The organism is Bradyrhizobium diazoefficiens, assembly GCF_016616235.1.
In the GTDB taxonomy this organism is placed as follows: domain Bacteria; phylum Pseudomonadota; class Alphaproteobacteria; order Rhizobiales; family Xanthobacteraceae; genus Bradyrhizobium; species Bradyrhizobium diazoefficiens_H.
Genome location: NZ_CP067100.1, coordinates 6,315,767 through 6,546,452, shown reverse-complemented (window position 1 = coordinate 6,546,452; position 230,686 = coordinate 6,315,767). Strand labels below are relative to the sequence as shown.

Annotated in this window: 201 protein-coding genes, 2 tRNA genes and 11 pseudogenes (1 of these 214 only partly in view); 136 read left to right on the top strand and 78 right to left on the bottom strand. The window is 62.4% G+C overall.

Translation table 11 applies throughout. From position 1 onward, the window contains the following. Window positions 1-991 carry the 5' portion of a M16 family metallopeptidase gene (locus JJB99_RS31100; RefSeq protein ID WP_200496013.1) on the bottom strand. Its footprint begins 425 nt before the window's first position, so 991 of the gene's 1,416 nt are visible here — the first part of the coding sequence; it begins with the start codon at window positions 989-991; its stop codon lies off the left edge, out of view. A 1,120-nt stretch (window positions 992-2,111) separates the two neighbouring features. Here JJB99_RS31100 and JJB99_RS31095 point away from each other — a divergent pair. The 4 genes from JJB99_RS31095 (at window position 2,112) to JJB99_RS31080 (ending at window position 7,713) form a co-directional block, all read left to right on the top strand. Then, window positions 2,112-4,190 carry a prolyl oligopeptidase family serine peptidase gene (locus JJB99_RS31095; protein WP_200500371.1) on the top strand — a complete coding sequence of 693 codons (2,079 nt, stop codon included), beginning with the start codon at window positions 2,112-2,114 and terminating at the stop codon, window positions 4,188-4,190. 1,065 nt (window positions 4,191-5,255) lie between these two features. Beyond that, window positions 5,256-5,924: a GNAT family N-acetyltransferase gene (locus JJB99_RS31090; protein WP_246752201.1), complete on the top strand. Its 669-nt coding sequence runs from the start codon at window positions 5,256-5,258 to the stop codon at window positions 5,922-5,924. Window positions 5,925-6,686: 762 nt separating this feature from the next. Continuing rightward, the gene (locus JJB99_RS31085; RefSeq protein WP_200496012.1) at window positions 6,687-6,848 is read left to right on the top strand and encodes a hypothetical protein; all 162 of its coding nucleotides are present in this window, start codon (window positions 6,687-6,689) and stop codon (window positions 6,846-6,848) included. A 343-nt stretch (window positions 6,849-7,191) separates the two neighbouring features. After that, window positions 7,192-7,713, top strand: a complete 522-nt coding sequence (locus JJB99_RS31080) for a hypothetical protein (protein WP_200496011.1) — start codon at window positions 7,192-7,194, stop codon at window positions 7,711-7,713. 338 nt (window positions 7,714-8,051) lie between these two features. Here JJB99_RS31080 and JJB99_RS31075 read toward each other — a convergent pair whose 3' ends face one another. The 3 genes from JJB99_RS31075 to JJB99_RS31065 form a co-directional block, all read right to left on the bottom strand. After that, the gene (locus JJB99_RS31075) at window positions 8,052-8,960 is read right to left on the bottom strand and encodes a LysR family transcriptional regulator (RefSeq protein WP_200298497.1); all 909 of its coding nucleotides are present in this window, start codon (window positions 8,958-8,960) and stop codon (window positions 8,052-8,054) included. 467 nt (window positions 8,961-9,427) lie between these two features. Continuing rightward, window positions 9,428-10,615, bottom strand: coding sequence for a diaminopropionate ammonia-lyase (locus tag JJB99_RS31070; RefSeq protein WP_200496010.1), 1,188 nt, complete (start codon window positions 10,613-10,615; stop codon window positions 9,428-9,430). Between the two features lie 141 nt (window positions 10,616-10,756). Further along, window positions 10,757-11,134: an AMP-binding enzyme gene (locus JJB99_RS31065; protein WP_200496009.1), complete on the bottom strand. Its 378-nt coding sequence runs from the start codon at window positions 11,132-11,134 to the stop codon at window positions 10,757-10,759. A gap of 253 nt (window positions 11,135-11,387) precedes the next feature. Between JJB99_RS31065 and JJB99_RS31060 the strand changes: the two genes are divergently transcribed. The 12 genes and pseudogenes from JJB99_RS31060 (at window position 11,388) to JJB99_RS31025 (ending at window position 23,819) form a co-directional block, all read left to right on the top strand. Beyond that, window positions 11,388-12,059, top strand: coding sequence for a TetR/AcrR family transcriptional regulator (locus JJB99_RS31060; RefSeq protein WP_200496008.1), 672 nt, complete (start codon window positions 11,388-11,390; stop codon window positions 12,057-12,059). 368 nt (window positions 12,060-12,427) lie between these two features. Beyond that, window positions 12,428-12,601 (top strand): annotated as a pseudogene (locus tag JJB99_RS37000) (acyl-CoA dehydrogenase family protein); the annotation flags it as partial. 10 nt (window positions 12,602-12,611) lie between these two features. Beyond that, window positions 12,612-12,719, top strand: a pseudogene (locus JJB99_RS36995) (hypothetical protein); the annotation flags it as partial. Window positions 12,720-12,787: 68 nt separating this feature from the next. Then, a pseudogene (locus JJB99_RS36475) lies at window positions 12,788-12,931 on the top strand (acetyl-CoA C-acetyltransferase); the annotation flags it as partial. Window positions 12,932-13,034: 103 nt separating this feature from the next. Beyond that, window positions 13,035-14,246: an ABC transporter substrate-binding protein gene (locus tag JJB99_RS31050; protein WP_200496007.1), complete on the top strand. Its 1,212-nt coding sequence runs from the start codon at window positions 13,035-13,037 to the stop codon at window positions 14,244-14,246. Window positions 14,247-14,447: 201 nt separating this feature from the next. Further along, a pseudogene (locus tag JJB99_RS36470) lies at window positions 14,448-14,747 on the top strand (acyl-CoA dehydrogenase family protein); the annotation flags it as partial. Beyond that, window positions 14,633-15,046 (top strand): annotated as a pseudogene (locus JJB99_RS36815) (acyl-CoA dehydrogenase family protein); the annotation flags it as partial. The pseudogenes JJB99_RS36470 and JJB99_RS36815, both read left to right, overlap by 115 nt. Then, window positions 15,047-15,592, top strand: coding sequence for an acyl-CoA dehydrogenase family protein (locus JJB99_RS36460; protein WP_246775048.1), 546 nt, complete (start codon window positions 15,047-15,049; stop codon window positions 15,590-15,592). It begins immediately after the preceding pseudogene. Between the two features lie 72 nt (window positions 15,593-15,664). After that, window positions 15,665-16,642, top strand: coding sequence for an NADPH:quinone oxidoreductase family protein (locus tag JJB99_RS31040; RefSeq protein WP_200298503.1), 978 nt, complete (start codon window positions 15,665-15,667; stop codon window positions 16,640-16,642). A 34-nt stretch (window positions 16,643-16,676) separates the two neighbouring features. Beyond that, window positions 16,677-17,348 (top strand): nitroreductase, encoded by a 672-nt coding sequence (locus JJB99_RS31035; protein ID WP_200496006.1) that lies wholly within the window; start codon window positions 16,677-16,679, stop codon window positions 17,346-17,348. Between the two features lie 1,162 nt (window positions 17,349-18,510). Beyond that, window positions 18,511-20,337 carry a glutamine--fructose-6-phosphate transaminase (isomerizing) gene (glmS, locus tag JJB99_RS31030; protein ID WP_200500370.1) on the top strand — a complete coding sequence of 609 codons (1,827 nt, stop codon included), beginning with the start codon at window positions 18,511-18,513 and terminating at the stop codon, window positions 20,335-20,337. A 386-nt stretch (window positions 20,338-20,723) separates the two neighbouring features. Then, window positions 20,724-23,819 carry an efflux RND transporter permease subunit gene (locus JJB99_RS31025; protein ID WP_200496005.1) on the top strand — a complete coding sequence of 1,032 codons (3,096 nt, stop codon included), beginning with the start codon at window positions 20,724-20,726 and terminating at the stop codon, window positions 23,817-23,819. A gap of 179 nt (window positions 23,820-23,998) precedes the next feature. On the opposite strand, the gene speD is transcribed toward JJB99_RS31025, so the two are convergent. Continuing rightward, window positions 23,999-24,391, bottom strand: a complete 393-nt coding sequence (gene speD / locus JJB99_RS31020) for an adenosylmethionine decarboxylase (protein WP_200496004.1) — start codon at window positions 24,389-24,391, stop codon at window positions 23,999-24,001. 555 nt (window positions 24,392-24,946) lie between these two features. Here speD and JJB99_RS31015 point away from each other — a divergent pair. From JJB99_RS31015 to JJB99_RS31005, 3 genes are all read left to right on the top strand, one after another. After that, a complete protein-coding gene (locus JJB99_RS31015) occupies window positions 24,947-31,378 on the top strand; it encodes a non-ribosomal peptide synthetase (RefSeq protein ID WP_246775047.1) in 6,432 nt (2,143 codons plus the stop codon). A 13-nt stretch (window positions 31,379-31,391) separates the two neighbouring features. Further along, entirely contained in the window at window positions 31,392-32,789 is a 1,398-nt protein-coding gene (locus tag JJB99_RS31010) for an MATE family efflux transporter (RefSeq protein WP_246775046.1), read from the top strand. Window positions 32,790-33,659: 870 nt separating this feature from the next. Further along, on the top strand, window positions 33,660-33,842 hold the full coding sequence (locus JJB99_RS31005) for a hypothetical protein (protein ID WP_200496002.1): 183 nt from the start codon (window positions 33,660-33,662) through the stop codon (window positions 33,840-33,842). Window positions 33,843-34,757: 915 nt separating this feature from the next. On the opposite strand, the gene JJB99_RS31000 is transcribed toward JJB99_RS31005, so the two are convergent. Beyond that, window positions 34,758-36,440 carry an outer membrane beta-barrel protein gene (locus JJB99_RS31000; protein WP_200496001.1) on the bottom strand — a complete coding sequence of 561 codons (1,683 nt, stop codon included), beginning with the start codon at window positions 36,438-36,440 and terminating at the stop codon, window positions 34,758-34,760. Window positions 36,441-37,799: 1,359 nt separating this feature from the next. Between JJB99_RS31000 and JJB99_RS30995 the strand changes: the two genes are divergently transcribed. From JJB99_RS30995 to JJB99_RS30975, 5 genes are all read left to right on the top strand, one after another. Further along, entirely contained in the window at window positions 37,800-38,201 is a 402-nt protein-coding gene (locus JJB99_RS30995; RefSeq protein ID WP_200496000.1) for an SxtJ family membrane protein, read from the top strand. A 7-nt stretch (window positions 38,202-38,208) separates the two neighbouring features. Then, window positions 38,209-38,361, top strand: a complete 153-nt coding sequence (locus JJB99_RS30990; RefSeq protein ID WP_200298512.1) for a DUF5989 family protein — start codon at window positions 38,209-38,211, stop codon at window positions 38,359-38,361. A 3-nt stretch (window positions 38,362-38,364) separates the two neighbouring features. Continuing rightward, window positions 38,365-40,200, top strand: a complete 1,836-nt coding sequence (locus JJB99_RS30985) for a carbamoyltransferase family protein (RefSeq protein ID WP_200495999.1) — start codon at window positions 38,365-38,367, stop codon at window positions 40,198-40,200. Between the two features lie 95 nt (window positions 40,201-40,295). Then, complete coding sequence (locus tag JJB99_RS30980) at window positions 40,296-41,300, top strand: SGNH/GDSL hydrolase family protein (protein ID WP_200495998.1); 1,005 nt, start codon at window positions 40,296-40,298, stop codon at window positions 41,298-41,300. A 26-nt stretch (window positions 41,301-41,326) separates the two neighbouring features. Further along, window positions 41,327-42,508: an SGNH/GDSL hydrolase family protein gene (locus JJB99_RS30975; RefSeq protein ID WP_200495997.1), complete on the top strand. Its 1,182-nt coding sequence runs from the start codon at window positions 41,327-41,329 to the stop codon at window positions 42,506-42,508. Window positions 42,509-42,846: 338 nt separating this feature from the next. Here the strand turns inward: JJB99_RS30975 and JJB99_RS30970 are convergent, their stop codons facing one another. Continuing rightward, window positions 42,847-44,154 (bottom strand): type II toxin-antitoxin system HipA family toxin, encoded by a 1,308-nt coding sequence (locus JJB99_RS30970; protein ID WP_200495996.1) that lies wholly within the window; start codon window positions 44,152-44,154, stop codon window positions 42,847-42,849. Then, on the bottom strand, window positions 44,154-44,408 hold the full coding sequence (locus JJB99_RS30965; RefSeq protein ID WP_200495995.1) for a helix-turn-helix domain-containing protein: 255 nt from the start codon (window positions 44,406-44,408) through the stop codon (window positions 44,154-44,156). Before JJB99_RS30965 ends, JJB99_RS30970 begins: the two co-directional genes overlap by 1 nt. A gap of 256 nt (window positions 44,409-44,664) precedes the next feature. Between JJB99_RS30965 and JJB99_RS36720 the strand changes: the two genes are divergently transcribed. From JJB99_RS36720 to JJB99_RS30955, 3 genes are all read left to right on the top strand, one after another. Further along, a complete protein-coding gene (locus tag JJB99_RS36720) occupies window positions 44,665-44,790 on the top strand; it encodes a hypothetical protein (RefSeq protein ID WP_283815999.1) in 126 nt (41 codons plus the stop codon). Between the two features lie 394 nt (window positions 44,791-45,184). After that, window positions 45,185-45,493, top strand: a complete 309-nt coding sequence (locus JJB99_RS30960; protein ID WP_200495994.1) for a hypothetical protein — start codon at window positions 45,185-45,187, stop codon at window positions 45,491-45,493. A gap of 711 nt (window positions 45,494-46,204) precedes the next feature. Continuing rightward, window positions 46,205-47,488, top strand: a complete 1,284-nt coding sequence (locus JJB99_RS30955) for an NAD(P)/FAD-dependent oxidoreductase (protein WP_200495993.1) — start codon at window positions 46,205-46,207, stop codon at window positions 47,486-47,488. A gap of 384 nt (window positions 47,489-47,872) precedes the next feature. Here JJB99_RS30955 and groL read toward each other — a convergent pair whose 3' ends face one another. The 3 genes from groL to JJB99_RS30940 form a co-directional block, all read right to left on the bottom strand. Further along, window positions 47,873-49,522: a chaperonin GroEL gene (gene groL / locus JJB99_RS30950; protein WP_200298516.1), complete on the bottom strand. Its 1,650-nt coding sequence runs from the start codon at window positions 49,520-49,522 to the stop codon at window positions 47,873-47,875. Window positions 49,523-49,611: 89 nt separating this feature from the next. Further along, window positions 49,612-49,926 carry a co-chaperone GroES gene (locus tag JJB99_RS30945; protein ID WP_200495992.1) on the bottom strand — a complete coding sequence of 105 codons (315 nt, stop codon included), beginning with the start codon at window positions 49,924-49,926 and terminating at the stop codon, window positions 49,612-49,614. 776 nt (window positions 49,927-50,702) lie between these two features. Then, window positions 50,703-50,909, bottom strand: a complete 207-nt coding sequence (locus JJB99_RS30940) for a hypothetical protein (protein ID WP_200495991.1) — start codon at window positions 50,907-50,909, stop codon at window positions 50,703-50,705. 700 nt (window positions 50,910-51,609) lie between these two features. On the opposite strand from JJB99_RS30940, the gene JJB99_RS30935 reads away from it, so the two are divergent. From JJB99_RS30935 to JJB99_RS30925, 3 genes are all read left to right on the top strand, one after another. Next, a complete protein-coding gene (locus JJB99_RS30935; protein WP_200495990.1) occupies window positions 51,610-52,740 on the top strand; it encodes a glycoside hydrolase family 18 protein in 1,131 nt (376 codons plus the stop codon). A gap of 652 nt (window positions 52,741-53,392) precedes the next feature. Continuing rightward, the gene (locus JJB99_RS30930; RefSeq protein WP_200495989.1) at window positions 53,393-55,114 is read left to right on the top strand and encodes an outer membrane protein; all 1,722 of its coding nucleotides are present in this window, start codon (window positions 53,393-53,395) and stop codon (window positions 55,112-55,114) included. A 745-nt stretch (window positions 55,115-55,859) separates the two neighbouring features. Next, window positions 55,860-57,359: a S10 family peptidase gene (locus tag JJB99_RS30925; RefSeq protein ID WP_433995734.1), complete on the top strand. Its 1,500-nt coding sequence runs from the start codon at window positions 55,860-55,862 to the stop codon at window positions 57,357-57,359. Between the two features lie 63 nt (window positions 57,360-57,422). Here JJB99_RS30925 and JJB99_RS30920 read toward each other — a convergent pair. Continuing rightward, a pseudogene (locus tag JJB99_RS30920) lies at window positions 57,423-57,821 on the bottom strand (DDE-type integrase/transposase/recombinase); the annotation flags it as partial. 940 nt (window positions 57,822-58,761) lie between these two features. Between JJB99_RS30920 and JJB99_RS30915 the strand changes: the two are divergent. The 5 genes and pseudogenes from JJB99_RS30915 (at window position 58,762) to JJB99_RS30895 (ending at window position 62,944) form a co-directional block, all read left to right on the top strand. Then, the gene (locus tag JJB99_RS30915; protein ID WP_200495988.1) at window positions 58,762-59,835 is read left to right on the top strand and encodes an aromatic ring-hydroxylating dioxygenase subunit alpha; all 1,074 of its coding nucleotides are present in this window, start codon (window positions 58,762-58,764) and stop codon (window positions 59,833-59,835) included. Window positions 59,836-59,845: 10 nt separating this feature from the next. Beyond that, window positions 59,846-60,859, top strand: coding sequence for a PDR/VanB family oxidoreductase (locus JJB99_RS30910; RefSeq protein ID WP_200495987.1), 1,014 nt, complete (start codon window positions 59,846-59,848; stop codon window positions 60,857-60,859). 57 nt (window positions 60,860-60,916) lie between these two features. Next, window positions 60,917-61,323, top strand: a pseudogene (locus tag JJB99_RS30905) (ABC transporter substrate-binding protein); the annotation flags it as partial. A gap of 685 nt (window positions 61,324-62,008) precedes the next feature. Further along, a complete protein-coding gene (locus JJB99_RS30900; protein ID WP_200298522.1) occupies window positions 62,009-62,275 on the top strand; it encodes a hypothetical protein in 267 nt (88 codons plus the stop codon). Window positions 62,276-62,683: 408 nt separating this feature from the next. Next, window positions 62,684-62,944: a DUF3551 domain-containing protein gene (locus JJB99_RS30895; RefSeq protein ID WP_200298523.1), complete on the top strand. Its 261-nt coding sequence runs from the start codon at window positions 62,684-62,686 to the stop codon at window positions 62,942-62,944. Window positions 62,945-63,308: 364 nt separating this feature from the next. Here the strand turns inward: JJB99_RS30895 and JJB99_RS30890 are convergent, their stop codons facing one another. After that, window positions 63,309-63,530 carry a nucleotidyl transferase AbiEii/AbiGii toxin family protein gene (locus JJB99_RS30890; RefSeq protein ID WP_246775044.1) on the bottom strand — a complete coding sequence of 74 codons (222 nt, stop codon included), beginning with the start codon at window positions 63,528-63,530 and terminating at the stop codon, window positions 63,309-63,311. Window positions 63,531-64,267: 737 nt separating this feature from the next. Here JJB99_RS30890 and JJB99_RS30885 point away from each other — a divergent pair. The 4 genes and pseudogenes from JJB99_RS30885 to JJB99_RS30870 form a co-directional block, all read left to right on the top strand. After that, window positions 64,268-64,453, top strand: a complete 186-nt coding sequence (locus tag JJB99_RS30885) for a hypothetical protein (protein ID WP_200495986.1) — start codon at window positions 64,268-64,270, stop codon at window positions 64,451-64,453. A gap of 36 nt (window positions 64,454-64,489) precedes the next feature. Beyond that, entirely contained in the window at window positions 64,490-64,768 is a 279-nt protein-coding gene (locus tag JJB99_RS30880; RefSeq protein ID WP_200495985.1) for a hypothetical protein, read from the top strand. A gap of 280 nt (window positions 64,769-65,048) precedes the next feature. After that, a complete protein-coding gene (locus JJB99_RS30875; protein WP_246775043.1) occupies window positions 65,049-67,778 on the top strand; it encodes a Ulp1 family isopeptidase in 2,730 nt (909 codons plus the stop codon). 184 nt (window positions 67,779-67,962) lie between these two features. Then, a pseudogene (locus JJB99_RS30870) lies at window positions 67,963-68,331 on the top strand (transposase); the annotation flags it as partial. A gap of 298 nt (window positions 68,332-68,629) precedes the next feature. Here the strand turns inward: JJB99_RS30870 and JJB99_RS30865 are convergent. The 3 genes and pseudogenes from JJB99_RS30865 to JJB99_RS30855 all read right to left on the bottom strand — a co-directional run bounded on the left by JJB99_RS30865 (window position 68,630) and on the right by JJB99_RS30855 (window position 70,963). Next, window positions 68,630-68,974 (bottom strand): hypothetical protein, encoded by a 345-nt coding sequence (locus JJB99_RS30865; protein ID WP_200495984.1) that lies wholly within the window; start codon window positions 68,972-68,974, stop codon window positions 68,630-68,632. Then, window positions 68,974-69,960, bottom strand: a pseudogene (locus JJB99_RS30860) (transposase). The gene JJB99_RS30865 and the pseudogene JJB99_RS30860 overlap by 1 nt, the downstream one beginning before the upstream one ends. Before the next feature lie 313 nt (window positions 69,961-70,273). Next, a complete protein-coding gene (locus JJB99_RS30855) occupies window positions 70,274-70,963 on the bottom strand; it encodes an IclR family transcriptional regulator (protein WP_200298527.1) in 690 nt (229 codons plus the stop codon). 159 nt (window positions 70,964-71,122) lie between these two features. Here JJB99_RS30855 and JJB99_RS30850 point away from each other — a divergent pair, with 159 nt between their 5' ends. The 6 genes from JJB99_RS30850 to JJB99_RS30825 all read left to right on the top strand — a co-directional run bounded on the left by JJB99_RS30850 (window position 71,123) and on the right by JJB99_RS30825 (window position 76,807). After that, complete coding sequence (locus tag JJB99_RS30850; protein WP_200298528.1) at window positions 71,123-71,914, top strand: ABC transporter ATP-binding protein; 792 nt, start codon at window positions 71,123-71,125, stop codon at window positions 71,912-71,914. Continuing rightward, entirely contained in the window at window positions 71,898-72,671 is a 774-nt protein-coding gene (locus JJB99_RS30845; protein ID WP_200495983.1) for an ABC transporter permease, read from the top strand. The genes JJB99_RS30850 and JJB99_RS30845 overlap by 17 nt, the downstream gene beginning before the upstream one ends. Window positions 72,672-72,701: 30 nt before the next feature. Continuing rightward, window positions 72,702-73,724: an ABC transporter substrate-binding protein gene (locus tag JJB99_RS30840; RefSeq protein WP_200495982.1), complete on the top strand. Its 1,023-nt coding sequence runs from the start codon at window positions 72,702-72,704 to the stop codon at window positions 73,722-73,724. Between the two features lie 41 nt (window positions 73,725-73,765). Further along, complete coding sequence (locus tag JJB99_RS30835; RefSeq protein ID WP_200495981.1) at window positions 73,766-75,028, top strand: CaiB/BaiF CoA transferase family protein; 1,263 nt, start codon at window positions 73,766-73,768, stop codon at window positions 75,026-75,028. A 61-nt stretch (window positions 75,029-75,089) separates the two neighbouring features. Then, window positions 75,090-75,917: a citryl-CoA lyase gene (locus JJB99_RS30830; RefSeq protein WP_200500366.1), complete on the top strand. Its 828-nt coding sequence runs from the start codon at window positions 75,090-75,092 to the stop codon at window positions 75,915-75,917. Then, on the top strand, window positions 75,914-76,807 hold the full coding sequence (locus JJB99_RS30825; RefSeq protein ID WP_246775042.1) for an SMP-30/gluconolactonase/LRE family protein: 894 nt from the start codon (window positions 75,914-75,916) through the stop codon (window positions 76,805-76,807). Before JJB99_RS30830 ends, JJB99_RS30825 begins: the two co-directional genes overlap by 4 nt. A gap of 582 nt (window positions 76,808-77,389) precedes the next feature. Here the strand turns inward: JJB99_RS30825 and JJB99_RS30820 are convergent. From JJB99_RS30820 to JJB99_RS30800, 5 genes are all read right to left on the bottom strand, one after another. Next, window positions 77,390-78,115, bottom strand: a complete 726-nt coding sequence (locus JJB99_RS30820) for a type II toxin-antitoxin system VapC family toxin (protein ID WP_200495980.1) — start codon at window positions 78,113-78,115, stop codon at window positions 77,390-77,392. 3 nt (window positions 78,116-78,118) lie between these two features. Then, window positions 78,119-78,616, bottom strand: a complete 498-nt coding sequence (locus tag JJB99_RS30815; RefSeq protein WP_200495979.1) for a hypothetical protein — start codon at window positions 78,614-78,616, stop codon at window positions 78,119-78,121. Next, window positions 78,600-80,432: a DNA ligase D gene (ligD, locus tag JJB99_RS30810; RefSeq protein ID WP_200495978.1), complete on the bottom strand. Its 1,833-nt coding sequence runs from the start codon at window positions 80,430-80,432 to the stop codon at window positions 78,600-78,602. Before ligD ends, JJB99_RS30815 begins: the two co-directional genes overlap by 17 nt. A gap of 179 nt (window positions 80,433-80,611) precedes the next feature. Then, a complete protein-coding gene (locus JJB99_RS30805) occupies window positions 80,612-81,898 on the bottom strand; it encodes a DUF2235 domain-containing protein (RefSeq protein WP_246775041.1) in 1,287 nt (428 codons plus the stop codon). Between the two features lie 218 nt (window positions 81,899-82,116). Continuing rightward, the gene (locus JJB99_RS30800; protein ID WP_246775340.1) at window positions 82,117-83,010 is read right to left on the bottom strand and encodes a toll/interleukin-1 receptor domain-containing protein; all 894 of its coding nucleotides are present in this window, start codon (window positions 83,008-83,010) and stop codon (window positions 82,117-82,119) included. Between the two features lie 232 nt (window positions 83,011-83,242). On the opposite strand from JJB99_RS30800, the gene JJB99_RS30795 reads away from it, so the two are divergent. The 4 genes from JJB99_RS30795 to JJB99_RS30780 all read left to right on the top strand — a co-directional run bounded on the left by JJB99_RS30795 (window position 83,243) and on the right by JJB99_RS30780 (window position 84,843). Beyond that, entirely contained in the window at window positions 83,243-83,449 is a 207-nt protein-coding gene (locus JJB99_RS30795) for a hypothetical protein (RefSeq protein ID WP_200495976.1), read from the top strand. A 255-nt stretch (window positions 83,450-83,704) separates the two neighbouring features. Beyond that, window positions 83,705-83,989: a hypothetical protein gene (locus JJB99_RS30790; protein ID WP_200495975.1), complete on the top strand. Its 285-nt coding sequence runs from the start codon at window positions 83,705-83,707 to the stop codon at window positions 83,987-83,989. Window positions 83,990-84,093: 104 nt separating this feature from the next. Beyond that, the gene (locus JJB99_RS30785) at window positions 84,094-84,456 is read left to right on the top strand and encodes a PRC-barrel domain-containing protein (protein ID WP_200495974.1); all 363 of its coding nucleotides are present in this window, start codon (window positions 84,094-84,096) and stop codon (window positions 84,454-84,456) included. 9 nt (window positions 84,457-84,465) lie between these two features. Continuing rightward, entirely contained in the window at window positions 84,466-84,843 is a 378-nt protein-coding gene (locus JJB99_RS30780; RefSeq protein WP_200495973.1) for a response regulator, read from the top strand. Window positions 84,844-85,428: 585 nt separating this feature from the next. Here JJB99_RS30780 and JJB99_RS30775 read toward each other — a convergent pair. Then, entirely contained in the window at window positions 85,429-85,626 is a 198-nt protein-coding gene (locus tag JJB99_RS30775; protein ID WP_200495972.1) for a hypothetical protein, read from the bottom strand. 118 nt (window positions 85,627-85,744) lie between these two features. Between JJB99_RS30775 and JJB99_RS30770 the strand changes: the two genes are divergently transcribed. Together JJB99_RS30770 and JJB99_RS30765 are read left to right on the top strand one after the other, a co-directional pair. After that, the gene (locus JJB99_RS30770; RefSeq protein WP_200495971.1) at window positions 85,745-85,927 is read left to right on the top strand and encodes a hypothetical protein; all 183 of its coding nucleotides are present in this window, start codon (window positions 85,745-85,747) and stop codon (window positions 85,925-85,927) included. 110 nt (window positions 85,928-86,037) lie between these two features. After that, a complete protein-coding gene (locus JJB99_RS30765; protein WP_200495970.1) occupies window positions 86,038-86,202 on the top strand; it encodes a hypothetical protein in 165 nt (54 codons plus the stop codon). A 17-nt stretch (window positions 86,203-86,219) separates the two neighbouring features. Here JJB99_RS30765 and JJB99_RS30760 read toward each other — a convergent pair whose 3' ends face one another. Beyond that, on the bottom strand, window positions 86,220-86,465 hold the full coding sequence (locus JJB99_RS30760; RefSeq protein WP_200495969.1) for a hypothetical protein: 246 nt from the start codon (window positions 86,463-86,465) through the stop codon (window positions 86,220-86,222). A gap of 2 nt (window positions 86,466-86,467) precedes the next feature. After that, a complete protein-coding gene (locus tag JJB99_RS30755; protein ID WP_200495968.1) occupies window positions 86,468-86,686 on the bottom strand; it encodes a hypothetical protein in 219 nt (72 codons plus the stop codon). Window positions 86,687-86,854: 168 nt separating this feature from the next. Between JJB99_RS30755 and JJB99_RS30750 the strand changes: the two genes are divergently transcribed. The 4 genes from JJB99_RS30750 to JJB99_RS30735 all read left to right on the top strand — a co-directional run bounded on the left by JJB99_RS30750 (window position 86,855) and on the right by JJB99_RS30735 (window position 88,759). Then, on the top strand, window positions 86,855-87,799 hold the full coding sequence (locus tag JJB99_RS30750) for a Ku protein (RefSeq protein WP_200495967.1): 945 nt from the start codon (window positions 86,855-86,857) through the stop codon (window positions 87,797-87,799). A gap of 59 nt (window positions 87,800-87,858) precedes the next feature. Beyond that, window positions 87,859-88,050, top strand: coding sequence for a hypothetical protein (locus JJB99_RS30745; protein WP_200298544.1), 192 nt, complete (start codon window positions 87,859-87,861; stop codon window positions 88,048-88,050). A 253-nt stretch (window positions 88,051-88,303) separates the two neighbouring features. Continuing rightward, window positions 88,304-88,519, top strand: coding sequence for a hypothetical protein (locus JJB99_RS30740; protein WP_200495966.1), 216 nt, complete (start codon window positions 88,304-88,306; stop codon window positions 88,517-88,519). Window positions 88,520-88,591: 72 nt separating this feature from the next. Next, the gene (locus JJB99_RS30735; protein ID WP_200495965.1) at window positions 88,592-88,759 is read left to right on the top strand and encodes a hypothetical protein; all 168 of its coding nucleotides are present in this window, start codon (window positions 88,592-88,594) and stop codon (window positions 88,757-88,759) included. Here JJB99_RS30735 and JJB99_RS30730 read toward each other — a convergent pair. Then, complete coding sequence (locus tag JJB99_RS30730) at window positions 88,756-89,025, bottom strand: hypothetical protein (protein WP_200495964.1); 270 nt, start codon at window positions 89,023-89,025, stop codon at window positions 88,756-88,758. The two genes, JJB99_RS30735 and JJB99_RS30730, sit on opposite strands and share 4 nt — an antisense overlap. 433 nt (window positions 89,026-89,458) lie before the next feature. Between JJB99_RS30730 and JJB99_RS30725 the strand changes: the two genes are divergently transcribed. Then, window positions 89,459-91,114, top strand: a complete 1,656-nt coding sequence (locus tag JJB99_RS30725; RefSeq protein ID WP_200495963.1) for a recombinase family protein — start codon at window positions 89,459-89,461, stop codon at window positions 91,112-91,114. 771 nt (window positions 91,115-91,885) lie between these two features. On the opposite strand, the gene JJB99_RS30720 is transcribed toward JJB99_RS30725, so the two are convergent. The 3 genes from JJB99_RS30720 to JJB99_RS30715 all read right to left on the bottom strand — a co-directional run bounded on the left by JJB99_RS30720 (window position 91,886) and on the right by JJB99_RS30715 (window position 95,449). Beyond that, window positions 91,886-93,211 carry a DUF3422 family protein gene (locus tag JJB99_RS30720; protein ID WP_200298549.1) on the bottom strand — a complete coding sequence of 442 codons (1,326 nt, stop codon included), beginning with the start codon at window positions 93,209-93,211 and terminating at the stop codon, window positions 91,886-91,888. A gap of 1,190 nt (window positions 93,212-94,401) precedes the next feature. Beyond that, window positions 94,402-94,689, bottom strand: coding sequence for a hypothetical protein (locus JJB99_RS36000; RefSeq protein ID WP_200518313.1), 288 nt, complete (start codon window positions 94,687-94,689; stop codon window positions 94,402-94,404). A gap of 67 nt (window positions 94,690-94,756) precedes the next feature. Further along, the gene (locus JJB99_RS30715) at window positions 94,757-95,449 is read right to left on the bottom strand and encodes an SDR family NAD(P)-dependent oxidoreductase (RefSeq protein ID WP_200495962.1); all 693 of its coding nucleotides are present in this window, start codon (window positions 95,447-95,449) and stop codon (window positions 94,757-94,759) included. Between the two features lie 228 nt (window positions 95,450-95,677). Between JJB99_RS30715 and JJB99_RS30710 the strand changes: the two genes are divergently transcribed. From JJB99_RS30710 to JJB99_RS30670, 9 genes are all read left to right on the top strand, one after another. After that, window positions 95,678-96,481: an SDR family oxidoreductase gene (locus JJB99_RS30710; RefSeq protein WP_200495961.1), complete on the top strand. Its 804-nt coding sequence runs from the start codon at window positions 95,678-95,680 to the stop codon at window positions 96,479-96,481. Beyond that, complete coding sequence (locus JJB99_RS30705; RefSeq protein ID WP_200495960.1) at window positions 96,474-97,676, top strand: pyridoxal phosphate-dependent aminotransferase; 1,203 nt, start codon at window positions 96,474-96,476, stop codon at window positions 97,674-97,676. The genes JJB99_RS30710 and JJB99_RS30705 overlap by 8 nt, the downstream gene beginning before the upstream one ends. Window positions 97,677-97,897: 221 nt before the next feature. After that, window positions 97,898-98,830 carry an ABC transporter permease gene (locus JJB99_RS30700; protein WP_200298554.1) on the top strand — a complete coding sequence of 311 codons (933 nt, stop codon included), beginning with the start codon at window positions 97,898-97,900 and terminating at the stop codon, window positions 98,828-98,830. Next, complete coding sequence (locus JJB99_RS30695) at window positions 98,830-99,633, top strand: ABC transporter permease (RefSeq protein ID WP_200495959.1); 804 nt, start codon at window positions 98,830-98,832, stop codon at window positions 99,631-99,633. Before JJB99_RS30700 ends, JJB99_RS30695 begins: the two co-directional genes overlap by 1 nt. Window positions 99,634-99,660: 27 nt before the next feature. Further along, entirely contained in the window at window positions 99,661-100,725 is a 1,065-nt protein-coding gene (locus JJB99_RS30690) for an extracellular solute-binding protein (protein WP_200495958.1), read from the top strand. Between the two features lie 11 nt (window positions 100,726-100,736). Further along, entirely contained in the window at window positions 100,737-101,831 is a 1,095-nt protein-coding gene (locus JJB99_RS30685; RefSeq protein ID WP_200495957.1) for an ABC transporter ATP-binding protein, read from the top strand. Between the two features lie 137 nt (window positions 101,832-101,968). Next, a complete protein-coding gene (gene pxpB / locus JJB99_RS30680) occupies window positions 101,969-102,664 on the top strand; it encodes a 5-oxoprolinase subunit PxpB (protein WP_200495956.1) in 696 nt (231 codons plus the stop codon). After that, entirely contained in the window at window positions 102,661-103,638 is a 978-nt protein-coding gene (locus tag JJB99_RS30675) for a biotin-dependent carboxyltransferase family protein (protein ID WP_200495955.1), read from the top strand. Before pxpB (JJB99_RS30680) ends, JJB99_RS30675 begins: the two co-directional genes overlap by 4 nt. A gap of 35 nt (window positions 103,639-103,673) precedes the next feature. After that, window positions 103,674-104,441, top strand: coding sequence for a LamB/YcsF family protein (locus JJB99_RS30670; protein ID WP_200495954.1), 768 nt, complete (start codon window positions 103,674-103,676; stop codon window positions 104,439-104,441). On the opposite strand, the gene JJB99_RS30665 is transcribed toward JJB99_RS30670, so the two are convergent. From JJB99_RS30665 to JJB99_RS30640, 6 genes are read right to left on the bottom strand one after another with little or no spacing between them, the layout of a single operon-like run. Next, window positions 104,434-104,868, bottom strand: coding sequence for an acetyl-CoA carboxylase biotin carboxyl carrier protein (locus JJB99_RS30665; RefSeq protein WP_200495953.1), 435 nt, complete (start codon window positions 104,866-104,868; stop codon window positions 104,434-104,436). The two genes, JJB99_RS30670 and JJB99_RS30665, sit on opposite strands and share 8 nt — an antisense overlap. Further along, window positions 104,859-105,836 carry a biotin-dependent carboxyltransferase family protein gene (locus JJB99_RS30660; RefSeq protein WP_200495952.1) on the bottom strand — a complete coding sequence of 326 codons (978 nt, stop codon included), beginning with the start codon at window positions 105,834-105,836 and terminating at the stop codon, window positions 104,859-104,861. Before JJB99_RS30660 ends, JJB99_RS30665 begins: the two co-directional genes overlap by 10 nt. Further along, entirely contained in the window at window positions 105,833-106,495 is a 663-nt protein-coding gene (gene pxpB / locus JJB99_RS30655; protein WP_200495951.1) for a 5-oxoprolinase subunit PxpB, read from the bottom strand. The genes JJB99_RS30660 and pxpB (JJB99_RS30655) overlap by 4 nt, the downstream gene beginning before the upstream one ends. Beyond that, window positions 106,492-107,847, bottom strand: a complete 1,356-nt coding sequence (gene accC / locus JJB99_RS30650) for an acetyl-CoA carboxylase biotin carboxylase subunit (protein ID WP_200495950.1) — start codon at window positions 107,845-107,847, stop codon at window positions 106,492-106,494. The genes pxpB (JJB99_RS30655) and accC overlap by 4 nt, the downstream gene beginning before the upstream one ends. Continuing rightward, window positions 107,847-108,305, bottom strand: coding sequence for an acetyl-CoA carboxylase biotin carboxyl carrier protein (locus tag JJB99_RS36455; RefSeq protein ID WP_246775040.1), 459 nt, complete (start codon window positions 108,303-108,305; stop codon window positions 107,847-107,849). Before JJB99_RS36455 ends, accC begins: the two co-directional genes overlap by 1 nt. 46 nt (window positions 108,306-108,351) lie before the next feature. Beyond that, window positions 108,352-109,110, bottom strand: a complete 759-nt coding sequence (locus JJB99_RS30640) for an SDR family oxidoreductase (RefSeq protein WP_200495949.1) — start codon at window positions 109,108-109,110, stop codon at window positions 108,352-108,354. A gap of 186 nt (window positions 109,111-109,296) precedes the next feature. Here JJB99_RS30640 and JJB99_RS30635 point away from each other — a divergent pair, with 186 nt between their 5' ends. Continuing rightward, the gene (locus JJB99_RS30635; RefSeq protein WP_200495948.1) at window positions 109,297-110,283 is read left to right on the top strand and encodes a LysR substrate-binding domain-containing protein; all 987 of its coding nucleotides are present in this window, start codon (window positions 109,297-109,299) and stop codon (window positions 110,281-110,283) included. 96 nt (window positions 110,284-110,379) lie between these two features. Next, window positions 110,380-111,051 carry a 4-carboxy-4-hydroxy-2-oxoadipate aldolase/oxaloacetate decarboxylase gene (locus JJB99_RS30630; RefSeq protein ID WP_200495947.1) on the top strand — a complete coding sequence of 224 codons (672 nt, stop codon included), beginning with the start codon at window positions 110,380-110,382 and terminating at the stop codon, window positions 111,049-111,051. Between the two features lie 437 nt (window positions 111,052-111,488). Here the strand turns inward: JJB99_RS30630 and JJB99_RS30625 are convergent, their stop codons facing one another. Beyond that, window positions 111,489-112,643: a Fic family protein gene (locus JJB99_RS30625; protein ID WP_246775039.1), complete on the bottom strand. Its 1,155-nt coding sequence runs from the start codon at window positions 112,641-112,643 to the stop codon at window positions 111,489-111,491. A 274-nt stretch (window positions 112,644-112,917) separates the two neighbouring features. Between JJB99_RS30625 and JJB99_RS30620 the strand changes: the two genes are divergently transcribed. Beyond that, a complete protein-coding gene (locus tag JJB99_RS30620; RefSeq protein WP_200495945.1) occupies window positions 112,918-113,487 on the top strand; it encodes a hypothetical protein in 570 nt (189 codons plus the stop codon). On the opposite strand, the gene JJB99_RS30615 is transcribed toward JJB99_RS30620, so the two are convergent. Then, window positions 113,478-113,633: a hypothetical protein gene (locus JJB99_RS30615; RefSeq protein ID WP_200495944.1), complete on the bottom strand. Its 156-nt coding sequence runs from the start codon at window positions 113,631-113,633 to the stop codon at window positions 113,478-113,480. The genes JJB99_RS30620 and JJB99_RS30615 overlap by 10 nt on opposite strands. Window positions 113,634-113,887: 254 nt before the next feature. Here JJB99_RS30615 and JJB99_RS30610 point away from each other — a divergent pair, with 254 nt between their 5' ends. Beyond that, on the top strand, window positions 113,888-114,631 hold the full coding sequence (locus JJB99_RS30610; RefSeq protein ID WP_200495943.1) for a hypothetical protein: 744 nt from the start codon (window positions 113,888-113,890) through the stop codon (window positions 114,629-114,631). A gap of 1 nt (window position 114,632) precedes the next feature. Continuing rightward, window positions 114,633-114,863: a hypothetical protein gene (locus JJB99_RS30605; RefSeq protein ID WP_200495942.1), complete on the top strand. Its 231-nt coding sequence runs from the start codon at window positions 114,633-114,635 to the stop codon at window positions 114,861-114,863. 130 nt (window positions 114,864-114,993) lie between these two features. Here the strand turns inward: JJB99_RS30605 and JJB99_RS30600 are convergent. Next, window positions 114,994-115,213 (bottom strand): annotated as a pseudogene (locus tag JJB99_RS30600) (winged helix-turn-helix transcriptional regulator); the annotation flags it as partial. A gap of 430 nt (window positions 115,214-115,643) precedes the next feature. Between JJB99_RS30600 and JJB99_RS30595 the strand changes: the two are divergent. Further along, window positions 115,644-115,817 (top strand): hypothetical protein, encoded by a 174-nt coding sequence (locus JJB99_RS30595; RefSeq protein ID WP_200500462.1) that lies wholly within the window; start codon window positions 115,644-115,646, stop codon window positions 115,815-115,817. A gap of 114 nt (window positions 115,818-115,931) precedes the next feature. Next, window positions 115,932-116,747 carry a ferredoxin--NADP reductase gene (locus tag JJB99_RS30590; RefSeq protein ID WP_200495941.1) on the top strand — a complete coding sequence of 272 codons (816 nt, stop codon included), beginning with the start codon at window positions 115,932-115,934 and terminating at the stop codon, window positions 116,745-116,747. A 1,226-nt stretch (window positions 116,748-117,973) separates the two neighbouring features. Here the strand turns inward: JJB99_RS30590 and JJB99_RS30585 are convergent. The 3 genes from JJB99_RS30585 to JJB99_RS30575 form a co-directional block, all read right to left on the bottom strand. After that, a tRNA-Val gene (locus JJB99_RS30585) sits at window positions 117,974-118,048 on the bottom strand. 159 nt (window positions 118,049-118,207) lie between these two features. Continuing rightward, a complete protein-coding gene (locus JJB99_RS30580; protein WP_200495940.1) occupies window positions 118,208-119,503 on the bottom strand; it encodes a hypothetical protein in 1,296 nt (431 codons plus the stop codon). A gap of 118 nt (window positions 119,504-119,621) precedes the next feature. After that, on the bottom strand, window positions 119,622-120,230 hold the full coding sequence (locus tag JJB99_RS30575; protein WP_200495939.1) for a DUF1134 domain-containing protein: 609 nt from the start codon (window positions 120,228-120,230) through the stop codon (window positions 119,622-119,624). Between the two features lie 139 nt (window positions 120,231-120,369). On the opposite strand from JJB99_RS30575, the gene JJB99_RS30570 reads away from it, so the two are divergent. After that, entirely contained in the window at window positions 120,370-120,855 is a 486-nt protein-coding gene (locus JJB99_RS30570; RefSeq protein ID WP_200495938.1) for a YHS domain-containing (seleno)protein, read from the top strand. Here the strand turns inward: JJB99_RS30570 and JJB99_RS30565 are convergent. Further along, on the bottom strand, window positions 120,849-121,676 hold the full coding sequence (locus JJB99_RS30565; RefSeq protein ID WP_200495937.1) for a 3'(2'),5'-bisphosphate nucleotidase CysQ family protein: 828 nt from the start codon (window positions 121,674-121,676) through the stop codon (window positions 120,849-120,851). The genes JJB99_RS30570 and JJB99_RS30565 overlap by 7 nt on opposite strands. A 202-nt stretch (window positions 121,677-121,878) precedes the next feature. Between JJB99_RS30565 and chpT the strand changes: the two genes are divergently transcribed. From chpT to JJB99_RS30535, 6 genes are all read left to right on the top strand, one after another. Then, entirely contained in the window at window positions 121,879-122,532 is a 654-nt protein-coding gene (gene chpT / locus JJB99_RS30560; RefSeq protein ID WP_200495936.1) for a histidine phosphotransferase ChpT, read from the top strand. 196 nt (window positions 122,533-122,728) lie between these two features. Further along, window positions 122,729-125,521, top strand: a complete 2,793-nt coding sequence (locus JJB99_RS30555; protein WP_200495935.1) for a hybrid sensor histidine kinase/response regulator — start codon at window positions 122,729-122,731, stop codon at window positions 125,519-125,521. Between the two features lie 22 nt (window positions 125,522-125,543). Continuing rightward, window positions 125,544-126,014: a chemotaxis protein CheW gene (locus tag JJB99_RS30550; protein ID WP_200495934.1), complete on the top strand. Its 471-nt coding sequence runs from the start codon at window positions 125,544-125,546 to the stop codon at window positions 126,012-126,014. A 72-nt stretch (window positions 126,015-126,086) separates the two neighbouring features. After that, window positions 126,087-126,452 (top strand): response regulator, encoded by a 366-nt coding sequence (locus JJB99_RS30545; protein WP_007600538.1) that lies wholly within the window; start codon window positions 126,087-126,089, stop codon window positions 126,450-126,452. Between the two features lie 75 nt (window positions 126,453-126,527). Next, the gene (locus JJB99_RS30540; RefSeq protein ID WP_200495933.1) at window positions 126,528-127,727 is read left to right on the top strand and encodes a protein-glutamate methylesterase/protein-glutamine glutaminase; all 1,200 of its coding nucleotides are present in this window, start codon (window positions 126,528-126,530) and stop codon (window positions 127,725-127,727) included. Continuing rightward, window positions 127,724-128,596 carry a CheR family methyltransferase gene (locus JJB99_RS30535; RefSeq protein WP_200495932.1) on the top strand — a complete coding sequence of 291 codons (873 nt, stop codon included), beginning with the start codon at window positions 127,724-127,726 and terminating at the stop codon, window positions 128,594-128,596. The genes JJB99_RS30540 and JJB99_RS30535 overlap by 4 nt, the downstream gene beginning before the upstream one ends. A 44-nt stretch (window positions 128,597-128,640) precedes the next feature. Here the strand turns inward: JJB99_RS30535 and JJB99_RS30530 are convergent, their stop codons facing one another. The 4 genes from JJB99_RS30530 to ctrA form a co-directional block, all read right to left on the bottom strand. Beyond that, on the bottom strand, window positions 128,641-129,798 hold the full coding sequence (locus JJB99_RS30530; protein ID WP_200495931.1) for a glutathionylspermidine synthase family protein: 1,158 nt from the start codon (window positions 129,796-129,798) through the stop codon (window positions 128,641-128,643). A gap of 3 nt (window positions 129,799-129,801) precedes the next feature. Next, complete coding sequence (locus JJB99_RS36450; RefSeq protein WP_246775038.1) at window positions 129,802-130,182, bottom strand: hypothetical protein; 381 nt, start codon at window positions 130,180-130,182, stop codon at window positions 129,802-129,804. A gap of 14 nt (window positions 130,183-130,196) precedes the next feature. Further along, a complete protein-coding gene (locus tag JJB99_RS30520; RefSeq protein WP_200495929.1) occupies window positions 130,197-130,601 on the bottom strand; it encodes a DUF350 domain-containing protein in 405 nt (134 codons plus the stop codon). 157 nt (window positions 130,602-130,758) lie between these two features. Continuing rightward, window positions 130,759-131,460 (bottom strand): response regulator transcription factor CtrA, encoded by a 702-nt coding sequence (gene ctrA, locus JJB99_RS30515; RefSeq protein ID WP_008138878.1) that lies wholly within the window; start codon window positions 131,458-131,460, stop codon window positions 130,759-130,761. A 449-nt stretch (window positions 131,461-131,909) separates the two neighbouring features. Between ctrA and fliI the strand changes: the two genes are divergently transcribed. From fliI to JJB99_RS30490, 5 genes are all read left to right on the top strand, one after another. Beyond that, on the top strand, window positions 131,910-133,235 hold the full coding sequence (fliI, locus tag JJB99_RS30510; protein WP_200495928.1) for a flagellar protein export ATPase FliI: 1,326 nt from the start codon (window positions 131,910-131,912) through the stop codon (window positions 133,233-133,235). Between the two features lie 121 nt (window positions 133,236-133,356). Further along, window positions 133,357-133,776 (top strand): flagellar export protein FliJ, encoded by a 420-nt coding sequence (gene fliJ, locus JJB99_RS30505; protein WP_011084990.1) that lies wholly within the window; start codon window positions 133,357-133,359, stop codon window positions 133,774-133,776. A 212-nt stretch (window positions 133,777-133,988) separates the two neighbouring features. Next, a complete protein-coding gene (locus tag JJB99_RS30500; protein ID WP_200495927.1) occupies window positions 133,989-134,534 on the top strand; it encodes a sigma-70 family RNA polymerase sigma factor in 546 nt (181 codons plus the stop codon). 206 nt (window positions 134,535-134,740) lie between these two features. Next, window positions 134,741-135,784 (top strand): anti-sigma factor, encoded by a 1,044-nt coding sequence (locus tag JJB99_RS30495; protein WP_200495926.1) that lies wholly within the window; start codon window positions 134,741-134,743, stop codon window positions 135,782-135,784. A 167-nt stretch (window positions 135,785-135,951) separates the two neighbouring features. Next, the gene (locus JJB99_RS30490) at window positions 135,952-136,911 is read left to right on the top strand and encodes a helix-turn-helix transcriptional regulator (RefSeq protein ID WP_200495925.1); all 960 of its coding nucleotides are present in this window, start codon (window positions 135,952-135,954) and stop codon (window positions 136,909-136,911) included. A gap of 212 nt (window positions 136,912-137,123) precedes the next feature. Here JJB99_RS30490 and JJB99_RS30485 read toward each other — a convergent pair whose 3' ends face one another. From JJB99_RS30485 to JJB99_RS30450, 8 genes are all read right to left on the bottom strand, one after another. After that, window positions 137,124-137,324, bottom strand: a complete 201-nt coding sequence (locus tag JJB99_RS30485) for a hypothetical protein (RefSeq protein ID WP_200495924.1) — start codon at window positions 137,322-137,324, stop codon at window positions 137,124-137,126. A 294-nt stretch (window positions 137,325-137,618) separates the two neighbouring features. After that, the gene (gene flhA / locus JJB99_RS30480) at window positions 137,619-139,760 is read right to left on the bottom strand and encodes a flagellar biosynthesis protein FlhA (protein WP_200495923.1); all 2,142 of its coding nucleotides are present in this window, start codon (window positions 139,758-139,760) and stop codon (window positions 137,619-137,621) included. A 270-nt stretch (window positions 139,761-140,030) separates the two neighbouring features. Next, window positions 140,031-140,333, bottom strand: coding sequence for a copper-binding protein (locus tag JJB99_RS30475; RefSeq protein ID WP_200495922.1), 303 nt, complete (start codon window positions 140,331-140,333; stop codon window positions 140,031-140,033). 16 nt (window positions 140,334-140,349) lie between these two features. After that, the gene (locus JJB99_RS30470; RefSeq protein ID WP_200495921.1) at window positions 140,350-140,802 is read right to left on the bottom strand and encodes a cupredoxin domain-containing protein; all 453 of its coding nucleotides are present in this window, start codon (window positions 140,800-140,802) and stop codon (window positions 140,350-140,352) included. Between the two features lie 29 nt (window positions 140,803-140,831). Continuing rightward, complete coding sequence (locus tag JJB99_RS30465) at window positions 140,832-142,163, bottom strand: copper oxidase (protein WP_200495920.1); 1,332 nt, start codon at window positions 142,161-142,163, stop codon at window positions 140,832-140,834. Between the two features lie 13 nt (window positions 142,164-142,176). Further along, window positions 142,177-143,601 carry a TolC family protein gene (locus JJB99_RS30460; protein ID WP_200495919.1) on the bottom strand — a complete coding sequence of 475 codons (1,425 nt, stop codon included), beginning with the start codon at window positions 143,599-143,601 and terminating at the stop codon, window positions 142,177-142,179. A 9-nt stretch (window positions 143,602-143,610) separates the two neighbouring features. Further along, the gene (locus JJB99_RS30455; RefSeq protein ID WP_200495918.1) at window positions 143,611-143,895 is read right to left on the bottom strand and encodes a hypothetical protein; all 285 of its coding nucleotides are present in this window, start codon (window positions 143,893-143,895) and stop codon (window positions 143,611-143,613) included. A 73-nt stretch (window positions 143,896-143,968) separates the two neighbouring features. Continuing rightward, window positions 143,969-144,436 (bottom strand): hypothetical protein, encoded by a 468-nt coding sequence (locus JJB99_RS30450; protein ID WP_246775037.1) that lies wholly within the window; start codon window positions 144,434-144,436, stop codon window positions 143,969-143,971. Window positions 144,437-144,558: 122 nt separating this feature from the next. On the opposite strand from JJB99_RS30450, the gene JJB99_RS30445 reads away from it, so the two are divergent. Further along, complete coding sequence (locus tag JJB99_RS30445; RefSeq protein ID WP_200500362.1) at window positions 144,559-145,824, top strand: MFS transporter; 1,266 nt, start codon at window positions 144,559-144,561, stop codon at window positions 145,822-145,824. A gap of 25 nt (window positions 145,825-145,849) precedes the next feature. Here the strand turns inward: JJB99_RS30445 and JJB99_RS30440 are convergent, their stop codons facing one another. Continuing rightward, complete coding sequence (locus JJB99_RS30440) at window positions 145,850-146,488, bottom strand: TetR/AcrR family transcriptional regulator (RefSeq protein WP_200500361.1); 639 nt, start codon at window positions 146,486-146,488, stop codon at window positions 145,850-145,852. Window positions 146,489-146,738: 250 nt separating this feature from the next. On the opposite strand from JJB99_RS30440, the gene JJB99_RS30435 reads away from it, so the two are divergent. The 3 genes from JJB99_RS30435 to JJB99_RS30425 are packed head-to-tail and all read left to right on the top strand — an operon-like array spanning window position 146,739 to window position 150,542. After that, window positions 146,739-147,236, top strand: coding sequence for a (2Fe-2S)-binding protein (locus JJB99_RS30435; protein WP_200495916.1), 498 nt, complete (start codon window positions 146,739-146,741; stop codon window positions 147,234-147,236). After that, window positions 147,233-148,288: an FAD binding domain-containing protein gene (locus tag JJB99_RS30430; RefSeq protein ID WP_200495915.1), complete on the top strand. Its 1,056-nt coding sequence runs from the start codon at window positions 147,233-147,235 to the stop codon at window positions 148,286-148,288. Before JJB99_RS30435 ends, JJB99_RS30430 begins: the two co-directional genes overlap by 4 nt. Then, complete coding sequence (locus JJB99_RS30425) at window positions 148,281-150,542, top strand: xanthine dehydrogenase family protein molybdopterin-binding subunit (RefSeq protein WP_200495914.1); 2,262 nt, start codon at window positions 148,281-148,283, stop codon at window positions 150,540-150,542. The genes JJB99_RS30430 and JJB99_RS30425 overlap by 8 nt, the downstream gene beginning before the upstream one ends. Window positions 150,543-150,578: 36 nt before the next feature. Here JJB99_RS30425 and JJB99_RS30420 read toward each other — a convergent pair whose 3' ends face one another. Further along, window positions 150,579-151,127 carry a cupin domain-containing protein gene (locus JJB99_RS30420; RefSeq protein WP_200495913.1) on the bottom strand — a complete coding sequence of 183 codons (549 nt, stop codon included), beginning with the start codon at window positions 151,125-151,127 and terminating at the stop codon, window positions 150,579-150,581. A gap of 158 nt (window positions 151,128-151,285) precedes the next feature. Between JJB99_RS30420 and JJB99_RS30415 the strand changes: the two genes are divergently transcribed. Then, complete coding sequence (locus tag JJB99_RS30415) at window positions 151,286-152,614, top strand: aspartate aminotransferase family protein (protein WP_200495912.1); 1,329 nt, start codon at window positions 151,286-151,288, stop codon at window positions 152,612-152,614. 71 nt (window positions 152,615-152,685) lie between these two features. Continuing rightward, window positions 152,686-153,951, top strand: coding sequence for a D-amino acid dehydrogenase (locus JJB99_RS30410; RefSeq protein WP_200495911.1), 1,266 nt, complete (start codon window positions 152,686-152,688; stop codon window positions 153,949-153,951). Window positions 153,952-154,107: 156 nt separating this feature from the next. Here JJB99_RS30410 and JJB99_RS30405 read toward each other — a convergent pair whose 3' ends face one another. After that, window positions 154,108-154,764, bottom strand: a complete 657-nt coding sequence (locus JJB99_RS30405) for a helix-turn-helix domain-containing protein (protein WP_200495910.1) — start codon at window positions 154,762-154,764, stop codon at window positions 154,108-154,110. A 179-nt stretch (window positions 154,765-154,943) separates the two neighbouring features. Here JJB99_RS30405 and JJB99_RS30400 point away from each other — a divergent pair, with 179 nt between their 5' ends. From JJB99_RS30400 to JJB99_RS30385, 4 genes are read left to right on the top strand one after another with little or no spacing between them, the layout of a single operon-like run. After that, window positions 154,944-155,702 (top strand): ABC transporter substrate-binding protein, encoded by a 759-nt coding sequence (locus JJB99_RS30400; RefSeq protein WP_200495909.1) that lies wholly within the window; start codon window positions 154,944-154,946, stop codon window positions 155,700-155,702. Window positions 155,703-155,734: 32 nt separating this feature from the next. Next, window positions 155,735-156,388 (top strand): amino acid ABC transporter permease, encoded by a 654-nt coding sequence (locus JJB99_RS30395; protein WP_200495908.1) that lies wholly within the window; start codon window positions 155,735-155,737, stop codon window positions 156,386-156,388. Then, window positions 156,385-157,116, top strand: coding sequence for an amino acid ABC transporter ATP-binding protein (locus JJB99_RS30390; RefSeq protein ID WP_200495907.1), 732 nt, complete (start codon window positions 156,385-156,387; stop codon window positions 157,114-157,116). Before JJB99_RS30395 ends, JJB99_RS30390 begins: the two co-directional genes overlap by 4 nt. 13 nt (window positions 157,117-157,129) lie before the next feature. After that, window positions 157,130-158,413 carry an NAD(P)/FAD-dependent oxidoreductase gene (locus JJB99_RS30385; RefSeq protein ID WP_200495906.1) on the top strand — a complete coding sequence of 428 codons (1,284 nt, stop codon included), beginning with the start codon at window positions 157,130-157,132 and terminating at the stop codon, window positions 158,411-158,413. A gap of 203 nt (window positions 158,414-158,616) precedes the next feature. On the opposite strand, the gene JJB99_RS30380 is transcribed toward JJB99_RS30385, so the two are convergent. The 3 genes from JJB99_RS30380 to JJB99_RS30370 form a co-directional block, all read right to left on the bottom strand. Then, window positions 158,617-160,206 (bottom strand): gamma-glutamyltransferase family protein, encoded by a 1,590-nt coding sequence (locus JJB99_RS30380; protein ID WP_200495905.1) that lies wholly within the window; start codon window positions 160,204-160,206, stop codon window positions 158,617-158,619. Between the two features lie 323 nt (window positions 160,207-160,529). Beyond that, entirely contained in the window at window positions 160,530-160,700 is a 171-nt protein-coding gene (locus tag JJB99_RS30375) for a hypothetical protein (protein ID WP_200495904.1), read from the bottom strand. Between the two features lie 9 nt (window positions 160,701-160,709). Next, window positions 160,710-160,943 (bottom strand): DUF6894 family protein, encoded by a 234-nt coding sequence (locus JJB99_RS30370; protein WP_200495903.1) that lies wholly within the window; start codon window positions 160,941-160,943, stop codon window positions 160,710-160,712. 246 nt (window positions 160,944-161,189) lie between these two features. Here JJB99_RS30370 and JJB99_RS30365 point away from each other — a divergent pair, with 246 nt between their 5' ends. The 3 genes from JJB99_RS30365 (at window position 161,190) to JJB99_RS30355 (ending at window position 165,278) form a co-directional block, all read left to right on the top strand. Then, on the top strand, window positions 161,190-163,220 hold the full coding sequence (locus JJB99_RS30365; RefSeq protein ID WP_246775036.1) for a PQQ-dependent sugar dehydrogenase: 2,031 nt from the start codon (window positions 161,190-161,192) through the stop codon (window positions 163,218-163,220). Next, window positions 163,177-164,118: an SMP-30/gluconolactonase/LRE family protein gene (locus JJB99_RS30360; protein ID WP_200495901.1), complete on the top strand. Its 942-nt coding sequence runs from the start codon at window positions 163,177-163,179 to the stop codon at window positions 164,116-164,118. Before JJB99_RS30365 ends, JJB99_RS30360 begins: the two co-directional genes overlap by 44 nt. Window positions 164,119-164,252: 134 nt before the next feature. After that, window positions 164,253-165,278 carry a histone deacetylase family protein gene (locus tag JJB99_RS30355; protein WP_200495900.1) on the top strand — a complete coding sequence of 342 codons (1,026 nt, stop codon included), beginning with the start codon at window positions 164,253-164,255 and terminating at the stop codon, window positions 165,276-165,278. Window positions 165,279-165,476: 198 nt separating this feature from the next. On the opposite strand, the gene JJB99_RS30350 is transcribed toward JJB99_RS30355, so the two are convergent. From JJB99_RS30350 to JJB99_RS30335, 4 genes are all read right to left on the bottom strand, one after another. After that, a complete protein-coding gene (locus tag JJB99_RS30350; RefSeq protein ID WP_200495899.1) occupies window positions 165,477-166,457 on the bottom strand; it encodes an LLM class flavin-dependent oxidoreductase in 981 nt (326 codons plus the stop codon). After that, complete coding sequence (locus JJB99_RS30345; protein ID WP_200495898.1) at window positions 166,454-167,185, bottom strand: 4'-phosphopantetheinyl transferase family protein; 732 nt, start codon at window positions 167,183-167,185, stop codon at window positions 166,454-166,456. Before JJB99_RS30345 ends, JJB99_RS30350 begins: the two co-directional genes overlap by 4 nt. 232 nt (window positions 167,186-167,417) lie before the next feature. Further along, window positions 167,418-167,585 carry a hypothetical protein gene (locus JJB99_RS30340; RefSeq protein WP_200495897.1) on the bottom strand — a complete coding sequence of 56 codons (168 nt, stop codon included), beginning with the start codon at window positions 167,583-167,585 and terminating at the stop codon, window positions 167,418-167,420. Between the two features lie 143 nt (window positions 167,586-167,728). Further along, a complete protein-coding gene (locus tag JJB99_RS30335; protein ID WP_200495896.1) occupies window positions 167,729-174,172 on the bottom strand; it encodes a non-ribosomal peptide synthetase in 6,444 nt (2,147 codons plus the stop codon). A gap of 137 nt (window positions 174,173-174,309) precedes the next feature. Here JJB99_RS30335 and JJB99_RS30330 point away from each other — a divergent pair, with 137 nt between their 5' ends. The 3 genes from JJB99_RS30330 to JJB99_RS30320 all read left to right on the top strand — a co-directional run bounded on the left by JJB99_RS30330 (window position 174,310) and on the right by JJB99_RS30320 (window position 179,632). Beyond that, window positions 174,310-177,780, top strand: a complete 3,471-nt coding sequence (locus tag JJB99_RS30330; RefSeq protein ID WP_200495895.1) for an ATP-binding protein — start codon at window positions 174,310-174,312, stop codon at window positions 177,778-177,780. Continuing rightward, window positions 177,777-178,571 (top strand): protein-L-isoaspartate O-methyltransferase family protein, encoded by a 795-nt coding sequence (locus JJB99_RS30325; protein ID WP_200495894.1) that lies wholly within the window; start codon window positions 177,777-177,779, stop codon window positions 178,569-178,571. Before JJB99_RS30330 ends, JJB99_RS30325 begins: the two co-directional genes overlap by 4 nt. Before the next feature lie 95 nt (window positions 178,572-178,666). Continuing rightward, complete coding sequence (locus JJB99_RS30320) at window positions 178,667-179,632, top strand: DUF6492 family protein (protein ID WP_200495893.1); 966 nt, start codon at window positions 178,667-178,669, stop codon at window positions 179,630-179,632. On the opposite strand, the gene JJB99_RS30315 is transcribed toward JJB99_RS30320, so the two are convergent. Both JJB99_RS30315 and JJB99_RS30310 read right to left on the bottom strand, forming a co-directional pair. After that, window positions 179,629-180,696 carry an endo-1,4-beta-xylanase gene (locus JJB99_RS30315; protein ID WP_200495892.1) on the bottom strand — a complete coding sequence of 356 codons (1,068 nt, stop codon included), beginning with the start codon at window positions 180,694-180,696 and terminating at the stop codon, window positions 179,629-179,631. The genes JJB99_RS30320 and JJB99_RS30315 overlap by 4 nt on opposite strands. Next, window positions 180,693-181,781, bottom strand: a complete 1,089-nt coding sequence (locus JJB99_RS30310) for a glycosyltransferase (RefSeq protein ID WP_200495891.1) — start codon at window positions 181,779-181,781, stop codon at window positions 180,693-180,695. The genes JJB99_RS30315 and JJB99_RS30310 overlap by 4 nt, the downstream gene beginning before the upstream one ends. A gap of 262 nt (window positions 181,782-182,043) precedes the next feature. On the opposite strand from JJB99_RS30310, the gene JJB99_RS30305 reads away from it, so the two are divergent. Together JJB99_RS30305 and JJB99_RS30300 are read left to right on the top strand one after the other, a co-directional pair. Beyond that, entirely contained in the window at window positions 182,044-183,480 is a 1,437-nt protein-coding gene (locus tag JJB99_RS30305) for a lipopolysaccharide biosynthesis protein (protein ID WP_200495890.1), read from the top strand. Window positions 183,481-183,759: 279 nt separating this feature from the next. Then, window positions 183,760-185,340, top strand: a complete 1,581-nt coding sequence (locus JJB99_RS30300) for a L,D-transpeptidase (RefSeq protein ID WP_200495889.1) — start codon at window positions 183,760-183,762, stop codon at window positions 185,338-185,340. 33 nt (window positions 185,341-185,373) lie between these two features. On the opposite strand, the gene JJB99_RS30295 is transcribed toward JJB99_RS30300, so the two are convergent. Continuing rightward, complete coding sequence (locus JJB99_RS30295) at window positions 185,374-186,186, bottom strand: class I SAM-dependent methyltransferase (protein ID WP_200495888.1); 813 nt, start codon at window positions 186,184-186,186, stop codon at window positions 185,374-185,376. 394 nt (window positions 186,187-186,580) lie between these two features. On the opposite strand from JJB99_RS30295, the gene JJB99_RS30290 reads away from it, so the two are divergent. The 4 genes and pseudogenes from JJB99_RS30290 to JJB99_RS30275 form a co-directional block, all read left to right on the top strand. Further along, window positions 186,581-187,774 carry an adenylate/guanylate cyclase domain-containing protein gene (locus JJB99_RS30290; RefSeq protein ID WP_200495887.1) on the top strand — a complete coding sequence of 398 codons (1,194 nt, stop codon included), beginning with the start codon at window positions 186,581-186,583 and terminating at the stop codon, window positions 187,772-187,774. 135 nt (window positions 187,775-187,909) lie between these two features. Further along, window positions 187,910-188,707 carry an adenylate/guanylate cyclase domain-containing protein gene (locus tag JJB99_RS30285; protein WP_200495886.1) on the top strand — a complete coding sequence of 266 codons (798 nt, stop codon included), beginning with the start codon at window positions 187,910-187,912 and terminating at the stop codon, window positions 188,705-188,707. A gap of 142 nt (window positions 188,708-188,849) precedes the next feature. Further along, window positions 188,850-189,068: a DUF6894 family protein gene (locus tag JJB99_RS30280; protein ID WP_200495885.1), complete on the top strand. Its 219-nt coding sequence runs from the start codon at window positions 188,850-188,852 to the stop codon at window positions 189,066-189,068. Between the two features lie 13 nt (window positions 189,069-189,081). Beyond that, window positions 189,082-189,543, top strand: a pseudogene (locus JJB99_RS30275) (metallophosphoesterase family protein); the annotation flags it as partial. A gap of 69 nt (window positions 189,544-189,612) precedes the next feature. Here JJB99_RS30275 and JJB99_RS30270 read toward each other — a convergent pair. Together JJB99_RS30270 and JJB99_RS30265 are read right to left on the bottom strand one after the other, a co-directional pair. Next, window positions 189,613-190,458: an IclR family transcriptional regulator gene (locus tag JJB99_RS30270; RefSeq protein ID WP_200495884.1), complete on the bottom strand. Its 846-nt coding sequence runs from the start codon at window positions 190,456-190,458 to the stop codon at window positions 189,613-189,615. Further along, entirely contained in the window at window positions 190,455-190,853 is a 399-nt protein-coding gene (locus JJB99_RS30265; RefSeq protein ID WP_200495883.1) for an acyl-CoA thioesterase, read from the bottom strand. The genes JJB99_RS30270 and JJB99_RS30265 overlap by 4 nt, the downstream gene beginning before the upstream one ends. Before the next feature lie 166 nt (window positions 190,854-191,019). On the opposite strand from JJB99_RS30265, the gene JJB99_RS30260 reads away from it, so the two are divergent. From JJB99_RS30260 to JJB99_RS30235, 6 genes are all read left to right on the top strand, one after another. Further along, a complete protein-coding gene (locus JJB99_RS30260) occupies window positions 191,020-192,174 on the top strand; it encodes an FAD-dependent monooxygenase (RefSeq protein WP_200495882.1) in 1,155 nt (384 codons plus the stop codon). Window positions 192,175-192,190: 16 nt separating this feature from the next. Beyond that, window positions 192,191-193,840, top strand: a complete 1,650-nt coding sequence (locus tag JJB99_RS30255) for a benzoate-CoA ligase family protein (protein WP_200495881.1) — start codon at window positions 192,191-192,193, stop codon at window positions 193,838-193,840. Window positions 193,841-193,903: 63 nt separating this feature from the next. Then, window positions 193,904-195,256, top strand: coding sequence for an MFS transporter (locus tag JJB99_RS30250; RefSeq protein ID WP_200495880.1), 1,353 nt, complete (start codon window positions 193,904-193,906; stop codon window positions 195,254-195,256). Between the two features lie 14 nt (window positions 195,257-195,270). Continuing rightward, entirely contained in the window at window positions 195,271-196,347 is a 1,077-nt protein-coding gene (gene gtdA / locus JJB99_RS30245; protein WP_246775035.1) for a gentisate 1,2-dioxygenase, read from the top strand. After that, window positions 196,340-197,056, top strand: coding sequence for a fumarylacetoacetate hydrolase family protein (locus JJB99_RS30240; RefSeq protein WP_200495879.1), 717 nt, complete (start codon window positions 196,340-196,342; stop codon window positions 197,054-197,056). Before gtdA ends, JJB99_RS30240 begins: the two co-directional genes overlap by 8 nt. Before the next feature lie 558 nt (window positions 197,057-197,614). Continuing rightward, window positions 197,615-198,340 (top strand): enoyl-CoA hydratase-related protein, encoded by a 726-nt coding sequence (locus JJB99_RS30235; RefSeq protein ID WP_200495878.1) that lies wholly within the window; start codon window positions 197,615-197,617, stop codon window positions 198,338-198,340. Between the two features lie 750 nt (window positions 198,341-199,090). Here the strand turns inward: JJB99_RS30235 and JJB99_RS30230 are convergent. Beyond that, window positions 199,091-199,282, bottom strand: coding sequence for a hypothetical protein (locus tag JJB99_RS30230; RefSeq protein WP_200495877.1), 192 nt, complete (start codon window positions 199,280-199,282; stop codon window positions 199,091-199,093). A gap of 95 nt (window positions 199,283-199,377) precedes the next feature. On the opposite strand from JJB99_RS30230, the gene JJB99_RS30225 reads away from it, so the two are divergent. Together JJB99_RS30225 and JJB99_RS30220 are read left to right on the top strand one after the other, a co-directional pair. Beyond that, on the top strand, window positions 199,378-199,740 hold the full coding sequence (locus tag JJB99_RS30225; protein WP_200495876.1) for a PRC-barrel domain-containing protein: 363 nt from the start codon (window positions 199,378-199,380) through the stop codon (window positions 199,738-199,740). A gap of 130 nt (window positions 199,741-199,870) precedes the next feature. Beyond that, window positions 199,871-200,137, top strand: a complete 267-nt coding sequence (locus tag JJB99_RS30220; protein WP_349628988.1) for a response regulator — start codon at window positions 199,871-199,873, stop codon at window positions 200,135-200,137. Window positions 200,138-200,186: 49 nt separating this feature from the next. On the opposite strand, the gene JJB99_RS30215 is transcribed toward JJB99_RS30220, so the two are convergent. After that, the gene (locus tag JJB99_RS30215; protein WP_200495875.1) at window positions 200,187-200,387 is read right to left on the bottom strand and encodes a hypothetical protein; all 201 of its coding nucleotides are present in this window, start codon (window positions 200,385-200,387) and stop codon (window positions 200,187-200,189) included. A gap of 70 nt (window positions 200,388-200,457) precedes the next feature. On the opposite strand from JJB99_RS30215, the gene JJB99_RS30210 reads away from it, so the two are divergent. The 3 genes from JJB99_RS30210 to JJB99_RS30200 all read left to right on the top strand — a co-directional run bounded on the left by JJB99_RS30210 (window position 200,458) and on the right by JJB99_RS30200 (window position 202,743). After that, complete coding sequence (locus JJB99_RS30210; RefSeq protein ID WP_246775034.1) at window positions 200,458-200,679, top strand: hypothetical protein; 222 nt, start codon at window positions 200,458-200,460, stop codon at window positions 200,677-200,679. Between the two features lie 454 nt (window positions 200,680-201,133). Beyond that, on the top strand, window positions 201,134-201,553 hold the full coding sequence (locus tag JJB99_RS30205; RefSeq protein ID WP_200495874.1) for a CopG family transcriptional regulator: 420 nt from the start codon (window positions 201,134-201,136) through the stop codon (window positions 201,551-201,553). A gap of 5 nt (window positions 201,554-201,558) precedes the next feature. After that, window positions 201,559-202,743, top strand: coding sequence for an extracellular catalytic domain type 1 short-chain-length polyhydroxyalkanoate depolymerase (locus JJB99_RS30200; RefSeq protein WP_200495873.1), 1,185 nt, complete (start codon window positions 201,559-201,561; stop codon window positions 202,741-202,743). A gap of 126 nt (window positions 202,744-202,869) precedes the next feature. Here the strand turns inward: JJB99_RS30200 and JJB99_RS30195 are convergent, their stop codons facing one another. Continuing rightward, entirely contained in the window at window positions 202,870-203,265 is a 396-nt protein-coding gene (locus tag JJB99_RS30195; protein ID WP_200495872.1) for a PRC-barrel domain-containing protein, read from the bottom strand. A 105-nt stretch (window positions 203,266-203,370) separates the two neighbouring features. Here JJB99_RS30195 and JJB99_RS30190 point away from each other — a divergent pair, with 105 nt between their 5' ends. The 3 genes from JJB99_RS30190 to JJB99_RS30180 all read left to right on the top strand — a co-directional run bounded on the left by JJB99_RS30190 (window position 203,371) and on the right by JJB99_RS30180 (window position 204,787). Further along, window positions 203,371-203,589 (top strand): hypothetical protein, encoded by a 219-nt coding sequence (locus tag JJB99_RS30190; protein WP_246775033.1) that lies wholly within the window; start codon window positions 203,371-203,373, stop codon window positions 203,587-203,589. A 337-nt stretch (window positions 203,590-203,926) separates the two neighbouring features. Then, entirely contained in the window at window positions 203,927-204,271 is a 345-nt protein-coding gene (locus tag JJB99_RS30185; protein WP_200495871.1) for a DUF1236 domain-containing protein, read from the top strand. 93 nt (window positions 204,272-204,364) lie between these two features. Beyond that, the gene (locus JJB99_RS30180; RefSeq protein ID WP_200495870.1) at window positions 204,365-204,787 is read left to right on the top strand and encodes a hypothetical protein; all 423 of its coding nucleotides are present in this window, start codon (window positions 204,365-204,367) and stop codon (window positions 204,785-204,787) included. Between the two features lie 81 nt (window positions 204,788-204,868). On the opposite strand, the gene JJB99_RS30175 is transcribed toward JJB99_RS30180, so the two are convergent. The 3 genes from JJB99_RS30175 to JJB99_RS30165 all read right to left on the bottom strand — a co-directional run bounded on the left by JJB99_RS30175 (window position 204,869) and on the right by JJB99_RS30165 (window position 206,977). Beyond that, complete coding sequence (locus JJB99_RS30175; RefSeq protein WP_246775032.1) at window positions 204,869-205,297, bottom strand: hypothetical protein; 429 nt, start codon at window positions 205,295-205,297, stop codon at window positions 204,869-204,871. Between the two features lie 283 nt (window positions 205,298-205,580). Further along, window positions 205,581-205,656 (bottom strand) — tRNA-Ile (locus JJB99_RS30170). A 346-nt stretch (window positions 205,657-206,002) separates the two neighbouring features. Next, window positions 206,003-206,977 carry a Bug family tripartite tricarboxylate transporter substrate binding protein gene (locus tag JJB99_RS30165; RefSeq protein WP_200495869.1) on the bottom strand — a complete coding sequence of 325 codons (975 nt, stop codon included), beginning with the start codon at window positions 206,975-206,977 and terminating at the stop codon, window positions 206,003-206,005. Between the two features lie 105 nt (window positions 206,978-207,082). Between JJB99_RS30165 and JJB99_RS30160 the strand changes: the two genes are divergently transcribed. After that, a complete protein-coding gene (locus JJB99_RS30160) occupies window positions 207,083-208,045 on the top strand; it encodes a TAXI family TRAP transporter solute-binding subunit (RefSeq protein ID WP_200495868.1) in 963 nt (320 codons plus the stop codon). A 70-nt stretch (window positions 208,046-208,115) separates the two neighbouring features. On the opposite strand, the gene JJB99_RS30155 is transcribed toward JJB99_RS30160, so the two are convergent. Further along, entirely contained in the window at window positions 208,116-209,342 is a 1,227-nt protein-coding gene (locus JJB99_RS30155; protein WP_200495867.1) for an ABC transporter substrate-binding protein, read from the bottom strand. A gap of 257 nt (window positions 209,343-209,599) precedes the next feature. Here JJB99_RS30155 and JJB99_RS30150 point away from each other — a divergent pair, with 257 nt between their 5' ends. From JJB99_RS30150 to JJB99_RS30135, 4 genes are read left to right on the top strand one after another with little or no spacing between them, the layout of a single operon-like run. Continuing rightward, complete coding sequence (locus JJB99_RS30150; RefSeq protein WP_200495866.1) at window positions 209,600-210,433, top strand: substrate-binding domain-containing protein; 834 nt, start codon at window positions 209,600-209,602, stop codon at window positions 210,431-210,433. Between the two features lie 54 nt (window positions 210,434-210,487). Next, the gene (locus JJB99_RS30145; RefSeq protein WP_200495865.1) at window positions 210,488-211,594 is read left to right on the top strand and encodes a molybdopterin-binding protein; all 1,107 of its coding nucleotides are present in this window, start codon (window positions 210,488-210,490) and stop codon (window positions 211,592-211,594) included. Between the two features lie 13 nt (window positions 211,595-211,607). Beyond that, window positions 211,608-213,557, top strand: coding sequence for a molybdopterin biosynthesis protein (locus JJB99_RS30140; protein WP_246775031.1), 1,950 nt, complete (start codon window positions 211,608-211,610; stop codon window positions 213,555-213,557). Window positions 213,558-213,610: 53 nt separating this feature from the next. Further along, complete coding sequence (locus JJB99_RS30135; RefSeq protein ID WP_200495863.1) at window positions 213,611-214,741, top strand: FAD-dependent monooxygenase; 1,131 nt, start codon at window positions 213,611-213,613, stop codon at window positions 214,739-214,741. Window positions 214,742-214,756: 15 nt separating this feature from the next. Here JJB99_RS30135 and mobA read toward each other — a convergent pair whose 3' ends face one another. Then, window positions 214,757-215,422, bottom strand: a complete 666-nt coding sequence (mobA, locus tag JJB99_RS30130; RefSeq protein WP_200495862.1) for a molybdenum cofactor guanylyltransferase MobA — start codon at window positions 215,420-215,422, stop codon at window positions 214,757-214,759. Next, a complete protein-coding gene (gene fdhD, locus JJB99_RS30125; protein WP_200495861.1) occupies window positions 215,403-216,293 on the bottom strand; it encodes a formate dehydrogenase accessory sulfurtransferase FdhD in 891 nt (296 codons plus the stop codon). Before fdhD ends, mobA begins: the two co-directional genes overlap by 20 nt. A gap of 93 nt (window positions 216,294-216,386) precedes the next feature. On the opposite strand from fdhD, the gene mobB reads away from it, so the two are divergent. The 8 genes from mobB (at window position 216,387) to ybaK (ending at window position 226,169) form a co-directional block, all read left to right on the top strand. Next, on the top strand, window positions 216,387-216,914 hold the full coding sequence (gene mobB / locus JJB99_RS30120) for a molybdopterin-guanine dinucleotide biosynthesis protein B (protein ID WP_200495860.1): 528 nt from the start codon (window positions 216,387-216,389) through the stop codon (window positions 216,912-216,914). A 9-nt stretch (window positions 216,915-216,923) separates the two neighbouring features. Next, window positions 216,924-218,180, top strand: a complete 1,257-nt coding sequence (locus JJB99_RS30115; protein WP_200495859.1) for a molybdopterin molybdotransferase MoeA — start codon at window positions 216,924-216,926, stop codon at window positions 218,178-218,180. Window positions 218,181-218,224: 44 nt separating this feature from the next. Next, entirely contained in the window at window positions 218,225-218,488 is a 264-nt protein-coding gene (locus tag JJB99_RS30110) for a sulfurtransferase TusA family protein (protein ID WP_200495858.1), read from the top strand. A 317-nt stretch (window positions 218,489-218,805) separates the two neighbouring features. Further along, entirely contained in the window at window positions 218,806-220,461 is a 1,656-nt protein-coding gene (locus tag JJB99_RS30105) for an OFA family MFS transporter (RefSeq protein WP_200495857.1), read from the top strand. A gap of 92 nt (window positions 220,462-220,553) precedes the next feature. Beyond that, entirely contained in the window at window positions 220,554-220,838 is a 285-nt protein-coding gene (locus JJB99_RS30100; protein WP_200495856.1) for a hypothetical protein, read from the top strand. A 170-nt stretch (window positions 220,839-221,008) separates the two neighbouring features. After that, the gene (locus JJB99_RS30095) at window positions 221,009-222,718 is read left to right on the top strand and encodes an NADH-ubiquinone oxidoreductase-F iron-sulfur binding region domain-containing protein (protein WP_200495855.1); all 1,710 of its coding nucleotides are present in this window, start codon (window positions 221,009-221,011) and stop codon (window positions 222,716-222,718) included. Next, window positions 222,715-225,483, top strand: coding sequence for a formate dehydrogenase subunit alpha (gene fdhF, locus JJB99_RS30090; protein WP_200495854.1), 2,769 nt, complete (start codon window positions 222,715-222,717; stop codon window positions 225,481-225,483). The genes JJB99_RS30095 and fdhF overlap by 4 nt, the downstream gene beginning before the upstream one ends. Before the next feature lie 212 nt (window positions 225,484-225,695). Beyond that, window positions 225,696-226,169: a Cys-tRNA(Pro) deacylase gene (gene ybaK / locus JJB99_RS30085; RefSeq protein ID WP_200495853.1), complete on the top strand. Its 474-nt coding sequence runs from the start codon at window positions 225,696-225,698 to the stop codon at window positions 226,167-226,169. Window positions 226,170-226,179: 10 nt separating this feature from the next. Here the strand turns inward: ybaK and JJB99_RS30080 are convergent, their stop codons facing one another. Further along, entirely contained in the window at window positions 226,180-226,875 is a 696-nt protein-coding gene (locus JJB99_RS30080; protein ID WP_200495852.1) for a GntR family transcriptional regulator, read from the bottom strand. Window positions 226,876-227,034: 159 nt separating this feature from the next. Here JJB99_RS30080 and tcuA point away from each other — a divergent pair, with 159 nt between their 5' ends. From tcuA to tcuB, 3 genes are read left to right on the top strand one after another with little or no spacing between them, the layout of a single operon-like run. After that, the gene (gene tcuA / locus JJB99_RS30075) at window positions 227,035-228,426 is read left to right on the top strand and encodes an FAD-dependent tricarballylate dehydrogenase TcuA (RefSeq protein ID WP_200495851.1); all 1,392 of its coding nucleotides are present in this window, start codon (window positions 227,035-227,037) and stop codon (window positions 228,424-228,426) included. 27 nt (window positions 228,427-228,453) lie between these two features. Next, window positions 228,454-229,482 carry an esterase gene (locus JJB99_RS30070; RefSeq protein WP_200495850.1) on the top strand — a complete coding sequence of 343 codons (1,029 nt, stop codon included), beginning with the start codon at window positions 228,454-228,456 and terminating at the stop codon, window positions 229,480-229,482. A gap of 4 nt (window positions 229,483-229,486) precedes the next feature. Then, complete coding sequence (tcuB, locus tag JJB99_RS30065) at window positions 229,487-230,593, top strand: tricarballylate utilization 4Fe-4S protein TcuB (RefSeq protein ID WP_200495849.1); 1,107 nt, start codon at window positions 229,487-229,489, stop codon at window positions 230,591-230,593. Window positions 230,594-230,686: the final 93 nt, after the last annotated feature.

The window sequence follows — 230,686 nt, the reverse complement described above, 5'->3', positions numbered from 1 at the left end:
TGGCATTGGCGGAGACGGCGAGCGGCTTGTCGACCACAAGCGCGCGGTAGAGATAGGAATTGCTGCCGCTGCCCAAGAGCTGCGCGAGCACGTCTAGCGCCGCGCTCTCCCCGGGAGCGACCGTGCTCGCCGAGGGCACCAGGTAGAAGCGGCACAGGACGGGCTGCTCGACGCGCGGGTCGGACAGCGTGACCGTGCGCGGGGCTGCCGGTTCCGGCTCTTGCGGGCGGACGCGCTGGGCGGGGATCGCGGGCTGGGCCGGAATGGGACCGAAATTGCGTTCGACCAGCGAGCGGACTTCGGGGAGTTCGACGTCGCCGGCGATCACGACGATCGCATTGTTCGGCGAATAAAAGCGGCGATAGAAGGCGAGCGCGTCCTCGCGGCCGAGCTTCTCAATCTCCTGATGCCAGCCGATCACGGGCCGGCCATAGGGATGATTGAGATAGAGCGCCGTCATGATCTGTTCGACCAGGCGCTCGTTGGGACTGTTGGCGACGCGCATGTTGTACTCTTCGAGCACGACGTCGCGTTCGGCCAGCACATTTTCGTCCTTGAGGACGAGGCCGTTCATACGGTCGGCCTCGAACTCCATCACCGTCGGCAGTTGCTCACGCGGGACGCGCTGAAAGTAGCTGGTGTAATCAAGTGAGGTGAAAGCGTTTTCGTTGCCGCCGACGCGAAACACCGTCTTGGAAAATTCGCCGATCGGGTGCTTTTCCGTGCCCTTGAACATCAGATGCTCGAGAAAGTGGGCAAGCCCGGATTTGCCGGGCGTCTCGTCGGCCGAGCCGACCTTGTACCAGATCATCTCCGTGACCACGGGCGTGCGATGATCCGGGATCACCACGACCTGAAGCCCGTTGCTGAGCGTGAAGCTGGCGGGCGGCGCCGACGTGAGCGTCGTCTGGGCAAAGGCGCTGCCGCTAGAAAGAGTGCAACTCGTGAGCAGTGCAGCAAGAAGGCAAGCCGCCGACGGGTACGAGGACATTGAGATTCGTGTAAACATCCGAGCCCAAAGATCCCAGGAGAAAGCACGATAGAGCGCGCTGCATTTGGCTCCAATGTTGCCATTGACATAGTTCGTCAGTTGCTGGATCGGCATGGCTGTTCAAAAGCTCCATTCTAGTTCGTCAGGAAATGGGGGATGAGTGATGAACGAACTTCATCTCTCGCTCGCTCTGGACTCTCCGATAATCCAATCGAGAGTCTGTGCGCTTCCGCAGGACTATGTCGGCCCAACGCGATGCGAATCCCCCAAAGCATTAGCCGTGCCAAAGGGGAAACCCTCGCAAATACGAGTGCAGCTCGAATAAGCGATGTTGCGTCTCCGACATGTCGTATATCGGACAATGCCAATCTTCATTCGAAAATGGCTTGCCATTTGAGGAAGTCAGATGCACCCCGCTTGGCAAATTGAGTACGAGATTGCTGGTGCAGGTTCTGATGCACTCGATTGCTTCCGTTGCACACGGCACCCAGTCAGTGTCACGGTACTGGAGAGGATGCTCCTCACTGAATTGGTTTAGTAAACCACGCATCCTGGTAGATCCTGCAATAGGACCCCCGCGGTCATGATCCAGCCTTGCGTTCTTGGATGTGTCGCCCTCTGCACATCATGTCACGCGCTCAATTATGGTCTCGAGCAGGAGCGGGTTGGCAGCGCAACTCTTTGACAGACGTGAAGAAGCAATGACGCGCTGTTCGGCGTCAACTATTAACATTGGCCGTTGGCGGCGGCGCAGAAGCCGTGCGCGTCGCTTTTTATGCAACATCCATTTTGCAGCTATCAGCTTGGGTCGACCATCATTGCGGCATCTTGGCCGGAAATCCCTCCAATGCGTGCTTCGCCAAATGAAGGTTAGATAAAAACCCGAATAGAAGCGCCAACTAGTAATTGCGCTCGTCGCCGAGTTGATGGCGCGGAGCCAACCTCAATATCTCAATCTGCCGAGCAGCGTTCACTTCGAAGGAAGGACTTGAATCGCATGCCGCGTTAGGTTGTAGGCTCGGCGCGGCGATCAAACCGCGCATGTATCCAAGTCGATGGCGCATCGAAAAGTGCGCACCAATGCCAGTCCGAGGAGTGAACGGTGTCGAAAGCAAGATTGATGGCAAAATCGCAAGCTGGAAGGCCGACGCTCTCCGCTCCTGATGATGATCCCTATCTCTGGCTCGAAGAGATAGACGGCGGAGGCGCGCTAAATTTCGTCGAGCGGCAGAACGGCAGAACGTTGCGGGATTTCGGCGGAGCGGCCTTCGAGCGGGATCGCGATGCGCTGGCTTCGATCTATAATCGATCGGACAATATTCCCTATGTCGGCCGGCGTGGTGATCATCTCTACAATATCTGGAGGGACGCCAGCAACCTACGCGGCCTGTGGCGAGTGACCACACTGGACGAATTTCGCAAGCCGAATCCTTCCTGGGAAACCTTGCTCGACATCGACCAGCTCGCGGCAAAGGAGGGCGAGGACTGGCTTTTGAACTCAATGGCCTCGCTGCCAGGAGATCATCCACGAATCATTTTGGGCCTGTCGCGCGGCGGAAGCGATGCTGTCGTCTTGCGCGAATTCGACCTTAACACGAAAGAGTTTGTGGCCGACGGCTTCACGTTGCCGGAAGCCAAGAGTGGCGCCACCTGGGTCGATCCCGACACGCTGCTGTTGTCCAGCGCCCATGGCCGCGGCATGGCAACGACAGCGGGCTATTCGAGGACCGTGCGATTGTGGCGCCGTGGCGAGCCTGTGGAGCGCGCCGCCGTGATGTTCGAGACCACACCAGATCGCATGTGGGCCTGTTGCGAGGTCGATCGGACCGGACTATTGCCACGTGTCTGGTTCGTCGATCACCTGGATTTCTTCAACTCCGACGTCTGGCTCGGAACCGAAACCGGGGCGAGCGTGAAGCTCGACCTTCCCTCCGACATCTGGCTGCGAGTGTACCGGGACTGGCTTGTCGTCAAGCTGCGCTCAGCATGGAGCATTGCCGGCGTCACCCACCCGCCCGATACTGTGCTTGGGATGTCGTTGTCTGCCTTTCTGGCCGGCGATCGCAACTTCACGATCGTTTTCGCGCCGGGGCCGCGCCGGGCACTGCAGGGATTGTTCTGGGCCGACGACAAACTCGTTCTTTCCATTCTCGACGAGCTACGCCCAGTATTCGAGATTTGCACGCCTTCATCCGCCGGCTGGAGCCACGAGAATTTGCGCGGGCTGCCCGGCATCGGCGTGGTCGACGTGTGGCCCCTCGATCGTCATCCAACCGAAAGCAACGGCGACCTTCTCGCCACCGTGCAGGATCCGCTCACACCACCCTCGCTGATGTTGATCGAACGCAGCATCTCCAGCCCGATCGTACTGAAGCAGGCGCCAAAGACGTTTAGCGCCGATGGCCTCGTGGTCACGCAGCACGAGGCGATCTCGACCGATGGCGAGCGGATACCCTATGTACAGACCGGTCCAGCCGCGGAGACCGGCAACGCGCCGGTCCATATAAGCGGTTATGGCGGCTTTGGGCTCTCAGTGAGGCCGTACTACAATGCGGCCCTTGGCAAGCTTTGGCTGGAGCGTGGTGGCACCACGGTACAGGCAAACCTGCGCGGTGGGGGCGAGTTCGGCACACCTTGGCACGACGCCGGGCGGCTTGCCGGCAAGACACTATCGCACGATGACTTCGCGGCCGTAGCCGCGGATCTGGTGCGCCGCGGCGTGACTGAGCCGAGGCGGATAGCCGCCGAAAGCGGGTCGAACGGCGGCATCCTCATCAGCAACATGCTCACGCGCTATCCTGCGCGGTTCGGCGCATTGTTTTGCACGATTCCGCTGATCGACATGCGTCGGTACACAAAGCTGCTGGCAGGAGCGAGCTGGATCGCGGAATATGGTGATCCCGACAAACCTGAGGAGTGGGAATGGCTCAAGACTTACTCCGCTTATCATGCAGCCAAACCGGGCCAACGCTATCCGTCGATTCTGATTGCCACCACGCGGCGGGACGATCGGGTTCATCCGGGGCACGCCCGCAAGATGGTAGCGAAACTGCAGGTGATGGGCTACGAGGCCTATTTCTACGAAGCAGACGGGGGCGGGCACGGCTATGGCAGGGACAACAAAGAGCATGCCAGCTTTCAGGTGCTTGGTTTTCAGTTCCTGAAGAGCAAGATCGGATGGTTGGACGATCAGGCCTAAGCGAGCTTCACACTCAGGTATGGCGAGTGCTGATCGAGCGAGACTGAAATGTCAGGCGCAGACAAGAGAAGCAGTGCCGTGACTGCTCCAGGCTCTGGCGAGGTGAGAACGGCGTGCGCAGCTAGCCGAGAGCGACAGCCGATACGACCTCAGCAAGGACATGCTCACGCCGTCTACGCATCGAAGACTGGGCCGAAACGGCATTGCCGGAGCCAATCCGAAAAAACACGGCAATGCCCATAGAACGTCTTCGCGGGATTTTGGCGCAAGGCGTCGGGTCCTGCTTCGGCAGTCAGAAAAAGAGCGCGAAAGCGGAGCGTCCGCATCATCGCCACGGCTGCGCAGGCGTGTGTGCTTCCTGGTCGGCAAATTCGCCGCTGAATTTCCCAAGATCGTCTGGCGCAACGCCGCCGCGGCCCACACCGCGGCGCCGCCCTTGAGTGATGCGCGAAGAGTAAGTTCAACCAAGACAAGCATGACTTCGAGCGGAGAACCAGGATCAATGAGATGGCGCAAGATGCTGTCTCGACCAAAGCTCCCTTGGCACTTGCCAGGCGGTGATGCTTTCATGCGGCAACAAACGATCCGTTGGTCGTAAATATAAGAAAGCTGGTTTTCCAACCACGACAAAAAAGAGTGCGTCTTCGACTCGCGCCGTAGTTCATTCTCTGAGACACTATCGCCCAATGGCTCGTTCGTCGTGGTACACTGATGAGATCGAAGGATTCGACGACCTCGTCAACTCCGAGTCACACGGCACGATCCGACGTGCGCGTCGTTTTTTGGCCTAACTCACATCGGGTCCACATGCTGACCCCGCCGATCGCGGAATGCCCCATAAACGATTGTTTGGCGCCGCATTAAACAGCCGAGGGCCTGCTCGCATGGAGCAAAATGCGACCTGCGTCGATCGGTCGCCAGTCTGATCGAGCTCATTTAGCTCGTAGCAGTGAGGCCGGCGACATCGAAAGCTCGCGCAGGTCGCTGAGGAAGCGGGTTTCATTAAACGTTGAGCCGTCACCGTCAGCTAGGAGCCAAGCGGAGATCTGGCGACCTCTCGATGGTGTGAACGAACGCGTCATTGGACCTTCAAATTGTCAGCGTATCTACTTTTGGTTGTTGGCTGCGGCGGCTCCGTTCCTTGCCGCTGAACTGCGTGGTGGAGGATGTGACATGGTGACGACGTGTGAGGTTTCGGTCGACGATGCCGCAACGGTGACTCGGATGGTCAGTGCTCTGCTTGCCGAACTTGGGGCCGGTCACGTGGAGGCCGGAGTGGATACTCAACTGGTTGCGGAACTGCTTGCCATGAAGGAGCGCATCTCGGGGTTTCTTGCTTTTGCGGAGGAACACCCTGTCGGCCTCATCATGCTATCGGAAAGCGCCGCCCTCTTTGCCCGCGGAACCTACGGCATTATCACTGAGCTCTACGTGGTGCCGGATCAGCGATCATCCGGTGTTGCGATGGCGCTCATCGACGCGGCCGTTACCCTCGGGACAACAAAAGGCTGGGGCCAACTCGAGGTGGGAGCGCCAAGGCAGCCGATGTGGAACCGCAGTCCCAACTCAGCATTGTACTTGAAGCTCGGCTTCTCAGAGATTGGTCCGCGCCTCAAATTGCCGTTGCACGGCCCAGCTCAGGGTAGCCCTGCGGCTCCAACCCGGCTGGAGCCTCGGCGGCGCCGCGCACCGCGACGCGCTATCCCGGACTCAACCGTTGCAACATTTGCATAAATTGTATGTAGAACTTACGCGGATTGTGGCGACTATATCTCGCCGTCAGGCGCTTGATCTCTCACGGGGCAAGGCAGACATGCCCATATTGCTGCCTTGCGCGACCAGATCAGGTATAGGCCCTAGCTGAGCCCTTCTACGTTCTCAATTGAATCCTGCGAACGTGAAGGGCCTCAGCCGAGCCATCCTCATCACAGCCAGAACCCCGACGGCGACTTCTGTGTCTGACAACTCAATTTCGGATTTGGCCGGCCTGGACGATCAATCGGCATCGGATCGATTCCTGCGCTGGCGTATGCGTAGGACGTCCCCGTGGCGGCACGACGTGTCCTGATGCAGTACCCAGCTCGCGATGATGGCTCATGCACCGGTAGATTCAACAATGAGATTCGCGGGTCCGGCCCGTGATCAAAGAGCTCGTCGGCAAATGATTGCGGATAGTTTGCATTCTTGTCGATAGTTGTTCGATTTCCTCTAACCGATCAATCATGCTGCCGGGTGGCGTTCTTCCTCGGGCGTCCGGACCCTCAAACGAAATCGAGTTAAGCGGAGGCGGCACATCCCCAAGACCAGTCAGATGCCATCGGGCCTCGTCACATAAGCCCCCCATTACGGCGATGAAATTAGACCCGAGACAAAGCATGCAGCCTGCGCTTTTTTCACATTGCAGCTTTTGTGCGTGAGTCTGCGTTTTGCGCAAGAAAGCGTTGAACGAGCGAGCCGGCGACGAGGAGCGCTCGATTGCAGGCCCACGATCCCTTCATGCAGCTGACCATTCGGCCGCCAAAGCGCAAGCAGAAGCAGTATTTGACTGCGCGCAAAAATACCGGCATTTCCAACAACGGGCTGAACGCGACCGACCGTCCGCGCAAGCCAATTGGATACTCAGATATGCGAGAGCGAGGATTGAGCCCCTGGTCTTGAACCGCTCGAGGCTTGTTTGCGGCGACGACGGGGCGGCGAGGAGACGAGGCGCTCCCAATAGCGCTTGTCTGAAAGGAGATCACTTGAGCTCGACGAGCGCGAGCTTGCCAAGATGGCACTCCCTTGGGCACCGCTCATCCGCTGGGTCGCAGCTCCGGTCGTTCAGTTTCAACGAAGTATGGACTACGGGGCTCGCCGCGCCGGCTGTCAATGGGTCTCATGAGACCAAGCGATCGGACAAAGTTGCGCAAACGATGCGCTCTCGGTCCCCAGGATCTCTTGACCATCACCCTTTATCGCGTCACGAGAAAAACCAGCACGGATGAGAATGGCAGGCTGAGGGATGACGAATGTGATTGATGAACCGAGCAGCTTGGAACCACCGCCCGTCTTGCACAGGTCGTCAAGACGGTTTGCGTCGTTTTTCGCGCTCGCGGCCGTATCCATCGGCCTGTGTGCCGGAGCAGCCTATTTCTGGACCAATGCTGAAGAAATTTTCGAGAAGCCGTCGGTTGGTGAAGTCGCCCCAACGACAAGCCTGTCACCTGAAGATAGGGAGGCACTCTTGGAGATTCGGTCCGAGCAGCAGAAGGCTAGTGATCAAATTGGAGAGATCAATCGTAACATCGGCACGCAGCAAGACGACTTGAAACGGATGGCGGATCAGATCGAGGCGCTGACATCGAGAATTGAATCGTTGCAGAAACCGACCGTCCCATCCTCCGTTCTTCTGGCTCCTTCTCAGCCGCCAGCGCCACCCGTTTCGAGGCCGGGCAAGCGAGCGGTCCAACCCGCTAAACCAGAAGGGCCGGTCTCGGTCGGGGGCGCGCCACTGATCTCCGAACCGAGCACGAGCCAGCGTTGATGTCAGGCGATGCATTTCTGGTGGACGGGATCGCATTTCGGCGAAACAAAGACTGGCAGCGCGACGTCGGCCAACGAAATGGAGATCGAGGGCGGCGTCATTCGCGTCCATGTCTTCGGAGAAGAGGATATCCAGCCCTTCACTGACTTCTGTATGGACTAGGGATCGACTTCGTCCGCATGGACAAGGAAAATCCCGCGAGGCTCGAGCACTTCAGCCAGAATAGTCCAATCAGGCTACGCCCTGTGCGGATGCGTACTCTCAAATCCCGTGACGCGATATGTCGTTGATCGCCGCGTGCTGTGGTTAACCAGCCACGTGTTCGAGCTCAGGCGATCTTATGCTATGCGGGACGCCTCCTGTAGAAAAATGCTCCGCAGCCAAATGCTGGCCGGATCAGCGTTGTGAAGTGCAGGCCACTGGACGGCCTCGGTGAAGGCAAAAACCGGCAGCGGAGCTTGGATCTTTCGCAAGGGCATTGTGTTCTCGAAATGCTTGAACATCCTCGATGGCATTGTCGCTATACGATCAGTCCCCATTATCAACGGCGGAATCAAGCTGAAGCCCGGCACAGCAACCTCAATGCGAATCTTGAGATCGTGCTCGACCAAGAGCCATTCATCGAACGAAGGTCTGATCGTCCGCCCAAATTTGGCCGCAACCTGCCCAGTCGACAGGTATCTCTCTAATGTAAGCGGCTTATTTAGCTGCTTGTTCGTGCGGCAGCCGACGTACACGTAGCTTTCGTCAAACAGCGGCATTTTGGGATGCGTGCGCGACATGAACAATTCCGGACAAACTAAGAAGTCAATCTCACCGCGCCGGAGAAGCTGATCGGGGTCCTCTTCGGGTGGCAGCAAGTCGAAAGAGACGGCGGGAGCTTCCTGCGCGACGCGGTCCACGACCTTTCGAAGAAACACGGTCATCATGAAATCGGAAAGGATGATCCTGAAGCGGCGATTCGATTCGGCCGGCTTGAATCCGTCAGGAGAAATAATGGAGAGTTGGATGTGCGACAGAGCCTCGCGAACTGGGGCAGCAAGCGCTTCGGCTCGCGGCGTCGGAACAAGCTTGCGACCCATCATGGTAAAAAGCTCGTCGTGGAAATAGGTGCGCAACCGGGCCACGGCCGCGCTCATGGCCGGCTGACTCAGGTTGATTCGCCGCGCGGCCGCGGTGAGGTTCGGCTCCGTCATGAGAGCGTCGAACGCGACGAGAAGATTTAGATCAAGACCGTTGAAACGCATGGGGCGAAGTATCCATCGTGTCGATGTGCTCCATCCAAACAATCGATTTTACCTACTCTCGGGAGTTGCGGCAAATCTTGGATGGAGAGTTAGAGTCGAGACATAGCAGGATGATGACGAACTGCTGCACGCAAACCTTGGTATAGCTTTCCCAACCCTTCGTATATCAGCTACTTGCTTCCGTACAATCGAAGAGCCCTCCGACTTCGCTTTGGGTTTGCCGCGAAAGGCGAGCAGGCGACTGCAGTGTTCAACTGGATCGGCAAGCCGGCAAAGGAGTCGCGAACGATTCCAGAGTGCAGAAGGGTTTTTGAAATCCACATGCAATGGCCGGTGATCGCAAAGCATGTGAAGAACCGAAAGCGCTGTCGCACCGCGACCACTGGACGCAGGGCTGTCATGGGCGGCCACTGCAAACCCCATAAATGTCGGACAACTCGGCATATTATGTGCGATCCTCAGCCGGTTCAGCCGGTCAAGTCCTCGGGGCGAGCGCCCACGAGTTTCTCATAGAGCGCTGGATCAGTCGCACCCTCGGTATTGATCAGGAAGACACAGGCATTTGACTCGAGCCCGATCTCCGCACGCAACGCTGGATCGCCCGCCACCTTTGCCAATCCGGCGAGACCTACTGCGCCACTTTCGCCGGCGACGACGGCCGGGTCGCCGTCAACGGGATAAGCAAGCTGCTTCATCATCGTAACGGCCTCGGCATCATCGACGGTCATAAAGGCATCGGCAACGCGTGAGAGGATGCGCCAGGCAACAAGTGATGGCTCGTAGCATTCAAGCATCGCCATAACAGTTGGTCTGTCGTGCGGCACCTTCACGATCTGGCCGGCCTTGGCGCTCTCGAGAAGGCAGGCCGCTCGATCCGGCTCCACCACAGTGAAGAAGGGTCTGTCCTTTCCGAATACAAGCGAAAAATGAGCGGCAGTCGCCGCTGCGATGCCGCCAACACCGGCCTGGACAAACACGTGGGTTGGAGGCTTCGGCAGTGCTGCAAGGGCCTCACGAAGCAATGCCGTATAGCCTTGCATAACGAGGTGAGGAATCCGTTCGTAACCTGGCCAAGATGTGTCTGAGACCACAATCCAGCCCCGTTCGCTGGCGATTTTCGATGCCGACGCAACGGAATCATCGTAATTGCCCTGAACACGTTCGATACGGGCACCATACCGCGCGATCGCTCGGCAGCGCTCATCGCTGACTCCAGCATGAACAAAGATGACGCAGTTTGCGCCGACGAGTTGCGCGCCTTGTGCGACCGATCGGCCGTGATTGCCGTCAGTGGCACATGTCACGGTGATGCCCGCGGCGACCGTGGCGACCTCCGGCGAGCGCCACTCAGAAATGTCCACTGGACGGCCCCATCGTTGCGAAGCGAGCCCAAGGACGAGCTGTATGACAGCATAGGCCCCACCCAGTGCTTTGAAGCTACCGAGACCCAGTCGTTGTCCTTCGTCCTTGACGAAAATGGACCCGACATCCAGACGACGCGCAACGGCAGGAAGTGAAACCATCGGGGTAGGGGCCGCCCCCTGCCTGTGCTGGAGAAAGTGCTGCACTGTCAGGGCAGCCTCGACGCCGAGAGCATCGGCATCGGAGGAATCAAGCGGCAATCGATAGTCACTGAGGGTATTGCGGAGCAACATGGCGTTATGTTGTGTTGACCAAATTCAGCGGCATACATGCGATGGCGGGCGGCAGAGCAGAGCGGTTCATTCCATTTCAGGCGCTTGATGTCAGGCTGTCTTCTCCGACCAATACCGACTACGCAACTCCTGCTTCATGAGCTAGCCAGTCTTAAGAGCGATGCTGCAGGGCGCCTTGTAGCCTGCAATTCGATTCTTCATGAAAGCGATGAGTTCTTCCGCCAAGTTATCGCTGCCCTCCATGCCTGGCAGCGATTGCACTATGGCTTTGACCTGTTCGCCCATATGTGGATCGGGGATTCCTATGGCGGCTACATCCGCGATCGCAGGATGAAGCACGAGAACGTTTCGATCTCTTGAGGACGGATGTTGACCCCGCCTGAGATGATCATGAACGCCTTGCGATCGATCAAGAAAACATACCCGTCTGACGTGTCCGATATCGCCGACCGTCGTCCAATGCGTCATGATGAGGGCCGGGCGGGCCGGATTTATTAGCGCGTGGGTGCCCGAATACATCAACACGTCCTTGGATGTCGCCTTTCCAAGAGAGAGAGGCGAAATTAGGAATTTGAACGGAATTGCCGCGACCGAGCACCCGAGGGCGCCCACCCCTGCTCGGGGGCTACTGGCTGCATCGACAGGCCAGGCGAGCTCTGCAGCTCCCGGCCTTGAAATGATTGCGATTCGAGCCTAGCCTTAAAGTGACATCGACGTCATGTTACCGGGTTCCAAGCTGGTGGTCAAGCAGCCGCGGTGTTATGGGTGCCAAATGCTGGAGACCGATTCTGCGTTGGAGCCGTTAGCCCCTGCCACGGCGAAGGGCGCGGCAATGCGTCAGCGCCTGCTGAACGCCTCGGCACGCGTATTCGCGCGCAAAGGATACGAGGCCACCCGGGTCCAGGACATCGTCAAGCTCGCTCGAACGTCTTACGGCAACTTCTACCGGCACTTCCGAAACAAGGACGAGATTCTGCTGGCCGTATTGCGGCCATTGGTCGACGAGATTTACGTTGCGAGTAAGCGAAGGTCGGGCCGCTCGTTGAAGGCAACCGAAGCCGAGTTCGTTGAGAATACGATCGCGTATCTCAAGATCTATGCCCAGCATCGCAAGCTGTTGCGCGTCATGCGCGAGGCGGCGGCTCGCGGCGAGAAAGCGACGTTTCTGTCTTTGTATGTCACGGAACGTAGCCGCTTCGTAAGGCGCACCGCGACCTGGCTGACACGGCTTCAGAGCTTGGGCGAACTCAGCCGCGAACTCGATCCTGAAATGGCTGCTGAAGTGCTCGGCGCCACGATGGAGCAGGTTGCCTACATGAAATTTGATCTCGCCTCGGAAGATCCAAGCGATGCGGAGATCGAGCACATAGGGTCACACTGTGCAAAGGTCTGGTATCGTGGCGTGTTTGGTGCCGACAATGACGATCCCGCAGCTCCCAACTAGCATCCGTTCTGCCATCGATCGAACCTGTATGTCGTAGCCAAACAGGCGCGATGCCGCTTGTTGCTGAAGTCTGCCAGAGATCGCGAACAGCGTTCGAGCGGTGGCAATCATCCAAAAGGTCAGGTGGACAGGCTTGGCCCTGCGCTCCGCGGGTCGGCTTGACGATGCGCCCCTTCAGTAATATGACATCAATATCACTTTTTACGCCGGTGCAGAAGCGCGGAGATTCAGCAGGGGAGGAGCCGATCAATTCGGCAGAAACTAATAAAGCCAGATACTTCACTGTGTTTCCGTGTCGTGCTTAGCGCAGTCGCGCTCCCTGTCTTGAGGTCGCCTGGGCGAATAATCGATAGGCGCGCGCAGTGATCATGACTGAAACGCAAGCCGCCATTCGCGACGAGGTGCGCAAGTTCGCGCGGGAGCGCGTTGCGCCCTTCGCTCGCGATTACGAAGAAGCCAAGCCATACCCATCGCGGTTGTTTGAGGAACTCGCGAGCCGCGGACTTATGGGCATGACGGCGCCCGAAGCGGTCGGCGGAGCAGGCGCCGACTATGTTTCGTGCGCGCTCTCGCTTATTGAAATCGCCGCGGCTGACCGGTGCTCTGTCTACCATTTTGAGCATTCAAAACAGTCTGATCGTTTCAGCCCTGCTCAAGGACGGCACGCCAGCGCAGCAAGCTGGATTTCTGCCCTCCCTCATCTCTGGCCGAATGATTGGTGCATTCGCGGCGCGATTGCGCTCTGTCAGCCCCTCGGTGCCCCGGGTACGAAGCTCCTTTCAACCCTGGTCCATGCTCTGAGGGTTCGGGGCAAGCGATATGGGCTTCAGACGATGAGCGAGGGCGGCGGCATCGCGAACGTGACCATCATGAGGCTTTGGGGTGATCTTCCGGGCGTGCTGACGGGTCGCGATCCAGAGCCAGGAGTAGAACGTCAAAACAAAATAAAAGCGAAACCCAACGAGGAGAGATTATATGTTTGCAAGGATTATAGGGACGGCCGCTCTGGCGGCAGCGGCAATCACGCTCGCCTCGGGCGTCGCGCTCGCGCAGAAGAAGTACGACACCGGGGCCACCGATACGGAGATCAAAGTCGGCAATCTCATGCCCTACAGTGGCCCAGGATCCGCCTACGGCGTCATCGGCCAGGTGCAGGCCGCATACTTCAAGATGATCAACGATAAGGGTGGCATCAACGGCCGCAAGATCAACTTCATCAGCTATGACGATGCGTACTCGCCTCCCAAGGCTGTCGAGCAGACGCGCAAGCTGGTGGAGGGCGATGAAGTCCTGCTCATGTTCGATCCGCTGGGCACAGCGAACAACACAGCCATCCAGAAATACCTGAATTCCAAGAAGATCCCGCAGCTCTTCGTCGCGTCGGGCGCTACCAAATTCAATGACCCCAAGAACTTTCCCTGGACTACGGGTTGGCAGCCCTCCTACCAGAGCGAGGCGCATGCCTACGCGAAGTATATCTTGAAGGAAAAGCCGAACGCCAAAGTCGCCGTATTCTTCCAGAACGACGATCTCGGAAAGGATTACCTGAAGGGACTCAAGGACAGGCTCGGCGCGAAGATCGTCGCCGAGGAAAGCTACGAAACTGCGGAGCCGACGATCGACAGTCATATCGTCAAGCTCAAGGCGACGGGGGCCGATACCCTGGTCAACATCAGCTCTCCCAAGTTTGCCGCTCAGGCAATCAAGAAGATCGCTGGAGTCGACTGGAAGCCGCTGCATATTCTCAGCAACGTTTCGGCGTCAGTGGGCAGTGTGATCAAGCCTGCCGGCATCGAGAACGCGCAAGGCATCATTTCTGCCACTTACTTGAAGGATCCGGCGGATCCGCAGTGGGACAATGATCCTGGAATGAAGGAGTTTCAGGGCTTTTTGAGCAAATACTATCCGGAAGGCAACAAGCGCGACATTTTGCTGATTACCGGCTACGCGCTTGCAGAGACGCTGGCGCAAACGTTGAAGCAATGCGGTGACGATCTCACCCGCGAGAACGTCATGAAGCAGGCTGCGAACCTGAAAGATTGGCGCACCGAGGCGTTGCTGCCGGGCATCTACGTGAAGACCTCGCCGATCGACTTTGCTCCGATCACCCAACTTCAGCTGATGCGCTTTCGCGGCGAAAAGTGGGAGCTGTTCGGAGACGTGATCAACGCGGATACGGCGGACTAAATTGGTCGCAGAGAACCGCGACGCATGCCTTCGACCATCTGAGCTGTGACTGTGTGGTGGGCTGCAATCGGTAGTGTTCGGACAAGAAATGCGTCGGACGACCTATCAGCGGGTCATCCGATCGCACATCGCCCGAACTGTTCCGAATTCAAGCGGCCGCGAACGTAATTGTTACGCTCGTCGAAGCGATGAGTAAGGCGCATGATCAACTATCGACCCTCTTGGCTCGATTCTGAGCTCGAGATGTACCGGGACACGGTCTGTCGCTTCATCGACAAGGAAATGGCGCCGCTGGATGAACAGGCGCGCGAACGAGGCAATGTCGGGCACGAACTCTGGCTGAAGGCTGGAGCGCTTGGACTTCTCTGTTCGGACATCCCGAGCGAATATGGCGGCGGCGGAGGCGATTTTCGGCACGAAGCGATCTTTTACGATGCCATGGCGCGCCGCGGCTTGACGGGAATGAACCCCTCTGTCCACACGGTCGTAGCCCACTATCTGCTGAACCACGGGACCGAGGAGCAAAAGCGGGAATATCTGCCGCGCTTGGCGAGTGGGGAACTCGTCGGAGCCGTTGCGATGACCGAACCGGGGCCGGGTCGGATCTTCAATCGATTCGAACTCGCGCCGAAAAGCGTGCCGACGGCTACGTCATCAACGGTTCCAAGACCTTCATATCCAACGGCGTCCTTGCGGGTTTGGTGCTCGTCGTCGCGAAGACCTGTCCGGCCGAGCGAGCGAACGGAATGTCGATTGTCCTGGTCGAGACTGCCAAAGCTCGCGGCTTTCGGGTCGGCCGCGTGCTCGATAAGATCGGACTAAAGGCGCAGGATACTTGCGAGCTGTTCTTCGACGAGGTCCTGGTGCCGGCCGCAAATCTGCTTGGCGGAGTGGAAGGGCGTGGCTTCTATCAATTGATGTCAGACTTGCCTTATGAGCGCACCATCATCGGCGTGATGGCTGTGGCGGCAATGGAGGGCGCTCTCGAGGCGACGCTTGCGTTTGTTCGGGAACGCAAGGCGTTCGGAAAGTCGATTGCCGAGTTTCAGAACACCAAATACAGGCTGGCCGAGTTGGCGACGATCACGAAGGTCACGCGCAGCTTCGTCGACCAGTGCGTCGAAGCATTGGTTTCCGGTACGCTCGATGCAGCCACGGCTTCGATGGCCAAACTCTGGGCGTCCGAGCAGCAGGGGAAGGTCATTGACGAGTGTTTGCAGCTGCACGGTGGGTACGGCTCCATGAACGAGTACCTCATCGCACGCATGTATGCCGACGCACGCGTGCAGCGCATTTACGGTGGAACCAGCGAAATGATGAAGGAAGTGATCTCCAGGGAGCTCTAGGATTTGGGGAATCTGTCCAACGCGTAAACTCGATGGCCGACCCCGATAGGCCGGCGCGCTGAAGAGGGTGTCATGAAAGCAGTCTTGGTCGAAAACTACGATCGCATCGAAAATATCAGGATCAGGGACGTGGCTAGGCCGGACTTGTCAGCGGGAATGGTCCGCGTTCGAATCCAGGCCGCTGCCGTCGGTTTCGTGGATGGCCTGAAGGTGCAGGGCCTCTACCAGACCAAGGACCCTTTGCCATTTACGCCGGGGTCGGAGTTCGCCGGGGTTGTCGACGAGGTAGCCCCAGATGTTGCGGGCTTCGCGCCCGGTACGCCGGTCATCGGAATGGTCAGAAATGGCGGTCTTGCCGAATATATTTGCGTGCCGGCCGCGGACCTTTTCGTGACTCCAAAAGGCATAGAGCCTGAGGTCGGCGCCTCGTTCTTCGCCAATTACTTGACGGCACTATATGCACTCAGCGCCCGGGGAAAGCTGCAGAGCGGCGAGACCCTTTTGATTCTGGGTGCCGCCGGCGGGGTTGGAATAGCGGCTGTTCAGGTCGGGAAGTTGCTGGGTGCCCGCATCATTGCGGCCGCTTCGACTGAAGAGAAGCGACAATTTGCGATTCAATATGGGGCAGATGCGGGCCTGGATTACACGCACGAAAGCTGGCGCGACGAACTCAAGGAACTCACCGACGGTCACGGCGCGGACGTAATCTACGATCCCGTCGGAGGAGAGCTGAGCCTGCAGGCATTCCGTTCGATCGCCTGGAATGGTCGGCACCTGGTGATCGGCTTCGCTTCAGGGATTATTCCAGCGCTGCGGTTCAATCTGCCTCTTCTAAAAGGAGGGGCGCTGTTGGGTGTCGACCTGGCGCAGATTGGTCGTCGTGAACCGGATGTGCGAGATCAAGTCATCGCCCAGCTATTCACTTGGCTAAGTGAGAAGACGCTTGTTCCCGTCGTAGGAAAGGTCTTTGCATTTGAGGAATTCCACCAAGCGTTCAAGGCGATGACGACGCGCTCTGCCCTTGGAAAGATGGTTGTCCGGATCGGCTGACGATCCTCCTAGATTGGTTTTTTGGAGAATCCTCATGAATGTTTCGGACGCGCTGAATTCCCGGACCTCTGTGCGGGCATTCCTGGAGAAGCCCGTCCCCGGCGAGGTCGTCAAAGACATCCTGCTTGGGGCTAGTCGTTCGCCATCCGGCGGTAATCTACAGCCGTGGCATGTCTGGGCGCTAGGCGGCCAAGAGCTCGCACGTTTTAAGGCGTTGATGGCCGAGCGGATCAAGATCAGCCCGATGGGCGAGCCGCCAGAGTACAACATATACCCGCCAGAACTGAAGGAGCCGTATAGAAGTCGGCGATTCAAGAACGGCGAAGATCTTTATCGCACCATCGGGATTCCGCGCGAAGACAAAGCTGCGCGTCTCAATCAGCTCGCGAAGAACTTCATCTTTTTCGGTGCGCCTGTCGGCCTGTTTTTCGCCATCGATCGCCAGATGGAGCCTGGGCAATGGGCCGATCTCGGCATGTACATGCAATCCATTATGTTGCTCGCTTTGGAGAAGGGATTGAGTACCTGTCCGCAAGAGGCTTGGGCGCTGTGGCACAAGACCGTCGCGGAATTCATCGGGTTGCCCTCCCATCTGATGCTCTTTTGCGGCATGGCTCTCGGCTACATGGATCGAGAGCATCCGATCAACCGACTGCGCGCAGATCGTGCTGATCCATCGGAATTCATGACAATCCGTGGATTTTGACCAGGGCTTCGACTACAAGATCCGTCGGATATCGAGCGTCCGCAAATTGATCAACGGCCTCGCCAGGAACGTGCGGAAGATCCACTCTGAGCAGTAGCCCGATGTACTACGCCACATCAAGAGGCTCAGAACCCCGCAAGGATATGTGAGGGTTGGCCCGCGAGGGACATTGCAAAGTCCTCGCAACGTACAGGCCGGAGCTGCACAACGCCTTGAGCGCAGCTCGCCATCCTGAACCACAAAACCTCTTTGGCCATGTGCGTCCTTACCCGCGCTCGAACCATATTGGAGGCGAGCGATCTCGAAACAGCGAGGTCGCCAATGACAACGGACCGTAAGAAAGCTTTTCGGTAGCTATCCATTCTGTAGATGCGGCCCATCAACACAATCGATTTTACCAATCCTATAAGGCCCCGCATAAGAAAGACGTTGGTCTGGAGAAAAGCCTTCGGCCAATCAGAATGGTGTTTCGATCTTTGCCGAGAGCCGGGGGAAGTTTCGGTGCATCTCGAGCATCAACCCAGTGCATCTTAGTCCGGCCACGTGCTTGGGCGGGTACTGCGGCCCGTAGGCCCTGCCACTGTCGACGGAAGCTGTCGCAACAGCGACGTCCGCCGAGGTTGACTCCTGCCCGTTCGCCGAAGACGGCCGGGCTTCTTTTGTGTGTGCCATGTACGAGCGACAGCTTCGAGATGGAATTCCACTATCCAGCTATCCGCTTTACCGATCTCTTGCGAAGGAGGCTGGGCCATGACGCTTGGCTCTCAACGGATCCAATGGATGGAGTTCATGCCGGCAGATAACTCGACACCTCGCGGCTCGTCGATCTGGATCGAGTGTCATCGATCCTGCAGAGGCAACTTGCGGTGACGTGCCCAAGCACCCCCGACCGCGGCTACACTGTGGCTGTTCCAAAGAGTCGCAGTTGCTATGGCTCTCCGTTCGCCACGCATACGCGCCTTACCGCCTCCTGCTGCCGCCACATGCTTGTATTCGATGCTGCTCGCCCGAACCGCGCTTCGGCCGGCGGAGCTTGGATTTGGCCGCAGAATCCAGAGCACCCAAATCCGCAACAATCATTGAGCACCTTCAATCGACGGTCTCAAGAAAAGTCTAGCTGCTCCAAAAACTCTATTCTTGAATATGGGGGATGTTGATCCGCATGTGTGGGATTGTAGGCATTTTGGGGCGCCAACCCGTTGCGGAGCGGTTGATTGAAGCGCTTACTCGCCTGGAATATCGCGGCTATGATTCAGCGGGAGTCGCAACGCTCGACGCCAATCATCTTGAGCGCCGGCGCGCCGAGGGCAAGCTGAAAAATCTTGAGACCAGCCTCCGCCGCAGTCCGCTGCCCGGTCACACCGGTATTGGTCATACCCGCTGGGCCACTCATGGCAAGCCCACGGAGTACAACGCGCATCCGCATACGACGGACAATGTCGCGGTCGTCCATAACGGAATCATCGAGAATTTTCGCGAGTTGCGCGCCGAACTTGAGCAGAAAGGTGCTCGATTTGTTTCCGACACTGACAGCGAGGTGGTGGCGCACCTGGTCGAATCCTATCTGAGGGAGGGCTACTCGCCCCAAAAGGCAGTGAAAGCTTCCTTACCGCGACTGCGCGGGATGTTTGCCCTGGTATTCCTGTTCAAGGGGCACGACGATCTCATGATCGCTGCACGGAAGGGATCCCCGCTCGCGATCGGGTATGGCAATGACGAGGTTTATGTCGGTTCGGATGCCATTGCGCTCGCGCCGTTCACCGACGCCATCACTTATCTTGATGACGGGGATTGCGCCGTGCTTACCCGCAAGATCCACGTCATCTACGATGCCAAAGGGGCAGTCGCGCGCCGCGAGACGCTGAAATCGGGTGCGTCGTCGCTCCTGGTTGACAAGGCGAACTATCGGCACTTTATGGCCAAGGAGATCCATGAGCAGCCGAAGGTGATCGAGCAGACTCTGGCGCGCTATATCGACGGAGCCTGCGAACGCGTTGCTCTACCGCTCGAGCTGCCGTTCGACTTCAGAGACGTCCGCCGCATCACGATCATCGCTTGCGGCACAGCGAGCTATGCTGGCTCCGTCGCGAAATACTGGCTCGAGCGCTTTGTCCGCGTGCCCGTTGAAGTCGACGTCGCCTCCGAGTTCCGCTACCGCGAATCTGCCATGGGCAGAGGTGATCTCGCGATCTTTGTTTCGCAGTCGGGCGAGACCGCAGATACGCTTGCTGCGCTCCGCTACGCCAAGGCGAAAGGTGCACACACACTTGCAGTCGTCAATGTACCAACGTCGACCATCGCTCGCGAGAGCGAAACCGTGCTGCCGACGCTGGCCGGCCCGGAGATCGGCGTTGCCTCGACGAAAGCCTTTACCTGCCAACTGATAGTGCTGGCGGCGCTTGGGGTCGCGGCCGCCAGGGCGCGCGGCGAACTGTCCGAGGATGAGGAGATCGAGCTGGTGCGCGGCCTGGTGGAAATTCCTCGCCTGATGGCGGCGGCGCTCACCACCGAACCGCAGATCGAGAGGCTTGCGCGCGACATCGCGAAAGCACGCGACGTACTCTATCTCGGTCGCGGCACGAGCTTCCCGATCGCGCTAGAGGGCGCCCTGAAGCTGAAGGAAATCTCCTACATCCATGCAGAGGGGTATGCTGCGGGCGAGCTCAAACACGGCCCGATCGCGCTAATCGACGAGGCCGTGCCAGTTGTGGTGATCGCACCGCATGACTGCTTATTCGAGAAAACGGTCTCAAACATGCAGGAAGTGGCAGCGCGCGGCGGCAACATTGTCCTCTTGACCGATGCCAAGGGCGCTGAGGAGGCGACACTGGATACGTTCGCCACGATCGTGCTGCCGGACATGCCTGCCGTCTTCACGCCGATGGTCTACGCGATCCCCGTGCAGCTGCTAGCCTACCACACGGCCGTCGTGATGGGCACTGATGTCGACCAGCCGCGGAATCTCGCCAAGTCCGTGACGGTCGAATAGGGAGGACGGAAGCCGTCGATCGCGTCTTGTCGCCAAACCGGTCTAGAGAATTATGTTAGAGCATTCACGACCGGCCAGCGCCGCCAAACTTAGGCGGTCAAAGATGCCAGCGTCTGCCGCTTTCGCGTTCGAATCTGCGCCGAAGTCTAACAGGTTTTCGACACGCGCCTTCAGGAGGCCGACGACATGGTAACTTCGCTTGCATCTGAAGCGGGCGACAAGGTCGTTGCGCTCGGACCACTCGGCCTGCACTCGGATGTGGCCGTAGCGAGTTCGTCCGAACCGGCGCCGGCCATTTCAGCCCCCGCGCTACTGATAACGCGCTCGCGTGATCCGGCCTGACGCCGGGTCACATTACTCAAGCAGACGAATTCGAGATCGCCGCGATGGCCTTTACCGACATTTTCATCAAGCGTCCGGTCCTGTCGGTCGTCGTCAGTCTGCTGATCCTGCTGATCGGCTTCCGTGCGGCGATGGTATTGCCGATACGGCAATATCCGAAGCTGTCGAACACGGTCATCAACATCACGACCGTCTACCCCGGCGCGTCCGCGGACTTGGTTCAGGGCTTCATCACCACGCCGATCGAGCAGGCGGTCGCCTCCGCCGAGGGCGTCGACTACATCACCTCATCCTCGGTGCTCGGCACCTCGACGATTCAGGTCTATATCAAGCTGAACGTCGACCCGAACCAGGCGCTCACCGAGGTGCTCGCCAAGGTGAATTCGATCAAATATCTGATCCCGAAGGAATCCAATGATCCGGTCGTCACCAAGACCACCGGCCAGACGACAGCGGTGATGTATCTCGGCTTCTCCTCGGAGGAGCTGTCCGGCTCGGCAATCTCCGACTACCTGACGCGCGTGGTGCAGCCGGTGCTGTCCACTGTGGACGGCGTCGCGTCTGCCGACATCCTCGGCGGCCAGACCTTTGCGATGCGGTTGTGGCTTGACCCGTTGAAGATGGCCGGCCACAACGTGTCGCCGACTGATGTCGCGGCCGCGATCACCGCAAACAACTTCCAGTCCGCCGCCGGCCAGACCAAGGGCTATTTGATCGTCTCGAACATCACGACGAACACGGGCCTGACCGACGTCAACCAGTTCAAGAAGTTGATCGTCAAGGCCAAGGACGGCGGCTTTGTGCGGATGGAGGATATCGCCTCCGTCGAGCTTGCCGCGCAGACCACTGATGCGAGCGTGGCCTTCAACGGCGAGCATGCGATCTTCATCGGTGTGCAGGCGACGCCACAAGGCAACCCACTGACGCTGGTGAGGGGCGTGCGCGCGCTGTTTCCCGAGCTGGAGCGCAACCTGCCGCCCTCGATGAAGATGAAGGTCGCCTACGACTCGACCAAGTTCATCCAGTCGTCGATCGATGAGGTCGAGAAGACGCTAGGCGAGGCCGTAATCATCGTAATCGTGGTGATCTTCCTGTTCCTGGGCTCGTTCCGCTCCGTGATCGTTCCGGTCGTCGCTATCCCGCTGTCGATGATCGGTGTCTGCACGCTGATGCTGGTACTGGGCTTTAGCTTCAACTTGCTGACGCTGCTCGCCATGGTGCTCGCAATCGGTCTCGTGGTCGACGACGCCATCGTGGTGGTGGAGAACATTTATCGCCATCTGGAGGAGGGGAAGACTCCGGTGCAGGCGGCGCTGGAAGGCGCGCGGGAAATCGTCGGCCCGGTCGTCTCGATGACGATCACGTTGGCCGCCGTGTACGCCCCGATCGGCTTCCTCGGTGGACTAACCGGCTCGCTGTTCCGTGAATTCGCCTTCACGCTCGCCGGCTCGGTGGTCGTGTCGGGGGTGATCGCGCTGACCCTGTCGCCCATGATGTGCTCGGTGCTCTTCAAGAACAGCGACGAGAGCCGCTTCGCCATGCTCGTGAACAAGGTGTTTGGTGCCTTGACGCGCTGGTACGGCCGCAAGCTCGACCGCTCGCTTGACTACAAGGCGGTAACGGGCCTATTCGCCATGACGATCCTTGGCCTCGTTGGGTTCCTCTACTTGCACACCTCGAGTGAGCTCGCACCCGAGGAAGACCAAGGCATCGTGTTCGCGGTGACCAAAGCACCGAAATACGCCAACAACGACTATCTCGATTTCTATGGCGACAAGCTCGACAAGAAATTTCAAAGCTTCCCTGAGACCGATCTGCGCTTCGTGCTGAATGGCATCAACGGCCCTCAGAACGGTATCGCCGGCATGCTGCTCAAGCCCTGGGATGAACGGAAGCGCTCCTCGATTCAGTTGAAGCCGCTGGTCCAGGCCGAGCTCTCCAAGATCGAGGGTGTTCAGGCCTTCGCCTTCAACCTGCCGCCGCTGCCGGGCGGCCCGGGCGGTTTGCCGGTGCAGATGGTGATCAATTCGACCGCGGGTTTCCAGGCCGTCTATGAGCAGATGGAGAAGCTGAAGGATGCCGCGCGCAAGAGCGGCATGTTCATCGTCTCCGACAGCGATCTCGCCTTCAATCAGCCGACCGTGAAGGTGAACGTCAACCGCGCCAAGGCGCAGGACCTCGGCATCAATATGCAGAACGTCGGCAGCGCGCTCGCGCTCCTCGGCGGCGGCAATTACATCAATCGCTTCAACCTGGAGGGCCGTTCCTATCAGGTGATCACGCAGGTACCACGCGCTCAGCGGCTCTCGCCGGAATCGCTCGGCAACTACTACGTAGCGACCAGCACCGGCCAGCAAGTGCCACTATCGACGGTGGTGTCAATCGAGACTACGACTGCGCCGAATTCGCTGACCCACTACAACCAGCTCAACTCGGCGACGTTCTCGGCGGTGCCGATGCCCGGCGTGACCGTCGGCCAGGCGGTCGACTTCCTTGAAGGCGAGGCCAAGAAGCTGCCGCAAGGCTTCAGCCATGACTTTCTCGCCGACAGCCGGCAGTATGTGCAGGAGGGCAATCAGCTCGCGATCACCTTCGCCTTCGCGCTGATCATCATCTTCCTGGTGCTGGCGGCGCAATTCGAGAGCTTGCGCGACCCGCTGGTCATCATGATCTCCGTGCCGATGGCGATCGTCGGCGCGCTGATCCCGCTGTTCTTCGGCGTCGCCACCATGAACATCTACACTCAGGTCGGCCTGCTGACGCTGGTCGGCCTGATCACCAAGCACGGCATCCTGATGGTGGAGTTCGCCAACGAGCTCCAGATCAACGAGCGGCTGGACCGCCGCTCGGCGATCGAGATGGCGGCCCGTATCCGCCTGCGGCCAATCCTGATGACGACGGCCGCGATGGTGACCGGCCTGATTCCGCTCCTGACCGCGACCGGCGCGGGCGCTGCCAGCCGTTTCTCGATCGGCCTTGTGGTCGTGGCCGGCATGTCGGTCGGCACCCTGTTCACGCTGTTCGTGCTGCCGGCGGTCTATGTGGTCCTAGCGACCGACCACCGTGCCAAGACCGGGTCCGTGCGGAACGAGCAGATCGAGGAGCTGGGTCTCGGCTCCAAGGCGCTGCGGCCGACCTGAGGCGGGATCGATTGAAGATGCAATGCGGCAATGGTCATTGCCAAGGCGCATTCGCGCCGAAGCAAGCGTCAGTTGTGGCGGAGATGAGAGCACTTCCAGTGGGCAGGGGCTGCGCCGCAAGATAGTTGTCTGATTGATGCAGCGATCTCGATGACTGACCCAAGGGACGGACTACCTGCTCAGCCGGTTGGCTTGATTGACACACCTCTTCGGAAGCTGCGAACGTCCGACCGTTCGGGCTGAAAAGCCTCAACCAGAACTGGCACGGCGCTCGCAGGATTGCTGTCGCCACATACGAAAACATCAACGGCCGCGTAGGACCTCTCAGGCCAAGTATGTAAGGTCATGTGCGATTCAGCCAACAAGGCTATTGCCGAGACGCCGTCGCCTGGACAAAATTTATGAACATGAAGGTGGAGTAATGTTGCACTCGCCGCATCGATGGCTTTTCGGATTGCGTCTTCCGCAATGTCCGGATCGTCCAGGTTTTTCGCTCCCCATAGCTCGATAAGCATATGCGTCGCGCCGGTGGCCAGAGGCGGTGGTACTTCTTGGTCGCTATCAATAATCATTGAGGAATCTCCATTCAATTGCCGGCTCAGTAAAATGAGCTGTTCGGGATTTAGATGACGAGGTGATCAGGCGGCGCGTTTTGCCGGTACGTTCATGACCTCAATGCCGCATCAAGGACTTGGGCGTCGTCTCAAAGGCACAAATCAGTTGTACGCAATCGGTGTTTACCGCTTGGGTGCCGTAGGAATCCGCAGCCCGGCGAGCGCCCAAGTCCGCTTTCGTGAGGAGAGCACCAAACCGTGGCAGGCACCCGTTGGTTGCGGGTGCCATGCAGATTGGCGCGTGTCGACTACAAGATCCGGTAGGTGCCAAGGCAAATTCGAGGCCCTACACGTCCGGCCTGTATTGCCCTGACGTCATCGAGCAAACAGTGGTGAACGCCTAGGGCGGGAAGCTAAGAAACGACCAAAGGGCACCACTATGTCTGGCCGATACCGGGGCTGACCAATCCATACCCGCAATCAAGATCATCGGCGTTCTGATTTGAGGCCCCAGAAGGCGATGAATGGGGGACGCGTTTGCCTAGCCGAGATCTATCCGAAAGAAATCCGTATGTGGAACGTCAAGCGATCGAGGCGACCACGTCGATCGATCGCATTGCAAGATCGGATCCGGAGAGAATTGCGCTGAGGAGCGGCGCAGACGAACTCACTTACGAGGCGCTGCGACTAAGATCGGATGCCCTCGCAAGGAGGCTGCGAGAGCACGGCGGTCGGGGCGCTGTCGTCGGGTATTGGGGTGAGCGCGGCTTGGACTGGGCGACGGCGGTCGTCGCAATCTTGAAGGCCGGATCAACGTACCTACCGCTCGATCCATCGTTACCGGCTTCACGTACGTCGTTCATAATTGAGCAGAGTCGCTGTGCCCTCATTATTGGTCCCGACCAGCAGCATTCGCTCAATCTGCTCCAGTCGAGGAGCGAAGGCACCATCCAATTCATGCCGATAGAGGCGGAGCTGCGTGAGCGCCAGCCGTCGTCCTTCGTCCCATCATCGAGCGCGGATGGACACGCCTACATTCTGTTTACGTCTGGTTCAACGGGCCAGCCTAAAGGCGCAATGATTGGGCGTGCAGCCCTCAACAATCATTTGGCGGCAAAAATTGATGCCCTGACCCTCACTCGAATGGATTGCATTGCCGAGACGGCATCGCATTGTTTTGACATCTCGCTGTGGCAGCTTCTGGCAGGGCTTTGCGTCGGAGCCAGTATCGCGATCATTGATGATGCGACACTGAAATCGCCAGTATCTCTTCTCAAAGCAATTCAAGGGTACGGCGTGACGGTTGCTCAATTCGTCCCGTCAATGCTTGCAGTATTTGTTGAATATCTGCAGCGCCTTGCGGCGGCTGAGCGAGCTCTGGACAGGTTGCGGATTATTTCCACGGTTGGAGAACCCCTAACACCCGGGCTGGCGCGCGCCTGGCTTACGCTATATCCGCAGATCCCCATTCTAAACCACTACGGGCCGACCGAGTGCGCCGACGGCGTTACGCACAATCTGGTTTCCGTACCTCCCGCGGTGGCGGACACTTATGTGCCGATCGGCAAGCCGATTGCGAACCTTCAGGTCTATATCACCGATGGATCTCGTCTGTGCGACACGGGAGAGGTCGGCGAAATCTGCGTTAGCGGTGTTGGTGTCGCCACTGGTTACGTCAATGACCACATCCGCACCAAGGATGCCTTTGGGCCAAACCCATTCTCGAACGACCCGCCGTTCGGGCGCCTATACAGGACAGGTGATCTTGGGCGCGTTCGTTCCGATGGCCTTTTGGAATGTCTTGGTCGACGGGACCGTCAGGTCAAAATCCGCGGGCACAGAATTGAGCTGGGAGAAATCGAGGCGCGGCTCTCCGCTCATCACTTGGTACGTGGCGCTGTCGCGGTGGCGTCCGTCTGCGCAGGCGTAAAGCTTACGGCGCGAGACATAACCAGTGCCGAGGGGGACACTGGATCGAGACGAATCGTCGCGTATGTGTCAGCCCCGGCTGAAGTGACGCAATGCGAGCTTTTGGACTTTCTTGCCGAAACGCTTCCCACCTACATGCTCCCAGAAAGGATTATCCACGTCGGCGGTATTCCACGGACCAGAAACGGAAAGGTCGATTTTGGAGCATTGCCGGACCCGACCAGTGTTCGCCCTGCAATGCCGACGCCATTCGAGGGGCCGCGAACAGAGCTTGAAGCCAAGCTGTGTCAAATCTGGTCAGGCGTTCTGGGCATTGAGAACATTGGTGTGAATGATCCCTTCATAAGCCTCGGTGGAGACTCGCTACGGGCTATGCTCATATTGGGCCAATTGCAGACCGAATTCGGAGTGAGAACGGATTTCAGGCTCGTCCTGAATGGAACGATCCGATCTCTTGCGGCTTCGATCTCGACCCGAGGCGCGTCCAAACCATGCATAGGCCCCGCATACGGAAAGCTTACGCGATCGCCTCTGACGCGAGTTCAGGAACACCTGTGGTTTCTCTCCCAGCTCGATCCGTCTGCCAAGAACTACATCATTCAAGGCGGCCTGCGAATAAGAGGCATCATCGATCTGGCCGGGTTCAATCGCGCCTGGACCGATGTCGTTCGCTTCCATCAGGCCCTTTCTGCACGCTTTATCGACGAGGATGGTCCGGTCCAGCTCTTTGATGCTCCGCAATGTGAAAATCTTGAATTGGCTGATGCATCTCATCTGTCGGCGCAGGAAGCTGAGGAGCTGATCGCAGAGTTGCGGCGAACAGAGCTGAACGGCAGCTTTGATCTCAGCCAGGGCAATCTGTTTCGCGGGCGCATGATCCGTTTTGGCCCTGACCACCATCTGATACTGATCAGCGCTCACGAAATTATCATAGATGCCTGGTCGATCTCTGTTCTGCTCAGAGACCTTCGACAAACGTACCTACATCCCGCGGCGCCTTTGCCAAAGAACCGCGCCTCACTTTCGACCTACGCGGTCTGGGAAAAGCAGCACGCGCCTCCAGAGGCGCTGGCCAACCAACGCAGCTATTGGCGCCGCCAGATTGGTGATGATCCGCCGGTGCTTTCGCTTGGAACAGGACAGGCGCGGCCGCAGACAAACTCTCACCGCGGCGCCTCGCATGGCGTGCTGCTCGGCAGCGAGCTCTCCAATCGGTTACGGGAGTTTGCGCGCCAACACAGGTGCACCCCGTCGACAACCCTCCTCGCGTGCTTCAAGCTGCTTCTGCGGATGTATAGCGGTCAAGACGACGTTATCGTCGGCATACCGCACGTCGTACGGGATCAAGCCGGCAGTGCCGACATTGTCGGCTTTTTCCTGAATATGCTGCCAATCCGCTCCGCGATCGATGTCGGTCAGTCCTTTGCGGTTCATGCCTTGCGCATCCAGGGCCTGGTCAGCGATGCCATCGCAAATGCGGCATATCCGTTCGGCTGGATGGTAAGGGATAGTCGGCTGTGTCGTGAAGCGGGACGATCGCCGATCTTCCAGGTCATGTTCAACATGTATTCCGAGGCTGCGGAGCCGGCTGGTCAGCATGAGCTCGATCTGACATTCCGCGAATACGACACCGGCTATGTAAAATTCGATCTGACCTTGTACGCACAAGATCAGGGCGATGAAATTGCGCTGCAGCTAGCATATGCAGAAGACATATTTTCCAGCGATCTCATCGGCCGTATGGCTGATAATCTGCGCTGTCTGATTGCAGCCTGCGTCGAGAATCCGCTTGCGCCCGTTAAGGATCTGAGCTGCCTCAGCGCGACGGATGTCGTTATGCTGGACTCGCTGGATGGCTCGGCGCAGTCATACTCGACTGAATGTCCGATTGTCGAAGCGTTCGAGCAGATCAGCGCCTCACATCGCAGCCAGCTGGCATATTTTGGTGATTTCGGTGCGATCACATTCGGCGATCTGCGTGAGCGCGTAACAGCAGTCCGGTCGCTACTGCAGGCGTCTGACGTCGGCGCCGGCGATAGGGTCGCCTTGCTGGTCGACCGGTCGCCTGACGTGGCCGCTGTTATTCTCGCGGCACGAGCCTTGCGGTCTATCGTTGTCCCTATATCGCCGGATTATCCACGTGAACGGATCGAAGATGTCCTGCGAGATAGTCAGCCAAAGCGTCTGGTTCACGCAAGTGCCATTGACCTTGGCTTTGACACTCCGTCGATTTCTTTGTTGGACCTAGAAGGGTACGGCACGTCCGCGCACCATTCTGAGCGCATCGACACACCGTCAGATGGAGGAATTGCGAGCCTTATATACACCTCGTCCTCAACCGGAAAGGCGAAGGGGGTCCTGATACCGGAATCGGCAATTCTCAATCGGCTGCACTGGATGTGGCGAAGCGCTCCCTTCGACAAGTCCGACGTAATGGTTGTCCAGAAGTCCGCATCACTTGTTGCGTCGGCTTGGGAATACTTCGGGGGGCTTCTGAGAGGTGTGTCTACGCTGATCCTGACCCGGGAGCAGTTGCTGGATCCAGATCTGCTGTTGAGCACGTTGGCGAGATGTCGCGCGACGCATTTATTTGCTTCGCCGTCGGTCCTGACCGGCCTCATTGCTTCCCAAGAACGGCAGCGGCGCGCCACCTCCCTACGGCTGGTCACATGCAGCGCTGAACCGATGCCGTCCTCGCTCCCGGTTCGCTGGCGTGCGCTTTTCCCGGATGTGCCGTTGTGGAATTTCTATGGCGCTACGGAATGTGCCTCCAATGCCTCGATCTACAAAACATCGGATGCCGACGACGGCTCGTCGCTCGTCCCGGTTGGGCATCCAATCGATAACGTCAAACTCTACGTGCTCGATGATAGATTGAAGAGAGTCCCTGTCGGAGCCGCCGGCGAACTCTGCATCGCGGGACACTGCGTGAGCGCCGGCTACTGGCGGGATCAGGAACGGACAGACCGTTGTTTCGTGCCGAATCCTTATGGTGACGGACAATACAGCGTTCTTTATCGAAGTGGTGATATCGCACGGATCTCAACCAGCGGCCTTCTCGAGATTTGCGGCCGATCCGACAACCAGATCAAAGTACGGGGCTATCGCATTGAGCTGGAGGAAGTCGAAAAGGCCCTTGAATCTCATCCGGCAATCGCAAAGGCCGCGGTCGTCGCGCAAGGTATGGATGACCATCGTCACTTGATCGCGAGCCTGGTTCCCGTGCGGGACAGGCTATGCTCTGAGGATCTTGTCGCCCACCTGCGCCACACATTGCCGTCCTACATGATTCCCGCCGCCTTTCGTTTGGTTGACAGTATCCCCCTTACGGCGAACGGAAAGATAGATCGTGCTCACCTGTTGTCCATTCCTTACCGCGACGTCGGGCTTGGTCTGTCTGCTGAGCCCCGTACGAGGAAGGAGCGTCTTCTTGCCGGGATCTGGCAGGATCTACTGGGCGCGAAGTGGGTTGGAATTGGCCACAGCTTCTTTGATATCGGTGGAGACTCTCTTCTAAGCGTGCGCTGCGTCACGCTGGCGCGCGCAGCCGGGCTGAATCTTACTGTTGACCAACTCTATCGAACCCCGACCATTAGGGAATTGGCGGCAGATGGAGCGACGGTTACACACCATACCGTCACTTCCGCGGATGGCTCGTTGCCAGTTATCCCCGCGATCGCATCTTGGAAGCCTCTTGTCGGCTTCGATGAGCACTACAACATAGGCGATCTGTTCTTTCTGCCCGGCGGGATCCTGGATATCCCGCTGCTGGAGCGCGCCCTTGCCCATGTTATGGATAGGCACGAAGGCCTCAGGCTCCGTATCGCCCGAACCGACGATGGCCTACGTCTGACGATCGCAGCTTCGGTGGCCGAACGCCTCGTGGAGGAGGTCAATCTCGTCGGAATGACCAGCCTGCGGCAGCGTAAGGCAATCGAGAGCATCTCAGCAAGACGTCAACATATTTTTCGTTTTGACGGCCAGACTCCTCTTCTTAACGTCACAGCCTTCCGCACATCGGAAAGCGGCGATTACTATCTGCTGGTCCTGATGCATCATTTCGTTGCGGACGGGATAGGCTATCGATTGTTCCTGGAAGCATTGGATTCGGCCTACAACGCGATTAGCTCAGGCCAGGCCGTGAGTAGTCCCGAGAACATGCAGATGCTCTCTTCATGGCTAAAGCGCCTTGAGCACTACGCGAACCGCGAAGCGCCAGCCGAACTCGAATACTGGGAGGGGATCGACTACCATCAGTTCAATTTGGACGTCAGCCACACCTCATCGGGCGGCGCGAGCTTTTCGGACGTGACCGCTAGAGAGCTGCATTATGCACGCCTTGAAGGCCGCAAGGATGACGCGAATTGCCGATTCCTTTGGGAAGATCAGGCGAAGCATCATCTGGAGATTGGCAAAGAAGCGACAGCTGATCTCTTCAATATTGCAGCCAGATCGGCGCATTGTAAGGACATCGACGTATTTCTTGCGGCCATATCCGGCGCCTGTGGACGTGTTTTCGGCAACTATTCGCTCTGGATTGATAGCCTTACCTCGACCCGAGGTCGGCTGTTTGAAGATATTGATCCATCGCAGATCATTGGCCACATCAGCGAACTCGTTCCGCTTTCCTTGAGTCTCGCCGGAACGGAGTCCCGTCCCGATCGGGCTCATTCAATAAATCGCCAGCGCAATGTCCTGCCGCGCAGGGGAATAGGGTTCCGGGGCTTGAAATTCCTAAACCGAGATCCAGCCGTGCGGAGCCGGATCGATCGTCTGCCCTTACCCAAAATTGGACTGAATTATCGAGCGGGTTTGCAGCGCCATTTTCCGCGCCGCCTCCTGACCCATGAGCCGTCTCCAATCTGGATCGGCGAAGACATGGATGAAGCGGCCGCGAGTCACCTCTTCTGGTTCGATGTTGGATATCAAGCTGGCGCTCTACAAATTGAAACAAGGTATGACCCAACCCAGATCGGTTATGAGGTGACTCAAAACTTTTGCACCGTGTTGCAGCAGGAGCTGTTGCTGACGATCGACGAATTCGGAGGAGCCCGCGACACTGTCATCCATGAATGAGCAGGATGCGTAAGTGGTCGTCGAAAGCGTTCGAGATGTGATGGCAAACAAGAAGAACATCGATCTATCGGATCCCAACCTGTCGGGCCTTATCCTGCGGCTTGCGATTCCGTCTATTGTTGGCCTATCGATCAACGCGCTACAGCAGGCCGTCAATGCGATCTTTGTTGGCGCACTTGGCGCGCAAGCGATCGCAGCTGTCAGCATGACCTTGCCTGTCGTCGTCCTGCTGACGGCAGTCGGTCAGGGTATCGGTGTTGGAACAGCCTCGTTCATATCTCGCCATCTTGGTGCTGGTGAGTACCTGGAGGCGAGTAGAGGGGCGAGTACTGCACTGGCTCTGGCCGCTCCGATCGGTATCATGCTTACGGTTGTTCTCCTGCTAAACTTGCGACGGATCTTCGTAACGCTCGGGGCAACTCCAACTATCATGCCCGTGGTGCTCGACTATGCGGCGACGCTTTTGTTCGGGTACACCCTGATGCTTCTAAACATCGTCAACGGCTTCATCGTGAGGGCCGAGGGCAACACACGCTTCAGCATGTGGACGATGATGACCGCCTTCATCCTGAACGCCGTGCTCGATCCGGCCTTCATCTTCTTGCTGGGCCTCGGTGTGCGAGGCGCAGCCCTCGCAACACTGGTATCTCAGATCGCTGCCATTAGCCTCTATATCGCGCATTTTTCGAAGCTGCGCGGGATAGTCCTCGTCAAGCTGTCTTACATCTCGTTGCGAACAAGTCGCATCAGGAAGATCGCGTCTATTGGAGCGCCTGCGACCATGACGGGCATCTTATCTGCCATTGCGTCTATGCTCTTGTACGGAGCTGCTGCGCCATTCGGGGACGATTGCATCGCGGCGATAGGGATAGGTGTGCGATTGCTGACCATCGGCGCACTGCCTATCACCGGCTTTTGTATGGGCTCTCAAGCTGTTCTGGGTTTCGGTTGGGGCGCACGCGATCTGCCTCGCGTATTGAAGGCCGCAAAGCTCATGCTTTCCATGAGTGTCGCACTTTCGGCTGCATATTCTGCGGCCGTTGTGAGCTTTGCCCGACCTTTGGTCAAGCTGTTCAGCGATAGCGAGAACGTCACGGAAATTGCCGTCTTGACCTGTGTCGTCTTCCATCTCTTTTTTTGGCTTTTTGGTATTGAGAGTTTCGTGACGTCGATGCTTCAGTCCTTCGGGAGAGCACGCCTTAGTGTGGTTGTGCCCTTGGCGAGGCACTGCTATTTCTTCATACCGGCCGTACTGTTGTTACCACTAATATCGGGCTTTAACGGACTGTTGGCCAGTCAGGCAACCGCTGAGCTGGGCGCCGGAATGGTCGCGACGCTTGTGATGTTCCAGCAGTTTGCTGAGCTCAGACGATCGCTCCGACATCCCACCTCAGCTGCGATCGCGAATTGAATTGACGTCGAACATCAGCGAGGCCTCGGCATTGAGCCTACAACCCGAAAAGGTGTTGCGCTCCTGGGAATGACGAAGGTGGTGTGCAGAGCCATGCAGCTATAGTGGTACCGCTTGGCTTGCCCGAAGCTGATGCAAGCGGGCCCGGCCTCTTGAGCGGTGCTAGGGAGCCAAAGTATAGAGCCGAGTACCGGCCCCGCCGTGCTCATCGCGCGTCTGCTTCGTGCCCGGCACATGGACCAGTGCAATGGTAGGCTCAACACGGCCAGCTCTCACCGAGACACGCTTGCGCCCCACAAGGTCAACAGTGCAAGCTGCCGTCAACCCTGGCGGTCGACAATCTTGATGCGTCGTTGTCGGTGCGTTTCTTGCTGATCTCGAGACGAAGCAAGGCGTCAGCGCGTTAAAACGCGCAACTCAAGTTTGCCGGCGCCTTGGTCTCTCTGCCGGCTCTTGTCTTTTTGAGGAGCAAGCTCATGGGCTCCTGCCGGGCCTGGCGGCACCAGACAAGGGACCACAATTCGTACATCGCCTGACTTGGCCCGAAATTGAAAGCAGCCTCGCTGGCAACGATCTGGTAAGTTCGCGCCCGTCAGGTCTGCTCATCATTTTTCGTGGAAGTCGGTTCTGAAAAGTTGCCGTGGCCTCCGTCAGGAATACGCGAGTTAGGCGATCCGGGCGGTTGATCCGCTGCCGGAAAGTCATCGCCCTTTCCCACCCTCGAGTGGCGCTTGCGAATAAATGCCTTGAGCTCGTCGTAGGCGTCAAGCAGGGGCGGCGTCAGAGAGAAGAATGCACCCAACACCAAGTACGATGATGGCATGACGGAGCAAAACGCTGTCGTCCTCATCAAGGTGGTGACCGCGTCTGATGAAGACGGGCGACCGGCAGCTGAATCCCTTCCGACCGTTCGACCTGCGCGGTTGGCGCGGCGGGATCATGATCACGACGAACAAAACATTGACTAACAGCCATATGCCGAGAACAATGAAAAGCGTTTGCATCTTGGGCCATTCCGTACTGATCAGTGATATAGACGAAGTGCTGTTCTGACGAGCTGCCGAGCAGCTGACGAGCTCATCTTCAGGGGTTCATAACGAGTGACAGCAATCGCAGCCAAATTCCGCCCTTGCTGTCGCGCCGCGGAAGAGCCGACGATCATCAGAAAAGGTTTCCAAGCGCCAAGTCGATGGTTTGTCAAAATGATCTCGGATGTCCTATTCGCCAAAGCAGCCGCCCGATCGGCAGCCAGCGCATGGTGGTGGCTTGGCCGCTTGCGGAATGCTCTGGCACCAGCACAGAGTCTTGCGAAGCAGGCTGGACGGTCTGAGAGGTTCATTATTGTCATCACGCATCAGGAAGCTGCCGACGGTCGGACGCGGTCCGTCGCCTACCTGTATGACGATACAAGCTTACGCTACGTGCGATTCAAGTCCCCTCGGGATCCGCTCTCAAAAACATGTTGAAACTGTTCGGCCCTAGAAGGCCGCTCGAACAGAGGCCCGGCCAACGCCCTAAGAGGGTTCAACTCTGTTGGTTTTGGGGTCCTCAGACGTGGTTCCGCTAATCTGGTGAGTGCATGCTCGTTGGGCATTTGGCAGGGAACGAGAGTCACCCGGTCGATCGACATAAGTATGCTCACGCGATCGGCGCGGGCATTCTAGGAGTCCGGAGCCGCGTCTCCCGTCTCTCGTGTGCATATGGAATTAGCCGCCTATGGCAGACGAATCGAACCGGAAAATGACAGGACTGCGTCAGACGTGCCATCTTGCAGAGAGTTGGTGACCCCAAATACGGCGGGCGCCAATCAACGAAGCGGCCCCATGCGGCCTAGCCGTTAGCTTAAGCAAACCAATGCGTGCTTTCGGCCTTGAACTGCCCGAAAGCACGCAACGTCATTCTCGGGTCTCGGCTCGACTTGAGCCCAGGATCCGCGATTTCGAAGCTTGGAACGGAGAGCGGGCAGTTTCAATCAAAGTTGTAGGAGGCCTGCAGGAACGTGCCCCATCGCTCCATGCGATAGTTCGCAGGAAAGACCCCCAAGGCAACAGGAGAGCTGTCCTCCCGTTGGGCTTCATTGGGGAGTATCTTGCTATGTTTTTGAGTCCACATGGCCCAATATCGGGCGCCGATACCGACGCTGAAATTGTTGGTGAGGAAATATGAGAGAGTACCTTCTACCTGCACACCACCGCCACCGCTCCCGCGTTGATCGCTGAAGAACGTCAAGTCTCGCAACAGATGATTGTCACGGCCCTGGAAGTTTGTCCAGGGCAGGTAAGCAACATCGGCGCTGACGCGCCAGCGGTCGAGCAACGTGGTTTCAGCACTCAGACCGATGCGCAGCGCATTCCAATCAGTGTCTTGGCTGCCGATGACCATCTTTCCGCCAACTGCTTGACGGCATGGCGGTGAGGAAGCGATCTGCGTGCATCCTGTCGTGTCAGAGTTCTGGCCGTAGTAGGTCCAGCCCATGAACCCGCCGACTTTGAAGGCGGTACCGCGCAAGAAATCGTAACCCGCATCGGCCGTGTAGTACATGAATCTTCCGTTCGCCTGGCCCGATGTCGTGTTGGAGTAGGCGAAGCCCGCGCCCCAATCTTCATCGTTCACATTTCCGCTGTTGAAGCGGCCGACGCCGATATTGCCCTTCAGGAATATCCCCCATGGGCTGTCCACACGTTCGAACAACTCACCGGAGATCCCATCCAGCTTGTGATAGGTGAGCCTTGATGCGAGCTCGCTCCCGAAGCCCCATTGAAACTTTCCGCGACTCAGCCAGAAGCGTGTGCCGCTTTCCTGCGACCAACCCCGAGTGAAGGCAACCGGCGGCGCGCTGACGGGCGGCGTCGCCCCGTATAGCGGCCGGTCGAACCATGCCGGCATCCGTGGGTCGGCATCAAAATGGTAGTTTAGGCTAATTTTGCCGATATGATAGCTGCTGGTCGGGTGGGTGATGTTGGCTGGGACGGTTGCCAACGGAAGCCTTGCGGTCGGAGGGGTTGCCACACCTGGTCCACCAAACCACAGATAATCGTACTCAAGTCCAACGGACCATGCAGGCGTAATCGCCTGCTCGACGCCGGCGCCGATTGTGCCGCCGACCCGACCATACTCGAAATGAGTTGCATTCTGTGGCGCCCAGCTAAATTCCTGGTTGTTGACGACATCGCCCTGATTGTGTTGCCAGGCCACACCTCCCTTGAGATAAGCCAGCGTATGTCCCTGCGAGCCGAATCCGTAACCGAGGCGCCCGGTGCCGGTGACAAAGACGTTTGGACTCGCATTGCAGGTTGCGCTCACAACAGACCCGGAAACGGCAAGACAAGTGTTGGTACCGTCCGACGCAGCGCCACTGGCATCCACTTCAACGCCAAAGACCCAGCGGTCCTTCTGCCAATTGTAACCGATCTGACCTCCCAGCAGGAACACTGGCGTATCGACGAGGTCCCCATAGAGTGACGGACCGTACGGATCCGTGAATGATGTCCGGCCATAGCCCCCGCCGACGTGCGCGCCGAAATATCCTCCGGTCCAGCTCCACAGCACCGGTGGGGGTTTTACTGCCGGCTTAAGATATGCCGAATTGACCGCACCGCTTGCAACGAGCGCAACTGTTGCTGCATTCCAAGAAAGAACTCCAGATCGCATCTCACCTCACGAAACACAACGCGCGCGCCATCTTGCAACCAAGCCCGAATGGCCGATGTTGTTGGCGCCGCCTCCACGCCGCTTAATGTGTGCAGGATCGAGGCCAGCAGGCGCGATGCGCATCGCCTGCGGTTTTTTCGTCGGCGATGTCGTCTTCTCCTGTCAGGGATGGCGGATTTGAAACGCAATGCGTCTGATGACGGACACAAAGCGCGCGCCGCATGCTTGGCGATTCCGGATTGAATACGTCACCGCTCTCTTGCGAAATAGTTCGTCTCTTGCTCCAGCGGCCTCGCAAGCTTGCAATTATTGTTCTTTGAGCTGAACAAGGGCAATGCGAACCCTCAGCGGCCAAGGCGGCCAGTGAGAACTTCCGTTCGAGGATCACGCATCTCGAATGATTAAGCGATTCGGCGGCGTAAAGTATCGATATTTGCCGGCGAGCTTTTCATTAACGAACTGAAGGCCGTGACAAATGGATTCTGCAATCTCGAAGCCGGTGCTGTCCTGCTAAGCGCGCGCTGCTGACTGTCATCATTACCAGCAAACGCAGGCGTTGTTGATGGCCGATGTTGTCGGGTTTGTAACAGCGGTCTGCGGCTAAGTCGGGATCGCAACAATGTTCGGATAGGCCGCTCGCGCGCACTATCTGCTTTCAATTGCATGCATTTGTTTCTCTGACGCAGCCTTGGCACGATCATTGCCAAACCTTGGCCGAGCGCCATCAACGCCGACAGGGAACTCCGAGGGGAGCATGAGTACCGTCACTACTGGCAGTGTCGCGGAAATCAGGGGCTGCGCGGAGCAACCTATCCGCAATAAGCTGCTTATCGAGCACGCGCTGAAGGCAGACCCGGAGAAGACCGCGAAGAGGCGCGCCTGGCATGTTCGCTTCACTCGTATGCGCGTGAACGAGCCAGGCGGCGGAGCTAGGTTCATCCGCTGCAGGGACGTTGGGCAGCGCGACCTCTCAAAGGCGTTCGCAGCGATATTCAGAACACTGCATTGTGCGGACGCGCTAACGAGGGCTTCGGTGAAGAATGCTCTGCTGACGATTGGTTTCGGATTTAAGCATTCCCTGGCGCTCTGTCGCGTCTCTCGTCAACACTATCCATATTCCCAGGCGGGCGTCATTTTCGCAGCCGGTCGATGATCTCGCGCGGCATCTACCTGTCCACGTTACAGCGATACTGCAGCCATCCAACACAGGCTGGCTCTACGCGGAGATGAACGGAACCGTCGCGAAAGCAGTCGCCCTTGGAATGATCTCGTCCGGACTCCTGGCTCAGATCGCCGCAGTATCGGAGTATGTCCGCGCGGCCATTCTTGTGAGTCATGATACATAGCAGGAGATATAGCATGAGAGTGCCGGCCAAACTGCCGTCCAATCGACGCTTCGGCCTCACGTTTTGCGCCGTATTTCTTGCATTGGGCGCATGCGTGGCCGTCAAGGGACAAGTCGCTGCCGCTTACGTGTCGCTCCTTGCGGTTAGTGTCGCATTCGGCGGCATAGCATTGATCGTCCCGCGAATTCTCACGCAGCCCAACCTACTCTGGTTCTACTTCGGCGAGTTCCTTGGACGGATCATCAGCCCGCTGGTTCTGGGCATCATTTATTTCGGGCTTCTGGTACCGATCGCCTTCATCGCTCGCTTGCTCGGGCGCGATGAGCTTCATTTGAAGCGACGACCAGTCGCAAGTTACTGGATCAGTCGTAGCCCGCCAGGTCCGACAGGTCAGTCCTTCACACACCAGTTCTGAGGCGCATATGTTTCTCTTCATCAAGGAACTCTGGGCTTTCATGCGTGTTCGCAAAAAGATGTGGCTCGCCCCCCCAATTCTTCTCATGGTGCTCATAGCCGCTCTGCTAGTTCTGGCGCAAGGCTCTGTCATGGCGCCGTTCGTTTACACGCTGTTCTGACCAGTGAATATTCTGGGTATCTCAGCTTACTACCACGACTCCGCCGCTTGTCTCGTCTCAGACGGCCAACTGGTAGCTGCCGCGCAGGAAGAGCGCTTTACGCGGAAAAAACACGATCCAGGCTTTCCTGCCTGTGCGGCTCGTTACTGTCTTCGCGCTGCAGGGCTATGTCCAGCGGACGTCGACTATGTAGTCTTCTACGACAAGCCCTTTAGTAAATTCGAGCGGATATTTGAAACCTATCTAGCTTTCGCGCCGAAGGGATTTAACAGTTTCGCAACGTCGATGCCGGTTTGGCTGAAGGACAAGCTGTTTCAAAGAACGTTGATTGCCGAGGCTCTGAACGAGCACCTCGGGAGTGATGTTGATTGGTCGAGGCGACTCCGCTTTTCAGAGCACCATCTCAGTCACGCAGCGTCGGCGTTCTTCCCGTCGCCATTCCACGAAGCCGCGGTGTTAACGATGGATGGTGTCGGAGAGTGGACGACAACCTCGCTTGCGATCGGTAATGGAAAGGAACTGTCGGTCTACAAGGAGATTCACTTTCCGCATTCGCTTGGCTTGTTGTACTCAGCGTTCACTTACTACATCGGTTTCAAGGTGAACTCCGGTGAGTACAAGGTAATGGGACTGGCGCCCTACGGCGAGCCAAAGTATGTGCATCTGATAAAGGAGCACCTGATCAACATCAAGGAGGATGGGTCATTCCACCTGGACATGAGCTTCTTTGACTATTGTACCGGACTAACAATGACCAATGGTCGCTTCGAGACGCTATTTGGTGGTCCGGCCAGACGCCCGGAAAGTGGGTTGACGCAGAGGGAGATGGATCTAGCGGCCTCCATTCAGGCCGTTACCGAGGAGGTCGTCCTAAGGCTCGCAAAAGAAATCCGGACCACAACCGGCCAGAGAAACCTCTGCCTCGCAGGAGGAGTGGCGCTTAATTGTGTGGCGAACGGAAAGCTCATGCGGGAAAAACTCTTCGACAACATCTGGATTCAGCCGGCGTCTGGCGACGCCGGCGGCGCGGTGGGCGCAGCACTGGCTGCCTACCATCTCATGCTTGAAAAGCCCAGGAGCGTCCCTGCGGGCGACAGCATGAACGGCGCGTACCTCGGACCGGAGTTCAGTCAGCGCGAAATCGAAGAGCGTCTAGGAAAAGCCGGCGCGGTATTCACGGCGGAAATCGATGAAGCACTGATCGACAGTGTCGCACATGCTCTGATCGACGGTAAGGCGGTTGGATGGATGCAGGGGCGGATGGAGTTCGGCCCGCGAGCGCTCGGCGGACGTTCCATCATTGCTGATCCCCGCTCACCGACTGTCCAGAAGCAGCTAAATCTCAAGGTGAAGTATCGCGAGTCTTTCCGCCCATTTGCGCCGAGTGTTTTGCGAGAGGACGTGTCGCAATGGTTTCAGCTTCATTCCGACAGCCCCTACATGCTCCTTGTGGCCGACGTGCTGAACACGAAGCAGTTGCCGATGTCAGAAAAGCAAAAGCAGCTCTTCGGCATCGATAGATTGAACGTCGTGCGCTCGGAAATTCCGGCCGTCACACACGTGGACTACTCCGCGCGCGTGCAGACTGTGCACAACACGACCAATCCGCGGTTTCACAGATTGATATCGAAGTTCAAGGAACTAACCGGATGCCCTGTTCTCGTGAACACCTCATTCAACGTGCGAGGAGAACCGATCGTTTGCACTCCAGAGGATGCGTTCCGCTGTTTCATGGGAACGGAAATCGAAATGCTGGCCGTCGGCAATTCGCTCTTACGGAAGGAAGACCAGAGCAAAACGCTGATGAAGAACTATCGTCGTTGCTATGAACTCGATTAGAACGCGAGGCGTTCAAGCTGTGCGCTTGGCAGCCGTCGTGATTTCTATCTCCTGTACGAACGATTTTGGCGCGCATTTCGAAGAAAGCCATCCACATGGATGTCAAAACAAAAAGCGCAATCTTCGGAATGGTTTCAATAGCTACTAGCCTGATTACGGCTGCCGCCCTACTGGAATTCTATGTGCGTTTAACGCAGGCAGACGGCACTAATTTTGACATCGAAATGTGGCGTTACGCCAAAGAGCTGAAAGTGGTTAGTGACATACCCGGTGCAGGGCACGAACACACCCCTGGAAAGGGTGGGGTTTACATGGGGGTCCCAGTAACAATCAACTCAGCAGGTTGGCGCGATCGCGAACATTCCGTGGAAAAAGAGAGTGGCACTGTTCGGATCATGATGCTTGGCGACTCCTTGACGTTTGGATGGGGCGCAAGACCTGAAGACGTCACATCATATCGATTGGAAAGGCTGCTGAACGCGAAGGAAAAAAAATTCGAGGTCATAAATACTGGGATTGGAAATGCTAACACAGCTATGGAAGCAACGTACTTCATGAAGAAGGCGCACGTATACAAGCCTGACATCGTCGTACTGAACTATTTTATTAATGACGCAGAGCCAACACCGCGAAGGACGGAGAATTTCTTTCTAGAGCACTTCTATTCAGCGGTATTCATCGCGGGTCGTTTCGATGCCGTTATGCGAACATACTTCGGCAAGGCTGATTGGCAGCACTATTACCGCGGTCTCTATCAAGAGAATGAATCCGGCTGGTTGGTTGCGCAGGGTGCGTTGAAAGAACTTGCGAGCTATTGCAAGGCGCGAAACATCAAACTCATTGTAGTTAACTACCCGGAACTGCACGAGCTGTCCCCATATCCATTTCAAGATATAACGAATCTCGTTGCCTCCAAGGTGAAAGCGCTCAGTATACCATTTCTGGACCTTCTTCCGGCTGTGGAAAATCAAGCCCCACAGTCCCTCTGGGTCACGAAGACAGACTCCCACCCAAACGGCAAAGCGGCCGGACTCTACGCGGACTCAATTATGAGAGCCCTAGTGGCCCAAATTCCCGAAGACTTTCGAGGGTCAAATTGAAGGAATCCTCTTCCACGGAAAACCGTTTGGAAGCAGATGCGCTGCTGAGAACGGCCGCTGTGAGGACGAGGGTCGTTCGCTTGAGGGCCCTATTGAACGAGATATGGGCAATCCTTGGTGTCGCTCTTCTTTTGCTGACGACTCTGGAAGTATCGCTGACATCCTACTACGAGAGAGCTGACAAGAGAGAACGTCAAAGCGCCGCCAAAGCTGCAGCCAATTCTGGGGTGTATGCAAATCCCGACCTGGCGGAAGAATACTTCAAAGAACTCACCGATGCCAAGGCGCGGGTGTGGGCTTCATATACGCAATCACAACAAACGGACTATGCGGGCAAATTCATTAACGTACACGAAGGCACCAGAAGAACGTGGAACTCCGAGGCAATCAAGGATGATAAGCGTACCAGGTTAAAAATATTCTTTTTTGGCGGGTCGACTTTGTGGGGGCTTGGATCTAGGGACGACTTCACCATTCCCTCCCTTGTCGCCAAAATGTTAGCCGAAAATGGAATCAGCGCTGAAGTCACAAATTATGCAGTCATTGGGGATGTAACTACCCAAAGCTTGATTCGCTTCATTCTCGAATTGAGAAAGCGGAATGTGCCTGATTTGGTGGTCTTTTACGGCGGATCGGTTGAGGCTTTCTCCGCTTGTTATGAAGGAGAACCGGGCGTTCCGCTTGGCAACTCAAACCTCGAAAAGATATCTCCTAAAAAGGAGGCAAAAGCGCGCATAAGTATAAGGTTAGAAAACTTCGCGCTGATAAGACTGCTCACCGGCAAAACACAGCTCGCGGGGTGCTCGAAAAAATTAGACGTGTTGTCTGACGGAGCTCTGGATGTCTATCTAGGGAATGTTCGGTTTATAGAGGCTATTTCAAGGAGCTTATCCTTTAAAACATTATTCTACCTTGAGCCTCAGCTGTCTGATAAAGCACACAGGACAAAATATGAAGAGGATCAGCTTTTAAAATCAGAGAAACGGCTTCCAGGAAAAAACGATCTTTACTCTCTGATGAGAAGCAAGTTGGTCAAGAGAGAAGATGAGAGTTTGGAGCAAAACGTGTTTCATGACTTACGTACTATCTTTGCCGACGTTGCCAGCCCAGTTTACATGGACGGCGGGCATTATGGCGAGGATGGAAATGATCGGATATCTAGGAAGATCGCAGCCGACATATTGGCACTATATGCTCCCGCGAAGTGAACAACAGCGCTGGACCCGGTTGTCTGAACAGAGTTTTCGGCGCACCGCTCCACGCTCATGGCCAAGAACAGCCGCCAGCACCAGGGCATCCACCGCCGCCACAACCTGTACTTCTTCTTCGGAAATGCGCCTGCTGCTTCTCGCAACTGACGTCGCCAACCGAACAACTGTTGCGGCGACATGCCGTCGCGCTATCGCACAGACTGAGTCGCGCTACGATTACAGGGCAATGACTTCTTTGTCGCGGAAGACGAGATGTCGACGAACCGGTTGTCTGGCCGCTCACGTCGAGAGGATCTTGACGGATTTTGAACAGCGCCACGATCGCCATAGGGATGTCAGGCCTCGGCGATGAGCCTGGTGCGATGAAGGGCGGCAGTCCGTATCGAGCTTGTTAGTTGCTCCGGAAAGTCCTTAGGAAGGGCTTTGAGCACATCGTCAAACGCTGTCTCGAACGTTTCTGCGAGATCCTTGAAGATGGAGCGTACGACGGCAACCCCGACGCGGGAGATCTCGGCCGTCTGTATGAAGTGCCGAGGTAGGATTTCATTCACGGTGTAGTGTCGGCTCTTGCCGACCGACATCCCAAGCTTAAGTGCCTTGGGTTGAATTTGCTTCGCGTTTAGACTGGGTTGTGCACTTAGCACGTCATAAAGTGGTGTCAGACGAAAGCGGCCTCCGGGGCCGAGAAAGATGCTGAAATTCTTGGCGTGACCGTCAGTTGCTCCAATTAGCCAGAACACGATGCTCGCACGGAGAAACATCGTGAGATCTTGACTTGGTGCATCGCTTCCTTTCAGCAGCTCCAGAATGTCCTCTAGTCCGGGCCCGCCATCCGACTGATATTTTCTGGTCGGCGGTACCGACAACGCTTGGCAGCAATCCTCCTGGGGCAGGCGGAGCAATCGCTTGTCGCTTGTCCAGCGGCGATCAAAACGCTCGACAACGAGCGTCCGGCGGCCTCCAAAATCAGTCATCTCGACGTTCGCTGCCGGGATACCAAGAGCTGAAATGAGTTTGAGGCAGAAGAATTCGTTCTCGACGCTGTTTGAGAGATCAATGCCGTTCGGCAAGCGCCCTATTTGCGGCTTCAGGATATGGGTGGTGGCGGTGGTCCCCACCGGCTTGTACCATTTGCCGTCCTGGCGCAGCAAAGCGGTCTTTTCCTGCGCACCGGCGATGGAAATTCGGAAATCTTCGTCCTCATCGAGACCGAGCGGAGCCGCCGCCAGATTTTGAATGATATGCGCGACTTCATCGTCACTGATGAGCTTGCCTTCGATCTTGCCCGGCGGTCCCGGATCGATGCCTTCCGGTAGAAATTGGAGTGCCCCGACGCAGTCATGTCCGAGAGCCGAGAGCATGCTGTAGGCGTCCGTACCGGTCGCGCCGACACGTTCGGCGACGCGCCTGCGTATCGGTTCGCCGTCCGGCAGCAGATTGTCGAACACGTTGATGACCGGAGCGCCGATATAGCGGTCCTCGCGAAGGGGGAGGGAGAGCGAGATCGGGAAGGTCGACTGCCATGAGAGCCATTGCGCATCGTAGCGAAAGTCGATGGCGCCGCTGGACTCGCGCTTGAGTACCCCGACCAGGCGGCCATTGACGAACACGTTTAACGGAGCGTTGGCTTTCGGACGGGGCATTAGAATGCGCGCTCGATATCGGCCGCACTCGCTTTACTTCGCGAGCGAACCACCAATTCCAAGTCAAGGGCAGCCAGCGCTTCCATCAGGGTGTGGAGTTGAACGGCGGGTGCGCCCGCTTCAAGCCGGGACACGGTTCCCTGACGCAGGTGGATGTTTTTTCCGAGCTCGGATTGCGTCAGTCCGGCCTGCTTGCGAGCCCTTCGTAGAATGGCTCCCAGTTGTTTTTCGTTGCGGGCGATGTGCTGCGGCATGTGAACCTCGGCACCAGTATACGCAGTTGCGTATACGCAGTCAATATACGCAAGTGCGTATATTAAGAAAATAGACGCTAGCGCGTATAAACTCAGAATATACGTAGTGCGTAAATCTCCCGCCATATTCCGGAATGATCGAGCACTTTTCCCAGCCAAATCCGAGCAAGACCAAGGCTGGCGGCTGCCAATGCTATCGCCAAGATTTCGCAAGCCCTCAATCGATGGAAGAGCACGTCCGGCAACGATCAACGGTATGGCCATGGAGAAGGGCAAGCCCACGGGCCGGATCGATACGAAGCTGATCGAACAAGCGATCGAGTTGCTCAAGACCGAACAAACGATTGATCATCCAAGCCGGCGGCGTCGTTCTTTACCATGAACTCCTCGCCAACTGACTGGCCAGAGATAGCATGCGAGCCCGACTGTGGGCGTTGGGCGAGCCTGAGGTGAGACCATGCAAGCTGCTGCGCGCTCGCATCCGCCTCTAAAGATCATGAGTCATCAGCGGATCCCAGGAAGCTTCCTCCGGTGCGGATCATGGCCTGAAATTGAGAATCTCGGTCCGGCAGTTGAATTGCTTGCGTAGATGCTCGACGCACCGCCGATGGGAAGGCAACTCCGCGAAATCGCCTCAAAATCTCTAAACGATGACCACAAGAATCACGTTGCTTGCGACGGCGCCGTTCGCAGTATTGACGCGTTGAACGATCCGGTGAAAGCGAATGGCGTAGAGTGATGGAATCGTTCAATCGCGAACAAGTCCAGGAGAGATGATGAAGTTGGTGAAGACCTCTGTAGTCGCATGTGTCCTTTCGGCTTTGCTTGGAGGCCAAGTGCTTGCGCAAGACCTTTCGACCGACTCCAAGAGTCGCGGCGGCATGCAAGGCAAGAGCATACAGGGGGGTATGAGCGATGATGATGAGGATTCGACCACTCAGCTCGGCGCTGCGGACCGAAAGGCAGGTATGAAGCCGGTCAAGAGCACAAAGGGTGCAGCCGGCACTACCGGAATCGCTCCGAACAAGGGGGCAGCTGACGATTCTTCAGTCGGCGGCACGCCGACCGCCGGCAAGCGCCACTAACGCAGGCGATTCTTATCGGCAAACCTCCGGTCGCGCACAGGCGGCCGGAGGTTTTTTTCGTGTTCAGTTCGATCTCGGCGCGAATGGCCCAGCAGCAAGCAATAAAGTTGATTGCTGCGTCGAGGCTGTCAGCGCCCCCTCCGGCTCGTCCACGAAAATGAGTTGCTGGTCGGTATAGGGCGGAAGCTTTTGCCCTCGCTCTCGGCGAGTGCGAATGATTCAGCCAAGCGTTAGGTGCGCCCCGACCTGCTCTTGCTATCGTTTATCGAAATCGCGCAGCGCCGAATGGTGATGCTCGGCGCGGACGCGTCAGGCTCCGCAGCGGAGTGGCGGAGCTGCTACCCCCATGAATGGGGGCGTCACAGCGCGTTCCGGCAGGACATCGCTAGCCCGGCTGCCCGGATCGGGAGCTGACAACCAGGATCAGGCTTTCTTCGCCTGATCCGGTTAAGAACGTGCTCGAGCCGGATGCAGTGAAGAAGCCATCGCGGTGTTTCGTGCCATGAGGACTTTTGCGTTCTCATGCCAATCCGCTTTGCGAGCTTTATGCCAAGGCTTGTCGATCGGCATTCAAATTTGACCTCCCCGCGAATTGTTCGCAGGCTTGCGCGCTACTTCCGGAGTTCCTACGCTACGGCCGCGGAGCTCGGGACGGCTTGTCGGCGCGTTGCTGACGCGCGACGGACAATTGCAGCCGAGGGAGTTTGCCTGATGCAAGGGGATCCGAGATCGCACGGGCTCTGGGAACTGACGGCTCCGCATGCACCTCAGACCGCTCGTCTGGCTGGCGAGATCGACGTCGATGTCCTCGTCATCGGTGGCGGATATACCGGGCTTTCGTCCGCTCTCCATCTTGCAGAAGGAGGAGCGCGCGTCGCTGTCCTCGAGGCATCTGAAATCGGCTTCGGCGGCTCTGGACGCAATGTCGGTCTCGTGAATGCCGGTATGTGGGTCATGCCGGACGCTCTCGCGGCGACGCTGGGACAAACCCTTGGGGAGCGCCTGATCGATCTGCTCGGCGATGGGCCGCGACGGGTGTTCGATCTTATTGCGCAACATGATATTAACTGCGAGCAAGAGCCCAGGGGCACGTTGCATTGTGCAGTCGGACGCAGGGGATTGGAAGAAATCGAGGCTCGTGCTGAACAATGGCAGCGACGTGGTGCGCCGGTCGAGATTCTCGGCGCCGAGGAGACGCGCCGGAGGATTGGCGGCGGCGACTACACTGGTGCGCTGCTGGATAAACGCGCTGGCACAATTCAGCCGCTGGCCTATGTCCGTGGTTTGGCTCGCGCCGCGCTTGCTGCGGGCGCGAAAATATTCACTCACAGCGCTGCTCTCGCCGCCAGCGATGACGGCTCGCGCTGGAAGGTCAATACGGCAGCCGGATCTGTGCGTGCAGATTGGGTGATTGTTGCCACCGATGCCTACGCGCGAGGACCGTGGTCGCTGGTCCGGCAGGAGCAGATCCAACTGCCTTACTTCAACTTTGCGACCCAACCTCTCCCGGATCATTTGAGGGCATCGATCCTGCCCGAACGCCACGGCGCCTGGGACACGAAGCAGGTGCTCAGTTCATTTCGCTTCGACCGTGCAGGTCGGCTCGTTTATGGCAGCGTCGGTGCTCTTGAGTGGAGCAGTACAGCAGTGCACAGGGCGTGGGCCATCCGTTCGCTCGGCAAGCTGTTTCCTCAGCTCTCCGACATCGAATTCGAGGCCGGTTGGTTCGGGACGATCGGTCTGACCTCGGACAACCTACCTCGCTTTCACAAGTTAGACCGCAACGTCATTGGGTTCAATGGATACAACGGCCGCGGAATTGCGCCGGCCACTGTGTTCGGAGGCGTGCTCGCCTCCTATGTGCTAGGGCAGGTTGCGGACAAAGATCTTCCGCTTCCGATCGCACCGGTAGAGGAGCCGCGCTTCCGCGCCACGCGGGAGGCGCTCTATCGCATCGGGGCGCAACTCGTTCATTTCACCGAAGCCCGGCTCTGACCGTCAGTTCTCGGTAATCGCGAGCTCCACGCAAGGCACATCCTTGCTTTTCGCCGACGTATTACAGTTCCGCCGGCCTCAGAGAGGGCTATTGCCCATCTCGCTCGATCGCTGACGTAGGATGCCGATCATATGTTCCAACTCGCCACACCGTATCATCTCAATCGATCTCGTTTTCGCAGAGCCACTGGCGTCCTTCATATGCTAGCACGCGATGAAACTATTCCTCGCAGGCAGCGGCTGCCCCATCGACTCAGCAGATGTTCGAGTCCGCTAAACAGGTTAATCTCCGCAGAGCTGTCGAACATGCTCGGCACACACCAAAAAAAACCCCGGCATCGCTGCCGGGGTTTCGCATTTCCGCGGTTGGCCTTAACGGCTGGATCAGAAGTCCATCCCGCCCATGCCACCCATGCCGCCGCCCGGAGGCATCGCCGGACCGGCGCCGCCCTTCTTGGGCAGCTCGGCGACCATGGCTTCCGTCGTGATCAGCAGCGCAGCGACCGAGGCTGCATTCTGGATCGCGGTACGGACCACCTTGGTCGGGTCGATGATGCCCTTGGTGACAAGGTTCCCGTATTCGCCGGTCTGCGAGTCGAAGCCATAGGCGTATTGATCCTTTTCGAGGATCTTGCCGACGATCACCGAGCCGTCTTCACCGGCGTTGATCGCGATCTGGCGGGCGGGCGCGGAGAGCGCCTTGCGCACGATCTCGACGCCGGTCTTCTGGTCGTCGTTCTTGGTGCGCAGGCCCTTGAGCTGCTCGGAGGCACGGAGCAGGGCGACGCCGCCGCCCGGGACGATGCCTTCCTCGACCGCGGCGCGGGTCGCATGCATCGCGTCATCAACGCGATCCTTGCGCTCCTTCACCTCGACCTCGGTCGCGCCGCCGACGCGGATCACCGCGACGCCGCCAGCGAGCTTGGCGAGACGCTCCTGGAGCTTCTCACGATCGTAGTCCGAGGTGGTCTCCTCGATCTGCGCCTTGATCTGGGCCACGCGCGCCTCGATGTCGGTCTTCTTGCCGGCGCCGTTGACGATCGTGGTGTTCTCCTTGTCGATCATCACCTTCTTGGCGCGACCGAGCATGTTGAGCGTGACGTTCTCGAGCTTGATGCCGAGGTCTTCCGAGATCGCCTGGCCGCCGGTCAGGATCGCGATGTCCTGCAGCATGGCCTTGCGGCGATCGCCGAAGCCCGGCGCCTTGACGGCCGCGACCTTCAGACCACCGCGGAGGCGGTTCACGACCAGGGTCGCGAGGGCCTCGCCTTCGACGTCCTCGGCGACGATGACCAGCGGCTTGCCGGTCTGCACCACGGCCTCCAGCAGCGGCAGCAGCTCGTTCAGCGAGGAGAGCTTCTTCTCGTTGATGAGGATGTAGGCGTCGTCCATCTCAACGCGCATCTTGTCGGCGTTGGTGACGAAGTAGGGCGAGATGTAGCCGCGGTCGAACTGCATGCCCTCGACGACGTCGAGCTCGGTCTCGAGCGACTTGGCTTCCTCGACGGTGATGACGCCCTCGTTGCCGACCTTCTTCATGGCGTCGGCGAGGAACTTGCCGATCTCCGCGTCACCGTTGGCCGAGATGGTGCCGACCTGAGAGATCTCGTCGTTCGAGGTGACCTTCTTGGTGTTCTTCTGCAGGTCCGCAACCACCGCATCGACCGCAAGGTCGATACCGCGCTTGAGGTCCATCGGGTTCATGCCGGCGGCAACCGCCTTGGCGCCCTCACGGACGATGGCAGCCGCGAGCACGGTCGCGGTGGTGGTGCCGTCGCCGGCCGCGTCAGCGGATTTGGAGGCGACTTCGCGCACCATCTGCGCACCCATATTCTCGAACTTGTCGTCGAGCTCGATATCCTTGGCGACGGTGACGCCGTCCTTGGTGATGCGGGGAGCGCCGAACGACTTGTCGAGCACGACGTTGCGGCCCTTCGGACCGAGCGTGACCTTCACCGCGTTGTTGAGGATGTCGACGCCGCGCAGCATGCGGTCGCGGGCATCGACGCCGAATTTGACTTCTTTGGCTGACATATTGGTTTCCCTGAGTTGACTGGTCTCATCTCACCCTTGGCGAGGCGCCCGCAGGCGCTCCTCAGGGGTGAGCGGTGCGAGCGGTTGGATTAGGCGGCCTTCTTCTTGGCCGACGCGTCGGTGAGAACGCCCATGATGTCGCTCTCCTTCATGATCAACAGCTCCTGGCCGTCGATCTTGACCTCGGTGCCCGACCACTTGCCGAACAGCACGCGATCGCCGACCTGGAGGTCGATCGGAACCAGCTTGCCGGCCTCGTCGCGGCCGCCGGGGCCGACGGCGATCACTTCGCCCTGCGAGGGCTTTTCCTTGGCCGTATCGGGAATGATGATGCCGCCAGCGGTCTTCTCTTCTGCGTCGATGCGCTTGACCACGACGCGGTCGTGAAGCGGACGGAAGTTCATGCAGTCCTCCTAAGTAGTTGCTCGGGTTTGAATTTCAGAGTTGTTAGCAGTCGATGCCAGCGAGTGCTAGCGCGGGCCGGGCTCAAATGGGGCTGGTCCTTTCCGGAAGCAAGGGTTTCTGGCAGAAAAATAGATGCCCCGGGGTATTCGGCTCTTCGGCGGCATGCCGGCGAACAACCGGACCGGCGACCTGCCTTGCTGCCTCGGATTTTTCCTCACTATCCCGCGCGGACTCGGACTCGTGATGGCGCGCTGGAGCACGCCGAGCTCGCGCCGGGTTCTGATGACGCCACCAAGAAGCTCGATGCAAAGGGCAGGCCAGTCGACTTCAAAGACCTGCTGAGGATCCAGCGGCACTATCAACGTCCGCAAGTGAGAGCACGCATCGAGGGCGCTGGCTTGATCTGGAGAGCCGCTGTCTCGTGCCGTTCACGTCGTTCTTCCGGACACTATTGATGGCAAGAAGGTGCCGCGGTCCGGTTCGCTCCCGAGGAGACTTGCCCTGTTCTCGCATTCGCGAGGTCTCTGGACCAACTGGACCAGCGTGCGCAAGGCCAAGTAAGGCGAGATCCCCGCCGACATCTTCGCGCTTCTAACCTGCGAGCCGAACGCCCAGGTCGGCCGCGTCCCTGCGAAAGCAAAGGCGGTGATCCTGACGACGACCGCCGTGGCTCGCTGCTATGACGATTGCGGGCAGGTCAGGGGCTTCCTGCAACGCGGGCAGACGGGAGTGGTACTACAACGGTGGCGTTGGGCGACACGAAGAGGGCGAGAGATCAACTAAGAGGATCCGGCGGACGCTCGGCGAAACCAGGTGAACCGGGCAAGCTCGAACCAGATCCCGCAGGCTCCACTTCCGCGACGAGCCTTTCGGCTTGTTCGACGAGTTCGGACCGGGTGCGTGGATCGCGGATCCGGAGAAAAGCGCGGATCAGCCTAAGTCCCTGCAGATCGCTTTGCGCTGAAGACACATTGTCGTTCATTTCGAGCTCCCTGACTTTCTGTAGGTGGTCCTAATTGCAAGTGTAAGAATGCTCATCATCTCCCGCTGGTTGCAACATGAATCCTACAAAAAGGAGGGGTTCCGCTCAGACCTGAAAGCAAGTTCACACTGTCCGGAGCCGGCGCGGGTAGGATGCGCGCCACCGTTTCGCTTCATAGCCTCCCATCTTGTCGCAGAAGCGAAGCGCAATTCAGCGACTAAAGCAGCCGTAGCTGCTGCCCATACGTTCCAATACACCGATTCTGGTTGTGCGCCTTTCGACAATTCGGATGGGATAACGCGCCCGATGCCAGGCAAGAAACGGCCAGAAGCCAGCCACAGAAGAGCTGCTACAGCTTCTACGCCTCGTCTTAGACGTATCGCCTTCCTCCAGAGCGTTCAATTTCGCCGTCTACCCTCGCCATTCGAGAGCCGAATCCTTCGCGCAGCAACTACAGCTCTCGATCAAGAATGCTCCAATGACGTCGTAACGGTTGGGTGATAGGAGCAGCGCCATTGCATATCGAAGGCTCGCTGAGGCGATCGCGTTATCGAACGGCGCAGGGTACAATCAGACAGAGAGCATAAGGTCGTAGGCCGTGGCAATTAATCGTCGAACCTTCGCTGCAGCCGGGTTTTCTACGCTCGTGTGCGGATACGCACTGATGCAGCAAGGGCGGACCACGCCGTCCAGGAGGCCAGTGGTCGCCGGCTATGTCGCCCCGTGGAAAGCCCGGACGGGCGGTCCAAACATCAAGACGATCCCGGCGCGCGCGCTGACCCACTTGATGTACGCGTTCGGCACCGTTTCGGCAGAAGGACTGGCTGGACTTGCGGATCGTTGCCTCGACGCAGGAGCCTGCGACGGAACCGCGCCCTCGCCCCCGTTCGGCGGAAATTTCGTCCAACTCGCCGAATTGAAGCGGAGCAGTCCAGAGCTTCGCATCCTGATTTCGTTGGGCGGTTGGAGCGGGTCAAAATATTTCTCGGCCGCCGCTGCCACACCGATGTCGCGCGCGCGGTTCGCACAATCCGTTATCGAGGCGTTCTTTCGCCCGTATCCTGGTCTGTTCGATGGTGTGGATGTCGATTGGGAGTTTCCCGTCTCAGGAGGACGTCCAGGAAATCTCGCCCGCCTCGACGACCGTACGAATTTCACGCTCCTGATTGCGGAGCTTCGCCGAAGACTCATTGAGTTTTCCGCATTGGAGCGCCGGGAGCTCGAGCTCACCATTGCCGTATCTGCCGCCCCCAATAAGATTGTCAATCTGGATGCGGCCGCTCTGGCCCCGCTGGTCGACCGGATCCATCTGATGGCTTACGACTATCATGCGGGCTCGGCTTTTGCCGGCTTCAATGCCCCGCTGTTCGCCTGTGCCGGCGATCCAAATCCCCATCTCAATGTCGATGCAAGTGTGAATGCCTTGATCCGGGCCGGGGTGCCGCCGGGCAAGGTCACACTCGGCGTAGCCTTCTATGGCCGAGCTCTGGCAGACGTTCCGCAGGAGAATGCGGGACTTTTGCAAGCGGGGACGAGGGCGAGCGAGCAGTGGGGAGGGAGCGACGGCATCGATTATCGCGATCTCGTTGCCAGGCGACCGGAAGAGCGGGGCTTTCGCCGCTATTGGAGTGATGAGGCGCAGGTGCCGTGGCTCTATGACGCCGAACGGCGGATATGGATCAGCTACGACGATCCGCTCTCCATCGCACGCAAGACGATGTACGCATGCGCCCATGGACTCGCCGGGATCATGATCTGGGACCTGTTCGCCGACGACGGTTCGCTGCTGCTCGCGGCGCTCCACATGCTTCCTGCGCGAAGATTCGATTAGAAGGTCGTCATCACGTCGCCTTGAAGCGCGTCATCCGTGCGCCTCGAGCGAAATCATCCGCGAAACGGCTTCGATGCGGTGAAATCAGAGCCACGTCGGGTTGAAAACGGCGATGTCGGAAATCTGACAAACGGCAGCGCCGTTCCTGACGCATGCTGGCGGCAATACAGGTTTTTCGTCATGATGCGACGTGCGCACCGGATCCCATCCGGTTGATCGCGAGGCCGGACGACCCTTCGCGAAGCCTCACGCAAAGGCTTGAGCAACCCTGACCTAAGCCTTGTCTGTGTATCGGTGCGGGGTCATGACCCCGATCGCCGCCATAAGTCACTGATCCATGCGACATAGAGGGACATGCTTCGGCGCCGATCCACACGTGCGCATCACGATCAAGCGATCCAACGTAGATTGTGAGTCTTGAGACAAATGTCAGCAAGTTGACGCTGCTAGCATTGCGAAGTGCCTGCAGAACCGCCGAATTCAATTGGCTCGCGGTTTGCTTTGCGTACGCCACCATTGCCAATCGCAAGCGGTGATTTTCCGGGCGGACTACGACGCGTCGCAAGCGTGTGGTCTGGCCCCGTCGGTTTGCTGTGGTGACAAGTTAAGGCGCTTGGTTGTGGACGGCGCAAAATGCAGGGAAGTGTTTGGAATGCGATCTGGAGTTCTTCTTTCGGGAGTCGCAACAATTGCGCTCGTCGCAAGCGGTGCAGCCAATGCGGTAGATCTTTGGCCAGACGTGAAATTGCCAGCGGCGGTGTGGAGCTGGTCCGGAGGCTATATTGGCGGGCACGTCGGCGGTGGGTACGGACGAACCTCGTTCAGCAATCCCTACGGTCCCTCAATCTATGGCGGCGTCGTTGACACCCCAGTGTTCCTCGCAGGTGGTCAGATAGGCTTTAATTGGCAGAAGAACAGCTGGGTTCTTGGCATCGAGCTCGATGCCAGCGGTGTTGTCTCCGAGGGCACAAATACCTGCCTCGCCGCCTCCGGCTTTGTTGTGAGCGCAAACTGCAAGGCAGGTCCCAACGTCTTTGCGACCGGGACCGGCCGGGTCGGTTACACCTTTGGCCCGCATGGCCGCACGCTGGCCTATCTCAAGGGAGGCGTGGCTTGGCAGAACAATCGTGGCGATGTCGTCAACAACAACGAGTTCAGTGGCCGCGGGAGTCAAGAGAACACCAGTTTCGACTATGGTCGGGTCGGTGGCATCATCGGGCTGGGTGTCGAGCAAGCGCTGACGTCTGCATGGTCGCTCAAGGTCGAATATGACTATCTGCATTTCGGTGGGCCGAGTATCGTAACGCCTCCGACGGTACAGTTTCCGCCGTTCGCAATCCTTCCGGCGAATACAACGAGCTTGTCTAGCAGCTATCACATCGGAACGATCGGTCTAAATTACCATTTTGACGCCGACCCTTGGGGTGCGCAACGGTCCGATGCGCCGTTGTTCACGAAAGCAACGGGCAGCGTGCCGCCGACGACTGACACAGCCGGTTGGTCGTTCGAAGGCGGCTCGCGGCTCTGGCTCAGCCGCGGACGATTCCAATGGAATTTGCCTAATCAAATCCCTGCTGGAGATCCTGACATTCTTGTATCGAGGATCACCCACCACGGTCTCGACGGACTTTCCGGGGAATTGTTCGGCCGTCTTGACAGCCCGTGGGGAGTGTTTTTGAAGAGCAACGTTGGCATCGGTCGCTTCGACAAAGGAAGCACCAACGATGAAGATTGGGGCACCCAAGGAAACCATCCCAGCCTCTCCTACATTAACACGAAAGCAGGCCAGGCAAACGGGAGGTTCAGCTATTACACCGCCGACGTAGGTTACGATCTCCTGCGCGGGGTCGACTACAAGGTCGGCGGCTTTGTCGGCTGGACCTACTACGAACAGAGCTCCGACTACATCGGATGTGTACAGATTGCTAACCCGATGGGTCCATGCTCGCGGCCGGATTCAGATGGTGACGACACGGTCGTTGGAGGCCAGAATTCCCAGTGGAATGCACCTCGTGTCGGCCTAAGCGCCGAAACCAGGCTCACCGAGCGTTGGCGTTTGAGTAGCGACGTCGCTTACCTGCCTTGGACCGATTTCAACGGACGTGACCATCATCTTGCGCGCCCGCCGACCACTTTCCTTGATCAACGCGGGAGCGGAGGCGGGGGTGTACAGGTCGAAGGCGTGTTGTCCTACTTCATTACCAAGAACTTCAGCGTCGGCGTCGGCGCGCGCTATTGGGCTATGTGGACCATAAAAGACAGCGAAGTGACATGCACAGGCTGTAGTGGTCCTGGAACCACGGAGACTGTGCTTTCGAAGTTCAGCGCAGAGCGCTGGGGCACGTTCTTTCAAGCCTCTTATAGGCTCGATTGAAAGGTCACAGCTCCAAACGGAACGCGGCTTGGTTGAACTCCGGGCCTGCAACAACGCCCCTGGAAACCGGATGAGCTCCGAACAAGCCGTCTGTCATCATCGCGCAACTTGTCCGGCAGGCTTTAAGCAGTGTCAGGCCCAAGTCACTGCTCCAAGTCCGATCGAAGGCAGGGCTGATTTATGAAGCTGCAGCATGGCATTGGAGTTTGTTCGCCTCGCTGGCTGTGCGCTGCACCTGGCAGGGCCCCGGCGGATCGACGGCCGCATCGCCGAATAGTGCGCGCCCAATCGAGTTCTGCCGTGGAAGGGCCTTTCTCAATCGTGTGGATCGCTCGCGCCAGATGATCTCGCCGCACCTGCACCTCAGAATCAACGGAGCGAGCAGATCGATCGTTCTCTTGTTGCCGGCGCGCACGCGTCTCCGAATCTTGTCGAAGCCAATGAATACGCCGCCGATCTGCGGCGAGCACCCTCGAGGCCTGCTAGAATTAGTAGGTTCCCCGCTCTCAGCGAAGTGAGTAGAGCCATTTTGCGAGACACGCGTCGTGCAACAAGGCCAGACCCACGTGAATAAACGCTTGTTAGTTCGGCCTGTCCCTGAACGCGAACCCAAACTGGCCACTAGGCCGGCCCACTGCTTTTGCGCGACAACGCGAAGTACGGCCGCGATAGGAGAAGCTCAATCCAGTTGGGCTTTGACCCCGCTGCGCCGCATTTCTGTTGCACTGGCCCTGGTTGGCTGCCCGTGAGGGGAAGCGCCGGGGGCGACGATCCCGGCTCGTGCCACGACACCACGGCGAAGGCCAGTGGCACGGACGCGCGCAGCGCTGGCACGCCAAGTCCCCTATCGTCCATCGAGCATCGCCTGCCGCCAGATTCTACCACCCCACAGACGCTCGAGCTGCCCGGGCGAACGCTCGGTTTCCTCGCGACTGCGGGCTCGATCCGCGTGTTCGGCGACAAGGGCGAGCCGCAGGCGGACATCGCCTACACCTCCTATCAGCTCGGCGGCACAGATCGTGCCAAGCGTCCAGTCACATTCCTCTTCAATGGCGGCCCGGGCGCGGCCTCGGCTTGGCTGCAATATGGCAGCGCCGGGCCATGGCGGTTGCCGATCGATGCGGAGTTCGTCACGCCGTCGGTGTCGCCGGAGATCAGGCCCAACGCCGAGACCTGGCTGGATTTTACCGACCTCGTCTTCATTGATCCCGTCGGCACCGGCTATAGCCGTTTCGTAGCGACGGACGATGATGTGAGCAAGCGATTCTATTCAGTCGATGGCGATGCCTGTTCAATCGCGCTGGTGATCCGCCGCTGGCTCGAGAGGCACGAGCGGCTCTCCTCGCCGAAATATGTCGCGGGCGAAAGCTATGGCGGCATTCGCGGACCGAAGGTCGTGCGCAATCTGCAGATGCGGCAGGGCGTCGGCGTGAAGGGTCTGATCCTGATCTCGCCGCTGTTCGACTACAGCGAGTTCACAGGCAGGAGCCTTCTGAAATATGTTGCGACGCTGCCAAGCTATGTCGCGGTGGCCCGTGAAGCCAAGGGCGAGGGCAAGGGAGCGGTCAGTCGAGCCGACATCGCCGACGTGGAAGATTACGCACGTGGCGAATTCCTAGCCGACCTCGTCAAGGGCAAGGCCGACAAGGAGGCCACAAGCCGTCTCGCCGACAAGGTTGCCGCCTTGATCGGCATAGACCGGGCCGTCAGCCGACGGCTTGCCGGGCGCCTTGACGTCAGCGAATTCTGCCGCGAGTTCGATCGCGAGAGCGGCAACGTGACCGGCCGTTATGACGCATCCGTGCGCGGCCTTGATCCCTATCCGGATTCCGATGTCCACCGCTTCGGCGACCCCTCGGCAGATGGGCTGCGGGCGCCGCTGACGAGTGCCGCAGTCGACGTCCTGACCCGCAAGCTCAACTGGCGGCCGGACGGCTCGTATGAACTGACCAACAGCGCGGTCATTGGGGCCTGGGATTTCGGCCACGGCAGCTCTCCAGAATCGCTCTCGGACCTGCCCCAGATCCTTGCGACGGACGCGACAATGAATGTGCTGGTTGGACATGGCCTTTTCGATATTGCGACGCCCTATTTCGGCTCGAAGATGGCGCTCGATCAGTTGCCGCCCTTTGCCTCGGCACCGCGAGTCAAACTCGTGGTCTATCCGGGCGGACACATGTTCTATTCACGCGACTCCTCGCGCCGTGCCTTTCGCGCAGAGATCGAAGCGATCATGAAGTACTAACATACCTAGCTGCCGCGGACATCGTAGCACCATATGAATGGAGCTGTCCGTGATAATGGAGCTGTCCGTGATCATGACGCGCGGCGGCGTGCCGGCGGATTTCAAGAGCTTCTTCATAAGCCGCTGCTCCGCGCGCGAGTCTCTTCGGCGCTGGATCAGGACGGCGAGAACAAAGCCCCTGGTCGACAGCGCGCCAAGAGCCATCGTTTGCCCACGATCGAGATAAGGGCTTGGTCCAGGTGCCATTTGTCGCCGCGAGCGGGAGCGCGCTGGCGGATCCGATCGGAGAGCGCCTTGCCGAATTGCCATCCCCACTGGCGCTCGGTTTCATGGGTCAGGAAGGCCAGGCGCCGCCTGCTCGACCATGCGCAGCTAAGCTAAACCGGAATACCCCCAACGCATCGCTGATCACTTCCGGTCGGAAGCGATGGCGGCGATAAAGAGAGCCCCGGCCGTCGGCATGCCGGTCACCACGCCCTCGGCCGGTCCAATTCATTGGCTTGACGGTGCAAGGGTGCGGCTGACCCGCAGCGCGCTCGCCGTCATAATCAAGACGTGGCGGCCGCACGCATCGAAGACAGCTCTCGTGCTCAAGAACGAGCACGTTTGGCCCGCAGGGCCACACGCTGGACTATCTCAAGGGAGGCGTGGCTTGGCAAACAATCGCGGCGATGTCGTCAACAACAACGAGTTTAGAACACGCGCCTCAGGATGAAAGCCTGAGGACGTGTCCCTTGTACCCCTTTGCTGCGCATCTGTGCTCACTGCCTCGCGGCGGAATTGATCCGTTAGAACGGCAACTTCCAAAGGAAGTGGAGAAAGCAACTTGGTCCGCTGACAGACATCGCAATTAGAGACACCTGCTTCTCGGACTCTGCGAAATGGAACCCCTGCCGGTTCGCCGCAAATTTCCTGTCTTGGCTGCGCCGTACAACCATGGGCGCGTGCATACGGATCGATGGCTTCCCCTACGCGACAGGTTGATAACCGAATATCGGGCTGCCCAAATATGATCCGAAATTGGCTTCTGATCAAATTGAGAAATGAGGCGAAAGCACATCATGTGGCCTTAGTCGCACGATGCGCCGCCCTGCTGCGATTCTAATTGAGATCGAGCAGTTCGAAAAGGGCGCGGCCTCTGGCGCTCTGCTCTACATCGCCGTGCGTTTAAGATGAGCACGAAATAACTTGAACCTGACGTAGCATCAGGTTGTAGCCTTGGCGGCGCCTGCAACTTTTTGAGAAACCAATTCGAGCGGCGTGGCTATTGTCAGCGCTTGTCAATTTGAGGGTGATGAGTGATCGCCGAGGAACATCTCATGCCAGAGCGGCAAGGCGCAGGCTATTGGAATGGGCTTAGACAAGCCCGCGACCATCGACCCGACCAGGGAGAGACGCTACCATGAACGCATCAAAGCCTTTTCCGCTCAACGCCTGGTACGCTGCTGCATGGTGCCACGAAATCGGCCGCGAGCTTTCCGCCCGCATCATCTGCGGCAAGAACGTCGTGCTCTACCGGCTCACCGACGGGGTGGTCGCCGCGCTGGAGGATGCCTGCTGGCACCGGCTGCTGCCGCTGTCGCTCGGACATCTCAAGGGCGATGAGGTCATGTGTGGCTATCACGGGCTGGTCTTCAATTCGGCCGGCCGCTGCACCTACATGCCCGCGCAGAAGACGATCAATCCATCAGCCTGCGTGCGCGCCTATCCGGTCGTCGAGCGGCATCGCCTGGTCTGGCTGTGGCCCGGTGACCCCGCGCTGGCGGACCCTGCCACAATTCCGGAGTTTCACCGGAACGACGGCACGCAATGGGTCGGCGAGGGGGGCACGTTCTATCAGTTGAAATGCGACTATCGCCTTGTGATCGACAATCTCATGGACCTCACTCACGAGACGTATGTTCACGCCGGCAGCATCGGTGACGAGGCGATCACGGCCGCGCCCTTCGATGTGACCCACACCGACGACACGGCGACGATGACGCGCTGGATGATCGACATCGAGCCGCCCCCGTTCTGGGCGCGCCAACTCGGACGGCCGGGCCGTGTCGATCGCTGGCAAATCGTGAAGTTCCAGGCACCGTCGGTCGTGGTCGGCGACGTCGGCGTGGCGCTGACAGGTACGGGCGCGCCGCAAGGCGACCGCTCGCACGGCGCCAACGGCGCGTTCTTGGCGGCGATCACCCCCGAGACCGAGATGACATGCCACTATTTCTGGAACTTCGTCCGAAATTATCGCAGGGATGATGCGCAATTGACGAAAGAGCTCCAGCTGGCCCACGTCAATGGCGGAGCGGGCGTCTACGATCAGGATCACAGGATATTGGAGGCGCAGCAGGCCGCGATCGACAAGAACCCGCGTTTGCCCTTCTACGATCTCAACATCGATGCGGGCTCGCTCTGGGCGCGGCGGCTGATCGAGCGGATGCTGGCCGACGAACAGGCCCGCCTGATCGCAAATGTTGCGGCCGAATGAGCGAAAGGTCATGACCAAGCCGATCGAATGGGCAGCCGCGCGCCTTCGCGCCACGCGCGAGCTTACGCCTGACGTCCGTCTCTTCGAGATCGAGCCGGACCGCGCATTCGTCACCGCAACGCCCGGCAGTCACATCGACGTCGTTGTGTCCATTGATGGCCGGCCGCAGCTTCGCAGCTATTCACTGATAGGACCTTGTCCGGACGGACTCTATCGCATCGCCGTCAAGCGGCTCGCGTCCAGCCGGGGCGGGTCTATCGGCATGTGGCGCCTCAAGGTGGGCGAACGGCTTACGATCTTCGCGCCGAGCAACAGCTTCGAATTGAGCTACGGCCGGCCGGAATATCTGCTGCTCGCCGGCGGCATCGGCATCACGCCGATCTACACAATGGCACTGGCGCTGAAGCAAGCGGGCGCGAATTTTCGCCTGCTCTATGCCGCGCGCAGCCGCGGCGACTTGGCTCTCGCAGACGAGCTAGCCCGTTACATCGGCGAACGGCTCCAGCTCTTCGTCGGTGAAGAGGGACAGCGCATCGACATCGCCGGCGAGATCGCCCAACTCGATCGGCGCGGCGAGCTCTATGTGTGTGGCCCGTTCGGCATGTTGGAGGCGACCAGGCGCCTGTGGTGCGAAGCAGGCAGGCCCCTGGCGCACCTCCGCTACGAGACGTTTGGCAATGCTGGCAACTTTGCGGACGTGCCGTTCAAGATTAGGATTCCCCGGCTGGGTCTCGAAGTCGAGGTCCCCGCCAACCGCTCCATGCTGGATGCGCTTGAAGATGCAGGCGTCGACATGATCTTCGGTTGCCGACGCGGGGAATGTGGGCTGTGCGTCCTGCCGATTCTGGAGGCGTCGGCCCCGGTCGATCATCGCGACGTGTTCTTCAGCAGCGAGGAGCAGGCGACGAACGAGAAGCTGTGCACCTGCGTGTCGCGCGCGGTCAGCGGTTGCATTACCATCGATACGCCCGATCGTCTGCCGACCCAGCGTCATTCCTCGGCGTCCCTATCGTGCAGAGGTTGAGCAACGTGTAGTCATGCTGTGGACCGGCGTAGCCACGGTGAATTCACGGCCGAGCGACCCTATGTCAGCCAGGAGGAAGCCTATTCAAATCGCGCCGCGTGATCACCGCGGAAGGATTGACACCAGGTCTTGGCTTCCAAGTCGCAACTGCGATTTCCATTCGTGATATTCGACTCGAATTGACCGACTTCATCCGCCGGCTCGCGGCTGCAAGGGCCTGGTCGCTCAACAATACCCGCAGCTATGCCGATACGTGGGGCAGGTTGATGAATATCCCGGCCAGGGTCCCGCTGCATTGGCTCGCGCGCGCAAAGGTGCGCATTGCGCCTATCGACGACAGTGTGACCAGGGATGAACAAAGCACGATCGACCTCTACTTCCGCTGGGGCCTCATCAAGCGAAAGCTTGATGCCGAGGATCTCGTCGACCGCTCCTTCTCGGACGCAGTCGCCAAAGGCTTGTGAGACCACCGCCAGCTCGCGCTGGCCTTTGGGTGCAGGTCTCTGTTCGAGTCCAATCCTCCCAGTCATGCGAACCGCGCCTGAAAAACGCACCCTTTCGACGCCCCGCTCAAACCACCAATCTATTTTGCCGTCGCGTGCGCTGCGGAATGCCCGACCGCACAGATGATGTAATTGTCCTCGATGCGCCTATACAATCACACACGTCGTCGTTTCAAGATGCCACCGGCTCGGAAACCGGGTTTCATGTATCATCACCGGACGTTCATCCCGGCATCTTGCGGCGCGTGACATAGCTCATCGGCCGCCACAAGACCGTTGTGACCCTTGATACAGGCCGCTCGGAGCAGTTGGCGCCGATTGCAGGGTTATATGACAGGGAGAAATCTCTGCGAGCCCTTCCCCGACGGAAACAGCATCGGCCTGCATTAAGCGTGCTGAACGGTATAACTAGGAAGCGAGATGTTTCGGCTCTAGAATTGTTGCCTCAGGCTTTTGACTGCGCTTTTGGCGATGAGCATTTTGAGCGCGGAAGGGCATCGTCGATCATTATTGCCGGTTGGGCCTTTTAACGAGAAGCAGATGCTGGTTGGGGTGGCCTATCTGGCAATTGGCGTCTGCGTCACGGTCGCAGCCTAGCTTGTGACGAACTGCTTCATCTAGCAAGCCGTATTGCATGGGGGCGTCAATGCATGATTGGAAGAGCGAGCTCGATGCGCTGGTCGCTGAAACCGCGGCATTCGCCAGATCGCTGAAGGTGGATATCTCGCGGCCTCAGCCGAACGAAGCCGTCGAGCAGGGTACCTCCAGCGGGCCTGACTATGGCGGCAGCGAACGCGATGAGATCAAGAAGAGGGTCGAGAGTTTCAAAGCGCATCAAGAGCGCTTCATGCGCGAGCGCGAGGAATATGCCGATTCCTTGATGCGACGGATCAAGCCGATCACGAAACGCTAGAGAACTCGTTGGAAGTTCAGGAGGCCCATAGAGCCGTTAAGCCATACAGGTCACGCGACGCGGGCTCTCAAACCTGACGAGGGGCGAACTTTCCGCCCATTTCGGTCGCCGGTAAGCTCACCGTATGCTTCGCGGTCGACCGAACTATTCGGGACCGCGAAGTTCTCAAGCCTGATCGATTGTTCGGTTGCAGGTTTCCACTGGACATCTACCCCATCGCGCTGGAAAAGTGCCTTTTTTCTACGAGCAGCACGAGTTCTGCTCCGAGCTCGGGGTGCCACTACGGTCGAGCTTCTTTGGAGGCGATCGCCGGACGCACTGCGATCGGGTCTTTGCCATTGACTAGGATCAAAACACCAAGTGAGAATCTTATATCTTCACCAAGACTAAAAGGAGGCTAGAGGTCTCATGCCCAATCTTCCGACCATTGGTGTGCTTGCACTTACCATTCTCGTCGACTTGGGATACCCTTCGATCGCCGCTCCGCGGGGGCACATTCCCCCGGCTCGGCAGGACATTTATTGTCTGCAGGGACGTACCTGGGGATATCCGGGCAATTGCCAGTTCTCGACCTATGACCAGTGCATGGCCACTGCATCCGGCACTTACGCTTATTGCGGTATGAACCCCATCTACGCCTTTCAGCGGCACGAAGGACAGGTGCACTGACGCGTGATCGTCAAGCGTGATCCAGGCTTCCTTCGGATTGACCCGTCACGCGAGTCAAGAGTTGGTGGACGCCCGGTCGGACGCCCATCCTGCGATGCGTTCGCGGATCTAGTCTGCCGCGTCTTAGCGCGACAACGATCGGGAGGCTCCATTAAGAAGCAGCATGACTCGCCTTTCCCGATTGCCCACGATGATTTCCAATCCTGGAGCATGCAGCAACATCTGACCGCTCGGGCCAGGGGTCTTTGGTCGAAAATATTGTGAAGCGGCTCAGTCTCCATGGGCTGGACGGCCCGATCATCGCGGAGTTGGAGCCGTTGATGCCAACCGCAGTGGGCGACCATCGCGCAGCCTCTCCGGGATTTTAGTACTTGCCCTCGGCGCTACTATGGTTCTTGCCGGCTTGTACGTCCTGGCCGGGAAACGGTTCGATCAGAATATCGATATCTTCCCAGAACCGGTTGATGACCTGGTGCCCCTTGGAGAGGGACGTGCCGCCTTTGAGTTGGAAGATAAAGCCGAGCTCATCAAGCCCAATAGAGGCAGTGCATGATCCAGTAGTCTTGTTCGACCAAGGCCGGATCAATGCCCTTCTCTTACGCCACAATCCGGATCAGATCCGCAAACTGCGGGTGATTGTGGAGGAAGTCACGCGGCATGCAATTCGCTTGTTCGCAGCGCGCTCGAAGAACTTCTTGGCGCGCTCGCTGCCGTACGCTCGCACCGCACGACTAAGCGCTTCTGATCAGTCTCGGCGGCGCGCTCGGCCACGCGCTTGAGAACCTCGTTCTTTCCTCGGCAAGCTGATCCACGTTGTTGACGAGATCGACCAGCAGGAATTCCTTCGTCAGCGACTTGGGGACGCCCGGGCGCATCGCCAAACAGGTGGTAGACTCCCAAATCCATCAACTCATGCCGTGCAATTGGATGCCGCTCGACCGCTGCCCCCATGTGCTGCAGTCGACCAGCCCGCATCCGACACAGTCATCCTTGCATCGCGGCTTGCAAGACCGCGGCATTGGGCGATTGCAGGGGACCGAGGCCCCAAAAAAGCCGATGAAGAAGTTCAAGGCCGATCGGCATTTTCAATATCGGCATCGCCGAGCTTCAGACCGCCGAAGGCAAGGCCACCGCTAATTCGCGGTAGATCGCACCGGTAAGTTCGTCTTCGTGCAACGTCCAAGAGGACGGGCAGGACCTTCGGCCTTCCTGGAAGCTCTGGAACCGTCCTACAAAGATGCTCAAGGGTCTCGCTGATAATGGGATGCAGTTCACTTTCCTGCCGCGCTATGCGGGCGGACTGACGGCCAAATACAGAGGCATATGTTGGATCTGCTCTGCTCTGCCGAGAAAAGGTATCAACAGCGGCGTATCAAGGTCGAACATCATGGCGGCGCGTCTCAACGACATCGCCATGCGCCGATAGGGCTGCAAGGCATTCCCACGATTGCCAAATCACAGCTCATTGTGAAACTGACTCGTCAGCTTCTTGAAAGCTATGCCTCCTAGCATAAGAACATCTAGGCGAACCCGCGGAGCGCTGATATGGACCCGTTTCACGATCTGGACCGAAATGTCCCGATGTACAATTCCATGCTGCACGAGCAGCAAGCGTGGCAAGCGGAGTGTGAGCAGAAACTAAACGAGGATCCGCAATCCGATGGCGCGAAGCCTCCCAGCATGGCAAACCAGAATCCCTCCGATGCAGAGGCTGACCTCGTTCGCGCCGTCCGTGAAGAAGCTCTCGCTAGCGGCCCGTCGAAGAGAACGGTTTCGAGCTATATTGCCGCGCTCGTTCAGTTCTCTGATTTGATCAAGCCTTAGCATCACGGTCGGCTGGTTAGGCATGCTAACGAGTTGCGTGCCGATGGTGGCGATGTCGTGCTAGGTCACTGAAAAGTGCGCGGTCGCTTAAGTCCGAGAGTCCGCGCTGAGATCTGCTGTCGCCAGACGGCGCATGTGAGAAATGCTCGAGCTCGTGGTGCGCGCCACGACCGCACTCGTGTTCTGTTCGCCCTCGGCTTACGGTTAGAGCCCTTGTGGCCAGTGGCGTCGAGTTAGCTCAGGGGCAGCTATCAAATCTTGCTCATCTAAGGAGAGCGATGTGGAGCCGAACTATAACGATCCGAACTATTGGACCCGCTGGTACGCTGAGCAGCATGAGCTGCAGCGTGCGAGGGAAGAATCGGACGACATGCCAGCGAATCAAACTGGCTTTGAGCAACAGCTGACAAATCTGCAGCTCAGTTCGCCCGAGGAGAGTTCATCTGACCGGAGTTCGCCCGATATTCGACCCACCGAGCCGCATGAAATTGTCACGCGTACTGAATCGATGCGAACGCCGCCTCGATTCAACCTCCGCGACGATGCCTTCGGCAGCATGCGCCGTAGCGTAGACGTGCCTCGCGCTTACCCTGGCGGTTCGGCGGCGGGTGAATCCTACCTTGATTTGCGCGACAGGCCGTTCAAAAGCACGCGCTATACAGCACCGTCCGAACCGGAGCCCGCGGCCCAGACGAAGGACCGCAAAAGCCGCGGTTTGTGGTCGCGTGTCAAGTCTGGGGTCGGAAATGCCTTCGGGGGAAACCGTCGCAGCAAGTCGTCCGGCACCGCGGCGCCCGACGAGGTCCATAAAGAGCTTCGCATGGATTTCGTAAAACGTAGTCGTCCCGCTGGCGAGCTATATCCCGAAGACGAGCAATGCATTTCGCAGTTCGGCGAGGCAGTCCGAGACTACGAAATTTTACCCGACGGTAGCATTGGCCGAGGGGACGGAAGGGTTCCCGAGGGTACGATCAGGCCCAATTTAGCGTATGTTAGAAGGTTTGCTCGTTGGCTCCGAGCAGAGGACAGGAATCCGCTGGCTTCTCGGCTCTTTAACGATCCAGAGTCACTAGCCGCTGACATAGAGGACTACAGGGCAAGCGGTGGGGACGATGACGACCGTCTCAAGTCGGCTCTGTCTCATCTCCGGAGGATCGCGCCTGACGGGCGAGAACTCCAAGCCGTCGGCCCCGGCCCCCGCCTGATGGGGCTAGGAATCCACCATCCTTATCCCGACGACGCCCGCATTATCGATGGTCTGGCCAACGAAGAGTTGAGCATGCTCGGACCCGACTCGACTTACCAGAACCGTCGTCGTGTCACGTGGAATGCCAGCGCGCGACGCCGGTTCAGTGACTGGCTGCGAAGGGAGGGTAGAGGGAGCATAGCCAGCCGGCTCAACGGCAGTGATCAGCAGCAACGCTCGTTGAAGAACGATTACAGGGACTTTACCAAGACTGTGGGAAAAGCAGACATGAATCTAGATCGGCTTCGGCAGTACCTAGGCGCCGAGTCCGAAGTGAAGGAGCTTCATCCTTATCCCGACGACGCCCTCATCATCGATGGTCTGGTCAACGAAGAGCTGAGCAAGCTCGGAGCAGGCTCGGCTACCCAAAGGAGAGTTGCCACAAATACAGCCCGCCATCAACGAAGGTTCAGTGATTGGCTTCAGACAAGGGGTAGGGAGAGCATAGCAAGCCGACTTAACGGCGATGACGAGCAGAAATGGTCGTTGAAAAAAGACTACCAGGACTTCAGCGAAGCCGTGGGAAAACGCTCCGTGGCACTCAAGCGGCTTGGGCAGTACCTACAAGTCGTTCAGGCGAACGCCGCTTTTGGGGAAGCCAGGGAACAAGCAAGTGGGGCGGGACCGGCCGATCCCGACACCCCCTCGCGGTCGGATCAACCTGCCGGGTCCGAGCCAACCCGGCCGCCGCAGCATGTTGATCAACCTATCCAAGACCGCAGCGGAGCCTCACTTGGTGCGACGCAGTGGCTGGGAGACGAGCATATTCACCGGGACTACGGGCTCCTGGCGCAGGAATTGCTGCAGAGCAATCCGGATCTTGCCATCCGCACGCGGTTCGTGGATCCCCTCATAGCCACTCAGTTGCTCCACTTCGAAGCGAGCGATGCGCTACGCGCGTTCCATCGCATCGTTAATGATCGGACGACTGGTTACGATACAGCCGATTTCCTGTTCTTGCCTGTGAACGACGCCAGCCCGGCGGATCTCAATCGCCGCGGTAACCATTGGTCACTGCTATTCGTTGATCGTCGGGACCGCTCAGGGCCCCTTGCCTATCACTATGATTCCGCGGGCAGGCACAACGAATCGCTTGCAAATCAGCTCGCAGCTAGGCTCGGCGCTCACTTTGAGTCCGCCCTCATGGCCCAGCAGCGGAACGGTCGGGATTGCGGCGTATACGTCTTGGATGGCACACGGGCGCTGGTCTCACGATTAGCAGAAGGGTTGTGGCCAGCCGCGGTCCCCCTCGACAGCCTTGTCATCGATCGAGAGCAACTCCGACGACGTCTGAGCGCCGCTCCCAGCGAACCGCGAGCGGCAGCTGCAGCCGATCGACCGGGGCCCTCGATACGAAGCGTCGATTCGGCAGAGTTTTGGCATGGAGTGGACCAAGCCGGCCAGCCTCCCTCCGATAGCTGGAATACTGCGAGCTTCTGGCGGGATGTGCCGATACCCGACCATTCGCCCGTACAAAGCGTCGATCAGCCAAGCCCATCATGGGAACAAAGCGTTGGGGAATCGATTTTCGGCGCGAGACAGTACATGCCGCCGCCCGTGCAAGACTTAGGAGGGTTCGTCCCTTCAACCTGGCAGCACCGCAATCAACGCGCGCCGGAAAACCTCATGCGCGGGATGCACTGGTACAATGTGCTGCCGAGCGCGGGCCGCCCCCAAACCAACTTCACAATCCATGGTGTGCTATACACGGCCACTTTGGGGCCATCAGGCAAGCAGAACGACATCCACGTTTTCCAGCAATAGGAGCGAGTAATAGATGCCTATGGTGGTGACAAAGGAGGGTCGTGTCGCCAGTGATGGTGTAGCTCAGTAAATCAATGCCGCCCGGTACGCGTGCGCCGTAGCGCGCGGGTGGCTTTGCGGTGGTCACCGGCGGTTCGCCGGCAGGATCGACTTGCGACATGCCAACGCAACCGAGGAACCATCGATGAGCGACGATATGCCGAACCTGCGCACGTTCGTGGAGAAGTCCCCCAATGCCGATCTGTTGCGTGAGATGATCGGCTTTGCGGGCCAGCGTCTGATCGAACTGGAAATCCACGGCCAGAGCGAGGCTGCCCACGGCGAGAGCAGCGCCCAGCGCCTGGCCCAACGCAACGGCTGCCGCGACCGGATCTGGGAGACCCGCATCGGCGCCGTCGAACTTCGCATTCCCAACCTGCGCAAAGGGTCCTACTTCCCCGGCTTCCTGGAGCCGCGCCGCATGGCCGAGAAGGCGCTCACCGCCGCAGTGCAGGAATCCAATGTGCAAGGCGTCTTGACCCGCTCGGTGGACGATCTGGTGCAGGCCATGGGCAATGAATGATGTAGCGCCGATGATTGGGTACTAAACTCTCTTTTTCCGTGGATTCACACCCGGCACTCGGGAAATGGCTCCCGTCGTTTCTTCGATCTGCAGCGCGGAGAGAGTGTCACAACCGCGTTGAAGATAACGCAATTCTCGCACCTGCTTAAAGCAAAACTGACCGTCTGACCTACAGGCGGAAGATGGAATTTACCTAGCGAGTACGTGCAGTTTCCAACGGCAAACTTCGCATCATCACGTTGCTGGCAAATGATGCGTACCGCTATGATCTAGCAGGCTGTTGAAGAACTCAGCCGCGTTCGCAAACGAAGCCTGAATCGTCGCCATTGTGCATGTAGAACTGGCCGACGAGCCTGCCCGCGGTGCCGATCATAGCCCATCCGCGACCGCAGGCAGGATCACTCTCATCGTGTCCTTCCCACGAGAACTCCGCGCAGGCCGATCCGTCCCGGGTGCTGTAGCGGACGTCGATAAAGCCTTTTAGCGCGCCGAAGGCGATTTCACCATCGGACTTGCCCTTGAAGGTGAGATGCGCCTCTTCGACAAGATCGAGGAAGTCGCTGTCCCACTTGTCCATTTCGACGATGCGCCAGCGGCCCGCAAAGGCCTTGGCGAAGCCGGGAACCTTGGCCATCAGCCGGCCTCCGCTATCAGCTTCGGCAGCCGCACCAGATTGCAGGCGGCGGCAGCGAAGGTAAAAGCCCATCCCATGCGATCACGGCCACGGAAGCTCGTCTTCTCTTGCCCGGCGATCGTGTTCATCCAGCCGAATGCCTCCTCGATGCGCTTGCGGATTCGTTGGTTGACGGCATAGCGGCCGTGCCGGGTTGTTCGCCCATTGATCGCAGAGCTGCGGCCCCTGATCTTCTGTGGAACGTGCGGTGTCAGGTTCATCGAGCGCAGCTCGTTGATGAAGCGTTCTGCGTCATAGGCTTTGTCGGCACCAAGCGTGATCGCTGTCGGCCGGTCGGCCCGATGAAGCACAGCTTCGTCTCCTTGCCTTTATCCCTGCGGTAGAGCCTGGCATCCGGATCAGAGGTCGAGGCATGGGTGTCGTTCGAGCGTTTCTGGCCATGGAGGTTCGCTTCCGCATTGCGACCGCCGCGCTGAGCCGGCGGCTCGCCAGAACCGTCCTTCGGCTTGATGCTCTTCGTCGAGGCCCCAGGCCTCGATCAGCGTGCCGTCGAGCGAGAAGTGATCGCTCGATAGAAGCTTCTTCACCTTGGGCTGCGCCAACACGGCCACCAGGAACTTGGCCCCGATGTCGCCTTCCAGCAGCCGGTCGCGCTTCTTCGAGAACACCGAATGGCCCCAGACGGCGTCGTCGACGCCGATCCCGACGAACCAGCGGAACAGCAAATCGTATTCCAGCCGCTCCATCAGAAGCCGCTCCGAGCAGATCGAATAAAACACCTGCAACAGCATCGCCCGCACCAGCCTCTCCGGCCGGACCGACGGCCGTCCAATCGGCGAATGGAGCGCGGAAAACTCGCGTTCCAGCGTCGACAGCACCTCGTTCACAATGGTCCGGATCGCTCGCAGCGGATGATCGCGCCGTACCCGCGCCCCGAGCTCAACGTAGCTGAACAGCTCGCCGGTTCGATAGTCGCCGCCACGCACGCTCGTCTCCGAATCTCGTCGGAGACAATGAATCACGGTGGCAGGTCGGCGGCGAGCACCTTTTTCAACAGCATGCTAGGGCTTACATGGGCCGCATGAGGCCTCCACGATGCTGCACGATGATAACGACGAAGCTCCCGACCGTCGTCGTTCCCCAAAATTTGGTTTTAGAACGTGCCTGCCGCGGATCAGTCTTTTCCAAATAGAACGCGCTTGACACCTGCTTTCGAAGAGCGAGCCTCACTCGCATTCGGTTTCCGGGATTAGAATCCACCTCGCTCGGGGCAGATGGCGCAGGCGGGCGCTTCGGTCGTCATTCTTCGCTCGCAGGCAGCAAGCCCACCAAGGCCTTCGCTTCAGACTTCAGAGCATTGACTGCGGTCTTGCGCGCGTCAGCATCGAACCGCGTTCTGATCGCTGACAGTGAGAGGGCTCCCCTCAGTTTGCCATGCACGTCGACCAGGGGCACCGCTGCAGCAGCAACCTCCGGATCCCGCTCGCCGATCGAAACGTAAAAGCCGCGATCGCGGATCTTCTTCCCCGCCGGATCAGATGACTCGCGGTAGGCGGTGAGAACCCGGCCACCGGCGCCGCGATCGATAGGCAACCGCTGACCCTCTTCAAGGTGGTGTCGAACCGAACGTGGAGAATTGACGCGGTAAAGACAGATGCGTTCATCGCCATCCGCGACATAGAAGGACGCGGTTTCCCCGGTTGCTTCGACCAGTCGGCGGAGCGCCGGCCGGATCACTTCACCGAGGTCCAGGCCGCGTTGATAGAGCGCGCCGAGCCGCCACAGCTCCGGTCCCGGCCGAAACAACCGGTCCGGGCCCCGAACCAGGAAACCGTCGGCTTCCAGCGAAGCGGCCAGCCGCAGCACCGTGCTCTTATAGAGGTCGGTTGCGTCAGCAATTTCGGTGAGCGTCATCGCGGTGCGTTCCGCGCCGAAGGCTTTCAGGATCGCGAGAGCCCTGCCAACGGCGTCAACGCCAGTCTTGCCCATATCTGCTCCAGTTCTATGTAATAGAACTCTTATCGTCGATGCCAGGTGAAATCCACCTTTATCGAGCGGAGTAGTTCTGATTCACAGAATATGGTTGACCAGTCCGCCTCATGCAGGTACTGATTTCACACAACAGAATAAGTTCTACGGAGCGAAACTATGGAAGGGCAGCCGGCGCTCGCCGTTGATTTGCGTGACGTGATGATCCGCTTCGGCGCCTTCACGGCCGTCGAGAGTATGAACCTCCAAGTCGGCGACACCGAATTCGTCGCGGTCGTGGGGCCAACCGGGTGCGGCAAGTCCACCATCCTGAATACCGTCACGGGGCTTTTGAAGCCCGCTTCGGGGGAGGTCCGCATCTTCGGCATGCCGCTCGCCGGGCTGAATGACCAGTCCGGCTACATGCTGCAGCAGGAAGGGCTGCTGCCATGGAAGACCGCGCAGGACAATGTCGGCCTCGGTCTGGTATTCCAGGGCAAGTCTGTCCAAGCTGCGCGCGCGGAAGCGCGACCCTGGCTCGCGAAGGTGGGCCTCAAAGGGTTCGAAGAGCGCTATCCGCATCAACTCTCTGGCGGCCAGCGCAAGCGGGTCGCGATGGCGCAGACGCTGATCATGGAGCCGAGAATCGTCCTGATGGACGAGCCGTTCTCGGCGCTTGACGTCCACACCCGCCGGCTGATGCACCGCATCCTGCTCGACCTGTGGCAGGCGGAGCGACGCTCCCTGATCTTCATCACCCACGATCTCGATGAGGCAATCACGCTGGCTGACCGCGTGGTCGTCATGTCGTCGGGCCCTGGGAGCCGGATGGTCGGTGACGTCAAGATCACCCTGCCGCGTCCGCGCGATGTCTCTGCGCTCCAGACCACGGACGAGTTCGTCGCCCTCTATCGCGAGATCTGGTCCCTGCTCGGCACTGAGGTGGAGAAGAGCTATGCCGCGCAGAACTAGGGTCGTCGCCACGCAGGTTGCCATCATCCTTGTGCTGCTTCTGATCTGGGAATTCGGCGTACGGTCTGGGATTATCGATGCGTTCTTCTTTCCGGCGCCGTCCGCTCTGATCGAGCGCATAAAAGAATGGATGTCCACCGGCGATTTCTGGACCGATGTCGGCATTACGTTGGTCGAGACGATCCTATCCTTCGTCATCGGGATAGCGATCGGCACAGCGCTCGGGATTTGGCTCGGCCTGAGCCCGTTCGCGGCCGACGTCGTTCAGCCCTTTATCAAGATGTTCAATGCGATCCCCCGCATTCTGCTGGGACCGATCTTCGTCATCTGGTTTGGCCTGGGACTGACGTCCAAGGTCGCGCTCGGCGTAACCCTGGTGCTGTTCGTCGCCTTCTTCAATACCTTCCAGGGCGTGCGCGAGGTCAATCCGGTCGTGCTCGCAAATGCGCGGCTTTTGCGGGCCTCGAAATCCTCGTTGTTGCGCCACGTCTATCTGCCGTCCGCTACGACTTGGATCCTGTCGAGCCTGCGAGTGTCCGTCGGCATGGCGGTCATGGGGGCTGTCGTGGCCGAGTACCTCGGCTCGTCCGCAGGTCTTGGCCATCTGATCGCGCAGGCCGAAGGCGTGCTCGACGCTACCGGCGTGTTCGCCGGAATCACCGTCTTGTCCGCATTCGTCATTGCTCTCGACGCCGTCGTCGATCGTGCGGAGAAACGCCTCCTGGTATGGCGGCCAGCGCCCGCTCACGAAACCTGAACTGATGTATCGTCAACCATGGAGATCCACATGCGCGCGCTGATGCGAGTCATCCTGAGCGTGGCGGCTATCGGCCTCGGCCTCTCGTCGGCTTGTGCCGCCGAACCGGAGAAGGCGACACTGAAGATTGCTGTCGGCTCCCAGATCCTCAACTACATGCCGCTCGAACTCGGGGTGAAGCTCGGCAACTTCAAGGAAGAAGGCCTCGACGTCACTGTCGAGAATTTTCAGGCCGGCGGCTCCAAGGCACTTCAGGCGCTGATCGGCGGTTCGGTCGATGGCACGGTAGGCTTCTACGATCACACCATCCAGATGCAGGCGCAGGGCAAGGCGATCTCCTGCGTGTTCCTGCTCAACGACATCCCGGGAGTTCTCTTGGGCGTACGCAGTGACCTCGCCGACAAAGTGAAGACCGGCGCTGGCCTCAAGGGACTGAAGCTCGGTATCACCGCGCCCGGCTCGTCGACCGATACGATGGCACGCTATTACATCAAGAAGTCAGGCCTCGGACCACGCGACGTCAATATCATCGCGGTCGGGAGCGGCGCGCCTGGCATGGTCGCGCTTGAGGCCAAGAACATCGACGCTCTGGTCTATTTCGATCCCATCGCCACGCTGCTGGCGCGGAAGAATGCGGCCAAGCCCCTGTTCGATGCGCGCACGGTCGAAGGCTCCCAGGTCGCCTTTGGAGGCGTCTATCCGACGGCGTGCCTTTACCTGCAGCAATCGTTCATCGACAAGAATCCGGAGACCGTGCAGCGCCTGGTCAATGCCTTGCTGAAGACCCACCGCTGGATCAACTCGGCGTCGACCGAGCAACTCGTCGATGCAGTTCCGGCCGGGTACAAGACGGACAACCGCGAGGTGAACATGGAAATTCTGAAGGCCTCGAAGGCGCTGTTTTCCCAGACCGGCCTCATGGACGCCGAAGCGGCCAAGGTTCCGCTCGCGGTGCTGAGTGATTTCGACCCGAAGATTGCGGCGGCCAACATCGATCTCGGCAAGACCTTCACCAATCGGTTTTCCGAACATGCAGCCAAGTTGCTGAAATAGCTCCGGGTCCCGGCCGCGCATCTCAAGGAAGGCTTTGTCAGATGTCTCTGCCGCTCTCCGGCATCCGCGTCCTCGACCTGTCTAATGTCTTGGCAGGTCCGTTCTGCGGCTACCATCTTGCGCGCCTCGGCGCGGAGGTCATCAAGATTGAAAACCCGAACGGCGGTGATCTTGCCCGCCGGCTCGGCGCCGATCCGGAAAGGGCAGAGCGTCTGCAAGGCCTCTCTTTCGTGGCCGTCAATGCCGGCAAGCAATCCATCGCGCTCGACCTGAAGTCGCAACCGGGCAAGGAGGTGTTTCTACGGCTCGTCTCCGAGGCCGATGTCGTTCTCGAAAACTTCCGACCCAAGGTGATGGAGCGGCTTGGTCTCGACTTCGACATCTTGAGCAAGCGTAATCCACGCCTCGTCTATTGCGCGATCTCGGGCTTTGGGCAGAGCGGCCCGTGGTCCGGGCGGCCGGCCTACGATCAGATCGTCCAGGGCCTTTCAGGTGCGATGAGTGTGACGGGCGATGCGGCCACGGCGCCGCTGCGGACCGGCTTCCCGATCTCCGACACGATCGCCGGATTGACGGCCGCCTTTGCCATCGCCGCCGCGCTCGTCGAGCAGCGGCATACGAAGCGCGGCCGTTTCATCGACGTCTCGCTGCTCGAGGCGACCATCGCGGCGATGGGATGGGTAGTATCCAATCACCTGAACGCCGGCGTCGAGCCGCAGCCGATGGGCAATGAGAATTTCACCGCTGCGCCGTCAGGCACTTTTCGGACCGCTACGGGTCCCCTGAATATCGCCGCCAACGAGCAAAAGCAGTACCAGACCCTTTGCGACCTGATCGGGCGGCAAGATCTGAAATCGGACCCGCGTTTTGCAAAGCGCGAGGCGCGCAAGTTGAACCGCGCGTCGCTGACCGAGGAGCTCAACGCGGCCTTGAACTCCAGGCCGGCAGAGGAATGGGAGGCGCTGCTGAACGCCGCGGGTGTTCCTGCCGGCTGTGTGCTGACCGTTCCCCAAATTCTGCAGCAGCCGCATGTGTTGGATCGTAACTTCGTGGAGAGGTTACCTGCTGAAAGGGCAGGTGAGCCGTCCTTGCGGGTCACGCGCCCAGGTTTTCTGCTGGACGAAGAGTTTCCCGTCCCATCGCGTCCGCCGACCCTCGGTGCCGACACTGAACGATGGTTGGCGCGGCTTGGCTACACCGCTCAGGAGGCTGAGCAGTTGATCTCCAGTGGCGTGGTCGGGACGCCACGCCAGGGCGAGGCACACTTTCCGCAGGTTCGCGCCGCAACCGATGGCGCTGCGTGAAGCAGTTGCATGCAAGTGGTGGCCAGATCGGCAACCAGCCAATTTGGATTGGAAAAGCAGAATGAGCGAAACAGAGCTGCGAGAACAGGCTGCCCATTGGTGGCGAACCTCCATATGCGATATCGCCCCAGGGCGGATCGCTTATCGCGGATACCCGATCGAGGACTTGATCGGGCAGATTTCGTTCCCCGCCATGATCTGGCTGATGCTGCGGGGCGAATTGCCTCTACCTGCGCAGGAGAAACTGTTGCAAGCTGCGCTCGTCGCCTCCGTCGATCACGGTCCGCACGCGCCATCGATTGCAATCGCCCAGATGGCGGTCAGTTGCGGGCTGCCGCTCAATGGTGCGATGGCGTCTGCTATTAACACGCTCGACGACGTGCATGGCGGAGCCGGAGAGCAGGCGATCGAGCTATACGAGGACGTCCTGCGACGCAGCGAGACCGCGGAAACCGACCGAGCCGCCAATGATGCCATCGACCAGTTCATCGCCATACGCAGCAAATATTTGCCTGGCTTCGGTCATCGCTTCCATCCCGTTGATCCACGTGCCGCACCGCTGCTGGTCCTCGTCGATGCTGCCGTGGGCGAAGGCGTGGTCAGTGGCCACTACGCCAGCGCCGCGCGCGCGATCGAGCGCGTCATGCAGCGGCGCAAGGGCAAGCTCATCCCGATGAACATCGATGGCGCAACCGCGGTGATCTATGGCGAGTTGGGATTTGCCGCGCCGCTCGCGCGTGGCATCTTCTGCCTGTCGCGCGCGGTCGGCATCCTGGCACATGCCTGGGAGCAGACCGGACGTAAGGACCGCAACAAGGGACCCATGCCCAAGCAGTTCGCCTACAAATATGAGGGGCAGCCGAAGCGAAGGTTGGCGGGCGCGCCATGATGTATCTCGACGGGCCACCACAGGTCATTGAAACGCGCGTCTGGGCGACCATGCCGGCCGAGTTTCGCAGGCCCGGCGTTCGCTCCGATTGGGCGGACGCCAACCGCGGCGGCAAGCCGGTCGATTGCTTCATCGAAGGGCCGTCGTTCGACGCATCCGGAAATCTCTATGTGGTCGACATTCCCTTCGGTCGCATCTTCAGAATTGCAACGGATGGCGCCTGGTCCCTGATCATCGAGTATGACGGTTGGCCAAACGGACTGAAGATCGCGCCGGACGGCCGCATTCTGGTCGCCGACTACATGAATGGCCTGATGGAGCTGGATGCGCGGCGCGGCACGGTCCGGACCCTGCTTGGTCATCGCATTTCCGAGTCCTTCAAGGGCTGCAACGACCTGCATGTCTCGTCGACCGGCGACATCTACTTTACCGACCAAGGCCAGACCGGGTTACACGATCCAACCGGCCGCGTATTTCGCCTACGTGCCAATGGACAGCTGGATTGCCTGATCTCGAATGGGCCAAGCCCGAATGGTCTCGTGCTCGACCTCCACGAAACCGCGCTGTTCGTGGCAATGACGCGTGACAACAGCGTCTGGCGGGTGCCGCTCGTGCGCGATGGAGGAGTCGCCAAGGTCGGCAGGTTCAGCGTGTTCTTCGGGATAAGCGGTCCAGACGGGCTGACCATGGACGCGAACGGGCGACTATTCGTTGCGCACGCCTCGCTCGGTCATGTCTTCGTGCTGGCGCCCAACGGTGAATGTATCGCGCGCGTCAAATCCTGCGCTGGCCAAACCTGCACGAATGTCGCATTGGGTCCAAATGGCGCTCTGTTCACCACAGAATCATCTACCGGCTCCATATTGATCGCCGACACTAGTGGTCTCTAAGACAGATTGATTGCCAGCACCCGATCGTTATCGGGCTTCGGCAAGCGGAGGACTAGAGCGAGTATTGAGGTTCGGCTGGTGTGCGGAAAAGGCGGTAGCGCTCTAGCGTCACCCCGCGACGAGCGAGTAACTCCGCGTTTCTCGAGAGATGCCGCGAAAGGGCGGTCCGCACGGCGAGCCGTTACAGAATGCGATTTGAACCTGCGATTCAATAACGAGCACGTCCGATCGCCATGATCGAGACCGCCGATCGGAAGCTGGCCCGAGGCCAGCAAGAAGAGCAGGACCTGAGCGTGGCTGTTCCGATGGCGAGGACGACGCAAATCAGCCCCCGCTCCAGTTTTTCGGCTCCCGCCGGGGCCTTCAACTGCTTCGCCTCGGCGCGCGCGAGGTGACCTTCAGATGCACCAGATGCGGCAGCGAGAAAGCCGGTAGGCTCCGCCGCTCCGCCAGCTCGCGGGTCGGCGAGCATCGCGGCCTGGACACCGCCTGAGCGGACGAGTCGCCCCGCAGGCCTGCTGGCGCTCAATCCAACCGCATCGCAGCTTTCCTCACCAAGCCAGGCGCGCTCGCGTGCTTGCCCTACAGCTGGCGCACGTCCAGATGCACCTGATCGACACATCGCTGAATCGGCCCAGGATATGGCCGGTCAACCCACGAGCAGTCGAGAGTCTCGATGTTCTGGATCTTGGCAAGACGCAGGCACATCCAATGTCCCCGTTCTGATTCCTTCCGCTCGCCGGTCCGATCCACGGCGAGGACGAATGCCCGCTCTTCCCCGACTGCGTGGCCGAGGATGTACGGGCAGACCACCAGCCCCTCTCCGGCGTAGGTCAATTGAACGGGCGCGCGCTGGAGCATGGCTTGCTTCAAGGCGGTGAACGCGGCGCTATGACCTGAGCGAATGATTTGGAAGCGCTGTTTGCGGGGGCCGTACCGGTACTTCTCGAACGATGCGTTGAAGGTTGCGGCCCGAGTAATTCCATGCCGCTCCATCACGGCGAAGCTGGTGCGGTCGATGAAGGAAAACTCTTCGTCGGGATAACTGGCCTCAATTTGCGAAGCCGCTTCCAGATCGCCGGCCGTGACCGGCTCGACGACGGCGCCGGACTCACGCAGACGGTCCCAAAACGTGTTCGCAACCTCGCTGCCGAACCGTGCCTTGAGCAGTTGCCAGGTCTCCCCAAGCACGTGGTCCGTCAGGGTCCAGCCGTCCAGGTCGAGCAGAATGGATTTGGCGAGCTCGTTCTCGGGGTCGCGGGCAGAGGCGGCGGCGAACCAGACCGAACTGTCGACGAACGTGCTCACGTCTCACTCCTCGAGCGGGTATTCCCAAATCTTACCGCCGGGAGCGTTCTGCTCAAGCCAGTTTTCGGCAGCTTGCCTGGAGGCGAATAGTTTGGCCCAGGCGAGATCTCCGACGGCTCTGGAGACCTCATCGGCGAGGAAGATCCAGACGGACGCTTGCCGCGGCCCGCCTTCGATCTCGTACTCCCACGCAACGCCCTCCGGATCGTGCTGGTCGAACCATCTGTCGGCGGCTTCGGCGGACGCGAACACCTTGACCCATTCGGGATCGCCGATAGTCCGCTGTGTTCCGCGGTCGAAGTCGTTGAGATAGAGCCACGCGGTCCGTCCCGTTCGCCGCAACTCGGCTCGATGCTCGACGGCGGCATTGACCTTTTGTCGGTCGGTCCGATCCTCTTCATCCAGAGACATCACGCTGGCATGGACATCGGACGGAAGCCCAGGTCTTTGGCCGGGCGGGTTGTTGGCCCACGCGATCCAGCGGTCAAATGCGTCCGCCATGGTCACCTCCCTTCACCCGGAATGGGTTCTCGATCGTGAATGCGTCCGGCCTGGTCCCTCGTTCGATGCGCGCCCACGTCACCGGCGCGGCGATCGGAAAGTGTTCACGCGCCCGCGGCGAATAGGTGCCGATGGCGGTCGTCCCGCGTCCGTTGCGCAAGTAGTCAAGAAAGATCCGCCCCCTGCGCCGCGCTTGCGCGGAGAGGATGTACCGATCGGCGTCGCGTGCGGCGAACTCGGAGCAGAAGCTGCGGGCGATGCGATGCGCCTGGTCGTGCAGCATCGGCTGGTCGAGCGGCGCCATCAGATGGACGCCCTTGCCGCCGGTCAGTTTGGGCCAGGTCTCGAGGCCTTGCCGCTTCATGAGCGCGCGGAGCTCGAGCGCGGTGTGGGCGACCGCCTCCCATTCCACGCCGTCGCCGGGATCGAGGTCGATGACGATGCGGTCGGCGTGCTCGAAGTGCTCGACGGTCGAATTCCAGGGGTGCAGCTCGACCGCTCCGAGTTCGACGAGGCCCAGCAAGCCGTCGAGGCTGTCGACCCACAGGCGCGTGCCCTGGCCGCCCTCGCGCTTTTGGATGCGGAGCTGGTGCACGGATTCGGGAATGTCCTTGGGAAGCGGGCCCTTGTGGTAGAACGTGGTGCCGTGCACATGGCGCACCAGCTTGAGAGGCCGCTGGCCGAGATGCGGCAGCGCCTTCCTCCAGACCCGCTTCCAATAGTCCGCCAGCTCTTCCTTCGAAGGCACCACCGCATCGGCAAGAAGCTGGAGGATGTTTTCCGCAGGCACGCCGAGCTTCCGCTGTCCTCCGGCGCCGGGCACCAGCCGTGGTCCCTTGACCTTGCGCACAGCAAGGTCTTCGCGGAGCCCCTTGAACACGGCTTCGCGCAGCAGCCCGTCATCCGTCAGCGCGCCATACTCCACCTCGGCCAGCACGCTCGGCTCGACCCAGGTCGCCTTCGGCTTGTTCACGCGAAAATCGAGCGGTGAGGCCGGCCGGATCAGCGGATCCAGCCGCTCGCGTACTTCGCGCGCGGTCGTCTCGGTGTAGCCGGTCCGAACCTTGCCCGCGTAGAGGAGCTTGCCGTTCTCCCGGCGCCCCACATAGAGCGAGGCGACCTTGCGCGGATGGGCTCCCAATTTTTCAACGAAGGCGATGATCGGAAACGTCTCGCTCTTCTTGCACTTGAGCTTGATCCAGGACTCCTGCCGCCCCGAGCGGTACGGCCGGCCGAGCCGCTTGGCAATGAGCCCTTCAAGGCCCAGTTTGCAGCCCTTCTCGAAGATCGCGTTGCCGTTGGCCTCGAGCGCTTCGACGTAGATGAAAGTCTCCGGTGCGCCTTTCAGAAGCTGCTGCAGCAAACGCTTGCGGTGTTCATGCGCGGCATCGCGCAGATCGTACCCGTCGAGGTACAGGAGATCGAAGGCGTGGTAGCGCACGCGCGCGCTGCGCTTAGGGCCGAGCTCGCGCCTGAGCTGCTGAAAATCCGGCAGGCCGCCGCTGCCGTACACCACCGCTTCGCCGTCGACGATCAAGCTGTTCGCTTTCAGCCGGCGCGCGCTTGCGGCAATCGACGAGAACTGCTCGGTCCAGTCGAGCCCGGTGCGCGAATAGACCTTGATATCCCCACCATCGCGATGCAGTTGCGCGCGGTAGCCGTCGGCCTTGATCTCGTAGACCCAGCCGGCCCCGCGCGGTGGACTCTCGCGCAGCGTGGGGTCGCAGGGCTCGATGTAACCTGGAATAGCGGCTTTGCAGGCGCCGGGGACGCCCGATACTCCCGAACGAGACTGACGCAACGCCACGGCACACATGCGGACTCAACGCGCCGAGGCCGATTCGTTCCGTGAAGCACTGCCAGACGACATCTGCGGTCGCTCGGAAGGAAGCCGCAGCGCGTCCGTTGGTCGGAAACGCATGCGACGGCCGGGCCAATGTGGGCGGTTCAGACGCAGCGAGCCCGGCTGTGAGCGGCCCCAACGGATCCGGACGGCTATGGATCGGGCACCGCTACACTGGGATCGTCGGCGCGGACCGAAGTCTGCAACTGGCCTGGATCCACGTTTTTGCGCTTGGCCCATTCCACGAGGTTCTGCGGCCGGTAGGACGGATCGGCCCGCCATCGTTTGAAGACATTGGCGTCGATGGTCTCGTTGACGTTGGTGTGAGTTCCGTCGTCGCGCACGTCCGGCGCCGCGCCAATGGTCCGGTAAAATGGCCGTGGAGAAATGATTCGGTAGGCGCCGTACATGAAATCCCCGTATGAGTTCTTGATGTTCGCGGTGACGTTGTCGCCATCCAGATCGACTTCCGACCGGAACGCCAGCCCCTGCGACTCCGCTTTCTTCATCAGCCAGCGCAGCGGAGGCTGCGCGAGCAGATCGGTTTCGTAGCCGCCGCCGACGTTGGCGTGCGCGCCCACGAACCAACGCTGTTCGACGCTCGAAAGCGGTCGCGGCTTGGCAGTGCTGCGATGGACGTCCCAGATCGTAGGAGCGAACTTGGCGCGATGCTCATCGATGGCGAGCGCGTGATAGCCGTTCTGGATAGGAAGACGCAGTCCCGTCTGCAGATAGTCGAACTGCGAACTGCTGATCCCGGTGAAGTCGCCCGCCGCGATGCCTATCGAGCCGACGGTATCCCACACGCCGACCACCTTGACGTTTACGGGCCGCGCGTATTTGAGCAGCCACTTCTCCTGGGGAGTTATCTTGGCGATATCGCCGGCCGCCTCCTTCTCCTTCAGTTGCCAAATCGTCTCCTCGTCGCCCCTTTTGTAGCGATCGAAAAGCTCGTTTACGCCAATCGGCGAGCCCTGCTGCAGTAGTCCGTCGATGGCGATCAGGCCCGCCAGCGCTCTGGCCGTGTACGCGCCGCGGCTGAAGCCGAAGATGAAGATCTCGTCTCCGTCCCGGTAGTTTTCGATCAGCCACTCGTAGGCCAGGCGGATGTTATCATCGAGTCCTTGCCCGAAGGCTCCGCCCAGAAAACCGTTCACGCCGACGGAATAGTAGATCAATTGAGGCTTGCCGTCCTTGCCCGTCGGCGCGCACAGAGAGCGCATGCGCCACACGTTCGTGTTGGTGTCGACGCTGTTCCACGTACCGTCGAGAAAGACAGCCAGGCGCTTCTGCTGCTGATCTGCGCCGGCGAGGTTCGATTGGTTGCCGCCCTTCTCCCCCGGACGGCCGATGAAGACGCCGATGGCGATCATCACGGCGACTACGGCCAGGAGAATGATCGAATGCGCGATCCGCCAGATACCGTGCCAAACCTTCATGCCTCACCTCCGAATCGCCCTGGGATGGCTTGAATGGAACTCAATCGGCCAGCGGGGCTTGCCGTCAAGCCCGTCGCCGGGATTCGCGAACGGATACACAGTTGCGCGCATTGAGCGTGGAGCTTGGTCTTGGCGCGTTTCCGGAGGGCAGGGAAAGCTTCACGTGGCTGCAGACGGCATCGATCCGCGCAGGGAGGGCGCCGACGAGCGGCCAGCGCTCACCGCTGGAGCGGCTCAATGAAGAGCGACCAGTAATACTCGGCAGCCGCTTCCTGCGAGAGCTTGTGGTCTTCCACCGAACCGTAGGACGCCAGCCCCAGAGCCTTCAGAAAGAGACCGCCGTCGTCCGCCTCGACCGAAAGGCTCTCGTTCATGCTCCCGTCGCTGGCCTGATCATTGTGTGAAAAGGAGATGCCGCGTCCGAACGCCCCGCCGAAGCTGATCTTGCACCGACCGATCGCCTTTCCGTTCTTGTACACGACGGCGGTGAACCGATCGGAGTCGATGCGGCGGTAGTTGACTTCGATGCCGTCGTTCCTCTCTGCCAACTCTGTCAAAGATGTCTCGAAGAATTCCGCCAGGAAATCGAAGCTTTCGTGCAGGAAGCGGTCCCGATCGGCTTCGGTGAACGTCTTCTTTAGCCGCAGATTGCTGGACCGCGGCTTGGCACCCGAGACGGCTGCCGAGGTCGGAGCTGGAGAGGCTTTCGGCGCGTTGGTATTGGCGGTCGCTTTGGCCGGCAAGGTGGCTCGAATTTGCTTGACGACATCGAGGAATGCCTCGTCGACATCGGACCAGGCCTTGATCGGCTTTCCGTCCTTCGGTGCAGCCAAAAGCTTCCCGAACGGAGCCGAGTGCCAATCGCAATGTCTCAAGATGACGGGAATCACGCGGGCCTCGCGTGCTTCGTGACGCTGCATGGCGCGTTGCATCTCGACATCGTAGCAGTATGAGGACGCGAGGAAGTCCGCTGACACCAGCAGGAGGATGACGTCGGCTGCGTTCAGGTTGGCGTCGATGCTGTGGTCGACCTCGTCGCCGGCCTTGATGCGCCGATCATGCCACGCATCGATCAGCCCCTGCTTTTTCAACATGGCGAGATGCGTTTCCAACCGGTCCCGCAGGTCTTCGTCCTTGTGCGAGTACGAGAAAAATACGGTAGCCAATTCACTCTCTCCAGCCGCGGGAAGCGCGAAGCATCAGCTCTCGCGCCTGAGATCCGTCCGATTGCACCTGGGGCAGTGGATTTGCGAAAGAGGCTGCCTCCGCCGCTGCGCTTTCCGAACCTCGTCGGGCGTCAGTTCCTCGTAATTAAAGCGATTTCCGCAATTCAAGCAGGTCCACGTGACCAGCCTCGGCATTACAACCTCCGCCCATATATATTTTTATTCGAATCTGGCGCCAGATAAGAAGCGCAAAGGCCGATTTCAAGTTGGCAATTATCGGCGGAAGCCGACACCCTGGCTCGATCAGATCGGCTTCACCATCCTGAATTCAACGGACAGGGCGGCGATCTCGCTGCTCCCTTCGTTCGACCCGGCGCTTGAGTAGGGGGCGCCTGTTCCGGACAGCGAGAGCTCCGGTCATCGGGATGGCGCTGAGGATGAACTCTGATTCCGAGATAGGCCGCCGCCTTTGGCTATCTCGCGAGCGCTAGTTCTGAATAGCGGATCGTGAGACCTTTGGCTATCCGCGACAGGCGCCGTAGTTCAACGGCCGGCGACGGTCTCTCGACGGTCAATGGGCTATCAGGACTATCGTTCCCTCCGAACTTGAGGGCCCGCCATTCCTTCGTAGCTTTGTCCCTTGGGAGCAGATCTGGCGGGTTCGGTCGGCGATCTGGTCGACCGTGGCAAAGCAGGCGCCGGCCACCAGACCACAGGACCTGCTGATCTCAGACCTGGCGGGTTACGCAGTAGCCGCCGCTCGCCCAGCCCCGGCGATCCGGTATTCGACATCTCCGGAGGGAAGCGGTTCGGTTTTCAGGAAACCAAGCTCCACCAGCCGCGCCACGATCTCATGGTCGAACATCGGCGGGCTGACCCAGGATTCGCCGAGGAGCCTTCTCAGAAAATCACGTTCCAGATTTGATCAGCTCCATCTCGATCTCCGCTCGTCCAGAACAACGCCACCCAGCCGGGAACGAAGCCATCCGTCGTCCGGTTGATCCAGAAGACAACATCCAGGAGGTCAACATGGCCATAGAAAATCGCGAGACGTTCAGTCTCATCGGAAGCGACAAGGTCGAAGGCACGAACGTGTACGGGGCCGGCGGCGAAAAGGTCGGCTACATCGAGCGCGTCATGATCGACAAGGTCAGCGGCAAGGTATCGTATGCGGTGCTCAGCTTCGGCGGCCTGCTCGGCATCGGCGACGATCACTATCCGCTGCCCTGGCAGGCGCTGAAATACGACACCAACCTCGGCGGCTACGTCACCGGCATCACCCAGGACCAGCTCCGCGGCGCCCCCAAATACGCCGACGAGAGCAGTTGGAATTGGAGCGACCCCGCGACCACGCGCTCCGTGAACGCCTACTACGGTGTGCCGGTGGCCTGAGGCTTGAAAGTGGGTAATGCCGTTCGTGTTCTGGTCGTGGAGGATGAAGCGCTGATCTGCAGCTTCATCGAGGACGCCTTGCTCGACGGCGGTATCGAGGCCTGCTCGGTCTCTTCGGGGGAGGCGGCCCTGTCCACCTTCTCCGATGGCCGCAAGGGGTGTCGGGCCCTGCTGACGGACGTCAATCTGGGTGATGGCATCACGGGTTGGGAGCTGGCGCGGCGGATCAGGGAAATCACGCCCGGCTTTCCCGTGATTTACATGACGAGCGCCAGTGCCCCGGATTGGAAATCGCAGGGCGTTGACGGTAGCGTCCTAATCGAGAAGCCCTTTGCGCCAGCGCAATTGGCTGCCGCCGTGTCGCAGCTGCTCGATACGGCGGCTTAGCCGGGTTGAATCCCTGTTCGAGCCTGCAACGCTGGCTATGCGTTGGCCCTGGATGCAGCCGCGGCGCGAGCCGCTGCTACCGCCATCCAGTCCCGCAGCAGGCCTCTGTCCTCCCTCGAAAAGGATGCGCGCCGCTTGAGATCTTCCAGCGTCTCGCCGGGATGGCATCGCTCGAAATCCTCACGGATCAGCGACTCGAGGTAGGTTCGATCCTCGGTGCCTGAAACGAAATGCTGGCGCGAATCGGTCCTCATGGTCGTGCCTCGGCGCACGCAGTCGAAGGCGGACCCGGATGCGGCACAACGGCAGGAACGATCGTTGGTTCACGAACAAAAACCGGTTCGGATTGACGCTGACCGCGTCAATGCCGCTGAGAGGCCCGTGGATCGTTGCGACCGCGGCCGCCATGAGGACGCTCGGCTGCTGAATTCGGGTAGGCTCACTCCTGCTTCGGTATTCGCCCCTTGCCGCCGCACTTCGTGCAGGGGCCAGGAAAGATCCTGCGACCGGGTTCGGTCTCGCGCGCCGGCTGGTGCCCGGCGCCATCGCAGGCGTCGCATTTGACCTCGGCGGAGCCGACTTTCCTCATGCCTCGCCCGGGCCGGCGAAGAGTGTCGCCGGCGGCGTGGTGCGCGGCGGCGGCAGGGGCCGGGCGCTGCCGCCCGGTTTGCTTTTGGCGTCGTACCTTTTGGCCAAATCGAGCAGTCGTCTTCGTGTGAACGGGTCCGCCTTCTCCGCCAGATCGCGCGCCCGCTGCGCGAAGCCGCTGTAGAACTCTTCCATGACGCCACCCCACAACATCACCGAAGCTGGATTTGATTGCGTGGCGCGGTTCGCGTCAAGAGCTCGCTTGTGTCTGCGCAGCGATCGGCAATAGTCTAAGCGCGGCAGGGGAAGCCAGATGTCGCTGCTGCATCCGATCCGGAAGCCGTGCCCGCACTGCGGGCGGCCAATGAAGCTTGTGCGCGACGAGACGGCCAGAGGCGGGGAGCGCTACGTCTGCCGCGACTGCGACGACGATCCGCTGCACGACCCCGATGCCCGGAAGTGGGTGGAGGGCCCGCTGCGGCCGCCGGCCAAATAGCGGGAACAAATCAGCCTGAGCCGGTGATCCGGATTCGCAAAGCCATAACTGGCAAGGTCGTCGCGGGCGCACCAACTTCCCAGCTCAGGTGTCCAGAAGCGGGGAACGAGATGTCGACGGTTGCAAACCTGCTTGCGCGGAAGCAGGCGCTCACGGAGCGGCTGGAGAGCGATCCCGGGCCAAACGAGCGGGAGGAAATCCAGGCGCTGCTCGCCCAGATCGAGACGGCGCTGAACCTGCTCGATCCGAGAGATGCCAGTCCGAGCGACGAGTGAACCGAAGCCGCCGCCCGTCAGAGCGTGCTCAGATCGTCCGGCACCTCGCCGAACTTCCGGATGACCTTGGCGTCGCCGAAGTCGCCGCTGGATGGGTCTCCGGTCCGCGAGAAGGCGACCGCGCCGGCGCAGCCGGGTTTCCGCGACAGCGCTTCGGCGCGCATGACGGCGGCGTTGGCGCTCAGGCACTCCACCGCCTCGCCAGGCGCGAGCCCGTCGTCTGCCATGACGAACGGCAGTGCCACATAGTAGGTGACGTCCATCGCTACTCCTTGCGATCGCGCGGCGCGACGTAGCGGCCGCGCACATAACCGTTCGACACCGCGCCCTTGAGCTCGTCGACCTCGGACTCGAGGAAGTCGACCGCGATGAGCAGCGCCTTCACCGCCCCCCGGGCGTCCCCTCCGCAGGCCTCGATCGCCTGGTCGGCGGCGAACTCGAGATCGCCCTTGGCGGGCGCGAACGGTTGGGGTGCAGCGGGCATGGCGACATGTTCCCTTTTCGTTCTCGCAGAGTCAAGGGTCGGCGGCGGATTCCTCCGGCGCGGCCCGTAGGATCCGGCATGAATCTCGACCAGGCGACCCATACCTGTCGGAACTGGCGCCCGCCGTTCGTCTTGAATCCAGGCCGCCGCGACCGGAGTTCTGCGTTCATGGCCCCGCGCGCCAACTGGAAAGGCTTCCTGCGTCTGTCCCTCGTCACCTGTCCCGTGGCGCTGTATCCGGCGACATCGGACAGCGAGAAGATCTCGTTCAACCAGCTCAATCGGCAGACCGGTCACCGCATCAAGTACCTCAAGGTCGACGCCGACACCGGCGACGAGGTGCCCAACGAAGATATCGTCAAGGGCTACCAGCTCGAGAAGGACCAGTTCATCGAGGTCACCAAGGAGGAGCTCGAGGAAATCGCGCTGGAGTCCACGCGCACCATCGAGATCGACGAGTTCGTCGACAGGACCGACATTGATCCGCGCTACCTGATCCGGCCCTACTACGTGCGTCCGGACGGCAAGGTCGGCCACGACGCCTTCGCCGTGATCCGCGAGACCATCCGCGAGATGGACAAGGTCGCGATCGGCCGTGTGGTGCTGACCAACCGCGAGCACATCATCGCGCTCGAGCCGATGGACAAGGGCCTCGTCGGCACGCTGCTGCGCTATCCTTACGAGGTGCGCAGCGAGCAGGAATACTTTGAAGAGATCCAGGACGTGAAGGTCACCAAGGACATGCTGGACCTAGCGAAGCACATCGTGAACCAGAAGGCGGGGCGGTTCGATCCGGAGAAGTTCGAGGACCACTATGAGACCGCGCTCGTCGACCTCATCAACCAGAAGCGCGCGGGCAAGACGATCAGGCCGAAGGAGCGACCCAAGGGCGAGAATGTGGTCGATCTGATGGAGGCGCTGCGAAAGAGCGTGGGAAGCGCTGCGGCCGAGGCGAAGGTCGAGACCAAAGCGGCCCCGAAGAAGACGGCCAAGACGCCGCGCAAGGCGGCGGCCGGCCAGAAGGAGATGCTGATGCCGATCGCCGGGAAGAAGCTGGCGAAGGAGACCGCGGCGAAGAAGCCCGCGGCTGGTCGACAGCGGAAGTCCGCGTGAGTGGCAGACCAACGCGCGGCGGGCGCCGTCCCGCAGATTGGACACCCGAGGAGCAACGCATGACCCCACTTTTCCCAGAGCAATTGTCAGCCAGGTTGATCGACCGCAGTCCGTTCATGGCCATAGGCGACATGACACCACCGCGAGATCCCGATGAAGACAGAGACGACGAGGACGAGGACGAAGAGGAAGGCGACGAGGACGAAGGTGCCGAAGAACCGGCGGTGGTGCGCGAGCCGGACGAAGGCTAGAGCACGATGCTCCGGGACCGGGCGGCAGCGGCAGCCTCATTTCGCAGCACGAGCCGCATCCTGCCTCGACGAATGTAATTGGCCGACCGGAGCGCCGGATGGAACGAACCGGCCCGTCAGGCGTCGATTCCCTGCCTCTGGCACCCTACTCCCCAAAGCCCCAAGCCGGAGGAAAACCTACCACCTAGGTTGGCGGTCCTGATGCGCGCACCACTTGGCGCCAAGGACCGTTTGCGACCGACGGAGGGAGCAAATGAGCAACCACATATCCGAACGGAGGCCGCCGACCGCGGCGGAACGGGAGGCTCACAAGGTCTTTCGGAAGGCGGAGGTAAAGGTGGCGCTGTCCGAGCATGAGCGCGCCCAGCAGGCCTTCCACGCCAACCGCGAGCGGCTGAAGGCGGAACGTCTGGCTCGCGAGGCGGCGGCGAATCCGGAAGCGGGACGGAAGCGCAAACCTGAGAGATGACTTGTCGGAACGGGAATCCTACGGGGCGCCGGCCACCTGCCGTTTACGTTGTCCAGCTACGATATCGGGAGCATGGGCAACGATTACCAACCCGAGAGCGAGGCGATAGCGGCCATGAAGCTCGCGATCGCGGCCGATGGGCTGGAGCGGCAACGCTTGATCAACTTGGCGATGGCCTGGCAGGAGCTCGCCCGCATGCGGGCGCCCCCGACGTCCGGCGGCGCCGACGAGGCGGCCTAGGCGAAGTCTGGCGGGCACTCCGGACAGCTATCGCCGATCGAGTCCAGCATTTCTGCGATCGCCACGGACGCTGCCTCCAGCGAGACGCCAGGCGGCGGATCCCGGCGGGCGATGTCGAAGGCGCGTTCGCGCGCATGCGGGTCGGCCAGGTCCTGCATCCAGCCGTGCTCCTCGCATTCTCGGATGGCGCCGGCCTCCTGCAGCACGGAGATCGCCCAACCGCGCAGCGTTCGGATCGCCGGCCGTCTTTCCTTCGCCATCAGCATCGAGACCACTCCTGCCTGGACGAATCCTTCCGCCCGCCTGCTCGTTCCGGGCGCTTAGCACGGAGCAGGGATTCGCGATCGGCAGGGCTCGCGCTTGTCCACGTGTTCCGCGTACCTGTGCAACACTTGAAGAAGCTCGCACGAAGCGGCCGTAAAAAAGCCGATACATAAACGATGGCGCGGCTGGGTTCGCGGCTTCCTCTCGGGACCACGAGGGGCGAGATCGTCGCTTACGCCAGGCCACGCGCGCTCGAAGAGAGCGCCAAATTCATAGGGAGATACGGGAAGTTCTGGACTCTATCGGCGATACCCGTCCAGACCGTTCTCCCGAAAACTCTTGACCCGGCCGGCGTGCGTTGGGAGTCTCTCTTGAATAGCCGCGCATTCAGGGGGTCTATCTCACTCGGAAATGGCTGTCTGGCGGAGGCGATGAATGAGCAATGCCCTCGTCGTTCACAAGAGTCATCTACCGAAAGCTGTCCTTGGTCTTCGGGCCGCTCAATACGTCCGAATGTCTACGGACCGGCAGCAGTATTCGATACAAAATCAGGCTGCTGTGATCGCGACCTACGCTCACGCCCATAACTTCACGCTCGTACGGACCTATAAGGATGAGGGTGAGAGCGGACTATTGATTAAAAATAGAGCCGGTCTCCTACAATTGCTTGAGGACGTTGAAGGCGGACAGACCGACTTTGGTCATCTCCTGGTGTACGACGTAAGTCGATGGGGACGCTTCCAGGACGTCGACGAAAGCGCACATTACGAGTTCATGTGTAAGCGCGCCGGCATCAAGATCGCCTATTGCGCCGAACAATTCGATAATGACGGCAGCATGCTGGCGAGCATCGTCAAAAACATCAAACGAGTGATGGCAGCCGAATACAGCCGCGAGCTGTCGGCGAAGGTATACGCAGGCCAGTGCCGATTTGCTCGCCTCGGCTACAAGCCTTGCGGCGTGGCTGGATATGGGCTGGTACGAGAGCTTGTCGACGAGAAGGATCAATCAAAGGGGGTGATGAAGAGTGGCGACCGCAAATACCTCACGACCGATCACATCCGAATCCGGCCGGGCGATACGAAGGAGATTGCCGTCGTCAGGTGGATATTTGAACGTTTCCTGGAAGTAAAGTGTGAGACAGTTGTTGCCTGGGAGCTGAACAAAGCGAAGGTGCCCACGAGGCCAGGCAAGCCGTGGACGCGAGTGATGGTTGGTGCCATTCTTAGAGACGAAAGTTACATCGGGAATCTTGTATTCAATCGGCGATCATGGAAGCTTCGCCAAACTCGCACGTACAATCCTCCCGAACAGTGGATCAGAAGTGAAGGTTGCATCGAACCAATCGTCGATCGCGATATCTTTGTAAGAGCCAATAAGGTCATCAGAGAGCGTCGCGTCGATCTTACCGATGAAGAGATGCTCCTGCGGTTACGCAAGACGCTGCTCAAGGAAGGACGTCTTAGCATTAACATCATCGACCGGACGCCGGGCTTGCCCTGTGTGGCGACCTGCCAAACGCATTTTGGCAGCATGCGGAATCTCTATCGGCTGCTCGGGTATACTCCGAAGCGGAACTACGAATTTCTTGACTCCCGTAGGATTTGGTCCGAGCAGAAGACAATGCTTGCGTCTCGAATTGGTACTGCAATTAGAAAGGCCGGTGGTCGGACCAGCACAGGCGGGTGGACAGACTCAATGGGTGTGAACGGATCAACCTATATATCCGTCAGAGCAGCGCGCTGGACTCCTGGGAAGTTAGAGAGTCATTCTCCACATTGGACGATCCAATGTGACGCACACGTACCCGCTGGATGGATCGCCGCCATCAGGCTGTCTCCGCACAATCAGGCCGTGCTTGACTACGTTCTGATGCCAACCGATGGCACTGTGAAACGGACTATCAGGTTTTCGGAGGCCGCTCGCGAACGCCGCGCAATAATGTGCTTCAAGACGCCCGATGCACTTGTTCGAGCAATCACCCGGCGACTAACCAAGAAAGCCCGTGTTTCCCGAGCCAAGTCATCGCCACCGAGCAGACGAGTGAAATCAAGCCGCCCAAAAACCAAGAACGTCGGCGTCCGGCATTGATGGAGCGCAGATACAGGAATGCTCCTAGTAGCTTCCCGTAGTTCCTCCTGAAGTCTCCATTGAGCTTGGCAATCTTTGATAGGTCTGAAGAGGTATCGTATTCATCGGTCACGATGCTGGCTCCCGGTGGCGGCTACCAGCACCCTATTAACCACTGTTTTGCCCGACGCTGCAAGTTAAATTCTGCTTACCAGAAATTTGTGAAGTGCTGGTCAGCGCTATTCAAGCCGGAGACCACCCCTAGCCTCAGCGTCTTCACGTCCACTCGTTTTCCGGCAGCGAGCCGGGCTGCGGCTTCAACTCCTCGCGATCAGCCTCGACGATAGCGATCTCGTCTTCAACGGCCTGAACTGACTTGGAAGCATCGCGATATCCTCCTGATCGCGGCTGACACGATTCATCGGCTCTGCGAGCACGGCCCGAGCCCGTCTTGGCGTCGCGAAGTTCGCCGCATCGATTGCGGCCGGTTCGCCGGCGGGCTCTGGCGAATGTCCGGGCGCCGGCGGTCCAGCACGCCCTTGCGCAACCACGTCTTTGACGCTCGCAGTCTCTCCCGAATAGTGGTTTCCGGGCTAGCTGAACTCAGTCGAACCGCCGCGGTACGGACTCGTGTATGCCAAGTGGTGTGGCAAGGCGGGCATCGCGAGACTTCCCCCTGTCCCGATCAATCAAAGCACAAATTGCGGCTAACCAGTCGGGGCTTTTTCGGCAGCGCCGCACCACGACTATGCGACCTTCGTAGGACGGACGCACTGATTCCCTAAAGGAGCTCTAGTCGCGAGCCACCGAAGGCGCGTCGTCGTGCTTGAGGTGTCGCTTCCGGATGTTGTAACTCACCAGCCAGATCACGCCGACCGCGATGGGCACGAAGGCTGCGGTTAGGAACGAGGGCTCTACATGCAGTCCGACGTCGTGCGCGCCCTTGGCCAGATAGCCAAACAGGCTGACCACGTAATATCCGATCGCCCCGACCGACAATCCTTCGACCGTGCACTGCATCCGAAGTTGCTGCCGCGCGCGCTCGTTGATAGCGTGCAAGAGGTCACGATTCTGTCGTTCAATTTCGACGTCGACACGGGTTCGCAACAGATCGGCGGCACGCGCGAGCTTGACCGACAGGGTCGCCTGACGATCCTCCACGGTCGCGCAAGTTCGCATCGCAGGCGCCATGCGGCGCGCCAGAAACGACGACCAGGTCGGATAGCCCGAGACGTCGTTGCCCTCGATGATTGACAATCGCGATTGGACCAGCTCGTTATAGGCCCTGCTGGCCCCGAAGCGAAACAGGCTGGCGGTCGCGCCTCTTTCGAAGGAGGCGGCCAACGCCGTCAGCTCGGCAAGCAGATGGTTGTTGAATTGCAGCCCCGCACCGCTTTGCATTTTTTCGAGCGCCTCGACGAGACGGCGGTCGATGCGATCAACAGACGGTGCAAGCTCAAGGGCCGCCGACAGGCCAAGCAGCGCCAAAGGACGGTAGGTCTCTATTTCCAGGAGCCGTTGCACCAGCGCTCCGAGATCGTGCGACGTCAACCCGAGGTCGCAGACGAGGATCTTCGTGAAGCCTTTTTCGTCCACGCGGAAGTCTGAGGCGGCAACGCCTGCACCGCTCTTTGTGGCAACCATCGCCAGGCTATTCTTGTCAAAAATCTGTTCGGCCCGCTTGGTCGGCGAGGCCTCCTGCTCCACTTCTAACCTGATGGCGACCAGCAATTGTCCGGACTGCCGCAACGCGCGGATCAGCGATCGGACGGCATCATCAACTTTGCCGACTTGGTGAGCGGCAGGACGATTTGCGTTAGTCCAGAACCAGGTGAATGTCGTAAATTCCGCATGCTGCTCCCAGCGTAGCGTCGCGGGACCGATGACAATCTGATGATGTTTCGCCGATTGCGCAGGCGGCGGAAGATTGCGGTCTACGCAGAAATCGATAAAGCGGCAGCGATCGCTTGCGGCCGCCTCGCCCTGCGCAAGAAAAGCCAAGTGGATCACGCTGAATGGCGAAGCAAGGCGCGTGAAAGGGCGCGCGTGCACTTCGCCGAGCACGGCGTCGCGTTGCGGATGTGGCGTGAAGGTTCGCAGATCCAGTTCATCGATCATGTATTGACGCCTCGCTTCAAGTGAGCAAGCAACCGTCAACCTCGACGCGGGAGGCATTGGCGGTGCTGGAAAACGGGTGCGCGGCAAGGCACCGATCAACTCACGTTGACGATCGACAGCGAGGTCGCCTTCAGCTCGAGAAAGAGGTCTTGAGCGAGCAGGATCATGCCGAGCAGATTGAGCGGGAACGGCCTCATCCCGCTTTCGGCTGACCCCGTCAAAGACGTCCGCGGGGTACGGTCCGGTGGCAAAATGCCGGCATTGTGGATCAATGCTTGTAGCGATCGCGAACAAGCCGTTCCCGACCTCGGGGGTAGCGTGCGACACCGTCCGACCAATGCCTTGATCGACCTAGACACGGTTGTCTGCCTCCGAATCCCACGGACATCGCCCGCCACCGAAGGATTGCCGCGCGCAAATGAAGATACGCCGGCCATCTTCTGAAGACAGGTTTCCAGCGGCATGACCGATGGAAAGCAAGAGCGTCTTCCGCTTCTCCCAGCGGGGTGCAGACAGTCGAGCTCGGGTGCGACAACCGCATTGTCGATTGACAGATCGATGACCAAGCGCAACTCCCGTCTTGTTGCTGACGCCCAACTTTCTGGCGCGGAGAGCCGGTGCAGGATTTGGGCCAGCACTGTAGAAGGGCAGGCTCGCGTGTTTTTTGGCGCAATGGGGTGTTCGAAGACAGTCGGAGGCGGGTTTCAGACATGAAGCGCGCTTGCATTCTGACAAGAATGCGCTCGTGATCAGGCCACAGGGAATTGCCTGTTTCGGCAAGATGATGGCTCGCCCGGCCGCTGCCATCGTCGGGGGGCACGCTGTGGTCGGATTTGTCGATGCAGTGTCCGGAGAGTGACCGCGCCCGGACCGGGGCAAGGCCTGGCGATGGGCTCATAACGTCACATCGAGTGAGGTTATCGCCTTCTACACACCAAGTAGTTTTTCTCTCCTCTACCCTGGCTCGCTACGACGGCTGAATACTTGTTGAACTGATCCATTCGCTGCCTTTTCTATCTATCCTCGTCGCTGATCGCCTGCCGCGATTGGCGCTCGACGGGGACGATCGTGGCAAGCACTTCAATCCATTCGGAAGCGTTCTCGCGTGGCGCGCGCATGCTGCGCGCCGCGTTGGGTCCCGCGATAACAGCTTCCTCGAAGACGTCAGCACTCCGACGTTGAGGTCGACATCACGCTCCAGGCCCATCGCCTCGGATGCGCATGCCTGTCACCGCGATCAGCCCGAACAAGGTATGGTAGGTCGATTGGCGCACGCCGTCGGCTGGCATAGCCAGCGTTGCCGTCAACAACGCATCGATCTTCGCTGTAGACATAGGGCTTGCCGCGCTTCCAACGGGCAGCATGCCGACAGGAAGATGGAAGTTGAAGAGTATTTGGGCGGAAGCCGGCTGTACCGGCGGTTGAGCAATGCCACGCGCCGTGCCGAACGAGCCTCTCTTGGAAGAGACGAGCGGCATAGCACTCGGCGAGCTAAGTCGGCATAGTTCGCCGGGCGTCATAAACATCGCCCCTCACGACCAGAGCCTACAGCGTCGGTTCGAACTGGCAGTGCACGAGCATCTCGGACACGGACGCGTTGTTCGGCAGCATGAGTGCGGTTTCCACCAGGCGGGCGATGTCGCCTGGCTGGCTCATCTCGTGGCGAGGGATCTCGTCGTCGTTCAGCGTCATGTCGGTGGCAACGTAGCCCGGGCAAATCACCGTTGCGCGAATGCCGGCCGCACGTCCTTCCCGGCGAATGCCGTGGGTGAGTGCGACCACCGCGAATTTGGTCATGGCGTAGCCGACATTGCTACCCACGCGCTTGCCGGCGAGGGAGCCCAGATTGACGACCCTGCCGTGGCCACACACGGCAAGATGAGGCAGAGTGGCCCTGACGAGGCGCAGAGGGCCCTTCACGTTAACGCGCCACATGTCGTCGAGGTCGTCCTCGCCCTCGTCGCAGACGCGAACTTTCGGGTTGATCCCCGCCGCATTGATAATGGCATCGACGCCGCCCCATCGTGCGACCGTGGCATTGACCCACGCGATCGGGCTTGCGGCATCTTCCGCGTCATAGCGATGCGTCATGAGGCGATCGCTTTCCGCAAGACGGCTCGCATCGCGAAGCCCCGCCGATACGCGGAAGCCCGACGACAGCAGCCGGTCGACGACGGCGCGTCCGATGCCGCGCGAAGCTCCCGAGACCATGACGATCCGATTGCCGACCTCCAACATCCGAGTCCGTCTCCTATAACTGAGCCAAGTGCATCACGAAATGTAAGGGAACGCGACCGGTAGCGAGTAAGAGAAATTCGCTCTGCCGGCATCGGGCGTGCTTATGGCTGGCAGGCCAGCGCATCCGGCCGGGATATTGGATGTCCTTATGAGGGCAGAACAAATCTGCTGTATGCCTACATCGGCCCATGCACGTAGTTTTGGCTGCCTGCAAAAGAGCCCCCGCAGATGGGATTTTCGGACTATCGAACGGCGTTGGTGACGGGCGCATCCTCGGGTATCGGGGCTGCGACGGTTCGGCGGCTCTGCGCCGAGGGGCTCGAGGTTCATGCGCTGGGGCGAGACCATCGGCGATTGGCGAGGCTCTCGGCTGAGACGGGCTGTCGAGCATGCGCGCTCGATGTGAACGATCTCGCCGCCCTGACACGGCTTGGGGGCTCGGCCGAGTTCGACGTCCTCGTCAATAGTGCCGGTCAGTCGCGGCGCAGCAATATCCTGGATACTGCACCGGACGATGTCGACACGCTGGTCGACGTCAATCTGCGCGCGGTCCTGCATCTGACGCGGCTCATCGTACCCAGTATGGCACAGCGCAACCGCGGCCACGTGATCAACATCTCGTCGATCGCCGGCCATTATGCCTTCGGCGAAAATGCAACGACATTCAATTCATCGGCGGCCTATCACGCGACCAAGTCGGGCATTCATTCGCTGTCGCAGCAATTGCGCATCGATCTCTACGGAACCTGCATTCGCATCACCGAAGTCTCGCCCGGGCGCGTGGCCACGAGCATCTTCCAGAACCAGAATGCCGCCGACAATCCGGATGCCCGCTTCGTCGGCGCGTTCGAGACGCTCCAGTCCGAAGACATCGCGGAAGCCATTGCCTTCGCGGTGGGGGCGCCGGCGCGGATGAACGTCGCGATGATCGAGGTCGTCCCCACGTTCCAGGTCGTCGGCGAACTGCGATTCGCCAGCCGATCCGACACCACGCGATTGAGAGAAATGACAAGTGGAGCCGACAATGCCTGAACTTGCAAACCGCCTCAAGACCGTGAAGGTGTCGGCCTCGGCGGCGATGACGGACAAGGCGCGTGAGCTCCGTGACGCAGGTGTCAAGATCGTCGGCCTATCGTCCGGGGAGCCCGATTTTCCGACGCCGCCGCATGCGATCGAGGCCGCTCATCGGGCGGCACTTGCCGGCGATACCAAATATCCGGCGCAGCCGGGGACCGCCGCCCTGAGGACCGCGGTGCAGCGCAAGTTCAAGCGCGAGAACAATCTCGACTATGCTCTTGACGAGATCCTGATCGCCAACGGCGGCAAGCAGATCATCTTCAACGCGCTGTTTGCGACCTGCAATCCCGGCGACGAGGTGGTCATTCCGGCCCCCGGCTGGATCACCTATGCGGACATCGTTCTCCTCGCGGAGGCGACGCCGGTCGCCGTGCCCTGTCCTGAGAACAACCGGTTCAAGCTCCGCCCGGCGGACCTCGATGCGGCAATCACGCCCAGGACGAAGTGGTTGATCCTGAATTTTCCCAACAATCCGACCGGGGCGGCATGCACGCGCGAGGAGATGCGTACGATCGCCGACGTCATGTTGAAGTACCCGGACGTGTGGATTCTCACCGACGACATCTATGAGCATCTCACCTATGATGGTTTCGAGTTCTGTACCATCGCTGAGGTTGAGCCACGGCTGAAGAACCGCGTCGTGACCGTCAACGGCGCGTCGAAGGCCTACGCCATGACCGGCTGGCGGGTCGGCTATTGCGGAGGTCCTAAGGACCTGATCGCGGCGATGAATAACGTCCATGGCCAGGCGACCGGCGGTATCTGCACGGTGAGCCAGGCGGCGGCGGTTGCGGTCCTGAACGGTCCGCAGGATTTCCTGAAGGAGCGCACGGACATCTATCGTGATCGGCGCGATCTCGTGGTCAAGCTTCTGAATCAGATCCCCGGCATCACCTGCCACAAGCCCCAAGGGGCGTTCTACGTGTTTCCGAACATCGCCGGCTGCATCGGCAAGACCACGAAGGGTGGGCGGCGGCTGGACACCGATGCCGACTTCATCTCGGCTTTGCTGGAGGAGCAGCATGTTGCTGCGGTGCACGGTGGCGCCTATGGCATGAGCCCGTATTTCCGCATTTCCTACGCGACCGATATCGGATCGCTCAAGGAAGGCTGCCGGCGTATCGCAAGCTTCTGCGAAAGCCTGCACTGACCGGGTATTCGAAATGCAAGGGGGAGGGCGCCCGGACGCTCGGCGAACGCCGTAACCAGCGGCGTTCGCAGGTCAAGATCGGAGCAATATCCCGAACCGGTTGTCATAATCGTTCCTGATGCCCCTAAACGAAGATGTTCTTGGTCCTGTAGAATGCCAACGCATAAGCTTTGTTCTAAAGAGGGGTAGTCTTGGTATCGCACAGTCGAGGACGGCCAGCGATGACCACCAGTGACGAGGCGGTGGCAGTTTTGACTGTTGAGGCGCCACCGGTCGCCCGGGAGAGATCGCGCTGGCGCTTGGCGTTGCCCGTCGGGGTTCTCGCCATCCCGATGTTGGCTTTCCTGACCTATTTCTTCTTCTATCCGGCGCTCGCCCTGCTGTTCTCGAGCATCCAGACGCAGGACAGCCGCGGCATCATCGGCCGCCCGTTCACGCTGGCGCATTATGCACGCCTCGTTAATGTCGAACTCTACGCGCGCGTGCTTTGGACGACGCTGCGGATCAGCATCATCACTTCGGCGCTTGCGACGGTGCTCGCCTATCCGGTCGCCCTGGTGATGGTCAAGAGCCGTCCGATGGTCACGCGGGTCATCACCTTGATCGTGATCGCGCCCTTGATCGTCAGCGTGGTGGTTCGTGGATACGGCTGGCAGCTGGTGCTCCAGAACGGCCCGAAGGGGATGTTGAATTGGATCCTGATGACGCTGCATGTCGTCGACGCACCGATATCCGTCCTCTACACCGAAACGGCCGTCGTGATCGGATCGCTGCACGTGTTCTTCCCGATGATGGTTCTGCCGTTGGCCTCCGCGCTTGGCAAGATCGATCCCAACCTGGAGGACGCGGCTCGCATGCTCGGGGCGCCTTGGTGGAAGGTCTTTCTTCGGGTGACGCTGCCCTTGAGCATGCCTGGCTTCGTGGCGGGCTTCACGCTGGTCTTTTCGCTCACCGCCGGCTCCTTCGTCATTCCTGCGATCCTGGGCGGGGCCTCGGCGGTAATGCTCGGCAATTTGATCGAGCAGCAGATCTTCGTCGTCTACGACTGGCCGTTCGGTGCTGCGATTGCCGTTGTACTCGTCGGCCTCGTTCTCGCGGTCAATGGCGTCTCGATGTGGCTTCTGGAAGGCCGGCGTCTCAGGAGGCCTGATTGATGGACGAGCGGTTTTCCGGCTTCGGTGCCTTCATCCTCTACACCATCACGGCCGGCATGATGCTGTTCATCCTGGCGCCGCTGCTCCTCGTCATGGCTGCGTCGGTCTCCGATTCCTATTTCGTGACCTTTCCGCCGCAGGGCTTCACGCTGAAATGGTATGCCAAGGTTCTCCAGGACCGCGACTTCCTCGAAGCGATGCGGCTCAGCATTTTGCTCGCGCTCGGCACGACGGTGGGCTCGCTGCTGTTCGGTGTGCCCGCGGCCTTCGCGCTGGTGCGCGGACATTTCGTCGGCCTCGCGGCAATCAAGGGTTTCCTGCTTTCGCCGCTGATATTTCCGGCCCTGATAACGGGCCTCGCGCTGCTCCAGGTCCTCAACAAGCTCGGCTCGACGGACGCACGGCTGAATCTTCTGATCGGCCATATCGTCGTGACCTCGCCCTATGTCATCCGGACAGTGGTTACCAGCCTGCAATTAGTCGACGAGAATCTGGAGGATGCCGCACGCACCCTCGGGGCCAGCCGGCTGCGAACCTTCTGGCGGGTGACGCTGCCGCAGATCGCCTCTGGCGTCGCCGCCGGCGGACTGTTTGCTTTCATGGTTTCGTTCGACAACTACCCTGTCACGATGTGGCTGGCGAACTCCGAATACTCGCCCGTTCCGCTGGTCTTGATGCGGCAGCTCGTCAATGTTTTCGATCCGTCCGTGCCGGCGATGTCGACCATCATCATTCTGATGGCAATGGTCGGCGTCTTGATTTTGGAAAAATTGGTAGGTCTTCGCCGCGCGCTGGCCGCCTGATTTGCTCTTGTAGATGGAGATAGGACCATGAGACTGACGCGTAGGACTCTCATCAAGGCCGGTGCATCCGCGGTCGCTTTCCCGACCATCATCAGCCGGGCCTGGTCGCAGGACGCCAGGCAGCTGCATGTTGGCGTTTACAACTCCGCGCTGGGTAAACTGATCCAGAAGGAGGTCATTCCCAAGTTCGAAGCCGAGTTCAAATGCCGGGTCTTCACGATCGAAGGCGCGACGCTCTCCAACATCGCCGCGCTTCGTGCAACGCGCGATACACCGCGGTTCAGCGTCATGATGATGGATGACGTCGGCATCCCCCAGGCCAAGCAGGAGGGCCTGATCGGCAAGCTCGACGCCGACAAGATCCCCAATCTGGCGAAGGTTTATCCGCGATATATTTTCGAGGACGGATACGGCGTCGGATTCTCGATCTCCAGCGCGGCGATGTTCATCAATCCGCAGGTGACCAAGCCGCTCAAGAGCTATGAAGAGATCTTCGATGCCAAATATCGCAAGCAGATCCTCCTCAACACGCCGAAGAATACCCAGAGCGTGCTGATGCTCATCGTTGCGGCCTCGCTCGTCACGGGCAAGCCGTTCAAGGAGGCGCAATATTTGGTCGATCAGGGCTGGGACAAGCTGGCGACGCTCAAGCCGAACGTGCTGACGATCTACGACAGCGAGGCGCAGGTGCTCCAGGTCGCGCAGGGGCAGGCGATGATCGGCGGCATCGAATATTCCAAGGCGATCTATCCGCACACCGCGAAGGGTCTGCCGCTCGACATGACCTTCCCGAAGGAAGGCGCGTTTACCGGCATCAACAGCATGACGATCGTCAAGAATGCACCGGAGCCGGAACTCGGAGCTGCCTTCATCAACCGTATCCTAGACCCGGCAGTCGCCAAGATGCTATCGGAGCAGACGCTGAGCGCGCCCTCGGTCGGCGGCATCGACTTCAAGCCTGAGACGGCAAAATACCTCGCTTATCCCGATACGAAGGCAACCGATCTCGGGCTCTTCACGCCGGACTGGAATTTCATCGTCCCGCGCCGCGGTCCCTGGCTGGAGAAATATAACGAGGTGTTCACGAGCTGAGTGGAGTCGTCATGAAATCTTCTGAAGTCAGGCTTGAGCGCCTCGGCAAGGAATACGGCCGCATGGTCGCGGTCGACAACGTGTCGCTCGCGATCGAGCCCGGGCACATGGTCGCTCTGCTCGGTCCGAGCGGATGCGGCAAGACGACCTGTCTCCGCATGATTGCGGGCCTGATCCGCCCGACATCCGGCGACGTCTTCGTCAACGACAAGAGGATGACCGGCGTGCCGGTGCATCGCCGCAACGTCGGGATGCTGTTCCAGAACTATGCCTTGTTCCCTCATCTGACTGTCGAGGAGAACATCGTATTCGGCCTGGAGATGCGCGGGATGTCCAAGGCGGATGCTGCGAGGAAGGTGAGCGAAGCTCTCAGTCTCGTCCAGCTGTCGAACTTCGGAAAGCGCTATCCGGCCCAGCTCTCCGGCGGTCAGCAACAGCGCGTCGCGCTGGGGCGTGCCCTGGTGATCGAGCCGGCAATGCTGCTGCTTGACGAGCCGCTCGGGGCGCTCGACAAGGGGCTTCGCGAGAGCATGCAGGTCGAGCTGCGCGCCCTGCAGCGCAGGCTCGGCCTGACCACCATCATGGTGACCCACGATCAGGACGAAGCGCTGACCATGGCTGACAAGATCGTGGTGATGCGCGATGGCAAGCTCGAGCAGGTCGGCTCGGCCACCGAAATTTACCAGCGTCCGGCTTCAAAATTCGTCGCGCAGTTCATCGGCGCCTCAAACCTGTTTGAAGGTCCGGTCGAGCAGCGCAATGGCAGTGGAGCGGTCATTCGCGTGTCGCCCGAATTGAGCCTTCAGGTCGAGCAGCTTCCAGCATCGGCGAGCGACGCGATGGTCTCGATCAGGCCCGAGGCGATCATCGTCGAGAGGGCTGGTCAGGCCTCGGCGGCGCAACCTGCGAACAGCGTGATGGCGCGTGTCGACCAGGCGATCTATCGCGGTTTCGTCAGTCACTATTACCTCAGGACGCCGAGTGGCGGGCAGATCATCGTGTTCGAGCAGAATCAGTCGCAACACGCGGGACTTCGATACGCTGTGGGCGAGGAAGTTGTCGCGCGGTGGGAGTCGCCGAGCAATCATATCATTGCCCGTCACTGACGCGCGATACGGGCGCAGCGGGCGCGGGCAATCGACATCCCTTATACCCATAGACGAACATCGTCTTGGATCGACTTGGGCTGTTTGGTTAGAACTGGAGACGGCGGCGCCGCAGGCGTTGGACCAATGAGGCCCTTTTGTCGATTAATCAGCCCAGCGCTCCCCTTGTCGGCGCGATCGAGAAAAGCCCGAAGATCAGCCTGATCGGCACGCTCGCGATGCTGGTCGAGGCACCGGGTGAGTTTGACCTGATTCAACAGGGACGCATCTGGGCGCTCGCGGATGCTGCGTCGTCGTGGCCGAATGTCCAGGAAGCCGTCATCGGCGTCACCAATGTGATGCTGGTATTCGAGCAGCCGCCTGCTGATATCGGCATGCTCGGCGCTTCGATCGTCGAGCTGTGGCATCGCTTGCCCGGCCGCAAGGCCGACGGCAAGGTCATCGAAATTCCTGTGATCTATGGCGGCGAGCTCGGCTTCGACTTGCCGGCGGTCGCGAAGCACACCGGACTGCCCGCGCGCGAGGTCATCAGAATTCATAGCGAGGGCGATTACACGGTCTGCGCCGTCGCGAGCTCGCCGGGGTTTGGTTATCTCCATGGTCTCGATCCGCGCATCCACATGCCGCGCAAATCAGTGCCCTCGCTCAACATGCGCGCGGGTTCGGTGACCATCGGCGGGATGCAGACCGGCGTCGCGGCGCTGTCGAGCCCCAATGGATGGAACGCGATCGGCTGGGCCTCTGTCGCCATGTTCGATCCGCAGCGCGAGCAACCGTCTCTCATGCTGCCGGGGGACCGTGTCAGATTCAGGATCGATCGGATCGAGCTATGATCGAGATCCTCGCCAGCCCCGCCTTCAATACGATCCAGGATCTCGGCCGGCATGGTGCGCGCGGCATCGGTGTGAGCACGTCCGGCGCCATGGATCCCGTCGCGCTCGCGGCCGGAAATGCACTGCTCGGCAATGAGGACGATGCGGCCGGCATCGAGATCCAGACATTTCCGTTCCGCCTGCGTTTCCAGGAGGACACGACATTTGCGCTCACGGGCGCCGATCACGTCTCGACGCTGGCCGGATTATCCATGCGCCCGTGGTGGTGCAAGCGGGCGAGGGCTGGCGACATTCTCGCGATCGGAACGCCGCGCCGCGGTGCGCGCGTCTACGCGACGTTCGGCGGCGGCCTCGACGTTCCGCGGGTGCTGGGTTCGCGCAGCACGCATCTGCGCGCCGGCTTCGGTGGGCTCGAGGGGCGAAGCTTGCAGACGGGCGACGTCATTCCGGTCGGCAAACCACCGCGAGAGGCTGCCCGCCGTTTCGACTTCGGCGCCGCGCCGCCGGACGTCGCGATCCCAGGCGCCGGCCCGCGAGATGACGGCGTGCTGCGGATACGTGTCATGCGGGCCGGTGAATATGATCTGTTTTCAGAGGCGATGCAGGCGAGGTTCTGGTCCACTGCGTGGAAGGCCAGTGCCCGGAGCGACCGCGGCGGATACCGTCTCACCGGAGACAAGTTGACATTGGACGCGCCGATCGAGATGCGCTCGCATGGCGTCGTGGCCGGCGTCGTGCAGGTGCCGCCGGCCGGCGAGCCGATCATCCAGATGAGCGACGCCAACACGGCAGGCGGCTATCCCAAGATGGCGGCCGTGATTCAGGCCGATCTCTGGCGCCTGGGCCAGGCGGCGCCAGGATCATTCATCACCTTCAGGGATGTGAGCTACCAGGACGCGGTCGCGGCCATGGCCCCCGTCAATGACTATCTCGCCAGCTTGCGGGCTGCCGCGGATCTTTATCGACAGCTTTGAGTGAACGTCAACGAGAACAAGAGCAGGGTGCGAACATGAAAGTCGGCATCAATTCGGACATGGGCGAAGGCTTCGGCAATTATCGCATCTGCGATGACGAGGCGCTGATGGGCATCGTCTCGTCCGCCAACGTGGCGTGCGGCTTCCACGCCGGGGATCCCATGACCATGGATCGCATGGTCCGCTTGGCAAAGCAGAAGGGAGTTGAGGTCGGTGCCCATCCGGGCCTGCCCGACCTGCTCGGGTTTGGCCGCCGCGTGATCCAGATGGATGCCGCCGAACTCGAGAAGCATATGGTCTATCAGATCGGCGCCTTGCAGGCGATCGCGGCCAATGCCGGCCACCGCGTGACCCATGTCAGCTTCCACGCCGCGATGGGCAATATGGTCAACGCGGACCCCGACATGGCTGATGTCGTCGCGCGCGCGATCGCGACCATCAACCGCGATTTCATCGTGTTCTCGCAGCCCGACGCCGAGATCGTGCGCGCCGCGCGCGGGGTCGGCTTGCGCGTCTTGACGTTGTTCCTGGCTGATCGGGCGTATGACGAGAACGCCCATCTGGTCTCCCGCAAGCTTCCCAATTCCGTCATCACCTCGCAGGAAGCGGTAGCTGAACGGGTCAAGCAGTTCCTGGACAGTGGAACCGTGAAGACCATCGAGGGCAAGTCGATCAAGATCGAGGCCCGCTCGATCCTGATCCACAGCGACACGCCTGGATCGGTCGATCTCGCCCGCACGGTTCGCCGCGTGATCGAACAGGGCGGCGGCGAAGTCACGCCTGCAACTGTACTGCTCAATTGAGCGGGTTGCCTGGCGCGAGCGGAAGGATGCGCACGATCGGAGTGCCGTATCCGACCATGGCGCCGGTTTCCGCGATCACGGCATCGACGACGCCCGCGGTGGGCGCAACGACGGGTGCATACAATAGCCCGATCTTCACCAGGCCGAGCGTCGCGCCAGCCTCGATGCGCTGGCCGGGCGCGACGAACGGCTTGTCCTGCCAGGGATGGGCCGCACGGAAATGTCCCGCGACATCGGCTTTCGCCATGACGAAATGATCGGCGGCAGGGGCGGTTGCGGCGGCACGCGATGCAGACGCTGCCGTGCGGAGCCTTGTGTCCACAACGAGCTTCAGGGTCAGTCCCGACTCCTCGATCTCGATCGTGTCGACGCCGGAGTTTTCGAGGATCTGCGCCAGCCGCGCGATATCGGTTGTCTCTATCGGCATGTTCGGGCCTCCTCGACAAGACGCATATTGGCCCGCAGCCGGTCGAGATATGCCGACATCTCGCCTTCGGCTGCAAGCGCATCAGTGTAGGCGCTCTGCTCGAACCGCAGCTTGCCGCCGAGCCGCGCCTGCCCGACGCGCCACAGGTCGGCCCCGATCACGGTCGCGATCTTCGGATAGCCGCCGGATGTCTGCGCATCTCTCATCTGGATGATGGGCTGTCCGTTGGGGGGAATCTGGATGACACCCGGAACGATGCCGTGCGAGCGCTTTTCGACCGGCGCTTTCGGCTTCACCGCGGGGCCTTGCAGGCGGTAACCATAGCGATTGCTTTGCGGCGTGATCGTCCAGCTGCTGGACCAGAACAAGTCCTGCGCCGTGGCGTCGAACGCCTCATACTCACCGGCAACGATGACCCTGACGATGGTCTCGTCCGCAGCATCGTTCGTTCGCGCCAGCGTGATGCCGGCGGGCTCGATCCCGAGCTCGCCAAAGACTGCGGTCGACGCAGCGCAGGGCAGGATGTCGCCCGCCTGCAGCGGCCGTCCGTGCAAGCCGCCGAACTCGCCGCGAAACTGCGTGCTGCGCGAGCCCATCACCATCGGCACGTCGATGCCGCCGCTGACGGCCAGATAGCTTCGTGCGCCGTGAGACATCGCCTTGATGTTCAGAATATCTCCGGCGCGCGCGTACGAGCGCCACCACGGCGGAATGGCGCGTCCTGCGATCTCGGCCTCGACGGCGGCGCCGGTGAGCGCAAAAGCGATGTTCCGATCGAAGCGGAGCCTGAACGGCATCATCGGGATTTCGACGGCGGCGGCATTCTCGTCATTGCCGAGCATGATGTTGCCGGCGCGCAGCGCGACATCGTCCATCGCACCCGAGGTGCCGACCCCGAAGCGGTACTGGTCGAAGCGCCCGAGATCCTGGATGCTGGCGGGGCCTGTGACTGACAGGATCTCGATCACTGGATCACCCGTTCGATCTCGAAACGGATCGTATCGCCCGGTGCGAGCGCGGCTGGCGTCGGCCAGGATGGGTCGAAGAAAGTCCAGCTCGTGTGTCCGATAGCGTGCCAGCCGCTGGGGCCGGGAGAGGCGGAGACGCCGGTCTGCAACCCGCCGATCGATACCGAGCCGCCGGCGGAGCGTTGCAACGGTGTCTGTCGTCGCGGCATGGTGATGCGCGGGTCCATGCCGCCAAGATAGCAATAGCCGGGATGGCTACCCAGCGCGAAGACCGTGTAGAGCGGCGCGGCATGGATCGCCACGACGTCATCGACGGACAGGCTGCAATGATCGGCGACGGACCGGAGCTGCGATCCGATCTCGCCGCCATAGGTGACCGGTAGCCTGATCTCGCGACCGCCGATGACGAGGCCTTCCGCCCTATCCCAGCCGTCGTTGAGAGCGGCGATCAGGGCGTCGAGTTGGCGAGGAGGCGTTGCGAAGGTCAGCATCAGGTTGGTGATGCCTGGAACGGCTTCGCGAATGCCAGGCCATTTCGATGCCGTGGCGGCCAGTGCCCAGATGCGTCGCTGCTGCGGCAGGTCGAACGCCCCGGGGGCCTCGAACAGGAGAGCCGATGTACCGAGCAGGCTGATCCGCGGCCGGTCGGGCACGGTCATTGTGCGGCCATCTTCGCATTCATCCAGTGTTCGAGATGGTGGATATCGAAGCCGCCACGGCAGAATGTCGGGTCCGAAAGGATCGCCTGGTGCAAGGGCACGTTGGTCCGGATGCCTTCGGCGCGCAGTTCGGACAAGGCGACGCGCGCGCGGGCCAGGGCCTCGTCGCGAGTGCTGCCGTGGGCGATCAGCTTGCCGATCAGGGAGTCATAGTGACGCGGTACCGTGGCGCCCGCCGCGATATGGGAGTCGACGCGAATGCCGATGCCGCCGGGCACGTCCCAGCGCGTCACCGTGCCGGGCGACGGCGTGAAGGTGGCGGGATCTTCGGCATTGATGCGAAATTCGACGGCATGGCCGGCAGGCGCGATGTCGCCTTGCGCGATCCCGAGGTGCTCGCCGCGCGCAATGCGAATCTGTTCCTTGACGATGTCGATACCCGTCGTCATCTCGGTGACGGGATGCTCCACCTGGACGCGCGTGTTCATCTCGATGAAGAAGAACTGCCCGTTCTCGTAGAGGAACTCGAACGTGCCGGCGCCGCGATAGCCGATCCGCCGGCAGGCTTCGACGCAGCTCGCGCCGACCTGCTCGATCAGCGTGCGATCGATGCCCGGCGCGGGAGCTTCCTCGACGACCTTCTGGTTCCTGCGCTGGAGCGAGCAGTCGCGGTCACCGAGCCAGAGATGGTTGTCGTGCTGATCGCACAGCACCTGAATCTCGATATGGCGCGGCTTCTCGAGGAATTTCTCGATATAGACCGCAGCGTTTCCGAAGGCCTTGCCGGCTTCCGCGCGCGTCAGCGCAAGCGCCTCGTCCAGCGCCTCTTCCTTGCGCACGATCCGCATGCCGCGGCCGCCGCCACCGCCGGCGGCCTTGATGATGACGGGATATCCGATGTCCCGCGCGATCGCGCGCACCTCCGCCGGATCATCCGGCAGCGCGCTGTCCGGCCCGGGTACGCAAGGCACACCCGCCAGCCGCATCGCGCGCTTGGCGGCAACCTTGTCGCCCATGGTCCGGATGCACTCCGCGGGAGGGCCAATGAAGGTGAGACCGGCGCGCACGACCCGATCGGCGAACTCCGCGCTTTCCGAGAGAAACCCGTATCCCGGGTGGATCGCCTGGGCGCCGCTGACTTCGGCCGCGAGCAGGATCGCCGCCACGTTGAGATAGGTGCTGTTCGCCGGCGCAGGTCCGATGCAGAGTGCCTGATCGGCGAGTGCGACATAGCGCGCGTCGCTGTCTGCTTCCGAGTGAATGACGACCGTCTTGAGACCCATGGTCCGACAGGCGCGCTGGATACGGAGCGCGATCTCACCGCGGTTGGCGATCAGGACCTTGTCGAACATCAGGATGAACCCGCAGGACCGATCCGGAACAGCGCTTGCCCCGCTGCGATCTCGTCACCATTTTCGGCAAGGACCGCAAGCACGACGCCGGACGTCTCGGCGGCGATATCGATGAAGGTCTTCATCGCTTCGATCGTGCATATCTTTTGCCCGGCCTCGACCCTCGCGCCGACCTCGACCAGCGGGGGCTCGTCCGGCGCTGCAGACCGGTAGAACACGCCGTGCATCGGCGCGGAGACGACGATATCGGCGGGGGCGCCGGGCGCTGGGCCGTCCTTATGATTGGCGGAAGGAATTTGCGGATCGCTTCCGCCGGCAGGGCGAGCCGGGGCCGGCGGCGCTTCCGCAGACGGGCGCTTGAGGATGCGGATGCGGGTTCCGTCTTGCGTCAGATCCAGCTCCGCGATCGACGAGCGGGCAACCAGATCCACGAGTTGTTCGATCTTGGCGAAGTCCACGGTCACGCTCCGCGTTGACGGCCTATCGCGCTCGGGGCCTCACGCATTACTCAGCCGGCGGCCTGCTCTTCTGCGCGAAATTGAGGCCGCCGACGACTTGCTGGGTCGGCAGGACCTCCATGAAGGCGACGTTCATGCGCGCCGGCGATCCAATCGCAAAGGCGATCGAATTGGCAATGTCTTCGGGCTGGAGAGCATCATAATCGTCGAAGAAGCGGCGCTTGGCTTCAGCCAGATCGCCCAGCAGCCGTCCGAAGACTTCGGTCTCGACCCGTGCCGGCGATATCTCGGTGACGCGAACCCTGGTTCCGTAGAGATCGACGCGCAATTGCTGCGACAGGGAGTGAATGCCGGCTTTCGTGGCGTGATACACGGTGTTGCCGCCGGCGAATGCATAGTGGCCAGCGATGGAGGAGATATTGACGACGTGGCCGCGGTCGCGACTTGCCATGCCCGGCACGACGAGGTGCGTCAGGTGCAGGACCGCGCGCAGATTAACGTCGATGAGCGCGTCGATATCCTCTGGCGTGGTACCCAGGATGTTGCCGCGCCGGGACTGCCCGGCATTGTTGACGAGGACATCGAACTCGGCCGACTTCGCCAGTGCCGCAAGCGCGTCGAGATCGCTGATGTCGACGGCGCAGGGCTGGCATCCGGTCTCCGCGGCCAAGGCGCTCAAGCGAGCGGCGTCGCGTGCCACGGCGTGAACCTGGAGCCCTTCCGCGCTCAGGCGCCGAACCGTCGCGGCCCCAATCCCAGAGGACGCGCCCGTCACCAAGGCCGTCCGATAATCCGAAAATCCCATCCGCGAGGGCTCCTCTGCTACCGTCCGACCCGCTGGTGGCGTCGGCTGTAACGCGAGCGGAGGACGAGTTCAGCACTAGCTATAGGCCCCTCAGGTTCCCGGTGGTAAGAACAATTCCTTCTGATCCCATAGCTTCAGCCTATTGCTGCTGCATTGCTCCCCGTCTGGATATCCGGAGACGCCGTATTGGATACGAAACGTTTGGAGGCCTTCATCAAGGTCGTGGATCTCGGCAGCATGACGAGCGCGGCCAAGGTGCTGAATGTCGCGCAGCCGGCGCTGAGTCAGCATATCGCGAGCCTGGAGGCGGACTTCAAGTGCAAGCTGCTCGATCGCAGTGCCCGCGGGGTCAAGCCCACCGAAGCAGGACGAATCCTCTACCGCTATGCCAAGTCGATCCAGCGGCAGATCGAGGAGGCCAGGCGCACCATTCTGGACAGCAAGCCGGAGTTGACCGGCAATGTCACGATCGGTCTGGCCCCGCTCAGCTCGGCGGCGTTGCTCGCGACCCCGCTACTGATGCAGGTGCGTGAACGCTATCCCGGCATCGTGCCGCACATCTACGACAGCTCCGGGGTCATGCTCAGCGAGATGATCCTGAAGGGGAGCATGGATATCGCTGTCCTCTACGGCGAACGCCCGGTGACCGGTCTCGACTACAAGCCGCTGATGCGCGAGTACTTTTATCTTGTCGTGCCCCGCAGCATGTCTCCGGAGCAGATGCCTGCAGAGGAAGTATCGGCGACGGAGGTCGCGCAATTCGACCTGCTTCTTCCATATCGGGAGTCCTTCCTGCGACAAACGGTCGAGCGCGTCTGCGCCGAGGTGGGACTCCGCCCGCGCATCGTTGCCGAGATCCATTCCCAATCGACTCTATCTTCGGCGATTGCAGCCGGAGTAGGGGCGGCAGTGCTGCCCATGTCGATCGCAAAGGAATTGCCGAACGTCGACGAACTCTGCATTCGGCGGATCAATGCGCCGTCGGCCTCACAACAGATGTCGCTGTGCATTTCAGATAGCGCAGCGTTGTCCGATGCCGCGTTCGCCGTCTACAAAATATTGCTTGAGATCATCGTCAAGACCTGGGGGCCGCTCGAGCTCCATCTCGGCCCGGCGACTATTGCGATGGGGGGCTCAACGTCGTCTGTGGACACGCCGAAGGACGAGCCATAACGAAACACGATGCGGCAATCCCAAAATCTGAATTTGCCGCGCCAAGGCGGTTGGTTATGGAGGTGTAACGGAAATCGCGGCTGCAAGGAGGTTATCATGGTGCACGTGATCAGGACATTCGATCGGCCCTCTGCCGAGCTTGTCGAGCGCATCAAGAAGTTTCCTCCGTCCACCCTTCACGAGGCGCAGGGGCGATTGGGCGCGCTGACTTCCCGCATCAAGCCGATCTATTCCGGGATGCGCGCCTGCGGACCGGCGCTGACGGTGAGCTGCCATCCAGCTGACAACATGATGCTGATCACGGCGATTTCGCTGGCCAAGCCGGGCGACGTGCTCGTGGTGAGCGCGGGCGATCATCCCGAGCAGGGCGGCTTCGGCGAAGTACTGGCGACGGCCTGCGTCGCCAAGGGCATCGTCGGGCTGGTCACTGATGCCGGCGTTCGCGATGGTCTCGCGGTGCGCGGCACCGGCTTCAACGTCTTCTCCTACGGCCTCTGCATGAAGGGCACTGTTAAAGAGACGCTTGGCACCATCAATCAGCCAATCGTCATCGGCGGGATTACGCTTCGTCCCGGCGATATCGTCAGTGCCGACGACGACGGTGTGGTGATCGTGCCCAAGGAGAACATTGCCGACGTTTGCGTCAAGTCGGCTGCGCGCGAGGAGAAGGAGGCCGGCATCATGAAGGCACTCAAGGCCGGCGGTGACATCCTCGAACTCTCCGGCATAGGCAAGGTGCTGGAGTCCAAGGCCTGCACCTTCGCCTGAGGGGTCACGCGCCGCAGGCGCGCAATAACGAGAAGGACCAACTGGCAGGCCATTCTCGGCTCGGGTACCGCGTCGTCGACAATTGCGCGAAGCTATCGGATGGCTGGCAGCCCACCGACGTCGCCTGCGTCGCAGTCGACAACAAGGATTGCATCTACGTCATCATGGGGGCTCGGTCGATGGTGGAATCGACGATAACAGCCGGCGTTCTATCGTCTGGAGCGTACCCGGCGACCGATCTACCTTGGCTTCCCTCGTCTACGTGCCAAAGCTCAGAATCGCTATCGTCCCGCCCACGTGCGACACATCCGGCAGGCCCTCGACCGGTACGTCGAAAGCTTTTGGTTTCCAGAGGACGCATGGTGAGGAGCGATACTTGAGCTCGAATCGTATTTACGATTTTACGATGGTCGCGCCCGGCGTCGCCCACCGGGAATTCACCCGACCGGCTGGTACAGTCTAGGAAACCATCGATCGACCACGGCTGTGGGGAATCCGAGCTTCACCGGCGAGCGCGTCGTGGGTGAAACCAGGTAGCCCTTCTCAATGAGGGCATTCAGGACCGTTCGCGCTTGGCGTTCTTCGTAGCCCGTAAGAGCAGGCGCTTTACCCCGTGCGTACTCTCCGGCCATCACCGCTTCGCGCAGCAAAGGCCAAGAGCCCTTTGGAAGCCGCTTTGCACGCGTTTCCTCTTCGGTCCAGATTTCCATACGCCTCAGTAATTCTTCGGGCTCCAGGAGCCCGGCCATGAAGTCGATTTGATCGACGCACGTGGTCAGGAAGAACGTACAGAATCCGACAAGTCCCGACATTGTGAGATTACCACGGCCATCAAGGTCGCCGCGCCGCGGTTCGTCCGCTGCCTGCAGATTTGCTTTGTAATCGGCGACCCGCCGCGCAAGTCCCCGCGAAACGGCCCAAAGCTCGGAGCCGACATCCAATTCTCGCAAGAGCGCGTGCGAGAACAGGCGTGTCACGCGGCCATTGCCGTCCAAAAACGGGTGAATCCAAGCTAGGCGATGGTGTGATGCTGCAACGCCGATAATCTTGCGCAGCTTCGAAAGGTGAGGGGACGAATATCCTTCGGCAAAACGCTTCAGGAATGCGGGGAGATCGGCTGGATCGGGCGGGATGTGACGTCCCACTCTCACTTGGTCCTTACGAAGTTCGCCGGGGACAATCTTGATCTTCTCTTTGGTCGTGGGATGGTCGACGACCAGCAACTCTTCGGGCAGGCGCCCGCAGAAGTTTTTGTGCGTCCAGATAATGAAATCGACGAACAGCGCGGGCGAGGGGGCTTCGCCGCGATCAATCATCCGCTGGACTTCAATGTGAGCACGCGCCTCCAATTGCAGATTGCGGCGCTCGGGCTCCTTGGCCAGGTCGTTGTTCAGTGCTCGATCAATGTCGATGGGCAGTGTGTTGTGGCCTTCGATGAGGTTGGAGTAGTAACAGTTCATCGAACGCACCAAGTCGCCTACCGAGGCCCGCATCACCGGGTGGAGGCGGCCAGCCAGTGTGTTGGCCTTAGCGACCAGGTCGGTCCCCAGATCTTCGAGTTCCTGCCGATCTTCGGGCAGGAGGGGTTCCATTGCTGATACATCCATTTTTGCCGCTTTCATTGCCGCTAAATATATAGCAATATCAATGGTTATGTAAAGTTTGTGCCGATTTATTTGCCGCTTTTATTGCCGTTTCAAAGGCAAAAAATGGAACTCTTGTTTCTTAAGGCCAATGAACCTATCCATATTTAGGGCCAATGGCCCTACGAGTTCTTTATGACCCTCGTCAGAACGTCGGAAGCTTTGAAGGATGCGCGCGCTAGGCTTGGATTAAGCGCCGGCGCCCTGGCCAAAATCGTGCGGGTTGAAGATGGGCGCACGGTGCGTCGATGGGGAAGCTGGCGAACGCGAAATCCCCGGGCCCGTCATCGTCATTCTAGAAACGGCAATAGGCTATCTCGACAGTATCAAGCTGATCGACAAGCAGCTGGCCATGTTGCGCTCGGGCAAAATGACCAGCGGCGAAACTACGCGTGCCGGCAGGATCGACCAGACCGACACCGACATTGAGCGTCTCACGGCCTCCCGAAAGAGCCTTGTAGAAGCCCTGGAGATACTGACCAGGCAGCCTGCCAAAGACGGTTCGGACCGAGTTCACTGGTACACCCTGCAGCGGGCAACACCGCTGTTTGACCCGGCACAAAAGAATGAATGGTCAATCCCCGGAGAACTGAGCCCTGAAGCTGCATTGGCCTATTTTGCCAAGCATGAGGGCTTCGATGAAGGGCTCGAAGTCGCCGACGACGAAGGGCCTCCTACAGAATTTTTCCTTGAAAAGCGGGAAGTCCTACGCCGTCAGGTTGGCGCTTCGCAGCGCCTCAGCGCGGGCCGCGCGATCGAGACCTATGCTGTGCGCCCGACGTCTCAGGCATAGCCGATGACTACTGCTATCCCCGAACCACTGTCCTGAAAAACAAGCTCGACCTTACCGACGCGGACGAGCTCGACGCGTTCGAAGCGGAAGTAGGTGACGGCTGGGCCGACGAAGCACTCGCGGCCGGCGATCTGGATTTCACGCATTTCAAGGCGATCCACGGGCACCCTATTCCAGGACGTCTATGACTGGGCCGGGGAGACTCGAATCCTCTAAATGTCAAAGGGCGGGAAGGGTGCTGCTATCAGCACGTCCAAGGTCATCGTTGCGATCGACCGGTACGCGGAGACGGCGCTTGGCAATCGAGAGTACTTTTTAAATAGGCCTTGCAGTATTGGCGAAGCCGGCGGGCGAAAGCCCCAGGGTAGAGTGCTCGGTATCGGTCGCGTATACTGGTCCGATGAAGAAATTACTTGAATTTATCACTACGCACCGTGAACGGTTTGAGGTCACGCAGAACAATGTCTTTGCGTTTTCCTGGAGTAAGATCACGCGCAGGCTCGCGTTTTTGGAGATCCTGGAGAAAAACTACATTGAGGCCAGTGCAGCCTTCATTGCGAACTCGGACGCCGCTCGACAACTGATAAAGCCCGGCACTCATCCGGTCGGTCCGGAGCTGGCTGCGCTGCACGAGGCAGCCATCCCTCTGGGTGCTGAGGTGCATCTGCAAATCGAATCTTACTATCTCTTCGCAAAGATTATCCTGGATGATGTCGCCAGGGCCATCGAATACTATTTCGGTGCGGCGCGAGGCTTGCCGCTAGATTCGCATGACGATCTCGCACGAAGCTTAGCGCAATATTCGGCACAAAAGGACATCACCGTTGCCCCGGAATTGGTCGCAGCCATAGCTGATCTGAAGCGTCGGATTTCGGATGTGCGCGATTATAAGTTTTCGCACGAGAAAAGCCCGCGCACGATGACTGGCACGATGTGGGGAGAAGACCAGCTCGCGCGTATCGTGATGATGCGTATTTATCCGCGGGGAAGCGACCCAGAGCAGTTCGACACGGAGCCGCTAATGATCTTGCGGCAATCAATCGACGATTATCTCGACCGTGTAGTGGACTTCGTCACCGGCAATGAGGCAAAGACAGTCTTGAAGCTGGAAAAGGCGCAGGCGCAGCTTGATTCTGGAGAGTGATATGGAAGACAAGTATGCAAAGATGACAAAACAGGACCTGATTGATGCAATCAAGCGCTGCGATCAGGCCGTGATCAATCTACAAAAATATACGGCCGACTTAGAAGCGGGCCTCGCGCTGCCGCAAGGTGCGGCGAGTCGGGCGCAGTTGATTGAATCGAACGCGAAGCAGATCGACGCAAAGCTGGAGGAAATCAAGACACTCAATGACGAGCTCGCCCGGAGGAGCTAGAAGGAGAGCGAGCATATCGTTAGCGAAGCGGCGCGAAAACTGCTGGTTAGGCAATATACGTACGAATCCTATTTTATTCTTCGCAGTCCGATCTGCCAAGCTCAACCAATCGCGGTTTTATCCAGCGGGCGCTACGCTCTCGCTCCAAGGTCACTAGCACAAGCATTTCAATGGGTCTTCCTACCGCCTTCGGCGAAACGATCGGAGACATCGGCCTCGATGATGCCTTCCGAGCGCAGCCTCTTCAGTCGTCGTTGACATGCGGTCGCAGAAAGCCCGGCCAATTCGCCGATCGCCTCGGAACGGTTGTTCTTTTGCACAATCTCGAGGGTGCGGGCGTCCGTTCGTATCGCGCTATCGGCCTCCCCCTTGAAGGTGGATTCCGTCGCCAGATGCCGATGTAATGCAGAAAGTCCTCCGAATGACAGGAAAATGCAACGGAAACAGTTATACGACACGAGTATGTTGAATGACAGTTTTACGACACCTCTGCTGCTGAATGATGGCAATTAGGACATCAACCCAACCACCCGGCGATCGCCACTTTGCAGATTCGAGCCCACAGCAAACCGGGAAACCAAAAGCCATGGCAACCACCACCGTGCTTTCAGATCCTCGAGAAATCCTTGCAGAGGACGTGAAGGAAGCCCTTCTGAGATACTACTCTGGGCGGCGCAAAGTCGCGATTTCTATCAGCAAGCCAACCAGCGACTGCCCACTGCTATCTCTCTTGCTGGAGGGTGGGCAGAGGCTTCATCTCAGCGTGACGGAAGCGCGGTCATGATCCTGTTTCCGCGGCGACCCGAGCGTGAGTTGCGTATCCGTCCAGTGGCGACGCCTTGTCGAGGCTATTTCATGGGCAATCACGACCTTGTCTCCGACAGCTTCCTGGCACTGACCGGAGTCGGTCTCGTACTGCTCAGCTCAAGCCTGCTCGCCTTTGCCTTTGCTTAAGGAGAACGCATTGGTGCGTTTCGCGCTCTTGTCAATCAGGGTTTCCATTTGAAGATGAGATGCTCGGCAACTCAGAACGATGATCATGCTCTAATTTTTTCGCAAGCGGTCACAATGAGCAATTTCAACCAGGAAAGCGTGCTGAGCGTTCATCACTGGACCGACAATCTCTTCAGCTTCACCACCACGCGGAATCCATCATTCTGCTTCCGCAGCGGTGAATTCACGATGATCGGGCTCAAGGTCGACGAGAAGCCGTTGTTACGTGCGTACAGCCTCGCCAGCGCCCATTACGAGGACCGCCTCGAATTCTTCTCGACTAAGGTGCCGAATGGTCCCTTAACCTCGCGTCTGCAGCATCTGAAGGAGGGTGACGAGATCATCGTCAGCCGCAAGGCGACGGGGACGCTGGTCATCGATAACCTCGAGGACGGGCGCAATCTCTATCTGATCGGCACCGGCACCGGACTTGCACCGTTCCTGAGCGTGATCAAGAATCCCGAAACCTATCTGCGATTCGAGAATGTCGTGCTGCTGCATGGCTGCCGCCGGATCGCCGAGCTCGCCTATGGTGAGATGATCACGGAAAAACTGCCGAGCGATGAGCTGGTCGGCGACTTCGTGCGGTACCAGCTGATATATTATCCGACCGTGACGCGCGATCCCTTCCACAATCGCGGTAGGATCACCGATCTGATCGCGTCAGGCACGCTGTTTACGGATATCGAGCTGCCGGCACTCCAGCCGCAGCATGACCGCGTCATGATTTGCGGCAGCCCTGCACTGGTGCGCGATGCCCGCGAGCTGTTGGTGGCGAGGGGCTTTGTCGAAGGCAATCACGGCGAGCCCGCGCAATTCGTGGTCGAAAAGGCGTCTGCCGAACGCAATAGTTTGAGCTCTTCGCGGACAATTGTTCTACATGAATCATGATGCAAGGAGGCATCGCCGTGAAGCACCGGCGATGACAGACGAAGAGCGAGAGCTGGAGCGCTGCAAGCAAGAGATTGCGCATCTCAGACAGCTGGTTGTGCAGCTTTCTGAAATTGTCTTGCGCAACGTCGTAGAGAGCGAGGAGGGGCGACAATCGGCACGCCCTTTGGTCTCTGAGTGACCCCGAAGAGGCGCGCTGTTTCCCAGCAGCGCGGCTTCCCGCCTTGGGGGGCATGGGAAGCGGCTTCGCCCTTGTGCTCCAGGAGGCGGGGCTCCTAATTTTTAGTTGGAAGCGCGGATAGGTCAGGGGGCACATTGATGACGGGCTGGACAGAGCAAACGCGACTTGTTGTCTGCGATGGCAGCAATGGCTTCTGAGCTTCAGTGGCGCGCTAATGTTCAGCCGTGACGGTGAATTCTGGTCTCAACTTGCAGCCTATCTCTACGCTGTGATTGTTGCGATGTCGGTGTTGTACGGAATTGGTCAACTTCTAACAGGGGACAATCTTGAACTATCTCTAAACTCGGATGAGCAAGCATCGGGTAGCTTTTTCGGATGGATCGCACGCGGCATAGCGAATGAGTAGCGTCACCAGACATCGCTCACGCGAAATACCGCGTCACCTTCGCACGATCGAATTAGTCGATCAACGCTGACATACGGCCCCGCTCCAGTCGGGGCTGTTACTTCCAAACTCGTCGTGCAGTCACCTGCTCGTTGATGGCCACGGTAAAGCGCTATGGCTCGGACGCAAAGTCAGTCAAGAACGACCGCTGCTCTGTCCCATCCGGCAACTCTTCCGCTTGATCGAATGCGGCACGAGCCTTGGTCGTTTATCCGGTAGAGGGGCACATCTGTGCTTTGCGGTGCGCGAACCATTGCATCGATCGCGGTACGGCCGGAACGCCGTTGACATTCTGAACAAGACCGAGATCCGGTCTGTTGGGACAGGGGTGCTTGCGCATCAAGTCAGGATCGACATAGCAGCGGCTGTTGATTCCATTCATGTGGGCAATAACGGAGCAAGAGGGGATTAATCACGTAACCGTCGCGATGGATCGCCCTGGCACGCCGGTCTGCCAGCGCGGACTGCAGCTAAGTCTTCTTGATTGGCCGTCGAGATCGGTGCGGCAGGTGACGTGGGTGTGCCCCGGTTGAGCCCCAGGATTTTAGGGGCACATCGTGGGGGAGAGGAGCCGCTAAGTCATTGCAAAGAAAGAACTAATGGTGGGCGCACAAGGGATCGAACCTTGGACCTCTCCCGTGTGAAGGGAACGCTCTCCCGCTGAGCTATGCGCCCGGGACCATCATGCAGGCGGCCGGACTTTCGGCCGGCCGGCGCATGGGAGCCCGCGATTTAGAAGTGCGGGCTCAAGGTGTCAAGTTTCGAGGTGCCTTGCGGGGGCGAAAACCTTGGGCCCACCCCGCCATCCGACCGCGAAGCCGCGCTTGGGGCCGCTTACGCGCCCTGCTGGCGGGCGCGGGAGGCGTGGGCCTGGAGGGCGCGGATGCGCTCGGCGAGCGTTCCGCCGCCCTCGGGCAGGGTGCCTGCGGCGCCTTTGCTCGCGGCGTCATTCGCCGGGCGCGGCGCCGGCTTCGGCGGCTGGCCGGCTTCAGCCGCGAGCAGGGCCTCGATCGGCGAGTTCGGGCCTTCGAGCTGCATCGCGAGCTTGGCGACCTCGGCGGCGATGTCGTTGATGCGCTCGCGCAGAAGCGCATTCTCCATCCGCTCGGTCGCCCAGGAGCTTTCCGCCTGCTGCTGGATCGCGTTGATGTCGCGCTGGAGCTTTGCGCGTTCGTCGCGAGCGGTGCGGAGCTGCTCCTCCAGCGCGGTCTTTTCGGCGCGGAGCGCCTCGAACGCGGCCGACGACTTGCCGCCGCTCAGGGCCGCGATCTCGACGCGCAACTCCTTGACGGTGCGCTCGGCAGCCTCATTGGCCTGGCGCAGCTGGTTGTTCTCGTAGTCACGCTCGGCAAGCAGCTTGCCCTGCGTGGCGAGGCGCCCCTCGAGGTCGGCGACGCGGCCCGACAGCATCTCGGCCTCTTTCACCTGCACGATGAGCTGGCGGTCGAGCTCGGTGACGCGTTGGCTCAAATTTTCGACCCGCCCGCGCGCCTCCGAAAGCTCGCGCGAAGCGGTCTCGGATTCGGTGCGCTCCTGCGCCAGCCGCGCTTGCGTCGCGGCAAATTCCTTCTCGGCGTCGCCGACGCGGTTCTTCAATTCCTCGATCTGCGCGCGCACCGCGACCAGCTCGACCTGGCGGCTCTCCGCCATCATCGAACGGTCGGACAGCTCGGAATTGATTTTTGCAAGCTCGCCTTGCTTGTCGGTCAGCGCCTTCTCGGCGGCGCGCAGCGCCTCGGTCTTGGCGTTGAATTCTTCTTCGGTGGCGCGGAGTTGCTCCTTCACCGCCTTCTCGCGCGCCTCCAGCGCGAAGATCGTGGCGTTCTTCTCGCCAAGCTCGATCTTCATGCGGTTGATCGCATCGCTCTTCTTGCCGAGCTCGGCAAGCTGGCTCGTGGTCTTGTTCTTGAGCTGCTCGACGCTCATCTCGAGCCGCCGCGCCGACATGGCGAACTCGGCGCGCAGCTGGTCCTTGTCGGCCTGGATCTCGGCCATCGACAGCGGGGTGGCGGCCTCGAGCCGGCGGGTGGTCAGGCGCACCGCGCGGTTATGCACCAGTGGCACGATGGCAAGCCCGCACAGCATCGAGAGCAGGAAACCGATCGCCAGGTACATGATCGGTTCGACCATGGGCCAGAACTCCCAAAGCTAAGGAAAAATTTACCAACGACAATGCATGGCGGGCTGGCAAAAAGCCAGCCCCGCCCTGTCGTTAACGTGAATCCGGAACTGGAGGGGAGAAGTGGATCTAGAACGGGTTCCAGGTCGCGCGCGGTGTGTATTTGAGATAGCCGATATTGGCGCCCAGCCGCAGGCCGAGGCCGGAGCGGATCGGCACCAGCACGATGTTGTTGGCGGTCAGCGCCGTCATGCCGAAGCCGCCGATGATGTAGGCCGAGCCGTCGATGCCGCCGAAGCGCTGATAGATCGCGTTGGTGGCGGGCAGATTGTAGACCAGCGTCATGGTGCGCGCACCGTCGCCGCCCCAGTCGAAGCCGACCGAGGGGCCCTGCCAATAGACGCGCAGATCGCCCGCGTTCTTGGTGTAGAGCGTGCCTTCGCCGTAGCGCAGGCCGGCGACGAAGGCGCCGGAGCCTTCCTCGCCGAGGATATAGCCGTTGGGCAGGCCCCATTGGCTGACCGCCTTCTCGATGATCGAGGCGAGCCCGCGGGAGACATTGCCGAAGAAGCGGTGGCCGGCGTTCACCAACTCGTCCGGCCCATAGGTGTTGGGCGTCGGGCTCCGCTGCGGCGGCGGCAGGTCGGGCGGCGGCGCGGCCGTCTGGGCGGAGGCCGGCACGATCCAGCCAGCCAGCGCTACAAGCGCCACTGCGGCAAGGCGTGATGCGAAAGTCATAAAAGAACCCCTGGTATCGAATCCCACCGCTTCCTTAACCTGACGCCAACAGGCACGGCCCTAGGTTGCGGCGGATGTCCCCTCGACTCGGATGTTATCCGTAGCAACTATGACGGCACAACGGCAGGAAGCCAGCCCTTTGCGCCCCGGAATTGCCTTGATCGGCCGCCGCGTCTGCCTGCTGGCGGGCATTTGGCTGACCTGCTCTTGGTTGCCGGCACAGGCCGCCACCACCGAGCGGATCGTGGTCAACCGCTTCTCTGGCGTCGCTATCGAGGGTTTCGACCCCGTGGCCTATTTCGTCGATGGTACGGCAACGCAGGGCACAGCGGAGTTCGAGGCCAACCTCTGGGGTGCGGTCTGGCGCTTCCGGAACGAGGGCAACCGGGCTTCTTTCCTGGCCCATCCCGAGATCTATGGACCGCAGTTCGGCGGCTATGATCCGGCCGATATCGCCCGCGGAGTCACCGTCGCCGGCAACCCCCGCTTCTTCGTGATCGCAGCGCAGCGGCTCTATCTGTTCAGCCGGGAAGCCAATCGCGACGCCTTCGCCGCTGATCCGGAGCGCTTTCTCTATGAGGTTGGCAAGCGCTGGCCGGCCCTCCAGGACAAGCTCGGTCAGTAGCCATCTACCGCCTGCGGGTCGCCCCAGGCGATGAAGTCGGGGATGATGAAGCCGGTATCGCCGCGTTGGCCGAATCGAAGCTCGCCGCCGTTTCCGTCGGTGACCCTGCCGCCGGCGGCGGTCACGACCGCGCAGCCGGCCCCGACGTCCCATTCGGAGGTAGGCCCGAAGCGGGGATAGATGTCGGCGCTGCCCTCCGCGATCCGGCCGAATTTCACCGCCGAGCCACAGGTCTTTCTCACGGCGTTGGGTCTGTTGTCGATGAAGGCCTCGCTTTTGGGATCGCCGTGCGAGCGGCTCACCGCCGCGATCCAGGGCTCGCCCTGTGCCGGCAGCCTGCGGGTGAGGATCGCTTCAGTGGCACCGATGGTCGTGCCGTCAAACCTGACGCGCTCGGCGCCGCGCCCGACGATACCTCGCCAGAGCAGCCCGAGCGCGGGCGCGCTGACGATCCCGAGCAGCGGCACGCCTTCCGTCACGAGGGCGAGGTTGACCGTGAACTCGTCGCGGCCGGCGACGAACTCCTTGGTGCCGTCGAGCGGATCGATCAGGAAGAAACTGCCGTGAAACGGCGGGGAAGCGAGCTGGGTCCGCTCTTCCGACAGCGTCGGAACGCCGCTGGCGAGCTGTGCCAGGCCGTCCGCGATGATGCGGTCGGCGGCAAGGTCCGCCTCGGTCACCGGCGAGCCGTCCTGTTTGCCGTCGACCCGCATCGCCGCGCGGTTGACGGCCAGAATCGCTTCGCCGGCCTTCACCACCAGCGCGGTGAGCGGATCCATCAACCGGGAAGCGGCCTCCGTGTCGATGATGCTCACCTGCATGCCTCGTTCATCGGCAAATCTTGCTCCTCTTCACCTGATTCGCCCCGATTGATTCGATGGCGCCTTTATGGCCGCTTCGAACCTATCGCAAGCTAGCTGCCACAGGCTGGCGAATGTTAGAACCCGCAGCATCCGTCAAGCATGCGTGATTCGCGGCGTCCAGCGCCGTGTAATTCCAGGAACCCTCCAGGACCCCTTTAATATGTCTGACGCCTCGTCGCCCGCGACCGCCACTGCTCCCGACATGCTCGAACTCGCAGCGCTCTTGTGCTCGCGGGTCTGTCACGATCTCATCAGCCCCGTCGGCGCCATCGTCAACGGGCTCGAGGTGCTCGACGACGATCCCAAGCCCGAGGACCGCGAATTCGCGCTCGACCTGATCCGCAAGAGCGCCAAGACCGCCTCCGCCCGGCTCCAGTTCTGCCGCCTCGCCTTCGGCGCGGCCGGCTCCTCCGGCGCGCAGATCGATCTCGGCGATGCCCAGACCATGGCGCGCGGCCACATCGAGGACGGCAAGTGCTCGATCACCTGGAATCTGCCGCGGCTCTTGCTGCCGAAGAATCGCGTCAAGCTGCTGCTCAACATGCTGGTCGTCGCCCAGCACACGATCCCGCGCGGCGGCATGCTGACGGTCGATCCGATCGGCGAGGGCGAGACGATGAGCTTTCGCATCACCGCGACCGGACACAACGCGCGCCTGCCGCAGAACATCTCCGAGCTGTTGAGCGGCGAACGCGGCCCTGCCGCCGATGCGCACGCAATCCAGCCCTATTATACGCGGCTGTTGGCGCAGGCCTGCGGGCTGACCGTGGCGCTCAAGCACGAAGGCGACGCCATCATCGTTACCGCTTCGTAAACGCGCGACATCGCCTTCCAGACGTTAATCGAATCTTTATGAGGCGCTTCGGGTTGTCCGGAGCGCCTTATCTCTTTGTTGGTTCCGTTCTTTTGCACATACTCAACCAATATTAAACGCTTTGCGGTGAAGCTGGCCCCATTCCGAATAGGCGCATCACAATTCGTGCGCGCCCGCCCTAATGAAGGCCTGTTTCATGGATGATCTGTTGCGGGAGTTTTTGACGGAGACCAGCGAGAGCCTGGACACTGTCGACAATCAGCTGGTGAAGTTCGAGCAGGAGCCGAACAACGCCAAGATCCTGGATAACATCTTCCGCCTGGTCCACACCATCAAGGGCACCTGCGGCTTCCTGGGCCTGCCGCGGCTGGAAGCGTTGGCGCATGCCGGCGAGACCTTGATGGGCAAATTCCGCGACGGCATGCCGGTGACCGGGCAGGCGGTGACGGTGATCCTGTCCTCGATCGACCGCATCAAGGAGATCCTCGCCGGCCTGGAGGCAACCGAAGCCGAGCCCGAGGGCAACGACCGCGACCTCATCGACAAGCTTGAGGCGATGGTCGAGCAGGGCATGGCGGCGATGGCCGCTGGAGCTCCCGTTGCCGAGGCGCCGCCGCTGGTGCCGGAAGCGCCGGTTGCCGAGGCCGAGAGCAAGCCGGCGCCCGCAAAAGCAATGACCCAGGGCATGCTGATCGACCAGACCCTGGAGCGCCCGCTGCGCCCGGGCGAGGTCTCGCTGGACGAGCTCGAGCGCGCCTTCCGCGAGACCGCGATCGAAGCGCCCGCACCTGCGCCCGTTGCCAAGGCGGAGCCCACGCCGACTGCTGAAGCGCCCGCGCCCGCTGCGAAGGAAGCCGCCAAGCCGGCCAAGGAAAAAGCCGCACCGAAGAAGTCGATGGCCGACGAGGTCATGGGCGAGGGCGACCGCATCGCCAACCAGTCGATCCGCGTCAACGTGGATACGCTGGAGCATTTGATGACCATGGTCTCCGAGCTGGTCTTGACCCGCAACCAGCTCTTGGAGATCTCCCGCCGCAACGAGGACACCGAGTTCAAGGTGCCGTTGCAGCGCCTCTCCAACGTCACCGCCGAGCTGCAGGAAGGCGTCATGAAGACGCGCATGCAGCCGATCGGCAATGCCTGGCAGAAGCTGCCTCGCATCGTCCGCGATCTCTCCTCAGAACTCGGCAAGCAGATCGAATTGGAGATGCACGGCGCCGACACCGAGCTCGACCGCCAGGTGCTCGACCTGATCAAGGATCCGCTCACCCACATGGTGCGCAACTCCGCCGACCATGGCCTGGAGACCCCCGCCGAGCGCCTCGCTGCCGGCAAGGGCGAGCAGGGCACCATTCGCCTCTCCGCCTATCACGAGGGCGGTCACATCATCATCTGCATCGCCGACAACGGCCGCGGCCTCAACACCGAGAAGATCAAGGCCAAGGCGCTCTCGTCAGGTCTCGTCACCGAGGCCGAGCTGGAGAAGATGAGCGAAGCGCAGATCCACAAGTTCATCTTCGCGCCGGGCTTCTCGACCGCGGCCGCCATCACCTCGGTCTCGGGCCGCGGCGTCGGCATGGACGTGGTCCGCACCAATATCGACCAGATCGGCGGCACCATCGACATCAAGAGCGTGGCCGGCGAGGGCTCCTCCGTCACCATCAAGATCCCGCTGACCCTGGCGATCGTCTCCGCCCTGATCGTGGAAGCGGCCGGCGACCGTTTTGCCATCCCGCAGCTCTCCGTCGTCGAGCTGGTCCGGGCCCGCGCCAACTCGGAGCACCGCATCGAGCGCATCAAGGACACCGCGGTCCTGCGCCTGCGCAACAAGCTGCTGCCGCTGATCCACCTCAAGAAGCTCTTGAAGATCGACGACGGCGCCGCCAGCGATCCCGAGAACGGCTTCATCGTGGTGACGCAGGTCGGCAGCCAGACCTTTGGCATCGTCGTCGACGGCGTGTTCCACACCGAAGAGATCGTCGTGAAGCCGATGTCGACCAAGCTGCGTCACATCGACATGTTCTCCGGCAACACCATTCTGGGCGATGGCGCCGTCATCATGATCATCGACCCCAACGGCATTGCCAAAGCGCTCGGCGCCTCCGGCTCCTCGGCCCATGACATGGCCGACGAGGCCGCCGGCCATCACATCGGCTCCGGCGAGCAGACCACCTCGCTCCTGGTGTTCCGCGCCGGCTCGTCGCAGCCCAAGGCGGTTCCGCTCGGGCTGGTCACCCGCCTGGAGGAGCTCCCGGCCGACAAGATCGAGTTCAGTAACGGCCGCTACATGGTGCAGTACCGCGAGCAGCTGATGCCGCTGGTGGCGATGGAGAGCGTCACCATCGCCACGCAGGGCGTCCAGCCGATCCTGGTGTTCGCCGATGACGGCCGCTCGATGGGCCTCGTCGTCGACGAGATCATCGACATCGTCGAGGAGCGCCTCAACATCGAGGTCGGCGGCTCGGCCAGCGGCATTCTCGGCTCGGCCGTGATCAAGGGCCAGGCCACCGAGGTGATCGACGTCGGCCACTTCCTGCCGATGGCATTCGCCGACTGGTTCACCCGCAAGGAGATGAAGCCTTCGATGCACGCGCAGTCGGTGCTGCTGGTCGACGACAGCGCGTTCTTCCGCAACATGCTGGCACCCGTCCTGAAGGCCGCCGGCTACCGCGTCCGCACCGCGCCGACCGCGCAGGAGGGCCTGGCTGCGCTCCGCGCGCAAAACTTCGACGTGATCCTGACCGACATCGAGATGCCCGACATGAACGGCTTCGAGTTCGCGGAAGTGATCCGCTCCGACAACAATCTCGCATCGACGCCGATCATCGGCCTCTCGGCGCTGGTGTCGCCGGCGGCGATCGAGCGCGGCCGGCAGGCCGGCTTCCACGACTATGTCGCCAAGTTCGACCGTCCCGGCCTGATCGCGGCGCTGAAGGAGCAGACCGCGGGCGCCGCCGGCGCCTCCGAGCTGAGCCGGGCAGCCGCCTAGGACGGATGGAGGAGATACGCCGATGAGCAAGAAGACCCAGTCCACTGAAGGCGCCATGGTCGAATACGTCACCGCGATGATCGGCGGCCAGCTGTTCGGCCTGCCGATCTCCCGCGTCCAGGACGTGTTCATGCCCGAGCGCGTCACCCGCGTTCCCTTGTCCTCGCGCGAGATCGCGGGCGTTTTGAACCTGCGCGGCCGCATCGTCACCGTGGTCGACATGCGCGCCCGGCTCGGCCTGCCGAGGCCCGAAGATGGCAAGGCGCCGATGGCGGTCGGGGTCGATCTGCGCGGCGAATCCTACGGCCTGCTGATCGACCAGATCGGCGAGGTCTTGCGCCTTGCCGAGGACGGCAAGGAGGAAAACCCCGTCAACCTCGACCCCCGCATGGCCAAGCTCGCCGGCGGCGTCCACCGCCTCGACGGCCAGCTCATGGTCGTCCTCGACGTCGATCGCGTGCTCGAGCTCGCGCCCGAGATGATGGCGGCCTGATACGGTGGCATCGCCGTCGCCGGACCTGCAATTGGAAGTGCCCCGCAAAGGGGATAGGAAGCAGAGGTTCACATGCGAACTTGTCTCGTCGTTGATGATTCCAGCGTCATCCGCAAGGTTGCGCGCCGGATCCTGGAGGGCCTCGACTTCCAGATTCTCGAAGCCGAGGACGGTGAGAAGGCGCTAGAGGCCTGCAAGCGCGGTCTGCCCGACGCTGTGCTGCTCGACTGGAACATGCCCGTGATGGACGGCTACGAGTTCCTCGGCCATCTCAGGCGCATGCCCGGCGGCGACCAGCCCAAGGTGGTGTTCTGCACCACCGAGAACGACGTCGCGCACATCGCGCGTGCGCTGCACGCCGGCGCCAACGAGTACATCATGAAGCCGTTCGACAAGGACATCGTAACGGCGAAATTCCAGGAAGTCGGCCTGATCTGAGCGATCGTCCGGAGGCTGAACGGATCCTTCGGTGCTTGTCTTCAAATGAACCGTTTCAGTCTGAGTTGGTGAGTAATGAGTGTTGCGTTCGCAGGTAGTTCGACCACGGGCCCGTCGCGCGAAGCCGGACCGCTGCGGGTGATGGTCGTCGACGACTCCGTCGTCATCCGCGGCCTCATCTCGCGCTGGATCGGTGCCGAGCACGACATGGAGGTCGCTGCCTCCTTGCGCACCGGGCTCGAGGCGGTCAACCAGCTCGAACGCATCAATCCCGACGTTGCCGTGCTCGACATCGAAATGCCCGAGCTCGACGGCCTTTCGGCGTTACCGCGACTGCTGGCGAAAAAGCGCGACCTCGTCATCATCATGGCTTCGACCCTGACCCGCCGCAACGCGGAGATCAGCTTCAAGGCGCTGTCGCTCGGCGCAGCTGATTACATTCCGAAGCCGGAATCGACGCGCGAGGCGCAGGCCGCGGATATCTTTCATCACGACCTGATCCAGAAGATCCGTCACCTCGGCGCACGCCTGCGCCGCAAGCCCGCGGTCGCGAGCCCGCCGCTGGCGCCCGCGAGCGCGGCTCCGGCTGCACGCGGAGCGGCCGTTGCGCGGCCTGCCCCGCCCACGGCGGCTCCGGCCGCGCAAGCGCCGTCGTCAGGGCCGCTGTCGACGCGCCCGTTCTCGACCCAGGCTCCGAAGGTGCTGCTGATCGGCTCCTCGACCGGCGGCCCGCAGGCGCTGATGGCGCTCGTCACCGAGCTCGGCCCGGTGATCGATCGCTTCCCGGTGCTGATCACCCAGCACATGCCGCCGACCTTCACCACCATTCTCGCCGAGCATCTGGCGCGCTCGAGCCGCAAGCCGGCGGCGGAGGCCGTCGATGGCGAGCCGGTGAAGCCGGGACGGATTTATCTGGCGCCCGGCGGCAAGCACATGCGCGTCGCGCGCAACGGCGCCGATGTGGCGATCGCGCTCGACGACGGCCCCGCCGTCAATTTCTGCAAGCCCGCGGTGGATCCGCTGTTCACCTCCGCCATCGACATCTGGCACGGCAACATCCTCTCCGTGATCCTGACTGGCATGGGTTCGGACGGCATGCGCGGCGGCAAGGACATCGTTGCGGCCGGCGGCAGCGTGATCGCGCAGGACGAAGCCTCAAGCGTGGTCTGGGGCATGCCGGGCGCGGCGGCCAATGCCGGCATCTGCGCGGCGATCCTGCCGCTCAACCAGATCGGGGCCAAGGTCAACCGCCTGTTCGCGGGAGACCGCTCGTGACGCCGGCGGACTACGATTATCTGCGCAAATTCCTGAAAGAGCGTTCCGGCCTCGATCTCTCCGCGGACAAGCAGTACCTGGTCGAGAGCCGCTTATTGCCGCTCGCGCGCAAGGCAAGTCTTCCTGGCATTCCCGATCTTGTCCTGAAGATCCGGAACGGCGACGGCCGGCTTGCGACCGACGTGGTCGAGGCGATGACCACCAACGAGACCTTCTTCTATCGCGATAAGATCCCGTTCGACCATTTACGTGACACCATCCTGCCGGGCCTGCTCCAGGCGCGCGCGGCACGCAGATCGCTTCGCATCTGGTCGGCGGCATCGTCGACCGGGCAGGAGCCCTATTCGATCGCGATGTGCGTGAAGGAGATGGGTGCGGCCTTCGCCGGCTGGCGCATCGAGATTGTCGCCACCGATCTGTCGCAGGAGGTGCTGGAGAAATCCAGGGCCGGCGTTTACAGCCAATTCGAGGTGCAGCGCGGCCTGCCTATCCAGCATCTGATGAAGTACTTCACGCAGATTGGCGAAGTCTGGCAGCTCAATGCCGACATCCGCGCCATGGTGCAGTTCCGCCAGCTCAATCTGCTGCAGGACTTCTCGCATCTCGGCACATTCGACGTGATCTTCTGCCGCAACGTGCTGATCTATTTCGACCAGGCCACCAAGGCGGTGATCTTCGAGCGCATGGCGAAGTGTCTGGAAGCCGATGGCACACTGCTGTTGGGGGCCGCCGAATCCGTCGTCGGCATCACCGACGCGTTCCGCCCGCTCACAGAGCGCCGCGGCCTCTATCACCTCAACCCCGCGCGCTCGGGCCGCCCGATGGGCGGACTGATGCCGCAATCGCTAAAGGTCGCCGCGGCGCGGTGAGATGCCGCTTCACCCCGCCCCCTTACGGGGAGAGGAAGCAGACTTCACAAAATCGCATGCGGCAGAAACCGCGAGCGGTTGCCCGTGATCGGGCTCTCGTCCTCGCGGATCGACAGGCCGCAGGGCTCGTGGTTCACCAGCCAGCTTCCGATCACCGGATAGAGGCCCGAGAAATTCGGCAGCGGCGCGAGTGCTTGTCGCACAAAGCCTTCGGCGCCGTAAGGTCCCGCCTGCACGTCGAGCGGCATGCCGCCGGACACCAGGGTGACATTGGCGCCTTCGCGCGACAGCAGCGGCTTGCGCACATAGGACGTTCCGAACTCCGCTGCGCGCGGATCGTCTTCGAAGAAGGCCGGCAGCAGATTGGGATGGTTCGGAAACATCTCCCAGAGCAGCGGCAAGATGCCCTTGTTCGAAAGCACCGCTTTCCACGGCGGCTCGATCCAGCGTGTCGGTGCGTCCTTGAGCTTGGCGCCGAAGGCATCGTGGAACATCCATTCCCAGGGATAGAGCTTGAAGGCGAGGGCGATGTCGCTGTTGTCGAGATCGACGAAGCCGCCGGCATCACGCCAGCCGATCTCCTCGATGTCGAGCAGCGTGGTCGAGAGCCCGGCCTGGCGCGCGGTGTCTTCGAGATAGGCGAGCGTGCCGGCGTCCTCGTCATTGCCGGTGGTGCCGGTGAGATGCAGATGGCGGCCACCGGCAATGTCCTTCCACGCTGCGATCAGCCGCTCGTGGATCGAGTTGAACTGGTCAGCGCGTGACGGGATGATGCGACGTTCGATCGCCTGTTCGAGCCAGGTCCATTGAAACACCGCGGCTTCGAAGATCGAGGTCGGCGTATCTGCGTTGTATTCGAGCAGCTTTGCCGGCCCCGCGCCGTCGAACTTCAGGTCGAGCCGGCCATAGAGGCTGCGGTCATCGCGCTGCCAGCTCTCGGCGATCAGGCTCCAGAACGCTTCCGGAAGCTTGAGGCGGCGCAGATAACGCTCGTCGCCGATCACGTGGCCGGCAAGCTCCAGGCACATCGCGTCGATCTCGCCGGTCGGCGTCTCGATACCGCGCTCGATCTCGTCGAGCGTGAAGCCGTAATAGGCGCGCTCGTCCCAATAGCGCTCGCCGTCGATGGTGTGGAAGGCAAAGCCGCATTGCTCGGCGGTCTGCCGCCAATCGTCGCGCTCGGGGCAAACGATGCGCTGCATGGATCAGCCGCCGCCTGAGAAGCCGTGGCCGAACGAGCCGAAGCCGCCGCGGCTCACACTGCTGGAGCCCGAATCGGACGACGAGGAGGAATGGCTTGAGGACTCGCTGCTGAAGAAGCTCGATCGCGACGACCAGCGCGAGCCGCCGCTGCCGCCCGACGAGCTGCTACTGGTGCATGTCGTGGTCGTTTGCCCCGGCACGGCGCCGGGGGAGGGCTCGCAGGTCTGCCGCGGCATCAACGTATAGGCGGTGGTGCCGACCGCGATCGTGCCCATCACCAGCAGCGCGACTTGGCCGGAACGCTTCGCCGGCGGCCGCGATGGCGGCGGCTCGGCTGGCGGCCGGCGCTTGGCAAACTCCTTTTTGGTGGGTTTGTCCGCCATATCAGTTGATCACGTCAGTAGATCATGCAGGCGGCGTTCAAGAGGCCCGCGGCGAGCGAGGACAGGCCGAGCCAGATCGCGGGCGCAAGCTCGCCGGCGGCGATCCGCGCCGACAGGTTCGGCACCGGCACCTTCACGAGAAACAGCACGATGATCTGCACGATCAGCGCGATGATCGCCCAGATCATGCAGTCCAGCACATTGGCCGAATGCGCGATGGCGCTGACCAGCGGCGCGACGAAGCCGAGCAGGCTGAGCCCGAGCGCGATCGCGGCGGCCGGCTCGTTGTCGCGGATCAGCTGGAACTCGTTGTGCGGGGTGATGCGGGTGTAGACGAACAGGTACGCCACGATCGCAATCAGCCCGGTGCAGAAATAGACCAGGAAGGCTGGCAGGCCGGCGAGTGATTGCAGGATCATCGTTCCCCCATCGTGCAGCGACCATTCGTCGGCGGGGGGAGGATAGCGGTTCAAACATTAAGCTTCGGATGAAGCTACCCAAAAAACAAAACCCCGCCATTTGCGGCGGGGTCCAGGCTGGGAGGAGCAAGCCCCTGCGGCTTGCGACGTAGACTGATCAGGCGGGAATGCGCTCTTCGTGCTCGTGCGGCTCGCGCAGCACGTAGCCGCGGCCCCACACGGTCTCGATGAAATTGCGGCCTTCGGAGGCGTTGGCGAGCTTCTTGCGGAGCTTGCAGATGAAGACGTCGATGATCTTCAGCTCGGGCTCGTCCATGCCGCCATAGAGGTGGTTGAGGAACATTTCCTTCGTGAGCGTGGTGCCCTTGCGCAAGCTGAGCAGCTCCAGCATCTGATATTCCTTGCCGGTCAGATGCACGCGCTGGCCGCCGACTTCCACCGTCTTGGTGTCGAGATTGACGACGAGGTCGCCGGTCTGGATGACCGACTGGGCATGGCCCTTGGAGCGGCGCACGATCGCGTGGATGCGGGCCACCAGCTCGTCCTTGTGGAAGGGCTTGGTCATGTAGTCGTCGGCGCCGACGCCGAGACCCTTGACCTTGTCCTCGATGCCGGCGAGGCCGGAGAGGATTAGAATCGGTGTCTTGATCTTGGAGACCCGGAGCTGCTTGAGCACATCGTAGCCGGACATGTCGGGCAGGTTGAGGTCGAGGAGAATAATGTCGTAATCGTATAATTTACCGAGATCGACGCCTTCTTCCCCCAAATCGGTCGTGTAGACGTTGAAGCTCTCAGACTTCAGCATCAGCTCGATCGACTGCGCGACGGCGCTGTCATCTTCAATCAGCAAAACGCGCATGCCAGTTCCCCATAGTCGCCGCTCCTGGGCGTCAGGTCGGCCGCATTCGCGGCACTCAACAAAACGCCTTTGAACAACTGATTCGGATCCTGACAACAGATGGTTAACAAATCCTGATTCTGGAACGCAAGTCCCCTGGGTGCAATTTTTATCGAATCGCCCTAAGGTCTTGCGTGAGAAGCAGCTTTCGTCACCCGATTCCGTTCAAGCTCCACTTTAAGAGACGGGCCTAACCGACTCCCGCGACTCAGCCTTCTTCTGAAGGGGAGCCACGCTCAGTCACAAAGACAGTGACGCAATGATTAATGATGCGGGTAAACACGGAGTTAAGCGCCGTTCAGAAATATGGCGAAACTTAAGGTTTCGCCATGAAGTGCGGAAATCGCGAAAGCGACCACCTCATGAAGGCCCTCTGATGAAGGCGTGCTCCCTATGAAGGCGTGGTCCATATGAAAGCTCTTGCCGATCAGATCGGCGATATCGACGGCGTCAACATTTATGGCCGCGTCGTCGGTGTGCGCGGCCTCATGGTGGAGGTGGCCGGACCCATCCACGCGATGTCGGTCGGCGCGCGGCTCGTGATCGAGACTGGTGCCAGTCGCTCCATTCCCTGCGAGGTGATCGGCTTCTCCGGCAACAACGCCGTTGTAATGCCGTTCGCCGGGCTCGACGGCGTGCGCCGCGGCTGCAAGGCGGTGATCGCCAATGCCGCAAATCAAGTGCGGCCATCGTCGGCCTGGCTCGGCCGCGTCGTCAACGCACTGGGCGAGCCGATCGATGGCAAGGGTCCGTTGCCGCAAGGTTCCTCGCCGATGCCGTACCGCAATTCGCCGCCGCCGGCGCATTCGCGCAAGCGTGTCGGCGCGCCGCTCGATCTCGGCGTGCGCGCGATGAACACCTTCCTCACCTGCTGCCGCGGCCAGCGCATGGGCATTTTCGCAGGCTCCGGCGTCGGCAAATCCGTGCTGCTCTCGATGCTCGCGCGCAACGTCGATGCCGCAGTCAGCGTCATCGGGCTGATCGGCGAACGCGGCCGCGAGGTGCAGGAGTTCTTGCAGGACGATCTCGGCGAGGAGGGCCTGGCGCGCTCCGTCGTGGTGGTCGCAACCTCCGACGAGCCGGCGCTGATGCGCCGGCAGGCGGCCTATCTGACGCTCGCGGTCGCCGAATATTTTCGCGACGAAGACAAGGACGTCTTGTGCCTGATGGACTCGGTGACGCGCTTTGCAATGGCGCAGCGCGAGATCGGCCTGTCCGCCGGCGAGCCGCCGACCGCCAAGGGCTACACGCCGACCGTCTTCACCGAGCTGCCGAAGCTTTTGGAGCGCGCCGGGCCGGGCCTCGGCGAGGGCGCTATCACCGCGATCTTCACGGTGCTGGTCGACGGCGACGATCATAACGAGCCGATCGCGGACGCCGTCCGCGGCATCCTCGACGGCCATATCGTGATGCAGCGCTCGATCGCGGAGCGCGGTCGCTACCCCGCCATCAACATCCTCAAATCCGTCTCCCGCACCATGCCGAAATCGGCCGATCCAGAGTTCTGGCCGACCATTCAGCGGGCGCGCCAGGTGATGGCGACCTATGCCGATATGGAGGAATTGATCCGGTTAGGGGCCTATCGGGCCGGCTCCAGCCCCGAGGTCGACGAGGCGATCCGCCTGCACGAGCCGCTGGAAGCGTTCCTGCGCCAGCGCAAGGACGAAAATGCATCACTGGCCGACGGCTATCGCCAGTTGGCGCAAATCCTCGGTAATTTGGAAACGGAACGCTAACTTTGTCCGGTCATCATCCGATCCCACAGAGTAGCAGAGCCGGTCTTGGCCCGAATTGGGCCTGTGGGGAGACCGGTGTTGTCCCACGCGCAGCCAGGGGACTTCTGGGGAGTACGAGTCGATGAAGTCACGAGATACCCTCATCCGCCTGAAGAAGTTTCAGGTCGACGAGAAGCGCCGCCGGGTCACCCAGATCGAGACCATGATCGCCGACTTCCAGCGGATGTCGGTGGATCTCGAACGCGAGATCCAGACCGAGCAGGAGCGCGCCGGGATCAACGATCCCTCGCACTTCGCCTACCCAACCTATGCCAAGGCTGCGATCCAGCGCCGCGAGAACCTGACCCGCTCGGCCGATGAGCTCAAGGGCCAGCTCGACGAAGCCAAGGCCGCGCTGGCCGAGGCCTTCGAGGAGCTGAAGAAGGTCGAGCTGCTCGACGAGCGCGACCAGGCCCGCGAACGCGCCGAGGAAAACGCCCGCGAGCAGGCCGACCTCGACAGCATCGGCCTGATGCGCGCCCGCATCGGGGCCGTCGCCTAGGGCCTGCAGCCAACCTGCCGAGAATTCGCGAAACCCGGACCGCGAGGTCCGGGTTTTTGCATTTGCTGTCCACAGTGTGGCGCCGCGCCCCCTTGGTGGTCGGCTTGGCCGCGCGCTATGGTAGCGGACATGAATGCGGTGCCGGCGGCGGAGGTGTTCACCTCTCCCTTTGGGAGAGGTGAAGGACGGCGAGCCGCGCGTTGGGGGGCTGAATGCTGACGCCAGCTGAGCTGGTCGGGCTGATTGAGGCCGTCGCCAAGGGCGATCAGGCCGCGTTCGAGCGCCTCTACGCCGCCACGCGCGCGAAACTCTATGGCGTCGTGCTCCGTATCTTGCGCCGGCAGGATCTCGCAGAGGAGGTCATTCAGGAGACCTACGTCAAGATCTGGAACAGCGCCGGCCAGTTCAATCCGGCCCTGTCGTCGCCGATCACATGGATGGTGTCGATCGCGCGCAACCGCGCTATCGACATCGTGCGCAAGAAGACGGAAGTCTCGATCGAGGAACAGCCTCAGGCGATGGAGGTTGCGGCCGACAGTCCCGATCCGCTGGCACGCAGGGAGATGACCGAGGAATTGAAGCGGCTCCTCGAATGCATCGGCCGGCTCGAGCCGGATCGCCAGCGGCTCGTGCTTCTCGCCTATTACAACGGCTGGAGCCGCGAGCAACTGGCGGAGAAATTCGCCGCGCCCGTCAACACGGTGAAGACGTGGCTGCGGCGCAGCATGCTGGATATCCGCGAGTGTCTCGGACTTTAGAGGATGACGAGAGTGTGTATGCTGGCGCAGCGTTCTCGCTTCACCTCTCATGGAGGGAGAGGTCGGACTGCATCGCAAGATGCAATCCGGGTGAGGGCTTACGCTCTCTCATGGGACCTGAACCCCTCACCCGATTTGCACAAGACGATGCTTCGCATCGCCCGGGGCAAATCGACCTCTCCCTTCAGGAGAGGTGAAGGAAAGTGATGGCCTACACGGAGGACCATATCGCGCTCGCCGCGGAATATGCGCTCGGTACGCTCGACGCCGAGGAGCGCGCGCAGGTCGAGACCATGATGGCGGTGGACGAGGCGTTCGCCGACGTCGTGCAGGCCTGGTCTTACCGGCTCGGCGTCCTCAACCAGATGGTTGGCAATATCGAGCCGCGGCCGATCGTGTGGGAGAACATCAGGTCCGAGATCGCGCGCACGGCGCTTGCGCAGGAGCCGCCGGCTCCATCCGCAGTCGAGCTGCCGCCATCTCCGCCGGTCGAAACTGCGCCGCCGGATTTGCCATCGGAGCAGACGCCGGAGCCGCAGCCTGCCGAGGCGGAGCAGCCCGAGACGATGCGCTCGGCACCGGATGCGATTGGCGACATCGCGCCGGTCTTCATGCCGCAGGTCCATGCGCCCGATCCCGAGGTCGCGCGCGCACCGCAGGTGCCGATCGTCGACGACACCAACGTCATCTATCTCGAAAGCCACGTGAAGCGCTGGCGCACCATCACCTCCGTCGTTGGTGCGCTCGCGGCCGCGCTGGTGGTGACGCTGTCGATGCAGATCTTCCGCCCCGACGCGCTGCCGGGCGCGCTGCGTCCCGCACCGCGCATCCAGACCGTGGAGGTGAAGACACCGGCGGCGCCGCTCGCCGCCTCGGCGCAATACGTGGCGCTGCTGCAGGGCCAGGGCGGCGGGCCCGCTTTCATCCTCACCATCGATGGCGCGACGCGGAATTTCACGGTGCGCAAGGTCGGCGCGACGCCGGAGCCCGGCAAGAGTTTTGAGCTCTGGCTGATCTCCGACAAGCTGCCGCGCCCGCGCTCGCTCGGCGTGATCGGCACGGGCGATTTCACGGCACGTCCGGTGCTCGGCGCCTACGATGCCGACGTGGTCAGCGACGCCACCTACGCCGTCACCGTCGAGCAGGCCGGCGGCTCGCCCAGCGGCCAGCCGACCTCGGCGCCGGTGTTTTCCGGCAAGCTGATCGAGACCGTGCCGCCGGCGCTGCCGCAGGCGCCCGCGAAGAAGTAGGTGCCGTAGCCCGCGTTCTGTCGCCACGGTCCATTCCGCAGTCGCATTCCGACAAATCCCGCCAAATCCTACCCCGATTTGAACCTCCCCCCGATTCGAGGCGTCAAATGCCGGAACTTGCAAGTCGGCATCGCCGATCATGATGCCGGAGAGGGGCAGGAAATCAGATGGATGCAGCAAGAACGCCGGGCATCTTCGTCCACCAATATGCGGGACTGCCGCACGGTCCGGCTTTCGAACATTGGCGCGAGCGGGCCTTCGGTCCCTGCGGCCTCGACATCGGACCGAGCCACGGCGACAGCATCGATTGCCGGCTCCAGGTCAGCGTGGTCGACAATGTCACGCTCGCCATTCCCGAAGGCGCCTCCGCGCAATATTCGCGTTACCAGAGCCATCTTGCCGATGGCAGCGACGATCTGGTGCTGATCGCGGCCCATGCCGGCCTCGTCCGGGTCGGGCAGAACGGCCATGCCGTCGAGCTTGCGCCAGCGCAGATGGTGCTGGTCGATATGAGCGTCACCGGCACCGTCGGCCACACCGAGGAAGACCGCTTCACCTCGATCCGCATGCCGCGCCGCGCACTGCTCGACATCAATCCGCGCGCCGAGGACAAGCTGTCGCAAGTGCTCTGCGACGGCGCGGTCGCCGAGACCATCTTCCGCTATCACGCGCTTGCTGCCCATCATGCGCCGCATCTCGACGCCGTCGGCCAGCGTCTCACCGCGCAGCACATGGTCGATCTCGTCGGCCTCTTGCTCAGCACCGATGCCGAGCATGCGAGCCTCGCTCGCGGGCGCGGACATGCGGCGGCGCGGCTCGATCTCATGCGTGCCAACGTCATGGCTGCGCTCGGCCGCAACGATCTTTGCCTGTCCGAGATCGCCACGCGCTCGGGGCTTAGCCCGCGCCAGGCGCAGCGCCTGTTCGAGCAGGCCGGTACCACCTTCACCGAATTCGTGCTGGAGCAGCGCCTCCTACAGGCGCGCAAGCTGCTCGGCGATCCCCGCGCCAGGGCGCGCAAGATCAGCGACATCGCGCACGCCTCGGGCTTCTCGGATCTGTCCTATTTCAACCGCGCCTTCCGCAAGCGCTTTGGCGCGACGCCGTCGGAGCTGCGCGAGGTATAAGCGGCGATTTTTGCGGGTCGTGGCTGGAAGAAGGGCCTTGCACCTTCCGTCGCTGCGCTCGCAATGACCGGGTAGCCAGACATGAGAAAGCGCCCGTGGGGGGCGGGCGCTTTCTGTAGTCGACTTGGGGTTGGGGTCGTCTACATATCCACGTGGCGACTTTGGGGGGCTGGTAAAGAGCCGCGTGAATTCACAAAACTCGTCAAATCTCCTTATCGAACGAGGGACGCGTTCGAGCTGGTGATAACAACCGGCTTGCCGGCCTTGATGACGCGGGCAGTCTGGGTCAGGCCTTCGTCCGAACCCGAGCGCGCCGTGATGCCGAGGCCCGCCACCACGATCCCTGCGACGAGGGCCACGACCACGATCTTCAGATGGGTCGAGCGATCAGCGCTGTAGATCGAGTGGTTCATGGAAGGCTCCTGCCGCCATCTACCCGAAGTAGTCGCTGCCCTGTTCGGGCAGGTTCATGCTTCCGGTGCCCAACAACCTAGTATTGGGGGGATTCGTTCCCAAGGGGCGATCACAAGAGCGTGACAGGACGTGAAAGGACGCGATCAAAACCGACGCTGGATCGTTCGATTATATAATTATTTCAAAGCTGTAATGTACCTGTAAGAAGCCCTCTCGGTCTTTGGTCGACAAGGCCCCAGGAACTCAAAAACCATTTGCCTGTGGCCGAAAAACACACGGCTTCTTAAGACAAATCAGATGCTTCCGACCGTTTTCAACCTCGCCCTAGGGTGGATTTCAGCCTGCGACAGCACCGTCGTCTGCGCCCGGAACCGCTCGACGAGAGAACGCACGAACGGGCGAATTGCCGCAGAGGTGACCAGCACCGGAGCTTCGCCTTCGCGCGCGGCGCGCTCGAACGCCTCGCGCACCGCGGTCATGAACTCCGACAGCTTTGACGGCTGCATCGCGAGGCTGCGCTCTTCGCCCTGACCGATGATGGATTCGGCAAAGGCCTGTTCCCAGCGCGCCGACAGCGCGATCAGCGGCAGATAGCCGTTGTAGGAGATGTTTTGTGCACAGATCTGCCGCGCCAGGCGAGCGCGGACGTGCTCGACCATGGTGGCGGGATTGCGCGAGAAGGCGAGCGAGTCGGCGATGCCTTCGAGAATGGTCGAGAGATCGCGGATCGAGATGCGCTCGGCCAGCAGCAGCTGCAGCACGCGCTGGATACCGGAGACCGTGACCTGTCCCGGCACGATGTCCTTGACCAGCTCGCTCTGCTCCTTCGGCAGCTCCTTGAGCAGCTTCTGCACCTCGCCATAGGAGAGCAGGTCCGACATGTTGGCCTTGAGCAGCTCGGTGAGATGGGTCGAGAGCACGGTGGCGGCGTCGACGACGGTGTAGCCCTTGAGCGAGGCCTCTTCCTTGAGGCTGGCGTCGACCCAGGTCGCGGGCAGGCCGAAGGTCGGCTCGGTGGTGTGGATGCCGGGCACCTGCACCTGGCTGCCGCCGGGGTCCATGACCATGAACTGGTTCGGCCAGATCTTGCCGGTGCCGGCGTCGACCTCCTTGATCTTGATGATGTAGGTGTTGGCCTCGAGCTGGACGTTGTCGAGGATGCGTACCGCCGGCATCACGAAACCCATCTCGATCGCCAGCGAGCGGCGCAGCGCCTTGATCTGCTCGGTGAGGCGGTCGGTGCCGTCGGGGCCGTTGACCAGCGGCAAGAGAGCATAGCCGAGCTCGATCTTGAGGTCGTCGATCTTCAGCGCGGCCGAGATCGGCTCCTCGGCCGCGGCAGTGCCCGGCGCGCCCGGCGTTCCCGGAGCGGGCGCGGCCTTGGCCGCTTCCTCGGCCTTGGCGGTCACCCGGTTACGATTGCGCGCGTTCCAGGCCAGCGCGCCGGCGCCGGCGCCGAGCGCCAGGAAGGGGATGGTCGGAATGCCCGGCAGGGCCGCCAGCACCAGCATGACCGCCGAGGACATCGCCAGCGCCTGCGGATAGCCGGAGAACTGCTTCATCAGCGCCTTGTCGGCGGCGCCGGACACGCCGGCCTTGGAGACGAGCAGGCCGGCCGCGGTCGAGACGATCAGCGCCGGCACCTGGGTGACGAGGCCATCACCGACGGTCAGCAGCGTGTAGCTGCGACCGGCGTCGGCGAAGGACAGGCCCTGCTGCGCCACGCCGATGATCATGCCGCCGACGACGTTGATGAAGACGATCAACAGGCCGGCGATGGCGTCGCCCCGGACGAATTTGGAGGCACCGTCCATGGCGCCGAAGAAGCCGCTCTCGTCCTCCAGCTCCTTGCGCCGGTGCTTGGCAACCTTCTCGTCGATCAGGCCGGCAGAGAGGTCGGCGTCGATCGCCATCTGCTTGCCGGGCATGGCATCGAGGTGGAAGCGCGCGGCGACTTCGGCGATACGGCCCGAACCCTTGGTGATGACGACGAAGTTGACGATGATCAGGATGGCGAAGACGATGATGCCGATGACGAAATTGCCGCCCATCACGAAGCTGCCGAAGGCTTCGATGACGTGACCGGCGGCAGCCGTACCCTCGTGCCCGTGCGACAGGATCAGGCGGGTCGAGGCCATGTTGAGCGACAGGCGCAGCATGGTCGAGATCAAGAGGACGGTCGGGAAGGCGGAGAATTCCAGCGGCGTCTGGATGAACAGCGACGTCATCAGGATCAGGATCGAAAGCGTGATCGAGATCGCCAGGAACAAGTCCAGCACGATCGCCGGCAAGGGCAGGATCAGCACCACCAGGATGGTGAGGACGCCGAGCGCGAGTGCAATGTCGCCGCGCTTGAGGATGCTGACGATGTCGTTGAGAGACGGGATGCTTGGCTTCGCGCTGCCTACGCCCTGTCCTGCGGTGACGTCGACCATGGTAGCTGCCTCCCCGCGCGACTGCCGTCCGCGCGCCCCAAACGTCTGCGCGGCGGCCGATGGGCCGCCGCTCCGAAAGTGAGGCACCGCACTGGCGTCCACGGGGACTCCCGTTCTACCCGGCTGACGACACTCGACTTCACCCGGCAATTCTTGCCGGGTGTATGGTTAGCAAAGGGTTAACGGAGGGCGGCGGAGCGGGTGTTTCGGGGCCACCGGCGTCATTTCGGGCCTCGCGCCAAGGGGCGCGCCCCGGAATGACGGTTGGGCCTACTTCGCTTTCTCCATCTTGGTCACGGTGTACCCGGAAGCCGCCTCCTCGGCCTCGAAGGTGACCTTGTCGCCGACCTTCACCTGCTTGAGCATCGCGGGATCCTTGACGCGGTAGACCATGGTCATGGGTTCATCCATGCCGAGGCTCTTGGCCGGGCCGTGCTTGAGCGTGATCTTGCCGGCGCTTTCATCGACCTTCTTGACTTCGCCGCTGATCGGGGCGCCCTGCGCCGCAGCTGCGCCAAAGGTCGGGCCCAGCGCCAACGCGAGCGCTGCGGTGAGTCGGATCATCGGTTTCATGGCTTTCTCCGCTGCTTCATTTCGCGGTGACGTGGCCGATCATGCCGTAGTCGCGATGGTCGGGAATCAGGCAGGAAAATTCGAACGTGCCAGCCTTGGTGAACTTCCAGAGGATCTCGGCGGTCTTGTTCGGCGCCAGCCTGACGCCGTTGGGATCGTCATGTTCCATGTGCGGATGCTTCTTCATCACCTCGGCATGCGCGAGATTCTCCTTGGGCGTGGCAAGCAGGAATTCATGGTCCTCCTTGCCGACATTGCGCAGCACGAAGCGGATCTGCTCGCCGCGTTTCACCGTGATGTTCGACGGCTCGTAGGACATCTCGCTCATCGCGATCTCGATGGTGCGCGCCAGTTTCCTGGGGTCGCCGGGCTCGCCGGCCGAAAAACTCCCATGCGCGTGATGCTCATGGGCAAGCACGGGCGCGATCCCAAGCGCGGCCAGGGCCAAGGCGAGTTTGATCGTCTTCATCTTCTTGTTCTCCGGTTGGTGGTTCAACGCTACATCTTCATTTTGTGCATCGGCGGACCGGGCTGGCGCGCCGGCGCTGCATCGGGTGCTTCGACCTCGTAGGCGACGGTGCCCTTCGGGAATTGGTAAGGGCCGGGATCGCGGTAATCGTCGCGCGCGAGGTCCTCGCGGATCTTCATCACCGTGAACATGCCGCCCATCTCGATCGGTCCGAACTGGCCGGTACCCGTCATCATCGGCAGCGTGTTGTCGGGCGCGGGCATCTCCATGTTGCCCATCGCCATGCCGGACTGGCCCATCACCATCGCGTCGGGCGCGAGCTTGCCGACCGCCTTGGCGAGATCCTTGCGCGACACGCCGATCAGGTTGCGCATGTCGTGCCCCATCGCATTCATGGTGTGGTGCGACTTGTGGCAATGGAACGCCCAGTCGCCGGGATTGTCGGCGAGCACGTCGAACACGCGCACGGCCCCGACCGGCACGTCGGTCGTCGTCTCCGGATATTGCGCACTCTGCGGAATCCAGCCGCCGTCGGTGCAGGTCACCGCAAAGCTGTGACCGTGCAGATGGATCGGATGGTTGGTCATGCTGAGATTGCCGATGCGCACGCGCACCTTGTCGCCGAGCCGTACCGGCAGCGGATCGATGCCGGGAAACACCCGCGCATTCCAGGTCCACATGTTGAAATCTGTCATCTCGTTGACCCTCGGCAGATAGGTGCCGGGATCGACGCGGTAGGTGCTCATCACGAAGACGAAGTCGCGGTCGACGGGACGGAAGCTTTGATCGCGCGGATGCACGACGACCATGCCCATCATGCCCATTGCCATCTGCACCATCTCGTCGGAATGCGGGTGGTACATGAAGGTCCCGCTCTTCTTCATCTCGAACTCGTAGACGAAGGTCTTTCCGGGCTGGATGTGCGGCTGGTTCAGTCCTCCGACACCGTCCATGCCGCTCGGGATGATCATGCCGTGCCAGTGCACGGTGGTGTATTCGGGCAGGCGGTTAGTGACGAAGATGCGGACCTTGTCGCCCTCGACCGCCTCGATCGTGGGGCCCGGCGACTGGCCGTTGTAGCCCCAGAGGTTCACCTTCATGCCTTCGGCGAATTCGCGCACCACCGGCTCGGCGACGAGATGGAATTCCTTCCAATCGCCGCTCATGCGAAACGGGAGTGACCAGCCATTGAGCGTCACCACGGGACGATAGTCGGGCCCGCCAGTGGGGTGCAGCGGCGGCTGCATCACCACTTTGTCCATGTGCGGTGCTTCCGGGATCGCGGCCGCCTGGACGCGGCCGCTGACGACGGAGGCGCTTGCAAGCGCGGCCGTGCCCAAAAATCCTCGGCGGGAAAACATGCTGGCCTCCATGTCAGTGACCTCCGTCGGCAGGGACTGCCGCGGCGATGGTGGTAGGATTGTCGCCACCGGCTGCAGGCGCGCCGCCGCCATTAATGACGGTCTGCAGGTCGGATTGCGCTAGGAAAAAGCGCTGCTTCGCATCGATCGCGCCGCGCAACGAGGCGAGGCGCTGCCGCGCTTCGGTGAGCAGCGCGAAGATATCGACCTGCATGCTGGAGAAGCGTAGCTGCATCTCCTCGGTGATGATCTTGCGCAGCGGCAGGATCTCGCGCTGGTAATGGCTGGCGATGTCGTAGGTCGAGCGGTAGGTCCGGTAGGTTTCACGCGCCTCCGAGCGGACGTTGACCGCGCGCTCGGTGAGGCGGTTGAACGCGAGATTGTAGGTCTCCGCCGCCTGCCGCACCCGCACCTCGCCGCCGTCGAAGATCGGGATCTGGAACTGGATGTCGAAGCCCCGCTCGCGGAACGGCGGCCCTTCCGGATCCTGGGTGCGGCGGGAGATGCCGGCGAGATCGAGCAGCGTCACGAAGCGCGTCGCCTCTGTGAGATCAAGCGATTTGGCCAGCCCCGCCAGCTCCAGCCGCGCGATCTGCAGGTCGATGCGATGGGCCACTGCGTCGGCTTCTATCGAGGGCAGCGCCAGCGGGTGGCGCGGCAATGGCGGCAATCGGTTGGGCAGACGGAAGTCGAGGTCACCGTCCCACAGGCCCATCAGCCGCGCCAGCTTTTCGCGGGCGCTCGTCGCCGCCTGCCGCGCGCCGGCAAGGTCGGCGGTGGTCTCGGCGTAAAACACCTGCTCGCGGGCCTGGTCGAGCTTGTTGAGCGAGCCGGTCTCGCCGAGCTTGACCGCAAGCTGCGCGGTCGATTCGGCCGTCGTCTTGCCGTCGGTGAGCAGCACTACCATTTCGTTGCCGGCGACGGCGATGACGTAGGCGCGGCGTACGTCTGCGGCGAGCCGCAATGTCGCCAGTGCTGCGCGCAACTGCGCCTGGCGAAAACGCTCGCGGGCGATGTCGGAGCGGAACGGCAGGGTGGCGAGCGCGAGGATGTCGCCGACCACTTGGCGCTCGACCTCGCTGGCGCCATTGCCGGAGATCCGTGAGACCGAGAACACCGGATTGGGCGGCAGACCCTGCTCGACCAGATCGGTCTCGGCTAGCGCCAGCTCGTTATAGGCTGCTTGCAGACCCTTGTTGTTGAACAGCGCGATCTGCACGGCAGTATCTACGCTGAGCGTCCGCGACAACAGCTGGCGAACGCGCTCATCGACCGCGCCGGCGCTATCGGCTGTCCGCACGAAGGCGACATCCTTGTTGATGGTCTGACTCGTCAACTCCGAGACGGCATTCATGCCGCCGTCGGGCGAGAATGCGGCGCAGCCAGACAGGCCGAGCGCCGCGAGAACGAGCAAGCCTGGCGCCAGGTAATGTGTCATGGCGCGCTCCTACCGGTCTTGCTTCGGCTGCGGCGCGACGCCGTCGTTGCGGTCGCGCCATGGCGCCGGCGTTGCTGGCCGCAGGCTGGTGTAGGGCGCGATGGCGGGCCGATAGCCGATAGGCGGAACCTTCGCCGCCGGATCGGCAGGATCGGCGCCCGCGACCTGCGTGGTCACCGGCATGCAGCCGGACAACGCCAGCGCAATCGCGGCCAGCAGCGGCCAGTTAGATGGAGAGTATCGTCCACACGCGGCAGATGCGCCGGCGGACTCCGCCCCGGAAAGCGTAAGCATGATTCATCCCTGATCTGGAGACCACAGGTCCGCGCGCGCAAAAGCGCGCACGGCCCGACATCGTCGCGTCAGATCAGGCGATGGGAGGGCGGTAATGCAGGGGCGGCGCCGCGCTGTGCAGGCTGACCACGATCTCGGGCGCGCAGGCGGAGATCGGCTGAAGCGGCTTGGCAAATATGGGCAGATCGGCCGGCAGCGCGCTCACGCACATCATCGCGCAACACGGGCCAACGTGGCCCTTGCCGTTCTGGTGATGCGGGGCGGGGGCATCCTGTGCGGCCGCATGGTGGCGCATTCCCGCGTGGTCATGCGGCACATCGCCATGCGCATGGCTCGCATGCATCTGGTGATGCGCCGGCACGAGATCGGCCAGCACGGCTTCATCACCGAGGCAGGGCGTTGCGCCGTTCCCCCAGGCAAGTGCCGCGGCCGGCGCGAGCACGCAGAACAAATAGGCGAGGGCGATGAGGCGCCCCACCCTGATCCGCATCGATCGTGTCAATCGCAGCAACATTCCGCTGGCACGCCTTTCGCGCGGCATGGTTGCACACGCAGATTGCAAACTAATGGCAAGGCGCGCTTTCGCCAAGCTCTTCTTACCGCAGCGCACAGCGCATGCCCATTATCGCGGCACGATGCTTGACGGTGAGGCGCTCGGTGAACATGGTTCGGCCCGTGCACGCACCAAATCACCCAGGACAAAAACCGCCGTCCTTCACCCCCGATTCCCGTCAGGCCTGGGTGCGGCTCGTCATTGCACTTGTGATCGGCTCGATTGGCGCCGTCGGCATGTGGGCGGTCGTGGTCGTGATTCCCGTGGTGCAGAGCGAATTCGCCGCCACGCGCGGCGCGGTGTCGCTGGCCTTTACGCTGATGATGTTCGGTTTCGGCCTCGGCGGCGTGATCGCCGGCAAGATCACCGACCGGTTCGGCATCGTGCCGGCGATGGCGATCAGCATCGCCTTCCTCGGCGTCGCCAATGTGCTCGCGGGCCTGTCGACGCAGCTTTGGCAATTCGTGGCGGCCTATTTTCTCATCGGTCTTGGCACCTCGGCGACCTTCGCGCCGCTGATGGCGGAGGCCTCGCACTGGTTCGAGCGCTATCGCGGGCTCGCTGTGACCATCGTCGCGAGCGGCAATTACGTTGCCGGCACGGTCTGGCCGCCGATCGTGAGCTACGGCACGCAGACCCTGGGCTGGCGCACCACCCATATCGGCATCGGCCTCGTCTGCGCCAGCCTGATGACCATTCTGGTGCTGCTTCTGCGCAAGCAGATGGGCGATGAAAGCGTCCGCAATCACGCCAATGCGCCGCCGCCGCGGGTCGATCTCAAGCTCTCGACCAACACGCTGACGGTGCTGCTCTCGATCGCCAGCATCTCCTGCTGCGTCGCGATGGCGATGCCGCAGGTGCATATCGTCGCCTATTGCGGCGACCTCGGCTACGGCGTGGCACGCGGCGCCGAGATGCTGTCGCTGATGATGGGCTGCGGCATCGTCAGCCGGATCGGCTCGGGCTATCTCGCCGACAAGATCGGCGGCATCCGCACGCTGCTGATCGGATCGCTGGCACAGGGCTTTGCGCTGGTGTTCTATCTGTTCTTCGACAGCCTCTCCTCGCTCTACCTGATCTCCGCGATGTTCGGCCTGTTCCAGGGCGGCATCGTGCCGAGCTACGCCATCATCGTACGCGAGGCGATGCCGGCGAGCGAAGCCGCAACCCGCGTCGGCATCGTGATCTTCGCCTCCGTGTTCGGCATGTCCTTTGGCGGCTGGGTCTCGGGCGTGATCTTCGACGCCACCGGCTCCTATGCCGCGGCGTTCGCCAACGGCGTGGCGTGGAACGCGCTCAACATCGGCATCGTGCTGACGCTGCTGATCCGCGCGCGGTTGAATTCGGCAAAGGCGGATCCGGGCTTCGCAACCTAAATCGCCTGTCTTCAGATGCTGGCTGCTAGCGCTTCCGCTTTGCGGCCGACTTGGCGGGCTTGGCCGGGCGCGCCTTGGCCTTGGCGGCCGGCTGCACCCGCAGCCCATCGACGAACACATCCAGCATCCGCAGCACCGAGGATTGCCAGCCGGGCTGGTCGTGCATGTAGCACATGCCGACGAGCGCCCGCAGCAAATCCTCCGGGCTGACATCACCGCGCATCTCGCCAGCTGCGACCGCGCGGTTGAGCAAGGAGCCGATCGCCTTGGTCAGCCGGTCCATCGAGAACGCGGCGAGGTCCGACGAGCTCTGGAACGTCAGGGCCAGCGCCGCCGACATGCCCTTCTTGGTGGCAACGAATTCGACGTTGGAGCGGAGCCAGCGCCTGAGCGCATCGACCGGATCCTTGGCATTCTTCAGCTGCTCGGCGAGCTCGCCGAGCTGCTCGACTTCGCGCCGGTACACGGCTTCGAACAGATCCTCGCGCGTCGGAAAATGCCGGTAGAGCGTGCCGATGCCGACGCCGGCGCGTTTTGCCACCGCTTCCAGGCTTGCCTCGGGACCGCCCGCATTGAACACGACCTTGGCGGCCTCGAGCACGCGCTCGCGATTGCGCACGGCATCGGCGCGGGGCTTGCGGGTGTGGTCGGTGTGGTCGTGCATGCCGGCAATGTAGATCACGAATTGGTTAGATTGAACCCTTGTCGAACACTTGGCGAGCCGCATCGCGTTGTACGCGCATGGACTTTTGATGATTTCCAAATATTTTTCGGCGGCCCTTGTTAAGCGGAGGATGCCTCCGTATTTTCGCTGGGATGTTGGCCGGGTTCCGCCCGGCCACTCGACATCGACGGCGGCCACGGCGGTGGCGCGCTGAGCGATAAGCCATGTCCATATCTGATCGGAGCCTTGTATGAACCACTCCATCAGCCTCACCGTGAACGGTGCGCGGCGCGACTTCGTCCTCGACGATCCGCGCGTCACGCTGCTCGATCTCCTGCGTGAGCGCCTCCATCTCACCGGAACCAAGAAGGGCTGCGACCGCGGTCAGTGCGGTGCCTGCACCATTCTCGTCGACGGCAAGCGCATCAATTCCTGCCTCGCGCTCGCCGTCAGCCATGACGGCGCCGATATCCTCACCATCGAAGGCGTCGCGCGCGGCGACCAGCTTCACCCGGTGCAAGCCGCCTTCATTGCCCATGACGGCTTCCAGTGCGGCTTCTGCACGCCCGGCCAGATCATGAGCGCGATCGGCATGATGCAGGAGGCGCAGGCCGGCGACGATCCCGAGCGCATTCGCGAATGCATGAGCGGCAATCTCTGCCGCTGCGGCGCCTATGCCGGCATCGTCGACGCCGTGCTGGGCGCGCAAGGACGCATGGACGAATCCAATCAGAGGCGCTCGGCATGAAACCGTTCGATTATGTCAGGCCGGCCACGGTCGCCGAGGCCGTCGCTGCCGCAGCCCAGCCGGGCGCCGTCTATCTCGCCGCCGGCACCAATCTGCTCGATCTGATGAAAGGCGGCGTCAGCCGGCCCGATCGCCTCGTCGATGTCACGCATCTCGACGGGCTGGATCGGATCGAGCGCCTCGCCGACGGCGGTGTGCGCATTGGCGCGCTGGTCAGCAACGCCGACCTCGCGCACGATGCCGAGTTCGCCAGATCTTATCCCGCGGCGGCCGAAGCGCTGCTGTCCGGCGCCTCCGCGCAACTGCGCAACGCCGCGACCGTCGGTGGCAACCTGCTGCAACGGACGCGCTGCGCGTATTTCTACGACACCGCCAGCCGATGCAACAAGCGCGAGGCGGGCACTGGCTGTGACGCCCGCGAGGGCGAGAATCGCTCCCATGCCGTGCTCGGCTGGAGCGACAGTTGCATCGCCACGCATCCCTCCGACTTCTGCGTGCCGCTGGTCGCGCTGGACGCGATCGTCGAGATTGAAGGCAGAAATGGTCGGCGCGAAATCCTGCTCGATGACCTGCATCGCCTGCCGGGGATTACGCCGGAGCGTGAATCGGTGCTGGAGCCCGGTGACCTCATCGTGGCGGTCCGCCTGCCGCCCGCAGCGCGCGGCTTTGCCGCACATGCGCGCTACCTCAAGGTCCGCGAGCGCACCTCCTACGCCTTCGCCGTGGTCTCAGCCGCCGCCGCGTTGCGGATCGAGAACGGCAAGATCACGGAGGCGCGGCTTGCGCTCGGCGGCGTCGCCGCAAAGCCCTGGCGTGCCCGCGCGGCAGAGGATGTGCTCAAGGGCGTTGCGCCCACGGCGGACGCGTTCCAGGAAGCCGCCTGGCGCGCGCTCACCGATGCCAAGCCGTCCGGCAACAACGCCTTCAAGATCGAGCTCGCGCGCCGCATCGTCGTGCGCGCGCTGACACTTACCGCAGCCGGTACGCCCGCGCGCATCCCCGCGCTGCCGGCCTCTCCCTTTACCTCCATGTCTGGAGCCGTCCATGCCTGAGCTCAATCTCACCAGCGCTCCCGCCCATCTGCGCCACGGCTCGAACATCGGTCAGCCGCTGACCCGCCGCGACGGCATCCTCAAGGTCAAGGGGCACGCGACCTACGCGGCGGACAACCATCCGCCCGGCATGCTGTTTGCGGTGATGGCGGTTTCGAGCATTTCGCGCGGCCGCGTGGCCTCGCTCGATGTCGCCGCAGCCAAGGCTCACCCCGGCGTCGTCGACGTCATGACACCCGATCACAAGCCGCCGCTCGCGATCGATCCTGACGTCAAGACCAATCCGTTCGTGTTCCGGATGGAGGTGCTACAGAGCAATGAAGTCCGCTACGCCAACCAGCCGATTGCGGTCGTGATCGCGGACACGCTGGAGGCAGCGACCGAAGGCGCGGCGCTGCTGGCGCCGCGTTATGAGGTGCAGCCTGCGCTGGTCGGCCTCGACGCCGGCGAGAGCTACGTGCCGCCGGTCGTCGGCGTCGGCAATCCCACGGAAAATCACCGCGGCGATGTCGAGGCCGGGCTTGCCGCGGCCGAGAAGCGGATCGACGCGACTTACGAGACGCCGCCGCAATATCACAACGCGATGGAGCCGCATGCGATCGTGGCTCACTGGGACGGCGACAAACTGTCGGTGGACATGCCGACCCAAGGCCTGATGCTGTCGCTGGCGCGCATTGCCGAACTGTTCGGCATCGCGCACGACAAGATCCACATTCGCAGCCCATTCCTGGGCGGCGGTTTCGGCTCCAAGGGATTTCTGGCGGGGCCGCAGACGCTCGGCATCATGGCCGCAAAGCTGGTCGGCAGGCCGGTCAAGCTGGTGCTGCGTCGCGAGCAGATGTACGGCCCGGTCGGCCATCGCGCGCCGACGCGGCAGCGATTGCGTATCGGTGCCGATGGCGAGGGACGCCTGACCGCGCTCGATCACCATGCGCGGACCGTGTCGAGCACGTTCGACGATTTCTACGAGCCCGCCGCCGACGCCTCGCACACGCTTTATGCGGCGCCTGCGATCCGCACCTCGCACGATGCGGTGCGCGTCAACACCGGCACGCCGCTGTTCATGCGCGCGCCGGGCGAGGCCACCGGATCGATTGCGCTCGAAAGCGCGATCGACGAGATGGCCTGGGCTTGCGGTATCGATCCGCTCGCCTTCCGCCTCAAGAACTACGCCGAGGTCGAGCCGATCAGCGGCAAACCGTTCTCGTCCAAGGCGCTGCGCGCCTGCTACGAGCAGGGCGCGATGCGCTTTGGCTGGGCCAAGCGTCCGCTGCAGCCACGGCAGATGCGCGACGATGCCGGCCTTCTGGTCGGCTGGGGCATGGGCACCGCGACCTTCCCGGCGCTGATGTTCCAGGCCGAGGCACGCGCCATGATCCGCCTTGACGGCTCCGGTGCGATGGAGATCGGCGCGCATGACATGGGGCAGGGCGCCTGGACGGCGCTTGCCCAGATCGCGGCCGATGCGGTCGGCCTCGATATCGACCGCGTCGAGTTCAAGGCCGGCTCATCCGATCTGCCTGATGCCGGCATTGCCGGCGGCTCGGCGCACACGGCGACGGCGGGTGCCGCGATCCACAGCGCCGGCGCGGCCGTGATCGCCAAGCTCGCCGATCTCGCCACCGGCGACGAGCGTTCGCCGCTATTCGGCGCCGGCAATGCCGGGGTGATCGCGCGCGATGGCCGGTTGATCCGGCGCGACGACGAGGGCCGCAGCGAAAGCTACGCCGAGATCCTCGCACGCGCCGGCGTTGCCGAGGTCGAGGCGCGCGGCACCGGCGCGCCGAATCCTGCCGCGATGGAAGAATATGCCATGCACGCCCACGGCGCGGTGTTCGCGGAGGTGAAGGTCGATCCCGAGCTCGGCCAGGTCCGGGTCACCCGCATGGTCGGCGCCTTTGCCGCGGGGCGTATCGTCAACCCGCATCTGGTGAAGAGCCAGCTGTTCGGCGGCATGATCTGGGGCATGTCCTTTGCGCTGCATGAGGAGGCGATCACCGACCGGCGCAGCGGGCGGATCATGAATGCGAATCTCGGCGAGTACCACGTCCCCGTGAATGCCGACGTGCCGCCGCTCGACGTGATCACGGTCGAGGAACACGATCCGCACGTCAACGCGCTCGGCATCAAGGGCGTCGGCGAGATCGGCATCACCGGCAGCGCCGGCGCGGTCGCCAATGCGGTATGGCATGCGACCGGCGTTCGGGTGCGCCGCTTCCCGATCAAGATCGAGGAGCTGTTGACGGGGCTCTGACGGCGGAGAACGGTGGGCAAGCTCCGCCCGCCGCCCTCAAAACGTCGGCGGCGTGCAGGCCGAGATCACCTCGCACGGCTTGCCGCCGACGCAGCGGAAGCGGTGCGGCCGGCGGCTCTCGAAATAATAGGCATCGCCCGGATTGAGGATGCGGCGCTCGTCCTCGACGGTGACCTCGAGCTTGCCCGAAATCACGATGCCGCCTTCCTCGCCGTCATGGACGAGATGCACGCGCCCGGTGTCGCTGCCGGGCTCGTAGCGCTCCTTCAGGATTTGCAGGCTGCGGCCGAACAAATTGTCTCCGACCTGGCGGTACGAGATCGGCTTCTTGCCGACTTCGGTCAGCTCTTCAGAGCGATAGAAGATCTTGCGCCGCGTCTCCGGCTCCAGCGCGAAGAACTCGGCGAGCCCCATCGGGATGCCATCGAGGATGCGCTTGAGCGCACCGACCGACGGGTTCATCTGGTTGGATTCGATCAGCGAGATCGTCGAATTGGTGACCCCGGCGCGCTTGGCGAGCGCGCGCTGCGACAGCTTGTGGCGCGCCCGGATGAATCGCAGTCGTCCACCGATGTCGACGCTCATACCTCAGTCCTTGCCCTGGCGCTGTTGCAGGTGTTGCGGATCGCGCAAATATGGACCAGTCACCGCAGCAAAATCAATGGTTTGCAGGTCGCCAGAAAAGGACTTGTTGCGGTCTTGCGGCCGTGCCTCTGCTACGCCGTCAGCACAGGAGCGCGGCCGTGACCCTTCATCAGATTCCGAACACCATCAAGACCGATTCGTTCTGGATGCCGTTCACGGCCAACCGGCAGTTCAAGAAGGCGCCGCGCCTGTTCTCCTCGGCCGAGGGCATGCACTACACCACCGTCGACGGCCGCAAAGTGATCGACGGCTCCGCCGGCCTCTGGTGCGTCAACGCCGGCCATGGCCGCAAGCAGATCGCCGCCGCGGTCGAGCGGCAGCTGATGACGCTGGACTTCGCGCCGACCTTCCAGATGGGCCATCCGCTGGCGTTCGATTTCGCCGAGCGCCTCGCCGAGATCGCGCCCACGGGCCTCGATCGCATCTTCTTCACCAATTCCGGCTCCGAGTCGGTCGACACCGCGCTGAAGATCGCGCTCGCCTATCATCGCGCCACCGGCCAGTCGAGCCGCACCCGCCTGATCGGCCGCGAGCGCGGCTATCACGGCGTCGGTTTCGGCGGCATGTCGGTCGGCGGCATGGTCGCCAACCGCCGCGCCTTTGCGACGCACCTGCCGGGCGTCGACCACATCCGTCACACCCATGATCTCCCCCGCAACGCCTTCGCCAAGGACCAGCCCGAGCACGGCGCCGAGCTCGCCGACGATCTCGAGCGTCTGGTCGCCCTGCACGGCGCCGAGACCATTGCTGCCGTCATCGTCGAGCCGGTGCCGGGCTCGACCGCGGTGCTGCCGCCGCCAAAGGGCTATCTCCAGCGCCTGCGCGAGATCTGCGACAAGCACGGCATCCTCCTGATCTTCGACGAGGTCATCACCGGCTTCGGCCGCCTCGGCACGCCGTTCGCCGCCAATTTCTTCGGCGTCACGCCGGACCTGATGACCACCGCCAAGGGCATCACCAACGGCACCATTCCCTGCGGCGCGGTGTTCGCGAGCCGCAAGGTGCACGACGGCATGATGGTCGGCCCCGAGAACCAGATGGAGCTGTTCCACGGCTACACCTATTCGGCGCATCCGACCGCCTGCGCCGCGGGCATCGCGACGCTCGACATCTACAAGGACGAGGGCCTGCTGACGCGCGGTGCGACGATGGCCGAATACTGGCGCGATGCGCTGCATTCGCTCAAAGGCCTGCCGAATGTCGTCGACATCCGCAATTGCGGCCTGATGGGCGCGGTCGAGCTCGCGCCGCGCGATGGCATTGCCGGTGCGCGCGGCTATGACGTCATGGTCGACTGCTTCAACACCGGCCTTTACCTGCGCATGAGCGGCGACAGCTTCGCGATGTCGCCTCCGCTGATCGTCGAGAAGAGCCACATCGACCAGATGGTCTCGATCCTCGGCGATGCCATCAAGAAGGCGGCGTGATATTTGCTCTCGCCGTTGCGAAAGTTTCGTCTTGCAGCGGCGAGCGTGATGCCGCGGGAGTTTGACCAAGCGTGAAAGTTCTGATCCTCGGCAGCGGTGTCATCGGCGTCACCTCTGCCTACTACCTCGCGCGTGCCGGCCACGAGGTGACGGTCGTCGACCGTCAGCCCGAGCCGGCGCTGGAGACCTCTTTTGCCAATGCCGGCGAGGTGTCGCCCGGCTATTCCTCGCCCTGGGCCGGCCCTGGCGTGCCGGTCAAGGCGGTGAAGTGGCTGCTGATGAAGCACGGTCCGCTGGTGATCCGGCCGAAGCTCGACCCCGTGATGTGGGTCTGGCTGCTCAAGATGCTGCGTAACTGCACCAGCGCGCGCTACGCGGTCAACAAGAGCCGGATGATCCCGATCGCGGAATACAGCCGCGATTGCCTGCGCGATCTGCGCCGCGCCATCGGCATTCAATATGACGAGCGCGCGCAGGGCACGCTTCAGCTGTTCCGCTACCAGGCGCAGCTCGACGGCACCGCCGAGGACATCGCCGTGCTCAAGCAGTACGGCGTGCCCTTCGAGGTGCTCAACCGCGAGGGCTGCCTTGCGGTTGAACCGGCGCTATCAGGCGTGAAGGAGAAGGTCGCCGGCGGGCTGCGTCTGCCGCAAGACGAGACCGGCGACTGCCACATGTTCACGCAGGCATTGGCGAAGCATGCCGAGGCGCTCGGCGTGCGCTTCATGTTCAACACCTCGATCGACCGCATCGTCACCGAGGGCGCGCGCGTCAGCGGCGTCGCGACCAGCGCCGGCCTGTTGCAGGCGGACAGCTATGTGCTCGCGCTCGGAAGCTGGTCGTCGTGGCTCGTCGCGCCGCTCGGCATCTCGCTGCCGGTCTACCCAGTAAAGGGCTATTCGATCACGGTGCCGATCAAGGACGCCTCCGGCGCGCCGGAATCCACCGTGATGGACGAGAGCTACAAGGTCGCGATCACGCGTCTCGGCAATCGCATCCGCGTCGGCGGCACCGCGGAAATCTCCGGCTATTCGAGCAAACTGTACGACGCCCGCCGCGCCACGCTCGATCATTCCCTGTCCGACCTGTTCCCGCGCGGCGGCGATCTGTCCAAGGCGACGTTCTGGAGCGGCCTGCGCCCGATGACGCCGGACGGCCCACCCGTGATCGGCCCGACGCAGTATAGCAACTTCCATCTCAACACGGGCCACGGCACGCTCGGCTGGACCATGTCCTGCGGTTCGGGACGCGTGCTCGCGGACATGCTGTCGGGCAGAAAGCCGGAGGTCGACGTCAGCGCGCTGTCGGTGGATCGGTACAAGTATCGATTTGGGTGATGTCTTCGCCTCTCCCCGCGTGCGGGGAGAGGCCGGAATTTGCAAGAGCAAATTCCGGGTGAGGGGGAGTCTCCGCGAGTCTCGCTCGCATCGTTTGCGTGAAGAGAGCCCCTCATCCCGACCCTCTCTCCGTAAGAACGGGGAGAGGGAGAGCAGTCATCCCGTCCCCGTCACGCAATTCACCCACAGCACCACCGCCTTGGCATCCTGCGCCGGATTGGAAAACCGGTGCGGCCTGCGGCTCGCGAACCGAAAGCTGTCGCCCGTCTTCAGCGACCAGGTCTCGCTGTCCACCGTCAGCATCATCTCGCCTTCGAGTACGAGGCCGGCCTCTTCGCCGTCATGTGTGTAGAGCTCGTCGCCGGTGGAGCCGCCGGGCTCCAGATGCACCAGGAACAGATTGAGCCGGTTGTCGGCATGGGCCGGGCTCAGCAATTGCTTGGATACGCCGGTGCGCCAGAGTTTGAGTTCGGGCCGCTGCAGCCCGCGCGTGACGACCTGATCGGATGCGCCGTCGGCGCTCGGGCTCGCGCCGAACAATGCGGCGATGCCGACGCCGAGCACGTCGGCGAGCGTGGCCAGCACGCGCAGCGACGGTGACGACAGGCCGCGTTCGATCTGGCTGAGAAAGCCGATCGAAAGTGAGGCACGCGTCGCGACCGTTTCGAGCGAGAATTGCCTGACGCGCCGGAGATCGCGGATGCGGCGGCCGACGGTGACGTCCATCGCCGGCTCGGCCGGTTTGGTGCTAGCCTTGTTGCGTGCCTTGGCCTTCACCTTCCTCGCCGGCTTGGCGGCGGCCGGTTTGCGCATTCTTTTGACACCGCTCACGTCAAACCGCTTCCTTCATGTGGATGAAAACCGCTTGCATCATCCGCGAAAATGTGACCAAATTTTCATATTGGTGAAAATAGGCCGAAACGGCTTGGCCCGCAACGTCTGATCACGACCTGTGCGAGCGCCGTTATCGGTCAGACTGAAAGGGGGATGCGATGAAGCGTTTTGGTCTGGCCGCGGTCGCGGCGCTTGCACTTTGCGCAGTAGTGCCGGCTTCGGCGCAGCAGGTGCTGAAGGTCGGCTCGACGCCGACGGGCATTCCCTTCACCTTCCTCGACACCAAGACCAACACCATCCAGGGCATCATGGTCGATCTCGTCACCGAGGTGGGCAAGGACGCCGGCTTCAACGTGCAGATCGAGCCGATGCAGTTCTCGGCGCTGATCCCGTCGCTGACCTCGGGCAAGATCGACATCATTGCCGCCGCGATGTTCATCACCGCGCCGCGGAAAGAAGTCGTCGACTTCTCCGACCCGATCTACACCTACGGCGAAGGCCTCGTGGTGCCGAAGAGCGACACCAAGGCCTATGCCACGCAGGACGACCTGAAGGGCGAAACCGTCGGCGCCCAGGTCGGCACCGCCTTCGTCGATGCGCTCAAGAAGTCCGGCCTGTTCGCCGAGGTCAAGGCCTACGACAGCATCCCGGACATCCTGCGCGACGTGAACACCGGCCGCCTCAAGGCCGGCTACGCCGACTATCCGATCCTGGCCTATAATCTGAAGCAGGGCGGCTTCCCCGAGGTGCGCCTCGTCGACGGCTACAAGCCCGTCACCGTCGGCTCGGTCGGCATCGGCGTGCGCAAGGGCGAAACTGCGTTGCTCGGCAAGATCAATGCTTCGCTTGCGAAGCTCAAGGCCAACGGCACCATCGACAAGATTCTCGAGAAGTGGGGCCAGAAGGCGCAGGGCTGATTGGCAAGACCTGATCGATCGAAGGCTGGCCGATGAAAGGCTTCTGGCACGACGCCGCCGAGTTCTTCCCGATCCTGATGAACGGCGTCGCGCTGACGATCGTCGTCACCATCGGCTCGCTGCTGCTCTCGACGGTGCTCGGCCTGATCTGGGCGATGATGCGGGTCTCCGGCATCAAGGCGCTGGCGATGCTCAGCGCCAGCCTGATCAATTTGATCCGCGGCATCCCGATCATCGTACTGTTGTTTTACCTCTACTTCGTGATGCCCGATCTGGGCGTCACGTTATCTGCCTTGCAGACCGCAATCCTCGGGCTCGGCATTGCCTATTCGGCCTACCAGGCGGAAAACTTCCGCGCCGGCATCGAGGCGATCGACAAGGGCCAGATCGAGGCGGCGCAGTCGATCGGCATGGGCTGGTGGCTGACCATGCGTCGCGTGGTGCTGCCGCAGGCGGTGCGCATCGTGCTGCCGCCTTACGGCAACGTCATGATCATGATGCTGAAGGATTCTTCGCAGGCTTCCACCATCACGGTGGCCGAACTCGCGCTGCAGGGCAAGCTGATCGCCTCCTCGACCTTCAAGAACACCAGCGTGTTCACGCTGGTCGCGCTGATGTACCTGACCATGAGCATTCCGCTGATCCTGCTGGTCCGTCACTTCGAGAAGCGGGCCGGCAAGAAATGATCGAGCTCAGCGACATCCACAAGAGCTTTGGCAAGGTCGAGGTGCTCAAGGGCATCACGGCGAAGGTCGAGAAGGGCGAGGTGGTCTGCATCATCGGGCCGTCAGGTTCCGGCAAGTCCACGATCCTGCGCTGTATCAACGGCCTCGAAAGCTACGACCGCGGCGAGATCAGCGTCGAAGGCCTCAAGGTCGATCGCGATGCGCCGTCGATCGTTGCGATCCGCACCCGGGTCTCGATGGTGTTCCAGCGCTTCAACCTGTTCCCGCACCGCACGGCGCTGGAGAACGTCATCGAGGGGCCGCTGTTCGTGAAGAAAGAGCCGCGCGCCCAGGCGTACGAGCGCGGCCGCGCGCTGCTGGCCCGGGTCGGGCTCGCCGAGAAGGCCGACGTGCATCCGCCGCAGCTGTCCGGTGGCCAGCAGCAGCGCGTCGCGATCGCACGCGCGCTCGCGATGCAGCCCAAGGCGATCCTGTTCGACGAGCCGACCTCGGCGCTCGACCCAGAGCTCGTCGGCGACGTGCTCGGCGTGATGCGCAAGCTCGCCGACGACGGCATGACCATGGTCGTCGTCACCCACGAGATGGGCTTTGCCCGCGACGTCGCCGACCGCGTGCTGTTCATCGACGGCGGCATCATTGTCGAGCAGGGGCCGGCCAAGGCGCTGCTCAATCAACCCCAGCATCCGCGCACGCAGGATTTCTTGCGGCGCGTGCTGCATCCGCTCTGACCGGACTCTTACAATGATGCGCCTGCCGCTGCCGCCTTCGCTCTATGCCGACACCGCCGTCGCGCCGGTCGCGACGCCGCCGCTCGATACGGACAGGAACGTTTCCGTTGCGATCATCGGCGGCGGCTACACGGGGCTTTCCACCGCGTTGCATCTGGCGGAGCAGGGCGTCGAGGCCCTGGTGCTGGAAGCGCAGGAGCCGGGCTGGGGCGCGTCGGGCAACAATGGCGGTCACACCAATCCGGGTCTGAAGCACGACCCTGACAAGATCGAGGCGGATTTCGGCACGGAGCTCGGCCGCCGCATGATCGCGTTCTCCTACGGCACGACGAACTTCACGCATGATCTGATCCGCCGCTACCAGATCCCCTGCGAAGCACGGCAGAACGGCACGCTGCGCGCCGCCTATAACGAGACCAGCGCGGCCGCGATCCAGAACACGGCGCAGCAATGCATTCGCCGCGGCATGCCGGTGTCGTATCTGAACCGCGAGCAGCTCCGCGAGATGACCGGCACCGACCGCTACATCGGCGCCATGCTCGACACCCGCGGCGGTGACCTGCATCCGCTCAGCTACGCCCGCGGTCTCGCGCGCGCGGCAATCTCGGCCGGCGCGGAGGTCCATGGCGAGACGCCGGCGCTGTCGCTCCGCCGCGCGGGCACGCGCTGGCGGATCGAGACCCCGCGCGCGGTCGTGCATGCCGACAAGGTGCTGCTCGCGACCAACGGCTTTACCGGCGATCTCTGGCCCGCGCTCCGCCGCACCATCGTGCCGGTGTTTTCGTCGATCGCGGCGACCGCGCCGCTCTCGGACGAGGTCGCCCGCTCGATCATGCCGACGCGCCCGGTGCTTTATGAGAGCGGCCATATCACGGTCTATTATCGCATCGACCAGGGCAATCGCCTGCTGATGGGCGGCCGCGGCCCGATGCGCTGGATCAACTCGCCTGATGACGTTGCCTATCTGATCCGCTACGCCGAGCGGCTGTGGCCGCAGCTCAAGGGCGTGGCCTGGACCCACGGCTGGAACAGCCGCCTCGCGATCACCAAGGATCACTATCCGCATGTGCATGAGCCGGCGGAGAGCGTCCTGATCTCGCTCGGCTGCAACGGCCGCGGCGTCGCGCTCTCGACTGCAATGGGCGCGCAACTCGCGCGGCGGCTGATCGGCGGCGCCAAGGCCGAGATCGACATGCCTGTGACCGGCATCAAGCCGATCCCGATGCACGCGTTCTGGCCGCTCGGTGTGACGACCGCGGTGATTGCGGGGCGCGTGCGCGACCGGCTGGGGATCTAGAGCGCGGTTGGATCGTGCTGCGGCTACGAAGCAGGTGCGCTCCCTCTCCCGCTTGCGGGAGAGGGCTGGGGAGAGGGTGTCTCCGCCGGGAAGAACCCCCAAGAGGACAAAGCCCTCACCCGCCGCGCTCTCCGAGCGCGTCGACCTCTCCCGCAAGCGGGAGAGGTGCGGCAGTGCCCGTGGCCATCGAGCCAGCTTAACCCTCAGCCCTCCGCCACCGCGTCGGCCCAGGGCTGGAAGATCTCGACCGCGCCGGAGTTCACCTCGCCGTCGCGCATTACCACGCTCGGGCAGGCGAATTTTTGCGGCAAAGCCTGCACCCGGCTCTCTTCGTAGTCGAAGCGTTCCGCCAGCGTCTTGCGTATGTCGGCCGGCAGGCGCGCGTCCCCGATCACGATTGCGCCCTCGCTGGCGTCGATGCGCGGCTGATGGATCGCGCCATCGAGATCCATGCCGAAATCCGTCGCAAAAGAGACGAGCTGCATCACCGAGGGCAGAATGCGGCGGCCGCCGGAGGCGCCGACGGCGAGGCGCTTGCCGTCCCCGGTCTCGGCGATCACGGGCGTATAGTTGCACAGGCAGCGCTTGCCGGGCGCGAGCGAATTGGTGGTGCCCGGCGTCGGGTCGAACCACATGATGCCGTTGTTCATGGTGATGCCGCTGTGCGGTGTCACGTATCTCGAGCCGAACGAGGAGAGCAGCGTCTGCGTCACCGCCGCGATGTTGCCGTGGCGGTCGACCACGGAGAAATGCGTGGTGCAGGCCGGCGCCAGATATTCCGCACCGAGCGAGCGCTTGCCGTCGGCATCGCCCATGTCCTTGAGCCGCTCGCGGAAGGCCGCTTGCAAGACGAGCGCATATGCGACATAGGCGGTTGCATCGGGCGCGCGTGCCGGCTCCAGGCTCTGCTGCAGCAGGCGCAGCGCATGCGCCATGGTCGGGCCGGCCGTCAGCTCCGGCGTCGCATACACCTTGCCGCCGCGATAGGGGATCGCCAGCGGCTCGCGCAGATGGGCGCGGAACGCCGCGAGATCCGCCACCGACAGCGAGCCGCCGTCGACATTGATATCGGACGCGATGCTTTTAGCGAGATCGCCCTGATAGAAGTCACGCGGTCCAGCCTCGGCGAGATGCGATAGCGTCGCCTTCAGCGTGTCCTGTGGCAGCCGCGTCTCGGACTTGATGCCCCATGGCGCGCTCGGCGGCAGGCCGTCCTTCAGGAACGCTGCTGCGCTTGCGGGATAGCGTCTGAGATCGGCGGCAGAGCCTGAGATCGTCACTGTGGTCCACCAATCGACCAGCAGGCCCTCGCCGGCGAGCGCGGCTGCCGGGGCGACCAGATCTTTCCACGGCATCTTGGCGTAGCGGCGATGCGCCTCCTCCATGCCGGCGACGACGCCGGGCACGGCGATCGAGCCGGGGCCGTGGACGTTGCGATCGTCCTTCACCCGCGGCCAGGGGAACAGATCGGAGGCCGCGCCTTCGCCGCTGAGCGGATAGTCGGCGACGCGCAGGCTCTGCGGCGCGCACATGCCGTAGTCGATCACTTGGTAGCGATTTTCCTTGGCGCGGTAGAGCACCATCGCGCCGCCGCCGCCGATGCCGCTATTCCAGGGCTCCAGCACGTTGAGCGCGAAGGTGGTGGCGACGATCGCGTCCACGCAGTCGCCGCCCGCCTCCAGCACCTGCGCCCCCACTTCAGCCGCCCGCCGCGATTGCGAGGCGACGATGCCGCCCCTGGATGTGACGGCGGGTTTGCGGACGGTTTGGTTGAGGCTGAACTGATGAGGCATGATGTCGTCTTGATCTCTGGTGTTTTGATCCTGCGAAGGATGGCACATTGCCGCCAACGAGAACATCCAGAGGGAGGCGCGACATGGCTGGTGTGAAACGGGCGCGGGATGGCGCGGTCCGCATCCTGACGCTCGACGAGCCCGGCCAGCCTTGACGTGACGACACCGCACCTGCTCGCCGCCGCTATCTTGCGTTCGCCTATGACCCGGTATCCACGTCTTGCCATTCACGTCCTGGCATCCGCGCCGAAAGAACGTGAATGGCCGGGACGAGCCCGGCCATGACGACGAAGAGACGGAAATTGATGGGAATGCTGTCGCGCTTAGAGCCCGCGGTTCAACCGGCTGGCCTGATACTTGGCGTGCCATTTCGGGCCGGGCCCGCGCATGTAGTGAAGCTCGGGGCGATAGGGATTGCCGGCGATCCGCACCAGCTTCTGCCATTTGGCGGCGACGAAGCTCAGCGGCTGGATAATGAGGTTCATTGACAGCATGGCATCACCTCAATGCGGCTTGCCGAGCATGGCGGTGAAGGGGAGGTCGAACAAATCCTCGCCGTCGGAGCCGCTGACATGGATCACCCAGTCGCGCCAGTCTTCGGCACCGGGCGTCTGGATCATCGAGTTCATGATCTGGGCGGCACGGTCGCGCGCCTCGGTCAGGCTGGCCACGGCGGCGCCGTTGCGATCGATCAGCGTGCCCTCGGTATTGGAGCAGTGAAAATAGACCTGGACCATAGACGCCTCCTGTAGAAAGCGATTGGGACGGCACACGGATACCACCCGAAGCATGCGCGAAACATTCGGGGCGAGCCCGGTAAGGGAATATACGGAGATTGGTCGGCTCGAAGGTCGTTACAGGTTTAATCACAGCGCAGTGATCATCACTGGACCGCACTCACGCGACATGGAACAAGTTTCGCCGCGACATCGGGGGCCAACGTGAACCAGTTCACACTCGGGAGCGAACGCCGAAATCTGCACTTGTTTGCAGCGGTTATTGTCGGAGCGCTGCTCGCTATCGCCCCGGTGTCGTCCGAGCCGATCAGGAAAAGCGGCTATGCGATCGGCGCGGACAGCTGCGGCAGCGGCGATCTCGCCTTTCCCAGAGTCCAGATCGACATGAAGGCGGGGTTCTGCGCCGGCCTTGTCGCCAGCGAGGAGGACCGTCTCAAATTTCCGCGTTCGATCATCCAGGTGCCGGGTCGCGACCTGTTCGTGGTCGCCGACATGGGCGGCTGGGGCCACACCGACGGCCGGCTGTTGCTGCTCGATCCGCATGCGCCGCAGGGCCAGCGGTTCAAGGAGTTGCTGACCGGCATCGAATATCCGTTCGGCCTCGTGATCGGCCCCGACAAGAAGCTCTACGCCTCGAGCGCGGAGACGATCTTCCGCTTCGATCCGCTGGCGGAGAATCCGCGCAGCTTGGTCGAGACCATCATCCGTCACATGCCCGGCCGAATGATCAAGCTGCCTGACGGCACGAAGCTCGACGAGAGCGCGCATCCGCTCAAGCAATTCGTGTTCGATAAGAGCGGTCGGCTGTTCGTCAATATCGGCGCGCACAGCGACGATTGCATCACACCGGCGCCGATCACAAAACCCTGCGCCGCCGCCGAGGGCGCCTCCGCGATGGCGTCGATCTGGTTGTTCACGCCACCCGCGGGCGGCGTCTTTCCGGCCTTGAAGCCGAACGATCCCGATCCGCCGCACAGTGTCTACGCGCGCGGCCTGCGCAATTCGATGGCGCTGGCGCTGCATCCGAATTTCCCTGACGTCGGCTACGCCTTCCTGCAGGGCGAGAACGGCCGCGACCTGCCCGACATCTTCAAGCCGAACGAGGAAATCAATGCGATCGAGCAGGGCCGGCATTACGGCTGGCCCTATTGTTACGACCTCTCGACGCCGAGCCCTGAATTCAAGAGCGTGCTGCAATCAGGAACTTACAAGTCGCTCTGCACGGCCAACGCGCTCTACAAGCCGCCGTTCTCGCTACTGCCGCCGCACGGCGCGCCGCTCGCGATGCTCTATTATCACGGTACGAAATTTCCGGAGCTGGAGGGCAAGCTGCTGGTCGGCCTGCACGGCTATCGCCCGACCGGCAGCCGCGTCCTCATCTACGACGTCGACGATCACGGTTTCCCAAAACCCGCGCCCGCGCCGGTGCGCTATCACGTCAGTTGCGCCGCCGATCCCACCCACAGCTTCCAGACCGAGGCGGGCGAGGTCGCCGCCGCGCCGTTCGAGGAGCTGATCGCGGGCTGGCACCGCGTCAACGGCGTGCGGCCGCAAGGCGCGCCGGTCGGCATGACGGTCGCGGAGGACGGCGCGATCTGGCTGGTCGAGGACAAGAACCAGACCGTGATCCGCATCGACCGCGCCGCGGGCGATCCGCCTCAGCCGCTGCCTTGCGACACGCGCAGCCAGGCGATGATCGACCAGCTCGCAGCGTTCGTTGCCAGGGACGCGCAGAACAGCATCCGGCTCACCGGCTTACGCAAAGGCCTCGTCGAGAAGCACTGCGTCGGCTGCCATTCGGATTTCGGCCTGAAGGCAGGACAGTCAGACGCGGAGAAGGACAAGACGGTGCTGCGCTTCATGCTGTCGCAGGACGGCTGGATCTATCCGGGCGATCCTGACTCGGGCAGGCTGCGCACGCGCCTTCGCGGCATCGGCGCGGAGAAGCTGATGCCGCCGGGCGGCGAGAGCCTGCCGAAGGCCGAGCCCGGCTACACGCGGCTGCTCGACATCGCGGATCTGCTGGTCGCGAAAATGGTTCCGGGCACACGGATGCGGATCAAGGCCGGCCCGCCGCAGCGCAAGTTCTTCAGCAGAGACAACAGGGAATGCGGCGAAATACCGGCCGGCAAGGTCGTCGTGGTGACACAAAGGAGCGCTGTAGACAAATCCGGCTTCAGCCGGTTCTACCGGCCGGCCGATCACTATTTGAGCGGCGAGTGCAGCGACGACGATGGCTATTACATCCGGCGGGAATTTCTGGTGCCTGTGCAGTAGCGTTTTTATCGTCATCGCGACGACGACGGCTCAAGCTGAAACCAGGCTGTTCGAAAGCGTGCAGGTGACGCCGGCCGGCGAATACACTTTTGGCATCGAAGGGCCCGCCGCCGATCTCGACGGCAATCTCTTTGTGGTCAATCTCGGCAAGCCCGGCACCATCGGCCGGCTGCCTGCGGGCGGCGCGGCGTCGGAGCCGTTCACGGCGCTGCCCGAGGGCAGCGTCGGCAACGCCATCCGCTTCGCGCGCGACGGCACCATGTTCATCGCCGATTACAAGAAGCACAACATCTTTGCGATCCCGAAGGGCACCATCGAGCCCGCGGTCTGGTTTCATTCCGACGAGATGAACCAGCCCAACGACATCACGGTCGCCCGCGACGGCACGATCTATGCGAGCGATCCGAACTGGAAGGGCAGGGAAGGCCACATCTGGCGGATCGCAAAGGCCGCCGACGGATCGGTGCAGGGACAGGTGATGTCGGCAACGCGCGCGATGGGCACCACCAATGGCATCGATCTCAGCCCTGACGGCAAGACGCTCTATGTCGGGGAATCCAGCAACGGCCAGATCTGGTCCTATGGTATCAACGGCAACGAGCTCACCGGCGCAAAACTCGTCAAGGCGTTCCAGCCCGACACCGTCGACGGTCTGCGCACCGACGTTGCCGGCCGTCTCTACGTCGCGCGCATTCTCAAGGGCGCAATTGCGCTGATGAAGCCCAATGGCGCGGTCGAGCGCGAGATCGCGCTGAAGGGCAAGGAGCCGACCAACCTCGCCTTCGGCGGCAGCGACGGCAAGACCGTGTTCGTCACCCAGCGCCAGGGCGGCTTCATCGAGTCCTTCCGCACCGACCAGCCCGGCCGCGAGCACTGCCTTCAGCGCGGTCAATGCTAGGGCATCGAACGCGTTCTGCTTCCGGTGCAGAGCGGCACGATGAGAGACGACATTCTTCTTGCTTGCATCGGGCCGCCGCAGGCATCAAGACGTCTGTGGCACTATTCCACGAGCGCACGCCACGGAGTGTTTGAGTGAAAGCCGTCCATACCGAACTGCACCGCAGCCACGATCCGCAATTCTTCCTGGTTCGCGGCGTCGTCAAGCGCACCACCGAGCAGCCCGAGCGCGCCGATCGCCTGCTCAAAGGGCTGAAGGACGGCAAGCATCAACTGGTCGAGCCGACCACGTTCGGGCAGGGGCCTCGGGCGCGCATCCACAGTCCGGAATATCTGTCGTTCCTGAGCGAGGCCTGGGATGCCTGGACGGCGCTCGGCGATTCCGGTCCGGAGATGATCGGCAACATCCATCCCGTGCGCCATGCCGCGACCTATCCGACCCATATCGTCGGCAAGCTCGGCTGGCACACCGCCGACACCGCAGCGCCGATTGGCCCCGGCACCTGGGCCGCGGCCTGCGCTGCGACGGATGTTGCGGTCACTGCGGCGCAGATGGTGATGGACGGCGAGGATGCGGTCTATGCGCTCTGCCGTCCGCCCGGTCATCACGCCTATCGCGACATGGCCGGCGGCTTCTGCTTCCTCAACAACAGCGCGATCGCCGCCGCGCATCTGCGGCAGATGCATGAGCGCGTCGTCATCCTCGATGTCGACGTGCATCACGGCAACGGCACGCAGGGCATCTTCTACGCGCGGCCGGACATCTACACGATTTCGATCCATGCCGATCCGGTCGCCTACTATCCGTACGTTTGGGGCTACGCGCATGAGCGCGGCGAAGGACCCGGCCTCGGCACCAATCTGAACATTCCGCTTCCCATCGGCACCGGCGATGAGGGCTACATCCAGGCGATGGACGTCGCGCGCAAGGCGATCGAGTCCTTTGCGCCCGGCGCCCTCGTCATCGCGCTCGGCCTCGATGCCTCCGAGCACGATCCGCTGAAGGGATTGGCCGTCACCACGCCTGGCTTCCGCCGCATCGGCCAAGCCATCGCAAAGCTGGGCCTGCCGACTGTGTTCGTGCAGGAGGGCGGCTATCTCTCGGACATCCTGGGCGCCAACCTGACCGCGGTGCTGGCGGGGTTCGAAGAGGCAAGGTGATTGTTCGCCTCTCTTCGCATGCGCCGAACTTCGCCCCTCCCCGCGCGCAGAGAGAGGCCGGAATTTGCGCAAGCAAATTCCAGGTGAGGGGGAGTCTCCGCGAGTCCAACTGCCACCGTCCTCGCGGAGAGTCCCCCTCACCCCGACCCTCTCCCCGCAAGCGGGGAGAGGGAGGGGGAGAGGGAGAGGGAGAGGACCTCAAAACATCCCGCTCGCCGCGAGGGCCTTGCAGACATGCTGCATCTCGGTCTCGTCCGCGACCATGTCGAGCATGACAGTGGTCAGGCCCTTTGCCGCGAACTGCTTCAGCCTGGTGCCGATCTCCTCGTAGCTGCCGACGAGATAGGGGCAGTCGGCCTGGAAGGTCAGGAACGGCAACAGCCAATAGCCATTCTCCTGAAGTTCGCCGCTCTGGCCCTCATAGAGCCGCTGCTTCCACACCGAATCGCTGTTCTCCACAGTGAGCGCCAGCAATTCGCGGTCGTCGGGGTTGTCGCGAAAGCGCGCCTTTGCCGCTTGCCGCGCCTCCTCACGGCTCTCGCGAGCGAAGATGCCAAAATTCATGCCTGATACAGCGAGGCCGCGGTCGAGATCGGGCGGCAGCATCTGCATCTTGATGCAGCCGGTCTCTTTCGCGACGCGCTGCGCCGGCTCGGACTGGCCTGCGATCAGAAATTCCGGCATCAGCTCCGCCGGCAGGCGCGGACGCAGCTGCAGGTTGCTGGCGCGGTAGAACCGGCCCACCATATTCACTGGCCGCGGACTTGCCAGCAACTGGCGCATCAGCGCGACGAACTCGCCGAGCCTGACATAGCGGTCGGCATGCGGCTGGTCGTCGCCGAGCCCCTGCAAATCGCTGACCGCGGTCCCGGTGATCATGTTGAGATAGACCTTGCGGCCGTAGAGCTGCGCAAAGGATGAGACGAATTTTGCCGCCGTGAACGGGTGCATGTAGACCGGATTGACCGCGATCAGCGGCGAGCTCCGTGTCGTCGCAGCCAGGATGTGCTGGGCCATCGCCCAGGGCTCGACGAACACGTCGTTGCCTTCGAACAGCAAAATGCCCTCGAAGCCGTTGCAGTCGGCGAACTCCGCCACGCGCATCAGCTCGCCGACATATTTTTGAGGATCGCGGTTGCGCGAGATCGCGGGAAAGACGCGCAGCCGCGGCGGCGTCATTCAGCCGCTTCCTGGAACGGCCAGGCATTGCGGGCGATGGGAAGGCCGCCGTCCGCACGAGAGCCGTCGGCGATCGCGAGGCGATGCGAGGGGGACGGCGAGCACAGCGAGAAGCGCCAGCCTCGCGGATCGTCGGCGATATCGGGCTTGAAGCTGATCCCGATCGCCTCGCGCGAGATCTGCATCGCGAAGGCGTCGAGCGGCAGATTGAGCCCAAAACCCCTGGCCTTCAGATAGGCCTCCTTGAGCGTCCAGTAGTCGAAGAAGCGCTCGATCGCGGCGGGCTCCGGCAGTCCGCGCAGGGTTTCGACCTCCTCCGGCGCAAAGAAGCGAAGCGCGGTCGACAGCGGCGCCACCCGCCGCGACACGGTTTCGACGTCGACGCCGACGGCCTCATGACCCGACACCACGCAGGCGACGCAGCCATCGGCATGCGACAGACTGAAATGCAGCGCGGTTGAAGTCGCGGGCGCCGCAACGTACGGCCGCCCGTAGCAGCCGGCGCCAAACGACCAGTCCGACGGCGCAACGTTGGGCGCGACCTGGGACAGCGCCAACCGCAGCATCGCGTGCGCGAAAATATACTGCCGCCGATGCCGCTCGAACACAAAGCGGTCGGCGCGGACCCGCTCGTCGGCCGAGAGCAGGCGCCGGCACGCATCGGCCGCGCCCGGCGCGTCAATGGACTCGATCAGTCCGACAAACAGTTCAATTCTGTCGTCTGCCATCAATTGGGCCCATGGCGTCAGGCGGAGGCGAAGTCTCCGGCCCTGACGGAAGAATCAACTGAGCAAGAATCAACGAGCGGACCGCTTCTAACGGTCCACCCAGGCAATTTCTTGTCGATTTGGAGGCCGGTTTACAGGCGCAAGCTTGTGCGAGACCCCAGCTCGACGCGCGAGCGGCCCATGTCCGGAATATGAAGCCTGAAGATTCGTGCGGCGTCCCGGCCGACGAGTCTTACTTCTTCTTCTTGGCTTTCTTCGCGCCGCCCAGCATCGAAAGGCTGGTGTCGACATCCTTGAGCGCCGACTGGAGCTTCTTGCGCTCGTCGTTCAGCAGCTTTTGCAGGGCCTTGCGGTCCTTGTCGCTCAGCGAGGTACCCTTGGTAAATTTGATGAAACCCATAACACACTCCCCCGGTTGAAAATGATCGTCCAAATCAAAACACGGGAATAATCTTGCGCGGCGCGCGCCAAATAATCAAGATGCAACTTGCTCACTCACAGCTTTGGCGCGTGAACCCGTATTCGTCCGTGCTGTGCAGCGGCTCACGCTGCCCTGCGCGCGAGCAATCGTCCGAGCGGCGCGTTGGGCTGAGCGATGGCGGCGACCAGCAGCGCGACCAGATCCTCCATCCACTCGCCGACCACATGACCGTCGAGCAGTTCGCCCTTATAGTTGAATGATCCCGTGATTCCGCTCGGGCGCTCCTTGAGCATCAGCGACAGCCAGGTCTGATCGATCGGCAGCACCGGCTGGCCTTCGCGCGCGATGTTGCCGATCGATGCTGTCGTCAGATCAGGCAGATCGAGTGGCTGGCGCAGCGGATTTTGTAGGGTGAAATAGACCTGAAGCAGGCCGGCCGGATCGATGCCCTCCCGCTCCAGATGATCGGCCAGGATGTTGAACGGCAGCTCCTGCCGCGCATGTGCCTCGAGCACGCTCTGGCGCACCCGGGCCAGAGCTGCCGCGAACGGCAGATCGGGCGTGATCGTGGTGCGGACGATCACCGTGTTCTCGAACGGGCCGAGGATACGATCGGTGTCGGGCTGGGCACGATTGGCCATGGCGGTGGCGACCGCGATGTCGGTGCGGCCGGTTCGCGCCAGCAGCAGGACCTTCAGACCGGTGAGAAGGCACATGAACAAGGTGCCGTTGTGCTGGCTGGCAAAGGCCGCGAGTCGCCCGATCAGCTCGCGATCGAGGCTGACGGGATGATGCCCCGTGGATGGGCCCGGGCTTGATTCGCCATCGAAGAGCGGGACCGCGCCGCGCAGATTTTCGGTCCAGTCGGCGGCCTGGCGGCGGGCGGCGTCGGTGCCGCACCACCAGCGCTGCCAGCGTGCAACATCCGAGAAGGCCGGCGGCGGGCTCGGTAGCGGCACCGACGGATATCCGGCCAGCGCCGCGTAGCGGCGCGACAATTCCTCGAACAGCACGCCGATCGACCAGCCGTCGACGACGGCATGATGCAGCGTCAGCAGCAGCACATGATCCTCGGCGTGGAGCCGCAACAACCGCGCCCGCATTAGCGGCGCCTGTGTGGTGTCGATCGGAGTATACGTCTCCTGTTCGATCAGGAGGTCGATCTTCCTGAGCTCTAGGGCCTTGCGGCGCTTTTTATTGTGCGGTTGACCGTCGCCGATCGTCTCGACGGTCAGCACCGGGCGGAGCTCGCCGGGTGGAACGATGCTGCTGGTCGGCTCCTCGCCGTTCCAGCCGAACATGGTCCGCAGCGATTCGTGCCGGGCTGCGATATCGTCGATTGCCTGCACCAGGGCGGCCGGATCGAGCGAGCCCTGGAGACGGAAGGCAAAGGGCAGGTTGAACAGCGGCAGTCCCGCCAGATTGCGCTCGATCCGCAGCATCTGATCCTGCGCGATCGAGATTGCCGGAAGTCCCTGCTCGCCCAACCGCGGCACGCTTGCGGCAGGCTTGGCTGGCTTCGTCGCCGCGGCTTCATCCACCCGCCGGGCGAGCTCTTCGATCGTCGGCGCCTCGAAGATGGTCTTGATCGGCAGCGACACGCCGAACGCGCGGGCGACGCGCGCCATCGCTTGGCCCGCCAGCAGCGAATGGCCGCCGAGGTCGAAGAAATTATCGGTGACGCCAAGGCTCTCGACCTTCAGCAGGTCGATCCAGATGTCGGAGAGCACTTTTTCGGTGAAGCGCCGCGCCGGCACGGCCGCATCCGGCCCGGACGCGTCCACCTGGGCGGGTGCCAGCAGCGCCGACCGGTCGATCTTGCCATGGGCATTGAGCGGTACCTGATCCAGGAACAGGAAGGCGGACGGGACGGCATGGCCCGGCAACCGGCTCTTCAGGAACTCGCGCAGCTCGCTGGCGCTGCTCTGGGTGCCGGGCTTTGCGACGATATGGGCGATCAGCCTGACATCGCCGCTCGCCTCGCGGTGCGGCTCGACGATGCCGGCGCGCACGTCAGGATGCTCGGCCAGCGCGGTCTCGATCTCCTTGAGCTCGATTCGGTAGCCGCGGACCTTGACCTGGTGGTCGGCGCGGCCGAGGCACTCGATCGTGCCGCCACTGCGGCGGCGGGCGAGGTCGCCGGTCCGGTACAGCCGGCTGCCTGCCTTGCTGGCGAACGGATCGGGCAGGAAGCGCTGCCGGCTTTGCGCGGGATCGTTGACATAACCGCGGCCGACGCCGGCGCCGGCGATGCAGAGCTCGCCGACGACGCCGACCGGCTGCGGGTGGAGGTTTGCATCGAGTACGTAGATTTGGGTGTTCGGCAGCGGCGCGCCGACCGGAACGTTGCTCGTCGTGGTCGTCGGCGCCTTGGTCAGACGATGCAAGGAGACGTCGTCGGAACATTCCGATGCGCCATAGGCGTTGATCAGCGGTACTCTCGGGCAGCGGGCGAACCAGGCCCGGCAGAGCTCGACCGGCAGCGGCTCGCCGGTCGAGATCAGGAGCCGCAGCTTCGCGAAGGCGCGCAGGACATGCGGCTCGTCCATGCGATCGAGGATCGCACGCAGCAGCGATGGCACGATCTCCAGCACCGTGATGCCCTCGTGCGCGATCTCCCGCGCGAGCAGGATCGGGTCCTTCACGACCTCGTTGCCGCAGATGTGAACGCGCGCGCCGACCATCGGGCCGGCGAGGCATTGCCAGACCGAGATGACAAAGCTCTGCGGCGCGGTCTGCGCGATCACGTCCCTGGCCGAGAGGCGGAGCTCAGAGATCAGCGAGGCCAGATGGTTCGACAGCCCGCGCTGCTCGATCATGACGCCCTTGGGGGCGCCGGAGGAGCCGGATGTATAGATGAGATAGGCAAGGCTCGCAGCTTCGCGCCGCGCGGCGCGGGCGGGCTTGGTCGCCCTTGGCGCGATTGCGTCTTCGAGCTCGGCCACATGGATGCGTCCGGCCAGCGGTTCGAGCAGCGCTCCGACCATTGGCGATTGCGCGCAGCCGGCCAGCAGCACCTGGGCGCAGCTCGATCCCAAAATGGTCGCAAGCCGCGCCAGCGGCTGCTCGGGATCGAGGTTCAGGAAGGCCGCGCCCGCGCGCTGCACGCCGATCATCGCGGCGATGAGGTCGGGCCCGCGCTCGGCCAGCAGGGCAACCACTGTCTCGGCCCCGACGCCCTCGCGCGTCAGCCAGTGCGCGACGGCCTGGCTGCGCTGGGCCAGCTCGCGATAGGTCAGGGAGGCGTGGCCGTCCGATACCGCGATCGCGTTCGGCGTCTTCTTGGCCTGGCGGTCGAAGCGTTCGCAGAGATTGCCACGCCGGGTGAGGTTGGCGGAAGCTCCGCGGCCTTGCGCCAGCAACTGCCGGCATTCGGCCGCGGTCAGAAGCGGCAGACGCGAGATGCGCTGCTCCGGACTGGCGATGGCGGCCTTGAGCAGGGTTTTGAATTGGTTTGCCATGCCTGCGATCGTCGCCGTGTCGAACAGATCGGTGGCGTATTCGAAGAAGCCGGTGAAGCGGCCGTCGGCCTCGACAAGTTCGAGCGTGATGTCGAAGCGCGCGACTTTTGGGTCGATCTCGATCCGTCGCGCCGATAGGCCGGCGAAACGCGCCGCCTCGATCGAGGCATTCTGGAGGATGAACATGATCCGGAACAGCGGATTGCCGTCCGTCCTTCGCGCAACCTGCAAGGCGCGCAGCACCTGCTCGATCGGCAGATCCTGGTTGCGATAGGCATCGAGCGTCACCTGCCGCACTCGCCGCAACACCTCGCCGAAACTCGGATCGCCGGCAAAATCGTTGCGCAGGATCAGCGTGTTGGCGAACAGCCCGATCAGGCGCTCGCTCTCGATCTGGTTGCGGTTGGCGATCAGCGATCCGGTCGCGACATCCTCATGCCCGGTGTGGCGGAACAGCAGGCACTGGAACGCCGCGAGCAGCGTCATGAACGGCGTGACGCCCTGGTGCTGGCTCAATGCGCGAATATCGCCCGACAGTGTCCTGGAGAACTCGAGATAATGACGGGCGCCGCGACCGCTCCAGACCTGCGGCCGTGGCCGGTCGGTGCGCAGCGGCAGGGTGGTGACGCCGTCGAGCTGGGTCTTCCAATAATCGAGCTGCTCCTTCGCCGCCGGCGTCTGTGCCCAGCTCTGCTGCCATAGTGCAAAGTCGCGGTACTGGAAGGTGGGCGACGGGAGTGCCGCCATGTTCGCCTTGCGCGCCGCGGCGTAATGGGCGGCAAGCTCCTCCCAGAACAACCGCTGCGACCAGCCGTCGGTGACGAGGTGATGCACATTGACCACCAGCGCGTGGCTGGATTTGTCGAAGGAGAGCAGTGTGACCTTTAGGGGCGGCTCGCGCGCGAGATCGAACTTGTACTGCGCGAGCTTGAGCGCCTCGCGCCTGATGACCGCGGCCTGCTTGTCGGCAGGGCAGGGCTTGAGCCTGATCCGTTCGAACCGCGACGGCGATGGCAGCACGCGCTGCGCCGGCTCGCCCTGCCGTTCGATGAAGACCGAGCGCAGCGCCTCGTGGCGCGCGCAGATCGCGGTGAGGCCCGCAGAAAGCGCCGCGACGTCGACCTGCCCCTTAAGCCGCGCGACTTCGACGACGTTGTAATTATAGTGCGTCGGATCAAGCCGCGAGAGCACGTACATCCGCTGCTGCTGGAACGACAGCGGCGCATCGGTTTCCGTACCCTGACGCCAGGCTGGCAGCGCCGCGTCACGATGGCTTGCGGCGGTCTCGATCCGGGCCGCAAGCGCACTGACCGTGGCGCAATCAAAGATGTCCTCGAACGAGAAGTCGACGCCAAAGCGTTCGCGCAGCCGCGAGCGCATCTGCGTCACCGCAAGCGAGTCCGCGCCGAGCGCGAAGACGTCCTGGTCGATGCCGACTTGCGGAAGCTCCAGCAGAGCGGCCCAGATCTCGGCGAGCTGGGTCTCCAGCGTATTGCGCGGCAGTTGCTCCTCATCGGCGTCCTCCGCCGTCGCGATCAGTTCGACCAGCGCGTTGCGCTTGACCTTGCCGCTGGCGCCTTTCGGCAGCGCCGCCACGCTGCGGATCAGGCTCGGCACCTTGTAGGCGGCGAGACGTTTTCGCGCGAACTGGCGCAGCTGGTCGGAGCTCGCCTCGGAATTCGGCCGCAGCACCACGACCGCGGCGACGTTCTCGCCGAGCTTCGGGTGCGGGACCGCGAACACGCCGGCTTCCAGCACCGCGGGATGGCTCAGCAGGACCTCTTCCACTTCGAGCGGCGAGATCTTCTGGCCGCCGCGGTTGATGACGTCCTTGATGCGGCCGACGATGAAGAGATAGCCGTCGGCGTCGAGATAGCCGAGATCGCCGGTCCTGAACCAGCCGTCGCGGAACGCGGCCTGCGTGGCCGCCTCGTCATTATAGTAGCCGCGGCTCATGTTCGGTCCGCGCAGCATGATCTCGCCGCGCTCGCCGCTCGCAAGGGCGCGGCCGGTCTCGTCCATGATCGCGATCTCGGGTCCTGCGGCGCGGCCGACCGATCCGATCTTGCGCAGCTCGAACGGATTGGCGGCGATCTGCGAGGCCGCTTCCGTCATGCCGTAGGTCTCGAGCACGGGAACACCGAAGATTGCTTCCAGGCCGTTCAGGATCGCGGGCGCGAGCGAAGCGGACGCCGAGCGGATCACGCGCAGCGACGACGAGCGGACGCGGTCCGGATTTGCTTCCGTCGCCGTCAGCAGCGCGCGATGGATCGTCGGCACCGCCGTGTACCAGGTCGGCCGCAGCTCCCGCATCCAGCCGAAGAAGGACGCGGCGTCGAAACCCTCGGTGCAGATCACGCTGGAGCCCGCGGCCAGCGCCGTCAGCAGGCCGGAGATCAGGCCATGGGCGTGAAACAGCGGCAGGACGTTGAGCAAGCGATCGTGCGGCGCGAGCGACAGCACGCGGCCGGCATTGTGGGCGGACAGGCACACATTGCGCTGCGTCAGCGGCACCATTTTCGGCCGTGCCGCCGTACCTGACGTCAACAGGATGAAAGCGTCGTCATCGGCGCGCGAGCCGCCGCTGCCGTTCGCCGGTCCGACCGTCGGACCGGCGAATTCGCAGCCGCCGAGATCGTCTTTCGGTCCCGGCACGAAATCGATCACCGCGATATCGAGCGCCTTGGCGACGTCGCGGCTTGGTGAGTTCATGTCGGCCCGGGTGACGAGCGCCGTGAGCTTCAGTTCGCTGAAATAGCGTTGCAGCTCATCCGCAGTCAGATCCGGATTGACGGGGACGCAGGCACAGCTCGACGCGACTGCGATCAGCACGAGCGCGCTGTCGGCGCCGCGCGGCAGCGCAACGGCAATGCGGTCGGCAGGGCCGATGCCAAGTCCGCGCAGGGTGCGGCCCAGATGCCGGATCCGGTCGTTCAGCCCGCCATAGGTGAGGGCCGGCCGGCCAGGGCCGAGCAGGGCCGGCGCCGCCGGCGTCGTCCGCGCATAATGCTCTAGAAGGCCGCCGATATGGGCAAAGGTCCTGGTTTCGGCGCCAGAGCCGTCCGATCCCTCTCCCGCTCCGGATGCAATGTCCGACAACGCCATTCCCTTTTGATCCGATTGGGCTATTCTTCCCAAGACTTAGGGAACGCGTCCAGTCTGAGGTGAAGTTCGGGCCCCAAAATCTGTGGTTGAGGGGCTCTAAAGCCCTTCGACGGAGTGATGGTCGGGCGGAAATCACCATGCTGGAGAACGAGCTTGACACGGGAACGGGAGGCGGGCTGAAGCGCTGGCTCGATGGCGTCGGTCTCGGCCATTACGGCGATCTGTTCGCCCAGCACCGCCTCGATCTCGATGTCATGGGGGATCTGACCGAATCCGATCTGGTCGAGCTCGGGCTGCCGCTCGGCGATCGCAAGCGGCTGCAGCGGGCGATGGCGGCGCTGTACCAGGCCGAGACCGCAGCGAAACCCGACACAGCAGTGCAGCCGCAAGCCCGGACGGAAGTCGGCGCCGAACGGCGTCAGCTCACCACCATGTTCTGCGACATGGTGGATTCCACCTCGCTCTCGGTGCAGTTCGATCCGGAAGACGTGCGCGACATGATCGCCAGCTTCCGCGAGACCTGCGTCCGCGTGGTCAAGCATTACGAGGGTTTCGCCGCCCGTTTCGTCGGCGACGGTATTTTGGTCTATTTCGGCTATCCGACCGCGCATGAAGACGACGCCGAGCGCGCCGTGCGGGCCGGGCTCGAGATCGTGCGGGTGCTGTCGAGCGCGCGCGCGATCGAGCCGCGCGGGGCGCTCAGCCACTCGCCCGCCGTCCGCATCGGCATCGCGACCGGTCTCGTCGTGGTCGGCGATCTCGTCGGACAGGGCACCGAGGAGCGCGACTCCGCGGTCGGAGAAACCGTCAATCTTGCCGCGCGCCTGCAAGCCCTGGCGCCGCCCAATGGCGTCGTGATTTCCTCCTCGACCCAGTCGCTGCTGAAGGGAAAGTTCGACTACCGCAGTCTCGGCGTGCATGACTTGAAGGGCATCTCGGAGAAAGCGCAGGCCTGGCACGTGGTGCGCGCCTCCCGGGTGGAGACCCGATTCGCCGCGGCCATGGGGACGCGGCTGACGCCGCTCGTCAACCGCGAGGAGGAGATTGCGCTGTTGATGAGCCGCTGGCAGCAGGTCAGGGACGGCGACGGCCAGGTCGTGGTCAAGTTCGGCGAGCCCGGCATCGGCAAGTCGCGCATCATCCAGGAGATCTTCGAGCGGATTGCGGGCGACCGCCACGGGCAGGTCTCGTTCCAGTGCTCGCCTTATTACACCTCCACGGCGTTCTATCCGTTCGCCGAGCAGCTCAAATTCTCGCTCGGCCTCGACCGCGAGGATCCATCCGCGGCATCGCTGGCGAGCCTCGAGACCGCGATCGCCGCCGCGCATGGCGACATCGAGCAGGTCACGCCGCTGTTCGCCGTGCTGCTGTCGATTCCGACCGGAGATCGCTATCCGCCGCTCGAGCTGTCGCCGCAGCAGCAGAAGGATGCGACCGTCGCGGCGCTGGTCAGCCACTTCCTCGGCCTCGCGCGCGAGATGCCGCTGGTGATCGCGTTCGAGGATCTGCACTGGATCGATCCGACCTCCCGTGAGGTGATCGATCTCCTGGTCGACCGGGTGCAGAACCGGCCGATCCTGGTCATCATCACCGCGCGTTCCGAATTCCAGCCGAGCTGGAACGCGCATTCGCACATCACCACGCTGGTGCTGAATCGTCTGAGCCGGCAGCTGCGCACGACGCTGGTCGAGCGCGTCGCCGGCCGCGAGCTTCCCAAGGAGGTCGTCGAGGAGATCATCGTCAAGACCGACGGCGTGCCGCTGTTCCTGGAGGAGCTGACCAAGACCGTTCTCGAATCCAACCTGTTGACCGAACGGCACGGCCGCTATGTGCTGTCGGGCCCGTGGCGGCAGCTCGCCATTCCGGCGACCCTGACCGATTCGCTGATGGCGCGGCTCGACCGGATGGGGCCGTTCAAGCGGATTGCGCAGATCGGCGCCACCATCGGCCGCGAATTCTCCTACGAGACGCTGCACGCGGTCGCCAACACGCCTTCCGAGCAGATCGAGGCGGCGCTCAATCATCTCGAAGAGGCCGGGCTGATCATGCGCCGCGGCCATCCGCCCGATGCGCTGTACTCGTTCAAGCACGTGATGATCCAGAACGCTGCGCATGCGAGCCTGTTGCACAGCGAGCGGCGCAAGCTGCATTCCCGCATCGCCCAGGTGCTCGCGGAGATGTATCCGGAGAAGACCGAACGCGAGCCGGAGCTGCTCGCCCATCACCTCACCGAGTCGGGCCAGAGCGAGGGCGCCGCCAGCTTCTGGCTCAAGGCCGGCAAGCAGGCGGCCAAGAGCGGCGCCAATCTGGAGGCGATCGGCCATCTGCGCCGGGGCCTCAGCGTCGTGCAGGCCAATGCGCGCATGCGGGGTGCCGACGAGATGGAGCTCGAGCTGCGCATCGCGCTCGGCAATGCCCTAATCGCCGCCAAGGGCTATGCGGTGCAGGAGGTCGAGGAGAACTACATCCGCGCGCTCGAGCTCGGCCGGCAGCTCGACGACGAGGAAAAGGCCTTTGCCGCCACGCGCGGGCTCTGGGTCTGCCATTTCATCCGCGCCGATCTCACCCGCGCGCACGATCTCAGCGTCGAGCTGCTGAAGTTCGCCAAGCGCGAGCGCCTCAACGAGCGGAGCCAGCCGGCGCAGCAGACCGGCTATCTGATCGAGGCGCACCGCTCGATCGCGATGACCATGCTCTATCGTGGGCGTTTTGCCGCGTCCCAGCATCATCTGCATCGCTGCATCAATCTCTACAGCCCCGACCTGCATTCTGATCTGATGGAGCGGCATGGCACCGATCCCGGCGTCGTCTCGCTATCCTATCTCGGCTACCTCTTGTGGTTCCTCGGCCGGCCCGATGCTGCGCGCCAGCACAGCGAGCAGGCGATCCTGCACGCCGAGAAGATTCGTCATCCCTTCTCGCTCGCCTTCGCGCTCGTGTTCGGCGCCTATCTTTGCCAGCATCTGCGCGATATCGAGGGCACGCGCGACCACGCCAACCGCGCCATGATCATCGCCACCGAGCACAATTTCCTGCACTGGAAGCAGCAGGCCGCGATCCTGCGCGGCTGGGCGCTGGCGCAGCTTGGCGAGGCCGACGAGGGCATCAGCCAGATGCGCTTGGGGCTCGACGAATACGAGGCGATGGATTCCTGGCTCGCCGGCTGCTGGTTCCGCTGCCTGCTGGCGGAAGCCTACGCCAAGGTCGGGATGCGCGATGCCGCCTTGCGCGCGCTGGACGGCGCGCTCGCGACCGCAAGGCGCACCGGCGATCACTCCTACCTTGCCGAGGTCTACCGCTTGCAGGGCGAGATCACGCTGCTGGACCGCGATCCGGCGTCGGTGCAGGAGGCCGAGGATCTGTTCGCGCTGTCGCTGGAGACCGCGCGCAAGCAGGGCGCGCTGTCCTGGGAGCTGCGCACCGCCGTCAGCCTCGCGCGCCTGTCGCAGGAGGCCGGCAAGCGCGAGCATGCAAGCCTGCTGCTGGTCCCGATCGTCGGCAAATTCAGCGAGGGCTTTTACACGCCGGACCTGAAGCAGGCGATGCAGCTCGTCAACGAGCTCGGCGCGCAGGCGCCGGTTCACGAACCGGCTGATCCCGTGCGATGAGTGATATTGCCGCCGCGCGTGCGCATTACGTTGCGATGATTGCGAAGCGCGAGCGGATTGCCTCAAAGCGCTTGCTCGAAGCGTTGGCCGCCGTCCCGCGCGAGGATTTTCTGACAAGAGGCCCTTGGCGCGTTAGGAGTGCGGCAGCGCACAGCTACCGGCTGACGCCCGATGCTGATCCCGTCCATCTCTACGATAACGTGCTGGTCGCGATCGACGCGCGCCGCAAGCTCGACACCGGCCTGCCGAGCCTGTGGGCGCATTTCATCGACCTGCTCGATGTCAAAGATAAGGACCACGTGGTTCAGATCGGCTGCGGGCTCGGCTATTTCTCGGCCGTGCTGTCGAAGATGGTCGGCCCGAAAGGGCGCGTGATGGCAGTCGATTGCGACGAGCGGCTGGCGACGCGTGCCGCGAGCTATCTTCGCGCCTACGACAATGTCGAGGTCGTCCGCGGCGACGGCCGCCGCGACATCGGCGGACCGGCCGATGTCATCATCGTGCATGCCGGCTTCTCGCATCCGCATCCGCTCTGGCTCCGGTCGCTCCGCCCGCGCGGCCGCCTGCTGGTGCCGCTGACCCAGCGCGACCGCGAAGGCGCCGCGGTCAAGATCACGCGCAAGGGCAAAGGCTTCGAAGCCGAGGCGGTGCAGCAGATCCGGATCTTTCCCGGCCAGGGCCGAGGCGTGACCGCGCTCGACGACCGCGTCGCCGACTGGTGGCAGCGCGCATCTGCCATGGCGCCGCTGCGCTTTCGCGAGATAGAGCAGGGACTGCCGTCGGATGGCTAATGGTACATTTCATTTTACCTTGATTGCGAATGTAAGTTTCCAACCGCTACCAGCGCCGCTATGACTGCGGCTTGATCGCCATTCGAGCGCGCTCCATGCATTCCGTTGCACTGCTGACTGCCAGCTATGCCAAGGATATCGAACGCTTTTCGCTGCTCAGCGAGAGCATCGATACCTGGCTGACGGGATACACGCGGCATTATGTTCTCGTTAACGATGAGGATGTGCCGCTGTTCGCGCGGTTCGGGTCCGACAAGCGCGTCATCGTTCCGGCCTCGCGCTATTTGCCGAAATGGTTGTTCGCGCTGCCGCCGGCGCTGCAGTTCATCAGCAGCCGCAGGGTCTGGCTGTCGCTGCTGTCCTCGCCCGTCCATGGCTGGCACATCCAGCAGATCCTCAAGATCGCCGGGGTCCTCAACGCGCCCGAACAGCGCGTCTGCATCCTGGATTCGGACAATCTGTTCTTCCGCGAATTCGACGTCGGCCAGTATGCCGGTGGCGAGAAGACGCCGCTGTTCGTCACGCCCAAGGGGATCGACGCCGGCCATCCCCTGCATGTGCTGTGGCTCCGCACCGTCGATCAGCTTCTCGGCGTCAAGCACCGCTCCTTCCCCGCGGATGACTATGTCGGCAACGCACTGGTCTGGGACAGGGACACCGCACACGCGATGACCGGCGCGATCAAGTCGGCGACGGGATTGAACTGGGCCCTGGCGCTATGCCGGAAGAAGAAGTTTTCGGAATACCTGCTTTACGGAAACTTCGTCGCGAACTCGCCGGAGCATCTGGCGAGGCACCGCATCACCCAAGGCAGCATCGCGGTATCGCATTGGGACGACACGCGCCTCGACCGCGAGGCGATCGAGGCGATGATGCGCGCCGCTTCGCCGGAGCAGGTTGCGCTCTGCATCCAGTCCTATTCGTCGACCTCGATCGACGACATCCGCGACGTGTTCCGGCTCAGCTCGCGCGACCGCCGCGGTCCGAGCCTGTCACCGGATCACATGGGGGATGCGGCCGAATTCGAAGTACCGAAGACCGCTAAGGCACCGCGTCCTTAAACGTCCTTCGTGAACTTGCTGATCACGTCCATGAACGGCTTTGGCTTGAACTCGCCGTCGAGCGGCAGCGGCCGGTTCGGCTGCTTGTCCTTGCGGGCGAAGGTGCCGTTGATCCAGCTATAGCGGTCCGAGATGCCCCAGGTCAGGATCGAGCGCACCGGGCCGCTGGCCGAGATCGCAGTCAGGAGATCGTCGACGCGCTTGGCGACGACGGCATCGCGCTCCGCGGGACTACCCGTCAGCTTCTGATCGTCGACGTCGAGCTCGGTGACGTACACGTCCAGGCCCCACGAGCGAAGCTCGGTGACGAACTCGGCGAGGCCATGCGTGTCGATCTCGAGCTCGGCATGCAGATGCGATTGCAGGCCCACCGCATGCAGCGGAACGCCCCGGTCGAGCAGATCCATGATCAGGTTGCGGTAGGCCGCGCGCTTGGCGATGAAGGAGTCCTTCGCCGATTCGATATCATATTCGTTGATCGCGAGCTTGACATATGGATCGGCCGCGGCCGCCGTGCGGAAGGCCAGCGGAATCCAGCGCTCGCCGAGATGCTGCGTCCAGAACGTGTCGCGCCGCTCGTTCGGACTGCGGGGATTGTCGGGGATCGGCTCGTTGACGACGTCCCACGACGTCAGCTTGTCCTTGTAATAGGAGACGACGGTGCCGATGTGATCGACATAGGCGCGCTCGACGCCTTTGCCGTCCTTGATCTGCCTGGTCCACTCCGGAATGTCGTGATACCAGGCGAGCGCGTGGCCACGCATGGTCAGGTCGTTCTTCTGCGCGAATTCATGGATGGCGTCGGCGCGTTCGAAGGCGAACGTATGCGCGTCCGGGCGCAGCATCGGCCATTTCAGTTCGAGCACCGGCACGACCTGGGTGCAATAGGTGCTGATGGCTTCGCCAAGCCGCGGATCAGCTTGCAGATCCCACAGCGTCGCGGCGGCGCCATAGCCCTGATGGCGCTGGGCAAGCTTCGCGGCCGGCAATGCCGACGCGGAAGCGCCCGCCGCAAGCGTCGCAGCGCTGCCGAGAAGAAATTCGCGTCTGTCGAGCCCGGTCACGCTTGGTTCTGCATCACGGCTTCGGCGATCTCGTAATAGTGAAGCGCGCCCTTCTCGAGAGTCAGATTCTCGATCACATAGTCGCGCGGCGCGAAATTGCCGGCACTCACATGCGACCAGAACTCGCTCCAGCCGGAGATGAAGCCGGCCGCATCGGTGAAGGTCATGCCGCAGCGTGCGTCGAAATAAGGCACGGAGGACACGCCGCCTTCGTACCTCACCTTGTGCGGAAAATACTTCGGATCCTGCCACGGCCCGCGGCGATCCCACGCAAAGACGGGAACGCCGCTCGACAGCGCTTGCTGGCATGCGATGCCCTGGCTCTCATGCTCGCACAGGAAGATCATGCTGCGGCAACGCGCCAGCGCCGCCTTGTAGTCGTCTTCCTTGTAATGACCGTAGCGGATCACCTCGACCGTCCGGCCGCTGGCCGAAAGATGCCTGCGGATCGGTTCGATCAGTTCGGGCTCATATCGCTCGCAGTCCCAGCGAACCTTGTCATAGAGCAGTACGTCCACGCTCTTGCGGTCGGCCGGCGTCGGCGTCCACAAATCGGTGTCGATGCCGACGGGCCAGGCGTCGACATGGGACCAGTGCGGGCGGAACATGTCGGCGTACCAGGCGCACGGCACCAGGACGCGCTTCACCTGCAGGTCCTTCAGGCGCTCCGGTGCATCGATCGGGTGGTCATACATGGCGACACCGAGCAGGAGCGGGTTCTTCCATTTGAACCAGTCGAGCACGAACGGCCGCCCGATGATGCAGGCGAGTTCCTCCGGATGCTTCCGGATGTACCGGTAGTCGTTGACGCGGTAGCGGATGCCGAGCCGGTCGAGGCCCGCGCACAGATTGAGGAGGACGCGGCGCTGTCCGCTGATGAAGGACTCGCCCACGACGAGGCGCCGCAGCAGCGGCCGGATGTGGCGGTCACCGGGAAACCAGCGGTCGTCCCGCTCTTCAAAGAAGAGGTTGAGAACCATCCTGTCGCGCCTCTGCGTGCCGAAATCCGCCGGAACGAGCGGAGCGTCAGTGCCGCCATGCAACCAGGAGGTCGGGTGCGCCCGCGCTCGTTCGGCAACGTCCATGTCAATCACGTCCACGCATCGGAGAAGTCGGGCGACCTTCTGATATCATTGCTTCTTTTCTGTGATCCCGCCGGTTCCTACAACAACAGGGCAAATTTAACGCTAACGCGCGATAACCGCCGATACCGTTCATTCGCGATCCGATTTGCAGGCTTATGCGACTATCTTGATCGATGCCGGCGGCGCAATGCGATCGCCGCAGCAAAGGCCAACTGTTTTAACGCCCCGTTAATCCTCAAGACGCCGCCGGTCCCGTGCTCGCATGCTGAACCGCCATTTCTCGATCTATCTCGTCGCCTACATCCTGCCGGCGGCGGTGGGCTTCTTCGCGGTTACCGCCTATACGCGGTTCTTGAGCCCGGCTGAATACGGCTTCTATGTCGTCGGCATCAGCCTTGCCGGCATTTTAGGCGCGATCTTCTTCGCCTGGATCAAACTGTCGGTGTCGCGCTACCAAGCCATGTCGGCCGAGGTGGATTTCCGCGGCACGGCGATGGTCGCCTTCGCGCTGACAGCCGCGGTGCTCTGCGCCACCACGCCGCTGGTGTTCCTGTTCCGCAGTGACGTCAGTGCCGACCTGTTGCTCGCCAGCATGTTCGTCGCGATCATGGCCAATGCGGTCGATGTCGGCCAGGAGTTCGAGCGCGCCAAGCTGCGGCCCTATCGCTTCGCCATGATCTCGATCGTACGCAGCATCTCGAGTGTCGGCTTCGGCCTCGCCGGCATCTGGCTGGGCTGGGGCGGCCTCGGCCTGCTCGCGGCGTTCGGCCTGGGCTCGCTTACCGGGATCATTCTCAACCTCGTCGGCGACCGCACCAGGATCGCAAGTTTCCAGCGCAGCCAGTTCATGCAGCTGGCGCGATACGGCCTGCCGCTGACGCTGGCCGGACTCTCTGTGGCGGTGTATTCGGCCTGCGACCGGCTCATCGTGGCCTATCTCCTCGGCAAGGACGCCGCCGGCATCTTTGGCGTCGCCGCCGACCTGCCGCGCCAGTTCATGGTCATGATCGCGTCCAGCGTCGCTGCCGCGACCGTGCCGCTGGTGTTCCGGTCATTGTCCGAGAAGAACAACGCGACGACGCGGGAGCGGCTGACCGAAAGTCTCGAACTGCTGCTCGTCGTCGTCGCGCCCGTCGCGGTCTGGCTTGCGCTCGCGGCCGACCAGGTCGCCGGCACGCTCGTCGGCATCGATTTCCGCGCCGGCGTGTCGGCGCTGCTGCCGACGCTCGTGCTCGCGCGTTTCTTCGGCATCGCCAACCAGTTCTACGTCCAGATCAGCTTTCAGCTCGCCGAGCGGCCCTTCATGCTGGCGGCGCAGTCCTTCCTCACACTCGTGATCAGCGTAGCGCTGATGTTCGCGCTGGTCGCCGGCTATGGCCTCTATGGTGCCGCGCTGGCGACGCTCGCGACCGAGGCGATCGGCTTCCTCGTCGCCGTCGTCCTGATGCATCGCGCCCATCCCGTGCCGTTCGATCTCAACCGCCTTGCCGGCGTTGCCGCCTCAGCCGCGGCGATGGCAGCTGCGATCCTGATCGCGCGAGCGCAAGCGGGTGGCACCGGCTTCGTCGCGCTCATCATCGTGAGTCTCGCCGGCGGTCTTGCTTATGTCGCGGCGGCCTGGCTCCTCAACGTCGCAAACATCAGGACGTTGTCGCTACGTGTCCTGCGGACCTTCAACCGGAAGGCGCTTGGCGTCTAGCAGCGCCTCTGCCGGGCGTGGCCTCGCCGCCTGAAATCAGGCCGGGTCATCGGCCCGCCGCTGAAAGCGGACATTCTGCCGCAGCGGTCCAGCTTCGGCTCAGCCCCGGCTGCAAGCCACCTTCCGCCCGCGCGAGCCGTCGTATATGAGAGATTTGCCGCCGGAGCGTGCCGAATATCGCCACAGACGGAACGTATGGCGGCTGTGATTTCTTAATCCAGAGATCGCAATCTGACATTTGACCGACACAAACGGACCGGCATTTCGACCGAGGATGGCATGGAAAACCTGATGACAACGGCGCAATCCACCGTGGCGATGCGGCGTTGGGGCCCTCCCGGCATCGTGACCCTGGCGGCGATGCTCGCATTTGCGGCCATGGCTGCGGCGATGGGCCCGGCGACCGCAGCCAAGCAGGCGCGCCAGCCCGCCGAGGCGGTGGCGCCGCGCGAGGCCGGCGAGCCGATCATGGCGATCGTGTCGATCAAGAGCCAGCAGGTCACCTTCTATGACGCCGACGGCTGGATCCTGCGTGCGCCGGTCTCGACCGGCACCACGGGCCGCGAGACTCCCGCAGGCGTCTTCGCCATCATCGAGAAGGACAAGGACCACCACTCGACCATGTACGACGATGCCTGGATGCCGAACATGCAGCGCATCACCTGGAACGGCATCGCGCTGCATGGCGGGCCGCTGCCCGGCTATGCTGCCTCGCATGGTTGCGTGCGGATGCCGTTCGGCTTCGCCGAGAATCTGTTCGACAAGACCAACATCGGAATGCGGGTGATCATCTCGCCGAACGATGCGGTCCCGGTCGATTTCACTCATCCCGCGCTGTTCGTGCCGAAGCCGGAGGCCATCGCGGCCGCCCCAGGCCGCATCGGCAAGCTCTCCGCTGAAGCGGAGGAAGCCACCCGCGCTGCCGACGAGACCAAGAAGGCCGCCACAGCAGCGGCGAAAGAGGCGCAATCGCTCCCGGCGATGCTGCGCAAGCTGGAACAGCAGAAGACCCGCGCGGATGCCGAGAATGCCTATGCCGACAAGCTGCTTGCGAATGCCAAGACCGACCAGGCCAGGGCCAAGGCCGAGGAGCTGAAGCAGAAGGCAGCCGCCAAGGCGGCTGACGCCGCGACGCAGCTCGATGCCGCCAAGGCCGCCGCGCAGCCGAAGCGCGATGCCGTCGCCGCCAACAAGGAGGCCGCGAAGGCCGCGGCGGCCAGGAAGGCCGATGCCGTGAAGGCGGCGCTGGACGCAAAGCTCGCGCTCGAGCCGGTGTCGGTCTACATCAGCCGCGCGACGCAAAAGCTCTATGTGCGGCGGAACACGCACAAGCCGGCGCCGGATGGCGGCGGCGAGGTGTTCGACACCAGCATCGAGGTTCCCGTCACGATCCGCAATCCCGACCAGCCGCTCGGCACGCACGTCTTCACGGCGATGGCCAAGAACGGCACGGGCCTGCGCTGGAGCGTGGTCACGATCGACGACGGCGACAACGCCAAGGACGCGCTCGACCGCATCGCCATTCCGCAGGAGGTGTGGGATCGCATCGGGCCGACGGCCTTGCCGCGCTCCTCGATCATCATCTCGGACGAGCCGCTGAGCGCCGAGACCAACTACCGCACCGAGTTCGTCGCGGTGCTGAGCAATCAGCCACAGGGCGGCTTCATCACGCGCAAGCCGACCGCGCCGCCGATGGCCGTTGCCAGCGACGACGGCTATGGCGGCTGGGACAATGGCGGCAACGGCTTCGGCTTCTTCTTTCAGCCGCGCGATCCGTACCCGCAACCCGTCAATCCGCGCCGTCGCGGCCAATATCAATATTATCAGCCGGCGCAGCCGATGCAGCGCAGTTTTTGGTAGGACGCGGGCTGCGCCTCAGACCAAAGCCCCTAACTACGGCCGTGCTTCGATCACGATTGCCTGGATCTTGGCTTCGACAGGGCCGGATCCGTGGCGGGTTCTGATCTCCTCGGCAACGGCATCCGTCGCAGCCTGAAGCTTGCTCGCATCCCTGGCCTCGATCTCGTTTCGGAGCGGCGTTCCCTGGCAGTACGCGAACGCCACCTGTTCAGGCGTCGGCGCGCGGCTCACCGCTGCAAGCGTTTCGATCGACATGTCGCGGAAGCCGGCTTGCTCCAGATCGGCCTTGATGACGGCCTTGTCGTGATAGCCATGCGGCGTCCGCGCCATGAAACGGGGCGGATCGTGCGGAAAGATTTTTCCGAGCACGCGCGTCGCGTCGTCGGCGAACAAATTGTCCTCGATGCGGTCCCAGACGTTGAACACGAATGTGCCGTTGCCCTTCAGGACGCGCTTCACCTCGCCGTAGGCCTTGACGCGATCCGGAAAGAACATGGCGCCGAACTGGCAGCAGACCACGTCGAACTCGGCGTCACCAAAGGGCAGCGCCATGCCGTCCGCATGGCGCCATATGATGCGATCATCATCGGCCTGGCGCTGCGCCGCGACCGCGAGCATCGGCTCATTGAGGTCGGTCGCGATGTAGCGGATGCCGCGCGGCAGTGCCGCCGCCACGGCGCGCGTCAGCGCACCGGTGCCGGCCGCGATCTCGAGCAGCACGGAAGGCGCGCGAGCTGCGACGCGTCTTGCGATGTCCTCCGCGTAAACGGAGAAGATCATCGGCACCAGATATTCATCGTAGATTTTCGGAATCGAGCCGGCGAAAACCTTGTCAGTGCTGGACATGCTTGCCTCGCTGAAGGTTCGGACGTGAAAATCACGCTAGCACAGATCGCCGCCTGCCGCGCCAGCAGCAAGCCAAATCACGCCGATCCTGCATCGCCCTGCGGGCCTCCAGCGACACCGGCTCGTAGCGGTTGCCGTTGAGCTGACAAGGCCGTCGCCAAAGCCGATCGCGGCGAGGAGCACGCGCCGCCGGCGATCGAGGAGTTCACCAGGAAATTCAGCGAGCGTTTCAAGTACCGGCCCGACCACAACTTGCGACGGTGGCCATGGATCTCGGGTGAATCCAGCGTGGGGCAATCCGACTGCGCACAATCTGCGCATCTGGCCAGGTTGACGCCGCTCGCCCTCAGCACGATATCTGCGGCAGATGCAGACCGCCGCGAAGGGGCCGGATATGAACCCGCCGACAATCGACCATGCCCCCACGCAAGCCGACGCCGTCGTCGACTGGCTCACCCACGGTACGCGCGACGAGCGCTTCATCGACAACATCTTCGCCGAGATGTGCATCCGCCTCCAGCAGGCGGGCATCCCGCTCAAGCGGTCGACGCTGCACGTCCTGATCCATCATCCGCAATGGCTGGGCGCCCGCTTCATGTGGTCCGACGGCATGCGCGAGGCGGAGCTCGCGCGGGTGGATTACGATGTGCGCGAGCGGTCCGAGTACATCGGTAGTCCCGCCAACGAGATGCAGGACGGCGCCACCGAGGTGCGCGAGAATCTCGAGCGCGATCCGTCGCTCGGCCGCAAGCACGCCCTCTATGACGAGATGCGGGCAAAGGGTCTGACCGACTATGTCGCCTGGCCGCTCTACCACACGCTCGGCAAGCGCCATCTCATCACCTTCGCGACCGACCGTGCCGGCGGCTTCGACGCCGCGCATGTCGCGGCCCTGCAGAGCGTGTTGCCGGTGCTCGCGCTGGTCAGCGAGATCCGCGTCAAGAACCGCCTGGCGCGGACGCTGCTCGAGACCTATGTCGGCTCCCATGCCGGCGAGCTGATCCTCGCCGGCGCCACGCGGCGCGGCACCGGCACCACGGTGCGCGCCGCGATCATGATCTGCGACTTGCGTGATTTCACCAAGATCTCCGACAACTGGCCGCGCGACGACGTCATCGATCTCCTCAACGATTATTTCGATGCGATGTCGGAGCCGATCGCAAAGCACGGCGGCGAGATCCTCAAATTCATCGGCGACGGCCTGCTGGCGATCTTCCCGCTGAGCCAGCCCAATGCCTGCGCCAACCTGCTGCATGCCGTGACCGAGGCCCGTCAGGCCATGGCCGCGCTGAACGCGCGCAACAGTGCGACCAGCCGCGCGCCGCTGAACTACGGCATCGGCGTCCATGTCGGCGACGTCATGTACGGCAATATCGGATCAATGAGCCGGCTCGACTTCACCGTGATCGGCCCCGCCGTCAACATGGCCTCGCGCCTGGAGGCGCTGACCAAGCAGGTGGGAAAGCCGGTGCTGCTGTCGCGCGACTTCGCCGAGCTGGTCGCGCGTGAGTTCGAGCTCGAGCACGTGGGCAAATACGAGGTGCGCGGCTTCAGCGATCCGATCGAGCTGTTTGCGTATCCCGGGTGAGGGCAGGGCCACGGTCGGTGCCGTGAGCCTGAGGCCAATTTCCTCATTGCGGGCAGCTCTGTTGCCAACGCGCGAGTGGCCAACTACGCTCCGTCTCGGGTCCGCCCACATGGTCCTTCGATCGGCCGCGCGTTCATGCCAAAATTCCTCCGCATCGGTGTCCATCAGTCGAACGTCTCGGGATACACGTCGAAGGCGTGGTGCGTCAGGCGCGTCGGCTCGAAGATTTTCCTGAAATGGGGCGCCGTGGAGGTCCAGGGCGCGGGGAGCGGTCGCAAGGTCTACTGGGCGCGTCTGCCGCAGGAGAAGACGATTCCTTGCCGCACGGCGCAGCGCGCCCGGGACTATGCCAAGGCCGCGATCGCGCGTCGCCGCAGCCATCGCTATGAGCCGCTGACAGGACCGATCGCGGACCGGCCCCGCTCCGCCGCCGCCAATGGCGAGCTCAAGCAGGTCCTCGCCACCATCCTGATCGTCGATATCGTCGGCTCCACCGCCAAAGCCGCCAAGCTCGGCGACGCGCGCTGGACCAAGGTGATGGGCCACTATTACGCCGCGGTTCGCAAAGAACTGAAGTCCTCGCGCGGCAAGGAGGTCGTGACCACCGGCGACGGCGTGCTGGCGACCTTCAAGGCGCCGGCCGCCGGCGTTGATTGCGCCACCGCGATCCAGAAGGCCGTGCGCACGCTCGGCCTCGAGATCAGGGTGGGGCTTCACCACGGCGAGTACACGATCAGCGGCGGCGAAATGGTCGGCCTCGCCTTCCACATCGGCACTCGCGTCGCCGCGAAAGCCCGTGCCGGCGAAGTCCTGGTGTCGAGCGCGGTCAAGGACCTGCTGAAGGCGCAGACCACGATCAGCTTGAGAGATCACGGCGTGCATCAGCTCAAGGGCGTGCCGGAAAGGTGGCGGTTGTATCGGCTGGTGGGGTGAAAGGTGAAAGGTGAGATTGGTTCGCCCCTGCGCTTGTGGCCCAGCTCCAAGGTTCCTGCTCGGATGGTCAATACCATGCGGCTGCCGGCGGGAACGAAGCCTTGAGACCGCGCGTTGCGCGTGGATACTTCGAGGAAAAGACGTGCCGCGCTATCATTTTGATCTGGTCGATTCGAAAACAATTGCCGACGAGGGAGGGGCCGAGTTGCCTGATGACGTCAAGGCCCTGGACGTTGCTGAAGAGATTGCGAGGCAACTCTTGAAGGAGCGTCCTGAGCTCGAAGGTCGTCGCTTTTCGATCCTGATCACCAACCAGGATGGCGAAGAGATCGGCCGGGTCCCACTGGATATCCTGCACTGAATCGCGATCCAGGATGACGCTCAAGATTGGGGTGATTTCGGACACGCATGGGCTGCTGAGGCCGGAGGCGGAGCGCTGCCTTGCCGGCGTGTCCCACATCATCCACGCCGGCGATATCGGCACTCCGGAGATCGTGGACCGCCTTGGCCGGATCGCGCCTGTGACCGCTATCAGGGGCAACGTCGATATGGGCGATTGGGCGAGGCGCTTGCCTGACACCGAAACGTTGCGCCTTGGCGGCCGCGTCCTCTACGTCTTGCACGATCTCAAGCAACTTACGGTCAACCCGACGGAGCTTGGGATCGAAGTCGTGATATCGGGCCATTCGCATCGCGTCGCAATCGAGACCGTCGGTGGCGTGCTCTACCTGAATCCAGGAAGTGCAGGGCGCAGGCGATTCAAGCTACCGATCACGCTGGCAACGCTCGATCTGGATCGAAAGGGCGCGCTCCATCCTGTTATTCATGATCTCGGAACGTGTGACAGCCACCCGCAGGCGCCGGTGGTCCCCGGAAGCAAACCGGTGAGATGCAGCAGGCGCAGTCTATCGCGTTGGCACACCGGGCGAATTGCCGAGTTGGGCCGGTGGGACGATCGAATGACGGGCGGCAAAATCGATCAAGGCGCCTCGCGCGGGACTATCCGGCTCCAGCAAGTCCCTGTGTGTGCCGAACAGGGTCACGGCGACTTCGATCTCGCCTTGCCAGTTCGTGATCGCCGACGAGATCGCGACCAAACCCGGGATGTAACGTCCGTCGACATAGGCAACACGCTCGCGCCGGATTTTCATCGTCAGTGCGCCGACACTTGCCAGGTCGGGACTGAGATCCGGCCAGCTGACGCCGGCAGAAGCGGCACGCTCGAGTTCGTTTTGCAGTCGCACGGCCAGTTGGGCGGACGGCAGATAGGACAGGAAGACACGTCCGGTCGCGGAGTCCAGCAACGGAAACGTGCTGCCAAGACCAATCGACGTGGTCGTCAGATGGGGCCCTCTCTCCAGTCTGACCACGGTTGGGCCATTGTGACTCCAGACGGCAAGCAGCGCGGCCTGTCCGGTCACCGTGGCCAATTCCTCGAGCTCTTCGGATGCGCGGATGACGAAGTTGTTCCGGCTGATGGCCGCGACACCCAGCTCTGCAGCTTCGCGGCCGAGGTCATATCGGCCGGAGCGCTCCTTCTGCACGGCAAGGCCGGCATGAATGAAGCTTGCCAGATAACGGTGGACCTTGCTGGGCGGCATGCCGGCTTCCCGTGCGATATCCGACAGCGTCGCCGGCCCCTCGAAGGACCGCAGCACCCGCAGCACCGAGAGCGCGGCATCGAGAGCCTGAATCCCGCCCGGCGCCGCCCCGCTCTCTTCGCCGACATCTTTCGCAGGCGTCCGCTTCATTTCAACAATTCCTTGAACTCGGCCGGCACGCTCGCCCCGCGAAGTCCGCCTGCATCGGTGACATGAGCCCAGGCGCGCTGCTCAAAGCCGGTGGCAACCTGCACGGTCCCCACCGAAAGCTTGTAGTCGATTCGAAACCGTCGCTCCTGCCACTCGGCGACGTCTGCGCGGATCACCAGTTCATCGTCGTATCGCGCCGGCCCCACGAACTGGGCCCCGACATTGACCAGCGGCGTGACGCCGGCAAAGCGGCGCTTGAGCTCGCGCTGGCTCAAGCCGAGCCTGCGCAGCCAGCGCTGATAGGTGCAATCGAACCAGTAGAAGTAGTTGGGATAAAAAACGATTCCGGCTTCGTCGCAATCGCCCCACTCGATCGTAAAAGCTGTCTCGAACATCCCAAATTCTCCCTGACTACTCTGGATGGAAGTCTACCGCCGCATCCGCTTTTGCATACAAGAAAAAAGATTCCATACTGTGCAATAAGGCTATTGCGTTATCGGAAATTAATTTCATAATGCGCAAACAGAAGCTGACACCAAAAACAACAGGGAAGGGAAGCTCATGCGGCTCGGTCGCATTGCCGTGCTCGGGGGTGGTCCTGCGGGGCTCTACTTCGCCGCGCTGTGGAAGCGCCGGCATCCTGGGGCTCACGTCGACGTCTTCGAACAGAATCCCGAAGGGGCGACCTGGGGATTCGGCGTCGTCTTCTCCGACAAGGCGCTCGATTTTCTGCGCGCCGACGATCCCGAAACCGAAGAGGTCCTCTCCGCGCGCATGGAGAGGTGGCGTGACATCACGCTCGTTCATCGCGGCGAGCGCGTCGTGCTCGACGGCGTCGGCTTTTCCGCGGTCGGACGGCTCGATTTCATCACTGAATTGACCGAGCGTGCCCGATCCGCTGGCGCCGACCTGCACTTCGGAAAGATCGTGCGTTCCGTCGATGAACTCACAGGCTACGATCTCATCGTTGCCGCCGACGGGATCAACTCGCTGGTACGAAGGACCTTTGAGGGCGACTTCAAGACGTCGCTCTCCTACGACGACAACAAGTTCGCCTGGTACGGCACCACCAAACGTTTCGAGACGCTGACCCAGACCTTCGTCGAGACGGAGTTCGGCAGCTTCAACGCCCATCATTACCGCTATTCGCCGACCATGAGCACGTTCATCGTCGAGTGCGACCGCGCCACCTGGTTGCATGCGGGCTTTGCGGAGAAGACGGAGGACGAGAGCAGGGCGCTTTGCGAGAAGGTGTTCGCCGATACCCTGGAAGGCCATCCTCTCGTCAGCAACAAATCGTTCTGGCGGAATTTCCCCTGGTTGTGGAACGATCGCTGGTCGCACCGCAACATGGTGCTCGTCGGGGACGCGCTCCACACCGCGCATTTCTCGATCGGATCGGGCACGCGCCTTGCGCTCGAGGACGTCATCGCGCTCGTCAACGCGCTCGATGGCGAGACGAACAGTCTCCGCCGTGCGCTGGAAGCCTATGAAGCCATGCGCCGCCCGGTGGTGGAGAAGCTGGTCAAGGCCGCAAGGACCAGCGCGGCCTGGTACGAGCGCTTCGGCGAGCACATGAAGCTCGCGCCGCTGGATTTCGGTTACAGCTACATCACCCGTTCGGGGCGGATCGACGACAATCAGCTCCGCGCCATGTCGCCGCGCTTCATGGCGCGCTACGACGCGCATTGCCTCGTCCCCGGCACATCGGCTTGAGCAGAGGAACAGTCCCATGACCGACGGAACCGACCAGAGCCTCGCCCAGGCGATCGTGGACCGTGTGCCTGACGATGCAGCAAGCGCGCAGGAGATCGGCTTCGAGATCGCCGTGCGCTACAATGCCAGCGAAATCCTGTTCGACAATCTCGAAGCGGGCCGTGCCGACAAGGTCGCGATCTATGCGGCGACCGGCAACACCACTTATCGCGAGTTGTGCGCCAAGGCCGCCCAGTGCGGCAACGCGCTCACCTCGCTCGGGCTTCGCCGCGGCGATCGCGTGCTCCTGCTGCTGAACGACACGGCGTCCTATCCCGCGGTGTTCTTCGGCGCGGTCCGCGCCGGCTTCGTGCCGATGCTGATCAACACGCTGTCACCGAAGGACCTCATCGGTTTCTATTTGCAGGATTCGGCTGCGGCGGTCGCGGTGATCGACGCCGAATATGCCTCCCTGTTCGACCGGGAGACGATCGCGGGAACGCAGCTCCGCACGCTGGTCGTGCTGAACGGCGCGGCCACTGGCGAGCCCTCGCTCGAAATCCTCGACGGCGACCAGTGGTTCGCAGGATTTCCCCCAGAGCTGGAAGCAGCGCCGACGTCCCGCGACGACATGGCGTTCTGGATGTACAGCTCCGGCAGCACCGGCCGGCCCAAAGGCATCGTGCACCTCCAGCACGACATGGCCTACACGGCGAAGAGCTTCGGGCGGCACATCCTGGGAATCGAGGAGAACGACATCTGCTTCTCCGTGCCGAAAATCTTCTTCGCCTACGGCTTCGGCAATTCGATCTCGTTCCCGTTCTCGGTCGGCGCCAGCACGGTGCTGCTCGCCGGCCGGCCCGAGCCGAGCGCGGTGCTCGACACGATCGCGCGGTTCAAGCCGACACTCTTCTTCGGCCTGCCGACGCTCTACAACGCGCTGCTCAATCATCCGCGTATCGAGAGCGCCGATCTCACCAGCGTGCGTTTGTGTCTCTCGGCCGCCGAAGTGCTGTCGCAGGACATCTTCAATGAATGGAAGCGCCGCTTCGGCCACGAGATCGTCGAGGGCCTCGGATCGACCGAGGTTCTGCACATCTATCTCTCGAACACGCGTGCGCAGAAGAAGACCGGCACCGCCGGCAAGCGCGTCCCGGGATATGAGATCCGGCTGACCACGCCCGAAGGCGAGCCGGTCGCGCGAGGTCAGGAAGGCGTGATGTGGGTCCGCGGTCACTCCAACGCGCCCTGCTACTGGAACAGGCCGGATAAGACCGCGCAGACCATGCGCGAGGAGGGGTGGATCTGGACCGGTGACAGGTTGGTCGAGGACGCGGACGGCTTCTTCACGTTCGTCGGCCGCGTCGACGATCTCATCAAGGTGAGCGGCCAATGGATCTATCCGCTCGAGATCGAGCTGTGCCTGTCGGAGCATCCCGCGATCCGCGAATGCGCGGTCCTTGGCCTGGAGCTAGCCGATCGCCGCATGACCACGAAGGCGTTCGTGATCCTTCGCGATGGTCACGCTGCCAGCGAAGCGCTCACGCGCGAGCTCCAGGATTTCGTCAAGGCGAAGCTGCTGCCGTTCAAATATCCGCGCCTCGTCGAATACCGGTCCGATCTGCCGAAGACCGGGACCGGCAAGATCGACCGTCAGCAGCTGCGCAGCGCGCCATTGGACGCCTGAGCGCGGCCGCCCCTCCCATCGCACTGTCACCCCTAAACAACCCCAGGCACATTGGAGTTCGTGATGTCTCCTGCGACGACAATCGACGTGACCGAAATCATCGAACAGGCGCGGTTCGGACGCCTCCAGCTCCTGATCCTCGTGCTCTGCGCGTGGATTGCCATGCTCGACGGCTTCGACACTCAGGCGATCGCCTACGTCGCGCCTGTCATCGCCGAGCACTGGGGCATCGCGATGGCCGGCTTCGGCCCGATCTTCGGTGCCGGTCTCGCCGGCCTCACCGTCGGCGCCTTCATCCTGAGCCCCGCGGCTGATCGGTTCGGCCGCAAGAACGTGATCCTGCTCTCGGTGCTGCTGTTCGGCCTTTTCGCGCTCATCACGGCGCGCGCGGCCACGCTGAACGAGCTCCTGGTCTATCGCTTCCTGACCGGCCTTGGCCTTGGCGGCGCCATGCCCAATATCATCGCGCTGACCAGCGAATACGCGCCCAAGCGGATGCGCGCGCTGCTGATCGCCATCATGTTCTGCGGCTTCCCGCTGGGTTCGACGATCGGCGGCGTGATCAGCGCGCCGCTGATCGCATCCTTCGGCTGGCACGCGGTCTTCATCGTCGGCGGCATCCTTCCTCTCGCGACTTTGATCGTCCTCTTCATTTGGCTGCCCGAGTCGATCCGCTTCCTGATGACGCGCAGCGCCACGGACGAGCGGATCGCAAGCTTGCTGACAAGACTCGACCCGACCGTCTCCCCGGCGACGGAAAGCCGCTATGTCATGCCGCCCTCGCAAGCGGCCGGCTTCCCCGTGACGAAGCTTCTCGCCGAGGGCCGTGCATCGATGACGCTGCTGCTCTGGGTCGCGTTCTTCATGAACCTGCTCGTCATGTACTTCCTCGTGAACTGGATGCCCTCGCTGCTCAAGGCGAGCGGCCTGCCGCTCAACATCGCGATCCTCTCGACGGCGGTGCTCAACGCCGGCGGCGTCGTCGGCGCGATCGTGCTCGGCCGCTTCGTCGATCGGCTCGATCCGTATCTGGTGCTCGGCGGGGCCTATTGCGCCTCGGCGCTCTTCATCGCGGGGATCGCGTTCGGATCGGCCAATGTCTGGACCTTGATGATCGCGACCTTCCTTGCCGGCTTCGGCGTCGTCGGTGCGCAGATCGGCATGAATGCGCTTGCCGCAAGCCTCTATCCCACCGAAATCCGATCCACCGGTGTGGGCTGGGCATTGGGCGTCGGCCGCATCGGTTCGATCATCGGTCCGGTCGCTGGCGGCATGCTGCTCGGGTTCGGCTGGAATGCGCAGTTCGTCGTTCTGGCGGCCGCAGTGCCGGCCGTGCTGGCAGGGCTTGCGGTAATCGCCCTGCGCAAACGGGAGCCGTCGCTCAAGCTCGTGCCGTCGGCCGCGCTTCATCACTGACAGCGAGACAGACAATGTCCAAGCAAGCCATCATGGCGCCGACCGCCGATACGCCGGAGCGGCGCGCCTTCTATGACAAGATCGACAAGAGCAACCTGACGGCGCTGTGGCTGTCGCTGGCCGATCTCGTGACGCCCGAGCCGAAGAGCGCCTGCCGGCCAGCCTCATGGCGGTTCGATGAGATCCGCAGCTTCATGCTCGAGGCCGGCGGTCTCATCACCGCAAAGGAAGCCGAGCGGCGCGTCCTGGTTCTGGAAAATCCCGGCCTGCGCGGGCAATCCAAGATCACCACCGATCTCTATGCCGGCGTGCAACTGGTGATGCCGGGTGAGGTCGCGCCGGCACACCGCCATACCCAGTCCGCCCTGCGCTTCATTCTCGAAGGCGAGGGCGCCTATACGGCGGTGAACGGCGAGCGCACGATGATGCATGAAGGTGATTTCATCATCACGCCTCCCTGGGCCTGGCACGATCACGGCAATCCCAGCTCCGATCCCGTGTTCTGGCTGGATGGTCTCGACATTCCCGTCATTCAGATGCTGGATGCATCCTTCGCCGAACATCTCGACGTCGACGAGCAGCCGATCACGAGGCCGATCGGCGACAGCGACGCCCGCTATGGCCACAACCTCCTTCCCGTGGACCACCGGGGAGGCGGCGGCGCCTCGCCGGTGTTCAACTATCCCTATGCACGAACGCGCGAGGCGCTCGAGCGCTTGCGACGCAGTGCCGCCTGGGACCCCTGCCACGGGCTCAAGATGCGCTACACCAACCCGATCACGGGCAATCACGCCATGGCCACCATGGCGACGTTCATCCAGCTCCTGCCAAAGGGCTTCGCCACCGCCGCCTATCGCTCGACCGACGCCACCGTGTTCGTGCCGATCGAGGGCAGGGGCCGCAGCGTCATCTCGGCGCGATCCGGCGAGGACGTCACGGTCGAGTGGGCCAAGCGCGACATCTTCGTCGTTCCCTCCTGGCATCGCGTGCGTCACGAGTCCGCCAGCGGCGACGCCGTGATCTTCTCCTACTCCGATCGACCCATTCAGGAAGCCCTACATCTGTTCCGGGAGGACCGCGGCAATGCCTAACGCCAACACTCACGCCGATTTCGTCCTGCCTCCGCCGCCGCAAGCCTCCGTCGCGGTTCACAACAGCACGGCGCGCTTTCCGGTGCGCCGGATCATCTGCGTCGGCCGCAACTACGCAGCGCACGCCCGCGAGATGGGGCGCGATCCCGACCGCGAGCCGCCGTTCTTCTTCATGAAGCCCGCTGACACGGTCGTGGACGACGGCACCACTGTTCCCTATCCGCCGCAGACCAGAAACTTCCACTACGAGATCGAGCTGATCGTGGCGATCGGGCAGGGCGGAACGGACATCCCCGTCGCGCGCGCGCTCGATCATGTCTGGGGCTACGGCGTCGGCATCGATCTGACCCGTCGCGATCTGCAGCTTCAAGCCCGTGAACAGGGCCGCCCCTGGGACTGGGGCAAGGGTTTTGATCTCTCGGCGCCGATCGCTCCGCTGCGACCGGTCTCGGAGGTCGGCCATCCCTATGCCGGGCGTATCTGGCTTGCGGTCGACGGCGCGCTCAAGCAGGATTCCGACATCTCAAAACTGATCTGGCCCGTGCCGGACATCATCTCGATCTGCTCGCAGTCGATGGTGCTCAAACCCGGCGACGTCATCATGACGGGAACGCCGGAAGGCGTTGGCCCCGTGCAGCGCGGCCAAGTGATGACAGGAGGAATCGAGGGGCTGGGCGAAATCAGGATCCCCGTAGAACAGGGCTGTTGAAGCAAAAGAGCGGACGCTCCGCTTCATTGATTTGCGACGATTTGGGTTGCGTTCGATCGTGTTCGCCGCGTTCCCGCCGTAGCGCCACCAGCCACAGGATCGTTGCGAGCGATGCGGTCGCCGAGAGATTGGTCCGAGATCGGTGACGATCAGCATCGCGCTCACGATCGACGCGATATTAGGTTACCACGGTCGCAGTGCTGGACTGCACCGACCGCGGCTTGTCTGACTGTGAAGTTCTGCTTCACGGCTTGTCAACATTATGCTCCATAGTTGCCGACGCAAGGCCGTCGTATCTCTTCCGGACAACGCGATGCGTGAGAAGAGGAACACCGCAATGGCCGACGTCTTGGTGAGCTCAACGATCACAGTGACGTACCTGAACAAGATCACCCGCGGCAGTCCTCTGAGCAGTTCTCCGGGACGAACGCAGGGGCATTGCATCGGCGAGCCTTTTTGGCCGCCGGCGCGACCGCTACGATCCTCGCAGCCAGCCCGAGCTTCGCGCAGAGTCCACCGCCGGTTGCGCCTGCGCCTGCTCTGACCGGGCAGGGAACGATGCCGAGCAACGTCAGCGTCGAGCGGCTAGACGGCTCAATTCTGAAGATCGGCATTCGGCAGGACAACGACCGCGTCGAACTGTCGAGCGTCATCGGCTTGGGCCGTTTAATGTATATGCTCGATCACGATGACGCTCTGCGCGTCGCGGTGCTCTATTCCCAGGGTGCCGACTTTGTCGGCGGCGTCCTTGACGCCGAAAGCTGGGCACCAGTCCTACGGACCGGTCGCTTTCCGGAAATCCAGCAGTTCGTCAATCCGGTCGGCACCATCCCGCCGCGTCGAGAGAAGCCACTCGTCGTCGCCGTACACGGGAAGTGCCAAGGCGCCGGCCACGAGCTTTTTCTTGCTGCCGATGTCCGGGTTGCCGCAAGCAATACCGTATTCGCACAGCCGGAGGTCACCCGCGGCCACTTCCCGGCCGGTGGCGCACCGATCAGTTTTGTCCGCGAAGCGGGTTGGGCGAATGCGATGCGTTATATGTTGACAGGCGATGAATGGGACGCCGACGAAGCATACCGGATGGGCCTCGTTCAATTCGTGACGCCGCCTGGTAGGCAACTCGATCGGGCCATCGAGATCGCTCGAAAGATCATCCGCGGCAGCTCCGCTTGGCATTCGAGCGACCATGAATTCGGCGCACCGTGCGCTCAGCGAAGGTCAGGAAGCCGCGTACGCGGCGCTGTTCCCCGAACTTGCTCGTCTTGCGCAGAGCGACGATCATGAGGAATATTTCCGCGCGCTTCGGGACAAGCGCGTTCCGGCCTTCCATGGTCGCTGACCCCTGGGGCCTGTCGATCATTCGTCGGAGGCTCGATCCAGGCGCGAGGAGAGGGCCTGCGAAACAAACCGGTGGTCCAATTTGCACGAGCGACACGCGACAGGTACGCTTCTCGGCTGATCGGCGCGGAGGAGCGTAGCTGCTTCACGCCGCGCGTAGAAGACGGAGGTCGAGCTGGCGGTGGCTTCGCTGTCCGAACAGCGCGAACAATGGGCCGTTTCTGCACATCCCGTCAGGGACGCTGCCGAATGTTTGCATTGGACGGCCCGCCTGCTGTCAGTATCGGTTCACCGGCCGCACGGTCCAGCGGCGGGTGCGGCCTGGCGAGTCCTACCGTTCCGGGAGGTGCGTCGTTGCTGGCCGTGCGTGTATTGACGCGCTCTAGCGTGACTGTCGATGCAGCCACGATGGCGATGGCCAAGGCGACAGCAGATAGGACCAAAGCTGCTCGATCATTCGGGTCCATCGTCAGACCTCCACGAGGCCGCTCGTAGTTCAACGGCGGGCGACGGTCCTTCAAGGGTCAATGGGCTATCAGAATTATCGTTCCTCCGAACTTGAGGGTCTGCCACTCCTTCGTAGGTTTGTCCCTTGGAAGCAGATCTGGCGGGTTGGGGCGGCGACCTGGTCGACCGTGGTGAAGGAGGCTCCGGCCACCCAGACTACACGACCTGCTGGATCTCAGACCTGGTGGGTTACGCGGTAGCCGCCGCTCGCCCTGCGTCGGTGATCCGGTATTCGACATCTCCGGAGGGAAGCGGCTCGGTTTCCACGAAACCTAGCTCCACCAGCCGCGCCACGATCTCATGGTCAAACATCGGCGGGCTGACCCAGGATTCGCCGAGAAGCCTTCTCAGAAAATCACGTTCCAGATCGGTCAGCTCCATCTCGACCTCCGCTGGTCCAGAACAACGCCGCCCCGGCCGGGAACGGAGCCATCGTCGACCGGTTGATTCCACAAGACAACATCCGGGAGGTCAACATGGCCATGGAAGATCGCGAGACGTTCAGCCTGATCGGAAGCGACAAGGTCGAGGGCACGAACGTGTACGGGGCCGGCGGCGAAAAGGTCGGCTACATCGAGCGCGTCATGATCGACAAGGTCAGCGGCAAGGTGTCGTACGCGGTGCTCAGCTTCGGCGGCCTGCTCGGCATCGGCGACGATCACTATCCGCTGCCGTGGCAGGCCCTGAAATACGACACAAACCTCGGCGGCTACGTCATCGGCATCACCCAGGACCAGCTCCGCGGTGCCCCCAAATACGCCGACGAGAGCAGCTGGAATTGGAGCGACCCCGCGACCGCGCGCTCCGTGAACGCCTACTACGGTGTGCCGGTGGCTTGAGAGGCTTGAAAGTGGGTAATGCCGTTCGTGTTCTGGTCGTCGAGGATGAAGCGCTGATCTGCAGCTTCATCGAGGACGCCTTGCTCGACGGCGGTTTGATGCCTGCGCGGTCCGTTCGGGAGAGGCGGCCATGTCTACCTTTCGTGACGGCCGCGAGGGGTGTCGGGCGCTGCTCACGGACGTCAACCTGGGTGATGGCATCAGCGGATGGGAGCTCGCGCGGCGGATCAGGGAAATCACGCCTGATTTTCCCGTGCTCTACATGACGAGCGCCAGCGCGCCGGACTGGGAATCGCAAGCCGTCGGCGGCAGCATCCTGATCGAGAAGCCGTTTGCGCCGGCGCAATTGGCCGCCGCCGTCGCGCAGCTGCTCGGTGGCGCGAGATCGCCGGGTTGACTGGGGTCGTCTGGAAACCGCGCTTCGCGGCCGAAAGCGGGCCCCGGCGTCAGGCTTCGCCGGAGCCGGAGAAGAGAACCGCCGGCGGGGTTACGCGCGGTGGCGGCGAGGGCCGTCTGTGGCTCGATCCCGGTCTGCTCTTGAGCTCGTACCTTTGGGCCAGATCGAGAAGCCGCCGCCGAGTGAACGGGTCGGCCTTCTCCGCCAGATCGCGTGCCCGCTGCGCGAAGCCACTGTAGAACTCGTCCATGACGCCACCCCACAACATAGCCGAACACCAATCTTCGGTGGTCGGCGAGGCTCACGTCAAGAGATCGCTTGTGCCCGCCTGGCAAGCGCTGACCGAGGCGGGGAAGCCAAATGTCGCTGCTGCATCCAATCCGGAAGCCGTGCCCGCACTGTGGGCGGCGATGAAGCTTGTGCGCGACGAGGCCGCCAGCGGCGGGGAGCGCTACGTCTGCCCGGATTGCGACGACGATCCGCTGCACGATCCCGCCGCCTGGAAGTGGGTGGACGGCCCGCTGGGGCCGCCGGCGAAATAGTGGCCCAGGAAAAGCCGTCGGGGCAGGGTCCGGGCCTCGCAGCGCCAGGAGTGGCAAGTTCGTCGTGGGCGTACCACTCGTTTGTAGATGCCAACGTTGGGAGGCAATGTCGACGGTCGCAAAGCTGCTCGCGCGGAAGCAAAGCCGGAGCGGCTGGAAGCGATTCTGGCCCGAACGAGCGGGAGTTGGACCCCAGGGTCGTGTCGGTGCCCAGCAAGGTCGCTGCGGCTGCCAACGTAGCGGCGGGGCCAGCTCGACGTTTCGGACCGACTCGGGCGCGGTCCTCGGCTCGACACCGCATGGCTTAGCTGAACTGCCTGCGGCTCCAGACGAGGCTGACCCGCCGACGGCATGCCGGTAGCCGGCCGGTCCCAATTGTCCCTTGTAAATTGCTTAGTGACATCCATATTCCATCCAGCAACCATCCATGGGGATGGTAAGAGGTGCCGTTCCCATGACTGACAACGTTCGCGACCTACGCCCCAAGATTTCGGATACCGAGAAAATCACGATCAACCTTGGTTACGTCGACCTCGGTCACGTCGATCTGATGGTGCAGGAAGGGTTCTATTCGAACCGCACCGATTTCATCCGGACGGCCATCCGCAATCAGCTCGAGCGGCATGCGGATGTTCTCAAGCAGTCGACGGCCAGACAAAGCTTGGACCTCGGGCTGCGCAACTTCACCCGCCGGGATCTCGAAGCGGCGCAGCGCGCCGGCGAGATGCTGCACATCAATGTCCTCGGCTTGGCGACCATCGCCCAGGACGTCACGCCCGATCTGGCACGCGCCACGATCGCTTCGGTCTCGGTGCTCGGAGCCCTCCATGCCACTCCCGCGGTCAAGGCCGCTCTTGCCGACAGAACGAGGTAACGCCGATGCTGAATCGAAACAGGGTCCAGGAGGCCACGCGTCTCACGCGCGCGGGCAAGTTGGTCGAGGCCACTGCGCTTCTGCAGCGCATGCTCCAGGGTGAAAGTGCCGCAGAACCGTTTGCTCGCACGGGCCCTCCCGCGCCAGCGCGGCCGGAGCCGCCGACCATCGAGGTGAAGGCCGACGTGATTGGGGAGAAGGAAAGGCACCAAACCACGCGCGCCGCTTCCGCGCAGCCGCGCGCACGCCCCGCCCCTTTTGACAACATGCGAGAGTTCGCCGGCCTCGGTCTGCGAGGCCCGATGTTGCGCGCTCCTCCCTCCTCATCGGATATCGCGCCCGACGGGACGCAATTCATTGCCGGCACATTCGGCAACGCGGCCGGAGTTCGAGGCTACAAGCTCTTCGTCCCGAGCCGCTATCGACGAGAGCCCCTTCCCCTCGTGGTCATGCTTCACGGCTGCACCCAGTCGGCGGACGATTTCGCGGCCGGCACCCGCATGAATTTCCTGGCCGAAGAACGGAAGTGCTTCGTGGTGTATCCGGAGCAGCCGAGCGGAGCCAATCAGTCGAAGTGCTGGAATTGGTTTCGTGGCGGCGACCAGCAACGGGACGGCGGCGAGCCTTCCCTGATCGCTGGCATCACCCGCCAAATCATGCGGGATTACCCGGTCGACCCAAAGCGTGTGTACGTCGCCGGGATGTCGGCCGGCGGCGCGGCGGCTGCCATCATGGCTGCGACGCACCCCGACCTCTACGCCGCCGTTGGCATCCATTCGGGCTTGGTTTGCGGAGCCGCCAGTGATCTTCCCTCCGCTCTTGTGGCCATGCGGCAGGGAGCCCGCTCTACGCTTTCCCATGGTGGACCGCAGGTGCCGACCATCGTTTTCCATGGCGACCGAGACACAACGGTGCATCCGAACAACGGCGACCGTATCGCCGAACAGGCGGGTAATGCGTCGGATCTGAAGGCGAAGGTCATCGCTGGAAAAGTGCCACACGGGCACGCGTATACCCGCACCATTTTGATCGACGTGAGCGGGCGCGCCGTCTCCGAGCACTGGAATGTTCACGGCGCAGGCCACGCTTGGTCGGGAGGTAGTCCGGCGGGGACCTACACCGATCCGAGTGGGCCGGATGCGACCAGGGAGATGCTTCGCTTCTTTCTCGAGCAATCGCTCCCGACTTAGTCGGCATCAGGTTGATGCCAATAGAGCGAGCGGAGCGTTGTGGCGCGGAGTTCGTTGAATCGACTGGCCGTGATCTTCAACTCCACCAAAGTGCGAGCGTCCATCCGAACGCTCGCATTGATCGCGCTACTTCTTCTCGGGCACCCAAGTGGTGCTGGCGCGGTCGTATTTGAAGCCCGGAGCGCCCTTCAGGGCGTCCTTGGTCTCGTCCAGGGTCAACCACCACTTGTCGTTCTTCTTGGCGGTCTTGACCGCGGTAAAGGGGACGATGACATCCTTCTCGCCAGCGCCGAGAAACCCGCCGACGCCGATCACAAGGCCGGTGATCTTGCCGGATTTGTCGACGAGAACGTCATCGATATCGCCGATCTTGCTTTCCTTCGGATCGTAGACGGCCTGCTTGTAGTAGTTCGTGATCGTCCAGCTTTCCGTCGGCGCCGCGGTGAGAACGGTTGTCGCGGCAAAAGCACCGGTGACTAGGGTCGCCGCCAGCAAGGATCCGATAGCGAAAGATCTCTTCATCTGTTTGTCCTCCCGATGAGTGGTCTCATCCAACGGGAAAATGTGGCAAATGTTCCAAAGTCGGAACACTGGCAGGATAGGGAAGTTAGGTGGGGAGGAGCACCCGTGATGGGCCTGAAGCGAACGATCAAGAACCTCGGACCCTATCCGTCGCTCCTTCCACTGGCGGTACCCACGGCGACGGTCGAGCCGTTGAAGCTTGTCGCGTTGGCGGTCGCCGGCGAAGGCCATTGGATCACCGGGACCGCGATGATCCTCGCCTGGACCTCCTCAGCCTGTGTGTCGTCGAACGGCTCTTCGTCATCGTCAAGCCAAAGCTTTTGACTCTGCCGTGGTTCGCCAAGTTCTGGAATGGCGTCACCTCGGTTCGCGCAGCCATTTTCGGGCCTTTTTGTAAGTTGCGCGAACGGGTGCATTGAAGGCTTCGACGTATGGGACCCGCTGTCCGTATGCGGGGGGAATCGTCGCCACAACCACGCCCATGATCTGCGCCGCTACGTCGGGTGGCGCGCGATGGCGACGTGGTGAGGCTGCCCCCGTGGCCTCGCCGTATCAACCTGAGTTCGCGCGGGCAAAAGAGGCAATCGTGCCACCGCACGCCCGGAACCTTGCCATCATTCGCGGGTTCACGCAGGCCGCATCCTGCGGCGAGGAGATATTCATGAAGAAGCTGATGCTGACGTGCGCGGCCGCTGCGCTGATCTCGACGGGCGCGATGGCGCAGTCCACGGTCGTCACGACCACCGGCACGAGCCACGCCGCCGCCGTGCAGATCGAGCCCGAATACCGCACCAAGATCCGCAGCTACGTGACCGAACACAAGATCCGTCCGGTAGAGAGCCGCGAGAAGATCGTGGTCGGCTCGCCCGTGCCGCGCGAGGTCGAGCTCGAGTCCGTGCCGGCCGAATGGGGTCCTTCTCTCACGAAGTATCGCTACGTCTACTCCGGCGAGCGCGTGATGTTGGTCGACCCATCGACGCGCACCGTGGTCCAAGAGGTGGAGTAAGTCCGCCGAGGCGGGCCGCTGAAGGAAGCGGCCCGCCTCCCGCCGACGTCCGGCCCGCCGAAATCGACTCCCTTCATTTGCAAGCGGCGCTCCATGCCGATCATCCGATATTTCGTGTTCGTGAGCGCCCTGCTGCTGGCGCTGCTCTTCGCAACGGACCGGTACCTGCCGGCGCCCGTCGAGCGTGCAGGCGCGGCCGATCCCGACAGGACGACCATCCGGATCAGCTCGGCAAGCAGTCTTCCGGAGAAGATCGTTTTCGACACGCGCCCACGCACTCATGTTCCGGAAATGGCACAGGCCGAGCCGACGCCCGAAGAGCCGCAGCAGGCGGTGCGGGAGGCGCTGGCCGCCATGCCGGTACTACCGCCCGCCCGGATCAAGAAAGCACCGCCCGGCCGCACATCCGCGGAAGCCCGTCCGCGTGCAAAGCGGTTGGCGAAGTCGCCGAGACGACCGTCCGAACCACGACTGGCCTTCGATCGGCAAGACCTCTTTTCCGCGGGGTTGTGGTGAGCGGGACGACCGATCCGGGTGCAGCGAAATGGCCGCGCCCATCGCGAGCGCGGCCCTCGTTTGCATTCCGGATGGGCGGAGTCACCAATGGTGACGATGCCAGCGGTGCCGCACGACCGGATAGGATCCGCGATAGTAGGCATAGGCGGGCCGCACGACACGCCTGTACCGGTAGCCATAGGATACAGGCGCCGTGTAGTAGGTCGTGGTGTATCCGCCACCCCAGCGATACGGCTCGTCGTAACCGTAGTCGTACGCGTAGGGTCCGCCGTAATAGCCCGCTCCATAGTAGCCGGGGCCACCATAGTAACCGTAGCCCGGTCCCGCAGCGTACGCGGAGGAGGCGAGTCCACCGATGACCGCACCGGCGATCAAGCCGCCGGCGATGCCCGGTCCCCAGCCACCTCGCCAGTGAGCTTCGGCGGGAGACGTCGCCGCCAGCGAACTCAGACCAAGAGCGCCGACCATCAGCGCCGACATTGCGATCTTCTTCATCGAGATTCCTTTCACACTGCTCGCGCCCCGCCGATAACGGGAAAAATAGGCAATGGTTGCTGTCGACCCCCCGGCGGCGGACAGGCAATGGATGCTCGGCGTCGGGCCAGCGTCACTCGAGGGTCCGATCTTCGTGCAAACCGACCCACAGAAGGTCAGCAGAGCGCGTTTTGCGCTTACTGACACCCTTGATGAAATTCCTACTCGTCATCAGGCGCACATCCGCTTTTGGAAGCATCGTACGTTCGCGAAGCAGACTTCAGATCGAAAATCCGCATCGTTAGCGACCAGCGAAGACTGGTGGGCCCGGCAGGACTCGAACCTGCAACCAGACCGTTATGAGCGGCCGGCTCTAACCATTGAGCTACAGGCCCCGCCGCGAGGCGGCCTCGCGGGTCTGCGTGGCCGGCAACGGTGCGCGGTTCGTTTACAGGGATGGAGGCGGGGGTGCAATGCTGGCAGCCACCGATGGGCACGCCGGCACAGCCCGGTCTGGTATTTCTAAATTCCCGAAACTGGCGATGATGCCGTTATGCGCCTGTTTTGCCCGACGAGTCAAACGGCTTTTTCGCGGGCTCGCGCGTTCGCCTTTGTAACCCATTGCAATCGCGATATTTTTCTACTGTGCATGGGGTTGTTTTCGTCGATTTTGATGGGGAGGGGCGGTCAGGCTCCTCCACCGCTTCGCCGGCGGGCCGCAGGCGCGCGGCCCCAGTCGGCCTAGTCCACCGAGACCCCGGCGAACTCGACCACCTTCTTCCACTTCTCGGTCTCGTCGGCGACCAGCTTGCCGAACTCGGCCGGCGTCATCGGCTTGGGGATGCCGCCGTTCTCGGTCAGCCGCGCGGTCACCTTGGGGTCCTTCAGCGCGTCGCCGACGGCCTTGTTGAGGATCTCGATCACCTCGCTCGGCGTGCCCTTCGGCGCCGAGATGCCGTAGAAGCCGACGGCTTCGAAGCCCGGCACGGTCTCGGCGATCGCCGGCACGTCGGGCACACCAGGCCAGCGCTGCGGCGAGGTCACGCCAAGGGCGCGGACATTGCCGCCGCGCGACTGCTCGAGCGCGGACGGCAGGTTGTCGAAGATCAGCTGCACCTTGTTGGAGATGATGTCGGGGAAGGCGATCGCGGATCCGCGATAGGGTACGTGGATCATGTCGCACTTGGTCATCGCCTTGAACAGCTCGGCCGACATGTGCACCGAGGTGCCGTTGCCGGACGAGGCAAAGGAGATCTTGCCGGGATTGGCCTTGCAGTAGTCGATGAAGTCCTGAACCGTCTTGGCCGGAAACGCGTTGGAGACGACCAGCATGTTGGTGAGCTGCATGATGCTCGCCACCGGCACGGTGTCGCGCAAAAAGTCGAACGGCAGCTTCTTGTAGAGCGAGGTCGAGATCGCGTTGTTGGGCGCGACGAACAGCAGCGTGTAGCCGTCGGGGGCTGCGTTGACCGCAGCCGCAGCCGCGATGTTGCCGCCGGACCCGGTGCGGTTCTCGACGATGAATTGCTGGCCGAGGCGATCGGAGAGCGCCTGCGCCATGATCCGCGCCACGATGTCGACCGGGCCGCCGGCGGCAAAGCCGATCAGCCAGTGCACGGGGCGGTCGGGATAGGCGGCTGCGGCGGGAGGGGGGGCGTTGAAAAGACCGAAAAGGAAAACCAGTCCGAAAATACTGTTACGCAAAATTCGCAACATGACGCCTCCCATTGTTCTATTGTCGTTGGGCACATGCTTTCACAAAAACGGGCCGCTGCCTACATCGCCTTAGTCGGTGTTGACGCGGGTCCGCCGGGGCCATCCATGAGATTCGCAATTCTCCTTCTCGCCGCGGTGCTGCTCGCAAGCCCCGCCGCGGCCCAAACCGGAGGCAAGGCCATTCCGACCACGACCCTCAGCCTGGGCACCGCAACGCCCGGCGGCGGCTTTCCGCTCTATGGCAACGCCTTTGCGGAAATCATGAACGCGGCCGATCCGCAAATCACCATCACGCCGCGCAATACCAAGGGCAGCAACGAAAACATTCCGCTGCTGGAGAAGGGCGAACTCGATCTCGCGCTGGTCGCGGGCGAGCCGGCCTATGAGGCCTTTGCCGGCATCGGCCGCGCGCCGGTGCGGCTGAAGATCTTGACCGCGATCTATTCCAACCCCGGCATGTTCGTGGTGCGCGCCGACAGTCCCTATAGGACCATCCGCGATCTGGTCGGGCATCCGGTCGCGTTCGGTGCCAAGGGCTCGGGCCTGCCGATTCTCGCACGCTATGTGCTCGACGGCCTTGGCCTGAAGCAGGACGAAGACTTCAAGGCGATCTATCTCGACCGCGCCGGCGACGGCCCCGCGATGGTCGAGGATGGCCGCGCCGCCGCGCTGTGGGGCGCCGGCATCGGCTGGCCCGGTTTCGCCGCGGTGGCCTCGAGTGCCGCAGGCGCGCGCTTCATCGCGCCTGATACGGAGGAGATCGCGCGCATCCGCGCCAAGCATGCGTTCCTCAAACCGCTGACCGTGCCGGCCGGCTCCTATCCGAAGCAGAGCGAGCCGATCGCCTCGCTCGGCTCCTGGAGCTTTGTGCTGACCCGCGAGGACTTGCCCGACGAGGTCGCCTACCGGCTGGCGAAGACGCTGCACGGCATCGAAGCGGCCTTCTGCAAGCGGCTCGCGCAGGCCTGCGAGACCACCGCGGCGAACACGGTCGCGGCCGCGCCGAAGCCGGAGCTGATCCATCCGGGTGTCGCGAGGTACTTTCGCGAGATCGGCGTCGTGAAGTAGCGAATGGCGAGTTGCGAGTGGCGAATGGGAAGGCCCACATTCGCCATTCCCTATTCGCCACTCGCGATCGTCACTTCTTCACCAGGGCGCACGCCGGGTCCGGCGGTCCGAACGCCTTCTCGCCGGAGATGGTCGTGAGGATCTTGTAATAGTCCCACGGGTACTTGCTCTCTTCCGGTGTCTTCACCTGCACCAACCAGAGGTCATGCACCATCAGATTGTCTTCGCGAAGCTTGCCGTTGCGGGCGAAGAAATCCTCGATCGGCTTCTCGCGCATCTTCGCGGCCACCTTAAGCGGATCGTCGGTGCCGGCGTCCTTGATGGCGTTGAGATAGTGCATCACGCTGGAGTAGACGCCGGCCTGCCACATCGACGGCATCTTGTTCATCTTGGCGAAATAGCGCTTCGACCATTCGCGGGTCTTGTCGTCCATGTCCCAGTAGAACGACGTCGTCAGCAACAGGCCCTGCGCCGCGTGCAGGCCGATGCCGTGGATGTCGGTGATCAGCGCGAGCAGCGCCGCCATCTGCTGGCCGCCCTTGAGCACGCCGAACTCGGCGGCGGTCTTGATCTCGTTCATGTTGTTCGGAGGGCCGGCGGCAATGCCGATGATCTTGGCTTTGGAGGCCTGCGCCTGGAGCAGGAAGGAGGAGAGGTCGGGCGTCGCCAGCGGCGGCCGCACCGAGCCCAGCACCTTGCCGCCATTGGCGGTGACGACGCTGGAGGCGTCACGTTCGAGGGAGTGGCCGAAGGCGTAATCGTCGGTGATGAAGAACCAGCTGTCGCCGCCGCGCTTGACCACCGCATCCGCGGTGCCGACGGCCAGCGCACGGGTGTCGAACACCCACTGGATCGCGTAAGGCGAGCAGAACTTGCCGTGGAAATCCGCGGTGCCGGTGGAGTGGGTGATGAACAGCCGCTTCTTTTCGTTGGCAACGTTCTGCACCGCGAGCCCGACCGCGGAGACGGGCACGTCGACGATCAGGTCGACCTGGTCGACATCGTACCAGCGCCGCGCGATGCCGCCGCCGACATCGGCCTTGAGCTGGTGGTCGCCGATCACAATGCTGATCGGCTTGCCGAGCACGGTGCCGCCGAAATCGTCGATCGCCATCTGCGCCGCCGTCACCGAGCCCTGGCCGGTCGGCGCGGAGGCCGGACCGTTCATGTCGGTGAGCACGCCGATCTTGACCACGTCGTCCGACACCTGCGCCAATGCGGCGCCCGGCAGCAGCGCCGCCAAGCACGTCGCTACAAAGCCGGCCGCGACCGGCAGTCCAAATCTCGCTGGATTCACGCTTGTCCTCCCCTGATCCGGCGCGTTGGCCGAGAGTTGCTTTGCCGCCGGGTATGGCCCGGCTGAATTGGTTTCTTTTGCAACTATTCAGGGGTGGGCGTCAATGTCGGGCTGCGCGGGCGAGGGGGCGTAGCGGGTCGGCAGGTCGCTGGAGAATAGCTATTGCCCGCCTTGGTGGCGCCGCAACGTGCAGTGCGTCACGAGTGCGGCGCAATCGACCATCATCATGCCGGTGTCATTCCCAGGGGAACCCGCTCATGGCTGTCCGCCGTCTCTCCGCTCTGTTTGCGCTTCTCTGCGGCCTTGCCGCAGCCGTTGCGGCCTCATCCGCGGAGGACCGCGCGATCGTGCTGGCGACGACGGCATCGACGCAGGAGTCCGGTCTGCTCGACTATCTCCTGCCGATCTTCCGCGACAAGACCGGCATCGACGTCACCGTGATCGCGCGGCGCGCCGATGAGGTGCTCGAGGGCGCGCGGAGGGGCGAAGCCGACGTGGTGCTGATGCATGCGCGGCCACAGGAGGAGAAATTCGTCGCCGACGGTTTTGCCTCGAAGCGCTACGACGTGATGTACAGCGACTATCTGCTGATCGGGCCAAAGAGCGACCCCGCCGGCGTGAAGGGCAAGGACATCGCGACCGCGCTGAAGGTGATCGAGGCCAAGGGCGCTCCGTTCGTGACGCGCGGCGACCGCTCGGGCACCCACGCAGCCGAGCTCGCGCTGTGGATCGTCGCCGGCATCGATATCGCCAGCGCCAAGGGCGCCTGGTATCGCGAAGTCAGGCAGGGCATGAACGTGGCGCTCGAGGCTGCGCGCGCTGCCAACGCCTATGTGCTGTCCGACCGCGGCAGCTGGATCGCGTTCAAGGAGCGCGGTGATCTCGACATCGTCGTCGAAGGCGACAAGCGGCTGCTCAACCAGTACGGCGTGATGCTGGTCAATGCCGAGAAGTTTCCGGACGTGAAGAAGGAGCTGGGGCAGACCTTCGTCGACTGGCTGACCTCGCCGGAGGGACAGGCCGCGATCGCCGACTACAAGGTCGACGGACAGCAGCTGTTCTTTCCAAATGCGGACCGCTCGGGCGGCTGACGTCCGCATCGCCAGCGGTTGCCAAACCGGGCGATGCATGATCCATCATGGCGCATGACCCAGCGCCTGCCGCCATCGCTCACATCGCTCGACGCCGCGCTCGCCGCGTTGTTGCTGGGCGTTGATCCGCTGGCACCGGCGGAATTGCCGCTGACCGAAGCGGTCGGCTGTATCGCTGCGGGCGCGCCGCTGCTTCCGCCCTGGCCGCCCCGCGACATCGCCGCCGCGGATGGCTGGGCGCTGCGCGCCAACGATCTCGTCGGCGCGTCCGCCTATTCGCCGCTGCCTCTGGCAACGACACCGGCCTGGGTCGAAGCCGGCGGCGCGATGCCGGGGGGATGCGACTGCGTGCTCGATGCCGATGCAGTCGAGGTGTCGGGTCCGCTCGTTCAGGTGCTGGCCGAGGCTGTGCCAGGACAAGGCGTCAGGCGTGCCGGCAGCGATATCGCGGACCGCACGTCTGCGGGGAGAGACGGCTATCCGGTCAGTGTAGCCGATCTGCTCATCGCGCGCGTCGCGGGTGTGGAAAAACTCAGCGTGCGGCGGCCGCGGCTGCGCATCGTCAACGTGCCCGACGCAACGGCAACAGTGCATGTGATCGCCGGGATCGCGCGTGCAGCGGGGTTGGACGTGACAATACTCACGGCCGGCGCACGCGATCAGGCATCGATCGCCGCTATGCTCGATGTCTCCTCTTGCGATGTGGTGCTGACGATCGGCGGCAGCGGCGTCGGCCGCCAGGATGCCGCCATTGCAGCGCTGGCTCAGCACGGAGACGTGCTTGCGCATGGAATTGCACTCCAGCCCGGACGCACCGCGGCCGTGGCTCGGCTCGGCAAGGTTCCGGCGGTCGCCTTGCCTGGGTCGCCGGATCAAGCGCTCGCGGCTTGGTTCGCGCTGGTGCTTCCGCTCGTCGATCGTCTGGCGATGCGGCAGCCGCGTCGGCGGGTGACCTTGCCGCTGGCGCGAAAAATCGCGTCCAGCGTCGGCATCGCCGAGGTCGCGCTGCTCACAGAGGAACATAAGGCATGGATGCCGATTGCGGTGGGCGAGTGGCCGCTCCAGGCGATCGCCCGCGCGGATGCATGGCTGCTCATTTCCGGCAGCCATGAGGGATTTGCAGCGGGGGCCTCGGTCGATGCTTATCTGATGCGGGAGTGATATGGGTTTCGGCATGACCATGATCCCAAAACCGCCAGACCGCAGCGCGCTCGAGCAGGAGCAGTTCCTTAAGATATTGTCGCGTGAGGAAGCTCTGGCGCGCTTCGAGACGGCGTTGTTTCCGCGTGCCGTTCCGAATGAGACGCGCAAGCTTGGCGATGCGCTCGATGCGGCGCTCGCCGAAGACATCAGGGCACCGATCGATGTCCCGCCGTTCGACCGCTCCAATGTCGACGGCTTTGCCGTGCGCTCGTCCGACCTCGCCGCGGCCGGCGAAGGCGCGCCTGTTCGCCTTGCGCTGAACGCCGAGACAATCCATTGCGGCACCGCGCCGGCGCTGCAAGTCGCAGCGGGAACCGCAACGCCCATTGCGACCGGCGGTCCGCTGCCACGCGGTGCCGACGCCGTCGTCATGGTCGAGCACACCCAGCCGGCCGGCTCGGATGCGATCGACGTCCGCCGCGCGACATCGCCCGGCCAATTCGTCTCCTACGCGGGCTCCGACATCGCACGCGGCGAAGCGCTGCTGCGCGCCGGCACGATCATCGGCTCGCGCGAGATCGGCATGCTCGCCGCCTGCGGCATCGCCGAGGTGAAAGTCGCGCGCAAGCCGCGGGTTGCCGTGATCTCCACCGGCGACGAGCTGGTGCAGCCCGGCGAAGCGCTCGCGCCGGCCGCGATCTACGACACCAACGGTGCGATCGTCACCGCGGCGATCAATGAGAATGGCGGCGAGGCGATCTTCCTCGGCGCCATTCCAGACGATGAGGCAAAGCTCGAAGCCGCCATGCGCAGTGCGCTTGCGGCTTCCGACATGCTGGTGCTCTCAGGCGGCACATCGAAGGGCGCCGGTGACCTCTCCCATCGCATCATCGGCCGGCTCGGCCAACCCGGCATCATCGCGCATGGGGTTGCGCTCAAGCCCGGCAAGCCGCTGTGCCTCGCGGTCTGCGACAACAAACCGGTGGTGATCCTGCCGGGCTTTCCGACCTCGGCGATGTTCACCTTCCACGACATGATCGTGCCGGTGCTGCGCAGGATGGCCGGCCTGCCGCCACGCTCCGATGCAAAGGTGAATGCGACCGTGCCGGTGCGCATTGCCTCCGAGCTCGGCCGCACCGAGTTCGTCATGGTCTCGCTGGTCGAGGGCAGGAGCGGCCTGATCGCCTATCCCTCCGGCAAGGGCTCCGGTGCGATCACGTCCTTCGCGCGGGCCGATGGTTTTCTGCGCATCGATGCACTCGCCGACCAGATGCCGGCTGGCACTGAGGCCGAGGTGACCTTGTTCACGCCGCATGTGCGGGTGCCAGATCTCGTGATCGTTGGCAGCCATTGCACCGGCCTCGACCTCGTCACAGCGCGGCTCGCGCATGCCGGGCTGACCGTGCGTTCGATTGCGGTCGGCAGTCTCGGCGGACTTGCCGCAGCGAAGCGTGGCGAATGCGATCTCGCGCCGATCCATCTGTTCGATGACAAGAGCGAGACCTACAACACGCCTTACCTCGTCGAAGGGCTCGAGCTCGTGCCGGGCTGGCGGCGGATGCAGGGCATCGTCTTCCGCAAGGACGACAAGCGCTTCGAGGGGCTCGGTGCGAGGGAGGCGGTCGCCGCCGCGCTCGCAGATCCTGCCTGCATCATGGTCAACCGCAATCAGGGTGCCGGCACCCGCATCCTGATCGACCGCCTGCTCGGCGGCGCGCGTCCGGAGGGCTACTGGAACCAGCCGCGCTCGCACAACGCGGTTGCCGCGGCCGTCGCGCAGCACCGGGCCGATTGGGGCATGACCATCGCGCCGGTCGCCCATGCGGCCGACCTTGGTTTCATTCCGTTCGCGGAAGAGCATTATGACTTTGCGCTGGTCAGAGCGCGCAAGCAGCGTCCAGCCGTGCAGGCCTTTCTCGATGCACTCGGCTCGGACGAGGCGCGCACGGCGCTGGAGCAAGCGGGCTTCCGGCCTGCATAGGAGTAGACGACGACGCGGCGGTCAAGCCGCGCACAAATCAGGGTGGGGACGCGATGGCTAGGCCGCTTTCGGTTGCGATCGTCGGTGCCGGCATGGGCGGGCTTGCAACAGCCGCGGCGCTCCGGCGGGTCGGCATCGACGTGATGGTTTACGAGCAGGCCTCCCAATTCGCCCGCATCGGCGCCGGCATCCAGATCGGCTGCAACGCCATGAAGGTGTTGCGGGCTCTCGGGCTGGAGGCGCGGATGCGCGGTCAGTCGTTCTACCCGCGCTCCTGGAATAACCGCGACTGGAAGAGCGGCGAGATCAAGTTTGATATGATCTTCGGCGAGAGCGCTGAGGAGAAGTTCGGCGCGCCCTATCTGCTCGCCCATCGCGGCGATCTCCACGCGGCGCTGGCGAGCGTGGTGCCAAATGAATTCGTGAAGCTCAACCACAAGCTCGTCGGCCTCGACGAGACCGGCGAGGGCGTCCGGCTCACCTTTGCCAATGGCACCAGCGCCGTTGCCGATGCCGTGGTCGGCGCCGACGGTGTGCATTCGACAGTGCGCGATATCCTGTTCGACACCGCACCGGTCAGGTTCACTGGCCGCATCGCCTATCGGACCACCTATCCCGCGGCGCTGCTCGGCGGCGAGACGATCGACGACTGCACGAAATGGTGGGGCGAGGACCGCCACATCGTGATCTATTACGTCAAGCCGGATCGCAGCGAGGTCTATCTCGTCACCAGCCAGCCGGAGCCGGAGTTCCGCATCGAGTCCTGGTCGGCGAAGGGTGACGTGCGCGATCTCCGCGCGTCGTTCGAAGGCTTTCATCCGCAGGTCGGCAAAGTGCTGGCGGCGTGTCCCGACGTGCACAAATGGGCGATCATGGATCGTGAGGCGCTGGCGCGCTGGGCCGACGGCAAGGTGACGCTGCTTGGCGATGCCTGTCATCCCATGACACCTTATATGGCGCAAGGCGCGGCCATGGCGATCGAGGATGCCGCCGTGCTGTCGCGCTGCCTCGACGGCGTCGGCCGTGACGGCGTCGCAGATGCCTTCCGCCGCTTCGAGGCGACGCGTAAAGAGCGGACGACGCGCGTGCAGGAGACCTCGCGCGCCAACATCTGGCTGAGAGAGCGGACCGATACCAGCTGGGTCTATGGCTACGACGCCTGGTCGGTGCCGCTGGCGGCTTGAGCCAATTGCCAAGCGCTAACTGTATTGACCCGCCTCATCCAAACCCGCCAGCCGCTCGGCTTCGGCGATATCCTCGACCGTGTTGGCATTGAAGAACGGATCGAGCGGCTCGGCCGGCCATGTCACCGTCGCGAGCGGATAGCGCGCGGTCCAGCGGTCGATCTTGCGGAGGTCCTCGACCACCAGCGCGTGGCGCAGCTCGTTGCGCAAGGCGACGCGCCACAATCCGATCACCGGGTGAGATTGTTGGCCTGATGCGGCGACCGCGAGCTGCGCGTTCTCCCGCGTCCGGGCTTCATGCAGGCGGGCGACCAGATCGCGCGGCAGGAACGGGCAGTCGCCGGCGGCGCTGAGCACCCATTCGACGTTCGGACGGTTCGCCGCGGTCCAGTCGAGCGCGGCGAGGATGCCGGCGAGCGGGCCGGGGAAGCCGGGCACGTCGTCGGCAACGACCTGCAAACCGAATGCGGCGAAACGGGCGGGATCGCCATTGGCATTGAGGATCAGCCCGCTGCATTGGGGCGATAGGCGCGCGATCACGCGCTCAAGGATCGTGCGACCGCCGATGGTGCGCATCGGCTTGTCGCCGCCGCCCATGCGGCGCGCGAGACCGCCGGCGAGCAGCACGCCAAGAGTTGGTGGAACGCTCGTTGCCGGAATGTCAGTCGTCACCACCTTCACCCTTGCGCTTGTGCTTCGCCGACTCTTCTTCGACGTAAGCGAGGTTCTGGTCGTAGACGATGCGCTCTTCGCCCGCGAGTACGATGAAGCGCTTGCCGCGGGTGCGGCCGACCAGCGTCAGGCCGACTTGTCTTGCGAGATCGACGCCCCAGGCGGTGAAGCCGGAGCGCGACACCAGGATCGGAATGCCCATGCGCACGGTCTTGATCACCATCTCGGAGGTGAGGCGTCCCGTGGTGTAGAGGACCTTGTCGGAGGCATCGACGCCGTGGCGGTACATCCAGCCGGCGATCTTGTCGACGGCGTTGTGGCGGCCGACGTCCTCGGTGTAGCAGAGCGGCGTGCCTTCCTTGCACAGCACGCAGCCATGGATCGCGCCGGCCTCGAGATACAGCGAGGGCATGGTGTTGATGGTCTGGGTCATCTGGTAGAGCCAGGAGGTGCGCAGCTCCGCCTTCGGCAGCGCGACGCTCTCGACCGCCTCCAAGAGGTCGCCGAAGGCTGTGCCCTGCGCGCAGCCCGAGGTCTGCGTGCGCTTCTTCAGCTTGGCCTCGAAATTCGTGTGATGCTCGGTACGCACCACGACGACCTGGAGATCGTCGTCGTATTCGACATCAGTGACCGCGTCATTGTATTTCAGCATGTTCTGGTTCAGCAAATAGCCGAGTGCCAGGTATTCCGGATAGTCGCCGATCGTCATCATGGTGACGATCTCCTGCGAATTCAGGTAGAGCGTCAGCGGCCGCTCCATCGGCACCTTGATCTCGACCCTGGCGCCGGTCTGGTCGGTCCCGGTCACGCTCTCCGTCAGGCGCGGGTCGTCCGGATTGGGGGCGATCAGGGGTACCGGGGCTTTGTCGATCTTCATCATGGCCGTGACGTTAGCATGACATTCGGGTCGAGCCGATATAAGCATGCTCACGATGATGGAGAAGGCGGTTCCGGCCGCGGAGATCGAACGGTTATGAAAGTCATCGGCCTTGCGGGCTGGAGCGGTGCGGGCAAGACCACGCTGTTGACGCGGCTGATCCCGCATTTCAATGCGCAGGGCCTGCGCGTCTCGGTCATCAAGCATGCGCATCACCAGTTCGACGTCGACGTGCCCGGCAAGGATTCCTGGCGCCATCGCGAGGCCGGTGCGGCCGAGGTGCTGGTGGCCTCATCAAACCGCTGGGCGCTGATGCACGAGCTGCGCGGCGCGGCGGAGCCGCGGTTGCCGGAGCTATTGAGCAAGCTATCCGCCGTCGATCTCGTCGTGGTCGAGGGTTTCAAGCGCGAGCCGCATCGCAAGATCGAGGTACATCGCGCCGCCAACGGCAAGCCGCTGCTGTTTCCCGATGATCCCGGAATAGCCGGGATCGCGACCGACACTGCCATTGAAACCCGGCTGCCGACCGTCCATCTCGATGATATCCCGGCCGCAGCCGCGTTGCTGCTGCGTGCGGCGATGCCGGTCGAGGAAGTGGTGGCAAGAAGCGGCGCGATACGCTGACGAGGCACCATGGCGCAACTGTCGGACGATTGCTTTGCCTTTGGCGGACCGATGCTGTCGGTCGACGAGGCCGTTGGGCTGATCACGAGCCGCGTCAACGCGATTGCGGATCTCGAAACGGTGGCGCTCGTCGATGCCGACGGGCGCGTGCTGGCGCGCGACATTGCCGCACCGCTGCCGCTGCCGCCGTTCACCAATTCGGCCGTCGACGGTTACGCCGTGCGTAGCGCCGATCTTCCGCAGAGCGCGGAGCAGGCATTGCCGCTCGATGGCCGCATCCAGGCCGGCGGGGGTGCGCATGCGCCGATCAAGCCGGCCCACACGGTGCGCATCTTTACCGGCGCGCCGCTGCCGCCGGGGGCCGAAACGGTCTTCATGCAGGAAGATGTCCGCATCGATCAGGCTGGCAAGGTCGTGCTGCCGCCGGGACTGAAGCCGGGCGCGAATGTTCGTCCTGCGGGCGAGGACATTCCCCAAGGACATGTCGCGCTGCGCGCCGGCCAGCGCCTGCGGCCGCAGCACCTCGCGCTCGCGGCGGCATTCGGACTAACGCGGCTCGACGTCGTCAGGCGCATCCGCGTCGCGGTGTTCTCGACCGGCGATGAGCTGGCTTCGCCCGGCGAGCCCCGCGCCCCCTCGCAGCTGTTTGATTCGAATCGCTTCATGCTGATGGCGATGCTGCGCCGGCTCGGCTGCGAGGTCAGCGATCTCGGCATCCTGCGCGACGAACGAACTTCGCTCGCCAACGGCTTAAAGCAGGTTGCCGGCGGCCATGACCTGATCCTCACCACCGGCGGCGTCTCGACCGGCGAGGAGGATCACGTCAAGGCGGCGGTCGAGAGCATCGGCTCGCTCGTACTATGGCGGATCGCGATCAAGCCCGGCCGTCCCGTCGCGATGGGCATCATCGCTGGTACGCCGCTGATCGGTCTGCCCGGCAATCCCGTGGCGAGCTTTGTCACCTTTGTCCATGTGGTGCGGCCCACCGTGTTGGCGCTGGCCGGCAGCCTGCAGGAACAGCTTTTGCCGATCCCGGTGCGCGCGGCGTTCACCTACAAGAAGAAGATCGGCCGCCGCGAATATGTTCGCGCGACCTTGCGGCGCGGAGAGGATGGCGTCCTGGAGGCGGTCAAGTTCCCGCGTGAAGGCGCCGGTCTGTTGTCTTCGTTGGTCGAGACCGATGGTCTCGTCGAGCTCGGCGAGGACATCATCCATGTCGAGCCGGGACGAGGCGTAGGTTTCTTGTCCTACGCAGAGCTGCTCTAGGTTCTCGCGTTGACGCCAATGATTGGTCTCGCCATGTTGCGCCCATGACCAGAACGACGCTCGACCTCACCGGGCTGAAATGCCCGCTACCCGCTCTAAAGACCCGCAAAGCGCTCAAGCCGCTGCAACCGGGCGATCAGCTCGAAGTGCTCTGCACCGACCCCCTGTCGGTGATTGATATTCCGAACCTGATTCGCGAGACCGGCGACATGGTGGAGATCACCGAGCGCAGCGACGCGCGCATCGTATTCTTGATAGAAAAGACAAATGGTTCGATAGAGAGCGTCAATGGTGCGCTGCGTTCTTGAGAACGTTACCGCGTTGATACCGACCTTTTGTCTATCGACATCGATCACGGCTTCTGCCCCAATGGACCTTCTCCGCGCAGGCGCGGAGGTTGAGTCTTGTCTGCGAGACGCGGATTAACGGGCCACGCACGAAGCCTGCAAGACGTATCGGGCATAGGGCCCCGTTTGAGGGGTTAACTTTTCAGGCACGCGTGACGATCCTGGCGCGTGCCGGGTGATTGTGCGGAGCAGCAGGGACAGCAGCTGCGCGGCGATGGGCTGAAGACCAGGATGTGGCAGCAGGTCCGCTCAGAAGGGCGGCTGTAGGGGAGGAATGCATGACGACAGTCGAGAGCGCTGGAAGGATTTCGCGCGCTGGCGCAGGTTTTCTTGATCGCGAACGGACCATCGCGACCGCCGGGTTCAATCGCTGGCTGGTGCCGCCGGCGGCGCTGTGCATCCATCTCTGCATCGGCATGGCCTATGGCTTCTCGGTGTTCTGGCTGCCGCTGTCGCGTTCCATCGGGATCACGCAGAGCAAGGCATGCCCGGACATCTCGCTGTTTCAGGAACTCTTCACCACGACCTGCGACTGGAAGGTCGCAAGCCTTGGGTGGACGTTCACGCTGTTTTTCGTCCTGCTCGGCGTCTCGGCCGCGATCTGGGGTGGCTGGCTTGAGCGGGTGGGCCCCCGCAAGGCCGGAGTTGTCGCCGCGCTATGCTGGGGTGGCGGTCTGCTGGTCGGCGCCTTCGGCGTCTATGTCCACCAGCTCTGGATCATGTGGCTCGGCGCCGGTGTGATCGGCGGCGTCGGTCTCGGTCTTGGCTACATCTCACCGGTGTCGACCTTGATCAAATGGTTCCCCGACCGCCGCGGCATGGCGACCGGTATGGCCATCATGGGATTCGGCGGCGGCGCCATGATCGGCGCACCACTCGCCAACCTCTTGATCAACTATTTCAAGTCCCCGACGGATGTCGGCGTCTGGCAGACCTTCGTCGTAATGGGCGTGGTCTATTTCGTCTTCATGATGATCGGCGCCTTCGCTTATCGCGTGACGCCGCCCGGTTGGCAGCCAGACGGCTGGACGCCGCCGAGCGAAAAGAAATCGATGATCTCCGAGCACCACGTGCATCTTAACAACGCGCACAAGACGCCACAATTCTGGCTGATCTGGTGGGTGCTGTGCCTGAACGTGTCAGCAGGCATCGGCGTGATCGGCATGGCCTCGCCGATGTTGCAGGAGATCTTCGCGGGCAAGCTGATCGGTCACCCGGAGCTGACCTTTGGGCAGCTGTCGGTCGAGCAGAAGAGCGTCATCGCCGGCATCGCGGCCGGGTTCGCCGGCCTGTTGTCGTTGTTCAACATTGGCGGCCGGTTCTTCTGGGCCTCGCTGTCGGATCATATCGGCCGCAAGAACACCTATTACACGTTCTTCATTCTCGGCATCGTGCTCTACGCACTGGCGCCGACCTTCGCGGCGATGGGTTCGAAGCTGCTGTTCGTGCTCGGCTTCGGCATCATCCTATCGATGTATGGCGGTGGCTTTGCGACCGTGCCGGCTTATCTGGCCGACATGTTCGGAACCCAGTTCGTCGGCGCCATTCACGGCCGGCTGCTGACGGCTTGGTCGACTGCGGGCATTATCGGGCCGGTAGTGGTGAACTACATCCGCGAGTTCCAGCTCGCCGCCGGCGTGCCGCGCGACCAGCTCTACAACACCACCATGTACATTCTCTGCGCCATGCTGATCGCGGGCCTGATCTGCAATTATCTGATCAAGCCGGTTGATCCGAAGTGGAACATGAGCGAGGAGGAGGTCGCGAGGCTTCAGGCCGCAAGCGCCAAGAGTGAAGCGGCGATCCAGCACGGCTCGTTCGGCATCGGAAAGGGCGGACTTGACGTGTGGGCGGCGCTTTTCTGGGCCTTTGTCGGCGTTCCGCTTGCTTGGGGCGTGTGGAAGACGCTTGAAAGCGCGGTGAAGATCTTCTGATCGCAAACCCACATCGCCGCGGGATGGCCGCCGTTCGGCTTCCCGCGGCGTTGCCTGCCAAATGATCGAGAATGGGACCCAGGGGGACACTTATGCTTCGCACCCGTATCTGCCTTGCCGCCGTGCTGCTGGCCGCAAGCTTTCATGTCGCGTCGGCGCAAACCGCAGCGGCGCCTGCCACCACGGCGCCGGCTGCAACGACCAACGCCAAGCCGCCGGGCAAGATGAAGCTCACCATGCAGAAGCTGAAGGACATGAAGGCGAAGTGGGCCGCCAACAAGCCCAAGCTGAAGGCGTGTCGGGCGGACGTGAAGTCCAAGGGGCTCACCGGCGACGACCGCTGGTTCTACATCGAAGAATGCATGAACAAGACGTGAGGGCAGGTTCCACCTGAGTTGGTGCGAGGGGGCGTGGCAGGACGGCTGCCCGTCCCCTAAATGGTTATAGACACGTTCTAAATTTCCTTGCATCTGGCATACCAGAGGCTAGAGTCGTGTCCAGCAAGAGCGTGATCATCGCGGCTTTTTGAGGAGAACGCGGCGTTTCCATGAGTAGCAACGACGACGTTCACAAGGTCAGGGAATTCGAGCATCCGGGCGAGGGGCGCCGGCGCGCCAAGGCTACGCCCAAGGGACGGCAAGTCGATCCGACCGCCGCGCACGAGATCGAGCAGTTGCTTGGCGACAGGCCGCGGCGGCGCGATCTGCTGATCGAATATCTGCACCTGGTCCAGGACAAATATCATCAGATCTCGGCCGCGCATCTCGCCGCGCTGGCCGACGAGATGAAGCTCGCCTTCGCCGAAGTGTTCGAGACCGCGACGTTCTATGCGCATTTCGACATCGTGAAGGAAGGCGAGCCGAGCATTCCGCCGCTGACGATCCGCGTCTGCGATTCGCTGACCTGCGCGATGCTCGGCGGCGAGAAGCTGCTCGCGGATCTGCAAGACGCCGCCGGTCCCGGTATCCGCGTCGTGCGCGCGCCCTGCGTCGGCCGCTGTGACACCGCGCCCGCCGCGGAAGTCGGCCATAACTTCGTCGACCACGCGACCGTTGCCAGTGTGATGGCCGCGGCGAAGGGCGGCGATACCCACGCGCATCTGCCCAAATACGTCGACTACAACGCCTATGTCGCCGATGGCGGCTACAAGCTGCTGGGTCGTGTGCGCTCCGGCGAATTGTCGAAGGACGACCTGCTGAAGGCGCTCGACGGCGCCTCGCTGCGCGGCCTTGGCGGCGCCGGCTTCCCCACCGGGCGCAAATGGCGCGCGGTGCTGGGCGAGCCCGGTCCGCGGCTGATGGCGATCAACGGCGATGAGGGCGAGCCGGGCACGTTCAAGGACCGCTATTATCTCGAAACCGACCCGCATCGCTTCATCGAGGGCATGCTGATCGGCGCGCATGTGGTGCAGGCCTCGGATGTCTACATCTATCTGCGCGACGAATATCCAGCCTCGCGTGAGATTCTCGAGCGCGAGATCGCAAAGCTTCCGCCAGCCGGTCCGACGCTGCACATGCGCCGCGGCGCCGGCGCCTATATCTGCGGCGAGGAATCCTCGCTGCTTGAAAGCATCGAGGGCAAGCGCGGCCTGCCCCGGCACAAGCCGCCTTATCCGTTCCAGGTCGGCCTGTTCGGCCTGCCGACGCTGATCAACAACATCGAGACACTGTGGTGGGTGCGCGACATCGTCGAGAAGGGCGCCGACTGGTGGAAGGGCAACGGCCGCCACGAGCGCCACGGCCTACGCAGCTTCTCGGTTTCGGGCCGCGTCAAGAATCCGGGCATGAAGCTTGCGCCCGCGGGCATCACCGTGCGCGAGCTGATCGACGAACATTGCGGTGGCATGGCCGACGGCCATCAGTTCTACGCGTATCTTCCGGGCGGCGCGTCCGGCGGCATCCTGCCGGCCTCGATGGACGACATCCCGCTCGATTTCGGCACGCTGGAAAAATACGGCTGCTTCATCGGCTCGGCCGCGATCGTGATCCTGTCGCAGAAGGACAGCGTGCGCGCGGCGGCGCTGAACCTGATGAAGTTCTTCGAGGATGAAAGCTGCGGTCAGTGCACGCCGTGCCGTGTCGGAACCCAGAAGGCGGCGCTGCTGATGCAGAAGCCGGTCTGGAACCGCGCTCTTCTGGAAGAATTGAGCCAGGCGATGCGCGATGCCTCCATCTGCGGGCTGGGACAGGCGGCATCGAATCCGCTGTCCTCCGTGATCAAATATTTCCCTGACGAGTTCAAGGAAGCGGCCGAATGACCAAGATTACGTTCGAGCTCGACGGCAAGCAGGTCGAGGCCAAGCCGGGCGAGACGATCTGGCAGGTCGCCAAACGCCAGGGTCGTGAGATCCCGCATTTGTGCTATTCGCCGGCGCCGGACTATCGCCCGGACGGCAATTGCCGCGCCTGCATGGTCGAGATCGAGGGTGAGCGTGTGCTCGCGGCATCGTGCAAGCGCACGCCCTCGGTCGGCATGAAGGTGAAGACCGAGTCCGCGCGCGCGACGGCTGCGCAGAAGATGGTGATGGAGCTGCTCGTCGCCGACCAGCCGGCGCGCGAGACCTCACACGATCCGGAATCGAAATTCTGGCACTGGGCCGAGACGACAGGCGTTACCGAGAGCCGCTTCCCCGCCGCCGAGCGCTGGGCGACCGACGCCAGCCATCCGGCGATGCGCGTCAATCTCGATGCCTGCATCCAGTGCGGCCTCTGCGTGCGCGCCTGCCGCGAGGTTCAGGTCAACGACGTCATCGGCATGGCCTATCGCAATCATGGTTCCAAGGTCGTGTTCGACTTCGACGATCCCATGGGCGAGTCCACTTGCGTTGCCTGCGGCGAATGCGTGCAGGCCTGCCCGACCGGCGCGTTGATGCCGGCGGTCATGCTGGACGAGAAGCAGACCCGCGTGACTTACGCGGACAAGAAGGTGGACTCGCTCTGCCCGTTCTGCGGCGTCGGCTGCCAGGTCACCTACGAGGTCAAGGACGAGAAGGTGATCTATGCCGAGGGCCGCGACGGCCCGGCCAACCACAACCGTCTTTGCGTGAAGGGCCGCTTCGGCTTCGACTACATCCACCATCCGCATCGCCTCACAAAACCGCTGGTGCGGCTGCCGAATGCGAAGAAGGATGCCAACGACCAGGTCGATCCCGCCAATCCCTTCACGCATTTCCGTGAAGCGAGCTGGGAAGAGGCGCTCGACATCGCCGCCAAGGGTCTGGTCAAAATCCGCGACGAGAAGGGCGTGAAGGCGCTGGCGGGTTTCGGCTCTGCCAAGGGCTCGAATGAAGAGGCGTATCTGTTCCAGAAGCTGGTGCGCACCGGTTTCGGCTCCAACAATGTCGACCACTGCACCCGGCTGTGCCACGCCTCGTCGGTCGCGGCCCTGTTCGAGGGCCTGAGCTCCGGCGCCGTGTCGGCGCCGTTCTCGGCCGCGATGGACGCCGAGGTGATCTGGGTGATCGGCGCCAACCCGACCGTGAACCATCCGGTTGCCGCGACCTTCATCAAGAACGCGGTCAAGCAGAACGGCGCCAAGTTGTTCGTGATGGACCCGCGGCGGCAGACGCTGTCGCGGCACGCGACCAAGCATCTGCAGTTCAAGCCCGGCTCGGACGTCGCCATGCTGAACGCGATGATCAACACGATCATCACCGAAGGCCTGACCGACGACCAGTACATCGCCGGCTACACCGAGGGGTTCGAGGACCTCAAGGAAAAGATCAAGGAATTCACGCCGGAGAAGATGGAGCCGATCTGCGGCATCCCGGCGCAGACGCTGCGCGAGGTGGCGCGGGCCTATGCGCGGGCAAAATCGTCGATCATCTTCTGGGGCATGGGCATCAGCCAGCACGTTCACGGCACCGACAATGCGCGCTGCCTGATTGCGCTGGCGCTGATCACGGGTCAGGTCGGCCGTCCCGGCACCGGCCTGCATCCGCTGCGCGGCCAGAACAATGTGCAGGGCGCTTCCGACGCGGGCCTGATCCCGATGTTCCTGCCGGACTACCAGCCGGTCGGCCGCGACGACATGCGCGGCGCTTTCGAAAAACTGTGGGGCCAAGATCTCGATCCCGTCCGCGGCCTGACCGTGGTCGAGATCATGAACGCGATCCATGCCGGCGAGATCAAGGGCATGTATATCGAGGGTGAGAACCCCGCGATGTCCGATCCCGATCTCCAGCACGCGCGCCATGCGCTCGCGATGCTCGATCATCTCGTGGTGCAGGATCTCTTCGTCACCGAAACCGCGTTCCACGCCGACGTCATCCTGCCGGCCTCGGCGTTCGCGGAGAAGGACGGCTCCTTCACCAATACCGATCGCCGCGTGCAGCTCGCGCGCCAGGTGATCAAGCCGCCGGGCGACGCGCGCCAGGATCTCTGGATCATCCAGGAGATCGGCAAGCGCATGGGCCTGCCGTGGAATTATTCCGGCCCCGGCGACGTTTACACCGAAATGGCGGAGCTGATGCCGTCGCTCAAGAACATCAGCTGGGAACGGCTGGTGCGCGAAGGCGCGGTCACCTATCCGGCCGATGCGCCCGACAAGCCCGGCAATGAGATCATCTTCACCACGGGCTTTCCAACCGCGAGCGGCCGTGGCAAGATCGTGCCGGCCCACGTCATCCCGCCTGATGAAGTTCCCGACGACGAATATCCGATGGTACTCTCAACCGGCCGCGTGCTGGAGCACTGGCATACCGGCTCGATGACGCGCCGCGCCCAGGTGCTCGACCAGATCGAGCCGGAGGCAGTCGCGTTCATGTCGCCGAAGGACATGCGCAGGAAGAGCCTTGTCCCCGGCGACTTCATTCGGCTGGAGACCCGCCGCGGCGCGGTCGAGGTCAAGGTGCGCTCCGATCGCGACGTACCGGAAAACATGGTGTTCATGCCATTCTGCTACGCGGAAGCGGCGGCCAACCTGCTCACCAACCCGGCGCTCGACCCATTCGGCAAGATCCCCGAATTCAAGTTTTGCGCGGTGAAAGCCGAGCGTGCGGAGATGCGGGACGCAGCGGAGTAGGGCTCGTCGTCACCGCCATGAGGCTTGCCACACAAACCGCTGTCATGCCCCGCGCAGGCGGGGCATGACAGTACGCGGCGGCCCATCGATTCGATCACCACTGTCTCGGAATACTGGATCGCCCGGTCAAGCCGGGCGATGACTGTGATTGTGTGGTGCCGGCTTGCCCCACACCGCTTCGCTCCCCGCAATGACGGTGGTAAACACCGTCCATGTCCAAAGTCACCCCAGCCACGCGCGCGCTTGAAGCCGCCGGCGTTGCCTTCACCGTCCACACCTATGCCTACGATCCCGACGCCGAGAGCATCGGGCTCCAGGCCGCCGCGGCGCTCGGCGAAGATCCAGCGTGCGTCCTGAAGACCCTGATGGCTGTGGTCGACGGCAAGCCGGTCTGCGTCATCGTTCCGTCTGACCAGGAAGTCTCGATGAAGAAGCTTGCCGCAGCCGTGGGCGGCAAGTCGGCGCAGATGATGAAGCCGCCGGAAGCCGAGCGCGTCACCGGCTACAAGGTCGGCGGCATCAGTCCGTTCGGGCAGCGCAAGCCGGTCGGCACCGTGATCGAGCAGAGCGCGATGACGCATGAGCAAGTCTATGTGAATGGCGGCCAGCGCGGCTTGCAGGTGCGGCTGAGGCCGGGCGACGTGCGCGATGTGTCGAAAGCGGTCGCCGCCGATGTGCTGGCGTGAGCGTCTCGGCCTATTGCTTCTGCAACAATTTCAGCCGGCAGCGCAGGGCTTCGCGAATATGCGCGCGTGCGAGTTGTTCGGCCTTGTCGCCGTTGCGTGCGGCGATCGCTTCGATGATCTTCTGATGCTCGCCATGGCTGGTCGAAGAGCGGCCCGTCACCGTGAAGGTGGTCGGACCGAGCAGCGCGATCCAGTCTTGTAGCTCCCGCGAGGCATTGTCGAGATAGCGGTTGCGCGCGGCACGGCAGATCGCTTCGTGGAAGGCGCGGTTGAGTCTTGCCATTTCCTTTGCCATCTCGGCGGCGTCGGTCTTGGAAACCTCGACGAACGCCTGCTCGATGTCCCGGAGCGCCTCGATCTCGGTTGCGGAGGCGTGCTCGGCGGCGAGGCGCGCCGCGGCGCCTTCCATGATCTCGCGCATGGCATAGAGCTCCAGCACCTCGGATATGTCGAGGTTGCGCACGATCAGGCCGCGGCCACCGGCGGGCTCGACGAAACCGCGCGCCGCGAGGCGGCCGAGTGCTTCGCGCACCGGCGTGCGACTGACCTTCAGCCGCTGCGCCACTTCTTCCTCGCGCAGGCGGTCGCCGGCGCGGTAGCTGCCGGCCTGGAGCGCTTCGCAGAGCGAGCGGAACACGGCTTCGCCCAGCGCCACGCCGCCGCCGCGCGCAATCGATCCACCTGCCTTCGCCGGTCGCCGGGCCATGGGTCCCTCGCGCACAAGGCGCACCCTGCCTATACAGAGATGCCGCTTGCGCCATCTCTGTATATCTTTGTATACAAAGGTACGCAACGGCGGCCTGGCTTGACCCGGGCCGCCGGCGGGCAGAATGTCTTTTAAACTTCGCCGCATTGGGCAGACGGGATGAGCAGCAAATACGACGTGCTGGTGATCGGCGGCGGCAACGCGGCGCTGTGCGCGGCCATCAGCGCTCGGCGCGGCGGCGCCTCCGTCCTCGTGCTCGAGGGCGCGCCGAAATTCTACCGCGGCGGCAATACCCGCCACACCCGCAACATGCGTTGCGCCCATGACGCTGCCACCGAAATCCTCACCGGCCCCTATACCGAGGAGGAGTTTTGGGAGGATCTGCTGCGCGTCACCGGCGGGCAGACCGACGAGGTGCTTGCGCGCCACATGATCCGGGAGTCGAAGGACATTTTGAACTGGATCGTGGAGCAGGGTGTGCGCTGGCAGCCCTCGCTCGGCGGCACGCTGAGCCTCGGCCGCACCAACTCGTTCTTCCTCGGCGGCGGCCGCGCGATGCTCAATGCGCTGTATCTGACCGCCGAGCGGCTCGGCGTCGACGTCGAATACGATGCCGAAGTCACCGACCTCGTGATCGAGGACGGCATGTTCCTCGCCGCGCGGCTCTCACGGCCGATTAAGGGCGAGACCGAGATCCGTGCGACGTCGCTGGTCGCGGCAGCCGGCGGCTTCGAGGCCAACATCGAATGGCTGAAGCAATATTGGGGCGAGGCTGCCGACAATTTCCTGATCCGCGGCACGCCCTATAACCGCGGCTCGATCCTGAAGATGCTGCTCGCCAAGGGCGTGCAGGAGGTCGGCGATCCCACCCAGTGTCATGCGGTTGCGATCGACGCCCGCGCGCCGAAATTCGACGGCGGCATCATCACCCGCCATGACTCCGTCGTGTTTGGCATCGTCGTCAACAAGCAGGCCCAGCGCTTCTACGACGAGGGCGAGGATATCTGGCCCAAGCGCTACGCGATCTGGGGCCGGCTGGTCGCGGCGCAGCCCGACCAGATCGCCTACATCATTTTTGATTCGACCGTGATCACGAGCTTTATGCCGACGCTGTTCCCGCCGATCGCTGGACAGACGGTGGCCGAGCTCGCCGCCAAGCTCGAGCTTGATCCGGTGGCACTCGAGAATACCATCACCGAGTTCAATGCAGCGGTGCGGCCAGGCACGTTCGACCACACCATTCTCGACGATTGCCGCACCGAAGGCATCGCGCCGCCCAAGACTCATTGGGCGCGGCGGATCGAGACGCCGCCTTATCTTGCCTATCCGGTGCGGCCCGGCATCACCTTCACCTATCTCGGCACCCGCGTGACCACGGAGGCGCGGATGTTGATGGCTGACGGCAAGCCGTCGGCCAACATGTTCGCGGCCGGCGAGATCATGGCCGGCAACGTGCTCGGCAAGGGCTATGCCGCCGGCATGGGCATGACCATCGGCAGCGTGTTCGGGCGGATCGCCGGACGGGAAGCGGCACGCCACGCCAAGAACTAGGATGAAGAAAAGAGACAGGGAGCAACCATGTCACGCATTGCCATCGCTTCGATTACGGCGCTGCTGATGATCGGCCACGCCCGCGCGGCCGAGCCGATCACCCTGCGCGACATGGGTTCCTTCCATGTCGGTGGGCGTCTTGTCGAAATCTCCGGCAAGCCGGTGAGGGAGGTTGTGTTCTCGCCTGGCGGCGTGCCGGCCAAGGTCGATCCCAACGGCACGTATCAGGTCGAGCAGATGTACGTGCAATATTTCCTGCCGGCCAACGAGAAGGGAGCCTATCCGCTGCTGATGTGGCACGGCGGTGGGCTGACTGGCGTCACCTACGAGACCACGCCTGATGGACGCGAAGGCTGGTTGAATTATTTCCTGCGCAAGGGGTGGGCGGTCTACAATTCCGACGCGGTTGAGCGCGGCCGCGCCGGCTGGGCGCAATATCCTGATATATTCAAAGGCGAGCCGGTCTTCCTCACCACAGCCAATCCGTTCGAGCGCTTTCGCATCGGCAATGGGCCAAACTCCTACGATCCGGATCCTGCCAAACGAAAAGTGTTGCCGGGCAACCAGTTTCCCGTCGAGGGCTACGATAATTTCGTCAAGCAGAACATCCCGCGCTGGACCACGACGGATGATGCGACCATCGCCGCCTATATCGCCGAGATTGATCGCGTCGGTCCCTCGGTGATCCTGTTCCACAGCCAAGCCGGCAGCTTCGGCTTCAAGGTTGCGCAGGCCCGGCCCGACAAGGTCAAGGCGCTGATTGCGATCGAGCCCGCCGGCATCGGCGATCCCGGCAGGGCGGATGTCCTGAAGAACATTCCGACGCTGATCATCTATGGCGACTATATCGAGCGCGATTCGCGCTGGCCCAAGATCCGCGCCAACGGCATCGCCTTTGCGGACTCGATCAAGGCGGCCGGGGGCAGCGTCGACATCGTCGACCTCCCACAGGCCGGCATCAAGGGCAATTCGCATATGGTGATGATGGACAAGAACAATCTCGAGGTCGCGGGCCTTATCCAGAAGTGGCTCGAGGCCAAGGGCCTGACGAAGTAAAGCCATGCACGGAACCCAAATCTTGGACGAAGCCGACCGTCTGATGACGGTCTGCAACTCATGCCGCTACTGCGAGGGCCTGTGCGCGGTGTTTCCGGCGATGGAGATGCGGCGGGCGTTCTCCGACGGCGATCTCAACTATCTCGCCAACCTCTGCCATTCCTGCGGCGCCTGCTACGTCGATTGCCAGTTCTCGCCGCCGCACGAATTCAACGTCAATGTCCCGAAGACGCTGGCGGTCGCACGCGCCGAGTCCTATGCCGCTTATGCCTGGCCGCCCGCGCTGTCCGGCACCTTCGCCCGCAACGGCCTCGTCATCAGCATCGTCGCGGCGCTCAGCATGGCCACCTTCATCCTCGGCTTCGCCGCGCTGAATGACCGCAGCGTGCTGTTCGGCGTGCACACCGGCCCCGGCGCGTTCTACAGGCTGATGCCGCACAATGCGATGGCCGCTTTGTTCGGCGCTGCGTTTCTCTATGCCATCCTCGCGCTGGTCATGAGCGTACGCGCGTTCTGGCGCGACATCGGCCTACCGATCGGCGGCCGTGCCGATGGCGGCTCGATCTTTCAGGCGATCCGCGATGCCGGCGAGCTGCGCTATCTCCATGGCGGCGGCGTCGGTTGTTACAATGAGGACGACAAGCCGACCGACCGGCGCAAATTGTATCACCACCTGACGTTCTACGGCTTCCTGCTGTGCTTTGCCGCGACCTCGGTCGCGACGCTCTATCACTATCTGCTCGCCCGCGAGGCGCCGTACCCGTGGTGGGACCTGCCCGTGGTGCTCGGCACGCTTGGAGGCATCGGTCTGCTCGTCGGACCGGTCGGCTTGTTCGTGGCCAAGGCGCGACGCGATCCGGCGCTGCTCGACGAGAACCGCTACGGCATGGATGTCGGCTTCATCGCCATGCTGTTCCTGACCGGTCTCACCGGCATGCTGCTTCTCATCCTGCGCGAGACCTCTGCGATGGGACCGTTGCTGGCGCTGCATCTCGGCGCGGTGTTCGCGCTGTTCATCACCATGCCCTATGGCAAGTTCGTGCACGGCATCTATCGCTTCGTGGCCCTGGTGCGCTATGCGCAGGAGCGCCGCAGCCAAGCCGGCATCTGAGCGTCAGAGAGACCAGAAGCGGCCATGGTCCAGAAATGCAATGGTTTGCTCGATCGCGACGCTGTGGCGCGGCAGTCCGGTATGGGATGCCTT

Bases quoted from the DNA above. Each gene is read 5' to 3' on its own strand.
- JJB99_RS30610 (WP_200495943.1), top strand. From the start codon at position 113,888: ATGAAGAAATTACTTGAATTTATCACTACGCACCGTGAACGGTTTGAG.
- fdhD (WP_200495861.1), bottom strand. From the start codon at position 216,293: ATGATGAAGATCGACAAAGCCCCGGTACCCCTGATCGCCCCCAATCCG.
- JJB99_RS30295 (WP_200495888.1), bottom strand. From the start codon at position 186,186: ATGTCCAGCACTGACAAGGTTTTCGCCGGCTCGATTCCGAAAATCTAC.
- JJB99_RS30665 (WP_200495953.1), bottom strand. From the start codon at position 104,868: ATGCCGATAGAGACAACCGATATCGCGCGGCTGGCGCAGATCCTCGAA.
- JJB99_RS30390 (WP_200495907.1), top strand. From the start codon at position 156,385: ATGATCGAGCTCAGCGACATCCACAAGAGCTTTGGCAAGGTCGAGGTG.
- JJB99_RS30270 (WP_200495884.1), bottom strand. From the start codon at position 190,458: ATGAAGCGGACGCCTGCGAAAGATGTCGGCGAAGAGAGCGGGGCGGCG.
- JJB99_RS30500 (WP_200495927.1), top strand. From the start codon at position 133,989: ATGCTGACGCCAGCTGAGCTGGTCGGGCTGATTGAGGCCGTCGCCAAG.
- JJB99_RS30605 (WP_200495942.1), top strand. From the start codon at position 114,633: ATGGAAGACAAGTATGCAAAGATGACAAAACAGGACCTGATTGATGCA.
- JJB99_RS30555 (WP_200495935.1), top strand. From the start codon at position 122,729: ATGGATGATCTGTTGCGGGAGTTTTTGACGGAGACCAGCGAGAGCCTG.
- JJB99_RS30290 (WP_200495887.1), top strand. From the start codon at position 186,581: ATGAACCCGCCGACAATCGACCATGCCCCCACGCAAGCCGACGCCGTC.
- JJB99_RS30325 (WP_200495894.1), top strand. From the start codon at position 177,777: ATGAGTGATATTGCCGCCGCGCGTGCGCATTACGTTGCGATGATTGCG.
- JJB99_RS30715 (WP_200495962.1), bottom strand. From the start codon at position 95,449: ATGTTGGAGGTCGGCAATCGGATCGTCATGGTCTCGGGAGCTTCGCGC.
- JJB99_RS30350 (WP_200495899.1), bottom strand. From the start codon at position 166,457: ATGACGCCGCCGCGGCTGCGCGTCTTTCCCGCGATCTCGCGCAACCGC.
- JJB99_RS30670 (WP_200495954.1), top strand. From the start codon at position 103,674: ATGAAAGTCGGCATCAATTCGGACATGGGCGAAGGCTTCGGCAATTAT.
- JJB99_RS30735 (WP_200495965.1), top strand. From the start codon at position 88,592: ATGGGCAACGATTACCAACCCGAGAGCGAGGCGATAGCGGCCATGAAG.
- JJB99_RS31050 (WP_200496007.1), top strand. From the start codon at position 13,035: ATGTTTGCAAGGATTATAGGGACGGCCGCTCTGGCGGCAGCGGCAATC.
- JJB99_RS30580 (WP_200495940.1), bottom strand. From the start codon at position 119,503: ATGGTCGAACCGATCATGTACCTGGCGATCGGTTTCCTGCTCTCGATG.
- JJB99_RS30455 (WP_200495918.1), bottom strand. From the start codon at position 143,895: ATGCTTACGCTTTCCGGGGCGGAGTCCGCCGGCGCATCTGCCGCGTGT.
- JJB99_RS30695 (WP_200495959.1), top strand. From the start codon at position 98,830: ATGGACGAGCGGTTTTCCGGCTTCGGTGCCTTCATCCTCTACACCATC.
- JJB99_RS30900 (WP_200298522.1), top strand. From the start codon at position 62,009: ATGCATGATTGGAAGAGCGAGCTCGATGCGCTGGTCGCTGAAACCGCG.
- JJB99_RS30750 (WP_200495967.1), top strand. From the start codon at position 86,855: ATGGCCCCGCGCGCCAACTGGAAAGGCTTCCTGCGTCTGTCCCTCGTC.
- JJB99_RS30385 (WP_200495906.1), top strand. From the start codon at position 157,130: ATGATGCGCCTGCCGCTGCCGCCTTCGCTCTATGCCGACACCGCCGTC.
- JJB99_RS30915 (WP_200495988.1), top strand. From the start codon at position 58,762: ATGAACGCATCAAAGCCTTTTCCGCTCAACGCCTGGTACGCTGCTGCA.
- JJB99_RS30700 (WP_200298554.1), top strand. From the start codon at position 97,898: ATGACCACCAGTGACGAGGCGGTGGCAGTTTTGACTGTTGAGGCGCCA.
- JJB99_RS30630 (WP_200495947.1), top strand. From the start codon at position 110,380: ATGGTGCACGTGATCAGGACATTCGATCGGCCCTCTGCCGAGCTTGTC.
- JJB99_RS30840 (WP_200495982.1), top strand. From the start codon at position 72,702: ATGCGCGCGCTGATGCGAGTCATCCTGAGCGTGGCGGCTATCGGCCTC.
- JJB99_RS30830 (WP_200500366.1), top strand. From the start codon at position 75,090: ATGAGCGAAACAGAGCTGCGAGAACAGGCTGCCCATTGGTGGCGAACC.
- JJB99_RS30980 (WP_200495998.1), top strand. From the start codon at position 40,296: ATGGATGTCAAAACAAAAAGCGCAATCTTCGGAATGGTTTCAATAGCT.
- JJB99_RS30835 (WP_200495981.1), top strand. From the start codon at position 73,766: ATGTCTCTGCCGCTCTCCGGCATCCGCGTCCTCGACCTGTCTAATGTC.
- JJB99_RS30825 (WP_246775042.1), top strand. From the start codon at position 75,914: ATGATGTATCTCGACGGGCCACCACAGGTCATTGAAACGCGCGTCTGG.
- JJB99_RS30445 (WP_200500362.1), top strand. From the start codon at position 144,559: ATGGTTCGGCCCGTGCACGCACCAAATCACCCAGGACAAAAACCGCCG.
- mobB (WP_200495860.1), top strand. From the start codon at position 216,387: ATGAAAGTCATCGGCCTTGCGGGCTGGAGCGGTGCGGGCAAGACCACG.
- JJB99_RS30300 (WP_200495889.1), top strand. From the start codon at position 183,760: ATGGAAAACCTGATGACAACGGCGCAATCCACCGTGGCGATGCGGCGT.
- JJB99_RS30520 (WP_200495929.1), bottom strand. From the start codon at position 130,601: ATGATCCTGCAATCACTCGCCGGCCTGCCAGCCTTCCTGGTCTATTTC.
- JJB99_RS30165 (WP_200495869.1), bottom strand. From the start codon at position 206,977: ATGTTGCGAATTTTGCGTAACAGTATTTTCGGACTGGTTTTCCTTTTC.
- JJB99_RS30855 (WP_200298527.1), bottom strand. From the start codon at position 70,963: ATGGGCAAGACTGGCGTTGACGCCGTTGGCAGGGCTCTCGCGATCCTG.
- JJB99_RS30565 (WP_200495937.1), bottom strand. From the start codon at position 121,676: ATGCAGGTGAGCATCATCGACACGGAGGCCGCTTCCCGGTTGATGGAT.
- JJB99_RS30070 (WP_200495850.1), top strand. From the start codon at position 228,454: ATGTCACGCATTGCCATCGCTTCGATTACGGCGCTGCTGATGATCGGC.
- JJB99_RS30745 (WP_200298544.1), top strand. From the start codon at position 87,859: ATGACCCCACTTTTCCCAGAGCAATTGTCAGCCAGGTTGATCGACCGC.
- JJB99_RS30110 (WP_200495858.1), top strand. From the start codon at position 218,225: ATGACCAGAACGACGCTCGACCTCACCGGGCTGAAATGCCCGCTACCC.
- JJB99_RS30340 (WP_200495897.1), bottom strand. From the start codon at position 167,585: ATGGGTTTCATCAAATTTACCAAGGGTACCTCGCTGAGCGACAAGGAC.
- JJB99_RS30450 (WP_246775037.1), bottom strand. From the start codon at position 144,436: ATGCCGCGCGAAAGGCGTGCCAGCGGAATGTTGCTGCGATTGACACGA.
- JJB99_RS30195 (WP_200495872.1), bottom strand. From the start codon at position 203,265: ATGAAGAGATCTTTCGCTATCGGATCCTTGCTGGCGGCGACCCTAGTC.
- JJB99_RS36000 (WP_200518313.1), bottom strand. From the start codon at position 94,689: ATGCCGCTCGTCTCTTCCAAGAGAGGCTCGTTCGGCACGGCGCGTGGC.
- ctrA (WP_008138878.1), bottom strand. From the start codon at position 131,460: ATGCGCGTTTTGCTGATTGAAGATGACAGCGCCGTCGCGCAGTCGATC.
- JJB99_RS30225 (WP_200495876.1), top strand. From the start codon at position 199,378: ATGGCCATGGAAGATCGCGAGACGTTCAGCCTGATCGGAAGCGACAAG.
- JJB99_RS30285 (WP_200495886.1), top strand. From the start codon at position 187,910: ATGCCAAAATTCCTCCGCATCGGTGTCCATCAGTCGAACGTCTCGGGA.
- JJB99_RS30785 (WP_200495974.1), top strand. From the start codon at position 84,094: ATGGCCATAGAAAATCGCGAGACGTTCAGTCTCATCGGAAGCGACAAG.
- JJB99_RS30465 (WP_200495920.1), bottom strand. From the start codon at position 142,163: ATGTTTTCCCGCCGAGGATTTTTGGGCACGGCCGCGCTTGCAAGCGCC.
- JJB99_RS31005 (WP_200496002.1), top strand. From the start codon at position 33,660: ATGAAGACGGGCGACCGGCAGCTGAATCCCTTCCGACCGTTCGACCTG.
- JJB99_RS30150 (WP_200495866.1), top strand. From the start codon at position 209,600: ATGGCTGTCCGCCGTCTCTCCGCTCTGTTTGCGCTTCTCTGCGGCCTT.
- JJB99_RS30895 (WP_200298523.1), top strand. From the start codon at position 62,684: ATGCCCAATCTTCCGACCATTGGTGTGCTTGCACTTACCATTCTCGTC.
- JJB99_RS30430 (WP_200495915.1), top strand. From the start codon at position 147,233: ATGAAACCGTTCGATTATGTCAGGCCGGCCACGGTCGCCGAGGCCGTC.
- JJB99_RS30200 (WP_200495873.1), top strand. From the start codon at position 201,559: ATGCTGAATCGAAACAGGGTCCAGGAGGCCACGCGTCTCACGCGCGCG.
- JJB99_RS30180 (WP_200495870.1), top strand. From the start codon at position 204,365: ATGCCGATCATCCGATATTTCGTGTTCGTGAGCGCCCTGCTGCTGGCG.
- JJB99_RS31040 (WP_200298503.1), top strand. From the start codon at position 15,665: ATGAAAGCAGTCTTGGTCGAAAACTACGATCGCATCGAAAATATCAGG.
- JJB99_RS30730 (WP_200495964.1), bottom strand. From the start codon at position 89,025: ATGCTGATGGCGAAGGAAAGACGGCCGGCGATCCGAACGCTGCGCGGT.
- JJB99_RS30545 (WP_007600538.1), top strand. From the start codon at position 126,087: ATGCGAACTTGTCTCGTCGTTGATGATTCCAGCGTCATCCGCAAGGTT.
- JJB99_RS30140 (WP_246775031.1), top strand. From the start codon at position 211,608: ATGACCATGATCCCAAAACCGCCAGACCGCAGCGCGCTCGAGCAGGAG.
- JJB99_RS30405 (WP_200495910.1), bottom strand. From the start codon at position 154,764: ATGCGCAAACCGGCCGCCGCCAAGCCGGCGAGGAAGGTGAAGGCCAAG.
- JJB99_RS30395 (WP_200495908.1), top strand. From the start codon at position 155,735: ATGAAAGGCTTCTGGCACGACGCCGCCGAGTTCTTCCCGATCCTGATG.
- JJB99_RS30115 (WP_200495859.1), top strand. From the start codon at position 216,924: ATGGCGCAACTGTCGGACGATTGCTTTGCCTTTGGCGGACCGATGCTG.
- fliJ (WP_011084990.1), top strand. From the start codon at position 133,357: ATGAAGTCACGAGATACCCTCATCCGCCTGAAGAAGTTTCAGGTCGAC.
- JJB99_RS30420 (WP_200495913.1), bottom strand. From the start codon at position 151,127: ATGAGCGTCGACATCGGTGGACGACTGCGATTCATCCGGGCGCGCCAC.
- tcuA (WP_200495851.1), top strand. From the start codon at position 227,035: ATGAGCAGCAAATACGACGTGCTGGTGATCGGCGGCGGCAACGCGGCG.
- JJB99_RS30640 (WP_200495949.1), bottom strand. From the start codon at position 109,110: ATGGGATTTTCGGATTATCGGACGGCCTTGGTGACGGGCGCGTCCTCT.
- JJB99_RS30685 (WP_200495957.1), top strand. From the start codon at position 100,737: ATGAAATCTTCTGAAGTCAGGCTTGAGCGCCTCGGCAAGGAATACGGC.
- JJB99_RS30690 (WP_200495958.1), top strand. From the start codon at position 99,661: ATGAGACTGACGCGTAGGACTCTCATCAAGGCCGGTGCATCCGCGGTC.
- JJB99_RS30100 (WP_200495856.1), top strand. From the start codon at position 220,554: ATGCTTCGCACCCGTATCTGCCTTGCCGCCGTGCTGCTGGCCGCAAGC.
- JJB99_RS30160 (WP_200495868.1), top strand. From the start codon at position 207,083: ATGAGATTCGCAATTCTCCTTCTCGCCGCGGTGCTGCTCGCAAGCCCC.
- JJB99_RS30760 (WP_200495969.1), bottom strand. From the start codon at position 86,465: ATGGACGTCACCTACTATGTGGCACTGCCGTTCGTCATGGCAGACGAC.
- pxpB (WP_200495951.1), bottom strand. From the start codon at position 106,495: ATGACCGTGCCCGACCGGCCGCGGATCAGCCTGCTCGGTACATCGGCT.
- ybaK (WP_200495853.1), top strand. From the start codon at position 225,696: ATGTCCAAAGTCACCCCAGCCACGCGCGCGCTTGAAGCCGCCGGCGTT.
- JJB99_RS31025 (WP_200496005.1), top strand. From the start codon at position 20,724: ATGGCCTTTACCGACATTTTCATCAAGCGTCCGGTCCTGTCGGTCGTC.
- JJB99_RS30675 (WP_200495955.1), top strand. From the start codon at position 102,661: ATGATCGAGATCCTCGCCAGCCCCGCCTTCAATACGATCCAGGATCTC.
- JJB99_RS30775 (WP_200495972.1), bottom strand. From the start codon at position 85,626: ATGGAAGAGTTCTACAGCGGCTTCGCGCAGCGGGCGCGCGATCTGGCG.
- ligD (WP_200495978.1), bottom strand. From the start codon at position 80,432: ATGTGTGCCGTGGCGTTGCGTCAGTCTCGTTCGGGAGTATCGGGCGTC.
- JJB99_RS31085 (WP_200496012.1), top strand. From the start codon at position 6,687: ATGCAGCTGACCATTCGGCCGCCAAAGCGCAAGCAGAAGCAGTATTTG.
- JJB99_RS30865 (WP_200495984.1), bottom strand. From the start codon at position 68,974: ATGGCCAAGGTTCCCGGCTTCGCCAAGGCCTTTGCGGGCCGCTGGCGC.
- JJB99_RS30530 (WP_200495931.1), bottom strand. From the start codon at position 129,798: ATGCAGCGCATCGTTTGCCCCGAGCGCGACGATTGGCGGCAGACCGCC.
- JJB99_RS30960 (WP_200495994.1), top strand. From the start codon at position 45,185: ATGAAGTTGGTGAAGACCTCTGTAGTCGCATGTGTCCTTTCGGCTTTG.
- JJB99_RS30320 (WP_200495893.1), top strand. From the start codon at position 178,667: ATGCATTCCGTTGCACTGCTGACTGCCAGCTATGCCAAGGATATCGAA.
- JJB99_RS31035 (WP_200496006.1), top strand. From the start codon at position 16,677: ATGAATGTTTCGGACGCGCTGAATTCCCGGACCTCTGTGCGGGCATTC.
- JJB99_RS30765 (WP_200495970.1), top strand. From the start codon at position 86,038: ATGTCGACGGTTGCAAACCTGCTTGCGCGGAAGCAGGCGCTCACGGAG.
- JJB99_RS30260 (WP_200495882.1), top strand. From the start codon at position 191,020: ATGCGGCTCGGTCGCATTGCCGTGCTCGGGGGTGGTCCTGCGGGGCTC.
- JJB99_RS30815 (WP_200495979.1), bottom strand. From the start codon at position 78,616: ATGGCGGACGCATTTGACCGCTGGATCGCGTGGGCCAACAACCCGCCC.
- speD (WP_200496004.1), bottom strand. From the start codon at position 24,391: ATGATTATTGATAGCGACCAAGAAGTACCACCGCCTCTGGCCACCGGC.
- JJB99_RS30475 (WP_200495922.1), bottom strand. From the start codon at position 140,333: ATGAAACCGATGATCCGACTCACCGCAGCGCTCGCGTTGGCGCTGGGC.
- JJB99_RS30105 (WP_200495857.1), top strand. From the start codon at position 218,806: ATGACGACAGTCGAGAGCGCTGGAAGGATTTCGCGCGCTGGCGCAGGT.
- JJB99_RS36450 (WP_246775038.1), bottom strand. From the start codon at position 130,182: ATGGCGGACAAACCCACCAAAAAGGAGTTTGCCAAGCGCCGGCCGCCA.
- JJB99_RS30220 (WP_349628988.1), top strand. From the start codon at position 199,871: ATGTCTACCTTTCGTGACGGCCGCGAGGGGTGTCGGGCGCTGCTCACG.
- flhA (WP_200495923.1), bottom strand. From the start codon at position 139,760: ATGGTCGACGTCACCGCAGGACAGGGCGTAGGCAGCGCGAAGCCAAGC.
- JJB99_RS30360 (WP_200495901.1), top strand. From the start codon at position 163,177: ATGGCTATTACATCCGGCGGGAATTTCTGGTGCCTGTGCAGTAGCGTT.
- JJB99_RS31080 (WP_200496011.1), top strand. From the start codon at position 7,192: ATGACGAATGTGATTGATGAACCGAGCAGCTTGGAACCACCGCCCGTC.
- JJB99_RS30955 (WP_200495993.1), top strand. From the start codon at position 46,205: ATGCAAGGGGATCCGAGATCGCACGGGCTCTGGGAACTGACGGCTCCG.
- JJB99_RS30095 (WP_200495855.1), top strand. From the start codon at position 221,009: ATGAGTAGCAACGACGACGTTCACAAGGTCAGGGAATTCGAGCATCCG.
- JJB99_RS30615 (WP_200495944.1), bottom strand. From the start codon at position 113,633: ATGCGTGAAATCCAGATCGCCGGCCGCGAGTGCTTCGTCGGCCCAGCC.
- JJB99_RS30885 (WP_200495986.1), top strand. From the start codon at position 64,268: ATGTTGGATCTGCTCTGCTCTGCCGAGAAAAGGTATCAACAGCGGCGT.
- JJB99_RS30725 (WP_200495963.1), top strand. From the start codon at position 89,459: ATGAGCAATGCCCTCGTCGTTCACAAGAGTCATCTACCGAAAGCTGTC.
- JJB99_RS30940 (WP_200495991.1), bottom strand. From the start codon at position 50,909: ATGAACGACAATGTGTCTTCAGCGCAAAGCGATCTGCAGGGACTTAGG.
- JJB99_RS30575 (WP_200495939.1), bottom strand. From the start codon at position 120,230: ATGACTTTCGCATCACGCCTTGCCGCAGTGGCGCTTGTAGCGCTGGCT.
- JJB99_RS30435 (WP_200495916.1), top strand. From the start codon at position 146,739: ATGAACCACTCCATCAGCCTCACCGTGAACGGTGCGCGGCGCGACTTC.
- JJB99_RS31075 (WP_200298497.1), bottom strand. From the start codon at position 8,960: ATGCGTTTCAACGGTCTTGATCTAAATCTTCTCGTCGCGTTCGACGCT.
- JJB99_RS30495 (WP_200495926.1), top strand. From the start codon at position 134,741: ATGGCCTACACGGAGGACCATATCGCGCTCGCCGCGGAATATGCGCTC.
- JJB99_RS30485 (WP_200495924.1), bottom strand. From the start codon at position 137,324: ATGAACCACTCGATCTACAGCGCTGATCGCTCGACCCATCTGAAGATC.
- JJB99_RS30345 (WP_200495898.1), bottom strand. From the start codon at position 167,185: ATGGCAGACGACAGAATTGAACTGTTTGTCGGACTGATCGAGTCCATT.
- JJB99_RS30335 (WP_200495896.1), bottom strand. From the start codon at position 174,172: ATGGCGTTGTCGGACATTGCATCCGGAGCGGGAGAGGGATCGGACGGC.
- JJB99_RS30380 (WP_200495905.1), bottom strand. From the start codon at position 160,206: ATGCCTCATCAGTTCAGCCTCAACCAAACCGTCCGCAAACCCGCCGTC.
- JJB99_RS30145 (WP_200495865.1), top strand. From the start codon at position 210,488: ATGACCCAGCGCCTGCCGCCATCGCTCACATCGCTCGACGCCGCGCTC.
- JJB99_RS30330 (WP_200495895.1), top strand. From the start codon at position 174,310: ATGCTGGAGAACGAGCTTGACACGGGAACGGGAGGCGGGCTGAAGCGC.
- JJB99_RS30720 (WP_200298549.1), bottom strand. From the start codon at position 93,211: ATGATCGATGAACTGGATCTGCGAACCTTCACGCCACATCCGCAACGC.
- JJB99_RS30740 (WP_200495966.1), top strand. From the start codon at position 88,304: ATGAGCAACCACATATCCGAACGGAGGCCGCCGACCGCGGCGGAACGG.
- fliI (WP_200495928.1), top strand. From the start codon at position 131,910: ATGAAAGCTCTTGCCGATCAGATCGGCGATATCGACGGCGTCAACATT.
- groL (WP_200298516.1), bottom strand. From the start codon at position 49,522: ATGTCAGCCAAAGAAGTCAAATTCGGCGTCGATGCCCGCGACCGCATG.
- JJB99_RS30805 (WP_246775041.1), bottom strand. From the start codon at position 81,898: ATGAAGGTTTGGCACGGTATCTGGCGGATCGCGCATTCGATCATTCTC.
- JJB99_RS30240 (WP_200495879.1), top strand. From the start codon at position 196,340: ATGCCTAACGCCAACACTCACGCCGATTTCGTCCTGCCTCCGCCGCCG.
- JJB99_RS30550 (WP_200495934.1), top strand. From the start codon at position 125,544: ATGAGCAAGAAGACCCAGTCCACTGAAGGCGCCATGGTCGAATACGTC.
- JJB99_RS30965 (WP_200495995.1), bottom strand. From the start codon at position 44,408: ATGCCGCAGCACATCGCCCGCAACGAAAAACAACTGGGAGCCATTCTA.
- JJB99_RS30625 (WP_246775039.1), bottom strand. From the start codon at position 112,643: ATGGAACCCCTCCTGCCCGAAGATCGGCAGGAACTCGAAGATCTGGGG.
- glmS (WP_200500370.1), top strand. From the start codon at position 18,511: ATGTGTGGGATTGTAGGCATTTTGGGGCGCCAACCCGTTGCGGAGCGG.
- JJB99_RS30135 (WP_200495863.1), top strand. From the start codon at position 213,611: ATGGCTAGGCCGCTTTCGGTTGCGATCGTCGGTGCCGGCATGGGCGGG.
- JJB99_RS30460 (WP_200495919.1), bottom strand. From the start codon at position 143,601: ATGACACATTACCTGGCGCCAGGCTTGCTCGTTCTCGCGGCGCTCGGC.
- JJB99_RS31095 (WP_200500371.1), top strand. From the start codon at position 2,112: ATGGCAAAATCGCAAGCTGGAAGGCCGACGCTCTCCGCTCCTGATGAT.
- JJB99_RS30845 (WP_200495983.1), top strand. From the start codon at position 71,898: ATGCCGCGCAGAACTAGGGTCGTCGCCACGCAGGTTGCCATCATCCTT.
- JJB99_RS30255 (WP_200495881.1), top strand. From the start codon at position 192,191: ATGACCGACGGAACCGACCAGAGCCTCGCCCAGGCGATCGTGGACCGT.
- JJB99_RS30440 (WP_200500361.1), bottom strand. From the start codon at position 146,488: ATGCACGACCACACCGACCACACCCGCAAGCCCCGCGCCGATGCCGTG.
- JJB99_RS30375 (WP_200495904.1), bottom strand. From the start codon at position 160,700: ATGCTGTCAATGAACCTCATTATCCAGCCGCTGAGCTTCGTCGCCGCC.
- JJB99_RS31065 (WP_200496009.1), bottom strand. From the start codon at position 11,134: ATGTATTCGGGCACCCACGCGCTAATAAATCCGGCCCGCCCGGCCCTC.
- accC (WP_200495950.1), bottom strand. From the start codon at position 107,847: ATGTTCGACAAGGTCCTGATCGCCAACCGCGGTGAGATCGCGCTCCGT.
- JJB99_RS31070 (WP_200496010.1), bottom strand. From the start codon at position 10,615: ATGTTGCTCCGCAATACCCTCAGTGACTATCGATTGCCGCTTGATTCC.
- JJB99_RS30235 (WP_200495878.1), top strand. From the start codon at position 197,615: ATGCCGAGCAACGTCAGCGTCGAGCGGCTAGACGGCTCAATTCTGAAG.
- JJB99_RS30710 (WP_200495961.1), top strand. From the start codon at position 95,678: ATGGGATTTTCGGACTATCGAACGGCGTTGGTGACGGGCGCATCCTCG.
- JJB99_RS30705 (WP_200495960.1), top strand. From the start codon at position 96,474: ATGCCTGAACTTGCAAACCGCCTCAAGACCGTGAAGGTGTCGGCCTCG.
- JJB99_RS30490 (WP_200495925.1), top strand. From the start codon at position 135,952: ATGGATGCAGCAAGAACGCCGGGCATCTTCGTCCACCAATATGCGGGA.
- JJB99_RS30590 (WP_200495941.1), top strand. From the start codon at position 115,932: ATGAGCAATTTCAACCAGGAAAGCGTGCTGAGCGTTCATCACTGGACC.
- JJB99_RS30850 (WP_200298528.1), top strand. From the start codon at position 71,123: ATGGAAGGGCAGCCGGCGCTCGCCGTTGATTTGCGTGACGTGATGATC.
- JJB99_RS30265 (WP_200495883.1), bottom strand. From the start codon at position 190,853: ATGTTCGAGACAGCTTTTACGATCGAGTGGGGCGATTGCGACGAAGCC.
- fdhF (WP_200495854.1), top strand. From the start codon at position 222,715: ATGACCAAGATTACGTTCGAGCTCGACGGCAAGCAGGTCGAGGCCAAG.
- JJB99_RS30310 (WP_200495891.1), bottom strand. From the start codon at position 181,781: ATGGACGTTGCCGAACGAGCGCGGGCGCACCCGACCTCCTGGTTGCAT.
- JJB99_RS30250 (WP_200495880.1), top strand. From the start codon at position 193,904: ATGTCTCCTGCGACGACAATCGACGTGACCGAAATCATCGAACAGGCG.
- JJB99_RS30755 (WP_200495968.1), bottom strand. From the start codon at position 86,686: ATGCCCGCTGCACCCCAACCGTTCGCGCCCGCCAAGGGCGATCTCGAG.
- JJB99_RS30305 (WP_200495890.1), top strand. From the start codon at position 182,044: ATGCTGAACCGCCATTTCTCGATCTATCTCGTCGCCTACATCCTGCCG.
- JJB99_RS30400 (WP_200495909.1), top strand. From the start codon at position 154,944: ATGAAGCGTTTTGGTCTGGCCGCGGTCGCGGCGCTTGCACTTTGCGCA.
- tcuB (WP_200495849.1), top strand. From the start codon at position 229,487: ATGCACGGAACCCAAATCTTGGACGAAGCCGACCGTCTGATGACGGTC.
- JJB99_RS30995 (WP_200496000.1), top strand. From the start codon at position 37,800: ATGAGAGTGCCGGCCAAACTGCCGTCCAATCGACGCTTCGGCCTCACG.
- JJB99_RS30540 (WP_200495933.1), top strand. From the start codon at position 126,528: ATGAGTGTTGCGTTCGCAGGTAGTTCGACCACGGGCCCGTCGCGCGAA.
- JJB99_RS30595 (WP_200500462.1), top strand. From the start codon at position 115,644: ATGATCCTGTTTCCGCGGCGACCCGAGCGTGAGTTGCGTATCCGTCCA.
- JJB99_RS30990 (WP_200298512.1), top strand. From the start codon at position 38,209: ATGTTTCTCTTCATCAAGGAACTCTGGGCTTTCATGCGTGTTCGCAAA.
- JJB99_RS30945 (WP_200495992.1), bottom strand. From the start codon at position 49,926: ATGAACTTCCGTCCGCTTCACGACCGCGTCGTGGTCAAGCGCATCGAC.
- JJB99_RS30970 (WP_200495996.1), bottom strand. From the start codon at position 44,154: ATGCCCCGTCCGAAAGCCAACGCTCCGTTAAACGTGTTCGTCAATGGC.
- JJB99_RS36720 (WP_283815999.1), top strand. From the start codon at position 44,665: ATGGCCATGGAGAAGGGCAAGCCCACGGGCCGGATCGATACGAAGCTG.
- JJB99_RS30230 (WP_200495877.1), bottom strand. From the start codon at position 199,282: ATGGAGCTGACCGATCTGGAACGTGATTTTCTGAGAAGGCTTCTCGGC.
- JJB99_RS30185 (WP_200495871.1), top strand. From the start codon at position 203,927: ATGAAGAAGCTGATGCTGACGTGCGCGGCCGCTGCGCTGATCTCGACG.
- gtdA (WP_246775035.1), top strand. From the start codon at position 195,271: ATGTCCAAGCAAGCCATCATGGCGCCGACCGCCGATACGCCGGAGCGG.
- JJB99_RS30080 (WP_200495852.1), bottom strand. From the start codon at position 226,875: ATGGCCCGGCGACCGGCGAAGGCAGGTGGATCGATTGCGCGCGGCGGC.
- JJB99_RS31060 (WP_200496008.1), top strand. From the start codon at position 11,388: ATGCTGGAGACCGATTCTGCGTTGGAGCCGTTAGCCCCTGCCACGGCG.
- JJB99_RS30770 (WP_200495971.1), top strand. From the start codon at position 85,745: ATGTCGCTGCTGCATCCGATCCGGAAGCCGTGCCCGCACTGCGGGCGG.
- JJB99_RS30930 (WP_200495989.1), top strand. From the start codon at position 53,393: ATGCGATCTGGAGTTCTTCTTTCGGGAGTCGCAACAATTGCGCTCGTC.
- JJB99_RS30470 (WP_200495921.1), bottom strand. From the start codon at position 140,802: ATGAAGACGATCAAACTCGCCTTGGCCCTGGCCGCGCTTGGGATCGCG.
- JJB99_RS30215 (WP_200495875.1), bottom strand. From the start codon at position 200,387: ATGGACGAGTTCTACAGTGGCTTCGCGCAGCGGGCACGCGATCTGGCG.
- JJB99_RS31000 (WP_200496001.1), bottom strand. From the start codon at position 36,440: ATGCGATCTGGAGTTCTTTCTTGGAATGCAGCAACAGTTGCGCTCGTT.
- JJB99_RS30880 (WP_200495985.1), top strand. From the start codon at position 64,490: ATGGACCCGTTTCACGATCTGGACCGAAATGTCCCGATGTACAATTCC.
- chpT (WP_200495936.1), top strand. From the start codon at position 121,879: ATGTCTGACGCCTCGTCGCCCGCGACCGCCACTGCTCCCGACATGCTC.
- JJB99_RS30370 (WP_200495903.1), bottom strand. From the start codon at position 160,943: ATGGTCCAGGTCTATTTTCACTGCTCCAATACCGAGGGCACGCTGATC.
- JJB99_RS30205 (WP_200495874.1), top strand. From the start codon at position 201,134: ATGACTGACAACGTTCGCGACCTACGCCCCAAGATTTCGGATACCGAG.
- JJB99_RS30425 (WP_200495914.1), top strand. From the start codon at position 148,281: ATGCCTGAGCTCAATCTCACCAGCGCTCCCGCCCATCTGCGCCACGGC.
- JJB99_RS30910 (WP_200495987.1), top strand. From the start codon at position 59,846: ATGACCAAGCCGATCGAATGGGCAGCCGCGCGCCTTCGCGCCACGCGC.